This window comes from Klebsiella sp. MISC125, assembly GCF_051131775.1.
Lineage (GTDB): Bacteria > Pseudomonadota > Gammaproteobacteria > Enterobacterales > Enterobacteriaceae > Klebsiella.
In genome coordinates this window covers 2,003,280-2,233,965 of sequence record NZ_CP180448.1, presented here as the reverse complement: position 1 = coordinate 2,233,965, position 230,686 = coordinate 2,003,280, and the positions used below count along the sequence as shown (strand labels likewise).

General features: G+C 52.7%; 189 protein-coding genes, 1 tRNA gene, 3 pseudogenes, 1 riboswitch and 1 other annotated feature (2 of these 195 only partly in view). Of the genes and pseudogenes, 76 read left to right on the top strand and 117 right to left on the bottom strand.

What is annotated here, in order from left to right:
- Together cbl and nac are read right to left on the bottom strand one after the other, a co-directional pair.
- A protein-coding gene (gene cbl, locus ACMYSL_RS10505; protein ID WP_434662673.1) for an HTH-type transcriptional regulator Cbl crosses the window boundary here: on the bottom strand, positions 1–342 show its 5' portion. Its footprint begins 609 nt before the window's first position; 342 of the gene's 951 nt are visible here — the first part of the coding sequence; the start codon lies at positions 340–342; the stop codon falls past the left edge of the window.
- A gap of 106 nt (positions 343–448) precedes the next feature.
- Complete coding sequence (gene nac, locus ACMYSL_RS10500; RefSeq protein ID WP_110277387.1) at positions 449–1,366, bottom strand: nitrogen assimilation transcriptional regulator NAC; 918 nt, start codon at positions 1,364–1,366, stop codon at positions 449–451.
- Between the two features lie 330 nt (positions 1,367–1,696).
- Between nac and ACMYSL_RS10495 the strand changes: the two genes are divergently transcribed.
- A tRNA-Asn gene (locus ACMYSL_RS10495) sits at positions 1,697–1,772 on the top strand.
- A gap of 72 nt (positions 1,773–1,844) precedes the next feature.
- Here the strand turns inward: ACMYSL_RS10495 and ACMYSL_RS10490 are convergent.
- The 4 genes from ACMYSL_RS10490 to ACMYSL_RS10475 all read right to left on the bottom strand — a co-directional run bounded on the left by ACMYSL_RS10490 (position 1,845) and on the right by ACMYSL_RS10475 (position 4,091).
- Complete coding sequence (locus ACMYSL_RS10490) at positions 1,845–2,177, bottom strand: type II toxin-antitoxin system PemK/MazF family toxin (protein WP_434662671.1); 333 nt, start codon at positions 2,175–2,177, stop codon at positions 1,845–1,847.
- Entirely contained in the window at positions 2,178–2,435 is a 258-nt protein-coding gene (locus ACMYSL_RS10485) for an AbrB/MazE/SpoVT family DNA-binding domain-containing protein (protein ID WP_434662668.1), read from the bottom strand.
- Positions 2,436–2,785: 350 nt separating this feature from the next.
- Positions 2,786–3,271, bottom strand: a complete 486-nt coding sequence (locus tag ACMYSL_RS10480) for a hypothetical protein (protein WP_434662666.1) — start codon at positions 3,269–3,271, stop codon at positions 2,786–2,788.
- On the bottom strand, positions 3,255–4,091 hold the full coding sequence (locus ACMYSL_RS10475; protein WP_434662662.1) for a winged helix-turn-helix domain-containing protein: 837 nt from the start codon (positions 4,089–4,091) through the stop codon (positions 3,255–3,257). Before ACMYSL_RS10475 ends, ACMYSL_RS10480 begins: the two co-directional genes overlap by 17 nt.
- 784 nt (positions 4,092–4,875) lie before the next feature.
- Here ACMYSL_RS10475 and ACMYSL_RS10470 point away from each other — a divergent pair.
- The 10 genes from ACMYSL_RS10470 (at position 4,876) to ACMYSL_RS10425 (ending at position 14,104) form a co-directional block, all read left to right on the top strand.
- The gene (locus ACMYSL_RS10470) at positions 4,876–5,376 is read left to right on the top strand and encodes a helix-turn-helix transcriptional regulator (RefSeq protein WP_304260299.1); all 501 of its coding nucleotides are present in this window, start codon (positions 4,876–4,878) and stop codon (positions 5,374–5,376) included.
- A 40-nt stretch (positions 5,377–5,416) separates the two neighbouring features.
- Positions 5,417–5,959, top strand: a complete 543-nt coding sequence (fimA, locus tag ACMYSL_RS10465) for a type 1 fimbrial major subunit FimA (RefSeq protein ID WP_110275408.1) — start codon at positions 5,417–5,419, stop codon at positions 5,957–5,959.
- A 72-nt stretch (positions 5,960–6,031) separates the two neighbouring features.
- Entirely contained in the window at positions 6,032–6,571 is a 540-nt protein-coding gene (locus tag ACMYSL_RS10460; RefSeq protein ID WP_130624362.1) for a fimbrial protein, read from the top strand.
- A gap of 67 nt (positions 6,572–6,638) precedes the next feature.
- Positions 6,639–7,328, top strand: a complete 690-nt coding sequence (locus ACMYSL_RS10455) for a fimbria/pilus periplasmic chaperone (RefSeq protein WP_434664015.1) — start codon at positions 6,639–6,641, stop codon at positions 7,326–7,328.
- A 75-nt stretch (positions 7,329–7,403) separates the two neighbouring features.
- Complete coding sequence (locus ACMYSL_RS10450; protein WP_434662659.1) at positions 7,404–10,031, top strand: fimbrial biogenesis usher protein; 2,628 nt, start codon at positions 7,404–7,406, stop codon at positions 10,029–10,031.
- A gap of 13 nt (positions 10,032–10,044) precedes the next feature.
- Positions 10,045–10,572: a fimbrial protein gene (locus ACMYSL_RS10445; protein ID WP_434664012.1), complete on the top strand. Its 528-nt coding sequence runs from the start codon at positions 10,045–10,047 to the stop codon at positions 10,570–10,572.
- Between the two features lie 12 nt (positions 10,573–10,584).
- Entirely contained in the window at positions 10,585–11,088 is a 504-nt protein-coding gene (locus ACMYSL_RS10440; protein WP_181485707.1) for a fimbrial protein, read from the top strand.
- A gap of 17 nt (positions 11,089–11,105) precedes the next feature.
- Positions 11,106–12,011 (top strand): fimbrial protein, encoded by a 906-nt coding sequence (locus ACMYSL_RS10435; protein ID WP_434662656.1) that lies wholly within the window; start codon positions 11,106–11,108, stop codon positions 12,009–12,011.
- Positions 12,012–12,039: 28 nt separating this feature from the next.
- Positions 12,040–13,509, top strand: a complete 1,470-nt coding sequence (locus tag ACMYSL_RS10430; RefSeq protein WP_434662654.1) for an EAL domain-containing protein — start codon at positions 12,040–12,042, stop codon at positions 13,507–13,509.
- Positions 13,510–13,645: 136 nt separating this feature from the next.
- Complete coding sequence (locus tag ACMYSL_RS10425; RefSeq protein WP_434662650.1) at positions 13,646–14,104, top strand: hypothetical protein; 459 nt, start codon at positions 13,646–13,648, stop codon at positions 14,102–14,104.
- 141 nt (positions 14,105–14,245) lie between these two features.
- Here ACMYSL_RS10425 and ACMYSL_RS10420 read toward each other — a convergent pair whose 3' ends face one another.
- From ACMYSL_RS10420 to ACMYSL_RS10405, 4 genes are all read right to left on the bottom strand, one after another.
- Positions 14,246–14,584, bottom strand: a complete 339-nt coding sequence (locus tag ACMYSL_RS10420; protein WP_110275567.1) for a DUF1869 domain-containing protein — start codon at positions 14,582–14,584, stop codon at positions 14,246–14,248.
- Between the two features lie 8 nt (positions 14,585–14,592).
- A complete protein-coding gene (locus ACMYSL_RS10415) occupies positions 14,593–14,925 on the bottom strand; it encodes a DUF1971 domain-containing protein (protein WP_181485703.1) in 333 nt (110 codons plus the stop codon).
- 206 nt (positions 14,926–15,131) lie between these two features.
- Positions 15,132–17,057, bottom strand: coding sequence for a putative bifunctional diguanylate cyclase/phosphodiesterase (locus ACMYSL_RS10410; RefSeq protein WP_434662647.1), 1,926 nt, complete (start codon positions 17,055–17,057; stop codon positions 15,132–15,134).
- Positions 17,058–17,067: 10 nt separating this feature from the next.
- Positions 17,068–17,565: a molybdopterin-dependent oxidoreductase gene (locus tag ACMYSL_RS10405; protein WP_110275423.1), complete on the bottom strand. Its 498-nt coding sequence runs from the start codon at positions 17,563–17,565 to the stop codon at positions 17,068–17,070.
- A 302-nt stretch (positions 17,566–17,867) separates the two neighbouring features.
- Here ACMYSL_RS10405 and shiA point away from each other — a divergent pair, with 302 nt between their 5' ends.
- Positions 17,868–19,193, top strand: coding sequence for a shikimate transporter (gene shiA / locus ACMYSL_RS10400; protein WP_434662645.1), 1,326 nt, complete (start codon positions 17,868–17,870; stop codon positions 19,191–19,193).
- Positions 19,194–19,209: 16 nt separating this feature from the next.
- Entirely contained in the window at positions 19,210–19,953 is a 744-nt protein-coding gene (locus ACMYSL_RS10395) for a lipoyl protein ligase domain-containing protein (protein WP_434662643.1), read from the top strand.
- On the opposite strand, the gene ACMYSL_RS10390 is transcribed toward ACMYSL_RS10395, so the two are convergent.
- Entirely contained in the window at positions 19,946–20,863 is a 918-nt protein-coding gene (locus ACMYSL_RS10390) for a LysR family transcriptional regulator (RefSeq protein WP_434662642.1), read from the bottom strand. The genes ACMYSL_RS10395 and ACMYSL_RS10390 overlap by 8 nt on opposite strands.
- 114 nt (positions 20,864–20,977) lie before the next feature.
- On the opposite strand from ACMYSL_RS10390, the gene ACMYSL_RS10385 reads away from it, so the two are divergent.
- Positions 20,978–21,367 carry a tautomerase family protein gene (locus ACMYSL_RS10385; RefSeq protein WP_434662641.1) on the top strand — a complete coding sequence of 130 codons (390 nt, stop codon included), beginning with the start codon at positions 20,978–20,980 and terminating at the stop codon, positions 21,365–21,367.
- Here the strand turns inward: ACMYSL_RS10385 and ACMYSL_RS10380 are convergent.
- The 6 genes from ACMYSL_RS10380 to ACMYSL_RS10355 form a co-directional block, all read right to left on the bottom strand.
- The gene (locus ACMYSL_RS10380; RefSeq protein ID WP_434662639.1) at positions 21,364–22,368 is read right to left on the bottom strand and encodes a LacI family DNA-binding transcriptional regulator; all 1,005 of its coding nucleotides are present in this window, start codon (positions 22,366–22,368) and stop codon (positions 21,364–21,366) included. The genes ACMYSL_RS10385 and ACMYSL_RS10380 overlap by 4 nt on opposite strands.
- A gap of 123 nt (positions 22,369–22,491) precedes the next feature.
- Complete coding sequence (locus tag ACMYSL_RS10375; protein WP_181485696.1) at positions 22,492–23,433, bottom strand: sugar phosphate isomerase/epimerase family protein; 942 nt, start codon at positions 23,431–23,433, stop codon at positions 22,492–22,494.
- Complete coding sequence (locus ACMYSL_RS10370; RefSeq protein ID WP_182207268.1) at positions 23,430–23,879, bottom strand: PTS sugar transporter subunit IIA; 450 nt, start codon at positions 23,877–23,879, stop codon at positions 23,430–23,432. Before ACMYSL_RS10370 ends, ACMYSL_RS10375 begins: the two co-directional genes overlap by 4 nt.
- Positions 23,880–23,903: 24 nt before the next feature.
- Positions 23,904–24,914 (bottom strand): Gfo/Idh/MocA family protein, encoded by a 1,011-nt coding sequence (locus ACMYSL_RS10365; RefSeq protein WP_434662636.1) that lies wholly within the window; start codon positions 24,912–24,914, stop codon positions 23,904–23,906.
- A 21-nt stretch (positions 24,915–24,935) separates the two neighbouring features.
- The gene (locus ACMYSL_RS10360) at positions 24,936–26,360 is read right to left on the bottom strand and encodes a sugar porter family MFS transporter (protein WP_112216589.1); all 1,425 of its coding nucleotides are present in this window, start codon (positions 26,358–26,360) and stop codon (positions 24,936–24,938) included.
- Between the two features lie 380 nt (positions 26,361–26,740).
- Positions 26,741–27,472 (bottom strand): HPP family protein, encoded by a 732-nt coding sequence (locus ACMYSL_RS10355; RefSeq protein WP_434662634.1) that lies wholly within the window; start codon positions 27,470–27,472, stop codon positions 26,741–26,743.
- A 250-nt stretch (positions 27,473–27,722) separates the two neighbouring features.
- Between ACMYSL_RS10355 and ACMYSL_RS10350 the strand changes: the two genes are divergently transcribed.
- Entirely contained in the window at positions 27,723–28,832 is a 1,110-nt protein-coding gene (locus ACMYSL_RS10350) for an adenosylhomocysteinase (RefSeq protein WP_181485691.1), read from the top strand.
- Positions 28,833–28,943: 111 nt separating this feature from the next.
- Here ACMYSL_RS10350 and cobS read toward each other — a convergent pair whose 3' ends face one another.
- The 7 genes from cobS to dacD form a co-directional block, all read right to left on the bottom strand.
- Positions 28,944–29,684, bottom strand: a complete 741-nt coding sequence (gene cobS, locus ACMYSL_RS10345) for an adenosylcobinamide-GDP ribazoletransferase (RefSeq protein WP_181485690.1) — start codon at positions 29,682–29,684, stop codon at positions 28,944–28,946.
- Between the two features lie 77 nt (positions 29,685–29,761).
- Complete coding sequence (locus ACMYSL_RS10340; RefSeq protein WP_434662631.1) at positions 29,762–29,962, bottom strand: bifunctional adenosylcobinamide kinase/adenosylcobinamide-phosphate guanylyltransferase; 201 nt, start codon at positions 29,960–29,962, stop codon at positions 29,762–29,764.
- 197 nt (positions 29,963–30,159) lie between these two features.
- A complete protein-coding gene (locus tag ACMYSL_RS10335; RefSeq protein ID WP_110275437.1) occupies positions 30,160–30,495 on the bottom strand; it encodes a DUF496 family protein in 336 nt (111 codons plus the stop codon).
- Between the two features lie 168 nt (positions 30,496–30,663).
- On the bottom strand, positions 30,664–31,722 hold the full coding sequence (locus ACMYSL_RS10330; protein ID WP_142514892.1) for an FUSC family protein: 1,059 nt from the start codon (positions 31,720–31,722) through the stop codon (positions 30,664–30,666).
- 98 nt (positions 31,723–31,820) lie between these two features.
- Positions 31,821–32,294, bottom strand: a complete 474-nt coding sequence (sbmC, locus tag ACMYSL_RS10325) for a DNA gyrase inhibitor SbmC (protein ID WP_182207273.1) — start codon at positions 32,292–32,294, stop codon at positions 31,821–31,823.
- 127 nt (positions 32,295–32,421) lie between these two features.
- Entirely contained in the window at positions 32,422–33,858 is a 1,437-nt protein-coding gene (locus ACMYSL_RS10320) for a capsule assembly Wzi family protein (RefSeq protein WP_434662630.1), read from the bottom strand.
- Between the two features lie 154 nt (positions 33,859–34,012).
- Entirely contained in the window at positions 34,013–35,179 is a 1,167-nt protein-coding gene (gene dacD, locus ACMYSL_RS10315) for a serine-type D-Ala-D-Ala carboxypeptidase DacD (protein ID WP_182207275.1), read from the bottom strand.
- 180 nt (positions 35,180–35,359) lie between these two features.
- Between dacD and sbcB the strand changes: the two genes are divergently transcribed.
- Complete coding sequence (gene sbcB, locus ACMYSL_RS10310) at positions 35,360–36,784, top strand: exodeoxyribonuclease I (protein ID WP_434662627.1); 1,425 nt, start codon at positions 35,360–35,362, stop codon at positions 36,782–36,784.
- A gap of 104 nt (positions 36,785–36,888) precedes the next feature.
- On the opposite strand, the gene fusA is transcribed toward sbcB, so the two are convergent.
- Entirely contained in the window at positions 36,889–38,991 is a 2,103-nt protein-coding gene (gene fusA / locus ACMYSL_RS10305; RefSeq protein WP_434662624.1) for an elongation factor G, read from the bottom strand.
- Positions 38,992–39,229: 238 nt separating this feature from the next.
- On the opposite strand from fusA, the gene ACMYSL_RS10300 reads away from it, so the two are divergent.
- Positions 39,230–39,541 carry an ArsR/SmtB family transcription factor gene (locus ACMYSL_RS10300; RefSeq protein ID WP_004103633.1) on the top strand — a complete coding sequence of 104 codons (312 nt, stop codon included), beginning with the start codon at positions 39,230–39,232 and terminating at the stop codon, positions 39,539–39,541.
- Between the two features lie 163 nt (positions 39,542–39,704).
- Here ACMYSL_RS10300 and ACMYSL_RS10295 read toward each other — a convergent pair whose 3' ends face one another.
- From ACMYSL_RS10295 to ACMYSL_RS10280, 4 genes are all read right to left on the bottom strand, one after another.
- The gene (locus ACMYSL_RS10295) at positions 39,705–41,063 is read right to left on the bottom strand and encodes an APC family permease (RefSeq protein ID WP_434662621.1); all 1,359 of its coding nucleotides are present in this window, start codon (positions 41,061–41,063) and stop codon (positions 39,705–39,707) included.
- On the bottom strand, positions 41,053–41,115 hold the full coding sequence (gene yoeI / locus ACMYSL_RS10290; RefSeq protein ID WP_098949253.1) for a membrane protein YoeI: 63 nt from the start codon (positions 41,113–41,115) through the stop codon (positions 41,053–41,055). Before yoeI ends, ACMYSL_RS10295 begins: the two co-directional genes overlap by 11 nt.
- A 235-nt stretch (positions 41,116–41,350) precedes the next feature.
- On the bottom strand, positions 41,351–42,241 hold the full coding sequence (locus ACMYSL_RS10285) for a LysR family transcriptional regulator (RefSeq protein ID WP_434662619.1): 891 nt from the start codon (positions 42,239–42,241) through the stop codon (positions 41,351–41,353).
- A 39-nt stretch (positions 42,242–42,280) separates the two neighbouring features.
- Positions 42,281–43,105, bottom strand: a complete 825-nt coding sequence (locus tag ACMYSL_RS10280) for an SDR family oxidoreductase (protein WP_304260367.1) — start codon at positions 43,103–43,105, stop codon at positions 42,281–42,283.
- A 174-nt stretch (positions 43,106–43,279) separates the two neighbouring features.
- On the opposite strand from ACMYSL_RS10280, the gene hisL reads away from it, so the two are divergent.
- The 9 genes from hisL to hisIE all read left to right on the top strand — a co-directional run bounded on the left by hisL (position 43,280) and on the right by hisIE (position 50,516).
- Positions 43,280–43,330: a his operon leader peptide gene (gene hisL, locus ACMYSL_RS10275; protein ID WP_009654477.1), complete on the top strand. Its 51-nt coding sequence runs from the start codon at positions 43,280–43,282 to the stop codon at positions 43,328–43,330.
- Positions 43,306–43,428, top strand: a sequence feature (His leader region). Its footprint overlaps the gene before it by 25 nt.
- Positions 43,429–43,475: 47 nt before the next feature.
- The gene (hisG, locus tag ACMYSL_RS10270; RefSeq protein WP_110275568.1) at positions 43,476–44,375 is read left to right on the top strand and encodes an ATP phosphoribosyltransferase; all 900 of its coding nucleotides are present in this window, start codon (positions 43,476–43,478) and stop codon (positions 44,373–44,375) included.
- Positions 44,376–44,414: 39 nt separating this feature from the next.
- Positions 44,415–45,719 carry a histidinol dehydrogenase gene (hisD, locus tag ACMYSL_RS10265; protein ID WP_434662616.1) on the top strand — a complete coding sequence of 435 codons (1,305 nt, stop codon included), beginning with the start codon at positions 44,415–44,417 and terminating at the stop codon, positions 45,717–45,719.
- The gene (gene hisC, locus ACMYSL_RS10260) at positions 45,716–46,777 is read left to right on the top strand and encodes a histidinol-phosphate transaminase (protein ID WP_182207282.1); all 1,062 of its coding nucleotides are present in this window, start codon (positions 45,716–45,718) and stop codon (positions 46,775–46,777) included. The genes hisD and hisC overlap by 4 nt, the downstream gene beginning before the upstream one ends.
- Complete coding sequence (hisB, locus tag ACMYSL_RS10255; RefSeq protein ID WP_434662612.1) at positions 46,774–47,841, top strand: bifunctional histidinol-phosphatase/imidazoleglycerol-phosphate dehydratase HisB; 1,068 nt, start codon at positions 46,774–46,776, stop codon at positions 47,839–47,841. The genes hisC and hisB overlap by 4 nt, the downstream gene beginning before the upstream one ends.
- Complete coding sequence (gene hisH / locus ACMYSL_RS10250) at positions 47,841–48,431, top strand: imidazole glycerol phosphate synthase subunit HisH (protein ID WP_182207284.1); 591 nt, start codon at positions 47,841–47,843, stop codon at positions 48,429–48,431. Before hisB ends, hisH begins: the two co-directional genes overlap by 1 nt.
- Positions 48,431–49,168 carry a 1-(5-phosphoribosyl)-5-[(5-phosphoribosylamino)methylideneamino]imidazole-4-carboxamide isomerase gene (hisA, locus tag ACMYSL_RS10245; RefSeq protein ID WP_112216607.1) on the top strand — a complete coding sequence of 246 codons (738 nt, stop codon included), beginning with the start codon at positions 48,431–48,433 and terminating at the stop codon, positions 49,166–49,168. The genes hisH and hisA overlap by 1 nt, the downstream gene beginning before the upstream one ends.
- Complete coding sequence (hisF, locus tag ACMYSL_RS10240) at positions 49,150–49,926, top strand: imidazole glycerol phosphate synthase subunit HisF (protein ID WP_434662608.1); 777 nt, start codon at positions 49,150–49,152, stop codon at positions 49,924–49,926. Before hisA ends, hisF begins: the two co-directional genes overlap by 19 nt.
- Positions 49,920–50,516, top strand: coding sequence for a bifunctional phosphoribosyl-AMP cyclohydrolase/phosphoribosyl-ATP diphosphatase HisIE (gene hisIE, locus ACMYSL_RS10235; RefSeq protein WP_110275454.1), 597 nt, complete (start codon positions 49,920–49,922; stop codon positions 50,514–50,516). Before hisF ends, hisIE begins: the two co-directional genes overlap by 7 nt.
- A 41-nt stretch (positions 50,517–50,557) precedes the next feature.
- Here hisIE and ACMYSL_RS10230 read toward each other — a convergent pair whose 3' ends face one another.
- The 8 genes from ACMYSL_RS10230 to ACMYSL_RS10195 form a co-directional block, all read right to left on the bottom strand.
- The gene (locus ACMYSL_RS10230) at positions 50,558–51,673 is read right to left on the bottom strand and encodes a glycosyltransferase (protein WP_434662606.1); all 1,116 of its coding nucleotides are present in this window, start codon (positions 51,671–51,673) and stop codon (positions 50,558–50,560) included.
- Positions 51,674–51,682: 9 nt separating this feature from the next.
- Complete coding sequence (locus ACMYSL_RS10225; RefSeq protein ID WP_434662604.1) at positions 51,683–52,828, bottom strand: glycosyltransferase family 4 protein; 1,146 nt, start codon at positions 52,826–52,828, stop codon at positions 51,683–51,685.
- A gap of 65 nt (positions 52,829–52,893) precedes the next feature.
- Complete coding sequence (locus ACMYSL_RS10220) at positions 52,894–56,532, bottom strand: glycosyltransferase (protein WP_434662601.1); 3,639 nt, start codon at positions 56,530–56,532, stop codon at positions 52,894–52,896.
- Between the two features lie 2 nt (positions 56,533–56,534).
- The gene (locus ACMYSL_RS10215) at positions 56,535–57,815 is read right to left on the bottom strand and encodes a class I SAM-dependent methyltransferase (protein WP_434662599.1); all 1,281 of its coding nucleotides are present in this window, start codon (positions 57,813–57,815) and stop codon (positions 56,535–56,537) included.
- Complete coding sequence (wzt, locus tag ACMYSL_RS10210; protein ID WP_182207290.1) at positions 57,815–59,029, bottom strand: O8 family O-antigen export ABC transporter ATP-binding subunit; 1,215 nt, start codon at positions 59,027–59,029, stop codon at positions 57,815–57,817. The genes ACMYSL_RS10215 and wzt overlap by 1 nt, the downstream gene beginning before the upstream one ends.
- Positions 59,029–59,823, bottom strand: coding sequence for an O8 family O-antigen export ABC transporter permease subunit (gene wzm / locus ACMYSL_RS10205; RefSeq protein ID WP_110275459.1), 795 nt, complete (start codon positions 59,821–59,823; stop codon positions 59,029–59,031). The genes wzt and wzm overlap by 1 nt, the downstream gene beginning before the upstream one ends.
- 1 nt (position 59,824) lies before the next feature.
- Complete coding sequence (gene rfbK, locus ACMYSL_RS10200; protein WP_182207291.1) at positions 59,825–61,201, bottom strand: O9 family phosphomannomutase RfbK; 1,377 nt, start codon at positions 61,199–61,201, stop codon at positions 59,825–59,827.
- Positions 61,202–61,224: 23 nt separating this feature from the next.
- Entirely contained in the window at positions 61,225–62,640 is a 1,416-nt protein-coding gene (locus ACMYSL_RS10195) for a mannose-1-phosphate guanylyltransferase/mannose-6-phosphate isomerase (RefSeq protein ID WP_434662595.1), read from the bottom strand.
- Between the two features lie 1,151 nt (positions 62,641–63,791).
- Between ACMYSL_RS10195 and ACMYSL_RS10190 the strand changes: the two genes are divergently transcribed.
- Both ACMYSL_RS10190 and ACMYSL_RS10185 read left to right on the top strand, forming a co-directional pair.
- A complete protein-coding gene (locus ACMYSL_RS10190) occupies positions 63,792–64,796 on the top strand; it encodes an NAD-dependent epimerase (protein ID WP_182207293.1) in 1,005 nt (334 codons plus the stop codon).
- Positions 64,797–65,272: 476 nt separating this feature from the next.
- Entirely contained in the window at positions 65,273–65,395 is a 123-nt protein-coding gene (locus ACMYSL_RS10185; RefSeq protein ID WP_142512903.1) for a small membrane protein, read from the top strand.
- 733 nt (positions 65,396–66,128) lie between these two features.
- Here ACMYSL_RS10185 and ugd read toward each other — a convergent pair.
- The 25 genes from ugd to galF form a co-directional block, all read right to left on the bottom strand.
- Positions 66,129–67,295, bottom strand: coding sequence for a UDP-glucose 6-dehydrogenase (ugd, locus tag ACMYSL_RS10180; protein ID WP_182207294.1), 1,167 nt, complete (start codon positions 67,293–67,295; stop codon positions 66,129–66,131).
- Between the two features lie 192 nt (positions 67,296–67,487).
- Positions 67,488–68,042 carry a dTDP-4-dehydrorhamnose 3,5-epimerase gene (rfbC, locus tag ACMYSL_RS10175; protein ID WP_287854975.1) on the bottom strand — a complete coding sequence of 185 codons (555 nt, stop codon included), beginning with the start codon at positions 68,040–68,042 and terminating at the stop codon, positions 67,488–67,490.
- Positions 68,043–68,057: 15 nt separating this feature from the next.
- The gene (rfbD, locus tag ACMYSL_RS10170) at positions 68,058–68,948 is read right to left on the bottom strand and encodes a dTDP-4-dehydrorhamnose reductase (protein ID WP_434662590.1); all 891 of its coding nucleotides are present in this window, start codon (positions 68,946–68,948) and stop codon (positions 68,058–68,060) included.
- A gap of 31 nt (positions 68,949–68,979) precedes the next feature.
- Complete coding sequence (gene rfbA / locus ACMYSL_RS10165) at positions 68,980–69,849, bottom strand: glucose-1-phosphate thymidylyltransferase RfbA (RefSeq protein WP_434662587.1); 870 nt, start codon at positions 69,847–69,849, stop codon at positions 68,980–68,982.
- A 14-nt stretch (positions 69,850–69,863) separates the two neighbouring features.
- On the bottom strand, positions 69,864–70,928 hold the full coding sequence (gene rfbB / locus ACMYSL_RS10160) for a dTDP-glucose 4,6-dehydratase (protein ID WP_434662585.1): 1,065 nt from the start codon (positions 70,926–70,928) through the stop codon (positions 69,864–69,866).
- A gap of 160 nt (positions 70,929–71,088) precedes the next feature.
- A complete protein-coding gene (gene rfbK / locus ACMYSL_RS10155) occupies positions 71,089–72,459 on the bottom strand; it encodes an O9 family phosphomannomutase RfbK (RefSeq protein ID WP_434662582.1) in 1,371 nt (456 codons plus the stop codon).
- Positions 72,460–72,481: 22 nt separating this feature from the next.
- Positions 72,482–73,897: a mannose-1-phosphate guanylyltransferase/mannose-6-phosphate isomerase gene (locus ACMYSL_RS10150; protein WP_434662580.1), complete on the bottom strand. Its 1,416-nt coding sequence runs from the start codon at positions 73,895–73,897 to the stop codon at positions 72,482–72,484.
- 227 nt (positions 73,898–74,124) lie between these two features.
- Complete coding sequence (gene gndA, locus ACMYSL_RS10145; protein WP_434662577.1) at positions 74,125–75,531, bottom strand: NADP-dependent phosphogluconate dehydrogenase; 1,407 nt, start codon at positions 75,529–75,531, stop codon at positions 74,125–74,127.
- A gap of 161 nt (positions 75,532–75,692) precedes the next feature.
- Positions 75,693–77,090 (bottom strand): undecaprenyl-phosphate glucose phosphotransferase, encoded by a 1,398-nt coding sequence (gene wcaJ, locus ACMYSL_RS10140; RefSeq protein ID WP_434662574.1) that lies wholly within the window; start codon positions 77,088–77,090, stop codon positions 75,693–75,695.
- Between the two features lie 278 nt (positions 77,091–77,368).
- Positions 77,369–78,403, bottom strand: a complete 1,035-nt coding sequence (locus ACMYSL_RS10135; protein WP_434662571.1) for a glycosyltransferase family 2 protein — start codon at positions 78,401–78,403, stop codon at positions 77,369–77,371.
- A gap of 20 nt (positions 78,404–78,423) precedes the next feature.
- The gene (gene glf, locus ACMYSL_RS10130; RefSeq protein ID WP_434662568.1) at positions 78,424–79,521 is read right to left on the bottom strand and encodes a UDP-galactopyranose mutase; all 1,098 of its coding nucleotides are present in this window, start codon (positions 79,519–79,521) and stop codon (positions 78,424–78,426) included.
- Between the two features lie 16 nt (positions 79,522–79,537).
- Complete coding sequence (locus ACMYSL_RS10125) at positions 79,538–80,341, bottom strand: DUF4422 domain-containing protein (protein ID WP_434662565.1); 804 nt, start codon at positions 80,339–80,341, stop codon at positions 79,538–79,540.
- A 1-nt stretch (position 80,342) separates the two neighbouring features.
- Positions 80,343–81,371: a hypothetical protein gene (locus tag ACMYSL_RS10120; protein WP_434662563.1), complete on the bottom strand. Its 1,029-nt coding sequence runs from the start codon at positions 81,369–81,371 to the stop codon at positions 80,343–80,345.
- A gap of 23 nt (positions 81,372–81,394) precedes the next feature.
- Entirely contained in the window at positions 81,395–82,357 is a 963-nt protein-coding gene (locus ACMYSL_RS10115) for a glycosyltransferase family 2 protein (protein ID WP_434662560.1), read from the bottom strand.
- A gap of 30 nt (positions 82,358–82,387) precedes the next feature.
- Complete coding sequence (locus ACMYSL_RS10110; RefSeq protein ID WP_434662558.1) at positions 82,388–83,593, bottom strand: hypothetical protein; 1,206 nt, start codon at positions 83,591–83,593, stop codon at positions 82,388–82,390.
- Between the two features lie 30 nt (positions 83,594–83,623).
- Positions 83,624–84,598: a hypothetical protein gene (locus ACMYSL_RS10105; RefSeq protein ID WP_434662555.1), complete on the bottom strand. Its 975-nt coding sequence runs from the start codon at positions 84,596–84,598 to the stop codon at positions 83,624–83,626.
- Complete coding sequence (locus ACMYSL_RS10100; protein ID WP_434662553.1) at positions 84,588–85,490, bottom strand: polysaccharide pyruvyl transferase family protein; 903 nt, start codon at positions 85,488–85,490, stop codon at positions 84,588–84,590. Before ACMYSL_RS10100 ends, ACMYSL_RS10105 begins: the two co-directional genes overlap by 11 nt.
- Before the next feature lie 13 nt (positions 85,491–85,503).
- A complete protein-coding gene (locus ACMYSL_RS10095; protein ID WP_434662549.1) occupies positions 85,504–87,027 on the bottom strand; it encodes a lipopolysaccharide biosynthesis protein in 1,524 nt (507 codons plus the stop codon).
- A gap of 18 nt (positions 87,028–87,045) precedes the next feature.
- Positions 87,046–88,071 (bottom strand): alginate lyase family protein, encoded by a 1,026-nt coding sequence (locus tag ACMYSL_RS10090; RefSeq protein ID WP_434662547.1) that lies wholly within the window; start codon positions 88,069–88,071, stop codon positions 87,046–87,048.
- Between the two features lie 123 nt (positions 88,072–88,194).
- Positions 88,195–90,369 carry a polysaccharide biosynthesis tyrosine autokinase gene (locus tag ACMYSL_RS10085; RefSeq protein ID WP_434662544.1) on the bottom strand — a complete coding sequence of 725 codons (2,175 nt, stop codon included), beginning with the start codon at positions 90,367–90,369 and terminating at the stop codon, positions 88,195–88,197.
- Between the two features lie 17 nt (positions 90,370–90,386).
- The gene (locus tag ACMYSL_RS10080) at positions 90,387–90,821 is read right to left on the bottom strand and encodes a protein tyrosine phosphatase (protein ID WP_434662541.1); all 435 of its coding nucleotides are present in this window, start codon (positions 90,819–90,821) and stop codon (positions 90,387–90,389) included.
- Positions 90,822–91,958, bottom strand: coding sequence for a polysaccharide export protein (locus ACMYSL_RS10075; protein ID WP_434662539.1), 1,137 nt, complete (start codon positions 91,956–91,958; stop codon positions 90,822–90,824).
- 73 nt (positions 91,959–92,031) lie between these two features.
- Positions 92,032–93,465 (bottom strand): capsule assembly Wzi family protein, encoded by a 1,434-nt coding sequence (locus tag ACMYSL_RS10070; protein WP_434662536.1) that lies wholly within the window; start codon positions 93,463–93,465, stop codon positions 92,032–92,034.
- A 994-nt stretch (positions 93,466–94,459) separates the two neighbouring features.
- Positions 94,460–95,089 (bottom strand): phosphatase PAP2 family protein, encoded by a 630-nt coding sequence (locus ACMYSL_RS10065; RefSeq protein ID WP_182239846.1) that lies wholly within the window; start codon positions 95,087–95,089, stop codon positions 94,460–94,462.
- Positions 95,090–95,548: 459 nt separating this feature from the next.
- On the bottom strand, positions 95,549–96,445 hold the full coding sequence (gene galF, locus ACMYSL_RS10060; protein WP_182207313.1) for a UTP--glucose-1-phosphate uridylyltransferase GalF: 897 nt from the start codon (positions 96,443–96,445) through the stop codon (positions 95,549–95,551).
- 982 nt (positions 96,446–97,427) lie between these two features.
- On the opposite strand from galF, the gene ACMYSL_RS10055 reads away from it, so the two are divergent.
- Complete coding sequence (locus tag ACMYSL_RS10055; RefSeq protein ID WP_434662532.1) at positions 97,428–99,014, top strand: TerC family protein; 1,587 nt, start codon at positions 97,428–97,430, stop codon at positions 99,012–99,014.
- Between the two features lie 327 nt (positions 99,015–99,341).
- On the opposite strand, the gene asmA is transcribed toward ACMYSL_RS10055, so the two are convergent.
- The 4 genes from asmA to alkA all read right to left on the bottom strand — a co-directional run bounded on the left by asmA (position 99,342) and on the right by alkA (position 103,493).
- Complete coding sequence (gene asmA, locus ACMYSL_RS10050; protein WP_434662529.1) at positions 99,342–101,189, bottom strand: outer membrane assembly protein AsmA; 1,848 nt, start codon at positions 101,187–101,189, stop codon at positions 99,342–99,344.
- Positions 101,190–101,216: 27 nt separating this feature from the next.
- On the bottom strand, positions 101,217–101,798 hold the full coding sequence (gene dcd, locus ACMYSL_RS10045) for a dCTP deaminase (protein ID WP_110275488.1): 582 nt from the start codon (positions 101,796–101,798) through the stop codon (positions 101,217–101,219).
- A gap of 90 nt (positions 101,799–101,888) precedes the next feature.
- Positions 101,889–102,530 carry a uridine kinase gene (gene udk, locus ACMYSL_RS10040; RefSeq protein WP_110275489.1) on the bottom strand — a complete coding sequence of 214 codons (642 nt, stop codon included), beginning with the start codon at positions 102,528–102,530 and terminating at the stop codon, positions 101,889–101,891.
- A 114-nt stretch (positions 102,531–102,644) separates the two neighbouring features.
- Positions 102,645–103,493 (bottom strand): DNA-3-methyladenine glycosylase 2, encoded by an 849-nt coding sequence (gene alkA / locus ACMYSL_RS10035; protein ID WP_434664009.1) that lies wholly within the window; start codon positions 103,491–103,493, stop codon positions 102,645–102,647.
- A gap of 136 nt (positions 103,494–103,629) precedes the next feature.
- Between alkA and yegD the strand changes: the two genes are divergently transcribed.
- Positions 103,630–104,982, top strand: coding sequence for a molecular chaperone (gene yegD, locus ACMYSL_RS10030; RefSeq protein WP_434662526.1), 1,353 nt, complete (start codon positions 103,630–103,632; stop codon positions 104,980–104,982).
- A 100-nt stretch (positions 104,983–105,082) separates the two neighbouring features.
- Here the strand turns inward: yegD and ACMYSL_RS10025 are convergent, their stop codons facing one another.
- A complete protein-coding gene (locus ACMYSL_RS10025; protein ID WP_112213184.1) occupies positions 105,083–106,369 on the bottom strand; it encodes a citrate synthase in 1,287 nt (428 codons plus the stop codon).
- 897 nt (positions 106,370–107,266) lie between these two features.
- On the opposite strand from ACMYSL_RS10025, the gene ACMYSL_RS10020 reads away from it, so the two are divergent.
- The 4 genes from ACMYSL_RS10020 to ACMYSL_RS10005 all read left to right on the top strand — a co-directional run bounded on the left by ACMYSL_RS10020 (position 107,267) and on the right by ACMYSL_RS10005 (position 111,076).
- Positions 107,267–109,147, top strand: coding sequence for a sensor histidine kinase (locus tag ACMYSL_RS10020; protein ID WP_434662522.1), 1,881 nt, complete (start codon positions 107,267–107,269; stop codon positions 109,145–109,147).
- Positions 109,144–109,842: a response regulator transcription factor gene (locus ACMYSL_RS10015; protein WP_182239856.1), complete on the top strand. Its 699-nt coding sequence runs from the start codon at positions 109,144–109,146 to the stop codon at positions 109,840–109,842. Before ACMYSL_RS10020 ends, ACMYSL_RS10015 begins: the two co-directional genes overlap by 4 nt.
- A 368-nt stretch (positions 109,843–110,210) precedes the next feature.
- Positions 110,211–110,351: a small membrane protein gene (locus tag ACMYSL_RS10010; RefSeq protein WP_434662520.1), complete on the top strand. Its 141-nt coding sequence runs from the start codon at positions 110,211–110,213 to the stop codon at positions 110,349–110,351.
- A 107-nt stretch (positions 110,352–110,458) separates the two neighbouring features.
- The gene (locus tag ACMYSL_RS10005; RefSeq protein WP_182207320.1) at positions 110,459–111,076 is read left to right on the top strand and encodes a transcriptional regulator; all 618 of its coding nucleotides are present in this window, start codon (positions 110,459–110,461) and stop codon (positions 111,074–111,076) included.
- A 304-nt stretch (positions 111,077–111,380) separates the two neighbouring features.
- On the opposite strand, the gene ACMYSL_RS10000 is transcribed toward ACMYSL_RS10005, so the two are convergent.
- Positions 111,381–112,613 (bottom strand): dicarboxylate/amino acid:cation symporter, encoded by a 1,233-nt coding sequence (locus ACMYSL_RS10000; RefSeq protein ID WP_434664007.1) that lies wholly within the window; start codon positions 112,611–112,613, stop codon positions 111,381–111,383.
- Positions 112,614–112,853: 240 nt separating this feature from the next.
- Positions 112,854–113,972 (bottom strand): succinylglutamate desuccinylase/aspartoacylase family protein, encoded by a 1,119-nt coding sequence (locus ACMYSL_RS09995; protein WP_434662517.1) that lies wholly within the window; start codon positions 113,970–113,972, stop codon positions 112,854–112,856.
- 14 nt (positions 113,973–113,986) lie between these two features.
- Between ACMYSL_RS09995 and ACMYSL_RS09990 the strand changes: the two genes are divergently transcribed.
- On the top strand, positions 113,987–114,442 hold the full coding sequence (locus ACMYSL_RS09990; RefSeq protein WP_182207648.1) for an Lrp/AsnC family transcriptional regulator: 456 nt from the start codon (positions 113,987–113,989) through the stop codon (positions 114,440–114,442).
- On the opposite strand, the gene ACMYSL_RS09985 is transcribed toward ACMYSL_RS09990, so the two are convergent.
- From ACMYSL_RS09985 to ACMYSL_RS09970, 4 genes are all read right to left on the bottom strand, one after another.
- Positions 114,443–115,168 carry an ABC transporter permease gene (locus ACMYSL_RS09985; protein ID WP_434662514.1) on the bottom strand — a complete coding sequence of 242 codons (726 nt, stop codon included), beginning with the start codon at positions 115,166–115,168 and terminating at the stop codon, positions 114,443–114,445.
- Positions 115,165–115,857, bottom strand: coding sequence for an ABC transporter permease (locus ACMYSL_RS09980; protein ID WP_434662511.1), 693 nt, complete (start codon positions 115,855–115,857; stop codon positions 115,165–115,167). The genes ACMYSL_RS09985 and ACMYSL_RS09980 overlap by 4 nt, the downstream gene beginning before the upstream one ends.
- 63 nt (positions 115,858–115,920) lie before the next feature.
- Entirely contained in the window at positions 115,921–116,694 is a 774-nt protein-coding gene (locus tag ACMYSL_RS09975) for an ABC transporter substrate-binding protein (protein WP_434662508.1), read from the bottom strand.
- A 28-nt stretch (positions 116,695–116,722) separates the two neighbouring features.
- The gene (locus ACMYSL_RS09970; RefSeq protein ID WP_434662506.1) at positions 116,723–117,484 is read right to left on the bottom strand and encodes a dimethylarginine dimethylaminohydrolase family protein; all 762 of its coding nucleotides are present in this window, start codon (positions 117,482–117,484) and stop codon (positions 116,723–116,725) included.
- A gap of 384 nt (positions 117,485–117,868) precedes the next feature.
- On the opposite strand from ACMYSL_RS09970, the gene ACMYSL_RS09965 reads away from it, so the two are divergent.
- The 7 genes from ACMYSL_RS09965 (at position 117,869) to ACMYSL_RS09935 (ending at position 130,038) form a co-directional block, all read left to right on the top strand.
- Positions 117,869–119,128, top strand: a complete 1,260-nt coding sequence (locus ACMYSL_RS09965) for an MdtA/MuxA family multidrug efflux RND transporter periplasmic adaptor subunit (RefSeq protein ID WP_434662503.1) — start codon at positions 117,869–117,871, stop codon at positions 119,126–119,128.
- Entirely contained in the window at positions 119,128–122,250 is a 3,123-nt protein-coding gene (locus ACMYSL_RS09960) for an MdtB/MuxB family multidrug efflux RND transporter permease subunit (protein WP_434662501.1), read from the top strand. Before ACMYSL_RS09965 ends, ACMYSL_RS09960 begins: the two co-directional genes overlap by 1 nt.
- The gene (gene mdtC, locus ACMYSL_RS09955) at positions 122,251–125,328 is read left to right on the top strand and encodes a multidrug efflux RND transporter permease subunit MdtC (RefSeq protein ID WP_181485653.1); all 3,078 of its coding nucleotides are present in this window, start codon (positions 122,251–122,253) and stop codon (positions 125,326–125,328) included. It begins immediately after the preceding gene.
- A gap of 1 nt (position 125,329) precedes the next feature.
- On the top strand, positions 125,330–126,745 hold the full coding sequence (locus ACMYSL_RS09950) for an MFS transporter (RefSeq protein WP_181485652.1): 1,416 nt from the start codon (positions 125,330–125,332) through the stop codon (positions 126,743–126,745).
- Positions 126,742–128,268: a two-component system sensor histidine kinase BaeS gene (gene baeS / locus ACMYSL_RS09945; RefSeq protein WP_181485651.1), complete on the top strand. Its 1,527-nt coding sequence runs from the start codon at positions 126,742–126,744 to the stop codon at positions 128,266–128,268. Before ACMYSL_RS09950 ends, baeS begins: the two co-directional genes overlap by 4 nt.
- Positions 128,265–128,987 (top strand): two-component system response regulator BaeR, encoded by a 723-nt coding sequence (gene baeR, locus ACMYSL_RS09940; protein ID WP_434662497.1) that lies wholly within the window; start codon positions 128,265–128,267, stop codon positions 128,985–128,987. The genes baeS and baeR overlap by 4 nt, the downstream gene beginning before the upstream one ends.
- Positions 128,988–129,315: 328 nt before the next feature.
- On the top strand, positions 129,316–130,038 hold the full coding sequence (locus ACMYSL_RS09935) for a tetratricopeptide repeat protein (protein WP_434662495.1): 723 nt from the start codon (positions 129,316–129,318) through the stop codon (positions 130,036–130,038).
- Positions 130,039–130,366: 328 nt separating this feature from the next.
- Here the strand turns inward: ACMYSL_RS09935 and ACMYSL_RS09930 are convergent, their stop codons facing one another.
- Positions 130,367–130,981 (bottom strand): hypothetical protein, encoded by a 615-nt coding sequence (locus ACMYSL_RS09930; RefSeq protein ID WP_434662493.1) that lies wholly within the window; start codon positions 130,979–130,981, stop codon positions 130,367–130,369.
- A gap of 70 nt (positions 130,982–131,051) precedes the next feature.
- Entirely contained in the window at positions 131,052–131,651 is a 600-nt protein-coding gene (locus ACMYSL_RS09925) for a hypothetical protein (protein WP_434662490.1), read from the bottom strand.
- A gap of 167 nt (positions 131,652–131,818) precedes the next feature.
- Between ACMYSL_RS09925 and yegQ the strand changes: the two genes are divergently transcribed.
- The gene (gene yegQ / locus ACMYSL_RS09920; RefSeq protein WP_182207333.1) at positions 131,819–133,180 is read left to right on the top strand and encodes a tRNA 5-hydroxyuridine modification protein YegQ; all 1,362 of its coding nucleotides are present in this window, start codon (positions 131,819–131,821) and stop codon (positions 133,178–133,180) included.
- A gap of 367 nt (positions 133,181–133,547) precedes the next feature.
- Positions 133,548–134,444, top strand: a complete 897-nt coding sequence (gene yegS / locus ACMYSL_RS09915; protein ID WP_182207334.1) for a lipid kinase YegS — start codon at positions 133,548–133,550, stop codon at positions 134,442–134,444.
- A 1-nt stretch (position 134,445) separates the two neighbouring features.
- Here the strand turns inward: yegS and ACMYSL_RS09910 are convergent, their stop codons facing one another.
- From ACMYSL_RS09910 to dalD, 12 genes are all read right to left on the bottom strand, one after another.
- The gene (locus tag ACMYSL_RS09910; RefSeq protein WP_434662487.1) at positions 134,446–134,799 is read right to left on the bottom strand and encodes a hypothetical protein; all 354 of its coding nucleotides are present in this window, start codon (positions 134,797–134,799) and stop codon (positions 134,446–134,448) included.
- 103 nt (positions 134,800–134,902) lie between these two features.
- Positions 134,903–135,700, bottom strand: a complete 798-nt coding sequence (locus ACMYSL_RS09905) for a winged helix-turn-helix domain-containing protein (protein WP_434662485.1) — start codon at positions 135,698–135,700, stop codon at positions 134,903–134,905.
- A gap of 417 nt (positions 135,701–136,117) precedes the next feature.
- The gene (locus tag ACMYSL_RS09900) at positions 136,118–136,891 is read right to left on the bottom strand and encodes an ABC transporter ATP-binding protein (RefSeq protein ID WP_434664004.1); all 774 of its coding nucleotides are present in this window, start codon (positions 136,889–136,891) and stop codon (positions 136,118–136,120) included.
- Positions 136,892–136,901: 10 nt separating this feature from the next.
- On the bottom strand, positions 136,902–137,765 hold the full coding sequence (locus ACMYSL_RS09895; RefSeq protein ID WP_182207650.1) for an ABC transporter ATP-binding protein: 864 nt from the start codon (positions 137,763–137,765) through the stop codon (positions 136,902–136,904).
- Positions 137,737–138,642 carry an ABC transporter permease gene (locus ACMYSL_RS09890; RefSeq protein ID WP_182207336.1) on the bottom strand — a complete coding sequence of 302 codons (906 nt, stop codon included), beginning with the start codon at positions 138,640–138,642 and terminating at the stop codon, positions 137,737–137,739. Before ACMYSL_RS09890 ends, ACMYSL_RS09895 begins: the two co-directional genes overlap by 29 nt.
- Positions 138,639–139,676, bottom strand: a complete 1,038-nt coding sequence (locus ACMYSL_RS09885) for an ABC transporter permease (protein WP_112213149.1) — start codon at positions 139,674–139,676, stop codon at positions 138,639–138,641. The genes ACMYSL_RS09890 and ACMYSL_RS09885 overlap by 4 nt, the downstream gene beginning before the upstream one ends.
- Positions 139,673–141,295, bottom strand: coding sequence for an ABC transporter substrate-binding protein (locus ACMYSL_RS09880; RefSeq protein ID WP_434662482.1), 1,623 nt, complete (start codon positions 141,293–141,295; stop codon positions 139,673–139,675). Before ACMYSL_RS09880 ends, ACMYSL_RS09885 begins: the two co-directional genes overlap by 4 nt.
- A gap of 210 nt (positions 141,296–141,505) precedes the next feature.
- Positions 141,506–142,660 (bottom strand): mandelate racemase family protein, encoded by a 1,155-nt coding sequence (locus ACMYSL_RS09875; RefSeq protein ID WP_181485641.1) that lies wholly within the window; start codon positions 142,658–142,660, stop codon positions 141,506–141,508.
- A gap of 298 nt (positions 142,661–142,958) precedes the next feature.
- Positions 142,959–143,621: an HAD family hydrolase gene (locus ACMYSL_RS09870; RefSeq protein ID WP_434664001.1), complete on the bottom strand. Its 663-nt coding sequence runs from the start codon at positions 143,619–143,621 to the stop codon at positions 142,959–142,961.
- A 48-nt stretch (positions 143,622–143,669) separates the two neighbouring features.
- The gene (locus tag ACMYSL_RS09865; protein ID WP_182207338.1) at positions 143,670–144,947 is read right to left on the bottom strand and encodes an RbtT/DalT/CsbX family MFS transporter; all 1,278 of its coding nucleotides are present in this window, start codon (positions 144,945–144,947) and stop codon (positions 143,670–143,672) included.
- A 192-nt stretch (positions 144,948–145,139) separates the two neighbouring features.
- Positions 145,140–146,603: a xylulokinase gene (gene xylB, locus ACMYSL_RS09860; RefSeq protein WP_434662479.1), complete on the bottom strand. Its 1,464-nt coding sequence runs from the start codon at positions 146,601–146,603 to the stop codon at positions 145,140–145,142.
- A 9-nt stretch (positions 146,604–146,612) separates the two neighbouring features.
- Positions 146,613–147,980, bottom strand: a complete 1,368-nt coding sequence (dalD, locus tag ACMYSL_RS09855) for a D-arabinitol 4-dehydrogenase (RefSeq protein WP_434662477.1) — start codon at positions 147,978–147,980, stop codon at positions 146,613–146,615.
- A gap of 206 nt (positions 147,981–148,186) precedes the next feature.
- On the opposite strand from dalD, the gene ACMYSL_RS09850 reads away from it, so the two are divergent.
- Entirely contained in the window at positions 148,187–149,128 is a 942-nt protein-coding gene (locus ACMYSL_RS09850; protein ID WP_434662475.1) for a sugar-binding transcriptional regulator, read from the top strand.
- Between the two features lie 14 nt (positions 149,129–149,142).
- On the opposite strand, the gene ACMYSL_RS09845 is transcribed toward ACMYSL_RS09850, so the two are convergent.
- Positions 149,143–150,144: a LacI family DNA-binding transcriptional regulator gene (locus ACMYSL_RS09845; protein WP_434662472.1), complete on the bottom strand. Its 1,002-nt coding sequence runs from the start codon at positions 150,142–150,144 to the stop codon at positions 149,143–149,145.
- Positions 150,145–150,400: 256 nt separating this feature from the next.
- Here ACMYSL_RS09845 and ACMYSL_RS09840 point away from each other — a divergent pair, with 256 nt between their 5' ends.
- Together ACMYSL_RS09840 and ACMYSL_RS09835 are read left to right on the top strand one after the other, a co-directional pair.
- Positions 150,401–151,150, top strand: a complete 750-nt coding sequence (locus ACMYSL_RS09840; protein ID WP_181485635.1) for an SDR family oxidoreductase — start codon at positions 150,401–150,403, stop codon at positions 151,148–151,150.
- Between the two features lie 29 nt (positions 151,151–151,179).
- Positions 151,180–152,787, top strand: a complete 1,608-nt coding sequence (locus ACMYSL_RS09835) for an FGGY-family carbohydrate kinase (protein ID WP_434662468.1) — start codon at positions 151,180–151,182, stop codon at positions 152,785–152,787.
- Positions 152,788–152,929: 142 nt separating this feature from the next.
- Here the strand turns inward: ACMYSL_RS09835 and fbaB are convergent, their stop codons facing one another.
- The 3 genes from fbaB to thiM all read right to left on the bottom strand — a co-directional run bounded on the left by fbaB (position 152,930) and on the right by thiM (position 155,701).
- Positions 152,930–153,982, bottom strand: coding sequence for a class I fructose-bisphosphate aldolase (fbaB, locus tag ACMYSL_RS09830; RefSeq protein WP_112213138.1), 1,053 nt, complete (start codon positions 153,980–153,982; stop codon positions 152,930–152,932).
- A gap of 148 nt (positions 153,983–154,130) precedes the next feature.
- The gene (gene thiD, locus ACMYSL_RS09825; protein WP_304260530.1) at positions 154,131–154,931 is read right to left on the bottom strand and encodes a bifunctional hydroxymethylpyrimidine kinase/phosphomethylpyrimidine kinase; all 801 of its coding nucleotides are present in this window, start codon (positions 154,929–154,931) and stop codon (positions 154,131–154,133) included.
- The gene (thiM, locus tag ACMYSL_RS09820) at positions 154,928–155,701 is read right to left on the bottom strand and encodes a hydroxyethylthiazole kinase (protein ID WP_434662465.1); all 774 of its coding nucleotides are present in this window, start codon (positions 155,699–155,701) and stop codon (positions 154,928–154,930) included. Before thiM ends, thiD begins: the two co-directional genes overlap by 4 nt.
- 34 nt (positions 155,702–155,735) lie before the next feature.
- A riboswitch (TPP riboswitch) is annotated at positions 155,736–155,832 on the bottom strand.
- Between the two features lie 222 nt (positions 155,833–156,054).
- Between thiM and ACMYSL_RS09815 the strand changes: the two genes are divergently transcribed.
- The gene (locus ACMYSL_RS09815) at positions 156,055–158,031 is read left to right on the top strand and encodes an alkyl/aryl-sulfatase (RefSeq protein ID WP_434662463.1); all 1,977 of its coding nucleotides are present in this window, start codon (positions 156,055–156,057) and stop codon (positions 158,029–158,031) included.
- 118 nt (positions 158,032–158,149) lie between these two features.
- Complete coding sequence (locus ACMYSL_RS09810; RefSeq protein ID WP_182239894.1) at positions 158,150–158,572, top strand: universal stress protein; 423 nt, start codon at positions 158,150–158,152, stop codon at positions 158,570–158,572.
- A 334-nt stretch (positions 158,573–158,906) separates the two neighbouring features.
- On the opposite strand, the gene ACMYSL_RS09805 is transcribed toward ACMYSL_RS09810, so the two are convergent.
- Complete coding sequence (locus tag ACMYSL_RS09805; RefSeq protein ID WP_182207348.1) at positions 158,907–159,830, bottom strand: LysR family transcriptional regulator; 924 nt, start codon at positions 159,828–159,830, stop codon at positions 158,907–158,909.
- Between the two features lie 124 nt (positions 159,831–159,954).
- On the opposite strand from ACMYSL_RS09805, the gene ACMYSL_RS09800 reads away from it, so the two are divergent.
- Both ACMYSL_RS09800 and ACMYSL_RS09795 read left to right on the top strand, forming a co-directional pair.
- Positions 159,955–161,775 (top strand): adenine deaminase, encoded by a 1,821-nt coding sequence (locus tag ACMYSL_RS09800; protein ID WP_434662458.1) that lies wholly within the window; start codon positions 159,955–159,957, stop codon positions 161,773–161,775.
- Positions 161,776–161,777: 2 nt separating this feature from the next.
- The gene (locus ACMYSL_RS09795; RefSeq protein ID WP_182207350.1) at positions 161,778–163,121 is read left to right on the top strand and encodes an NCS2 family permease; all 1,344 of its coding nucleotides are present in this window, start codon (positions 161,778–161,780) and stop codon (positions 163,119–163,121) included.
- Positions 163,122–163,249: 128 nt separating this feature from the next.
- Here ACMYSL_RS09795 and ACMYSL_RS09790 read toward each other — a convergent pair whose 3' ends face one another.
- Complete coding sequence (locus ACMYSL_RS09790; protein ID WP_434662455.1) at positions 163,250–164,143, bottom strand: LysR family transcriptional regulator; 894 nt, start codon at positions 164,141–164,143, stop codon at positions 163,250–163,252.
- Between the two features lie 169 nt (positions 164,144–164,312).
- On the opposite strand from ACMYSL_RS09790, the gene ACMYSL_RS09785 reads away from it, so the two are divergent.
- Positions 164,313–164,627, top strand: a complete 315-nt coding sequence (locus tag ACMYSL_RS09785) for an RcnB family protein (protein ID WP_110277442.1) — start codon at positions 164,313–164,315, stop codon at positions 164,625–164,627.
- A 44-nt stretch (positions 164,628–164,671) separates the two neighbouring features.
- Here the strand turns inward: ACMYSL_RS09785 and ACMYSL_RS09780 are convergent, their stop codons facing one another.
- The gene (locus ACMYSL_RS09780; protein WP_142513110.1) at positions 164,672–165,001 is read right to left on the bottom strand and encodes a hypothetical protein; all 330 of its coding nucleotides are present in this window, start codon (positions 164,999–165,001) and stop codon (positions 164,672–164,674) included.
- A gap of 380 nt (positions 165,002–165,381) precedes the next feature.
- On the bottom strand, positions 165,382–166,491 hold the full coding sequence (gene apbC, locus ACMYSL_RS09775) for an iron-sulfur cluster carrier protein ApbC (RefSeq protein WP_434662452.1): 1,110 nt from the start codon (positions 166,489–166,491) through the stop codon (positions 165,382–165,384).
- 151 nt (positions 166,492–166,642) lie between these two features.
- On the opposite strand from apbC, the gene metG reads away from it, so the two are divergent.
- The 12 genes and pseudogenes from metG (at position 166,643) to ACMYSL_RS09715 (ending at position 194,029) form a co-directional block, all read left to right on the top strand.
- Positions 166,643–168,676 (top strand): methionine--tRNA ligase, encoded by a 2,034-nt coding sequence (metG, locus tag ACMYSL_RS09770; protein WP_434663996.1) that lies wholly within the window; start codon positions 166,643–166,645, stop codon positions 168,674–168,676.
- Positions 168,677–168,814: 138 nt separating this feature from the next.
- Positions 168,815–169,207: pseudogene (locus ACMYSL_RS09765) on the top strand (WGR domain-containing protein); the annotation flags it as partial.
- 876 nt (positions 169,208–170,083) lie between these two features.
- Positions 170,084–172,003: pseudogene (locus tag ACMYSL_RS09760) on the top strand (DUF4132 domain-containing protein); the annotation flags it as partial.
- 12 nt (positions 172,004–172,015) lie between these two features.
- On the top strand, positions 172,016–175,756 hold the full coding sequence (locus ACMYSL_RS09755) for a DUF4132 domain-containing protein (RefSeq protein ID WP_434662449.1): 3,741 nt from the start codon (positions 172,016–172,018) through the stop codon (positions 175,754–175,756).
- Positions 175,757–175,768: 12 nt separating this feature from the next.
- Positions 175,769–179,533, top strand: a complete 3,765-nt coding sequence (locus ACMYSL_RS09750; protein ID WP_434662447.1) for a DUF4132 domain-containing protein — start codon at positions 175,769–175,771, stop codon at positions 179,531–179,533.
- A 12-nt stretch (positions 179,534–179,545) separates the two neighbouring features.
- Positions 179,546–183,286, top strand: coding sequence for a DUF4132 domain-containing protein (locus ACMYSL_RS09745; protein WP_434662444.1), 3,741 nt, complete (start codon positions 179,546–179,548; stop codon positions 183,284–183,286).
- A 14-nt stretch (positions 183,287–183,300) separates the two neighbouring features.
- Positions 183,301–186,888, top strand: coding sequence for a DUF4132 domain-containing protein (locus ACMYSL_RS09740; protein WP_434662442.1), 3,588 nt, complete (start codon positions 183,301–183,303; stop codon positions 186,886–186,888).
- Positions 186,889–187,040: 152 nt separating this feature from the next.
- A complete protein-coding gene (locus ACMYSL_RS09735; RefSeq protein ID WP_434662439.1) occupies positions 187,041–188,129 on the top strand; it encodes an ATP-binding protein in 1,089 nt (362 codons plus the stop codon).
- A 10-nt stretch (positions 188,130–188,139) separates the two neighbouring features.
- Positions 188,140–190,425, top strand: coding sequence for a DUF5682 family protein (locus ACMYSL_RS09730; RefSeq protein ID WP_434662436.1), 2,286 nt, complete (start codon positions 188,140–188,142; stop codon positions 190,423–190,425).
- The gene (locus ACMYSL_RS09725; protein WP_434662434.1) at positions 190,425–191,561 is read left to right on the top strand and encodes a VWA domain-containing protein; all 1,137 of its coding nucleotides are present in this window, start codon (positions 190,425–190,427) and stop codon (positions 191,559–191,561) included. Before ACMYSL_RS09730 ends, ACMYSL_RS09725 begins: the two co-directional genes overlap by 1 nt.
- Positions 191,558–193,552, top strand: coding sequence for an SWIM zinc finger family protein (locus ACMYSL_RS09720; protein WP_434662431.1), 1,995 nt, complete (start codon positions 191,558–191,560; stop codon positions 193,550–193,552). The genes ACMYSL_RS09725 and ACMYSL_RS09720 overlap by 4 nt, the downstream gene beginning before the upstream one ends.
- A gap of 15 nt (positions 193,553–193,567) precedes the next feature.
- Complete coding sequence (locus ACMYSL_RS09715) at positions 193,568–194,029, top strand: YehR family lipoprotein (RefSeq protein ID WP_110277434.1); 462 nt, start codon at positions 193,568–193,570, stop codon at positions 194,027–194,029.
- Positions 194,030–194,349: 320 nt separating this feature from the next.
- Here ACMYSL_RS09715 and ACMYSL_RS09710 read toward each other — a convergent pair whose 3' ends face one another.
- From ACMYSL_RS09710 to ACMYSL_RS09700, 3 genes are read right to left on the bottom strand one after another with little or no spacing between them, the layout of a single operon-like run.
- Positions 194,350–194,817 carry a DUF1456 family protein gene (locus ACMYSL_RS09710; protein ID WP_110277433.1) on the bottom strand — a complete coding sequence of 156 codons (468 nt, stop codon included), beginning with the start codon at positions 194,815–194,817 and terminating at the stop codon, positions 194,350–194,352.
- 53 nt (positions 194,818–194,870) lie between these two features.
- Positions 194,871–195,590, bottom strand: a complete 720-nt coding sequence (btsR, locus tag ACMYSL_RS09705; protein ID WP_434662428.1) for a two-component system response regulator BtsR — start codon at positions 195,588–195,590, stop codon at positions 194,871–194,873.
- On the bottom strand, positions 195,584–197,272 hold the full coding sequence (locus ACMYSL_RS09700; RefSeq protein ID WP_182239918.1) for a sensor histidine kinase: 1,689 nt from the start codon (positions 197,270–197,272) through the stop codon (positions 195,584–195,586). The genes btsR and ACMYSL_RS09700 overlap by 7 nt, the downstream gene beginning before the upstream one ends.
- 210 nt (positions 197,273–197,482) lie before the next feature.
- On the opposite strand from ACMYSL_RS09700, the gene ACMYSL_RS09695 reads away from it, so the two are divergent.
- Together ACMYSL_RS09695 and ACMYSL_RS09690 are read left to right on the top strand one after the other, a co-directional pair.
- On the top strand, positions 197,483–198,223 hold the full coding sequence (locus ACMYSL_RS09695) for a MerR family transcriptional regulator (RefSeq protein WP_434662425.1): 741 nt from the start codon (positions 197,483–197,485) through the stop codon (positions 198,221–198,223).
- A 311-nt stretch (positions 198,224–198,534) separates the two neighbouring features.
- Positions 198,535–198,648 carry a protein YohO gene (locus ACMYSL_RS09690; RefSeq protein WP_004103838.1) on the top strand — a complete coding sequence of 38 codons (114 nt, stop codon included), beginning with the start codon at positions 198,535–198,537 and terminating at the stop codon, positions 198,646–198,648.
- On the opposite strand, the gene ACMYSL_RS09685 is transcribed toward ACMYSL_RS09690, so the two are convergent.
- The 5 genes from ACMYSL_RS09685 to bglX all read right to left on the bottom strand — a co-directional run bounded on the left by ACMYSL_RS09685 (position 198,623) and on the right by bglX (position 204,866).
- Positions 198,623–199,360, bottom strand: coding sequence for an ABC transporter permease (locus tag ACMYSL_RS09685; protein ID WP_182239920.1), 738 nt, complete (start codon positions 199,358–199,360; stop codon positions 198,623–198,625). The two genes, ACMYSL_RS09690 and ACMYSL_RS09685, sit on opposite strands and share 26 nt — an antisense overlap.
- Positions 199,344–200,291 carry an ABC transporter ATP-binding protein gene (locus tag ACMYSL_RS09680; protein WP_304260564.1) on the bottom strand — a complete coding sequence of 316 codons (948 nt, stop codon included), beginning with the start codon at positions 200,289–200,291 and terminating at the stop codon, positions 199,344–199,346. Before ACMYSL_RS09680 ends, ACMYSL_RS09685 begins: the two co-directional genes overlap by 17 nt.
- On the bottom strand, positions 200,284–201,441 hold the full coding sequence (locus tag ACMYSL_RS09675; protein WP_434662419.1) for an ABC transporter permease: 1,158 nt from the start codon (positions 201,439–201,441) through the stop codon (positions 200,284–200,286). The genes ACMYSL_RS09680 and ACMYSL_RS09675 overlap by 8 nt, the downstream gene beginning before the upstream one ends.
- Positions 201,442–201,448: 7 nt before the next feature.
- Entirely contained in the window at positions 201,449–202,366 is a 918-nt protein-coding gene (osmF, locus tag ACMYSL_RS09670) for a glycine betaine ABC transporter substrate-binding protein OsmF (protein ID WP_110277425.1), read from the bottom strand.
- Positions 202,367–202,568: 202 nt separating this feature from the next.
- Positions 202,569–204,866, bottom strand: coding sequence for a beta-glucosidase BglX (gene bglX, locus ACMYSL_RS09665; protein WP_434662416.1), 2,298 nt, complete (start codon positions 204,864–204,866; stop codon positions 202,569–202,571).
- A 194-nt stretch (positions 204,867–205,060) separates the two neighbouring features.
- Here bglX and dld point away from each other — a divergent pair, with 194 nt between their 5' ends.
- Positions 205,061–206,803 (top strand): D-lactate dehydrogenase, encoded by a 1,743-nt coding sequence (dld, locus tag ACMYSL_RS09660; protein WP_434662413.1) that lies wholly within the window; start codon positions 205,061–205,063, stop codon positions 206,801–206,803.
- Positions 206,804–206,896: 93 nt separating this feature from the next.
- Positions 206,897–207,451 (top strand): GNAT family N-acetyltransferase, encoded by a 555-nt coding sequence (locus ACMYSL_RS09655; RefSeq protein WP_182207367.1) that lies wholly within the window; start codon positions 206,897–206,899, stop codon positions 207,449–207,451.
- Between the two features lie 196 nt (positions 207,452–207,647).
- On the opposite strand, the gene pbpG is transcribed toward ACMYSL_RS09655, so the two are convergent.
- Both pbpG and ACMYSL_RS09645 read right to left on the bottom strand, forming a co-directional pair.
- Complete coding sequence (pbpG, locus tag ACMYSL_RS09650) at positions 207,648–208,595, bottom strand: D-alanyl-D-alanine endopeptidase (RefSeq protein ID WP_181485598.1); 948 nt, start codon at positions 208,593–208,595, stop codon at positions 207,648–207,650.
- Between the two features lie 175 nt (positions 208,596–208,770).
- The gene (locus ACMYSL_RS09645; protein WP_110272418.1) at positions 208,771–209,358 is read right to left on the bottom strand and encodes a Yip1 family protein; all 588 of its coding nucleotides are present in this window, start codon (positions 209,356–209,358) and stop codon (positions 208,771–208,773) included.
- Positions 209,359–209,512: 154 nt separating this feature from the next.
- Here ACMYSL_RS09645 and ACMYSL_RS09640 point away from each other — a divergent pair, with 154 nt between their 5' ends.
- Positions 209,513–210,082, top strand: a complete 570-nt coding sequence (locus ACMYSL_RS09640) for a DedA family protein (protein WP_434662409.1) — start codon at positions 209,513–209,515, stop codon at positions 210,080–210,082.
- Positions 210,083–210,167: 85 nt separating this feature from the next.
- Here ACMYSL_RS09640 and sdaAA read toward each other — a convergent pair whose 3' ends face one another.
- Both sdaAA and ACMYSL_RS09630 read right to left on the bottom strand, forming a co-directional pair.
- Positions 210,168–211,739, bottom strand: a complete 1,572-nt coding sequence (gene sdaAA, locus ACMYSL_RS09635; RefSeq protein ID WP_434662407.1) for an L-serine ammonia-lyase, iron-sulfur-dependent, subunit alpha — start codon at positions 211,737–211,739, stop codon at positions 210,168–210,170.
- Positions 211,736–212,833: a YkvI family membrane protein gene (locus ACMYSL_RS09630; protein ID WP_434662404.1), complete on the bottom strand. Its 1,098-nt coding sequence runs from the start codon at positions 212,831–212,833 to the stop codon at positions 211,736–211,738. Before ACMYSL_RS09630 ends, sdaAA begins: the two co-directional genes overlap by 4 nt.
- A 557-nt stretch (positions 212,834–213,390) precedes the next feature.
- Here ACMYSL_RS09630 and ACMYSL_RS09625 point away from each other — a divergent pair.
- The gene (locus ACMYSL_RS09625; protein WP_182239937.1) at positions 213,391–213,945 is read left to right on the top strand and encodes a helix-turn-helix domain-containing protein; all 555 of its coding nucleotides are present in this window, start codon (positions 213,391–213,393) and stop codon (positions 213,943–213,945) included.
- Between the two features lie 159 nt (positions 213,946–214,104).
- Here the strand turns inward: ACMYSL_RS09625 and mdtQ are convergent, their stop codons facing one another.
- Positions 214,105–215,544: a multidrug resistance outer membrane protein MdtQ gene (gene mdtQ, locus ACMYSL_RS09620; protein WP_182239939.1), complete on the bottom strand. Its 1,440-nt coding sequence runs from the start codon at positions 215,542–215,544 to the stop codon at positions 214,105–214,107.
- A 153-nt stretch (positions 215,545–215,697) separates the two neighbouring features.
- On the opposite strand from mdtQ, the gene ACMYSL_RS09615 reads away from it, so the two are divergent.
- On the top strand, positions 215,698–216,432 hold the full coding sequence (locus ACMYSL_RS09615; RefSeq protein ID WP_434662401.1) for a class I SAM-dependent methyltransferase: 735 nt from the start codon (positions 215,698–215,700) through the stop codon (positions 216,430–216,432).
- Positions 216,433–216,545: 113 nt separating this feature from the next.
- On the opposite strand, the gene ACMYSL_RS09610 is transcribed toward ACMYSL_RS09615, so the two are convergent.
- The 9 genes and pseudogenes from ACMYSL_RS09610 to mhbT all read right to left on the bottom strand — a co-directional run bounded on the left by ACMYSL_RS09610 (position 216,546) and on the right by mhbT (position 227,147).
- Positions 216,546–217,943, bottom strand: coding sequence for a glycoside hydrolase family 1 protein (locus tag ACMYSL_RS09610; RefSeq protein WP_182207372.1), 1,398 nt, complete (start codon positions 217,941–217,943; stop codon positions 216,546–216,548).
- Between the two features lie 17 nt (positions 217,944–217,960).
- Positions 217,961–219,933: pseudogene (gene bglF / locus ACMYSL_RS09605) on the bottom strand (PTS beta-glucoside transporter subunit IIABC).
- 53 nt (positions 219,934–219,986) lie between these two features.
- Positions 219,987–220,820, bottom strand: a complete 834-nt coding sequence (gene bglG, locus ACMYSL_RS09600) for a transcriptional antiterminator BglG (RefSeq protein WP_110272412.1) — start codon at positions 220,818–220,820, stop codon at positions 219,987–219,989.
- 152 nt (positions 220,821–220,972) lie between these two features.
- Positions 220,973–221,911 (bottom strand): tRNA dihydrouridine(16) synthase DusC, encoded by a 939-nt coding sequence (gene dusC, locus ACMYSL_RS09595; RefSeq protein WP_434662398.1) that lies wholly within the window; start codon positions 221,909–221,911, stop codon positions 220,973–220,975.
- A 250-nt stretch (positions 221,912–222,161) separates the two neighbouring features.
- Complete coding sequence (locus ACMYSL_RS09590) at positions 222,162–223,355, bottom strand: 3-hydroxybenzoate 6-monooxygenase (protein ID WP_434662395.1); 1,194 nt, start codon at positions 223,353–223,355, stop codon at positions 222,162–222,164.
- Between the two features lie 8 nt (positions 223,356–223,363).
- Positions 223,364–224,008, bottom strand: coding sequence for a maleylacetoacetate isomerase (gene maiA, locus ACMYSL_RS09585; protein WP_182207654.1), 645 nt, complete (start codon positions 224,006–224,008; stop codon positions 223,364–223,366).
- Positions 224,009–224,016: 8 nt separating this feature from the next.
- Entirely contained in the window at positions 224,017–224,715 is a 699-nt protein-coding gene (locus tag ACMYSL_RS09580) for a fumarylacetoacetate hydrolase family protein (RefSeq protein ID WP_434662394.1), read from the bottom strand.
- 24 nt (positions 224,716–224,739) lie between these two features.
- Positions 224,740–225,777: a gentisate 1,2-dioxygenase gene (gene gtdA / locus ACMYSL_RS09575; protein ID WP_434662391.1), complete on the bottom strand. Its 1,038-nt coding sequence runs from the start codon at positions 225,775–225,777 to the stop codon at positions 224,740–224,742.
- Positions 225,778–225,788: 11 nt separating this feature from the next.
- Positions 225,789–227,147, bottom strand: coding sequence for a 3-hydroxybenzoate transporter MhbT (gene mhbT, locus ACMYSL_RS09570; protein ID WP_434662389.1), 1,359 nt, complete (start codon positions 227,145–227,147; stop codon positions 225,789–225,791).
- 126 nt (positions 227,148–227,273) lie between these two features.
- Here mhbT and ACMYSL_RS09565 point away from each other — a divergent pair, with 126 nt between their 5' ends.
- The 5 genes from ACMYSL_RS09565 to sanA form a co-directional block, all read left to right on the top strand.
- A complete protein-coding gene (locus ACMYSL_RS09565) occupies positions 227,274–228,191 on the top strand; it encodes a LysR substrate-binding domain-containing protein (protein ID WP_434662386.1) in 918 nt (305 codons plus the stop codon).
- Between the two features lie 121 nt (positions 228,192–228,312).
- Positions 228,313–228,711, top strand: coding sequence for a CidA/LrgA family protein (locus ACMYSL_RS09560; protein WP_112213099.1), 399 nt, complete (start codon positions 228,313–228,315; stop codon positions 228,709–228,711).
- Positions 228,708–229,403: a CidB/LrgB family autolysis modulator gene (locus ACMYSL_RS09555; RefSeq protein ID WP_434662385.1), complete on the top strand. Its 696-nt coding sequence runs from the start codon at positions 228,708–228,710 to the stop codon at positions 229,401–229,403. Before ACMYSL_RS09560 ends, ACMYSL_RS09555 begins: the two co-directional genes overlap by 4 nt.
- A gap of 127 nt (positions 229,404–229,530) precedes the next feature.
- Positions 229,531–230,415, top strand: coding sequence for a cytidine deaminase (gene cdd / locus ACMYSL_RS09550; protein WP_182207380.1), 885 nt, complete (start codon positions 229,531–229,533; stop codon positions 230,413–230,415).
- A 124-nt stretch (positions 230,416–230,539) separates the two neighbouring features.
- Positions 230,540–230,686, top strand: the 5' portion of a protein-coding gene (gene sanA / locus ACMYSL_RS09545) for an outer membrane permeability protein SanA (protein ID WP_182239957.1). It continues 570 nt past the right edge of the window; 147 of the gene's 717 nt are visible here — the first part of the coding sequence; its start codon is at positions 230,540–230,542; its stop codon lies beyond the right edge, outside the window.

Below are 230,686 nucleotides of genomic sequence, written 5' to 3'. Positions count from 1 at the left end.
AGCTTTAATCACCGGCGGCAGGCTATAGCGCGCCTGCGTGTGCGTCGTTGCGATGGTTAAGACGCCGGACGCATCGTTGGTAAACAGGTCAGCCAGACGACGGACGTTGCTGGCTTCGTTGAGAATACGCTCAGCAATTGATAGCAGCGCCTTGCCCGGCTCCGTCATCCCCAGAAGACGTTTACCGCGGCGGATAAAGATCTCGATCCCCAGCTCTTCTTCCAGTTCACGAATATGACGGCTGACGCCCGATTGCGATGTGTAGAGCATATTGGCGACCTCCGTCAGGTTGTAATCCTGACGGGCCGCTTCACGAATAATTTTAAGTTGCTGGAAATTCACCCTTTCCTCCGGGCTATCAGACATAACATATGCTCTATTGTTAAAGTCTGTTGTCCTTGCTAACAAATAATAAAAACCAGCAACTTATTCCTTTAAGGAATATAGACTAACTCACTAACAGCAATTCACGGTTTTCAAGCGACGGACGGCTCACAAGCGACATCAAAATCTCCTTCACGGCCTGTGCCTGCGGCGACAAACTACCACGCGCTGACATATTCAATGAGAGTGAGAGACTCATTGACGGCGTACTGATACGCGCCATCCAGCCGTTAGCCGCACCACACAGTGAACGCGCAGCAGACTCCGGCAATACGGTCACACCCATTCCGCTGGCAATCGCCGCCGTCAAGGTTGTGATTGATTCAATTTCACCAATAATTTTTGCTGAGAGACGACGTAGAGTGAAGGCTTCAGTGACCCGCGCACGCACGGCGCTGTAATCGCGCGGCAGGAACAGATTCATCTCTGCGACGGCGGTCAGATCGATACTCTGACCCGGGCAGTCTCGGGTGCCGACCAGGTAAAGATCTTCTTTCAACAACGGCTGGCTGATGATCCCGGCGACCGGAGAACGTTCGTAGAGCACCGCCATATCCAGTTGCCCTTCAATCAGCTTGTCATTGAGGATAGTGCCGCTGCTTTCCTGCAAATAGACCATCACTTCCGGAAGTTCGTTACGCACCGTTTGCAACAGAGGCATGGTAATTGCCGAAGCCGCCGTTCCCGGAGCGAGGCCAATTGACACCTGACCGCTCAGGGTCTGCCCGACATTGTTGACCGCCAGTTGAGCCTGTTCACACTGGCGTAGAATGGTACGGGCATGGGTATAGAGGATCTTGCCCGCTTCGGTCGGTGTGACGCCGCGCTTGGTACGGATCAACAGTTGCTGATCCAGTTCGCCTTCCAGGGTCGCAACCTGCTGACTCAACGCCGGTTGTGCGATGTGCAAGACTTCAGCGGCCTGGGTCAGACTGCCGATATCGACGATTTTTACAAAATACTTCAGTCGTCTTAAGTTCATTTTGCCTCCTGTAAGGAACACCAGTGCCAACGCTGGCTGTTTAGATACAGAAGGTTTTGCAATTTGCTTGCCAGTTTTTTATACCCGGCGCAAACGCCGCTGTGAGCCGCGTAATAAGGGATACTGATAGCAAGCCACGATTTTGTTGCCCGGTAAGCGGATTGCGATATGCCCCATTAGGGGTATAAATGCACTACGACAGTGCAGATTGCCGCGCACAGTGGCAAAAATGGGCTTATTGCTGAAATAGTCAGCAAACGAACGGACTTTGGCGATTCAGGCTTTGACAAGGTGGGTGGTCATCGTTACTATGCGCCCCGTTCACACGATTCCTCTGTAGTTCAGTCGGTAGAACGGCGGACTGTTAATCCGTATGTCACTGGTTCGAGTCCAGTCAGAGGAGCCATATTTAAGAAGCCTGCTTAGGAAACTAAGCAGGCTTTTTGCTTTTCTGCATCTATCTGTCACTTCAAAAACATCAGCTCAGAATGGCTTCCAGCCTGGCCAGCACTTCATTCATGATAGCTTCAGGTATTCGCTCCAGACGCTTGCCGTTCCGGGCTTCCATATCAATGGTTCTGGGCTGGTCACAGCGAATGATGCCCGTTGTTTTCGTTCCTGCCCCGTCAAGCGATACGGCAAAACCCGCTGTACGGGCAAAATTTCCGCCGCTGGTGACGGGTACAACTACAGGTAGCCGGGTGAATTGATTAAACGATGCCTTCGATACGATCAGCACTGGACGCCTCCCGCTTTGTTCATGTCCGGCAATCGGATCCAGTGAGACAAGCCAGATTTCCCCTCTGTCCATTTACAGGATCTCCTTACCCACCGCAGGCGCATCAAGCCATTCCCGATCCTCTTCGCCCATTTCGGCATGCGGATCGCACTGTGCCAGCAGTTCTTCCAGAGAATATCGAGGCCGTTTCTGAGGTTCAATAACCAGGCGGCCATTATCAATGGTCATGCCCACTTCGCTGTCCGCCGACAGCGCCAGCGTTTTCAGCACGGCAGGTGGAACCGCCAGCATAACGGATCCGCCAACCTTTTTCAGGCGAGTAATGTACATAGAACACCTCCAAATATTATATTTAAATATAACATTTGAGGCTGGTAATGCATAGTTTTTAGTCAATTCCATTGCGGGTGATTTCCTTAGCGTAACGAAGCCTGATAATAGAAAACTGTTTTTGCGTTTCAAGGGATTATGACGAATCAGATAAACAAAATGCGGCGCAGCTTCCGGATGTGGGCTGCGCCGGAGTATTCGCGATATCACAAGAACCAATCAGGGTCGTATCACGCTTTGATCTCGATAATGATGGTCATTTACGTGATTTAATTTTAGAACTTCTGACAACCTTCCAGTCTCCATAGCACGTTCTTCAGTACCAGCAGAGGAAATATAAGTCAAATATATCAATTAGATACACATATAAACGATGGCGAATACAGGTTTTGCACCACGTAGGTATTTTTCATTTTTTGGATTTTGATATACCGTCCGGAATCTGGATCGGGGCTAAAGAAGACCTTCTGCATCACCCCTTCAATCACGTTGTCCGCGTCTCTCTTTGAGAGGGAAGTTTTGACCAGGTGGTAAATGTTATTTTCTTTCACTTCATAATCAAAATGATATGACCTTTCAACGGTGTATCTCACATCGTTGATCATCACCTTGCCAGACACATCAAAGTATCCAGAATGATTTCCCCGCATAAGCAAGAAAGTCTTAAAGCTTGCATCAAAGCCGGATGAACCTGATTCAATTCGCATATTGGCCGAGCAATCAAAACCACTCTTATGATGGTATGAGTACATCAACAGGCCAAAAGCCAAAATGACACATAAGATGAAAGAGGCAATGTAAACATTCACTCTTGGGACTTTACTTAGTAATTGCATAATCTGCCCTGTAATAGTTCTCACATGAGTAAAAGTTGTCCTTTTTTGCATTTGAATATATGCAGTGAGCTAAAAATCCCCTTCCCTCATTCCCTTTTAATACTGACTCTGAAACGCTAAAGTAAAAAACACTGTTATCTGAGCAGCGCATCCCCTCTTTTGCGATAAGCTGCCGGGCCAGATCAATAAGCTGTTTTCTATGTTCCACCGGAACTGAGCTAAAACTCCGAACCGGGCAAGTATCGATATCACCTAAATAATAGATATCATCCTTCTCAGCCCAAAAATGCAGATGAAAGAAATCATTTTTGAAGCCCACAAACAGCAGCGTTAAAGTGAGCAGCGCAAGACATGCATAAGAGACATTCTTGATAACAGAGCTTGATGATCTATTTTGTTGATTGCCGGCTTTGCTTTCACGACTCTCTTCAACGTCTCTTTCAATATGACTTCCAACGCCATTTAGACTGCGGGCATCGTTTTCTGGGCGGTCAATTATCTCTATCGCAATGCTTTCAGATACCCTGAACCCAATTTTGGGCACGGTAACGATAACCTCTTCAGTACACCCCATATTCCTGAATACGGCTCTCAGGTCCGAAATATACTTATTGAGACTATGGCTGGAAGTCCGTAGCCCATGCGCATCCCAGACTTTTTCAAGGATCTCATCCCGATAAACCACACGCTCTCTATGGTCTAAAAGGAATTTAAGCAGGCGACTTGTTGTGGCTGTTAGCGCGACGTTAGAGTCATCATCGAGCCATACCAGCCCGTCATCACTCCTGAAATGAATCGTACCTTGAATTTTGTAGATCATATACTAGCCTTTCAAATAATCCTCAGACGCACACAATCCGCATAGATTTGGCACAAACAGCATCTTATGCTGAATTCCATTATAATTTTCTTATAAATTAGATTATAACATCTAAAAATCGAAAAAACAAAATACATATAACCAATGAAAAATTCAATGGTATTATTGTCTCCATCGAAACAAGGGGCTGCCTGACTCATCGGAGCTTACCTTCCACTGGAGACAACATGGCCACGCCGCGGTAAGCAGAGATAAAGAAACCTGATGCTGCGGTAGAGATTAAGAGACAAATACATAAGCATAAAATAATAACGCCATGTAATTAATTGCATGGAAAAAACATAGCATCTATGGTGGTATTTTCCTCTTCAGGATTAGATACCCGGAGCGGAATATGCAGATATTTTATATGAGTATAAAAGAACAAAAATATGCTTTTAGCGTACTAATGATAAGAAACACTGGAAATCAGGGAAGAATATTCCCTAAGAAAATTCCAATATAAAGAGTATGCCTATTGTTTTACGTAAAATGATAACTAAATCCTATCATTTTATTTATATAAAAGTCGTTATGGACATTGAAATTTGAGATTTTAAACCACCAGACAGCCAGTTTGGCAACATATGACCCTGCAATCTGTGTGTTTAATAGCTATTAAGTCCTTTAGCTTATCAGCTGCATGTCTCATAACGATATGCGATGGTAGATTACTCCTAATTCGCTGAATGATTTTAATAACGATGAGTTAAAGGTCAACCCAAGGATGAGATTGCGTTCAGATATGAATCTATCAACTAATATTTTATCTAAGGATAAATATTTTACCCGGGGCCTTATTGAACTGCTTGGGGTAGAGTTTATTGACAATTTCTTTTTGATTATAGACCTGGACTCCAACGATCTTTCTGGCTCGGAGTGGGTTTATTTTACGAATAAGAACATTGTTGCCTTTGCATCCAGCGACTTAGCCTTTTATAAGTCGGAGCTGTTTGAAAAAATAACAGTACTAGACAAAAAGAGTAACACCAAGAGCATCCTGAATTTCTTCTTAAAGAAAGAGATGTCGGGAAACTATCATACTAAATTCCATCTGAGTCTGCGCGAAAAGCAGATATTAAGTATGTTAAGCAGAGGGGAAAGCAACCAGGAAATAGCAGAAGAATTTGGCGTGAAACTTAAGACTATTTATACGCATCGCCGCAACCTGATGAATAAACTGGGTTGCAGAAATAGGATTACGTTTCAAAAATTATTTTTTAACAACAAATGTTTTTTTAAGTGAAGCACCGCTTCAGGATTATTTAATCAACAGGAGATTTACCATGAACAAATTAGCACTCATCGTTATTTCAGCATTGTCCCTGAGCTCTGCAGCGGCCCTGGCAGCGGATGCCACGGTGAACGGCGGTACGGTGCATTTCAAAGGTGAAGTGGTTAACGCAGCCTGTGCAGTTGATGCCGGTTCTATCGACCAGACCGTTCAGTTAGGCCAGGTTCGTTCAGCACGTCTCGCTACCGCGGGCAGCACCAGCTCTGCAGTCGGCTTTAACATCCAGCTGAATGATTGTGACACCACCGTTTCCGAAAAAGCGGCTATCGCTTTCACCGGCACGGCAATTGACAGCACCAACCCAACCGTACTGGCACTGCAGAACTCCGCTGCGGGCGGCGCGACTAACGTCGGCGTGCAGATCCTTGACCGTACCGGTGTTCCACTGGCGCTGGATGGCGCAACCTTCGGCGCGCAAACCACTCTGAACGATGGCACCAACGTCATCCCGTTCCAGGCTCGCTACTTCGCGACAGGTGCAGCCACAGCGGGTACTGCTAACGCTGACGCCACCTTTAAAGTGCAGTACGAGTAATTTCTTCATCAGGCAGGGAAGCACATCGGGCCAGGATGGCCCGTTATCCGAATTAAGACTGGGGTGATAACGATGCAAAGGATGAAGTCAGGTCTGTTGATATTTTTGCTCCCACCGCTGGCGCTGGCCGGTAACCAATGGGACATCATGCTGCCCGGTGGAGGCATGCGTTTCCAGGGGCTTGTCATTGCCGAGTCATGCCGCGTTGAAGCGGGCGATCGGCAGATGACGGTCAAGATGGGGCAAATCAGCAGCAATCGGTTTCATTCTGCGGGCGAGGATACCAATCCCGTCCCCTTCGATATTCACCTGCAGGAGTGCAGTACCGCCGTGAGCCAGCGCGTTGGCGTGGCATTTCACGGCGTCGCGGACGGTAAAAACCCGGACGTGCTCTCGGTGGGCGAAGGACCGGGGATCGCCACCGGCATTGGCGTGGCCCTGTTTGATAAAACAGGCAATCTGATCCCACTCAATGCGCCACCAGCATCATGGACACAACTGCACACGGGTCCAACTACCCTGCATTTTGTCGCCAAATATCGTTCCACCGGGAATCAGGTCACCGGAGGAGCAGCAAATGCTCAGGCCTGGTTCTCCCTGACCTACCAGTAATCAGTACCGGTAACAGGAAATAACAGTGAGTAAGAAAGAGGTAAGCATGAAAAATACACTGGGTACTATGCGCGGGATGCGCGGTTTACTGGCAGGACTTTTACTGATCGCCGCCACCGGTTTCGCCGCGCAGGCGCAAGCTGGGGTCGCGCTGGGTGCAACTCGCGTCATTTATCCGTCCGGGCAGAAGCAAGTTCAGTTGGCAGTGACCAATAACGACGAGAACACCTATCTGATCCAGTCCTGGGTAGAAAATGCCGATGGTGTGAAAGACGGACGTTTTGTTATCACTCCGCCGCTGTTTGCCATGCAGGGGAAAAAAGAGAACACCCTGCGCATCCTTGATGCCACCAATAACCAGCTGCCACAGGACCGGGAAACCCTGTTCTGGATGAACGTCAAAGCGATCCCGTCGATGGACAAATCGAAACTCAGCGACAACACCCTGCAGCTGGCGATTATCAGCCGCATCAAGCTCTATTATCGCCCGGCAAAGCTGGCGCTGCCGCCGGATCAGGCTCCGGAAAAGCTGAAGTTTCGTCGCAGCGCGGGCTCGCTCACGCTGATTAATCCGACGCCTTATTTTCAGACGGTTACCGAGCTCAATGCCGGAACCCGCATTCTGAAAAATGCGCTGGTCCCGCCGATGGGCGAAACCACCGTCCAGTTACCCTCCGATGCAGGTAGCGAAATTACCTATCGGACGATCAACGACTACGGCGCACTGACTCCGCGTATGAAAGGCGCTATGCAGTAACTGAACGGGGAGCCGCGCTCTCCCCCCTGAACTAAAAATATACCGATTGCCGGGCGACTTTGGACCGGAGGGACTATGTCACATCTGAAATATGGACTCGACCGTTTGGATACCCGGCGCATTGCTCCAGGATCGGCGCGCATATTCGCGCAGATCCCTCTTGCCTTTTTACTCGCCTCACCAGCCTTTTATGCACAGGCGGAACTCTATTTTAACCCGCGTTTTCTGGCGGACGATCCCGCGGCCGTAGCGGATCTTTCAGGTTTTGAAAAAGGCCAGGAGTTGCCGCCAGGTACCTATCGCGCAGATATCTATCTGAATGACGGGTATATGACCACCCGCGATGTCACCTTTAATGTCGACGAAAAAAGCCACGAACTGGCCCCCTGTCTGACGCGTGGGCAGCTTGCCAGCATGGGCGTCAATACGTTGACCATTGCCGGAATCGACGTACTGGCAGCGGACGCCTGCGTGCCGTTGACCGAGATGATAAAAGACGCCACTACCCGCTTTGATGCCGGGCAGCAGCGGCTCTGGATAACCGTTCCCCAGGCATTTATGGGCAACCGCGCCCGCGGCTATATTCCGCCTGAACTCTGGGACCATGGGATTAACGCCGGGTTGCTGAACTACAATTTCACCGGCAACAACGTCCACAACGACGTGGGCGGCAGCAGCAACTACGCCTACCTGAACCTGCAAAGCGGCCTGAATCTGGGCGCCTGGCGCCTGCGTGATAACACCACCTGGAGCTACAGCAGCAGCGGTAGTTCGTCGATCAGTGAAAACAAATGGCAGCACGTTAACACCTGGCTGGAGCGAGACATCACGCTGCTGCGCTCGCGCCTGACGCTTGGCGACAGCTATACCAACGGTGATGTCTTCGATGGCATTAACTTCCGCGGCGTGCAGTTGGCGTCCGACGATAACATGCTGCCGGATAGCCAGAAGGGCTTTGCCCCGGTAATCCACGGGATTGCCCGCGGCACGGCCCAGGTCTCGGTGAAGCAGAACGGCTATGAGATCTACCAAAGTACGGTACCGCCTGGTCCGTTCACTATTAACGATCTCTATGCCGCAGGCAACGGCGGCGATCTGCAGGTGACCATCAAAGAGGCCGACGGCAGCAGCCAGGTCATCAGCGTCCCCTACTCGTCGGTCCCGGTGCTCCAGCGCGAAGGCCATACCCGCTATGCCGTCACTACCGGTGAATACCGCAGCGGCAGCACCCAGCAGGAAAAACCGAAATTCTTCCAGGGCACTCTACTGCACGGGCTTCCGGCTGGCTGGACGCTGTACGGCGGCACCCAACTGGCGGACCGCTATCGCGCCTTTAACCTCGGCGTGGGGAAAAACATGGGGGAACTGGGCGCCCTGTCGCTGGATATCACTCAGGCCAACGCCACCCTGCCCGATGACAGCGATCATCAGGGGCAATCAATCCGCTTTCTGTATAACAAATCGCTCACGGATACCGGCACCAATATCCAGCTGGTGGGGTATCGCTACTCCACGCGCGGCTATTTCAGCTTCGCCGATACCACCTACAACAGGATGAGCGGCTACAACGTCGAAACGCAGGATGGCGTGGTTGAAGTGAAACCGAAGTTCACCGACTACTACAACCTCGCTTACAACAAGCGCGGCAAGGTACAGCTCAGCGTCACCCAACAATTGGGTCGTACCGCCACCCTCTATCTGAGCGGTAGCCATCAAACCTACTGGGGCACCGGCAAGGCCGATCAGCAACTACAGGCCGGACTGAACGCCGCCGTCGACGATATTAACTGGACGCTGAGCTACAGCCTGACCAAAAACGCATGGCAGCAGGGGCGCGATCAGATGCTGGCGGTTAACGTCAATATTCCGTTCAGCCACTGGATGCGCTCGGACAGCAAATCCGCCTGGCGACACGCCAGCGCCAGCTACAGCATGTCTAACGATCTGAATGGTCGAACCACCAGCCTCGCAGGCCTGTACGGCACGCTGCTGGAAGATAACAACCTGAGCTACAGCGTGCAGACCGGCTACGCGGGCGGCGGCGAAGGCAACAGCGGTGCGACCGGTTACACCGCGCTGAACTACCGCGGCGGCTATGGCAATGCCAACATCGGCTATAGCCGCAGCGACGGCATCAAGCAGCTTTATTACGGTCTGAGCGGCGGCGTACTGGCCCACGCCGATGGCGTCACCCTGAGCCAGCCTATGAACGACACCGTGGTGCTGATTAAGGCCCCTGGCGCCGACAATGTGAAAGTGGAAAACCAGACCGGAGTTCAGACCGACTGGCGCGGTTACGCCGTACTGCCTTACGCCACCGAATACCGGGAAAACCGGGTAGCGCTGAATACCAACAGCCTCGCCGATAACGTCGATCTGGACGATGCGGTGGCCAGCGTGGTCCCGACCCACGGGGCGATTGTCCGCGCTGAATTTAAAGCTCACGTCGGGCTCAAGCTACTGATGTCGCTTATCTATAACGGCAAACCGGTCCCCTTCGGCGCGCTGGTCACCTCGGACAGCAACCAGGGCAGCAGCATCGTCGCCGACAACGGCCAGGTTTATCTGAGCGGGATGCCGCTGGTCGGCAAAGTACAGGCGAAATGGGGTGAAGGCCCGAACGCCAGCTGCGAAGCCGACTATAGCCTGTCGCCGGAAAGCCAGAACCAGATGCTGAGCCAGCTATCAGCCGAGTGCCGCTAAGGAAACCATGATGATGAGAAAAACCCTTTATCTGCTGTGCACCGCCCTGTCGCTGGTGGTTGCCAACGCCAGCGCGGCGGACAGCACCATCACCATCAGCGGTTACGTTCGCGATAACGCCTGCGCCGTCGCGGGCGAATCCAAAGATTTTACCGTCGACCTGCTGGATAACGCCGCAAAACAGTTCCATGCGGTCGGGGCCACCACGCCTTTGGTGCCCTTTCGCATCGTACTGTCGCCCTGCGGCAGCTCGGTCACAGCGGTGAAAATCGGTTTTGTTGGTATTGCCGATAGCATCAATACCGACTTGCTAAAACTCGACGACGGGGCGACAGCCGCAGCGGGCATGGGCGTGCAAATCCTTGACGCACAGCAGACGATGCTACCGCTTAACGCCGCGTCAGCCACGATCCCATGGACCACGCTGAGCCCCGGTCAGACCAATACGCTGAACTTTTATGCCCGGCTGATGGCCACTCAGGTACCGGTGACCGCCGGACACGTAAATGCAACCGCAACATTCACTCTCGAATTTCAGTAACCGGAGGCGCTGATGAAATTTACCCACACAGGGTGGCTTCTGGCCGCGATGCTGGCAGCGACCTCCCCAACGCTACAGGCCGCCGACGTGACCATTACCGTTAACGGCAAAGTGGTGGCCAAACCCTGTACGGTGTCCACCGTCAACGCCACCGTCGATCTTGGCGATCTTTACACCTTTAGCCTGGTCTCGGCTGGCTCCTCTTCGCCCTGGCACAGCGTGGCACTCAACCTGAGTAACTGCCCTGTTGGCACCTCACGAGTCACCGCCAGCTTCAGCGGCACGGCGGATGCCACTGGATACTACAAAAACCAGGGCACCGCAGGAAATATCCAGCTTGAGCTGCAAGATGACGGCGGCGTCACCCTGAACACCGGCGCGACAAAAGGGGTTCAGGTGGATGATGCGACCCAATCCGCCAGCTTCCCACTACAGGTCCGCGCACTGTCAGTCAACGGCGGAGCTACCCAGGGAACCATTCAGGCAGTGATTAGCGTCACCTACACCTACGCCTGATTCAGGAGAATATGTTAATGAGAAAGATGATAACCCTGTTGATGACGCTGCTGTTGGCGGGTTGGTCGCTCAACGCCTGGTCCTTCGCCTGTAGAACTGCTGGCGGAACCACCATCCCCATCGGCGGCGGCACGGCGAACGTTTACGTGAACCTCGCCCCGGCGGTCAGCGTCGGGCAGAACCTGGTCGTTGACCTGTCAACGCAGATTTTTTGTCATAACGATTTCCCGGATACGATGGTCGACTACGTAACGCTGCAGCGTGGATCGGCCTACGGCGGTGTGTTGTCGAGTTTTTCGGGCACTGTCAGGTACAACGGCACCAGCTACCAGTTTCCGACCACCAGCGAAACAGCGCGGGTGGAATACAACTCAATAGTCGATAAACCCTGGCCTACCCTGCTCTATCTGACGCCCATCAGCACCGCAGGCGGGGTGGCGATTTCCGCCGGGTCATTAATCGCCGTGCTGATCTTGCGCCAGACCAATAACAAGGACAATGACGACTTCCAGTTCGTGTGGAACATTTACGCTAACAACGATGTGGTGGTTCCAACCGGCGGCTGCGACGTTTCTGCTCGCGATGTGACGGTGACGCTGCCGGAATATCCAGCTTCAGCGGTAGTACCGCTGACAGTTTACTGCGCGCAAAGCCAGAATCTGGGCTATTACCTCTCCGGGACCACAGAAGATGCTGGCAACTCAATATTCACGAATACCGCATCGGCCTCTCCGGCGCTGGGGATTGGCGTTCAGCTAACGCGTAACGGTAGCGCGGTTCCCACCAATAGTACGGTGTCCTTAGGCAACGTGAGTACTTCGGCGGTGAACCTGGGCTTAACGGCTAACTACGCGCGCACCAGCGGACAAGTGACGGCAGGCAACGTGCAGTCAATTATCGGGGTGACTTTTGTTTACGAATAATTCGCCCATACCAGACAGCGAGTCGGGGGTGGATTATATCTTGTCTCCCTGCTCGCTGGCCGCCACGGGGCTAGTCGCCATGATGATTGAAGGCGGGATGCCGCCCGTAGTGCTGTCCTCGGACACCACGGTGATACCCGTCAACACCCACGTTCACCGTATCGTGGTATTTTTGCCCGACTCGCCAGCTAAGCTCCTTAGCACACTCCGGCAAGCCGCAGACCTGCTGGAGCACTCCAACGTGCCGCTGCCGATGCTGCTTCTCAGCCGCAGCCCGGCGAACTGGCTGTGGCACACGCTGTTGCATCAGGTTGCAGACCGGCGTCTGCTTTCTGAAGTGCGCGCCGCCGCCTCCGATCTCCCCGTCTCCTGCCTGTCAGTACTGCTTCAGGATCACATTCTGGAGAGCTATCCTTTGCTTGAGCAATTATCAGACGAAGAGGCACAAGTTCGCGGAAAACGCCCCGGCGGGCTAACCAGGCCGGAGCTCAACGCCATTCTCGGTCTATTCAGCGGATACAGCGCTATCGTCCAGGCGAAACGCCGCGGCATCAGCCATAAAACCCTCTACAACCAAAGAACTGCAGGACTGAAAAAGATGGTGGAACACCACCCTCAGCTGGCCGCTTGTTTTCCCGGCGGTCAGCTCAAAGGAACGACAAATAAAGCCCTCAACGCGCTGTCCACTTTTGAGCGCGAATTTGTGCATGCTATTTACAGTCGGCAAATTTTCCCGGTTTTCCAGCCCATCACCGATGAGCATCTGCAGGTTCGGGGAATAGAGATCCTTTCCCGCTGGCGTCGGAATGGCGACGTACTGCTGGCTGGCGATTTTTTACCGCAGGTACATTCTGAGTACGCGTGGCTGGTACTGACCGCATTTGTGCTCCAGGAGGCGGTACAGAATATTAATCAGCATCCTGGCGAGTGTTATTTCTCGGTGAATATTCCCGCCGCTATCGCCAACAATGAAAACCTGATCCGAATGATGGAAACGGCGCGCCAGCAGCTACGTCATCCCCGAATGTCTGACCGACTGGTGCTGGAATTTGCCGAAACCATAGATCCTCATCATCATGGAAAAATAGCTGAAAATATCGACCGACTGCGTAAACGCGGTTTTCGCATCGTGCTGGATGACTGCTTTTCACAAAGCAGCGTGATGTTTCCGGTGCGCACGGTCATATTCGACGCATATAAGCTGGATATGAGTATTGTGAACGATATGCAGTGCGACCTGCACGCGCTGACGCTGATAAAGAGTCTGGTCTATTATTGCCAGCTTACCGGTAGCCGCTGCATTGCCGAAGGCGTAGACAGCCAGGAAAAATTCAACCGATTGCAAGCGCTGGGAATCGACCGCTTTCAGGGATATTACCTCTCGCCGCCGGTGGAAAAAGATAACGTGGCTGAGCTGATTTTGCAGCTTTCGCATGGGATGGAAGGTCGGTTCGACGATGCACCTAACGTTCAGGTAAAGCATGCTATTCATTTTTAGCATTTCCAATAAAAACACAACTTCAGTTAATTAAAATATATTTTAAAAATTTAATTGAACTACCCTTCGCTTTTGATAAAGTACTTCTGAAGCCAGAACCATGAGAAAGCACTCATATCTTTTTCAGGAGCTAAAAATGCAAATTAAGGTTCAAGATGAACTGTATGTTGCTTACGTCAGCAATATGTTGTGTATTCCCGAAATCGCCAAATATTCTATCGATGCACAAAAAACAATAGAGTCAGAATTAAAAAAACAGAATATTAAAGTAGACAATAAATGGATTTTCATCTCTTACAACTTGCCTAAAAATGGCAAAACAAAATATAAAATAGATTTTTGCTTAATCGTTGATGAGCGAGCTCAGGCTGCCGGCACAGTGTCGGTTAAAAAACTGAATAAAGTCTCTTGTGTCTCCTCTTGTTACACTGGCCCTTTACGTTCGCTGTTCACCCAAGGATATGCGCCGCTGCTGAAAGATATTGTTGCGGGAAAAATTATGCTGACCAATGAAAGTCGGGAGGTTTATCACTTCTGGAATGGACCTTCAGCCAAAGATAATCAAATCGAAATCCAGTTTATACTGGCGGACTAGTTATCTTTCCAATAGCAGTGGTGCTGTCAGAAAAAAATTTGGATTTGCCTGACATCAGTTGGATTCGCCGTCGTACGCCACAGGCAGTTTATCGTCAGCTGACCATCGACGGCAGCTGACGGTTCTGCTTTAACAAACCCACTACCAGCCGCAGACGTTGGTCTCTTCATCAGACTCGTAGCCGCGCACGATGTTGATCAGGTCTTTAACCGCATCAGCAGCGATGGTCGGGTCCTGCAACTCAGCCAGGGTAGCGAATTCATTGTCTACCGATACACCATTATTATTGTTGGTGACCGTCAATATAAACCCTTTTCCTCCGGCATTATCCGCGGACAGCGTAGAAATAAGCTCAGATACGGCCTGTACGGCGATATCAGGGACATAAAGGGCCATCGGCTTAAGATAGACTTTCTCTTTTTTATCTTTATTGTTGCCGTTAATCACCGCTAACGAGTAACCCAGATTTTCACTGTTCATTATCTTCCTTAGCCCTCAATCAGAATTTTAGGATCGACATAAAAATCGACATTAAAAACGGTATCTTCAGTTAATGCTTCAATGCAGTGCCATTTCTCTGGAGGAAAAACGCCAAATTCACCTTCGGCAATAGTTAACGTTTCAACCGGATCGGGGCTGGTCTCGTCAGCAAATCCCAGATAGCGTATCGCCCCTCTCATAACCGACAGACGCGGATAGACGCCCTGCCGGGTCCCGGCATCAAGATGTCGTTTCCAGATTGACGCCGGAGCGGTCTCTTTGGTCCACAGCGGCGTACTGCGGGTCTGGACATAGTGGGTCGGGATAATGATTCGCTGCATGATTCTGCCTCTCTTTACGCACTATCAGTGCGATAGGGAACGGGAAAATATGTTGCATATCATATACCCCTTTGAGTCACTGGGGGGATTATTTTTTGGCAAACGTTGCACCTACCCCTATTTATACCCACCAGGAGTTAGATACTCACTAAAATAGATACGGGAGATTCTATAAAATCGAAATCGCCCGCAAAAAGTAAGATAAGTTATTTATTCCCAGATGAGTTCAGCGGCCCGGGCTTACCAATTAAATATCCTTGCACCAGATCGCATCCTAATTTCTGCAACGACTTCAGCTGCTCTTCTGTTTCAACACCTTCGGCAACGATACGCATATGCAAGCTTTTACCCATGCTGATAATCAAGCGGACGATATCGAGATCATCTTTCTGACCCGGGATATTAATCACAAATGAACGATCGATTTTTATCTTATCAAAGGGGAAATAACTCAAGCGCGATAGCGATGAATACCCGGTACCAAAATCATCAATAGAAATTTGAACGCCCAGTTCGCGCAGCTGGCTGAGGATCTCTAAGGAACGGGTGTTTTCGTTAAATACATCCGACTCGGTAATCTCCAGATCGAGGCGGTGCGGATCGAGCCCAGTACTTTTCAGTATCGAAATGACGGTATCGGTCAGCGAACTGTTAATAAGCTGAATGGGCGAAACGTTAACCGACACCTTGAGCGGCGATGACCAGCTGGCGGCCTCCCGGCAGGCGGTTCTGAGTACCCACTCACCCAACGGGTTAATCAGGCCGATTTTCTCGGCCACCGGGATAAATTCGCTCGGCGGTACGCTACCGCGCAGCGGATGAAACCAACGGACCAGCGCTTCATAACCGTAGATTTCACCGTTAATCGTATCGGCAATAGGCTGGTAGTAAACCCTGAACTCACCTTTATCCAGAGCCTGCAGCAGATCGTCTTCAAAGGATTTATTCTCCTGCAAACGCTCAAGCATATCGGGACGGAATATCTGTACTTTGCCGGAACCCTCTTTTTTCGCTTCGTACAGCGCCAGATCGGCACACTTGTATAAATAATCGGTACGGCTCTCGCCATCAGAAATAACAATCCCGATGCAAGCGCCGATATGGATCAGCGAATCATAAATCTGATACGGCTGACTGATTTTTTCGCGAATGACATTCGCCCGCTCCAGCGCCATCTCCTCGCTTAAATCGTGCGAAACAAGCGCAAACTCATCGCCCCCCAACCGATACAGCGTCTCTGACGTTTTGCGAAAAAAGGAGAGACGGCTGGCTAAATCCTGCAGTAGCTTATCCCCGGCATCGTGGCCCTGGGTATCATTCACATCTTTAAAATTGTCGAGATCGAACAGCATCACCACCGCCGAGCCGTTATAGGGCCGGACCTGGTTAACTATCTCCTGCAACCGTTGCCAGAAAGAGAGTCGGTTGGGCATACCGGTCAGCGAATCATGATAGGCGTCGTACTGCAGCCGACGGTTCTGCACTTGCAGTTTTTCTTTTGATGTCTGCAGATCGTTGGCCAGTAATTTCATCCGCACATGTGCACGACGCAGCGTATTATTTTGCCGCAGCATCAGCAGACCCAGCGTGATACATAGGGTAATCAACAGGATAGAAATGGCTGAATAGATATAATACAGGTTCTGTATTTTATCGTGGGTCAGGTTAACAATATTGATGTCCTGAGCAAGCGAGGTTGACGCTATTGAGGTCATAGGTCCGTCCAGCGTGCTCATTTCGCGCAGTAGCGGTTTTAACTGCGCGGTCGTCATGGTATTCAGTTGCTTATCCAACTGATTCAGGATACGTACCAGGCGGGCAACCGTCGCCTTACGCTGCGCATCTTTACCAATAAACTTTCCCAGATCGCCCTGCTGTAGCAGCGCAATCTGGCTCATCATAATTTCCAGGCGCAGGCGCACCTCATCGCGATCGCTTCCCTCAACGCCCATCCCCATCGCACTCAGCCGCGCTTCAAGGCGCATGTACTCGGAGACTATTTGCGAGACTGACCACGAATCGGTGTAACGCGTTAATTTTTGCAGCTCACTTTGTCGCTCATGTACCAGATAGGTAATGTATCCGGTAACAATGAAAAGCGACAAAATAATGGCAGTGAGTATTCGATTCAAGATCAAACCCTTACTCAATTATAATCTTCGAAACCTGCCATGCTGAACGGGAATAATAGATTTGATTCTGCAATTCCGGGCTGCTGTCATAGGGGTAAACAATAAATAAAGGCCCTTTATCGCGAATGCGCATATATTCGCCATTCATTTTTAAAGCCAAAATAACAGGGAATTTTTGAAAATCATCAAGCGGAACGATGGTGGTATAATCATTAAGCGCCAGCACCCTGGCGGACTTTCCTTTAGCACCGACTAAATCCATGAGTTTACTAAGGGAAACCCCGTCAAAGCGGACTTTCCCGGAATACCATGGCGTCGTGGTCACTGTCGTTTCCATGCCCAGTTTTTCTAATGCTGCGACATCAAAAACGGCCGTATCGCCTTCATTCGTATTCCCAATCAGTCCGGAAATAGTTAAAACGGGTTTCCCCACAGGCATCGGCAGTTTTTCTGCAAAAGCGGAAGGCAAAACCATGACACAAAATAAAGCTGCAAAAAATAAACGCATTTAACTCACCATTCCGAAATTGGAGACATGTTAATTGTAAACCATTTGCGTGAATTCTTAAAAGATGTCCCCATCGAGACTAAAAAAATAAATTAAAGACAATAAGCCAACTCTGAAGCTCACATTCTGAGCGGCCAGGAAGACCGTTGTCCTTTCCTCTGTCCAGGCGCTATATGCCTTTCAGGACAAAGCCCAAGTAAAAATCTTTTCTCTTTTCCATCAGCGCGGTAGTCTCAATAGAACGCTAATCAGGAAAGCGTCTCATTCCAAAAATTATAAATTCAGCAACAGACAGGACAAGTATGGACTCAACGCTCATTTCTAATCGCCCCGGCAAGGAGGCAAACTCACTCAATCGCGCCCGCAGGGCGGCCTGGGGCAGCTTCGCCGGGGCCGTGGTCGACTGGTACGATTTTCTCCTCTATGGCATTACCGCCGCGCTGGTTTTTAACCGGGAGTTCTTTCCGCAGGTCAGCCCGGCGATGGGCACCCTGGCCGCCTTCGCCACTTTCGGCGTAGGCTTCCTCTTCCGCCCGCTCGGCGGAATTATCTTCGGCCACTTCGGCGATCGCCTTGGGCGCAAGCGTATGCTGATGATGACCGTCTGGATGATGGGGATAGCGACCGCCTGCATCGGCCTGCTGCCTTCGTTCAATCAGATTGGCTGGTGGGCACCAGCTCTGCTGGTTCTACTGCGTGCCGTGCAGGGTTTTGCGGTAGGCGGTGAATGGGGCGGCGCGGCGTTGCTGGCGGTAGAAAGTGCGCCAAAAAATAAAAAAGCGTTTTACAGCAGCGGCGTACAGGTAGGCTACGGCGTAGGGCTGCTACTCTCAACCGGCCTGGTGTCGCTGATTAGCTCATGCACTAGCGATGAACAGTTCCTCAGTTGGGGCTGGCGTCTGCCGTTCTTGTTTAGCGTGGTGCTGGTGCTGGCGGCGCTGTGGATCCGTAACGGCATGGCAGAATCGGCTGAATTCGAACAGCAGCAGCGTGATCAGCAGAGCCAACCGAAGAAAAAGCGTCTGCCGGTGGTAGAAGCTCTGCTCCGCCATCCGGGCGCTTTTTTAATGATCATCGGTCTGCGCCTGTGCGAACTGCTGACGATGTATATCGTCACCGCCTTCGCACTGAACTACTCCACGCAGAATCTCGGCCTGCCTCGCGAACTGTTCCTCAATATTGGCCTGTTAGTCGGCGCCATCAGCTGCCTGACCATTCCCTGCTTCGCATGGCTGGCGGATCGCTTCGGGCGACGTCGGGTGTACATCACTGGCGCGTTGATCGGTACGCTTAGCGGTTTCCCATTTTTTATGGCGCTCGAAAGCCAGTCCTATTTCTGGATCCTGTTCTTCGCGCTGATGCTGGCGAACATCGCCCACGATATGGTGGTTTGCGTCCAGCAGCCGATGTTTACCGAGATGTTTGGCGCCAGCTACCGCTATAGCGGGGCCGGGGTGGGATATCAGGTTGCCAGCGTAGTTGGCGGCGGCTTTACGCCGTTTATCGCCGCCGCGCTGGTCACCTTCTCAGGGGGTTCATGGCACAGCGTCGCTATCTATTTGACCGCAGGCTGCCTGCTCTCCGCCCTGACGGCGATGTTGATGAAGCCCAGTCGCCACGCTGAATAGTCTTTAAGGAGACAAAATGACTCAGGACTCTCGCGGCGAGGCATGCTGGCCGACGCGTTTTAATCACCAGCTGCTGCCGATTCAATATTGCCCCGACCCGACGCTGGCGGAGCAGCCGCTGTTTGATCGGGCTATTAACGGTGAAGCCGTCGCTCAGCTATGGCAGGCTCCGCAGGGGTTTGTGGTCCCCGGAAGCTACCGAAAGTTCACGGAACTGGCGGCGGTAAGTGAGCAGTTTGCCCGCCAGGGTTGGCCGGTCTGGCTGCGCCGATCCGGCGGCGGGCTGGTGCCGCAGGGGCCGGGGATTATCAATCTCAGCCTCGCCTGGCCGGTTTACCAACCGCTGGGCGACGCGGCAGAGCCGATTTATCTGTTCCTCTGCGGCCTGCTTCAGCGCACGCTGGCAACTTTTAACGTCGCCAGCCATTTCCAGGCGGTGAGCGGTTCGTTTTGCGATGGTCGCTACAATCTGGCCTGCGGTGAAGGCGAGCTGGTGCGTAAAATCGCCGGTACGGCTCAGTATTGGCGACCAATGGCTGGGGGCAAAGGCCATGTGGTCCTCGCCCACGCGGTGATATTGCTGGACGCCGATCTCCATGCAGCGCATCAGGCGGCGAATGCCTTTGAAGCGCATCTGGGCAGCGGTCGAACCTACCGCACCGATAAAACCGTGGCCCTGGCGGAGCTTATCCCTGAAGAGGCTGATTTGCTCCCCCGCTTTCGCGAGGCGCTGGTGCAAGTACTGCAAAACATCAGCTAAAAGTGGTCTTCAGATAGCGGCTAAAGGTCTCTACCGCCCGCGATACCCGCGGCGTGTAGGGGCGAATGACGTAAAGATTTTCCGCAAACACATCCACCGGCTGCCAGCCCGGCAACAGTTCCTGTACCAACCCACGGCCAATCGCCTCTCTGGCGCTAAAATCCGGCAGTAATGCAATTCCCAGCCCAGCCAGCACCGCATCGCGCAGGGATTCACTGTTGTTGGTCGAAAACGGCCCCTGCACTTTCACGCTGACTCGTTCATTGCCGCATTCGAAGGTCCAGTGCGGGCTTTGCGGCCCACGCGGATAGGTCAGGCAGTGATGGTGACGCAGCGCGTCTGGCGAGTCGGGGCGACCAAAGCGGCGAATATAATCCGCCGAGGCAACAACCAGGGTTGCCGTCTGACAGAGTGGCCAGGCCACATGGGTCTGTGGCAGCAGTTCGCGACGGCAGTGGCGAATGGCAAGATCGAATCCTTCGCTAGCCAGCGACACCAGCCGGTCGGTGACTTCCAGTTGAAGATGAAGCTGTGGATGCTCGTGCAAAAAGGGCGTGATAGCCGGGACCAGCTGCTGGCGCGAAAAGGCCACCGGTGCGGTTAGCCGCAGCGTTCCGCGCAGTGGCCCGCCTTCATCATCGCAGGTGCCGGTGAAGATCTCGCGGATCTGCCCAAAAGGCTCGTTAAGCTCCGCCACCAGCCGCAACCCATCTTCGCTTAACGTGACGCTGCGAGTGGTTCGGTGCACCAGCGCCTTGCCGGTCACCCGCTCCAGTTCGCTGATCTTCTGGCTAATGGCGGACTTACTCACCGCCAGCTTTTCAGCCGCGCGGGTGTAGCTTTTTTGCTCCTCCAGTACCGTTAGCCAGTACAGGTGAGTCCAGTATATTTCCGGGCGGATTTCGTTCATGTCGATTGTTCACGTAGGAAAACAATGAGTTCAAATATAGCGGTTTTTGCCCGCATCAGCATGGGTTAGCATCACATTCATCGCTCGTTAATCCAACAATAAGGACCACCTGCCATGCCGTTACTGACGTTTGATATTATTGAAGGCCGTAGTGAAAGCGAGATCAAAACCCTGCTGGATGCGGCTCACCGCGCCGTGGTGCAGGCATTCAAAGTACCCGAGCGCGACCGTTACCAGATTGTTCACGAAAACAAAGCTCACCATATGGTGATTGAAGATACCGGACTGGAACTAACGCGCAGCAAAGAGGTGGTCGTGGTGAGAGTTTATACCAGCCCGCGCAGCGAACAGCAGAAGCAGCTTTTCTATGCCACTCTGCAAACTCAATTGCAGGAGCACTGCGGGCTGAGCGGCGATGACCTGATGATCTCGGTGATAAGCAACCACAAAGGCGACTGGAGTTTTGGCCGCGGCGTCGCACAGTATATGACCGGCGAGCTTTAGCCCTGGTGGCGATGAGACTGGCGCACGATCAGTTCCCCGGTGCGCCACGCCGCCGGCAAGCCTTCAGTTGCGTCGATCAGTCGATTCAGTGCCTCTTCAACCAGCCGCTCGCGCCGTTGATCGTAAGTGGTCAGCTGCCACTCCGGCGCTGCCGCTTCGTCGATATTATCGAAACCGACAATACTCATGGTTAAATCCCGCTCGCGCAGCGCCTGCAGCGCGCCAATGGCCAGAATATCGTTTTCGCAGAACAGAGCATCGACTCGCTCGGCTTCAGGCGTAGCGTCAAGATAGTCGCTCATCGCAGCATATCCCCGGGTGCGCAGATACTGCCCGGCCACCAGCAACGTATCAAGTCGACAACCGCCCTTCTCCAGCGCCGCCTGATACCCTTCCATTCGCAGTAAATGATGCGACGGGGTGTCAGGCCCTTTCATATAACCAAATGTACGATGCCCCTGCCCTAGCAGCAGTTCAGCGATCTGCTTGCCAGCAAGCCAGCCGTCGATATTCACCACCTGGATTTCCGGATTCTCGGTATTACGACCAATCTGCACCAGCGGTACCCGGTGAATTTCAGTGGCGATCGCAATAAGCTCCGGCGTCAGTACCGTTGCCATAAACAGAATGCCGTCGACCTGGAGCTGGTAAGCCAACGCCATCGCCGTGCGGTTGCTTTCCTGATCGGCAACGTTAATTACCAATGCCATATAGCCGCGATTTTGTAGCTGGCGAGTCACTTCATTGAGCAACAGCACCATATTGGGATTGCGCAGCTCGTCTACCGCCACGCCGATGATGTGGGTTTGCTTTTGCGTCAGGCTGCGCGCCAGCAAATTAGGCCGATACCCCAGGGTATTGGCGGCCTTCATGACATCTTCTCGCGTTTTCGCCTGGATAGATGCCCCGGGGGTAAACGCCCGGGAAACGGTCCACTTTGAGACGCCCGCCAGTAACGCAACATCGCTGGCGGTCGCTTTTTGTCGTTTAGAGGCGCTCATTCTCGGTTTTAACGTTCCTGATGATTAACATCCAATAGAACGTAAAATACAGCAAGATAGAATCCGCTCAACAAAAAACGCACCGCGTTCTCCCGCCCCCCGGTGGAAGAACGCGGCCCGTTATCACTGACTTAAGGTTGCGTTAAGGGCATCAATCGACGTCCGTAGCCCCGCTTCAACGCTCATCGTCAGGTCCTCCATCTCCAGCGATACATAACCGTTGTAACCGGTCATGCGCAGCACTGAGAAGAACTCTTTCCACCACTTCAAATCCTGTCCGCAGCCAACCGCCACGTAGTTCCAGGTCCGGGTTTTGGTTTCAGTCACCGGCTGATACTCCAGCAGACCGTCAACGTCCGCCAGTCCGCGCTCAATACGCGCATCTTTACCGTGAACGTGATAAATCACTCCTTCCAGCTTCCGGGCAGCGGCAATGGGCTCAGCCCCCATGGCAATCAGGTGCGACGGGTCGAGGTTCATGCCGATGATGTCACCCACCGCATCGCGCAGGCGCAGCAACGTGCTCGGGTTGTACACCAGCTGGCTGGGGAACTCTTCGAGGGCAATCTGTTCGATCCCGTGCTCAGCCGCATGGCGGGCAAAAGCCTGCCACCACGGTATCGCCACCTCGTTCCACTGGTAATCAATCACCCCTGGCATATAGTCGGGCCAGGAAACCGTTGAGGTTATCCAGTTAGGGATTTTGTCGTCCGGGCCGCCGCCGGGCAGACCGCTCATCATGACGATTTTTTTCACGCCGAGCTTCGCCGCCAGCTCAACGGTGCGGTAGCTGCTGGCGGTATGCTTTTCGCCCAGCGCGCCGGGTGCCAGCGGATTACCCGAACAGTTCAGGGCAACGATTTCCATGCCGCGTTTTTCCAGTTCTCCGCAAAACGCCGCGAGCTTCGCTGGGGAAGCCAGCAGCTCTTCGGTTTTCACATGCGGACAAGGCGACCAGCCGCCTGCGGTCATCTCCACGCCGTTAATGCCATACTGCTTCACGCGGTCGAGCATTTCAGGGAAAGCCAGGTCGGCGAGAACATCAGTACAGAGTGCCAGTTTCATATTCTATCCTTCTTAAATGAGTGACCTTCGAGGATCTGCATAAACGCGTCTTTGCTGTCGGCGCTGGCGAGCAGCGTCGTTTTCACTTCGTCATCAAGCAGGTCTGCCAGATCCGCGATAACATCAATGTGTTCATTATTTTTTGCCGCCACGGCGACCACCAGGAAAGCCACTCTGCCTTCCCCCCAGCCCACGCCATCCGGAAACTGAAACAGCTGGAAGCCAGTTTGCCGCACCAAATCAATGCCCTCTTTGCTGCAATGAGGCATCGCCACGCCCGCCCCGAGCCAGGTAGAGAGCGCCTTTTCGCGATCTACCATTGATTCAAAAAAACCGTCGCTGACGTAACCGCTAGCCTGCAGGGAATCCGCAGCAATGCGCAGCGCCTTCTTCTTTGAATTCGCCCGGCAGCCAATAAAAATATCTTCTTGTTTGAGGGTTAACATGCGCCTCTCCCGTGCGTTAAAGGGTTAGCGATACAGCGCCGGGCATTCCGGCAGAGAGACGGCGTGCTTCTCGCCATCCTTCAGCGAAGCCAGCCCGGCATCGCACACCATCGCCACGACATACCCATCCCACGAAGATGGCCCGGTCATTTCACTGCCTTCATTCACGCGGTCAACAAAGTTCTGCACTTCACGATCGTAGGCGGTGGCGAAACGTTCCATGCAGGTCTGCGGGATCGCCCGGCTGTAGCCTTTCGTTGAACGAGTGGTGGTGAGCGCCTGCTCGGTCAGCGCGCTGATGGCGTTTTCACCGATCACTTCACAACGGATGTCGTAGCCGTAATCACAGTTCACAAACAGTTCATCATCGATGCGCACGCCGGATTCGGTTTCAAAAATCACGATCAGCGGATCCTGCAGGTGCGCACAGGCTCTGCGGGTCTTCTTACGCGGTTTGTCGACGCGCACCGACACGATATTTTCGTCGAGCAGATAGCGAATAATGTCGATTTCGTGGGTCGCGGAATCGTTAATCGCCATTTCCAGGGTGTAGCTTTCCGGGACCGAGGCGTTGCGGTGGGCGCAATGAATCAACAAAATTTCGCCTAGTTCGCCACCGTCCAAAGTGGCTTTGAGCTGGTTGTACCCGGGGTCGAAGCGGCGCATAAATCCCAGCTGTAACATGCGTTTGCCGCACGCCACTTCAGCATCAATAATCGCCCTCGCTTCATCAGCGGTTGGGGTCAGCGGTTTTTCGCAAAATACCGGCTTGCCCGCTTTAATCGCTGCCAATATTTGCTCTTTGTGAACCGGGCCGATTGAGCAAATAAAAACGGCATCTACGTCGTCTGATTGAATCATCTCCACCGCATCGTAATAAGCCTGCGCGCCATATTCACGAGCTATGGAGTCGGTCACGTTGTGATTAATATCGCAAACAGCGCTGACTCTGGCGTTCTGAATAATCGACTGGAAACGCTGTAAATGGTCGCGCCCAATCATGCCCAAACCAATTAAACCGATATTGACTGTCATATGTTCCTCCACATTTCTAAATCAGAATCTGAATTTTTGTTCAATTTGCTCAAGGGTTAATCCGCGGGTTTCCGGAAGATATTTCACCAGCAGAATCAACATAATGACGTTGGTACCGGCGAAGAAACCGAAGGTCATTCCACCGCCATAGTTGTTAAGTAAAATCGGGAACACGGACTGGATGATGAAGTCAAAAATCCATAGCCCGAATACCGCAAAGCCCATTCCCAGGCCTCGCATCCGCAGCGGGTAAATTTCCGCGAGCATTAGCCAGAACACCGGGGCAATCCACCCCTGCATAAAGGTCAGGAACACCAGCATCAGGGCGAGAATGATGTAGCTGGCGCCGGCAAAGTTGGCCTGCAGCCCGCTAACGCCATCAACGGTTTCCATGTGGAAGAAGAGTTTGAAAGAGAGGCCGATCAGCACCAGGCTTAACGTGACGCCTATCTGCCCGGTGAAGAACATTTTCCGCCGCGAGTGTCTGCCAATCAGCAGCATCCCTAATAGAGTCGCGAGGATAGAAACCACGCCGTTAGCCACCGCGCCGGTCACCGCCGCCGCATCGCCGAGACCGGTGGATTTCAGCACCGTCGGGGCGTAGTACATGATGGTATTAACCCCGGTGACCCGCGTCGCCAGCACAATCATTAAGCCAATTAAAATCAGCTGTAGCACCCATTTCTTTTTCAGTTCGTCGATAAACCGACCATGGATAGCGCCAGCCTGGCTTACCTGCTGAATATCGCGGATCTCCTGCTCCACTTCTTCCGGACGGCGAATCGTTTTCAACACCGCAACCGCTTTGTCGATTTGCCCCTTACGCACAAAGAAACGTGGAGACTCCGGCATCACCAGCATGCCGATCCACAGCAGCGCACCGGGCAGCGCCGGGATTGCCAGCATCAAGCGCCAGTTGTGTGACATATCGGGATAGAAATTGACAATGGCGGCGTTGACCGAATAGGCGAGAAACTGCCCGGTGACGATCATCAGCTCGTTGACCGTGACCAGCCGTTCGCGCTGCGAGGGCCTCGCTAGTTCGGAGATATAAATCGGTACCGTCACCGACGCGCAGCCCACCGCCAGTCCAAGGATAAAACGGGCGATGATCATCGACGACATATCCCACGCTACGGCGGTACCGAGCGCGCCGAAGATAAAGATAATCGCCACCCAAAGGATATTTTTCCGCCTGCCCTGCCGGTCCGACAGCCAACCGCCACCAACGGAGCCGATTGCAGCGCCGAATAATAAGAATGATGTCACCAGCCCTTCCTGCAACGGGCTGAGGCCAAGGTCGTTCTTCATAAAAATCAGTGCGCCGGAAATAACCCCGGTGTCATAGCCAAAGCACAAACCGCCGATGGTGGAGACGAGGGTTATTAATCTGATTTTCTTATCATTATCTGTTTTACGACTTTCAGTTATCACATGATCGGTCATTTTGTTGTCCTGTCAGGGATGAGCGTTCTATCGTTTTGTTTTTATGAATAAAAAGATCACATTGCCAATGCAGAGACAGCAGGTTCTGGCATCGGAAATCAGTTGCAAACCTCTTTGCACCCGGGTGCATAATTTAACAACTTGTTATACGCTTACGAATTAAAAAATCCATATCAATTTATTTTGGAATTTTCATTTCGTTAAGGGCGTCAACTTTTTGCTCATCAAATGGACGATTTCCTCGATCGCAATCACGATCCAGAGAGTTTTGTACGTACGGGGCGTGAAGAATTGCCTGACTCGGCTATTGGTCGGGAGGAAGTACAATAAAAAAGGGAACGCGAGGTAAATTCACGTTCCCCCGGTAGCAGGAAAGAAAATCAGGATCGTTGCGTGCTGGCGATCCGCAGCCTGGCTTTCTGCTCGATATTTTCCAGCAGTTCCTGCACGTCATCTTCATCAATATCGAGAAACTGACCGTCGAGCAGCGCCGCGTGGATATCGTCACGCGTCACAGCGATGCCCAGCGGCACCGATTTCGCCTTCACTTCTTCCGCCGCCAGCGGGTGCGGATAGCGGCGTCCAACCAGATTATTGAAGACAATGGCCAGCAGCGCCAGCATTAAGGAGTTGAGTAATACCGGAGTTAAAACAAAGTGATAGCCTTCACTCTGCACACCAGCGCCGCCAAGGATCGCGGTTAACGCCACCGCCCCGCCCGGCGGATGCAGGCAACGCAGGAAATACATTCCGGCGATCGCCAGCCCTGCCGCCACACCGCAAGCCAGCGCGAGATCGGGGACCAGTATCCCCACCGTCACCCCGATGATCGCCGATAATACGTTGCCGCCGACAATCGACCACGGTTGGGCTAGCGGACTGCTCGGCACGCCAAACAGCAACACCGCCGATGCGCCCATTGGCGCGATAAACCAGAGATTGACTTCGCCCAGCAACCAGTGGCTGAACATGCTGGTTACCGCCAGCCCCGTCCCGGCACCGATCGACGCCAAAACAATGTGTTTTCTGGCGACCGGCAAAGCATGTGGTTTCAAACGGCCAAGGAAGATACGGATCCGTGAAAAGAACGATCCGGGTAAAACGCTTAACATCGTACAACTCGCTTACGTCATAATAAGAACTTATGTTTCATTTTCTTTTTTTAACCATAATTTAACAACCATGTCTTTATCGTGGCTTTACAGTATTCATTTTGTGAATATAAAAAATTTACACGCTACGTTAAAATCACTCTCCCCGTCGGGATATATACCCTGAATAATTCAAGTTGCAGGAAGCCAACGCACATGCAACTTAAAGTATGACGGGTATACCCACTCTATGGATTGAAGGTCAACCACATTGAATAACAAAACAAATTTAGAGAAAGAAGTGGCATGGGCCAGTCAGAATATGCCGCGCACCCTGCGCCAGGTTGCCGCCCTGCCCGACCTCAGCCAGGTCCGCCTGGCCTGCTGCATGCATCTTGATATGAAAATGATCCCACTGGTACAGGGGATCCTCGAGAAAGGCGCGAAAGTTTTCCTCACCACCTGTAATCCAACGACAGTACAGGACGAGGTTGTCGCCTGGCTGGTGGAACGCGGCGCAGAAGCCTGTGCATGGCGCGATATGAGCGATGCCGACTGGCAGCAATCCTGGGAAAAAGCGATTGCATGGCAGCCGACGCATCTGTGTGAAATGGGCGCGGATATTACCACGCTGCTGCATCAGCGCGGCGAGTTCGGCAACATCGTGGCTGGGCTTGAAGCGACGGGTTCCGGCGTCAGTCGTTTGGGCGATATCCGTCCCGGCTATCCGATTTTTAACTGGGATGATTTACCGGTTAAAGAGGGGCTGCACAACCGCCATATGGTCGGTTTGACCGCCTGGCACACCTTCTTCCAGACCACCCATCTCACCCTGCATGAGAAAAAAGTACTGGTGATCGGTTATGGTCTGGTTGGTCAGGGCGTAGCGGCGGCAGCAAAAGCCTTCGGCGGCCAGGTGATGGTGGCGGAAATCGATCCGGCCCGTCGACTCCAGGCGGCCTACGACGGCTGGCACGTGGTTGAATTGCAGGAAGCGATTGCCTCAGCAGACGTTGTTGCCACGGCGACCGGTGGTAAAAAAGTGGTCAATAGACAGGCGCTGGATAAGGCCAAAGATGGCGTGTTTATCCTTAACGTCGGCCACGTGGCGGAAGAGATTGACTGCGAGTACCTGCGCCAGTTCAGCCATGAAGAGGTGATGCCGTATATCAACGCCTATCGGATGGGCGATAAAACCGTGTATCTGATGGCTAATGGTTCAATGCTCAACCTGACCGCCGGTTTTGGCGATAGCCTGAACGCCTTCGACGTCACCCTGGCGGTGATGACCAGCGGCATTCAGCATATCGTGACCGACGGAATGAACGCGCCAGCGGACGTTTATCTGCTGCCGCAGAGCGTGTGGCAAAAAGCGCTGTAGGCGTATGCGCTGGGTAATTTCCCGGAGGCGGCGCGATGCGCCATGTCCGGGCTACCCAGCATGCAGACTGTAGCCCGGTCATACACAGCGCCACCGGGAAGAAAGCAATTCCTATAGCAGCGCCAGCAGAAATATCACTTCCCCCAGCTCAATCGCTGCGCCTAATGTATCGCCTGTTTGCCCACCCAGGGTACGCTTCAGCGCCTGACCCAACGCCCAGACCAGCACCACCGTGATGAGTGCCGCTCGCAAACCGTTGACTCCGAGCAGCAGCGTCGCCAGCACCAGAGCTATCCCCATGGTAATCAGCGTCTGACGCAGCGTAATCTTGCCGATAAACAGATTACCCAGCCCCTCCTCGCGGGCGTAGCGCTGGCGATACATCAGCAGCACCGCCATCCCGCGACCCACGGCGCAGGCAGCCGCCAGCGCAGCAATTGCCGACGTCCCGCGTAGCGCGACTTCGCTCACCACCAGCACCTTAGCGACCAGCACGAAGATCAGCGCCAGACCCCCATGGGTTCCTAGCCGACTGTCGCGCATGATTTCCAGCATCCGCTCACGGCGACGGGCGGAAAAGATGCCATCGCAGGTATCCGCCAGACCATCAAGATGAAAACCGCCAGTCAACAGCGCCAGCGCCAGCACGCCGAGCAGCGCGGCAAGCGGGCCACCGCACCACGGCTGGAGCAGCATCACCACCGCGCCGCCGATAGCCCCCAGCAAAAGCCCGACGAATGGAAACGTGACGATACTGCGTTGATATTGTTCTATCTCCAGCCCCTGGGACAAACGCGCCGGGACCGGCAGGCGACTGATAAACGATAATGCGGCAAAAAAAGACTTAATCATTGAAGTGAGACTCCTGTCGATAAAACCCACGGTCAGCGGTGATTTATCGCCGACCGCTACCCGATTTATCCGCGTAGCTATTTTGCAAAAAATACCTGACATCCATCTTCCAGACGCCAGTGAGCCAGCCGGGTATCACGGTGGTGTTGGATGCGAGCGCTTACTTGATTGTCGGAAATCCAGGAGGTGATGATGTAGGCAGCCGAAACGAAGGTGTTGAGTATAGATTCGGCATCACGGCATTGGTCGCTATGCGCGCCACCGGCAATCAGTATCATCGCGGCGGCACCTGTTGCAGGGACAGCATGAGATAAACCCTTCCGATATCAATATGTTTACGGCGGGAGTATACCAAATTATAGGGGGTTGGATCAGCGTTGCGCGGGCTGTTTTGCTGAGGATTTGAGAGATAACGCAGATTTGGTGAAAGATGACCCCGGCGGCGAGAACCGCCACCGGAGCGCTAAACCGGGGATTACTCGCCCGCTTTCTCTTCGACTTTCGCTTCGCCCATCACTTTCAGCTTTTTAGAGATATCGCGACGTTCTTTAGAGATCTCAGCATTTTTGATGATGTAATCGTCAACGCGATCTTCGTAATCGCTTTTCATGCTGGCAATGATGCCCTGAATAGCTTCAACGCTCATGCCCGGCTTGATGTAGTCGCTGAGGTTGTCCAGCAGCAGTACGCGCTTCTGGTTATCACGGATCTTTTTCTCAACGTCCTGAATTTCACGCTGCAGCTTGTTCTTACGACGGTACAGGCGAACAAACTCCAGTACGTCCTGGAAAGAAGGCTTAATTGTTTCCATTTTTACACCCCTAATATTTGAGATTCGGATTCGCTAAAGCGACTGCTACATAGGGCTAACATAACTGTTAGCAGCCGCTGATGACAATGTTTTTTCCTTTGCTCTAATCATAACCCTAAACGCTGCTGAATCGAAGCAACCGATGGGCAAACCGCGCGTATCTGGTCTTTATTTACGCAACGCCCGGCAGATTAAATGCGACAGCAGTTCAAGCTGGCGCGCCAGCTCTATGGTTAACCAGACATAACCATGAATCGGCGTTTCGGAGAAATTCTCATCCTGCTGCTCTTTGATAAGCAGACGCAGCTCGGCAACGATTTCATTCAGCTTTTCATTATTGGCGAGAATTGGCTGCGGGTTACCTTCGTAGAGTGCATGAGCGATGGTCAGCAGCGTTTGCTGAGTCATTTGCTGGGTTTCACGCAGCGTATGGGCATTAAGCATCACGAAGTGACCGGGCCTTGAGGCCCAGTAAGCATTGATTTGCAGCTCCAGCATACAGACCAGATTGCGGCTGACGGTCTGGATCGCTTCGAAGATGGATTTCTGGATGTGCGTCTCTTTGCTGGCCGGGGTGATCAAACCACGCATTTTCACCACGTCGTTGAGCACTTTTTGCAGATGTTTTTCCAGACGCGGACGTTCAACGAGATTCGGCGAAAAGCCCGCCTGATAGAGCCGGTTAAAAGTGGTGACGTAGCTGGCCATCTGGATACGCCAGTGCAGAAACGCCCGCTGCGGCCAGATACCGGTAAACAGCATCGCCAGCAGGGAACCAAAGATAACGTCGCCGCTTCGCCACAACGCAGTATTCATGTCTCCCGGCGGCGCACCGACAACCACCGCCAGCGTAATGCCAATCAGCAGCGCCTGATAGGGCTTTTTACCCAATGCCAACCAGCCACAGAGGAACATTGCCGCCGCGCACCACAGCAGCATAATGGGCAGCGAGATAAGCTCCAGCTTGAGCGCCACCAGCCCGAGGGCCGAACCAAGAATGGTGCCGCCGATGCGCTGAAACGCACGCGGCACCACGTTTCCCCAAAAGGAGATGGGCCCCATAACCACCACAAGGGTGATGAGTGGCCAGGTCCCTTCCGGAACCTTAAGCAAGCGCACCAGCAGAAAGGTGAGCACAAAGGCCAATGCTATTCGCACACCATGGACTATGCGGTAATGGCGATACAGCCGAATTTCAAATGGCTTAAGTGATTTATCCGCGCGCACAACCGACTCCGACACAACGAAAACGCCAATTGTAACTGCTTTTTCGCCGCAAGCATCACGCGAATGTAAGAAACCTTGTCCACTGAGGGGACAAAGCCTTATTTCACCGAGGGCTCGACCGCAATGTACATCTCGATATCCCAGTAGCCATCCTTATCACCGTCGTTAAGATAGACTTCAAAGCAGGGATCCATCGTCATTTGATACTCTTTGCTTTGCATCAGGCTGTCGAAGAACTGACACCACGGCGTCTTAAAATCAAAATTTTCGACTCTGGCGCGGGCGACGGCATAATCTCCGGCGGCGATTTCGGTCATCATCACACCTTCGCTGTTAGCGGGGAGCTCGTAGTCTTCCGCCACCGTGACGGCAGTATCGCAGCGCAGTTTTTCCGCCGGGACTTCATCAGGATTGTCGTAATAGACAGCGACCCACTCCTGTGCCGGAACCTGGCTGTTATCAACCCACATCATCAGCTGTTCAAAGCCCTGTTTTACCGTCTGCTCCCAGGGACCGACCAGATGAAACCCGGCGATCTTTCTTTTGCCCACGGATTTAACGTTATAGTCCATGCTACCTCCATTGTTGATAAAGTACTGTATGAATATACATATAATCTAACAGTACTATCACCCATAGTATGTGCGGTAATTCACAAAAATCGCGTGTGAAAAAGCCTAAAAAACAGCCGCCATTCGATTACAAACTGAACGGCAGTTCGAGACCGATACTGGCCCCAAGGTCATCGCTGGCGCTATGGTTAGCATCGGTGTACCACACGGAGGTACTCAGGCGTACCGTCGGCATGACATCACCGCTCCAGCCCAACTGCACGCCTTTGAGCGTGTCGGCGTGCGGGAAGGCTTTGTTGATCCGTTGATTCTTCGGATTCACCTCGGCGTACACCAGACGCGCACTCCAGCGCTGGTTCTCTTCGGTCACCAGCTCTACCTTCCCGGCATACAAGCGTCCGTCGCCCCCCATTGCATCACCCAGCGGATATCCCTGCTGGTAGTAGCCATCTTTGTAGATAAAGTGGTTATAGATATAGTTGGTGCGTCCCATATTCGAACGGGTATCGTGGGCTTCCAGATACCAGTTAACCGCGTTGTTGTTCCATTGATGATGCCCTTCCACGCCGCCAAGATAGAGGTGCGCAGAGGGTAAATACCCGGCTTCATCTTCGCCGATCATCTGACCGTAAACGCTCACCGGCCAGCCCAGCGTTGGCGCCAGCTTCAGTTTGAAATCAAAACCGGCCAGCTGATTGCCTGGATCGTCGGCTGATTCGCCAGTGTTGTCATTGCCGGTCAGGCCGTCCCAGAAGCTGCTAAACGAGGAAGGACGCCCTTCTCCACCCCACTGCATAATGCGCGAAGCCCCCAGCTCCAGCGAGTTAAACGGCGAAAAGGTCAAGCGACCGCCGAAGATTTTGGTATGCGGAACGGCAGCATACTGGCTCATTTGGCTGGCAGAGAGTTGATACTGCCATGGGCCAATCCAGCTTAGCCATGACGTCTGCGGCGCGCTCTGCTCGGCACGCTGTAGCAGAAAACCGGTCATCGGTCGCGCGGCATCGGAACGAATCAGGCTGCCCTCATAACCCGGCCCCCACCACTGTGGGATCTGCCCGAACGCCAGCCACTGGTTCCACAACTTTACCGCGCCGTATGCGCCATTAGCGTTAACGTTTGAACCGTTGCTAATGCGCTTGTCCCCTTCAACGTTGCCCTGTAAGTGCAGGTCCCACCATTCGCCGCTGTTATTCAGCGCGATAGAGAGCGACTGGTCAGCGGGATAAGACTGGGCGAAGCCCTGCGGCGTTCCTGGTTTGTCAGTGGAGCTGTAGCCCGTCACGCGCACGCCGGCCTTTAGCGATCTTAATCGCTGATTCACCCGGCTCAGCACCACCCGCTCTGCGGATGTTGTCGGATGGGCATTGGCCAGCGCACGGTTAATCTCCTCCTCGCTCAGGGGCCAGGTCGACAAACTTAAAGAGAGGGTTCCACGGTCGGATAACCAGGCTAAATCATTGCGGAATTCGTTATCGGCCAGAACCAGGCCAGAGGCAAAGCAAGAGGTGCTAAAAACGGCGAACAATCCCAGAGAAAGCGCACTACGCGCAAAATATTTCATCTTCCCAGCTCCGTGTTTGGCGCAGAAGCGCCAGGTTATTTCCTGAACGGTGACCGGGTAAGGTAAAGGATTGAAACTAAACGAAGCGCCAACCAAAGTGGCATAATAATCAAACAGCTACGAGGTGCCGCTCCAGAACGGAGCGGCCGGAGAGTTACAGCTTCTGATGCAGATAATCGCTAAAGCGCGAGAAAACACCGCCCTTGCCGACGCTTTCCAGCGTCACCAGCGGCCAGTGGGCCACCACTTTATCGCCGTCATAAAGCGAAATTTCACCGACCCGCTGATGGGCGGCAATCGGCGCTTCCAGTACTTTTTTATCCAACACATATTTGGCTTTAATACGCGACACTTCCGACTTCGGCAATGCCAGCCAGAAGTCCTGATCGGTGCCCAGCGTAATCTGCTCTTTATCACCATACCAAATACGCTCAACCCCGACCTGTTTGCCGTCCTGCAAAACCTGTACGGTGTCGAAATTTTGCTGACCCCAGTGCAGCAGCTTCGCCGCCTGTTGTTCCCGCCCTTTCGGGCTTTCAGCCCCCATCACCACCGCAATCAGACGGCGCTGACCATCGACCGCCGACGCGATCAGGTTAAATCCCGCCCCGGAAGTATGGCCAGTTTTCAGGCCATCGACGTTCATGGTTTTATCCCATAGCAGGCCATTGCGGTTCTGCTGGGTAATGCCGTTCCAGGTCAGGCTTTTCTGGCTGTACATATGATACACGTCCGGCGAGCCGTGAATTATCGCCCGCGAGAGCACGGCCAAATCGTAGGCCGAACTGTGTTGCCCCGGTGCGTCCAGGCCGTGAACGGTTTCGAAGTGGGTATCCTTTAAGTGCAGTTTCTCTACGTAGCTATTCATCAGCGCGACAAACTGTGGCTGACCGCCCGCAACATAGTCCGCCAACGCCACGCAGGCGTCGTTACCAGAGTCAACAATTAGCCCGCGGCTCAAATCACGCACGCTAAGGCGGTCGCCAGGCTTGAGGAACATCAGGGAAGAACCGTCGAATACCGGATTACCCTTGGCCCAGGCATCTTTGCCTACGGTGACGATATCGTCAAAGGTGATACGGTGGCTGTCGATGGCGCGGTCAACCACATAGCCGGTCATGAGTTTGGTCAAACTCGCGGGATTGCGCTGCTGATGCTCGTTACCCGCAGTCAGGATCTGACCGGTGGTGTAATCCATCAGCACCCAGGAACCGGCCTGAATGGAAGGCGGCGTCACGTTGACGGGAAAATCATTGGCGGCAAATGCGCAGGAAACGCTCGCAGCGAGCAAAGTTACAGCAATAAACAAACGGCCTTTCAACGGCATATCCTCTAAATTGACAGATTCGCCGTCCTTTTTACGGAACTTCTCGTTTCATATCAGGGTTTAATTGCAAGAAAATATGACATCTCAGACGATGGGCAAAGCCGATGCCCTTCTGATGGCCCGGTAAATCGTTTACCATGATGGCTGCTCGCCACCAGGGATAATGAACAGATTATGCAAGATAGCGCCAACCAGCCCGGATTTTTGTTTCACGATTACGAGACTTTCGGCACCAGCCCTTCGCTCGACCGACCGTCGCAGTTTGCCGCCATTCGCACCGATGAAGATCTGAACGTTGTCGGTGAACCAGAGGTCTTCTACTGCAAGCTCGCCGATGACTATCTGCCTCAGCCGCAGGCGGTAATGATAACCGGAATAACGCCGCAGGAAGCTATCGCCAAAGGCGACAACGAAGCCGCCTTTGCCCGCCGCATTCACGATCTGTTCACGGTGCCGAAAACCTGTATCGTCGGCTACAACAACGTGCGCTTCGATGACGAAGTGACGCGCAATATCTTTTATCGCAATTTTTACGATCCTTACGCCTGGAGCTGGCAGCACGATAACTCTCGTTGGGATTTGCTGGACGTGATGCGCGCCTGCTATGCACTGCGCCCTGAAGGGATCAACTGGCCGGAAAATGAAGATGGCCTGCCAAGCTTTCGTCTGGAGCATCTGACCGTCGCCAACGGTATCGAGCACAGCAACGCCCACGACGCGATGGCCGACGTTTACGCCACCATTGCGATGGCAAAACTGGTGAAAACCCAGCAGCCGCGCCTGTTTGACTATCTATATAGCTATCGCAACAAACGCAAGCTGGCGACGTTGATTGACGTTCCGCAGATCAAACCGCTGGTGCATGTTTCCGGCATGTTTGGCGCGGCGCGCGGCAATACCAGCCTGGTGGCTCCGCTGGCGTGGCATCCGGATAATCGTAATGCGGTGATTATGGTCGACCTGGCCGGGGATATCTCTCCGCTGCTGGAGCTGGATGCCGATACCCTGCGCGAGCGGCTGTATACGCCGAAAAGCGAGTTGGGCGATCTGGCCGCAGTACCGATTAAGCTGGTGCATCTCAATAAGTGCCCGGTGCTGGCGCAGCAAAACACTTTGCGCCCGCAGGATGCCGACCGGTTGGGGATCAATATCCAGCGCTGTCTGGATAACGCCCAGCATCTACGGGCTAATCCCCAGGTGCGCGAAAAAGTGGTGGCGATTTTTGCCGAAGCGGAGCCTTTTGTGCCGTCCGATAACGTCGATGCCCAGCTGTATAACGGCTTTTTCAGCGATGCCGATCGCGCGGCAATGAAAATCGTGCTTGAGACCGAGCCGCATAACCTGCCGGCGCTGGATATCACCTTCGCCGATAAGCGTATTGAGCGTCTGTTGTTCAACTATCGTGCACGCAATTTCCCAGGCACGCTGGATGAAACCGAGCAGCAGCGCTGGCTGGAGCATCGTCGTGAGGTGTTTACGCCAGAGTTTTTACAGGCCTATGCCGATGAGCTGCAGATGCTGTATCAACAGCATGCGGATGATAAAGAGAAGCTGGCGCAGCTGAAGGCGCTGTGGCAGTACGCGCAGGAGATTGTTTGATTGGGAGAAATTCCCGGAGGCGGCGCTTGACGCGCCTGTCCGGGCTACTCGTCTGATAGATGGTAGCCCGGACAGATGCGCAGCATCGCCTCCGGGAAGGTTATTTAGCCTTTGGCACGGCTGGCGATAATCGCCTCTGCCACGTTGTGCGGGGCTTGTGCGTAGTGGTGGAACTCCATGCTGTAAGTCGCCCGGCCCTGAGACATCGAACGCAGCGTGGTGGAATAACCAAACATTTCGGCGAGCGGCACGTCGGCGCGGATAATCTGGCTGCCGAACCGCTCTTCCATCCCCTGCACCATCCCGCGACGGGAAGAGAGATCGCCCATAATGTTACCGGCGTAATCTTCCGGCGTTTCCACTTCCACATGCATCACCGGTTCGAGAATCACCGGATCCGCTCTGCGCGCCCCTTCCTTGAAGCCGAAAATCGCCGCCATGCGGAAGGCCATTTCCGAAGAGTCGACATCGTGATATGAACCAAAGGTCAGGGTCGCTTTGATATCCACCACCGGATAGCCCGCCAGCACGCCGGAGCCCAGCGCTTCGCGCAGCCCTTTTTCCACTGAAGGAATGTACTCACGCGGCACCACGCCGCCTTTGGTGGCATCTTCAAAAACGAAACCGCTACCCGGCTCCAGCGGTTCAAGGGTTAGTACCACATGACCGTACTGCCCTTTACCACCGGACTGGCGGACGAACTTACCCTCCACCTCTTTCACCGTTTTGCGGATCGTTTCGCGATACGTTACCTGCGGACGACCGATATTCGCCTCAACGCCAAACTCACGCTTCATGCGGTCGACGATGATCTCCAGATGCAGTTCGCCCATCCCGGAAATGATTGTCTGCCCGGACTCTTCGTCAGTATGCAGACGGAACGACGGATCTTCCGCCGCCAGCCGCTGCAGCGCGATGCCCATTTTCTCCTGATCGGCTTTGGTTTTCGGTTCAATCGCCAGCGAAATCACCGGTTCCGGAAACTCCATTCGTTCCAGAGTAATCACCGCGTTCGGGTCGCACAGCGTGTCGCCGGTAGTGACATCCTTCAGGCCGACGCAGGCGGCAATATCCCCGGCGTGCAGCTCATCGACCTCATGGCGATCGTTGGCCTGCATCAGCACGATTCGTCCGATACGCTCTTTCTTCTCTTTCACCGGGTTCCACACCGCATCACCTTTTTTCAAGGTTCCGGAATAGACACGAATAAAGGTTAGCTGTCCGACATAGGGGTCGGTCATTAGCTTGAAGGCCAGCGCCGAGAACGGCTCATCATCGCTCGGGTGACGTTCAGCGGGCTCTCCTTTCTCATCAATGCCCTGAATCGCCGGAATATCCAGCGGTGACGGCATCAGCTCAACCACCGCGTCGAGCATCCGCTGCACGCCTTTGTTTTTAAACGCGCTGCCGCACAGTACCGCCTGAATTTCGCCTTTCACGGTGCGCTGACGCAGCCCGGCGATGATTTCAGTCTCGCTCAAATCGCCGGTTTCCAGATACTTATCCATCAGCTCGTCACGGGCTTCCGCCGCCGCCGAGACCATTTTCTCCCGCCATAGCCGGGCGGTTTCCAGCAGGTCGTCGGGTACCGGCGCATAGCTGAAGGTCATACCCTGAGTGGCATCATCCCACAGAATGGCGCGCATCTTGATGAGGTCCACCACGCCGGCGAAGTGCTCTTCAGCACCAACCGGAATAACAACAGGCACCGGATTGGCCTTCAGGCGGTCGGTCATCATCTGCACCACGCGGAAAAAATCCGCGCCGGGGCGGTCCATCTTGTTGACGAAGGCCAGCCGTGGGACATGGTATTTATTCGCCTGACGCCAGACGGTTTCCGACTGTGGCTGCACGCCACCAACGGAGTCGTAAACCATCACCGCGCCGTCCAGTACGCGCATGGATCGTTCCACTTCGATGGTGAAATCCACGTGCCCGGGGGTGTCGATAATGTTAATCCGGTGCGGCTCGAAGCTGCGGTCCATGCCGGGCCAGAAGCAACTCACCGCCGCAGAAGTAATGGTTATCCCGCGCTCCTGCTCCTGCGCCATCCAGTCGGTGGTTGCCGCGCCATCGTGTACTTCCCCCAGCTTGTGGCTCATCCCGGTATAAAACAGAATGCGCTCGGTGGTGGTGGTTTTGCCGGCATCGATATGCGCGGAGATACCGATGTTGCGATAACGTTCGAGGGGGATGGGTCGGGGCATGATGCGTCCTTAGTCATTTTGACTGTCAGTAAGCGGCCGGAATTGGCCGCGATTCATTTAACGCCATCTATCATAGTACAACTGTACGAGTATATTCGAACTATTTTTGCTATCGTTACTATTGGTGAAGCTGCGACGACGCGCGTGGCTTTAAAAAAGCAGTTTGGGTATATTACCGGCCAGCCGCCGATACGGGCTGCTGCTCGCGGAGCAGCACAACCGCCGACACAGGAATATTATGATCGCCAATCACCCCGAACGTGAACAAATCCGCCTGGAAAATGTCCTTTTTGCCCTCGGTAACCCGCTACGACTTGAGATTATCCGCATCCTTGCCGACGGCAGCGAACAGAGCTGTAACGCACTGCGCCATGAAGATGTGGCCAAGTCGACCATGACCCACCACTGGCGCGTCCTGCGCGACAGCGGTGTGATTTGGCAACGCCCTCAAGGGCGGGAGAATTTGATTTCGCTGCGCCGGGAAGATTTAGACGCGCGCTTTCCTGGATTGCTGGATACGCTGCTTAAGGTGATGCAGCAAGAGAAGTAAACCGTCCGCATTTCTGCCGTATCTCCCGGAGGCGATGCTGCGCATCTGTCCGGGCTACCAGACCGCAGAAACCCGTGGCGCCAGCCGCCACCGGGGAATCAGCGAATGCCAGATACAAAAAAGCCGGAGGTTTCCCTCCGGCTTTTCTCATCACATTGTGTGATTAAGCAACGTCTTCGTACTGCGGTACCGGGTTGCGGAAGCTTTTAGTTACGCAGGCCAGGTAGAGCAGACCAATACCGCCCCAGATCAGGCCGAGAACCATTGAGCTCTCTTCTAAGTTGATCCACAGTGCGCCAACGGTCAGCGCGCCGCACACCGGCAGGAACAGGTAGTTAAAGTGGTCTTTCAGCGTCTTGTTGCGTTTTTCACGGATCCAGAACTGAGAGATCACCGACAGGTTAACGAAGGTGAACGCCACCAGCGCACCAAAGTTAATCAGCGCCGTCGCCGTCACCAGGTCGAATTTAATCGCCAGCAGGGCAATCACGCCAACCAGCAGTACGTTCCATGCCGGGGTACGCCATTTCGGATGAACATAACCGAAGAAACGGCTTGGGAACACGCCATCGCGGCCCATCACGTACATCAGACGAGAAACGCCCGCGTGCGCGGCCATGCCGGATGCCAGTACGGTGACGCTGGAGAAAATCAGCACGCCCCACTGGAATGTTTTGCCCGCCACGTACAGCATGATTTCTGGCTGCGACGCATCCGGATCTTTAAAGCGCGAGATATCCGGGAAGTACAGCTGCAGGAAGTAGGAAGCGCCGATAAAAATCAGGCCGCCAATCAGCGCAGTCAGGAAGATAGCCTTCGGGATCACGCGCTCTGCATCTTTGGTTTCTTCAGACAGAGAAGAGATACCGTCAAAGCCGAGGAACGAGAAGCACAGGATCGTCGCGCCGGTAATCATCGGCACCACGTGTGCGCCTTCAGACCAGAACGGACGGGTGCTGGTCAGCGTACCCGCGCCTTCACCGTGCGCAACACCGTAGATAATCATCCCAACAATCACCGCCACGATACCCATCTGCAGGATAACGATCAGCGTGTTGAAATTCGCCACGGTCTTAATGCTGCGCAGGTTCGAAGCGGTCATAAAGGCCACTAACCCGACAACGAAGATCCACGATGGTACGGAAGGTACCAGCGCTTCAAAGTAAATTTTCGCCAGCAGAATGTTGATCATCGGCATGAACAGGTAGTCCAGCAGCGATGACCAGCCAACCATAAAGCCGACAGCCGGGCTAATGGATTTCTGTGCGTAGGTGTAAGCGGAACCCGCTGACGGGAAACGGCGAACCAGTTTACCGTAGCTCAGTGCCGTGAAGAGAATGGCGATCAGTGCGAAGGCGTAGGCCGTCGCAACGTGACCATCAGTCAATCCAGAGACGATACCAAACGTATCGAACAGCGTCATTGGCTGCATATAGGCCAGGCCCATCATAACAACCGGAATCAACGTAAGCGTTTTACGTAATTCCACGCGAGAGGTTTTTGGAGTAGCGTTATGCGACATAGTTATCCCCTTTTACGGCGAATGCCAGCGCGTAAGCAAAAAATTGCCCCATTTCTTTGTATTCCTCAGCGACAACCACTGTCGGTTTTTAGTAAATATCTATCCGGTACGAAGCCCGGCCTCTTGGTATTGAATGATGTGTCTTTCAACCAAAAAAATAACCGACACTTTAAAAAAGCGTCGGCCAGTTTCTGATTTTCAGGACGCGTATTTTGCAACAACTACTGGCACGATGACAAGATGTTGCAAGGCCAAAAAATGGCGGCAATTATTTAAAAGCCTAATATTCATACGATTTTAGTATTATAGATGTTACGGATAGCACTATTTGCTAATACCTCGTTTCGCCACCATTCGCCTGCCGGTCCACAGGCATCTTCATTCCAGCCAATCCAGGCACGATTTAAAGGCCCAGGAACCGTCGCGGTTATTATCTTTAACTCGCCGCTCTCTAATAACGCCTGTACCTGGAATAGCGGCAAATAGCCCCATCCCAGTCCAGAGCAAAGTAAGGCCAGCTGACTGGCGATATCGAAAACCGTCAGGCTGTCCGGACTATCCCCTTGTGGCCAGGGGTTAACGGTCACAATAGCGCGATGGCGTCGCAGCGTCCGCCAGCTCAACGGTTCAGGGGTATGGGCAAGCGGATGCAGTGGTGAAACGACAAACACCTGTTCCAGCGTCCCTAGCGAGCTAAAGCCGTAACCGCTTAACGCCGGCGGTTCGCTCAGCGCGCCGAGCACCAGATCCGCCTCTCCGTCCACCAGCGTTTGCCAGGCCGACGAGGCTATGTCACGGCGAAAATGCAGGCGAGTGACGTTATGCAGGCGGTAAAACGAGGTGATTAACGGGGCCAGTAGAAAGAAAGGAAAGGCGTTATCGACGGCCAGCACCAGCGCATTTTCCCAGCCCTGATGCAGCTTAATAGCCTGTTTTTCCAGTTCACGGGCGGTATGCAGCACGTCGCGCCCCTTTTCCAGCAGCATCTGTCCGGTTCGGGTAAAACGCGCCCGGTGGCCGCTGCGGTCAAGGAGCTGAATATTGAGGTCGCTTTCCAGCTTATGGATGGTGTAGCTCAATGCCGAGGGCGTTTTATAGAGCTTTGCCGAGGCGGCGGCAAAGCTGCCCTCTTTTTCGAGGGCATCAAGAATGACGAGCACATCCAGCAGTGGTTTCATCGTCGTCCCCCTTACGGTACGCGATTCGCCGCTGGCGGATTACTCCATCGGCATTACCAGCGGGTCGGGGTACTGGTATTCAAACCCCAGTTCGTAGCAAATACGGTTACCATCAACGATCTTGCCTGCGCCGTTTTCCGGATTATCACTAAATACAGGCTCAGGAAGCCCCAGCTCACGGGCCATTTGCGGGTAAAAAACGCCGCGCGCTGGGTGCTTAGGCGCACATATATTATAGATGTGCCCGCCCTTCGGGGCCTGCAATAACAGCTCAATGGCGGCAATCACATCCTGGAGATGTACCAGATTGACGCCGTGCTGGCCGTCCGGCGCGGATTTCCCGGCAAAGAAGCGCCCCGGATGACGGGACGGCCCCACCAGCCCGGCGAGGCGTAAAATATCCACCGAGGTGCCGGGAAGATTATGCAGCCAGTCCTCCAGCTCTTTCAGCACCCTGCCGCTGGCGGTTTGCGGGTCGCGCGGGGAGCTCTCTTTCAGCGTGCCGCTGGCGTTGCCATAAACAGAGGTTGAGCTGGTAAAAATGATCCGCGGCACGTGATGGGCCAGCGCGGTATCGACGATCTCCTGTACCGCCTGAAGGTAAAAATCCTCCCCCGGTCCGGTACGGCGCGCCGGTAAGGTGATCACCAGCGCATCAACATTCATTAATGCATCCAGGTCGTCGGTATCGCAGACCAGCTGCGGCTCCAGACGTAACGGATAGCCGTCGATGCCGCACATTCGCGCCGCTTCCACGCCATCTTGCGTGGTCTTACTGCCGGTCACCTGCCATCCACGCGACATCAACGACAGCGCAAGCGGCATACCCAGCCATCCCAAACCTACGATCGCGACCTTTTTCATCCCCTTGCTCCTGACTTTTCGCTGTACTGACTTAAGGCTACGCCAGCCAGTGGCAACTGACAATTTCTTCGGTCAATATGAAATGAATTAATGATAGAAAAAAGCCCTTGCTTTATGCGAGTAAAGTGGTTTAGGTTAAAGGCATCAAATGCATAGTCATTCACAGAGAATTTTATGAACAGCGTTCAATTTAAAAACCACCATCATCACCATCATCCTGACTAGTCTTTCAGGCGATGTGTGCTGGAAGACGTTTGGATCTTCCAGTGGTGCATGAACGCAAAGAGAGCCCCCGGAAGATTCACTTCCGGGGGCTTTTTTTTGGACCGAATTCGGACAGATTCAGACAAGGTTACAGAGGAAAATAAGAATGTTAGACAACAGCCGTTTACGCATAGCTATTCAGAAATCAGGGCGTTTAAGTGAAGATTCACGCGAATTACTCAGCCGCTGCGGCATCAAAGTGAATTTGCACACCCAGCGCCTGATTGCGATGGCGGAAAATATGCCAATCGACATTCTGCGCGTGCGTGATGACGATATCCCGGGCCTCATCATGGATGGCGTGGTCGATTTGGGGATTATCGGCGAAAACGTGCTGGAAGAAGAGCTGCTGAGCCGCCGCGCTCAGGGCGAAGATCCGCGCTACTTCACCCTGCGCCGTCTCGATTTCGGCGGCTGCCGCCTGTCACTGGCGACTCCGGCAGATGAAAAATGGGACGGCCCGGCTGCGCTTGACGGTAAACGCATCGCCACCTCCTACCCGCACCTGCTGAAGCGTTACCTTGACCAAAAAGGCATCTCGTTCAAATCCTGCCTGCTGAACGGCTCGGTTGAAGTGGCCCCGCGCGCTGGCCTCGCCGACGCCATTTGCGACCTGGTGTCTACCGGCGCGACCCTCGAAGCGAACGGCCTGCGTGAAGTGGAAGTCATGTTCCGCTCTAAAGCCTGTCTGATCCAGCGCGACGGCGAGATGGCAGATAGCAAACAGCAGCTGATTGACCGCTTGCTGACCCGTATTCAGGGCGTAATTCAGGCCCGCGAGTCGAAATACATCATGATGCACGCCCCGACCGAGCGTCTGGAAGAAGTGGTGGCCCTGCTGCCGGGCGCCGAACGTCCAACCATTCTGCCGCTGGCTGGCGACAAGCAGCGCGTGGCAATGCACATGGTAAGCAGCGAAACCCTGTTCTGGGAAACCATGGAAAAACTGAAAGCGCTGGGTGCCAGCTCCATTCTGGTGCTGCCGATTGAGAAGATGATGGAGTAATCCGACAGGTCGGTAACGGGACAAACAGGGGAAACAATCATGAGCTTCAACACAATCATCGACTGGAACGGCCGTAGCGCAGAACAACAGCAACAACTCTTAATGCGCCCGGCGATTTCCGCCTCCGAAAGCATCAGCAAAACGGTGTCGGAGATCCTTAGCAATGTGAAAAGCAACGGCGATGCGGCCCTGCGCGAGTACAGCGCAAAGTTCGATAAGACCGATGTCAAGGCGCTGAAGGTCAGTGAAGAAGAGATTGCCGCCGCCGGCGCGCGCCTGAGCGACGAGCTCAAGCAGGCGATGGCCGTGGCAGTTAAGAACGTCGAAACCTTTCATAACGCGCAAAAACTTCAGGCCGTTGATGTCGAAACCATGCCGGGCGTACGCTGCCAGCAGGTGACCCGCCCTATCGCCTCCGTCGGCTTATATATTCCCGGTGGCTCTGCGCCGCTGTTTTCAACGGTACTGATGCTGGCGACGCCTGCGCGCATCGCCGGTTGCCAGCAGGTTGTTCTGTGCTCGCCGCCGCCGATTGCCGATGAAATCCTCTATGCCGCCCAGCTGTGCGGCGTGCGCAATATCTTTAACGTCGGCGGCGCGCAGGCGATTGCCGCCCTGGCCTTCGGCACCGAGTCGGTCGCCAAAGTCGATAAAATCTTTGGTCCAGGCAACGCCTTCGTTACCGAAGCCAAACGCCAGGTGAGCCAGCGTCTTGACGGCGCGGCGATCGACATGCCCGCCGGACCGTCAGAAGTGCTGGTCATCGCCGATAGCGGCGCCACCCCGGATTTTGTCGCCTCTGACCTGCTTTCGCAGGCGGAGCACGGCCCGGATTCGCAGGTGATTCTGCTGACGCCGGACGCCGATATGGGCACCCGCGTTGCACAAGCCGTCGAGCGCCAGTTGGCTGCGCTACCGCGTGCGGAAACTGCCCGTGAAGCGCTCTCTGCCAGCCGGATTATCGTGGCTCGCGATATCGCCCAGTGCGTTGAGATTTCCAACCAGTACGGTCCGGAACACCTGATTATTCAGACCCGCAACGCCCGTGAGCTGGTCGACAGTATCACCAGCGCTGGTTCCGTGTTCCTTGGTGACTGGTCGCCGGAATCCGCAGGCGATTACGCCTCCGGTACCAACCACGTATTGCCGACCTACGGCTACACCGCGACCTGCTCCAGCCTTGGCCTTGCGGATTTCCAGAAACGCATGACCGTGCAGGAGCTGTCGCGCGAAGGGTTTGCCGCCCTCGCCGCCACCATTGAGACTCTGGCCGCCGCCGAGCGCCTGGACGCCCACAAAAACGCCGTTACGCTGCGCGTTGCAGCCCTTAAGGAGCAAGCATGAGCATCGAAGATTTAGCCCGCGCCAACGTCCGCGCGCTGACGCCGTATCAATCTGCTCGCCGTCTGGGCGGAAAAGGCGATGTCTGGCTGAACGCCAACGAATTCCCCACGGCGGTAGAGTTTCAGCTAACCGAGCAAACGCTGAACCGCTACCCGGAACCGCAACCGAAAGCAGTGATTGAACGCTACGCACAGTACGCGGGCGTGAAGCCGGAACAGGTGCTGGTCAGCCGCGGCGCAGATGAAGGTATCGAACTGCTGATCCGCGCCTTCTGTGAACCAGGCCAGGATGCGGTACTCTACTGCCCGCCGACCTACGGTATGTATAGCGTCAGCGCGGAAACCATCGGCGTGACCTGCCGCACGGTGCCGACGCTCGCCGACTGGCAGTTGGATCTGCCGGGTATCGCGGCGAATCTCGACGGTGTGAAAGTGGTGTTTGTTTGCAGCCCAAACAACCCGACCGGGCAGATTATCAACCCGAAAGATTTCCGCACCCTGCTGGAGATGGCGCGCGGTAAAGCTATCGTGGTGGCGGATGAAGCCTATATTGAGTTCTGCCCGCAGGCGACGCTGGCAACCTGGCTAAACGAATATCCGCACCTGGTGGTCCTGCGCACGCTGTCCAAAGCATTCGCGCTGGCTGGACTGCGCTGTGGCTTTACCCTCGCCAACGCCGAAGTGATTAACGTGCTGATGAAGGTGATCGCCCCCTATCCGCTCTCCACGCCGGTCGCCGATATCGCCGCCCAGGCGCTCAGCGCCGAAGGAATTGCCGCAATGCGGGCACGCGTGGCGCAGATCCTCGACGAGCGCGATTATCTGGTCAGCCAGTTGCGCAACATCGCCTGCGTTGAAGAAGTGTTCGACTCCGAGACTAACTACGTTCTGGCGCGGATCACCGCCTCCAGTGCAGTGTTTAAATCTTTGTGGGATCAGGGCATTATCTTACGTGACCAGAATAAACAACCTTCATTAAGCGGCTGTTTGCGTATCACTATCGGTACCCGTGCAGAGAGCCAGCGCGTCATTGACGCTTTGACTGCGGAGAATGTATGACCCAGAAGTTTCTCTTTATTGACCGTGACGGTACGCTGATTTCCGAGCCACCGGTTGATTTCCAGGTAGACCGCTTTGATAAGCTGGCCTTTGAGCCGCAGGTGATCCCGGCCCTGCTGAAGCTTCAGCAGGAAGGCTACAAGCTGGTGATGATCACCAATCAGGACGGTCTGGGGACCGCCAGCCTGCCGCAGGACGAGTTCGACGGTCCGCACAACCTGATGATGCAGATTTTCGCCTCGCAGGGCGTCAGCTTTGACGAAGTGCTGATTTGTCCGCACCTGCCGGCCGATAACTGCGACTGCCGCAAGCCGAAAACTAAGCTGGTGCTGCCGTGGCTGGCAGAAGGCGTGATGGATACCGCCCACAGCTACGTGATCGGCGACCGCGAGACCGATATCCAGCTGGCGGATAACATGGGCATTATCGGCCTGCGCTATGACCGCGAAAAGCTGGATTGGCCAACCATTTGCGAACAGCTGACCCGCCGCGACCGCTATGCCCACGTCGAGCGCAACACCAAGGAGACGCAGGTTGATGTGAAAGTGTGGCTGGACCGCGAAGGCGGCAGCAAAATTCACACCGGCGTCGGCTTCTTCGATCATATGCTCGATCAAATCGCCACCCACGGCGGATTCCGCTTGGAAATCAACGTTGGCGGCGACCTCTATATCGACGATCACCATACCGTGGAAGATACTGGCCTCGCGCTGGGCGAAGCGCTGAAGCTGGCGCTGGGTGACAAACGCGGCATCGGTCGTTTCGGTTTTGTGCTGCCGATGGACGAATGCCTGGCCCGCTGCGCGCTGGATATCTCCGGTCGCCCGCACCTTGAATACCGCGCCGACTTTACCTATCAGCGTGTTGGCGACCTGAGCACCGAGATGGTTGAACACTTCTTCCGCTCGCTCTCCTACACCATGGCGGTCACCCTGCACCTGAAAACCAAGGGTAAAAACGACCATCACCGCGTGGAGAGCCTGTTTAAAGCCTTTGGCCGCACGCTGCGCCAGGCGATTCGCGTCCAGGGCGACACGCTGCCGTCTTCGAAAGGGGTATTGTGATGAACGTGGTGATCCTCGATACCGGCTGCGCCAACCTCAATTCGGTGAAATCGGCGGTAAGCCGCCACGGCTATGAGCCGCTGGTTAGCCGTGACCCGGATGTGGTGCTGCGCGCCGATAAACTGTTCCTTCCCGGCGTCGGTACTGCTCAGGCGGCGATGGACCAGCTGCGCGAGCGCGATTTAATCGAACTTATCAAAGCCTGCACTCAGCCGGTGCTGGGGATCTGCCTCGGCATGCAGCTGCTGGGTACACGCAGCGAAGAGAATAACGGCGTCGATTTATTGGGCATCATCGAGCAGGATGTGCCGAAAATGACCGACCATGGCCTGCCGCTGCCGCATATGGGCTGGAACCAGGTGTATGCCAAAGCAGGCGACCGTCTGTTTCGTGGTATTGAGGACGGGGCATATTTCTATTTCGTCCACAGTTACGCGATGCCGGTTAACGCCAATACCATCGCCCAGTGCAGCTACGGCGAGGCCTTCACCGCGGCAGTGCAGAAAGATAACTTTTTTGGTGTGCAGTTCCACCCAGAACGCTCCGGCAGCGCCGGGGCGCAGCTGCTGAAAAACTTCCTGGAGATGTGATGATCATTCCTGCGTTAGATTTAATTGACGGCACGGTTGTCCGTCTCCATCAGGGCGATTACGGCCAGCAGCGCGACTACGGCAACGATCCGCTGCCGCGCCTGCAATCCTATGCGGCGCAAGGGGCCGAAGTGTTGCACCTGGTCGACCTGACCGGTGCAAAAGATCCGGCGAAGCGCCAGATCCCCTTACTGAAAACGTTAGTTGCCGGAGTCAATGTACCGGTGCAAGTTGGCGGCGGCGTGCGCACGGAAGAAGACGTGGCCGCCCTGCTTGAAGCGGGCGTGGCGCGCGTGGTGGTAGGCTCGACGGCGGTGAAATCGCCGGAAGTGGTCAAAGGCTGGTTTAAACGTTTTGGCCCACAGCACCTGGTGCTGGCGCTGGACGTGCGCATCGACGCCGAAGGTAATAAGCAGGTGGCGGTTAGCGGCTGGCAGGAAAATTCCGGCGTCACGCTGGAAGAGCTGGTGGAAAGCTATCAATCCGTCGGCCTGCAGCACGTCCTGTGTACCGATATTTCCCGCGACGGGACGCTGGCCGGGTCAAACGTCTCGCTGTATGAAGAAGTTTGCGCTCGCTATCCACAGGTGGCGTTTCAGTCCTCCGGCGGCATTGGCGATCTCAATGATATCGCCGCGCTGCGCGGTACCGGAGTGCGCGGGGTGATTGTCGGCCGCGCGCTGCTGGAAGGTAAATTCAACGTAACGGAGGCCATTCAATGCTGGCAAAACGGATAATCCCCTGCCTCGACGTTCGCGATGGCCAGGTAGTGAAAGGCGTGCAGTTCCGTAATCACGAAATCATCGGCGATATCGTCCCGCTGGCGAAACGCTATGCCGACGAGGGCGCAGATGAGCTGGTGTTCTACGATATCACCGCCTCCAGCGATGGCCGCGTGGTGGACAAAAGCTGGGTGTCGCGGGTCGCGGAAGTGATCGACATTCCGTTCTGCGTGGCTGGCGGCATTAAGTCGCTAGAAGAGGCGGCACAAATCCTCTCCTTCGGCGCGGATAAAATCTCTATCAACTCACCTGCCCTCGCGGATCCGACGTTGATTACCCGCCTCGCCGACCGTTTCGGCGTGCAGTGTATTGTGGTGGGCATCGATACCTGGTTTGACGCCGAGAGCGGTAAGTATCACGTCAATCAGTATACCGGCGATGAGAGCCGCACGCGGGTGACGCAGTGGGAAACGCTGGACTGGGTGCAGGAAGTGCAGAGGCGCGGGGCCGGGGAGATTGTCCTCAACATGATGAACCAGGACGGCGTGCGTAACGGCTACGACCTGGAACAGTTAAGCAAGGTACGCGCCGTGTGCCATGTTCCGCTGATCGCTTCCGGCGGCGCGGGCACCATGGAGCACTTCCTGGAAGCCTTCCGCGACGCCAACGTCGACGGTGCGCTGGCCGCCTCGGTGTTCCATAAGCAAATTATCAATATTGGTGAACTGAAAACGTACCTGGCAGCACAGGGCGTGGAGATTAGGGTATGTTAACTGAACAGCTGGATTGGCAAAAAACCGACGGTCTGATGCCGGTCATCGTGCAGCACGCCGTTTCCGGCGAAGTGCTGATGCTGGGTTATATGAACCAGGAAGCGCTGGCGAAAACCGAAGAAACCGGCAAGGTAACTTTCTATTCACGGACCAAGCAGCGTTTGTGGACCAAGGGGGAAACGTCAGGCAATTTCCTTAACGTGGTCAGCATCACCCCGGATTGCGATAACGACACCCTGCTGGTACTGGTGAATCCGATTGGCCCGACCTGCCATAAAGGCACCTCAAGCTGCTTCGGCGATACCGGCCACCAGTGGCTGTTCTTGTATCAGCTGGAGCAGCTGTTGGCGGAACGCAAACACGCTGATCCTGAAAGCTCCTATACCGCGAAGCTCTATGCCAGCGGTACCAAGCGTATTGCGCAGAAAGTGGGAGAAGAAGGTGTGGAAACCGCGCTGGCCGCAACGGTGCATGACAAGTTCGAGCTGAAGAATGAAGCGTCGGATTTGATGTATCACCTGCTGGTGCTGCTGCAGGATCAGGAGTTGAACTTGACGGATGTGATTAATAATCTGAAGAGTCGTCACTGATGCTGTTTGCCCCCGCTAAAGCGGGGGCGAAACGCTGAAGTTCAGGATTTCTTTTCCAGCAGTGTGTTGTAGAGATTAACGTAGGCATCAATCATATGTTCTGCGGTAAACATCTCTTCGAAGCGGCGGCGCGAATTTGCGCCATAGCGCGCAGCCGTTTCATCACTGTTCCACAACTCGTTCATCGCCTCAACCAACGCCGCGCTATCATCGGGTGGGATGACGCAGCCGTTGACCTTATCCTGATTGATAAACGAAGTTCCGGTACCAATCTCACAAGAGATCAGCGGGCGGGCGAAGCGCGCACCTTCCAGTAAGGTAATGCCAAAAGCTTCTGAACGCAGGTGGGAAGGGAAAACCACCCCGCGACAAAGCTGGAAGAGAATATATTTATCCTCATCATTCAGGGTGCCGGTAAAGACCACGTTGCTCAGGCCGCGCCGCTCCGCCTCCCGGCGAACCTCCGCTTCAAGCGGGCCGCCGCCGACAATCACGATTGGCAGCCGGCTACGTTCGGCGGCATCCAGCAGAATATGCAATCCTTTGTAATAACGGAATGCGCCAACAAACAGGAAAAAGCTATCGCCAACTTTCTCACACCAGTAGGCCACGCGCTGAGGGTTATGCTGTATAGCTTTTTGCTCAAGGCCAAAAGGGATCACCACCGTTTTATCCAGGTACTTTTGCAACGTCTGGCTGGACGCCACATAGTTAGGTGAAGATGCCACAATACAGTCCACGCTGGAGAGAAATTGCTCCTGCAATGGCTGATATAATTTCATTAACCGCTTTTGTTTCACAATATCGGAATGATAGGTGACGACCGTTTTCGCTTTTGGATGCCCCATAAGATGCAGCATATCCATAAATGGAAACGGAAAGTGGTAGTTAATAATATCGTAGTTATCTTTAATTTTATTAAATCGCTTTAACGCGCTCAGGGAAAATGGCGTAGAGGCGATTTCAATTAATTGCTTATTATAGATAACCTGGTGCTCTTCATAAGCCACAGGCCCGGTATTTTTATCTGGTGAAAAGGTAAATACGTCGGCAGCGATTCCCCGGCGAGCGCTGCCCTGGCACAACTGATAAATGACCTGTTCAATACCACCGTAGGTATTCGGATAATAGGTCTTATAGACGTGTAAAACTCTCAACTTGCACCCTTAGAGTAATTTATAGGCATTGATCGTCTGGGCCGTACAGGTTTCCCACGAAAACTGTTGTGCCTGAATAAAACCGCGCGCTACTGCTATCTCCCGCCAGTATTCATCCTGCAGACTTTGCAAAATATGAGCGCTTATCGCATCTACATCATTAGGGTCCGATAACAACCCCGCATCTCCGGTAACTTCAGGTAATGAGGTGACATTGGAGCATACTACCGGAATACCGCAAGACATTGCTTCAAGAATAGGTAATCCGAATCCTTCATAAAATGAAGGATAAATAAAAGTTCTGGCTGCTGCATATAAATACGGGAGATCGCTATCCGGTACATATCCCAAATACCGTATCCATCCTTCACGGGTTCCACGCTCAACAATTTGCCACAGCGCATCGTCTTCCCACCCGCGGTAACCGCTAAGGATCAGTGGGTAGCGCACACGCGTCTCCATTGGCAGAAGTTGATAGGCCTGCAATAAACCACGAATATTTTTCCGTGGTTCCATAGTGCCGATATAAAGTGCATAGCGCTGCCACTCCAGCTGATATTTCTGCAGTACTGGCAGGCATTCAGCCGGACTACGTGGAATATAGTCGCTGCTACAGGCAAGCCGGGTCGTCACAATCCGTTCAGCAGGGTAGTTAAACAGCCGAATAATTTCACTACGGGAGAAGTCAGACACGGTCAAAATCAGCTTTGCCGATGCCAGACTTTCACGTAGTGACTTTTCCATATAACGTACCCGCTCTTTGGGATGAAACTCAGGGCGGGTAAATATAGAAATATCATGGAATGTGGTCACCGCTCGCTCCAGTTGATGCGGCAGATAAAAATTAGGGCCATGATAAATATAATCTTTATAATCCCGTAAAGCCCATGCCTGACGACGAGGGTGTAATATACGGTAGGCTTCAATAAATAATGGCTGGCGACGTAAAAAAGCCGATAGCTTACCGTGGTTACTGGCCTTAGCATCCGTCTTATTTTCTACCTGCGGAATGCTATCAATAAATGAAGAGCCGTGAAATAACTTAAGCTCTTCAATTTCGCTGGCAAGCGTAAGTCGTTTTACCAGCTCAAGGGAATAACGACCAATACCCGTTAGCGGGTATTTAATTGGCTCAGTTGCAAATATAATTTTCATAATGGATGGCACATCATTAAGCAGGCATCCCCTGCATTAAAAGGCAAAAAATGCAGGGGACTATTTTATTTAAAATATTTAGCTTTTGCTAAGCCTTGACACATATTAACCAGGCGACGGGATACGGCGTAGTAATCATGCTGCTCCCGCCAGGCATCAGCGCGTTTTTGAGTACTGAGCGCCCAGGTGTCCTGCTGACGAATAGACTGCAGAATGCGGTCAATTCCCTGACTGATATCATCCAGGCCGCAGCCATCAAATTTAAAGACGGCATCGTCCAGGTCATCAAATATCGCCAGCGGCGTGACGGCAACAGGCTTTTGCGTCGCCATACCGTAGCGTACCGCGCCGCTCGCTGACTCACCGGTATTCTGATAGGCAAAAATCAGCAGGTCAGCTTCTGAGAGCAAGCGCAGACTTTCATCATCAGGTAGAAAATCATTATGCATCTCAACCAGATCCGTTACGCCAAGACGCTGAGCCGCTGCTTTCAATTCAGCCACCAGGTCACGCGATTCTCCTACCGGATATTCGGCATTCACCAACCGTAAACGAACCGGCTTTCCAGCCTGCTTCAACCGATGAACGGATTCAACCAGCTCCATCAGCCCCTTGTGTGGTAAACAAAAACCGTAGCTGGCGATTAACGGTAATGTCTGCGGTTTGTTCTGAACAACCGAAGCCGAATAATTAATGACCCCATGAGGGAATAAGGCGACGTTATCGGTCAGACCCAGCCCTTTTAGACGGTTCATATCGGCAATGGAATGCACCAGCAACCGATCGCACAGCGCCAGCGCATCTGCCATTTCAGCAAGGCGGAAGTTCCACGTTGGCTCTTTTTGCGGATCCACCGTCGAATGCATCGCCATAACCACGACGCGTCCGGCATCATGCTGATGACGAATAAACGCAGCCAGTTCACGATGATTAAAGAAACCGTAGTTGAACTGAATCACAATCACGTCAAGGCGTAGCGCATCAATTTGCTGCTGGAGATTTCCCAGATAGTTGTTCTCTTTACCGACTATCCAGTTGCGCAGCACAAAGTCTTCATCAGGATTAACCAACTCTTCGGCGCTGACCTGGGGAGCAAAAATCACATCCGCACCCTGCGGCGCGCTTTCCACTAAATGCTGAGAATAGGTCGCGATGCCGCACTTCGTATTCCAGGTAGTCAACCAGCCGATCCGCGCCCGGTGCTGAGCAATATCAATGTGCGCTCGCAAGGTTTTAACCGCCTGCTGAGAGCGCTGCGCAACTGCCGCCCACGTAAATTGAGACAAAATGAGCTGACGCCCGGCATCAGCCATTTTGCGCAGCGCGGGTTTGTCCGTTGCAGCGGCTTGCTTCAGGGCAGCGGTTAAATTATCGATGTCCACACTGGCCCAGGTGGAAGCAAACAGTCCAAAATGCGTTTTTACCCGCGTAAATTGATAGTCCACCAGCCATGAATTTTGTGAATTCACAAAATCAAGCTGACCACTCCAGTTGGTCACAATCGCCGGTAGCCCGCTAAGCATCGCTTCAGCAATAGGCAGACCAAAACCTTCTGCGCAACCCGGCGCAACCAGCACATCGCAGCTTTCGTAAAGGCCTTTCAGCTCGCTGGCCGACATATCCGCTTTGATCACTTCAACTGCTGGATAGTCAGCAAACTCGCTTTGCGCCTGCGCAAGCCAGGCGTCGATTTCGTTATGCGGATTGTCGAAGGTTTTAATGATAAGGGAAACGTTATCGCGACGGGTAAACGCCCTGCCCCAGGCCTGCAGCATTGCCTGCACGCCCTTACGCGGGAAGCAGGAAGAGACATGCAGGAAACGGAACGTACCATCTTCGTTCTTATTTCCAGGTTTTTCTGGTGTATTCAGCCAGTGATCGCAGCCGTTGCCGACCACAAATGCCGGTACGCTAAGCCCATTGTCGATCAATACTTTTCGCACGTGCTCTGAAGTACACAGAACGCCATCCAGTTCACGGTTGAATTCACCGATCCAAGGCTGGGGAAAACCGGTTTCTTCCCAGGCATAGCAGTGAAGAAGTTTAACCCGGGCATTCATATCAGCAACGCGCGGCGGGTAGATATTTCTGCTGAGGATATCAACCTTTTCCCCAGCCTCGACAGCGCGGCATTTATTATAAAAATTAAGCAGATCGCTATTTTCCGCCTGCGCCATAAACGCCGCATCGGGGGCGAAATCTCCGGGCCCTTCCGTCGAATGCAGTAGCACATCCACGCCATCCCCTGCCAGCGCACGGGCAAACTCACGGTTCACCAGCGCCAGGCTGTATGAACTGTCGAAAGGCCCCTCTACGCGCCAGTTTAGCGCGTCATCATCAAGCTGATAGAGTTCAGTCGTCTTCAGGTTGTAATCGATAGCCGTCGCGCATAAACGCAAATCACGATCTTCCGCTTGCCCCTGACTGATAGCGAGGATCCGCTGCACCAGCGCCTCTGGCGACGACGGAACGCCGTTTTTTTCTTCCGCTACGATTTTCTCAAAAGCTTCCAGAGCGGTAACAGCAGCCTTATCCCATGAGAAATTCCCCGCCTGCTGCTGCGCCAGTTCTTTCACTCGCGCCAGGAAATGAGCATCCGTCAGGCATTGAGTTATCTTTTCACGAATGGAGGTAACGGAATAAGGGTCAAACAGCGCATCGGGATTGCCGATAACTTCAGGAATACTGGTAACGTTTGAGCCAATCGCCGGAGCGCCGCAGGACATCGCTTCCAGCACGGGCAGGCCAAAACCTTCATGCAATGAGGCAAAGATAAACAGCTTACACAACCTGTAGAGCTGAATCAGTTCGTTTTCCGGCACATAGCCGGTCAGCACCAGTTCACCCTGCTGCAGGCCATTGCCGGAAGCCAGGGACTCAAGATACTGACGATCGCCAATTGAAAGTTTACTGACGATTACCAGTTGGTGTGCGCGACGTAAATCGTCGCTGAGCCCGGCATAGGCCTCAATCAGTCGTTTAAAGTTTTTACGCGAGTCGAACCCGCCCGGCGCATACAGGACAAACTCGCGCTGGATACCGTAGTGGCCCAATACCGTCTCTTTTTCACTCGCGCTAACGTCTGCCGCACAGAACTGCGGATCCGCCGCTGCGGCGATGTTCTGCACATGCTCGCCCTGCAGATGCAGGTGCTCGATTGCTTCCTGCGCGGTGTAACCTGAGTTAGTCAGCAGAAGATCGGCGTTTTTTAACCATTCAACTTTCTGCAAATAATAGGGCTTATAAACATCGTCCAGCAGGTAGGTTTCTGCCTGTACCAGGGGAATCAGATCGTGGTGCAGTACCGCCACTTTGTAGCGACGGCTAAACTTGTGCACCGAGGTGACAGCGTCGTCGACGTGCCCTTCAAACAGGCTGGTAATGAAAACCACATCCGGACGCAGCCCTTCAAGAAAAGCTTCCCGCATCAGCTCAGCGCTTTCCCGGCGCCATTCGTTACCTCTGTCCATCGCCCGGACCGGCCCCGCGGCATGCCAGATAACAATATTTTCTGGCGGCAGAAGATCGGCGAACTGCGCCTTCACATCGGCGATGGATTCCCCGAGCATGGCGGACAAAGCAATGAAAACTTCATGTTGGCTATTATTTCTAATGATCGCTCTGGCGATGGAAACACTATAACGACCGATGCCACGAAAGCGGCTTTCCGTCTGCGCGCCTTGTAAGTCAATGACGATACGCATCGTTATTTCTCCGTATTTTTATTTTTTAATTCGTTATAAATACTCAGCGCGCGACTTGTCATTTCTTCAGTATCTACGTCATATCTTCTGGACTGCGCCATCATCATCGGGTCCGACGAAACCAGCATCACGCGCTGGAACAGGCGTTGGAGCAATTGATAGCTACCGGTTTTCCGGAGGATCTTAAACAGATACACCTTCGACCTGGGATAGCGATGGAAAAAGACCAACGAGAACGCCATCCCTTTGCGCAGTATTTTTCTTGCCGCGCGCCGGGAACGAACCTTAATGCCTTCCTGGCGCAACAACTGTCGCTGGAATGAGAGCCAACGCAGCGGCTGGGTGATTCTCCACGAGCGGCTGTTATGTAAATCAGTAACCTGCTGATTAAGCTGGTGGTTATGCGCCACAAGTTGGTTGAGTTCGCCCACCTGGCTCTGCAGAAGCTGAATGCCCTGCGCCATTTCACCTATTTTTCGGGCGTACGATTGCTCAAATGCTTCCAGTTGCGCAGCAGAAGCCTCAAGTTGTTCACCCAAAATAGCATCGTATCGGTCACTTAAAGCATCCAGCGTCAGGCCGTATTGTTGGGTAAACAATGGCTCGAAGCTGGCGAGAAGCTCAGGCTGCGCATCTTTCTGCGCAATGATGCTGTAATCCGGGCTGACGCCTTTGAGGACATCAACCAGCCTAACCGATGCATTAGCAGCTTTCAGGGCATCTTTTTCCTGCAGACGCACGGTTATCGCGCGATTAAAGCCGTAGTGAATAGGCAGAAACTCCAGCAACGGCGGCGGCAGCGGATGGTTATGAGTCGGGTCCATGTAGAATGAACAGGATCCGACGCTCAGGTTTTCCGGATTCGGCGTTTCAAGAATCAGCAAGCCGCCGGGCTTCAACACACGTAGGGTGTGCTTGACGAGCTGCTGCAAAACCTCAAAAGGCAGGTGTTCAGCAATATGGAAACCAGTCAGTGCGATCAGACTTTCGTCTTCCTGCTGCTCAAGGAACTGCAGGCAGTCCATTTTCTGCACGTTCAGCCCGGCTTCCTGAGCGCGAGCCAGCATACCGTCATCAAGGTCAACGCCAACGTTAGCGATAGCGTTTTCATTGAGGATCTCCAGCCATTCCCCGCGGCCGCAACCAATATCGGCAATCATCCCATCGGGATAGCACGCTTTCAGACGCGTCAAAAAGGGCAAATAAAAACTCAGGCGGCCCTTAATATCTTCGACCGAACCTCTGTGTCGTTCTTCAAATGAACGATAAAACGACGAACCCATTAAGAAATCTCCAGTTCAGGCGGCAGCCAGGACACACCGACAAACTCTTTCTGATCCGTATTCACGACGTTGAATACCACAGCCAGATCGCGCCACTCGTAGTTTTTGCCCAGATGGGTACTTGAAGTATGCAACGCAACGGCAACGGAATAGGAGCCAACGCCCAGGTTAGCGTCAAAAGAGAACAAGAATGAGCGTTTTTCCCCTTTTTTCAAGGAGGTAAGAGCCTGATTCAGATGATGCGTATTGGTCCCAAAGATAGGTTGCCCCAGGCGATCCTTAATCATGTAACCAACAACCAGTTCAGGAATATCTTTCTCAACCTGGACACTCACCTGCAGGTGAACGCGTTGCCCTACCGCAGCGAATTCAGTCACATTCCGTTGTTCATCCAGTAGATTCACTTCCGAAATGGTCACTTCGCCAGTGCCGGAAACAGTTTGCGTTTTACCGTTATGCTCGACTTGTTTGATGGACTGATTTTGCTTGTCCGCCAGCAGCGCATTGTAATAATCCATGACGGCTTCCGGCTCGCCTTCCATCTCGATACGGCCTTTATTCAATAAAATGGCGCGATCGCAGATGCTTTGGATAGCCTGCTTATCATGGGATACCAGCAAAAGCGTGGTCCCTTCCTTGCGGAATTTACGAATACGTTCGAAACTTTTATGCTGGAAATAGGCATCGCCTACAGATAAAGCTTCATCAATAATCAGCACATCCGGGCGAATAGCCGTCGCTACGCTAAAGGCCAGACGCACCTGCATGCCGCTTGAATAAACGCGTACCGGCTGGTCGATATAGTCGCCAATTTCGGCAAACTCTTCGATCTCAGGCATCAACTCAGTAATTTTTTCTGACGACAGCCCCAGCAGTTGCCCGGACATATAGACGTTTTGTCGACCGGTAAAATCGGAGTGAAACCCCATCCCTAACTCCAGTAGCGCCGCAACGCGCCCGGAGATTTCAATATTTCCGGTCGTCGGTCTGGACGTTCCGGTAATCAGCTTCAGGAGAGTGCTTTTACCCGCGCCGTTTATCCCGATGATCCCAACCGCCTCGCCGGGAGCGACTTCAAAGTTGATGTCGCTCAGGATCCATTTCAGGTTATGGCGTTTAGTGTTAAAAGGAGATAACCATTCAATCAGTCTGCCGGTTTTTGAGTGATACTGGCGATAGGCCTTACCAACATTATTTACTCTGATATCGCTCATTATAATTCATCCACCATATCTGCCGCATGCTTGCGGAACATCCTGAAGCCGATGACGCAGAAAATAATGGCAAGAGCCAGTACCGGCCATAACGAATACCAGTTGGGCGCCTGATGGTAGGCAAATATTGACTGATATGACTGCATGACGCGCGTCATCGGATTATACAGCAGCAGATTTTTCGCCCATCCCGGTAATGAATTAAGCACGTAGACGATAGGCGTAAACCAGAACCAGAACTGGAGCGCGACGCCCACAAGTTGACCGACATCGCGGAAAAAGACGTTCATGACGCCTAATACCATGCCTAAACCACCAGCAAATAGTACCTGCAGCAGTAAAACCGGTATTACTGAAAAGAATAACCAGCCGGGAAAATTACCGGTGACAATAATAAAAATCAAAAACAGGCTGAAGATAATCGCGAAATTAAGAATCGCCGATAAGGTAACAATAATCGGCAGGCAAATTTTCGGAAAGCTAAGCTTTTTAATCAGGTTGGCGTTGTTAATAAACACGCTCTGCCCTTTATCCAGCATCTCCGTAAATAACCCCCAGGTCAGCACGCCAGAACAGAGATAAATACTGTAGGCAAACGGACCGGTGTTATCCGGCATCCTGGCTTTCATCACTTCGGAAAAGACAAGGGTGTAAACCAGAATCATTGAGAGCGGCTGTAAAACCAGCCATAGCGCGCCCAACATGCTGGTTTGGTAGCGCGCCTGAAAATCGCGCTTAACGCTGCTCCAGATAAATCCCCGATAACGATAAATCGTCGTGAACAATTCTCTCACCTTATTCCCCGCTTAACAGGTGTAACAGCTCTGCTGTTTTTTCTTTCATCAGCGCAGGCGCTGCTTTTGACTCCACATTGAGGCGTACCACTGGCTCCGTATTCGAGCTGCGCAGGTTAAAGCGCCACTCCGGGTATTCAATACTGATGCCGTCGGTGGTGTCCACATTTGCCGCATCTGCCTCATAACGTTCGCGGATGCGCGCAATCGCCGCTGCCGCATTCTCCAGCTTGCGGTTAATTTCCCCGGAGGCCGGGAACGCCGCCTGCCTGTCCGCCACCAGCGCTTTCAGCGGGCTGTTTTTCAGACACAGCAGCTCCGCCACCAGCAACCACGGGATCATCCCGCTGTCACAGTAGGCGAAATCACGGAAATAGTGATGCGCACTCATTTCACCGCCGTAAATCGCATCTTCCTGACGCATACGCTCTTTAATGAACGCATGTCCGGTCTTCGACATCACCGGCCTGCCGCCGCTGCGGGTCACGATATCCACCGTGTTCCACGTCAGACGCGGGTCATGGATAATTTTGGCCCCCGGCTGCTTTTGCAGGAAGGCCTCCGCCAGCAGGCCAACTATATAATACCCTTCGATAAATTCAGCATCATTATCAAACATAAAGCAGCGGTCGAAGTCCCCGTCAAAGGCAATCCCCATATCCGCCCCGTGCTCGCGTACCGCATCAGCGGTATCCTGGCGACACTCCGGCAGCAGCGGGTTAGGGATACCGTTGGGGAAATTGCCGTCCGGCTGGTGATGCACCTTAATAAAGGTCACCGGCACGCCAGCTGCAACAAAGCGCTTTTCCACTTCATCAATCACATGACCGGCGGCACCGTTGCCGGAGTTCACCACCAGCTTCAGCGGGCGGGTGAAGTTTGCCAGGTTCACGTAGCCCATCAGGTGGTCCACGTATTCCTGCAGGACAGATATCTGACGCAGGGTACCGCGACGGGATGCGTCCACCGGAGGAAACTGATTCTCTTCCGCCAGACGCTGGATATCGCGCAGGCCGGTATCGCCGCTGATGGGCTTCGCATTTTCACGCACCAGCTTCATGCCGTTGTAGTTCATCGGATTATGGCTGGCCGTCACTTCAATGCCGCCGTCCACGCCCAGGTGGAACGTGGCGAAGTAAATCTCCTCGGTGCCGCTCATACCGATATCCAGCACGTCGGTACCCGCATCCATCAGGCCGTTGGCCAGCGCCAGCTTCAGGGACTCGCTGGTCAGACGGACGTCGCCGCCCACCACGATTTTTTTTGGCTTCAGGAACTCACCATAGGCGCGCCCGATGCGATAGGCGATATCTTCGTTTAATTCTTCACCCAGTTTGCCGCGAATATCATAGGCTTTAAAACAGTTAAGCTGTGTCATTCTGAGTCAATGTCCTGCAAAAGTTAGCAACGACCGTACTGGTCTTTAATACGGATAATGTCGTCTTCGCCCAGATACGACCCGGACTGAATTTCCAGCACTTCCAGCGGGATACGTCCCGGGTTTTCCAGGCAGTGTTCGGCACCGATGGGAATAAAGGTCGACTGATTCTCCGTGAGCAGGAACTGCTTGCCGTTGACCGTTATCTGCCCCGTGCCCGCAAGGATCACCCAGTGCTCGGCGCGGTGGTGATGCATCTGCATGGAGAATGCGCCACCCGGCTTGACGGTAATGCGGTTAACGTTAAAGCGCGGCGTCTGCACCACCACGTCGCTACGTCCCCACGGGCGATATATTTCGCGGTGGCGTTTATATTCGCTGCGCTGGTTGCTCTTCAGGTACTCAACGACCTTTTTCACGTCCTGGGCGCGATTTTTGTTCATCACCAGCACCGCGTCTTTGGTACTGACAATCACCAGGTCCTCAACGCCAATCGCTGCCACCAGCTTTTCGTCACTGTTGATGTAGCAGTTCTGGCTGTTGTGTACCCAGGCATCTCCCTTTAACACATTACCCATTTCATCTTTCGGGCTGACCTCCCACAGCGCTGACCAGGAGCCAACATCGCTCCAGTCCGCATCCAGCCCCACCACCACCGCATCGGCGGTTTTTTCCATCACCGCATAGTCGACGGACTCATCCGGACAGGCACTGAACACATCATGCGGGATGCTGATAAAGTCGCTGCCGCAGTCGGCCGCCCGGACGGCAGCCGTGCAGGCTTCAAGGATATCCGGGCGGAATTTCGCCAGCTCGGAGAGATACTTTTTCGCCCGGAACATAAACATACCGCTGTTCCAGTAGTATTCGCCGGAGGCCAGATAGGCCTGCGCACGCTCAAGGTCAGGTTTCTCCACAAAACGGGCGACCTGATAAGGTGTGTGCTCCCCCTCCCCCAGCGCATCGCCACGCTGGATATAACCGTAGCCGGTTTCCGGGGTGTTCGGCACGATGCCGAAGGTCACCAGGTGGTCGTCCTGCGCGTACTGTTCCGCCACGCGGATGGCGTCGTGGAAGACCTGCTGATTATTAATGATATGGTCAGCCGCCAGCACCAGCATCAGCGGGTCATCGCCATTCTGCGTGGCCTGCAATGCCGCGAGCGCGATAGCCGGGGCGGTATTGCGGCCTACCGGCTCAAGGATGATATTTTTCGACAGTTTATTGAGCTGTCTCAGCTGCTCGGCTACCAGAAAACGATGCTCTTCGTTGCAGATGACCATGGGCTCATGGATATCCAGCCCGGAGAGGCGCGAGATGGTTTCCTGCAACATGGAGTTCTGCCCGTACAGTCGCAGGAACTGTTTTGGATAGAGCTCACGGGACATCGGCCACAGGCGGCTACCGGTGCCACCAGCCATAATCACAGGAAGTAACATGATAAAATCCTTAAATAAATAATCGTTTTGTTTACTATCAATTAACCGGAGACATCTGACTTCAGACTATATTTTGAGCACGCTACCGCCCTTGGCTATCGCAACCAAATCGCGTCAGGCTTTATCGCTGTGCCCACAATTTCACGGTATAAGCCGCAGAAGCGGCGCCAACACCAGTTAAGCTAATCCTCAAGTCTCGTAAGAAGAGCGCTAACTAACTTGTCGCTAGCAAGCTCTGCCTGAGTGCTCAGTAAAACTAAAAACAGAGATATGCCAGCTGCCATATCTCTGTTTTCAAACTGCAACCGCAAATTCAACCCGCCAAAAAACGATAGATACTCTCCCCGTTTATAGGCCGGACATCTATCAGGACTTTCTCATTTAGTAATAACGAGGTCCTGCCGTTACCAGCAGTGAGAGTGAATCGAGGCGACTTGATATCAGTGTTGGAAGTACCCTGAGAAAAAATCTGAATGGTGGAATAAACCGCGGAGTTGCAACATAAGGCCAGGCCCCACTTTTGACCAACAACATCTGACCAAAGCAGATCGGCTATCTTTTTGGGTAAAACGCTCACGATATGTTCCAGAAGATGGGATAGAGAGATCATACGCCAACAACACATACACCAAACAGATGAATTATCTGCGTAGTATAGCGCTGGTTAGTCAGAATAAAAATGGGAAAGCTTAATAATTAATTCACAAAAAGAATGAATGATCAAAGGCAATCAATTGGGAATCACAAGACAATTACACAACCCGTGTAAAAACATGCAGTTACATAATGCAAAAAATTAAACAAATGGAATTCACGAATGATTCCTGCGGAAACACTCGGAGAATACATAATTTCTAACAATATAAAACCTCATCAGCTTAACGCTATTGATAGCGCATTCAATGTACAAACAAATCATTTCAAAGCATAAAAACCACAATGTTATTATTTGAATGCTAACCTCATTTCATGGTGATAATAATTATTATTTACCAATAACCACATGACTTTGAACTATCAGCGGCCCTTCTAACTGGCCACATCTATAGCAACAACATAGACTGCACTGGGAAAGCGGGTGATCCACGGGGCAAGCCAGTGTAAAATCGATGATTATATTGAGCGGGGCACAGCAAACCCGGAGGATAAATATGAAGTTTTTAGTGACTGGAGCCGCAGGATTCATCGGCTTTCACGCGTGCAAGCGCCTTCTGGAGGCGGGTCATGAGGTTGTCGGTATCGACAATATGAACGACTACTACGACGTCAATCTTAAACAGTCTCGCCTGGACTTACTGCAATCTCCCCTGTTCAGTTTTCACAAAATTGATCTGGCCGATCGTGAAGGTATGGCTCAACTTTTTGCTAGTGAGAAGTTTAATCGAGTGATCCACCTCGCCGCCCAGGCTGGCGTGCGTTATTCCCTGGAAAACCCGTTCGCTTACGCTGATTCCAACCTGATTGGTTATCTGAACATACTGGAAGGTTGCCGACATAATAAAGTCGAACATCTGTTATATGCCTCATCCAGCTCGGTCTATGGTTTAAACCGCAAGATGCCATTCTCAACCGACGATTCGGTTGATCACCCGGTTTCACTGTATGCGGCCACCAAGAAAGCAAACGAACTGATGGCGCATACCTACTCCCACCTTTACGGGATCCCAACAACCGGACTGCGATTCTTTACCGTTTACGGCCCATGGGGTCGGCCGGACATGGCGCTGTTCAAGTTCACGAAGGCTATGCTGGAAGGGAAGAGTATTGATGTATACAACTATGGGAAAATGAAGCGCGACTTCACCTATATTGACGATATCGTCGAGGCGATAGTGCGCATGCAGGATATCATTCCACAACCCAATCCTGAGTGGACGGTTGAGACGGGTTCGCCAGCGGACAGCTCAGCCCCGTATCGTGTTTATAACATCGGTAATAGTTCACCCGTCGAGCTAATGGATTACATCACTGCGCTGGAAGAGGCTTTAGGGATGAAGGCTGAGAAGAATATGATGCCGATTCAACCCGGAGATGTACTGGAAACCAGTGCCGATACCAAACCGCTGTATGACATGGTTGGATTCAGACCGCAGACAACGGTCAGACAGGGAGTGAAGAATTTCGTTGATTGGTATAAGGCATATTACAAAGCGTAATATCCGTAGATAGCAAACGATAAGCCGCAGTGTCTAAATTGCGGCTTTTTTACGCCGGGAGAAACGCCATTCAAAGACCCTTTTAGCTAGTCTCACTGATCGGACTTTGCTTATGAGTAATGTTCATAAAACCGACAAAATCTTGCCAAAGTAAACCAAGAATAAACTAACTGGAAATATTTTTTATCGTAAACCCGCACGCCCCTCCATTCCACCACCTCCTGTGCAGCCTATAATCTCACAGAACATGTAAAATACCGGATTTTAATCCATAAAGAATAATGACTACAGGTTTAGGCTTCAGTATAAAATCATGGAAAAGGCGTTATATCCTTTCCTGATAAATACCACACACAGCATATAGGAATTTTCTTAAACTTAGGTTATGTTAATCAAGCTAAAGCAAACTTTAGCAGATGTATCATGAGTACTCAGGCAAATGGATTTATACCATCACTCCCAATCTGGTATGTATCATGGAAAATATTTTTTTCTTGGTCGTTGCTGCCATACTACTGATTGTTTCAGTTTTCTTTCTGATTTCTTATCTCAAAGATCAGAAAAAAACCAAACTAACATTTAACAAGCGCAAGTGGTGAAACGAAAAGTTAATATAATTATAATGCTGGTATAGGAAATAATAATATAAGAATAAAACGCTGCCAGCGGTGGAGATCTGTACGGTCTTTATCAGCTGGCATTGGGAGATTGGTAGTGATGATAACCTTAAGTTATTCAGCTATCGGAAATCCATATTATGCATTAAAACATCAATAATACATCTCTATACCCTAAATAATTCGAGTTGCAGGCAGGCGGCAAGAGAGTGAATCCCGATGAGCTTACTTTGGTAAGTGACTCGGGTGAACGAGTGCAGCCAACGCACATGCAACTTGAAGTATGACGGGTATATGACTACAGGTGCATTATAAGCCAGTAATATCGCAGCTTCCCACAACGACCCCTGCTCACCTACCGAGCAAACATTAACCGGGAGTGCATAGCGCGATGGGGAGTTACATCTTTCAGAATCCTGGATTCAGAAATAACAAAAGCCTGCAAGCAGGCTCTGTTTTACCTTCCGGCGCTTATCTCCAGCATCTACATCTCAGTGACGGTAGCTCTTCACAAGGTAGATTTAACATATCCGACCTCAATGATTACGGCAAGATGATCAATTGAAGAATATAATCCGGGTCACGTTTTTTAGCATGATGTAATCTGAGAGGATATATGACATTTAGCGAAGTGAGTAGTGGCAGGAATATGGGGGAAGTGAGGGTGGGATATGAAGGTCCGGCCGGTAGTTTAAAACTACCGGCCAGAGAGTATTCAGTCACTGCCAAACAAATCACGGGTATAAACCTTCTCGGCTACATCCGATAATTCTTCAGCCATGCGGTTGGAAACAATAACATCTGCTTCTTGTTTGAAAGCATCAAAGTCACGAACGACGCGAGAGTTAAAGAACTCATCTTCCTGCATCACTGGCTCATAAATGATGACCGGGATGCCTTTGGCCTTGATACGCTTCATGATGCCCTGAATCGATGAAGCGCGGAAGTTATCAGAGCCACTCTTCATAATCAGGCGGTAGATGCCAACAACTTTAGGCTTACGCGCAAGGATAGAATCAGCAATAAAATCTTTACGTGTGCGGTTAGCATCAACGATTGCGCCAATGATGTTATTCGGCACGGATTCGTAGTTTGCCAGCAGCTGCTTGGTGTCCTTCGGCAGACAGTAGCCGCCGTAGCCAAACGAAGGATTGTTGTAGTGATTGCCGATACGCGGATCGAGACAAACACCTTCAATAATCTGCTTGCTGTTCAGGCCCTGGCTCTCAGCATAGCTATCCAGCTCATTAAAGTAAGCCACGCGCAATGCAAGATAGGTGTTCGCAAATAACTTAATAGCTTCAGCTTCAGTAGAGTCGGTAAACAGCGTCGGGATATCCTGCTTAATCGCCCCTTCTTTCAGCAGGTTAGCAAAACGCTCTGCGCGTTCTGAACGCTCACCAATAACGATGCGGGATGGATGCAGGTTGTCGTATAACGCGCGACCTTCACGCAGGAACTCCGGAGAGAAAATAACATTATCAATCCCCAGACGCTCTTTAATATCGCGAGTAAAACCGACGGGAATTGTTGATTTAATAATCATTACCGCGTTAGGGTTAATTTCCGTGACATCACGAATAACGGCTTCAACGGTTGAAGTATTAAAGTAATTTGTTTTTGGGTCGTAATCAGTCGGCGTAGCGATAATGACATAATCAGCATTACGATAGGCATCATGCTTGTCAGTTGTCGCACGAAAATTCAACGGTTTTTCCGCCAGATATTCCTGGATCTCCTTATCGACGATCGGGGAGATCTTTTGGTTAATCATATCAACTTTAGATTGAATGATATCCAGCGCAACCACCTCGTGGTTCTGCGCAATCAGGATGCCATTCGATAGACCAACATAACCGGTACCGGAAATTGTAATTTTCATTCGATCACACTTTAATCAGTTAACTGGACGGCGGCGGGTAGCCGCTAATTAATCAAAACTGTTGATATTTCTACTCTTAGAAGGATTGTAAGTCAAGCAAGGTCAAGATGGAGTAAACACTATTAAACGACGTCTGAAATACTGGATAGGCCTAAAATAAGGCTATCCAGTAAGTTAAGTAATATTCAATAACTATTTATATACTTCCGCAGTTTCTAAGGTATGAGCCTGCAAATCTTTATCCGATAAAGAAAGAGAACAATCTGAAATCTCAGGCCACTGAATGTTAATTTGTGGATCATTCCAGATAATACTGCGCTCTGACTGCGGTGCGTAGTAATTAGTCGCTTTATACACAAACTGTACCGTCTCACTCAACGCCATAAAGCCATGGGCAAATCCTTCCGGGATCCACAGCTGACGCTTGTTTTCCGCGCTCAGTACCGCCCCGACCCATTGGCCAAAAGTCGGTGAAGAACGGCGAATATCAACTGCCACGTCAAAAACTTCACCTTCAATGCAGCGCACAAGTTTTCCTTGGGCATGTGGATCAAGCTGGTAATGCAACCCGCGCAGGACTCCTTTCTGTGACTGAGAGTGGTTATCTTGCACAAACTCTACTTTCCGCCCGACAGCCTCATCAAATACTTTACTGCTGAAGCTTTCAAAGAAAAAACCACGTGCATCACCAAAAACACGCGGTTCAAAAATAAGCACTTCAGGGATATCTGTCTTAATAATATTCATATCTTGTCTGCCCGTTTACTTGCCCAGAACTTCAGTTACCACACGCCCCACACCCTGACGCCAGTCCGGAAGTGTCACACCAAATACCCGCTGGAATTTCTCATTGGACAACCGCGAGTTCAGCGGGCGCTTTGCCGGTGTCGGATAGGCAGTGGTCGGGATGCCGCTCACTTCTTTAATTGCGAGCTCTGCTCCTTGCGCACGCGCCACGTCAAAGACAAACTCCGCATACTCCGCCCAGCAGGTTTCACCGCTAGCCACCAGGTGATAGGTCCCGGCAACAGCAGGATTACGCAGCTCTTCACGAATGGCTATCGCGGTACAATCTGCCAGCAGCTCCGCGCCGGTTGGCGCACCGTGCTGGTCATTGATAATTGACAGCGATTCTTTCTCACCAGCCAGACGCAACATCGTTTTGGCGAAATTTGCCCCACGGGTGGCATATACCCAGCTGGTACGGAAAATCAGATGCCGCGGATTACCCTGCTCCAGCGCAATCTCTCCGGCACGTTTGGTTTCACCGTATACGTTCAGCGGGCCTGTTGCCTCATCTTCTTGACGATAATGAGTACCCTGGCCGTCAAACACATAATCCGTCGAATAATGCACCATTAGCGCACCCAGTTTTGCCGACTCTGCAGCCAGCACAGCAACACCCCGGTCATTCAGCAGGTCAGAGAGCTCACGCTCACTTTCTGCTTTATCCACTGCCGTGTGCGCTGCTGCGTTGACCACTACATCCGGCCTCACTGCACGCACGGTCTGCGCGATCCCGTCAAGGTTTGTCAGGTCACCACATAGATCTTTATCAAAAAAGTCCACGGCAACCACCTCGCCCAGCGTGGATAACGAACGCTGCAGTTCCCAGCCAACCTGACCATTCTTACCAATCAATAAAATTTTCATTATTCATACCTTATATATGATCGGTAAACGATTAACGCTCGTTAAGCAGACGTTTAAGGTAAGCGCCGTATTCGGTTTTCTTCAGGCGTTCAGCCTGTTTCGCAACCCCTTCCGCACTCAGCCAGTCTTTGCGATAAGCAATCTCTTCCAGACAGGCGACTTTCATCCCCTGGCGTTTCTCAATGGTATGGATGAACTGTGAGGCTTCAATCAGGCTGTCATGTGTACCCGTATCAAGCCAGGCGAAACCACGCCCCAGCAACTCCACCTGCAAATCGCCTCTGTCCAGATACATCTGGTTTAGCGTGGTGATTTCAAGCTCCCCACGCTCGGATGGCTTAACTTCCTTAGCCATCTCTACCACGTCGGTATCGTAAAAATAGAGGCCGGTCACTGCCCAATCAGATTTAGGCTTCAACGGCTTCTCTTCAATCGACAACGCCTTAAAGTTCTCGTCAAACTCCACCACACCAAAACGCTCAGGGTCCAAAACCTGATATCCGAACACGGTGGCACCTGATGTTTTACTCGCTGCAGCATCCAGTTTCCGACCAAAGCTCTGACCAAAATAGATGTTGTCACCCAGAACTAACGCACAGGCATCGTTACCAATGAATTTCTCACCAATAATAAAAGCCTGCGCCAGGCCATCTGGCGATGGCTGAATGGCGTAGCTGAAGTTAACACCAAACTGTGAACCATCACCTAGCAACCGCTGGAATGCTGGCATATCTTCCGGCGTGGTAATGATCAGGATATCGCGGATCCCTGCCAGCATCAGCACTGAGATCGGATAGTAAATCATGGGCTTATCATAAATTGGCAGCAGTTGCTTAGATACACCTTGGGTGATTGGGTATAAACGCGTGCCGGAACCGCCGGCCAGTACAATTCCTTTCATTCTTTTTTCCTTTTTTAGTTGTTCAGACCAAGACGCTCACCGGCATAGGAGCCGTCCAGAACACGCTGCCACCAGGTTTGATTATTCAGGTACCAGTTGACCGTTTTCTCAATGCCGCTTTCAAACGTCTCTTCGGGCACCCAGCCGAGATCACGCTGAATTTTTGCCGCATCGATAGCGTAACGTAAGTCATGACCTGGACGATCCTTCACGAAGGTGATCAGATCGGCAAACTGGCTGATATTGCCTGGTTTCTGTTCAACCACTTTATCGAGGATGGCGCAGATGGTGCGAACTACATCAATGTTTTTACGCTCATTGTGTCCACCGATGTTATATGTTTCACCGCTCTGCCCCTCGGTTGCAACTTTGTAAAGTGCACGGGCGTGATCTTCCACATATAGCCAGTCACGAATTTGCTCGCCGTTGCCGTAGACCGGCAGCGGTTTCCCGGCGAGCGCATTGAGGATGGTCAGTGGAATAAGTTTTTCCGGGAAGTGATACGGGCCGTAGTTATTAGAGCAGTTGGTCACCACCACCGGCAAACCGTAAGTGCGGTTCCAGGCACGGACCAGATGATCGCTACCGGCTTTGGAGGCAGAGTACGGGCTACTTGGCGCGTACGGGGTCTCTTCGGTGAACAGATTATCGGTACCGTGCAGATCACCATAAACTTCATCAGTAGAAATATGGTGGAAGCGGAAAGCCTGTTTCTGCACATCATCGAGAGTAGACCAGTGGTGACGGGCAGCTTCCAGAAGGGTGAAGGTACCAATCAGGTTGGTCTGGATAAAGGCTGCTGGGCCATCAATAGAGCGGTCAACATGACTCTCAGCAGCCAAATGCATCACGATATCCGGACGGAACTCGCTGAACTGCGCCGTTACCGCTGCGGCATCTGTGATATCTGTCTGGGAGAAGGAATAGCGTTCATGGCTAGATACTGGAGCCAGGGACTCAAGGTTACCTGCATAGGTGAGGCAATCTATTACCCGAACCTCGTCGGAGGTATTCTCAATAATATGACGGACAACAGCAGAACCAATAAAACCTGCGCCGCCAGTGACAAGGATCTTCATACTTTATCTCTTCTGATGGTAAATATAATTTAACAGTATGGCCCTTACAATATTTAATAAACGAATCCAACTGCAAAAGCCATATTAAATGATGAACTGCATGCCAAGAATAATTTCTAAACAGTGAACTTATGAAGCAGACAAATTCAATGAGATGAATTTAATTTAAGTAATCTAATAAGTTCGACGTCATCACTTTCATCAATTCAACATTTGATTTAGATTCAACATTCAAACGCACTACCGGCTCCGTATTCGAGCTGCGCAGATTAAAGCGCCACTCCGGGTATTCAATACTGATGCCGTCGGTGGTGTCCACATTTGCCGCATCTGCCTCATAACGTTCGCGGATGCGCGCAATCGCCGCTGCCGCATTCTCCAGCTTGCGGTTAATTTCCCCGGAGGCCGGGAACGCCGCCTGCCTGTCCGCCACCAGCGCTTTCAGCGGGCTGTTTTTCAGACACAGCAGCTCCGCCACCAGCAACCACGGGATCATCCCGCTGTCACAGTAGGCGAAATCACGGAAATAGTGATGCGCACTCATCTCACCGCCGTAAATCGCATCTTCCTGACGCATACGCTCTTTAATGAACGCATGTCCGGTCTTCGACATCACCGGCCTGCCGCCGCTGCGGGTCACGATATCCACCGTGTTCCACGTCAGACGCGGGTCATGGATAATTTTGGCCCCCGGCTGCTTTTGCAGGAAGGCCTCCGCCAGCAGGCCAACTATATAATACCCTTCGATAAATTCAGCATCATTATCAAACATAAAGCAGCGGTCGAAGTCCCCGTCAAAGGCAATCCCCATATCCGCCCCGTGCTCGCGTACCGCATCAGCGGTATCCTGGCGACACTCCGGCAGCAGCGGGTTAGGGATACCGTTGGGGAAATTGCCGTCCGGCTGGTGATGCACCTTAATAAAGGTCACCGGCACGCCAGCTGCAACAAAGCGCTTTTCCACTTCATCAATCACATGACCGGCGGCACCGTTGCCGGAGTTCACCACCAGCTTCAGCGGGCGGGTGAAGTTTGCCAGGTTCACGTAGCCCATCAGGTGGTCCACGTATTCCTGCAGGACAGATATCTGACGCAGGGTACCGCGACGGGATGCGTCCACCGGAGGAAACTGATTCTCTTCCGCCAGACGCTGGATATCGCGCAGGCCGGTATCGCCGCTGATGGGCTTCGCGTTTTCACGCACCAGCTTCATCCCGTTGTAGTTCATCGGATTATGGCTGGCCGTCACTTCAATGCCACCGTCCACGCCCAGGTGGAACGTGGCGAAGTAAATCTCCTCGGTGCCGCTCATACCGATATCCAGCACGTCGGTACCCGCATCCATCAGGCCGTTGGCCAGCGCCAGCTTCAGGGACTCGCTGGTCAGACGGACGTCGCCGCCCACCACGATTTTTTTTGGCTTCAGGAACTCACCATAGGCGCGCCCGATGCGGTAGGCGATATCTTCGTTTAATTCTTCACCCAGTTTGCCGCGAATATCGTAAGCTTTAAAACAGGTTAATTTTGCCATCTATTTAATCCTTAAATACAAATTAGCAACGACCGTACTGGTCTTTAATACGGATAATATCGTCTTCGCCCAGATACGACCCGGACTGAATTTCCAGCACTTCCAGCGGAATACGTCCCGGGTTTTCCAGGCAGTGTTCGGCACCGATGGGAATAAAGGTCGACTGATTCTCCGTGAGCAGGAACTGCTTGCCGTTGACCGTTATCTGCCCCGTGCCCGCAAGGATCACCCAGTGCTCGGCGCGGTGGTGATGCATCTGCATGGAGAATGCGCCACCCGGCTTGACGGTAATGCGGTTAACGTTAAAGCGCGGCGTCTGCACCACCACGTCGCTACGTCCCCACGGGCGATATATTTCGCGGTGGCGTTTATATTCGCTGCGCTGGTTGCTCTTCAGGTACTCAACGACCTTTTTCACGTCCTGGGCGCGATTTTTGTTCATCACCAGCACCGCGTCTTTGGTACTGACAATCACCAGGTCCTCAACGCCAATCGCTGCCACCAGCTTTTCGTCACTGTTGATGTAGCAGTTCTGGCTGTTGTGTACCCAGGCATCTCCCTTTAACACATTACCCATTTCATCTTTCGGGCTGACCTCCCACAGCGCTGACCAGGAGCCAACATCGCTCCAGTCCGCATCCAGCCCCACCACCACCGCATCGGCGGTTTTTTCCATCACCGCATAGTCGACGGACTCATCCGGACAGGCACTGAACACATCATGCGGGATGCTGATAAAGTCGCTGCCGCAGTCGGCCGCCCGGACGGCAGCCGTGCAGGCTTCAAGGATATCCGGGCGGAATTTCGCCAGCTCGGAGAGGTACTTTTTCGCCCGGAACATAAACATGCCGCTGTTCCAGTAGTATTCGCCGGAGGCCAGATAGGCCTGCGCACGTTCAAAGTCAGGTTTCTCCACAAAACGGGCGACCTGATAAGGCGTGTGCTCCCCCTCCCCCAGCGCATCGCCACGCTGGATATAACCGTAGCCGGTTTCCGGGGTGTTCGGCACGATGCCGAAGGTCACCAGGTGGTCGTCCTGCGCGTACTGTTCCGCCACGCGGATGGCGTCGTGGAAGACCTGCTGATTATTAATGATATGGTCAGCCGCCAGCACCAGCATCAGCGGGTCATCGCCATTCTGCGTGGCCTGCAATGCCGCGAGCGCGATAGCCGGGGCGGTATTGCGGCCTACCGGCTCAAGGATGATATTTTTCGACAGTTTATTGAGCTGTCTCAGCTGCTCGGCTACCAGAAAACGATGCTCTTCGTTGCAGATGACCATGGGCTCATGGATATCCAGCCCGGAGAGGCGCGAGATGGTTTCCTGCAACATGGAGTTCTGCCCGTACAGTCGCAGGAACTGTTTTGGATAGAGCTCACGGGACATCGGCCACAGGCGGCTACCGGTGCCACCAGCCATAATCACAGGAAGCAACATAACAAAATCCTTAATAAAATGAAGTAATAAAAATGACGTTATAGAAGTAATGACTTCTTCTTTTGTAAATTTAAACATTCAAACTTGCAAAAAAAGAAGACATGATATTTTGAAGGAGATAAATAAATTATTATATTTGCAATTATAGACTTATATCTTGATTTAATATTCAATTTCTAATTATAAAAAACCTGGCTTTCACCAGGTTTTTTATTGCAGTATATTAATTATTCCATCCACTCGGTATGGAATACACCTTCTTTATCAGTACGCTTATAAGTATGGGCACCGAAGTAGTCACGCTGCGCCTGAATCAAGTTGGCAGGCAGAACTGCGGAACGATAGCTATCGTAGTAAGCAATGGCCGCAGAGAAGGTTGGAACCGGAATGCCATTCTGCACTGCATAAGCAACGACGTCGCGCAACGCTTGCTGATAGTCATCAGCAATTTGCTTGAAGTATGGAGCAAGCAGCAGGTTGGCAATGTCAGCATTCTGCTCGTAGGCATCAGTTATCTTCTGCAGGAACTGAGCACGAATGATGCAACCAGCACGGAAGATTTTAGCAATCTCACCGTAGTTCAGATCCCAGTTGTATTCATCAGATGCCGCACGCAGCTGGGAGAAACCCTGAGCATAAGAAACTAGCTTACCCAGATACAGAGCGCGACGTACTTTCTCAATAAACTCTACTTTATTACCAGCAGTCTTTGCTTGCGGTCCAGTAAGAACTTTTGACGCTGCAACACGCTGCTCTTTCAGAGAGGAGATATAGCGAGCAAATACGGATTCGGTAATAAGAGATAATGGTTCACCCAAGTCCAGAGAACTCTGGCTGGTCCATTTACCGGTGCCTTTGTTGGCTGCTTCATCCAGAATCACATCAACCAGGTATTTACCCTCTTCATCTTTTTTGGTGAAGATATCTTTGGTGATGTCGATCAGGTAGCTGCTCAGCTCACCCTCATTCCATTCAGTAAAGGTCTGAGCCAGCTCTTCGTTAGAAAGAGCCAGACCACCTTTCAGTAAAGCATAGGCTTCAGCAATTAGCTGCATGTCACCATATTCAATACCGTTGTGGACCATTTTTACATAATGACCAGCACCATCCGCACCAATATAGGTTACACACGGCTCACCATCTTCTGCGACGGCAGCAATCTGCTTAAGAATTGGAGCAACCAGTTCATAAGCTTCTTTCTGCCCACCAGGCATAATAGAAGGACCTTTCAGAGCGCCCTCTTCCCCGCCGGATACGCCAGTACCAATAAAGTTGAAGCCATCAGCAGAAAGTTCACGATTACGACGAATAGTGTCCTGGAAGAAGGTATTACCACCATCAATGATGATGTCCCCTTTGTCCAGGTAAGGCTTCAGAGAGTCGATGGCACTATCAGTGCCTGCGCCCGCCTTCACCATTAACAGGATACGGCGCGGAGTTTCGAGCGATTCAACAAACTCTTGCACAGTATAGTGTGGGACCAGTTTCTTACCAGGGTTCTCGGCAATCACTTCTTCGGTCTTTTCACGGGAGCGGTTGAAAACGGAGACGGTATAACCACGGCTCTCGATGTTGAGCGCAAGGTTGCGCCCCATCACTGCCATACCGACAACCCCGATCTGTTGCTTGGACATTACATACTCCTGTCAGGTGTGGTCACTGCGACTGTTCGCAGCTTAAATGTGATGATTATGTTAGCGCAAAGCAGGTAGAGAGCATAGAGTAAAATGGGTGATGGACACAAAATGAGTAATTAATAGCATGAAAACAAAAACACAAGAAATACAAAACAAAATTAATAGGCCGATTTATTGATAAAGCCTTTAAATACCGTTAGGAAAATAATTTTTAAATCTAGCCAAATACTCCACCCTCGAATATATAACAGATCATACTCAATCCTCTTTTCCATTTTTTCTAAAGTATCTGTCTCACCACGCCAACCATTAATTTGAGCTAAGCCCGTAATACCAGGTTTAACTTTATGCCTTAACATGTAGCCTTGGATAAGAGACCGATACTGCTCATTATGTGATACTGCATGAGGTCTTGGACCAACTACAGACATTTGCCCAAAAAACACATTAAAAAACTGAGGTAATTCGTCAAGCGATGTGCTCCGAAGAAATTTCCCAACCTTTGTTACTCGGGTATCATTTTTTGTTGCCTGGATGATTTTGTCACCATTCTCCATGACAACCATTGAGCGAAACTTCCAAACTTTTATGGGTTTGCCATCCATACCATACCGGATTTGTCTGAATATAATTGGCCCTGGCGATGTAAATTTAACCAAGCCCGCGATGAGAAGTAAGAGCGGTGAGATAATTATAAGAATAGTTGATGAAACAAAAATATCCTCAAGACGCTTAAATATCATATTGATACCACTTAATGGGGTATCAAAAAGAGGAACAACAGGGACACCGTTTATTTCTTCCGTACGCGATTGGAGAATATTAAATGTAAAAATGTCAGGAATAAGCAAAACTGAGCATGTTGTATCAGTCAATTGGCTTACTATCTTTTTAATTATAGCCTCATCTTTCATATTTAACGCAATGTAGATGCGATCAATTTTACCATCCCTAGCATCGGATACAAGTTGTGAGAAATTACCATTATAAGGAACACGACCATAACTTTCCAATGGATTATCGTCATATACTCCTTTAACAATAAAACCTAACCACGACTCATCAAGGAAACCTTCGAGCAAACGAATCCCGGCGGGGGTGGAACCTACAACTGCAACAACTCGAGTATTATATCCAAGTTTACGTAATAAACCAGCGCTAAGTCTTATACCGGCCCTGCATAAAACCAAACCTATAGAAACCAATAAATACCATTGAACAAAAAATATAAAAGAAGAATTAAAATCTGGAAAAAAAGAGAAAGCACCCAGTGTTAACAATAAACTCAACGTCCAATTTTTTAGAATAAGAACTAATTCAGCGGAAATTTTAACCCCGCGCCAAGATCTATAAAAATCAGTTATACCACCAATCATTTGGAATAGTACAAGCACAGCGAGCGCCAATAAAACAAATTTATATCCGAATGCAAATTCATTATAAAGACAAAGAACATAAGAACTAAAAAAAATAATAGATATATCAGAGAAACGTTGAACCATTGATATAAGCGAGGCATTAGCATTTGCTCGTGCTCGATGGGAGAATGTAGTCATGCTAGTTTCACTCTAATTAACTATAGTCTAATATTTATTCATGAAAAACCAGAAACACATTAGAATATTTGAATTTTACAAACTCAACTCAAAGAGTATATTAGTGTTTACCTAATAGATAAACTACCAGTCAGTGGATAGTCATCTCAACAACAAAGACAAGATCAACATGAATACTTGAAAGCTAGTTAAGTATTACCCACTGGTCAGTTAGACATCAATAAAGAAAGAACACAATAATTTAACAACATCAACGAATAAGATAAATTAAGGACTAACTATTGTAGAAAACTATGATTCTTTAGTCTGTAAATAACTTTCAAAACTGAAATCATTTTTGTTTTCAGCATGAAAACAAAACATTTTTCTTTGAAGGAAAGATAAGAAAAATCAATGTCATTTAATGCGCGTAGATATGGTTCCTCGCGAAGTAAAGAGGTCAAAGAATCACCCTGTTTACTAACATAATTTTCATGGCAATAATAGTAAAGTAAATAGGAGTTTATACTTGTCAATATCTTAGCATTTAATGCTTTTTTATAACTCACATCTCCAGCAAGACAGCTATCTATAAAATCATCAACTTCAGAATAATACATTTCAAAGTGAGAGATAATTCTTGGATTATATTTAAAGCTGGCGGAGTTGTTTTCCATTCTATAGTTATATTTATTCTGCCCTGTATAAGATATAGCTCTTGCATAATGTAAAGCATATAGACAAAATATATTATCTTGCATACGAACCATTTTTGGCACAAATTTCAGATCAAATTTTTTCAGGAAGTCAGTTCTAAACAATTTTCCCCAAGGAACCCCAGGCCCGATCATTTCTGGGTAATATCCGGCAAGAACTTTACTTACTAGTTGCCCAAGTAGTACAGACTTGTTTTCTACCAAACCAATCATTGTTGCTGGAAGAAAATGATTCCTTATCGTATTGCTACCCTCTACTACATTACAATCGCAGATTACAACGTCAATGTCCTCTTTAATCCATTTGAGCATAGACTCGAGATAATCTACTTCAAGCCAATCATCAGGGTCGACAAATGCAATCCACTCACCTTTAGCAATGCTTAACCCATTATTTCTAGCAATTGACACACCGCTGTTGATCTGGTCAATTACAATAATTCTTTCATCTTTCGCAGATAGTTGGTTACAAACGGTTAGGCCATTATTCGAGGAACCATCATTTACAAGAATAATTTCTATGTCGTCTATGGTCTGCCTGCATACGGAAGCGACACATTTAGTTAAATATTCTTCAGGGATATTGTAAATAGGTAGTACAACGCTGATGATTGGCATTATTAATTCCTGTAATACATTCAAATATTTTTAGCGGCGCAATCCAAAGCCTCAGCTATAATATGGTGCATGTCATAATATTTATACATACCCAAGCGACCTCCAAATATTATATTCTGTTCATTTTGGGATAGTGCGAAATATCTTTGATACAGCTCATTATTATTTTTATCATTGATAGGGTAATAAGGTTCGTCACCTTTGACCCAATCTGCAGGATACTCATGTGTTATTACTGTAGAAGGCTGTTCGCCAAATTCAAAATGCTTATGCTCTATAATCCGCGTGAACGGTATTTCAAATTGAGTATAGTTAACAACTGCATTACCTTGAAAGTTCTCAAGTTCAAGCGTCTCTGTTTCAAATTTTAGGCTCCTATACTCAAGTGTTCCATAGCAATAATCATAGAACTGGTCGATCATTCCAGTAAATAATATTTTTTCTGCTTGTTTCAAAAGGTCTTCACGATTTTCAAAAAAATCAACATTAAGTAAAACATCAACACCATCTAACATTTTTTCCACTATCTGCGTATAACCACCAATAGGTATACCTTGGTATTTATCGCTAAAATAATTATTATCGTAAGAGAATCGAACAGGTAAGCGTTTTATTATGAATGCAGGGATATCTGTAGCTTTACGGCCCCATTGTTTCTCTGTATATCCCTTAATTAGCTTTTCATATATATCACGCCCCACTAAGGAGATCGCTTGCTCTTCCAGGTTCTGTGGGTTGGCAATATTTTCGTTTGCAATTTGCTCAGATATTTTCTCTTTCGCTTCCTGTGGAGTCACAACACCCCAAAGTTTATTAAAAGTATTCATATTAAATGGCAGATTATAAACTTCATTTTCATATTTTGCGATGGGTGAATTAGTATACCGATTAAACTCTGCAAATTGTTGAACATAATCCCATATTAATTTATTGCTAGTGTGAAAAATATGAGCACCATATTGATGGACATTAATTCCATTAATCTCTTTTGTATAAATATTACCTGCCACGTGCGAACGTTTATCTATAACAAGACATTTCTTACCTTTTTTCTTAGCCTCGTATGCGAAAACCGCTCCGAAGAGTCCGGCACCAACGATTAGAAAATCATACTTCATGTCATACTCCTTAAATTTAAAAACTACTTTCATATTTTTTATTCGAAAACTTAGCTAATAAAAAAGCCCCTATTTTTTTTAGCCAATTTATATTTTCCATATGTATGTAATTAACTTCCTTAATACGAATATCTAAGTTTTCATTTCTCTTATGAGAAAGCCATACATTAAAAAGAATTTCGCTAACTCTACCATAAAATCGTTGATGAAAAGAACTATAACCCTGTGAATCAACTCTCTTCTCTAATTCTTTGAGAATTGCAAAAAGCCACTCACAGTATTCATTTAAAAGATCTATTCTCATGACAAACATGTTAAACATATAGCCCGATGTTTTTTTTACAGCAACATCATAAGATTGAAGATAGTTAGGGTAGCTATCTTCAATTATTTTCCTCGTGTAATCGAGATGCTCGCCATAATGTGTATTTTTATAATGCGAATACAAAGTTTCAATATAGTACCTTCTTTTTTTAGGTACTAAAATATCACATGATGACATCAAATCAATTGCTTCAGCAGAGGTTAAGATATTTTTAAAATTGTCTTTATCATCTTTAATTGATAAAGAAAAATGTCGCCGATAATGAGCTAACCCAACATAATCATAATTTAAATTTTTCCATGCCCAATATAAGCCGGTTAATTCACAATAAGAGGGATTTTTATCTGAAATATTATCTCCGGTATCATCCCCTTTCAATTCAAGATCTTCTTTACCAACCTTACCGACATGCAGTGGAATGTAAATTTCATCATTAGGAAAAACATATCGTTTATGTGTAGCTATTATAATTTTTATATTTACTTGGTCATTCATTCTAATATTTCTCTTTAATTTTTGATTTTAGGATAAGTGATAGTTTATTCGCAAATTGATCCCAAGAATTTGACTCAATAAATTTTACTATTGATTCTAAATTTGACTTATTGTAATTCTGGTAAAAACCATCAATTTCGCAAAAATTAGAAAAAACATTGCATATTTTTTCTTTCGAAAGATCGAGAAAAGCGCCCTTAGCTGGACCAATTACATTAGCCCCCATGGAAATACTATCCATTAATGCACCTGAACTTGAAACTGAAGTGGAGGTGTAAGGGAATAAGACAAATTTTGAATTTCTAATTTGAAGTAATAATTCATTGAACTCAATTTTACGATTTTCGTAAATAATATTACTACATAGATATTTTTTTATCTCTTCTTCATACATTAAATTTTTACACGAGCCAATGATTTTAACTTTCCATTTACTTGAGATATCCTGATTATTAAAGCAGAATTGAACAAACTCTAACACACCTTTATATGGCTCTATTGTTCCCCAGATAAGAAAATCAACCTCATTAATTTTTTCAATATTATCAAATGGTTGAGTGACAATATTTTTTATTGGATGATGACAAAACTCTACTTGAGATAATGTTTTATCTGAGAGATATTCTTGCGCCTCTAGTGAGTGAACAATTATAATATCAGATCTTTTCAGCATTATATTATTAATTTTTTTTGTGATAAGATTCTCACCTTGATGGGCATGAATGTTATGAAACACCCATACTATACGCACTTTTCTGAGCATGAGAATCTTAATTACGAATCTAAAAAGTAAGTATTGAAGATAAGCAAATTTTTTATGTGCAATATTATCAACCCAATTGAGAATCACAATATCTGATGATAGAGAAGCATGTAAAAAATCAAGCAATCCTATCATAGTAGAAGGCTTATCGTTAACCGAAAAATATGGTTTAAGGCTATTAATAAAATTTTTAGTATAAGGGTTGTCAATATTTTTGTTTTTATTTTTGTTTTTGTTAAATAACGGTGGATAAAAGTAAACTTTCATTATCATACCTTATAAACTTAAAATTAGTAAATATCTAGCACTTTAATTTTTTTATAGGCCAAAACAGCTATATATATTACTTCCTTGATAGATAAGCTATATTTTTTTCTGGCATTAATCCAAGTACAGCAGTCTTTTATGAAAGATTCTCTTTTAAAACCATTATATGCAATCGTTTCGACAATTTTTTTCTTTTTGAATTTACTCAAATTACATCTTAAATAGCGAAGTAAAATAGTATCGACTTGAGAGTGAGTGTTGAAATTATCCAGAAAATTATCATACCAATCAAATTCTTGCTCAATAGCTTGCAATTTGAGTCGCACTGAACCAGAAGATGAAATATTTATAGAGCTTCTACGATAGAATAACAAAGGTAAATTCACATGAGCAATCCCTTTATCTTTCATCGCAATATAGCTAGTAATATCATCCGAGGCCCACGCAAGTTTATTCTTGTAAAAGCCACCATTTGAATTAAGAAATTCGGTACTAAAAACGAAATCAGATATAAATTGATTCCTAAACCCATTGGTTCGATGCCACATATTTTCAATAACACTTTCAAACTCTGCCCAACTTTGAGTTATTGTAATAGGTTGCGACTTTTCATTTATAATTAAACTTCGGCAGTGATATACGTTTAGCTCTGGATAAGTTCGTATTAGCTTATCAAATTCGAAAAGATAATCTTTATCTAATTTATCGTCATCTCCCATTAGAACAAAATACTCACCTTTTGCAAAAGAAAGACATTTATTCCAATTATCAATGACATTTTCCGCGCCAAAATTCACATCATTCTTAAAGTACTTTATTCGGGAATCAGTATATCTAGATACGATCTCATCTAAATCTTCTGGCGAAGCATCATTGACAATGATTAATTCAAAATTATCGTAAGATTGTTGAAGGATACTATCAATACATTCTTCAAGATATAATGATTTAAACGCGGGAATGCCAATTGAAAATTTTAATGCCATTTATTTATTACTCCGACAGTGGTGAATAGGCTATTGATCAGTTATTTTCTGAAAATTATTTTTTTCCAGTAAATATAAACAAATACACAATGGAATTACATCTTGAAACACCCAAGAAGCTGTCACATTTGCCAAAGCCAAGTAAACGATAAAGAGCTTAGCATACATATAGTCATCATCTACCGGTTGAAGCGCAACCCTTACGAATACTAAAAGATAAAGAGATAATCCTAATATACCAAATCGGACAAATATTTCGGCATAACCTACATCACTCATAAAATAGGCAAAACGCTCTCGGATATTAATTTCTTTAAGCCCATACGAAGATGAGAAGTGCGGTATGCCATTACCAAATATATCAGTTATCATATTTTTTGAGTAATTACTAAAAAAATACTCATATTCTAATAATCTAATATTTTTGTCTCCCGTACTTTGCGATGTTGCTTGCTCTGCAGACAAGTTAATCATTTTGCCAATAACACTATTATCGCTCACATTAATTAAGCTTCCACTAAAAAGCAAAAATAATGAAGCAATAATTAATAAAACCCATGCCATTTTACTTTTTCTGAGAATGTATAGGGCAGCTATCATAAATGAAAATACAATTATTTGTCTTGTTACCTGAAAAACAACAAACATAAATAGAACAGATAGTAATAAAAACCAGCCATTTTTTTTGGTTTCAACATACTTACTGACAGCAACGAAAAAACCAAGGATTAAAAAACCTCGACCAGGAAGGGCTAACCTGAATATACCTCGACTGTTATCCATTGTGGTTTCAGCATCAATTGCATACACAATCTCTGGAGCTTTATGCATACCATATAACCAAAGAACAATGAATAAACCACAAAAAAACCATATCAATTTTTCAAGCGTAGCTTTATTTGGTCTTTCTTTCATTAAAAGAAAAAAGTAAACGATACCTAAATATGTAGCTCCGGCTCTATAACTTAATATAATGTCTTGCCCCCAAAAAAGCAAAGCGCAAAAAAACGACCCCCATATACAAATAAATAGCAGCCTTAGCGGCACTTCATATTTAGATTTTTTTCTTATACGTAGAAAGCTAGGCAATATGAAAAGTATAGTGCACGTTAGAATCAAGAAATATAAAAATTTTACGACCTGTTTATCGAACAAAACAATATTAAACATTTGATAAAGGCATATCGGAAATATAAAGATCAGCAGTAGACCAAGAAACCTTTTTTTAACAATCATTAACTTAAACCATATGTTATGTTAAAATAATTACCAATAGCATCCTTTCTCTATCGCTATCATACCCTCAGGCCTTGATGTGCTGTTTGGCCTTATCCAGGCACTAGTATAAAATCTCGAAATATGAGGTAAATCATCCCATCTTTTCCCTTTAATTCCAAATAGAACTTGCGTCCACCCTGCTAAATGAATTGATTTCTTGCCCATATTTTTCACAAATGCTGATAATGGCATGCCATATGCTCCACAACCTATAATAGCGACATCAAAATCTAATTTTGAAATATCATCTTCCATCTGAATAAGAGCATCAAACCAATTATTATATTTTGTCTGCTGTCCTAACATTGACACTACTGGTTTATATGTCAATAGTTCAAAATCAGGTAGGATGTTTGGATCTTTCCATATTAATTTTTTTCTTGCATACTGAGACTTTATCTCTTCAACAAACGGATGGATCACAAGAACTTTTTTCCCCTCTAAAGCTTTAGTCCATGGTTTTTCATATAAAAATGGTGCGTAGTATCCATCAAGATTTACCTTGACAGCATCAATAATAAATTCTTTAAGATAACATTCCTTTTCGATATAACTCCCGAGAATATCAATCTCTTTAGCTGCATTCGAATTCACACGATAGAACTCAGCAAGCAATTTTTTTTCATTTGGAAAGAACCCAGCATTTGTGCACAAAGCATCCAGCTTTATGGGCCACCATAAGTTAGGTATCTTACCTGTGATAAAAGCAATTAAATCTGCTACACTATAATTTTCTTGCATTTTCATTTTATGAGAAACTAATGCATTCAGTTCTATCGTACCAAACTTTGAAATCATTATAGGTTTATCTTCAATCAGCTTAGAATAAATATAGCCATTGGCGTCCTCATTCCATTTCCCAATATAACCCTCATAAATTGGTGTTGATACTGAGGAATTTACTATAATAGAATAAAGCTTCCTTACAACTTTCAACGTGAACATAGTCATTTTATTTTTCATCCCTCCCTCCTGGGTTCAAAAATTCTGGTAGAATTGTGAATGGTGCAACCTCTAACAAATTACGTTGCATTTCTCGTAAATCGTTATTCGGGAGTATTAGATTTTTTCTTTCAATGAAAAATTCATAAGGCTCTTTTATTATTTCATCAAAGTTATCAAATCCATCATATGGCTCAATTTTAACTGAATCAAAATAATCATCAAATTTCAATCCATCAGTATCAATGTCATTGTGTTTTATCCACAGAGTCGGTATTTTATATGCGTGTCCGACTATCACACCATGCAAAGAGGTTGAAATAATCCGCTCACACATAACCATTTGATTAAGAACACTTTCTATATCTGTAGTATTTAAATTGATAATATGTACATTATTATTTTGATGATATTTATTTGAGAAAAAATCAAAGTCTTTTAAATGTGGAATAATGCCTAATTCATATTTCTTGCTAGGGCTTTTTAAGGGATATACTAAAGGTAACAAAATAGCGGGATCTCCCCATACGCTACAATATTCAAAGCCTTCTTTAGCTAGTTTCTCTGCAGAAAAACGACCTCGTACAGCATGCAAAGTCCCACCCTGAGCTCGTTCATGCCAATTCATATATCCAGTCCCCCAAACTCTGAAGTTCTTTCGAGACCTATTCAATAATGAACCAATACCTAGCACGACATCTTCGTTCTCATTGTAGCCACGTAATCTATTAAAATCATAAGTCTTGTTTTTTAAAATTGACTTGATTATCAATTTAGTTTCTTTTAAAAAATTCGGTCTTTCAAAGCCACGATATGCAACTTTTTTCCCTGAAAGCTTACTTATCAAGTATGGATTAAGAGCATCTCCAAAGTTCTCAATATAGCACCAATGCACTTTAACTACATCATTCATTTCAATATCGACCTTAACGTTTAAATTTAGTTTTGAGTATAGCTGCCAAATATTTCTTTTCGTCCCTAGTTAGCCCAATGAAATATATAGTAATTAGGGTTGAAATTACGCATGAAAAACTTACGATGATGAATATTACATTCTCATTTAAATATTTTAACATACAGTATTTACGTACCATAAATGGTAGAATTGAACTTATTAGAGATACTAATAGACTATTAACAAAAACTTTTTTGATATAAGTGGAAAGGTTAATTTTAAATAAAATTTTAAACATTAATAACCTGATTAAAACACATACTACAGATAACAAACTTGTTATAATAACTGTAACTTCTGGTTTCATTCCAATATTTAGGCATAAATATGAAATTGGTAATGCTAACAGCAACACTATCCCAACAGATATTTGATACGCCTTTATTCTCCCAGATGCTTGTATTGCTGAGTTAACAGTACCTGATATTGTTTCAATTAATATATTAATTATTACAAGTTGAGTAAAAGCAACCGCATGTGGTGGAACGTTGACTAGCCATAATGTTAATAATGTATCTGTTTGTAATATTACCGGCAACCCAATTAGGAACATAAAGTAGTATGTCACTCGAGAACTTAAATAAACTAAACGTTCCATTTCCTTTGATTTATTTGCTGCATGATATTTTATAATCTGAGGTGCAGCAGCCATTTGTATATTACCAACAAATGAAGTAACCTGTGTTTTTATTTGAAAAGCTATTCCTCTTGCAGCATTAATTGCTGGCCCAAAAAAGACGTTAAGTAATATATTAATACCTTGATCTAAACCTATATTAGCAAGCGTCGTGAATGAATTCCATCCAGCATACGCAGAAAGTTCCTTATAGATACCAGGTTCTTTAACAAGAGTAAACTTACTTACTTGGAAATTTTTTCTACAAAATATATAATATACCAGTGTTATTAATGCTACTACAATTAGCATTATTACTGCATATAACTTCAATTTATCTAATGAAAGTAACGTTAGGCTATAAACACCGATCAACTTAAGAATTGCTTCTGTTATACTAGTACTGGCAAAAAAACTCATTTTTTCATACGCTATAATCAATGAATTATATGGTATGCGAATTATAGTGAAAACAAAGGAAATAATTGATGCTTGGTATACAAATAAGGCGGCCTCAAATCTCTCATTCGGAATATTTAGTTTTGTCGTTACAAACCATAGACCTAAAGACTCTGCAAGTATTATTATTATAATCGCAAATATTATATATATAGCCAAGGTAACGGAGAACATTTTTTTTAATTTAATTAAATCACCGCTACCAATCTCATATGCAAAAAATCGCTGAGATGCACTCGCCATGGTATTGCTAATAAATGAAAACATTATAACAATTCCGCCAGTGACATTGTAAATACCGAAATCACTTACGCCAAGGGTATTTAATACAATACGCGAGGTATAGAGACTAACAAATAGCATCACCAGCATTCTAATATAAAGCATACTGGCATTGCGCATAACCTTATGATTACTCATACGAAACCTTTAAAAACTTTAGTCACAGATAACGATCGCGGGAACTGGGTCAGGATTCAACTTCTCTGCAATATAAGAATATTTGTCATCTATAGAAGCTGCAACCCAAAAAAGTGGAGCAGCTCGCTGAGGTTTAAAATTACCTTTGAAGTCTTTCATACCAATAGAGCGTCTTACACGATCAAATTCTGATTTTGTATTCACAAATTCCTCATGTGTTTTATCCCCATCCATATAGGGAACAAGCCAATCAACTCCTTTTCGTAGTGATGAACCACTTGGACTTTTAAAATCATACCAATTATCCCCCCAACTCCTTGCCACCAATGCGGCTTGCGTCAGAGGTAAAAGATCAAAGACTGCATAACTTAGTGCATCTCTTTCAGTGAAGTCATACACCTCACCATTTGATTTTATATTTTCTAAAACCTGCAGCTTGAAAATTTCTCGAGCCTCTAAAAATAACTGTTTGTTCCCTGTTGCAGTACTTAACATTGTTATGATTTTTATTCTATGACTTTGCCAGTTATTAGGGACAAGCCCTTTCTCTGATTCTCGCTTAGCATAAATATATTTTATATATTTATGAGCCCATTCATTGAAAAAATTATCAATTTTTAATTTTTCCCCAGCATCTAATTCCGATTTAATAATTTGATAGGTCACGATTAGCGAATCAAAGGGCGTCTCATCTATTGGATTCAAGGATGGTCTGTAGGCATCAATCCATGCTAATAAATATTTTTTTGAAAAAAATAGATATTTATTATCTTTAGTTTTTTGCCATAGTAAAGCAGAATCTCTCATTATTTTAAATTGATCATAAGCTTGATATGCTTTAATTACATTCGGCTGACCGGGTAAAGAATGTTCGATATGCACAACATCCATTGGTACTGGTGCAACATTCAATGAAGAATCAATTTTATATATTTCATTCAAGATCTTAGCATTCGATTTCTCTGGAATAACACTACAAATAACACTAGCATGTGCGAATGAAATAAAAGATATAAACACTGCTAATGGTGTTTTAAAATACATTAAGTCCTCTCTTGATGCTAATACAACCCATTTTGCTCAATTTACTGTCAGTACTAGTTATTAAATGGCTAGCACTTTTATAAATACTAGCCATCAATTAGTGTCGGAATTCAAAAAAATATGTTACTTATTCTCATCCTTTTCATATGAATATCCATAGTAACTATATCCATAGCTATAATAGCTACTAGCTTTTTTCACAACACCATTCATTATACAGCCTTTCACTTTTACACCACTTTGTTCGAATCTTCTAACACTAACATCAATTTCTTTTGGAGTATTCAACTCAAAGCGCGCTACCAGTAACGTAGTTCCAGCATAATTACCAATTATAGCAGCATCAGTCACAGCAAGAATTGGTGGCGTATCAATGACCACTAGATCGTAGGTTTTGCTTGCCCACTCAATAATCCTTCCAAATCTTGCATGCATCAGCAACTCTGCAGGATTCGGCGGGACCATACCTCTAGAAATAAAGTCGAAACCCGGTATTGTAAGAGTTTTTATTGCATTAGTTATATCTATCTTTCCCGACAATAGGTCTGACAATCCATTATCGTTAGTAACATTAAATAATTTATGTGTATATCCCTTGCGTAAGTCAGCATCTATAAATAAGACTTTTTTCCCGCTCTGCGCGATTACAGCAGACAGATTCGTGCTGACAAAAGTCTTCCCTGCATTTGGACTAGCACCAGATATCATTAAGACATTATTATGGGCTTCCATCATAGCAAAATGTAAACTTGTTCTAAGACCTCTGATTGATTCAATCGCGAGGTCCGCAGGATTTTCAATTGCCAAAAAACCGTCTCGATACTCATCTGCGTTTTTCTTTCTACCGCGAGACAAACCATTTTGGCTTTTCTTAGTGAATGACTCAGAGACAGGGATGCTTGCATAGACATTTATTCCCAATTCTTCTAATTGTTCAGGGGACTCAATGCCTCTTCTCAAAAATATCCTGAGAAATACAATACCTATTGAAAATGCCCCGCCAACAATTAGCCCCAACAAGACTATAATAACCTTTCTAGGCTTTATAGGTTTTGGTTCAGTTACTGCATTATCAATAATTCGAACATTCCCTATAGCGCTTGATTTCGCGATGTTTAATTCTTGTTGGCGATTTAAGAGTTGCATATAAACTACCCTGCCTGACTCAACATCTCTACTTAAGCGTAAAATTTCCTGCTGAGTTTCAGGCATTGCAGATACCCTCTTGTTTAGCTTTCCTTTTTCATCTTGTAAGGTTTTCCTTTTTTCCATCAAAGCTTTATAGGTAGGGTGCTCTTTAGTATATAGTTGAGATATTTCAGACTCTCTGAAAGTCAATTCATTGAGCTGATTATCCACGTTAACAATTTGGTCAAGTACAGATTTTGCCTCAAGAGATAAATCAACCGAATCATTTTGACGGCGGAATTGATTCAATTTATTTTCAGCAAGATCTAAATCTTGTCGAACTTGTGGCAATTGTTTACTCAAAAAGTCTAAGCTTTTTTCATCTTGAGCTGCTTGTCGAGATATATTTTGTGCTAAATAGTTGTTGCTTATACTATCTACTATTTTTTCAATCAATATAGGATTGTCGCCGACTAAAGATAGTAAAAGAATTCCTGTATCCTTTCCTTGGTCAGCAACAATCAGTGAATCTTGAAGTTCTGATATAGCTTTCAATTTTGAAATGTATGATATTGTAAATGTGTCACCCACTTTTGCAGACAGATTGTCAACCTTGATCGAAACACCTTTCTCATCTAATAGTCGACCAACCACCCCTTTTAATTTTAAACCATCGACATCAATGGTATAATGCATACTATCATTAACGATAAGAGTTAACTCAGGCACATCTTCGTCATTTGATGAAATATAAAATCTTGATATGGATATCTCAGCAGGTTTTTCTCCAGTTAAGCGTGCCCATCCTCGGCCAAAAATAGGAAAATAATTTTGTTTAACTTTTGTTTGGAGATTTAAATCATCTACTGTTTTACCTAATATCATTCTCGATTGTAACAGAGCTATTTCTGGTGCGGATTGAGGTTGACTGTCAGGTAACATTTGGCTCAGATTGCTCAAAATTGCATTAGCTTGTTTTTGTTCAACTTGTATCAGGGCATCCGCCTGATATATCGGGGTAGCAAACAAGGCATATATTAATGCAAGTAAAGTAAATAGTGATGATATGGAAATTATCAATTTCCGATGGTCAATAACCTCACCAATAAGACGACCGAGATCTATTTCTTCAACGTCTTTCTTTGCGTTTTTGTTTGTAACAGATGACATGCAGCGATTCCTAGTGATTAGACGTCCAACTTTTGAACCCAAAGTTGGCCCGCTTCTTCAATTAATTGAAAGACTGATATGAAAGCTTCTTCACTCTTTCGATACGGGTCTGGAATATCACGTTGGTTTAGCCAGTGACCAAACAACATTGTTTTTCCTCTTGCTTCCGGTGCAATACGACCAATTTGCTCTATATGTGTTTTTTCCATTGCGAGAATAAGATCATACTGCCTTGCCAGACCCGAAGTGAACTGGCGTGCCTTATGTTGTTCTAGTGAGATTCCATGGCTTTTAGCTACCTTTATAGCACTGATATCAGCCTCGTAATCAACTAAAGCACCAGTCCCAGCCGAGTCAATTTTTTTATGCGGTAATGCTTTATGTAAATAACGTTCACCAATTGGTGAACGGCATATATTACCGGTACAAACAACAAGAATAGAATCAAACATTTATGGCCAATCCTTAATAAATTTTGCTGTTTCTGTCATGTCATGTACACCCGTAATTGTAGGCACAAGCTGTGAAATAACACGATTCCAACGAACCAATGGAGCAGTAGTAACATATACAATGTCATATGGCTGTAATTGAAATTCTGTTCCAAGTACCATCGCAGAAGCATCTTGCGCATTAAGCTGATAAATATTTGCAATCTTGCCTTGCTTATCATCTTTCAACTGGCGAATAACAAACACCCCAGTCGCGTCACTGAAAGCTTGCGACATGCCTTCGGCATTGCCTAGCGCTTCAGCTACTGTCATACCACTGCGATCCATTTTCAAAGTACTTTGTTTACCAACCTCACCCATAACAAACACTTTCAGGTCGTCATTGCGTGGTACAAAAAGAATATCGCCTGGGTAAAGGAGGTGGTTCTGTGTTAAGTCCCCTTTTTGCATCAAGGCATAAAGTGACACTTTGGTATCTTTACCATTATGCGTCAGCACCACGTTACGCCAATCCGCTTCAGGAGCCAATCCCCCTGCGACATTGATTGCATCCATGACGGTCAAAGGAATATTAGTGATAGGCTGCTGACCTGATTTTACTACCTCACCCGTTACATACGCCTTTTGAGAACGGAATGCCGCCACACTAATGTCCACCTGTGGGCTCTCGATATAAGTGGTCAGACGGTTGGAAATATCCAGGCGCACTTGGCTAAGTGTCTTACCTACTACCTGAACCTTACCAATATAAGGATAGAAGATTGTTCCATCGGAATTTACCCAGTTGCCTGTATCACTTGCGCTGCGATATTGGCCAGCTGGAGTAGTGAGTTCCGGATGATCCCAGACTGTCACCATCAGAACATCACCCACCCCGATGCGATATTCATAACTTTTGAGCAAATTATCTAACTGTGGATTAGGACGTGCCAATACCGCTTCCGGACGAAGTTGATCGATAAGTCCCGGAGTCATTGGATAAACATTCACCAGCTTATCAAGATCGTAATCACTATCCGGCAGTTCGACCACATTTTTACGAAGGCTATTTAACCCCTGTCCCGGCAAAATAGTACAGCCTGATAAAAAACTTATCGTTAATGCCAATGCCGAAAATCTAACAATTTTTTTCTTCATAATGTCACATCATCAGTAAACCAAAAGTTTCTAAATCCCAAACAGCAGCGTATTTCCAGCAACTGCGCTAAGGCTATAAATTAAATGGTATTTCGATCCCAGCACTGGCACCCACATCATCACTATCGTTATGGTCAGCGTCGGTATACCAGAGAGAAGTGTTCAGCCGTACTGATTTGTACACATCACCACTCCATCCTAACTGCATACCTTTCAATGTATCCGAATGAGGAAACGCTTTATTAATCGACTGATTTTTTGGATTTACCTTCGCATAAGCCAGACGAGCACTCCAACGCTGGTTATCTTCGGTAACCAACTCAACCTTCCCAGCATAAAGCTGGCCATCCCCACCCATAGCATCTCCAAGCGGATAGCCCTGCTGGTAATAACCATCTTTATAGATATGGTGTGTATAGCTATAATTGAGCCGACTCATGTTTGAACGTGTATCGTGTGCTTCCACATACCAGTTAATCGCATCTTTGCCCCACCCGTGATGCCCTTCAACTCCGCCCAAGAACATGTTCGCTGAAGGCAGATAACCCGCTTCATCTTCACCAATCATCTGCCCATAGAGGCTAATTGGCAAACCAAGAGTTGGTTCAAGCTTCCACTTGAAATCAAAACCAGCAAGCTGGTTACCGGGTTCATTGGCTGTGCCGGTATTGTCTTTACCCGTCAGACCATCCCAGAAGCTACTAAACGATTCCGGTCTCCCCTCCCCTCCCCACTGCATAATGCGCGATGCGCCCAGTTCAAGAGACTGGAATGGAGAGAAAGTCAGACGCCCACCAATAATCTTGGTGTGTGGCACGGCGGTATATTGGTTCATCTGGCTGGCGGAAATTTGGTACTGCCACGGGCCAATCCAGCGTAACCACCATGTTTCCGGCGCGGCCTGTTCAGCACGCTGCATTAAAAAGCCAGTCATTGGGCGCGCGGCGTCACCGCGAATCAGGCTGCCTTCGTATCCCGGTCCCCACCATTGTGGCATCTGGCCAAATGAGAGCCACTGGTTCCAGAATTTCACTGCACCGTACGCGCCGTTGGCATTAAAACGCGAACCGTTGCTTATGCGCTCATCACCTTCAACGTTGCCCTGCAGGTGAACATCCCACCACTCGCCGCTATTATTAAAAGCTAATGATAATGAGCTATCAGCGGGCTGGTTCTGACCAAATCCTTGCGGAGTGCCGGGCTTATCCGTTGAGGTATAGCCGCTCACGCGAAAATCGGCTTTCAAAGAAGAAAGCCGCTGGTTAATTCGTGCCAGAACAACCTGTTCGGAAGAGTAGGATGGTTTGGCTTTTTTGACCGCTCGATTGATCTCTTCTTGGCTCAGAGGCCATGTAGACAAGCTGAGATGAATGACTCCGCGATCGGACAACCAGGCCAGATCGTTACGGAGTTCGTTATCATTCATTACCAGACCAGAGGCATAGGCAAGTGAGCTGGCAGAAGTAAGCAGCCCTAATGCGAGTGCGATTCGCGCAATTTTTATCATTGTACAAGATCCATTTTAAGCCCCGTTTCCGCAAGCTGGCGCGACATGGGGAACACTGTTAGATGCAGCGCCCTCTGACGCCAACCTTAAGTATGATTGTCCTACAGGTTCTGGCCTGGCCACACGAAAGTGCAGGCCTGGTTGTATCCCAGGCCATCGCCAGCTTTCAACTTTAGAGCAACCTGCAGTACACAATGTATGCGAAATTGTTATTGAAGGCCATTCCATCGCGCTTCATACCCGCGGTTTTCTATCATTCACCCAAAGTGGGCAAACGCTAGTTTGCTGACAAACTCGCTAGTATATACAGGTTGTGAGGATAATCACCTGTGGGGAACCTACTTTAGGAATTTCGGTCGCATGAAATGAGATGTGATTGAAAGAAAACGCCAGCTCGCAGGTACGCTACCGCCCTTGGCTTAACAGCTACCAATGCACTGGACTTCTTCCATTCTTAATTTAATCACCATTCCCGAAAAATCGGTGATTAATCCATCAAAGCAATCAATTTCGCGGCACAAGTTTACGAGATTCTGCACAAAATTGGGAGTCTAATCTCGAATAATTAACCACTCGGTTGATAGCACGCACAGGTCATGCAATAACATTATTATTTATCAACGAGCGATTATAAACACGACGAACTCATGCTATAGACCAAATCTCAACAGCATGATTTTACTGACTTTTCACCACACCAACCATACTGGTTTACTTTCAAAATAATTAAAGCCAGTCAACTACAAAATTTAATAGTTAAAAGAGTTATGCCAGATTGTTGTTATCATTAATAAATTCGATGTTAAGTTAAAAATACTATTTAGGATACATCCTGGCCGTTTATCATTGTGCTGAATATCGTACATAATGCAGCATCACTAATTTATTTCATGAATATGAATTTCAACATGAACCATCACTTCAGCCTGAACGCTTCATAATGTGTAATATGTGAACTGCTTTTGCCATAACACTGCTGCTGTCGTCATGAGCATCAATAAAAACGCTTATGCAGATCGGCCCGAGTAAACGGTTTTTCCAGTGGTCCCAGCTTCACCGCTATCTCGCCCAGCAGAGACTGAGTTGGCGCTTTAGCACCAGTATTCAATAACATCAGCGGGATGATAACAACGCTTGCCAACCCTCCCCATGAGAGTTGCGCGACATGAGCGCTTTCACCACGCGACTGCATCAGTAAGAACAGTGCACTTCCCGCAGCCCCCAGCAGTAAACCGGCAATGACTTCCGAAGTTGAATGCGCGTGAATCACCAATCGCGAGTAACCGACTAACCCGGCCAATGCATAACCTAACAGAACAGAAATACGACGAATTGCTGGTGCTGCACGTGCGCACAACAGCCATAAGAGAATTGGCCAAAAAGCGGTAGATAATGCAGTGTGTCCGCTAAAGCCTGTGAAATCCAGCTCGCGAATGCCTATCCCCCACCCCATAAATGCCAGTTTTGATGCGCACACAATCGCGCCAGTGATACCGAACAGCAGCGCCCAATCCCACGCAACCTGCTTTGAGTCTTTTCGCAGCAAAAGGACGATAAACAACACGGCCGCACTGGGTAACAGCACAGTACTATCGCCAAAAAATGTGACAACCTGCCAGTTCATTTACCTTTCATCCTTTAACGATCTCTCCTGTCTGGAACGCCATTTCCACTTTTTTTGTGGACATGCATATTTCGTAACTTCACATTTTTATGCATGCATAACCGTTGTTTAATGCGTAAACATGATCTCAGTCAAGTTTTATTTTTATATTACGATCTTATTAACGACCGTTATATTAAGAAAATTCTTAGTAAGTAATTATTAGGTAAGATTAAATTTCACTCACCTACTCATTGCATCATGGTACATCCTGTCTGACTACCAGAAGTCTCCGAACCTAATTTGCGTCCGTAAATGATACAACATAACAGAGCACAACCTAATCCATTGTATTTTAACGTCAATCAGGCTCAAGTCCGACCATACCTTCAGTCAGTGAACGACTGCAGTCTCTGATACTTATCTTAACATTGCCGCAGACCGTTCACGTTCATAAACCTGAAAGACTATGTTCACGAATTACGCTAACAGCTTTTTAATGCTCTCGCGGAATTTAGTGCCTTCTTTATGGTTACGCAGCCCGTAGTTTACAAAAGCCTGCATATAACCCATTTTTTTACCGCAATCATAGCTTTCGCCAGTCATCAACATGGCATCAACAGATTGTTTTTTCGCCAGTTCAGCGATGGCATCGGTTAACTGAATACGACCCCAGGCACCTGGCTCGGTGCGTTCCAGTTCAGACCACACCTCTGCAGAAAGTACATAGCGACCTACCGCCATCAGATCAGAATCCAGCGTTTGCGGTTCATCAGGTTTTTCGATGAACTCAACGATACGCGCAACCTGACCTGCTGATTCCAGCGTATCTTTGGTCTGGATAACAGAGTACTCAGCGAGATCGCCTTCCATACGTTTTGCCAGAACCTGGCTGCGGCCAGTTTCCTTAAAGCGAGCGACCATAGCTGCAAGGTTATAGCGCAGCGGATCGGCACTGGCGTCGTCAAGAATGATATCCGGCAATACAACCACAAATGGGTTATCGCCAATTAGCGGGCGCGCACAAAGGATAGAGTGCCCTAATCCAAGCTGCTGACCCTGACGCACGTTCATAATGGTTACGCCCGGTGGACAAATAGCCTGCACTTCCGCTAGCAGCTGACGCTTCACACGTTGCTCAAGCAAAGCTTCCAGCTCGTAGGAGGTGTCAAAATGGTTTTCAACAGCATTCTTAGATGAATGGGTGACCAGCACAATTTCCTTGATACCAGCAGCTACGATTTCGTCAACAATGTACTGCACCATAGGCTTGTCGACGATCGGCAACATCTCTTTCGGAATGGCCTTGGTGGCGGGTAACATATGCATCCCTAGTCCTGCTACCGGTATAACTGCTTTCAAACTCACCATTATCATTTCCACCCGTATGGTTATAAATCTCTCGATTCCTGTCAGATTGTATGTATCACTGGCAATTATCCATGATGATACACGGTTGCAGTCTGTCCTACTGTCCGTCAAATTCCGAAATTACACGAATAGTTTAAGAATACACGTAAAGCGTGTAGACCAATAGACAGACTTAAGAAAATTCTTATGCATGATTATTCATACGAACTTACTACTATTTACAATGACTTATCATAGCTAACTATCTGTTTTAATTTGTAAGAGAGAGCAGTGACATTCATCTTTTCGCCATCTACACCCTTTTGATACTCTGTTATCTTTCAGCTTGAGTTGATACAGAACAAGTGACCATAAAAAAATAGAAAATCAGCCAAAATAATCGCTTATAGTGATAATAAAATTATTTGTATGTATAAAAGCGACTAAATTTCAGCAATATCTCTTTCACGGTCTACTTTCAGCAAGACCTCAGACTTATCCAGTCAATGAACTGGGATACCTTACTCTCTGCCAATGCCCTTCACCTCTGATTTTATTACTATTTATCTCCACATAACGCTGACAATATCGTCTAGCAAAATTTTTTCTCCGGCAAGCCACGATATTAAGTAGTATAAAAATCCAAATTATAGAAAAACGATGTTATATACATCAAATCTATTGATGGGTTTTTGTTACTACGCGAACGATGCATCAGCGGCTGACTATCCTTCAGGAGCGATTGAACTATTTTCAGCCCATGAATTTGATCGGAAATCAGACGCCCCTCCGACATTGATGAAAATTAGCACAACCATGAATAAGTAAAATCCTGGACGCAGGAACTTAATAGGTTACATCGTTGACAACTGGCTATTTTGTTTTCTGGTATGACAAGGACCTAAATTTTGACCATCAGGCAAATTACGGCTGAAAATATTGCATTTTATCTATGCCTTATCCATGATCGGTACATGGCACTCTTAGGTTGTAAAGGTTTTAACTGATTATGGAATGGATTGCCGACCCTTCGATCTGGGCCGGGCTCATAACTCTTGTCGTTATTGAGCTGGTTCTCGGTATTGATAATCTGGTCTTTATCGCAATTCTCGCGGAAAAACTTCCCCCGGCGCAAAGAGACCGCGCGCGGGTAACGGGCCTGCTGTTGGCAATGCTGATGCGTTTGCTATTGCTGGCTTCTATCTCCTGGCTGGTCACTCTGACTAAGCCACTGATTATCTGGCACGATCTGAGCTTTAGCGCCCGCGATCTGATCATGTTATTCGGGGGATTATTTCTGCTCTTTAAAGCCACTGTCGAGCTCAATGAACGGCTGGAAGGAAAAGATAGCGATAATCCCAGTCAGCGCAAAGGGGCAAAATTCTGGGGAGTCGTGGCGCAAATTGTAGTACTTGATGCCATCTTTTCCCTCGACTCCGTCGTTACGGCGGTCGGAATGGTTGATCATCTGGCCGTTATGATGGCAGCGGTAGTTATTGCCATTAGTCTGATGCTAATGGCCAGTAAAGCTTTAACCCGTTTTGTTAACAGCCACCCGACGATCGTTATTCTGTGCCTGAGCTTCTTGCTCATGATTGGCTTTAGCCTGATAGCCGAAGGTTTTGGTTTCCCGATCCCGAAAGGCTATTTGTATGCCGCAATCGGCTTCTCGATAATGATTGAATCCTTTAACCAGCTGGCGATGTTCAACCGTCACCGTTTTCTTTCGGCCAACCTGACCCTGCGTCAGAGAACAACTGAGGCGGTCATGAGCCTGCTGAGTGGCCACAAAGAAAAAGCCGAACTCGATAGTGATAGTTCCTCGCTTATCGCTGATCATGACGACAATCCGCTCTTTAATACCCAGGAACGAAGAATGATTGAGCGGGTACTCAATCTTAACCAACGCACCGTCAGCAGCATCATGACCTCGCGTCATGATATTGAACATATCGATTTGAGTGCGCCGGAAGATGAGATTCGTGCATTACTCGATAAAAATCAGCATACGCGCGTGGTGGTCACCGGTGGTAATGATGACGACGATATGCTCGGCGTCGTGCACGTTATCGACCTACTGCAACAGTCGCTGCGTAACGAGCCGCTCGATTTACACGTTCTTATCCGCCAGCCGCTGGTCTTTCCGGAGGCGCTGCCGCTGCTTTCTGCTCTGGAACAGTTCCGCAACGCCAGGACCCACTTTGCCTTTGTTGTTGACGAGTTTGGTTCCGTAGAAGGGATTGTTACGCTCAGTGACGTGATGGAAACCATTGCGGGTAATCTGCCTAATGAAGTGGAAGAGACCGATGCCCGCCATGATATTCACAAAAACAGTGACGACACCTGGACAGTCAATGGTCATATGCCGCTGGAAGATTTGGTGCAGTACGTTCCTCTACCGCTGGATGAGAAACGTGAATATCACACTATTGCCGGTTTACTGATGGAGTACCTGCAGCATGTCCCGCAAGAGGGCGAGGAAGTGGAAATTGCCGGGTATACATTGCGCACTTTGCAGGTGGAAAGCCATCGGGTACAAAAAGTACAGATAGTGCCGCCAGTGCATGAAGAAGATGAACTGGATTATGAAGTGTAATGCCTTCATATGTGAACAGGGTAAAGGGCGGTAAATCAGTTGTAGAAAGTGCGCTAATGTTTATGTCGGGTGGCGGCTAACGCCTTACCCGACCTACAAAACCCGTACTCGTATTCACGCCAGGTGACGGCTTACGCCCTTCCCACCCAACAAAACCTGCACTCGTATTAACGCCGGGTGGCGACTGGTGCCTTACCCGGCTAATAAAACCCGCACACTCTTAGCCTGTAGGCCCGCGCAAGCGAAGCGCCGCCGGGCGATTTCACAACAGTGCATATTGCCAGCAATCCGGGCACGAGACGCTTCTTCTGCTTTTCCAGGCCAAACTCACAGCTTATCGAGCAGCTTCTTCACATCCTTCCCGTCCTGGGAGTTTTTATTGCGATCCGCCCAGTCGTTCAGGCGTTTTCTGGCTTCATCTTGCAGCTGTTTACGCAGAATCTGGTCCACCTGCAGGCTATAGCTCAACGTCTGCCAGTTACCATAAATACGCAGCGGAATTGCGGTTTGTTTGAGTCTGTCAATGAGCTTGCTCTCGCCCTTCCAGCCGCCCAATACTCTCACGTTAAAACGCATATCGCAGTCTTCTTTCAGCAGGTTAAGCTCACCTTGTCCGGTGAGCGCCATCAGTTCAGATTGCCCCTGCATTCGCCTTAACGTCACCAAACCATTATCCAGCTCCAGTGCACTGCTGACAGAATCGAGCCGGGTGGCGTTATCGTAGTTTTCCTGCGCCTGCACATTGGTGCTGCGCTCCACGGCCTGCTGCACGAGCTGCTGGAAATTGAGTCCTTCAGTACGCGTATCCGTCATTTGGATTTTCGCCTGCCCTTGCCAGTTACGACGGAAATCATCGGCATCTATTTTTTCGCCGGAGAAGTCTCCGCTCAGCGTCAGCTTACCTGTGAGATTTAACGAATAGTTAAAGGCTTTCAGAATCGAGCTGATCTCAATATTGTCGAGTTTCGGCTGGAACGAGGCCTGCGGCGTATCGCTCCGGGCGTCCAGCGAACCTGGCAGCGAGAGGTTGCCGCCATCCAGATTTCCCTGCAGTTGATTGATCGTCAACAGCCCCAGCTGATTACTGATATCACTTTTAACCTGGGTAAAATTCATTCCTCGCCACTGAAGCTGATCAGCCGTTAGCGTCATTCGCGCATTAAAAGCGCGCAGAGCATTGTAATCTTGCTGAATATCGCTATTTGCGATAACTGGACGCAGCTGGCGAGTCTGACTCTGCCCTTGCTGGTTGGCTCCGTTATCAGTGGCAGGTGAAGCATGAGTCAGTAAGCTGTCCAGGTTCAGCGTGCTCGCCTGAAGATTCAGCGTCCAGTCAGGCTGTTCGCCTAACACCACGCTGGCATTGCCGGTAATGGCGCTGCCGTTGGCGCTTAAATTTAGCTTGTCAAAACTGAGCTTTTTCGCGTCTTCAAACCAGCTTGCCTGCAGGCTGCCCTGACCACTGATCCCCGCAGCAGGAAGTTCAGCGCCACGAAGTTGCCAGTTCAATTGTGAAATTTCCGCCTTCAGGGAGTGAGGATAGTCGCCGCCCTGCACTTGAGCGGAGAGCGAAAGCGCCAGGTCTCGCTGATCGCGGTTAATCCGGCCAGAAAAATCGAGCGTCGCATGATGATGCTCATCCTGTTCCATCTGCAGATGAATATCGCGCACCGTGACCTGTTCGCCGTCTTCATGCTGGAAGAAAAGCACGCTATCGGCGATCTGTAGCTGCCGGACATCATACGACCAGCCGCGATCTTCAGACACCTGCGGCAGCGTATTATCATGTGGAACCACCGGCGCATTTTGACTACGCACGGCTTCGGTTTTGGAGGTCAGTTGGATAACAGCGCCTTTCAACATCACCTGCTTTACCTGCAACTGATGGGAAATCAGCGGCATCAGCGCAACGTCCAGACGCATATTGTCGGCACGAATCACCGGTTCGGCAGCGCCAGGCGCGGTCAACGTCATGCGACCAGAGAGAATACTGAGCTGCGGCCAGACGTGCCAGCGCAGCGGACCATCGAGCTCAAGCTGATAGCCGCTACGATCCGCGACCTCTTTGACCATATAGGCGCGAAAATCGTTGGGATTGACCAGCAATACCAGCGCGGTAAGACCGGCGACAACCACCGCCAGCAAGATCATCAGCGTCGTCAGAATTCGTCTCATGGCTTCCTCAGCAAACCGCTTAAATTATCAGTCCTTGTCGATTCGACTCGCCACCGCACCCTGCTGGTCACGATATTTGGCATCTTCACGACGGTTATAAGGCCGCGCTGCCGGGCCAGATAACGGTTCAAAGCTTAGCGCCCCGATAGGCATTCCCGGACGCAACGCCAGCGGCAGCTTGCCGGAATTATAGAACTCGAGCACGATGCAGCCGGACCAGCCCGGATCGATACGGTGTGCGGTGACGTGAACCATCAACCCAAGACGCGCCAGTGAAGAACGCCCGTCGAGCCAGCCAACCAGGTCTGCAGGCAACGTCACGGATTCATACGTTACCGCCAGCGCCAGCTCACCAGGATGCAGGAAAAACGCCTCTCCTTCCGCCAGCACAATCTCTTCGCTCATCACGCGATCCAGCGCTGCGCTGACTTCCGCTTTTGGCCCGCTCAGGTCAATAAAACCCGCGGTGTGGCCGCGAAATGTGCGGAATTTATTCCCCAGGCGGACATCAACCGTCGCGCCATTAATCCGTTCTACAGGTGGGCGTGGATTAATGGCCAACCGCCCCTCATCCAACCAGGCTTCTATATCTCGGTCGCACAGACGCATGAACGTTCTCCTTTAAGGCATCGCGCCCTTACGCCTTCCGGGGATAAGGGCAATTTGGCTTCTCTTTGCACGTTACACAATTCGTTCGTGTTATTCAAAGAACTGACTGATTTTGGCCTTCAGAATATCGATGGCGATGCGGTTTTTACCGCCGCGAGGCACAATAATGTCGGCATACTGCTTGGAAGGGTCGATAAACTGCAGGAACATCGGGCGAACGGTTTTCTGATACTGCGCCATCACCGAATCCATTGAACGCCCACGCTCGTTCACATCACGCTTGATGCGGCGCATCAGGCAGATATCCAGCGGGGTATCAACGAAAATAGAGAAACTGAGTTCATTACGCAGGCGAACGTCAGTCAGCAGTAAGATCCCTTCAAGGATGATCACTTTCTTCGGTTCAATATGAATTGTTTCCGGCATGCGAGTGTGCTCGACATAGCTGTAAACCGGTAACTCAATCGGCTGGCCGCTTCTCAGCATCTGTAGATGCTGAAACAGCAAACTATGATCCATCGAACTTGGGTGGTCATAGTTGGTTTTTACACGCTCTTCCATCGACAGATGACTTTGATCCTTGTAATAGCTGTCTTCCGGAATAACGCCGATATGCTCATCGCCGACTTGTTCACGTAGTTCACGATAAAGCGTGCTGGCGATGAGGCTTTTGCCCGAAGCCGATGCGCCGGCGATGCCTATAATGACGCACTGATGAGACGTATCAGTCATAAATTTTTGCGACCTGATTAACCTGGGAATGTAGGAAGGGTGGCGGTTGAACGCCAAACTCGGCAATTATAGGGATTTCAGGCCTGCGATACTAGTGCTAAGCGCCCTGCCCGGCTATTCCTCATCCGGCGACCAGCCTTGCGTATACCATATGTGCAATAACGCATACGATCGCCACGGCTGCCAGCGGCTGGCGTAACGCGCAATACGCGTCGGCGTCATTCCGGGGAAGCGCTGTTTAATCAGGTAGTCATCCGGCAGAAAGATATCCTGCGCCTGCCAGCCGCGAAGCGCAAAATAGCTGGCGGTCCAGCGGCCAATACCGGGCAGCGTCTGCAACTGTTTCATTCCGGCTTCTATATTATCTGGCGCAACTAAGGGCAGTTCGCCGCTGATTGCCGCCTGAGCTAAATGAATCAGGGCTTCTGCACGCCGAAGCGGCATTCCCAGCGCCTTTAACGCTTGCGGGTCAGCCTGTGCCAGTTGGTGCGCGGTGGGGAAAAGGTAAAACTCCGGCGCATCGGCGAGCGGTTCCCCCCAGGCGGCAGCGACTTTTCCGGCAAGTTTCGCCGCCATGGCCACGCTGACCAGTTGCCCCAGCACCGCACGTACCGCTTGTTCAAAGGCGTCAAGGGAACCCGGCAGGCGTAAACCCGGTCTCGGCTGCGCCAGCTCCCCCAGCGTCAAAGCAACCTGCTGCGGGTCGCAGGATAAATCAAACAGTCGCGCAATACGGGTCAGGCACTCATCTGCCACCGGCTCCAGCCCGGGGGAAAGCGTGACTTGCATTCCTTGTGCCGCTTCATCCGGCGTGACGGTTATCAGACCGGCATGGCCCGCCAGCGCAAAACTGCGGATAAAGCGCCCGTCAACGAAGGTCTCAACCCCCTGCACCGCACGAGCGCCAAGAAAACTAAACATCCACTCCCAGTCATAGGGAGGGTGCCAGGCTAACAGCGTCATCATTTCTCCTTTTTCAGCGCTTCAATCATAGCCGCGGAACGTCGCATGCGCCTTGCTTTTAAATTCCAGTTGTCGCGATGGCATCAATCCGCTAAAGTCGCCCCCCTTCTTCACTGGCATGGGGATTTTGCAGGCTATGTTTATTGGTTTTGACTACGGTACCGCTAACTGTTCAGTCGCGGTGATGCGCGACAATATTCCGCAATTGCTAACGCTGGAAAACGGCAGTTCACTGCTGCCATCAATGCTTTCAGCGCCCACTCGCGAAGCGGTCAGCGAATGGCTCTACCGCCATCATGAAGTCCCGACCAGCAGTGATGAGAACCAGGCGCTGCTGCGGCGCGCCATCAACTACAACCGCGATGAAGATATCGATGTGTTACGCAATAGCGTGCAGTTTGGCCTCGCCTCGCTGCATCAATACGTCGACGATCCGGAAGAAGTCTACTTTGTGAAATCGCCGAAATCGTTCCTCGGTGCCAGCGGACTCAAGCCGCAGCAGGTTGCGCTATTTGAAGATTTAGTCTGTGCCATGATGCTGCATATTAAGCAGCAGGCACAAGCGCAGCTGCCGGAAACCATCGACCAGGCAGTGATTGGGCGACCGATTAACTTCCAGGGGCTCGGCGGCGATGAGGCCAACGCCCAGGCGCAGGGAATTCTGGAACGTGCGGCAAAACGCGCAGGCTTTCGCGACGTAGTATTTCAGTTTGAGCCGGTTGCGGCAGGGCTGGATTTCGAAGCGACACTCAGCGAGGAAAAACGCGTTCTGGTTGTCGATATCGGCGGCGGTACCACTGACTGTTCACTGCTGCTGATGGGGCCACAATGGCGAGAAAAAGCCGATCGTCAGCAAAGTCTGCTCGGGCACAGCGGCTGTCGCGTCGGTGGTAACGATCTGGACATCGCGCTCGCCTTTAAATGCCTGATGCCGCTGCTGGGCATGGGAGGCGATACCGAAAAAGGCATCGCCCTGCCGATTTTGCCGTGGTGGAATGCGGTAGCAATTAACGACGTTCCCGCACAGACTGATTTTTACAGCAGCGCCAACGGCCGTCTGCTGAACGACTTACTGCGCAGCGCCCGCGATAGCGAGAAGGTAGCTTTGTTGCTGAAAGTCTGGCGTCAGCGTCTGAGCTATCGTCTGGTTCGCAGCGCGGAAGAGAGCAAGATCGCCCTTTCCGCACAGTCGAGCGTCACGACCGGGCTACCGTTTATCAGCGACGAGCTGGCGACGGCTATCAGCCAGCAGGGTCTGGAAGCGGCTTTAGATCAGCCGTTAACCCGCATTATGGAACAGGTGCAGCTGGCGCTGGATAACAGCAACGATAAACCGGATGTGATTTACCTGACCGGCGGCAGCGCTCGCTCACCGTTGATTAAAAAAGCGCTGGCGGCTCATCTGCCAGGCATTCCAATTGCCGGTGGCGATGATTTTGGCTCGGTAACGGCAGGATTGGCCCGCTGGGCGCAGGTGGTGTTTCGTTAATCATTGATTGTTTCCCCGGATGATCGGGGTTTCGTAGGCCGGGCAAGGCGTCAGCCGCCGCCCGGCAACAATACGAACACAATATTAAAACCGTGCTCTGTTATTTCCCTTCACGACGCGAAACGTAATCTCGCATCCCTTCTCCGGTATAAATCTGTCGCGGGCGATAAATGTTCAGCGGCGCTTCATGCATTTCGTTCCAGTGCGCCACCCAACCGAGCGTTCTGCCTACGGCGGTAATCACCACAAACATCGACGCGGGCAGCCCCATTGCTTTGAGGATCACAGCCGTATAAAAGTCGACGCTCGGCGACAGGCCATTCTCAACAAAATACGGGTCGGTCAGCGCCACCTCTTCAAGCGCCATCGCCACCTGCAATGGCATATCGCACATGCCCAGCTCTTCCAGTACCCGGTGACAGGTCTCACGCAATATAGCCGCTCTGGGGTCAAGATTACGGTAGCGAGAGTTACCAAAGCCCAGGCGACGGAATGCCTGCGGATCGCGTTTTGCTCTACTCAGGAAGGCGGGGATTTGGTCAACGGTCTCAATCTCTTCCAGCATTCGCATGCTGGCTTCGTTAGCCCCGCCGTGTGCTGGCCCCCACAGGGACGCAAGCCCCGCGGCAACGCTGGCAAATAAGTTTGCCCCGGAAGAGCCCGCTGCCCGCACAGTCGTGGTCGACGCGCACTGGCCGTGGTCAGCATGCAACACCAGGATCTGATTCATGGCCTGCTCAATCACCGGGTTAAGTTGATATTTTTCTGCCGGGATCGCAAACAGCATATGCAGGAAATTACCCGCATAAGAGAGATCATTACGTGGATACTGCGCCGGCTGTTCAATGGAAAACTTATAGCTCATCGCCGCCAGGGTTGGCATTTTCGACAGTAAACGCGTCGCGGCCAGTGCGCGGTGTTCCGGGTTTTCGACGTCCAGCACATCGTGATAAAACGCTGCCAGGGTCCCTACCAAAGCACACATTAATGCCATCGGATGGGAGTCGCGACGAAAACTGCTGCACATGCGGGCAATCTGCTCGTGCACCAGGCTATGGCGGGTAATTGTTTCGTTGAAAACCTGATAGCTGGCTTCGTCTGGCGCATCGCCACGCAGCAGAATATAAGCGACCTCAAGGAAGTCACACTGACGAGCGAGTTGATCCACCGGGTATCCGCGATGCAGCAGAACGCTATTTTCGGTATCAATCCAGGAGATGGCTGACGTACAGCCTGCGGTGTTGCTAAAACCGGGGTCAAAACTGCATATCCCTAAAGGCGCTAACGGGCGTATATCCATGCCAACGTGGCCGAGAGTCCCGGTGACCGTACTCAAAGGAATTGACCGTTGTTCATCCAAAGAAAGCATTAACGATTTCGTCGTCATCCTGTAAGGTCCCCCTGTACAACATAATGAATAATTTGCCTGGCCATTTCTCCAGGCGGAATTGCCAACATAACCAGAGTCGCCCAGGGATTCTTTGATATGAATAACCAAAACATTCACAAAGGCGCATTATTATTCGTCGTTTTAGTGAAACTTCGCCACACTCCCCATCGAATAAAATAATGAACAACCGATCATTTGCATGACTTAAATCCTGCGATTTTATGCATAAAGGATGATTTTATTTTACATTCAATAGCCAATCGTGGTTCCTCATTTTATTCAGCATTTACCCCCACATCATTACCCAATGATATCAATCCCTGGCCCCCCAATGGCGACAGGAGGGTCTACATGCGAGACTGCAGGTTCGATCGTTGATACCGTTCAACGGTGGTGCTTTTTCAGACTCCCCCGCAACATACCAATAAATAAAAAATTAATTAAAGTGTAATATCTGCCAACTATCAGCCGCCGTCATTATTAAATAAGCTATTGCAAATTTTATATATCTATACCACTGGCTAATATCAAAAACGCCTATGCTTTGACGGAATTTTTAGCTTGCATATCCTCCCTTTCTCCCCATACGTTAACCTGACATGAGAATTTACCCAAGGCAGGTCTGGCCAGTTGCCCGACATGCAAATAACGCTGGAATAATAGCTTTGACAACAGCAGAATGCTGCGTCGTCCAACCCTACGAGTTTATTTCCCGGATTCCGGGGGATTGCCTGTGCCAGCAGCAGGCTTCATCGCCGTTCATATCGTACTGGTTTTATTAATCCATACCGCAAGGGGTCGTGATTGAATCGTGTGTGCGCAGTTTTTGATATTGTTTGCCGATGCAACAGACTTCATTTCTGGGCATGGAGTGGCGTATTTTTTGCTCTACAGATGTTGGCCCCGGCTCGCGCGGAAGTCCGTCAACTGGGTATCGATATTCCTGTATACTGGTACGCCGACGCCAGCGACAAAATGACGTTAGATGCCTTTCTTTCTCTGCCGGAAGATGCGCTGAAAACGGCACCGCTGATTCCCTCGTTTGGCTATTCGCCAAAGACCTTCTGGTTGCGTACCACGCTTCCTGCGGCATACTTCGCCGGTGAACAACGCTGGCTGCAGCTGGGCCCGTCATTTGTTGATCATTTAAGCGTATTTTATCGTCCCTACGGCAGCGATAGCCCGTGGATACGAAAAGAGTTTGGCGATCATGCTCCCGCTCGGGATAACGATCTCGACTATCGGGAGAGCGTGCTGATTTTACCGCCGCCCCCCACCGTTGAGGGCTACGAGATAGCATTCCGTCTCCAGAGCAGCAGCACACTCATTCTGTTGGCAACCCTCTCTTCCCCACAGGAGTTTGTGCGCTCTGCGACTCTCGACACGGCCTTCTGGAGCTTTTATTTTGGTCTGGCTGTGATTGCCAGCGGCATCGCACTGTGGCTCGCCATTGCGCTGCGCCGCCGTTTACTGTGGGGGATCTGCTTGTTCTCCCTCAACTATCCGCTGGTGGCAGCACTGCACGGTTATCCTGAATGGCTCTTTGGCGACGTGGTGTTGCCGGTGCAGGATTACATGATCAGCAGTTTGTCACTGGTGAGCTACGCCACTGCCCTGTGGATGCACAGCGAGGTTTTTGATCTTAAAAAGAATATGCCGCGACTGCATAAACTGCTGCTGGCGGCTATCGGGTTAAATATTATCTTGCAAATCAGTATCCCGTTGGGCTTCTATGGCCTGGCGATGCAGATAGAAGCGGGGATATTCTTCATCGCCGCCCCTATTCTGCTGATAACGTCCTGGACGCTGTGGCGGCGTAAAGCGATTGACCTGAATACGCTACTGCTGGGGCTGCTGCCGCCGGTATACGTGGTATCCGCCGCGCTGGTTTTGCTCTCCATCCATGGCGTCATTCCCTTTCATAATATGGTTTATTCAACCTGGCAGTACGCGCTGATTATCCATATCGTCACCGTATTGATTATCGCCGTGCTGCGCGTTCGCGCGGAAAACCGCAAGTTAATGAAGAAACAGCAGCTGGCGCGGGAGCTACAGATTGAGCGCGAGGCCAGTTTCCATCAGCGCCAGTTTATGGGTATGGTGGCGCATGAGTTCAGAACACCGCTGGCAATTATTCAGGCCGCGCTGGAAAACTTACGCCTGTGCTCTTCAACCTCTGTGCAGGAACCGCGCCTCGACAGGATGCAGCGGGCGACGACCCGGCTGGTGCAGTTAACCGATAACTGTCTGGCCGACGCCCGCCTGTCGTCCTATGCCCTCCGGGCTGATAAGCAAGATTCAGAACTGCTACCGGTCATTCAGATGGCCGCGACGGTCGTCGATCTTTCGCTGAATCATTATTTAACTGTCACCCTTGATGGGCAAACTACCAGCCCGGAATCGTCCTCCCCGGTGCTATTTATTGACGGCGGGTTGCTATGTATTGCGCTCGCCAATCTGCTCGATAATTCGGTCAAGTATTCCGCTTCAGGTGAGATTTGTATCGAAATTCATCAACAGAAAACGCCGTTCGAAATACGGATTAGCGATCGCGGGCCCGGTATTCCGGGTGAACAGGTTGAGCTGATTTTTGAGCGCTATCGCCGCGGTGAGACGCATACGACAACGCCTGCCGGAACTGGCCTCGGATTGTATGTTGCCCGACAAATCGTACAAGCCCACGGTGGAGACTTGTGGTTAGCCAAAAACACCCCTGCCGGATGCGAATTTGCGCTCACTCTCCCACAGACCGGACAGCAGAAGGAAAAATCATGACATTACGTGTAGCTATCATCGAAGATAGCGCTGATTTACTCGATGAACTGCTGGCCTTTTTACGCCATCGCGGATTCGACGCCTGGGGCGTGCGCAGCGCAGAAGCATTCTGGCGTCAGCTGCATCGCGATCCGGTTGATATCGTACTTATCGACATCGGCTTACCGGGAGAAGATGGATTTAGCGTGCTGGACTATCTGCACGAAATTGGTCAGTTTGGACTGGTCGTCATCACCGCCAGAGGGCATGAGCAGGACCGGCTCCAGGCGTTAAATTCAGGTGCTGACCTCTACCTCATCAAACCGGTGAATTTTTCCGATCTCGCCGATAGCATTAATGCGCTTGGCTCCCGGCTTCGGCAGCAAAAACCGCCAGTTAACGCTCCCCAGGCAGTATCAGCGGAACAGTCAGCGTCGTCGCCCTGGACGCTGCAAGTTGAGCAGCTTGTCGCACCTTCGGGGCTGACCCTACCGCTGACGCAACAAGAGTATCGGCTGCTGGAGGTCTTAATGCGTAATCGTAATGAAGTCTGTAACAAAGTTGCCCTGCACGACTGCCTGTTCACCGATGAAGGCGAACCGGAGCTGCACCGAATCGACGTGGTCATCAGTCGTTTACGGCACAAGGCCCGCCTGCACGGCATTACCCTGCCCATTCGCGCCATTTTTGGCAAAGGTCTGGCGTTTATTTCCTGATATCTCTCGCCCCGGCAGTCACCAGTCTGCCGGCTTAGTCCGTCCTTTCTGTACTGTTTCATTACTATTACGTTATGAATTCGGCTTTTCTTGTTAACTTTTTTTCATTTTTTGAGAGGAATGAGAGAAATGAGACTGACAGCACATTAAGAATTTTCCTACATTGACATGGTGTCGTGAGCGAACCACGTCAAAGCGTCATTAAGATAATGGACTGTCGATAAATTCAGCAACCTCTGAATTCCGGCCGTTTGCCGCACGCTTTGCTCCCACGATCGCCAGTACGATTTTGAAGAAGAGTATAAAAATATTCTCGTGCGTACGATGTACTGTTTTAACACCTAAAATTAAGTTAAAGGATATCAATCATGGCCATGCAAACATGGTTAGCCTTATTGCTGTGTATATTTTGCCTTTGCGTTTCCGTCTATAGTCTTGTTTCTTATATCAGAGACAGGAGAAAACAGAAGTTTCCGTTTTCAATGAAAAACTCTTCGCGCAGAAGATAATTAAAGCCACAGCAATAATAAAAAATCTGCACAGCAACAATCACCGCATACGCCCGGAGGATTGATCACAACATGGCGTTATGTTGATTTATCAGGGAAATAACGCCATGAAAAGAATAAACATCGCAATCAATACTAAAAATACGTTTCTCAGAGAATCTTTGGTTTCAATGGTCAATGAACTGACCGGCAACAACGATAATCTCGCTGCCAGTTTTTCTTATAAGCATAATGACTTTTTAGATAAGGATATCATTATTGCTGAAGTTCTCCCTGGAGAGATCTATCTGTGCAATACCAGCATAAAGAATCGCAAGAAAAACAGCTCAGTGATCATATTACATAGTTATGACAAGCTCCCGGAAAAAGAGTTAATCGTTAACTGCCTGAAAGGCGTTATCTTTGTCTCAATAAAATCGGTCAACATTGATAAAATGTTTGAAATTATTGCCCTGGAACTAAAAAGGTGTGAACGCCTGACGCTGGCGCAGGTTACAGATTCAACGCTAACCTGCGCTAACTGCCCGCATAAAATGCTATCACGATCGCAGATCGCCGTCGCCAATGGCATTATTCATGGCTTTGACATCAGTAAGATTTCGGCCCTCAACAAGGTCAGCATCAAAACCACCACCTGGCACAAAAGTAAAATCATGGAAAAATATAGTCTTAATAACAATTATGACTTTTTCCAGTTTATTAATTTGTTAAGAGAGCGGTGGTAACCTGTCTCATATGCCAATCATTGATAACATTAGAGCATTGAAAATTAGGAATTTGACGGCTTGTACAGGAAGGTATTCCGAAAAAATATCACCCGGTGAAAAAGGTCTACTCTGACACCATAAGCAGCAGGTAGTATTGTCCGGTTCCTTGGTATAAAGATACAGCTGTGTATTTTTATACAATAAGAAAAACGTCTCTATCGAGGAATATGTCACTTCGTCACATTGCCCCTTGCGTGCCTGTTAGGGGCCTCTTTTTCATCTCATGCAGCAAAACGCCCCCATCAGAGAGGGCGGATGGCCATCAGGCTTCGACCTGCTGAGGTTCAACCTCAGACTCAGGCTCTTCTTCCCGTAATAAACCTTCATTTTTCGACAGCATCGCCGTGGCGATACCGTTACCCAGTACGTTAATCGCCGAACGCCCCATATCAAGGAAATGGTCGATGCCCATCAGCAGCAGAATACCGGCAACGGGAATATTGAAGCTTGGGATAGTCGCAGCCAGCACCACCAGCGCGGAACGGGGTACCCCGGCAATCCCTTTTGACGCCAGCATCAGGGTCAACATCATGACGGTGATTTCGCTAAAGCTCAGCTGAATATTGTAAGCCTGAGCGATAAACATGGCGGCAAAAGAGCAGTACACCATCGATCCAACCAGGTTAAAGGAGTAACCGATCGGCAGAACAAACGACACGATATTGCGCGAGCAGCCGAATTTAACCAGCCGTTCCAGGGTCTTTGGATAGGCAGCTTCGGAGCTACTGGTCGTGAACGCTACCAGCACCGGGTCTTTGAGCATGTTCAGCAGGCGGAAAACCTCTTTTTTCAGCACCACGTAGCCTACCGCCAGCAGCACCGCGCTGGTCAGTAAAATAGCGACATAGTAACCGCCAATAAAAGAAGCATAGTTAAGCAGGATGCCCAACCCTTGCGAGGCAATAACCGAGGAGATCGCGGCGAAAATTGCCAGCGGCGCGACGTACATTACATACCCGGTCACCTTCAACATAATGTGGGAAACCACATTCAATGCCGCGACCAAAGGCGCATTGAATTTTTCCCCCAGCGACGCGCCGCCAATGCCAAAGAACATAGAAAACACCACGATTTGCAGGATTTCATTGTTGGCCATCGCCTCGGTAATGCTGGTCGGTATGGTGTGGGTCAAGAAGCCTTTTAAGCTCATGCCGCTCACCGCCAGCCCCGTCTCAACGGACTCTCTAGGGATCGTCAGATTTAAGCCGGTACCCGGATGCTCAATGCTCACAATCACCAGCCCGACCAGGATGGACAGGATTGACGAAGTGATAAACCACAGCATCGCTTTGCCGCCGACCCGCCCGATTGTGGCCGTCTCGCCAAGGCGCATGATGCCGACCGTCAAGGTACTGAAGACCAATGGCGCAATCACCATCTTAATGAGGCGCAGAAACACATCGGTGAGCAGCGTAATGTTTTCGGACCATGCGGTAATGGTCGTTTGCGCGGCATATGCGTGTATCGCCGCGCCGGAGAGGATCCCCAACAGCATGAAAATGATGATGAATAGCGTGAGTTTGTTTGCACTTGCCACAAAAATTAACCCCTGATTTATTTAACATGTTGATCTTAATGCTCATGTATTTTATTTATTGGAGAGCATTAAACATTCACCATACAAATTGAATAAAAGCAGGAGAAGTTACAACTGTTTTTTAGTTTTTATAGTAAAAGTTAATGTGCGCGTTGATGTGCATCAAGCCGCAGAGAGCCTCAGCAAAACGTCCGGTTCTTACATCGCCAGCCCGCCACCGCCGCTAAACGGCTGCTCTCCGGCGATTTTCATCACTTCCGCCCCGAGAGTCACAAACGGCGCACGACGGCTGGCATAGATCAGGCCGCCCGCTTTCGGCCGGACCGCTTTGACCATATCAGTAAGCGGATCGATGATTTCCGCGACAACATCGTCGCGGCTGACCCACTCACCAGGCTGTTTTAGCTGAACTAAAATTCCGGTTGCCGGGGCGGTGACAATCTCTCCGGCGGCAAACGGTAGCATCGTCGTTTCCTGCTGCGGCACCTCAGGCTTATCGCCCGCCAGCACGCCGCGATATTGCAGATAGCGGTAAATTCGTTCGGCGTCCTCACACGCGGTGGCGTGATTCACATCCTGCTGCCCGCGCAGCTCGACGGTCACCGCCATACAGCCAGGACGGTATTGCTGCCACTGTGGATACTGCGCGGCCAGACGTCGCCATGGTAAACCACAGGCTTCATCAAACGAGTTGCCACCGCTCTCCTGCGACAGCAGCACCGCGCCAATGCCGAGAAACGCCGCCATAACGCCTGCTTCCTCCTGCCAGTCCGGGTCGGCGTACAAATGCAACATAGCCTGGTCGTCACAGTGCAGATCCAGGACCAGATCGGCATCGCAGGCCAGACTCAATAGATGATGACGCAGAGCCTGAACTTCACTCTCGCTGGGAAGTGCCGCTAATGCGACCTGCATTGCGCCGCGCACTCGTTGCAAGTAATGCATACGGGAAACAGGCAATTCCGCATTGATATGCGGTCGCGCCAGTAAGGCCAGGTCGGGGAAGTCACGATTAAAATTGCGCCCGCTAGCCAGATCAAAACGGCCAATACCGCTATTGAGCAGCACCTGAGCCAGCCCCGGCGGGTTCGCCACCGGCACGAGAATGATTTCACCGCGCAGCTCACCCCGTCGCTCCGCCTGACTCAGCAATCTTTTAAGATAGTGCAGAACCAACATGCCCGGGATTTCATCGGCGTGCAGCCCCGCCTGCAGATAGACTTTTTCCCCGGATCCGGGCTCGCCAAAGTGAAAATGGCTTAATTGCCTCTGCCCACTGAGCGCATGTTCAGGTAACGTATGGTGTTTAATTTTCATTGGACGTCCTGGTTGTGGAAAAGAAAGCCCGGCTTGACCGTATTGATCATAAGATCCTTGAAATCCTGCGCCGGGATGGCCGCATTTCTTATCAAAAGCTCTCGGAGCAGGTAAACCTCACCGCGCGTCCCTGCCTGGAACGCGTGCGCGGCCTTGAGCGCGACGGCATTATTCGCGGCTACAGCGCGATCATTGAACTGCCTGAGCCGGAGCACGCTTTTGTGGTGCAGGCGCAAATCGCGCTGGCCGACCACGGGCGCTCGCAGCCGGTGTTTGAGCAGGAGATGCGCCAGACGCCTGAAGTGCTGGACTGCTGGCTGGTCAGCGGCAGCTTTGATTTTCTGGTGCGCATCGGTTGTCGCAGCATGGCCCACTACTGCCAACTGGCAGATAGCTGGCTGACCAGTAAAAAGTTTCACGTTGATAAAATCGTCACCCTGACCGAACTGCAATCCATTAAGCGCTCCTGATTAGCCGCGACGAATAAATGCCAGCCAGCGCCGTTCAGCGCGTGAAAAGGTGAATATCAGCATAAAAGTACACAGCAGATACAGCGCGGCAGCCATCAGAAACGGAATAAACGGCGAATAGGTCATAGCGTAGAAGGCGCGCGCCACGCCGGTGACATCCAGCAATGTGACGGTACTGGCCAACGATGTGGCGTGCAGTAAAAAGACCATTTCGTTGTTCAGCGCCGGAATTCCCCGTCTGAGAGTCGCGGGCAGAACCAGACGGCGGATAATCTGCCATTTGCCCATCCCATAGGCTTCCCCGGCAACCCACTCCTGACGCGGAAAAGTCACCATCATCCCCGCCAACAATTCCGCGACGTAAGCAGAAGTGTTCAGCACCAGCGCAAGCGCCGCGCAAAAGGTGGCATCGCGAAACAGCAGCCAGAACGGCTGGTCGTTCATCCAACCCGTCTGCACGATGTCGAACTGCGACAAGCCGTAGTAAATCAGCATCAGTTGCAGATAAAGCGGCGTGCTGCGGAAAAAGTAAGTAAAACCGCGAATGGGCAGCGCCAGCGCCCGTGGACCGTAAACTTGCCCCACCGCCATCAGTACCGCCAGCACCATGCCCGGTATGATCGAGAGCAAAAACAGCTCTGCCGTCACCGCCAGCCCGCTCGCTGCTCCGTTGCCGTCGCTCCACAAATAGCTGGGAAGCGCATCAATAAAGGTTTGTACATTCATAGCGTCGCTCCCGCCGTTGAAGAGCGCAGCGCGTAACGTTTTGCCAGGCAACTAAACAGCCAACTGGAGAGCGCGGTAATCACCATATAAATCAACGAGACCAGGAAATAAAACAAGAAAGGCTTTTGTGTCGCGCGTCCGGCCTGTTCAGCCAGCCATACCATATCCTCCAGGCCGAGGATCGAGACCAGCGCCGACGCTTTCATCAACCCCAGCCAGTTATTGTTAATGCCAGGAATAGCAAAGCTCAGCATCTGCGGTAGCATCACCCGACGGAACACCGTCCACGGGCGCATCCCGTAAGCCTGCGCCGCCTCTGTTTGCCCGCTATCAACGGTAAGAAATGCGCCGCGAAAGGTCTCGGTGTAGTAGGCCCCGAAAACAAACCCAATCGCCAGTACGCCGGAAATAAAAGTATTGAAGCGAACGGGACCCAACCCAACCAGCCCCAACAGCAGATTCACCAGCATTTCGCCGCCGAAAAACAGCAGCAGCATAATCACCAGCTCCGGGATACCGCGCACTAACGTGGTGTAGGCGGTGGAAAACAGGCGCAGCCACGGCGGGCCAAACAGCTTAATCAGTGAATTGACCAGTCCCAGCAGCAGGGCCACCAGCAGCGAAGCCAGCATCACGCACAGCGAGAGCGCCGCGCCGCGTAACAGTAACGGTAAATAATCTGCGACCATGTTCAGCCTTCCGCTTGTACCCTAACGGGGCGCAAATCATCGACTGCGCCCTCCCCCTCCAGCTTATTTGCCGTAGATATCAAAGCTGAAATATTTTTTCTGAATGGTGTCGTAGGTGCCGTCGGCACGAATCGCTTTAATCGCGCCGTTTAGCGCGTCACGCAGCGCCGGATTGTCTTTATTGACTGCGATCCCAACGTCAGAGGAGATGCCGCCGTCCTGGATAACCGGGCCGGCAAAGGCAAACTTCTGCCCGCGTGGGGTATCGATAAAACCAGTCGCCGCCTGAATATTATCCTGCAAAGCGGCGTCGATACGACCGGAAAGCAGGTCTAGATAGACGTTATCCTGGTTTGCGTAACCGACGATTTTCACGCCGTGATTAGCCCAGTTGGCCTTAGCAAAAGCCTCATGAGTGGAGCCTGTCTGGACGCCAACGGTCTTGCCTTTCAGCGTCGCAACATCCGGCAGCAGCGGACTGCCTTTACGTGCCACCAGCTGCGCCGCGCTGCGATAGTAGCGGTCGGTAAAATCCACTTCCTTCTTGCGCTCATCGGTAATATTCAACGAGGCGATAATGGCATCGAATTTATGCGCGTTCAGCGCGGCGATCATGCTTTCGAACGGCTGCTTAACGAAAACGCATTTCGCTTTTAGCTGCGTACAGAGCGCATTGGCGATATCAATATCAAAACCGGTAATTTCACCGCTGGGTGCCAGGACATCGAAAGGCGGATAGCCGCCATCGACGCCAAAGCTGATGGTGTCAAACTGCTGGGCGGCCAGCGGCGCGCTGAGCGCCATATAGGCCAGTAATGCGGCGATGCGTGTTTTCATTTCGGTTTCCCCGGTGTCGGCGCGGTGATTAAAAACGCAGTGAGAGGCAGGTCAGCCCGCCATCCATTTTCTTAAATTCGCTGGTGTCGAGCTGCACAATGGGCATTCCCAGCTTGCTGATTTCGCCCAGGGTATGGGGGTAACCCTGCGGCGTAATTAAGGTATCGTTAATCCACAGCGTATTACCGGCGTAGGACTCTTCTTCAGGGATTACAATGCTGTTAAAACCGCTAAACGCCGGGTGGTTAACATAGCCTTCCGTCAGCAGCAGCGTATTGCGGCCAACGTAGTTAACAATTGATTTCAGATGCAGACCGGCGCTCACTTCAATCGCCGTCACCTTATAGCCGTGTGGCTCAACGGCAGCGGCAAATTCGCGAATGCCCTGCTCATCGGTACGCGCCGTCAGGCCAATAAAAAACTGCTTGTCCACCAGCAGCACATCGCCGCCGTCCATATGCCCACGCTCGCTCATCTGCACCAGCGGACGAAAGCACGCCAGCACCGGTGCGATGGTGTCAACTTCACCCTGGCGGCTCGGTGCGCCCGGATGGGTAATCACCGCCAGTTCCGGCATCACCACGGCGGTATCTTCAACAAAGTGCGCATCCGGATAATCTGCCGCCGCAGGCAGCACGGTCACTTTGAGACCGAGCTTAAGCAAAGTTTCGACATAAGCGAGAAACTGGCGAGTGGTGCTGGCAATATCTGGTGCGCCTAGCTGCGCGGTAGTTTGGCCCGCGCCGCAGGTAGCGGCCGGTAGACGAGCGATGGCTTGGGTAAAATGCATAAAGAACCCTCTGGTATTGGTCGCTTTGATAAAGGCAAAATAATGAGTGAATTTGATTATCAAACAGATACGACCGCCAATCAGGTTGAATCGCCTCCAGCGGCTGCTTATTCACGCTGTATATCAGTTCAGATTCGACGCAATCCGCTGTTGGTATCAAGAAACAACGGATACCGATAAATAAAAGGGGGCGTTCGCAAGATCGGTGGGTAAAAATCGATAAGCGTAAATTACGCGTAAATATTCACCGTAAGCCTCTCAGCAAAAAGCGTTTTATCCAGACATATCTCAACAGTCTTTTCATAATTCCTCCATTTTTAAGCAGCGTTCACTGACTAAACTAGTATCATTCCGTGAAACGTTTCAGGATGAGATAGCAAATTAATGAAAGGTAGCAAGAAAAGCCGTTGGGTAGCCGTGCTGGTAGTCGCGATCGTCGCGGGTGCAGCGTACTGGTTTTGGCAGGGTCGCGAAGCGGCAAACAGCACCTCTGTAACGGCAGTAGGCCCTGGCCAGCAGGGTCCAGGGCCAGGTGGGCCACGCCACGGTCGTTTCGGCGCAGCCCTTGCGCCGGTGCAGGCGGCAACGGCCACCAGTGAATCGGTCCCTCGCTATCTCTCCGGCCTTGGTACGGTAACGGCGGCGAACACCGTCACCGTGCGCAGCCGCGTTGACGGTCAGCTTTTGGCTATCCACTTCACGGAAGGCCAACAGGTAAAGGCGGGCGACCTGCTCGCCGAAATCGACCCCAGCCAGTTTAAAGTCGCCCTCGCCCAGGCTCAGGGCCAACTGGCAAAAGATCAGGCCACCCTGGCCAACGCTCGTCGCGATTTGGCGCGCTACCAGCAATTGGTCAAAACCAACCTGGTTTCACGCCAGGAGCTGGATACTCAACAATCGCTGGTCAGCGAATCTCAGGGCACGATTAAAGCCGATGAAGCCGCCGTCGCCAGCGCCCAATTACAGCTGAACTGGAGCCGCATCACCGCGCCGATTGATGGTCGGGTCGGCTTAAAGCAGGTTGATATCGGCAACCAGATCTCTAGCGGCGACACCACCGGGATTGTGGTGCTAACGCAAACTCACCCTATCGACCTGGTCTTTACGCTGCCGGAAAACCAAATCGCCACGGTGGTTCAGGCGCAAAAGGCGGGTAAAAACCTGGTCGTCGAAGCCTGGGACCGTACCAACAAACAGAAAATCAGCGAAGGTTCCCTGCTGAGTCTCGACAACCAGATTGACGCCACGACAGGCACCATCAAGCTTAAAGCACGCTTTAATAATCAGGACGACGCCCTGTTCCCGAATCAGTTCGTCAACGCCCGGATGCTGGTGGATACCGAGCAAAACGCGGTGGTTATTCCGACCGCAGCACTGCAAATGGGCAACGAGGGTCATTTCGTCTGGGTGCTGAACGATGAAAACAAAGTCAGCAAGCATACGGTGACGCCCGGGATTCAGGACAGCCTGAAAGTGGTGATTAACGCCGGGCTTTCCGCCGGAGATCGCGTGGTGACCGACGGCATCGACCGCCTGACGGAAGGCGCGAAGGTCGAAGTGGTTGAGGCTCACGACGCCACCACCGCAGCCGAACCGGCAAAAGCCACCAGCCGTGAATACGGTAAAAAAGGAGCGCGCTCCTGATGCAAGTGTTACCGCCGAGCAGTACGGGTGGCCCTTCCCGTCTGTTTATCATGCGCCCGGTAGCGACGACGCTGTTAATGGTGGCCATTATGCTGGCCGGGATTATCGGCTATCGTTTCCTGCCCGTTTCAGCGCTGCCGGAAGTGGATTACCCAACCATTCAGGTGGTGACGCTCTACCCTGGCGCCAGCCCGGATGTCGTGACCTCGTCGATCACCGCGCCGCTGGAGCGCCAGTTTGGCCAGATGTCCGGGCTTAAGCAGATGTCGTCCCAGAGTTCAGGCGGCGCATCGGTGGTCACGCTCCAGTTCCAGCTCACGCTGCCGCTGGACGTTGCCGAACAGGAAGTTCAGGCGGCCATCAACGCCGCGACTAACCTGCTGCCGTCAGATCTGCCTAACCCGCCGGTCTACAGCAAAGTGAACCCTGCTGACCCGCCGATTATGACCCTCGCGGTCACCTCTTCCGCCATTCCGATGACTCAGGTCGAAGATATGGTAGAAACCCGCGTGGCGCAGAAAATCTCCCAGGTTTCCGGCGTCGGGCTGGTGACCCTGGCGGGCGGTCAACGCCCGGCGGTGCGCGTGAAGCTGAACGCCCAGGCCATTGCCGCCCTCGGGTTGACCAGCGAAACGGTCCGCACCGCGATTACCAGCGCCAACGTTAACTCGGCAAAAGGTAGCCTCGACGGTCCGTCCCGTGCGGTTACGCTTTCAGCTAACGATCAGATGCAATCGGCGGAAGATTACCGCCGCCTGATTATCGCCTATCAGAACGGTGCGGCGATTCGCCTCGGCGATGTCGCAACAGTTGAACAGGGGGCGGAAAACAGCTGGCTCGGGGCATGGGCCAATAACCAGCGGGCGATCGTGATGAACGTTCAGCGCCAGCCGGGGGCCAACATCATTTCCACCGCTGACAGCATCCGCGAGATGCTGCCACAGCTAACCGAAAGCCTGCCTAAATCGGTCAAAGTGCAGGTGCTTTCTGACCGCACCACCAATATTCGCGCCTCGGTCAGCGACACTCAATTTGAGCTGATGCTGGCGATCGCCCTGGTGGTGATGATTATTTACGTGTTTCTGCGCAACGTCCCGGCGACCATTATTCCCGGCATCGCCGTGCCGCTATCGCTGGTCGGTACTTTCGCGGTGATGGTGTTCCTCGACTTCTCGATTAACAATCTGACGCTGATGGCCCTGACCATCGCTACCGGGTTTGTGGTCGATGACGCCATCGTGGTTATCGAAAACATCTCGCGCTATATCGAAAAAGGCGAAAAACCGCTGACCGCTGCCCTGAAAGGCGCGGGTGAGATCGGCTTTACCATTATATCCCTGACCTTCTCGCTGATCGCGGTGCTGATCCCGCTGCTGTTTATGGGTGATATCGTGGGCCGCCTGTTCCGCGAGTTCGCCGTCACCCTGGCGGTGGCGATCCTTATCTCGGCAGTGGTCTCGCTGACCCTGACGCCGATGATGTGCGCACGCATGTTAAGCCACGAGTCGCTGCGCAAGCAAAACCGCTTCTCCCGCGCCAGCGAACGCTTCTTTGAGCGGGTGATCGCCGTCTATGGCCGCTGGCTGAGCCGGGTGCTGAACCATCCGTGGCTGACGCTGAGCGTGGCCCTTAGCACGCTGGCGCTATCGATTATGCTATGGGTGTTTATTCCGAAAGGCTTCTTCCCAACGCAGGACAACGGTATCATCCAGGGCACGCTACAGGCCCCGCAGTCGGTATCGTTTGCCAGCATGGCCGAGCGCCAGCAGCAGGTTTCCGCGGTCATTCTTAAAGATCCGGCGGTGGAAAGCCTGACGTCATACGTTGGGGTTGACGGCACCAACCCGGCGCTGAACAGCGCCCGCCTGCAAATCAACCTCAAGCCGTTGGACGAGCGTGACGATCGCGTACAAACGGTCATCGCCCGCCTGCAAAACGCGGTGGACGGCATTCCCGGTATCGAACTTTATCTTCAGCCAACCCAGGACCTGACGATTGACACTACCGTCAGCCGCACCCAGTACCAGTTCACGCTTCAGGCCAACTCGCTTGATGCGCTGAGCAACTGGGTACCGCAGCTGCTGACCCGCCTGCAGGCATTGCCGCAGCTCTCCGACGTCAGCAGCGACTGGCAGGATAAAGGCCTGGCGGCGTATATCAACGTTGATCGCGATAGCGCCAGCCGTCTCGGCATCAGCATGTCAGATATCGATAACGCCCTGTACAACGCCTTCGGTCAGCGCCTGATTTCCACTATTTATACTCAGGCAAACCAGTACCGCGTGGTGCTGGAGCATGATACCCAGGCGACGCCGGGGCTGGCAGCGCTGGATAATATTCGCCTGACCAGCAGCGACGGCGGGATCGTGCCGCTTACGGCGATCGCCAAAGTGGAGCAGCGCTTTGCCCCGCTGTCGATTAACCATCTCGATCAGTTCCCGGTCACCACGATCTCGTTTAACGTCCCAGGCAACTATTCGCTGGGCGATGCGGTCGAGGCGATTCTTGGCGCCGAGCAGGCGCTGGAGTTCCCGAGCGATATTCGTACCCAGTTCCAGGGCAGTTCTCTGGCCTTCCAGTCGGCGCTCGGCAGCACCGTCTGGCTGGTGGTTGCCGCCGTGGTGGCAATGTATATCGTGCTCGGCGTGCTATATGAGAGCTTTATTCATCCAATCACCATCCTGTCTACGCTGCCAACGGCTGGCGTCGGCGCGCTGCTGGCGCTGTGGTTGGCCGGTAGCGAGCTGGATGTTATCGCCATTATCGGCATCATTCTGCTTATCGGTATCGTTAAGAAAAACGCCATCATGATGATCGACTTCGCGCTGGCCGCCGAACGCGAACAGGGCATGCCGCCGCGCGAGGCGATTTATCAGGCCTGTCTGTTGCGTTTTCGTCCGATCCTGATGACCACGCTGGCGGCCCTGTTCGGCGCGCTGCCGCTGATGTTGAGCACCGGCGTTGGCGCGGAACTGCGTCGTCCGCTGGGGATCGGTATGGTTGGCGGCCTGATGCTCAGCCAGGTGCTGACCCTGTTCACTACTCCGGTCATCTATCTGCTGTTCGACCGCCTGTCGCTGTATATGAAGAGCCGGTTCCCACGGCGTGAGGAGGAGGCGTAAGTGAAGTTTTTCGCCCTCTTCATTTATCGCCCGGTGGCGACGATTCTGATTTCGCTCGCCATCACCCTGTGCGGCGTCCTCGGTTTCCGCCTGCTGCCGGTCGCGCCGCTGCCGCAGGTGGATTTTCCGGTCATTATGATCAGCGCCTCGCTGCCCGGCGCCTCGCCGGAAACTATGGCCTCTTCGGTGGCGACGCCGCTGGAGCGCTCTTTGGGGCGGATTGCCGGGGTGAACGAGATGACCTCCTCCAGTTCGCTTGGCAGTACGCGAATCATTATGGAGTTCAACTTCGATCGCGATATCAACGGCGCCGCGCGCGACGTACAGGCGGCAATTAACGCCGCGCAAAGCCTGCTGCCGAGCGGCATGCCGAGCCGCCCGACCTATCGCAAGGCCAACCCGTCCGACGCGCCGATCATGATCCTCACCCTCACCTCGGATACCTATTCCCAGGGTGAGCTGTACGATTTCGCCTCTACCCAGCTGGCGCAGACCATTGCGCAGATTGACGGCGTCGGCGACGTTGACGTCGGCGGCAGCTCCCTGCCCGCCGTGCGCGTTGATCTCAACCCGCAGGCGCTGTTTAACCAGGGCGTGTCGCTGGACGCGGTACGCACCGCCATCAGCGATGCCAACGTGCGTAAACCGCAGGGAGCGCTGGAAGACGCCTCCCACCGCTGGCAGGTGGAAACCAACGACGAGCTAAAAACCGCCGCCGAATATCAGCCATTAATCGTGCACTACAATAACGGCGCGGCGGTGCGGTTAGGTGATGTCGCCAACGTCACCGACTCGGTACAGGATGTGCGCAATGCCGGGATGACCAACGCTAAACCGGCGATTTTGCTGATGATCCGCAAGCTACCGGAAGCCAATATCATTGAAACGGTGGACAGCATTCGCGCCCGCCTGCCGGATCTGCAGCGCACGATCCCGGCATCTATCGACCTGCAAATCGCCCAGGACCGGTCGCCAACCATCCGCGCCTCGCTGGAAGAAGTCGAGCAAACGCTGGTGATTTCGGTTGGTCTGGTGATCCTCGTGGTGTTCCTGTTCCTGCGCTCGGGACGAGCAACGCTGATCCCGGCGGTGGCGGTTCCGGTCTCGCTGATTGGCACCTTTGCGGCCATGTACCTGTGCGGCTTCAGCCTGAATAACCTGTCGCTGATGGCGCTGACCATCGCCACCGGCTTTGTGGTCGATGACGCCATCGTGGTGCTGGAGAACATCTCCCGCCATCTCGAAGCGGGTATGAAGCCGCTACAGGCAGCGCTGCAAGGGAGTCGGGAGGTCGGTTTCACCGTGCTGTCGATGAGCGTGTCGCTGGTCGCCGTCTTCCTGCCGCTGCTGCTGATGGGCGGGCTACCGGGGAGGTTACTGCGCGAATTTGCCGTTACCCTGTCGGTGGCGATCGGCATTTCGCTAGCGGTGTCGCTGACCCTGACGCCGATGATGTGCGGCTGGCTGCTGAAAAGCGGCAAGCCCAACGAGCCGACGCGCAAGCGCGGTTTTGGTCGTCTGCTGGTGGCGATTCAGGGCGGATACGGCAAGTCGCTGAAATGGGTACTGAAGCACAGCCGCTTAACCGGCCTGGTGCTGCTCGGCACCATCGCGCTCAGTATCTGGCTCTATATCTCGATTCCGAAAACCTTCTTCCCGGAGCAGGATACCGGGGTACTGATGGGCGGCATTCAGGCCGACCAGAGCATTTCGTTCCAGGCAATGCGCGGCAAGCTGCAGGACTTTATGAAGATCATTCGTGAAGATCCGGCGGTGGATAACGTCACTGGCTTTACCGGCGGCTCACGGGTCAACAGCGGGATGATGTTTATCACCCTGAAATCGCGCGATGAACGACACGAAACGGCGCAGCAGATTATCGACCGGCTGCGTAAAAAACTGGCGAAAGAGCCGGGGGCCAACCTGTTCCTGATGGCGGTACAGGATATTCGCGTAGGCGGACGTCAGGCTAATGCCAGCTACCAGTACACCCTGCTGTCGGACGATCTTGCGGCGCTGCGCGAGTGGGAGCCAAAAATCCGCAAAGCGCTGGCGGCGCTGCCGGAACTGGCGGACGTTAACTCGGATCAGCAGGATAACGGTGCGGAGATGGATCTGATCTACGATCGCGATACCATGTCGCGTCTGGGGATCAGCGTGCAGGACGCCAATAACTTGCTCAACAACGCCTTCGGTCAACGGCAGATCTCAACCATTTACCAGCCTCTGAACCAATATAAGGTGGTGATGGAAGTCGATCCGGTTTACACCCAGGACGTCAGCGCGCTGGATAAGATGTTTGTGATCAACAGCGAAGATAAACCCATTCCGCTCTCTTATTTCGCCAAATGGCAACCGGCCAACGCCCCGCTGTCGGTGAACCATCAAGGGCTGTCGGCGGCGTCGACCATCTCCTTTAACCTGCCGACCGGCAAGTCGCTGTCGGAAGCCAGCGATGCGATTAACCGGGCAATGACCCAGCTTGGCGTGCCGTCAAGCGTGCGCGGCTCGTTCGCCGGGACCGCGCAGGTATTCCAGGAGACCATGAACTCGCAGGTGATTCTGATTCTGGCGGCAATCGCCACGGTCTATATCGTGCTGGGGATCCTCTACGAGAGCTACGTTCATCCGCTGACTATCCTTTCGACCATTCCTTCCGCTGGCGTCGGCGCGCTGCTGGCGCTGGAGCTTTTCGATGCCCCGTTCAGCCTAATCGCGCTAATCGGGATTATGCTATTAATTGGCATCGTGAAGAAAAACGCCATCATGATGGTCGATTTTGCCCTTGAGGCGCAGCGTAACGGCAACCTGCCGCCGGAAGAAGCCATCTTCCAGGCTTGCCTGTTGCGTTTTCGCCCGATAATGATGACCACCCTGGCAGCGCTGTTCGGCGCGCTGCCGCTGGTTATCTCCAGTGGTGATGGCTCCGAGCTGCGCCAGCCGCTGGGGATTACCATCGTCGGCGGTCTGGTGATGAGTCAGTTGTTGACCCTGTATACCACGCCAGTGGTCTATCTGTTCTTCGACCGTCTGCGGTTGCGTTTTTCGCGAAAACTCCATCAACCGGTAAGCGAATAACATGACCGATCTCCCCGCCAGCGTGCGCTGGCAGTTATGGATAGTGGCCTTCGGCTTCTTTATGCAGGCGCTGGATACCACTATCGTCAACACCGCCCTCCCCTCAATGGCGAAAAGCCTCGGGGAGAGTCCGTTGCATATGCATATGGTTATCGTCTCTTATGTATTGACGGTAGCGGTGATGCTGCCCGCCAGCGGCTGGCTGGCGGACCGGGTGGGCGTACGTAATATTTTCTTCAGCGCTATCATCCTGTTTACCGCAGGTTCGCTGTTCTGCGCTCAGGCTGCTACTCTCGACCAGTTAATACTTGCCCGCGTATTGCAGGGCGTCGGCGGCGCGATGATGGTTCCCGTCGGTCGCCTGACGGTGATGAAAATCGTCCCGCGCAGTCAATATATGGCGGCGATGACCTTCGTCACCCTCCCCGGCCAGGTCGGCCCGCTGCTCGGCCCAGCGCTCGGCGGAATGCTGGTGGAGTACGCCTCGTGGCACTGGATCTTCCTGATTAATATTCCGGTCGGGATTATCGGCGCCATCGCCACCCTGTGCCTGATGCCCAACTACACCCTGCAAACCCGGCGCTTTGATATCTTCGGCTTTATTCTGCTGGCGGCGGGAATGGCCACGCTAACCCTGGCGCTCGACGGTAAAAAAGGGCTCGGTATCTCTGTGCAGTGGCTGGCGGCGCTGGTAGCGGCCGGCGTTGCATCCATTTTGTTCTATCTGTGGCACGCGCGCGGTAATCGCAACGCGCTGTTTAGCCTGAAACTGTTCAGCAACCGCACCTTCTCTCTCGGCCTCGGCGGCAGCTTCGCCGGGCGCATCGGCAGCGGCATGCTGCCGTTTATGACGCCGGTATTTTTGCAGATTGGCCTCGGCTTTACGCCATTCCACGCCGGGCTGATGATGATCCCGATGGTGCTCGGCAGCATGGGCATGAAGCGTATCGTGGTCCAGGTGGTCAACCGCTTCGGCTATCGTCGGGTGCTGGTGGCCTCAACAATCGGCCTGGCGCTGGTCAGCCTGCTGTTTATGGCGGTCGCTCTCGCGGGCTGGTACTGGCTGCTGCCGGTGGTGCTATTCCTGCAAGGGATGATCAACTCCAGCCGCTTTTCGTCAATGAACACGCTGACTCTGAAAGACCTGCCCGATGACCTCGCCAGCAGCGGCAACAGCATGCTGTCAATGGTCATGCAGCTGTCGATGAGTATCGGCGTCACCATCGCCGGCATGCTGCTGGGTCTCTATGGTCAGCAGCATATCAGCGCCGATGCGACAACCACTCATCAGGTCTTTCTCTATACCTACTTAAGCATGGCGGTGATTATCGCGCTACCCGCGCTGATTTTTTCCCGCGTACCGGACGACGACACCACCAACACCGTGATTGGTCGTCGCAAAAGGAGTGAATCTTGAAGTTCTGGCGTCCCGGCATTACCGGCAAGCTATTTATCGCGATCCTCGCCACCTGCATCGTACTGTTAATCAGCATGCACTGGGCGGTGCGCATCAGTTTTGAACGCGGGTTTATCGACTATATCAAGCGCGGAAACGAGCAGCGGCTGACCATGCTCGGGGACGCCCTGAGCGAACAGTATGCCCAGCACGGTAGCTGGAAGTTCCTGCGCAATAATGACCGGTTTATTTTCCAGTTGCTGAAAACGTTTGAGCGCGACAACGACGACCACTCGCCGCAGGGGCGCGGTATGAGACCTGAGCCAATGGATGAGCCTGGACCGGGTCCCGGCCCCGGGGAGATGCCGCCGGATGCCGCGCCAGACCGACCGCTCGATGGCCCACGCGGCGATCGAGGTCCCGGCCCGGACATTCCGCCGCACGGCTGGCGCACCATGTTCTGGGTAGTTGACCAAAAAGGCCGCGTGCTGGTAGGGCCGCGCGAACGCTTACCGAAAGATGGCACCCGGCGCAACATTATGGTTAACGGCGTGGAAGTCGGCGCGGTGATTGCGTCGCCGGTTGAGCGCCTGACGCGCAATACGGATATCAATTTTGACCGCCAGCAGAAACGCACCAGTTGGCTGATTGTCGCCCTCGCGACGCTCCTCGCCGCGCTGGCTACCTTCCCGCTGGCGCGCGGCCTGCTTGCGCCGGTCAAGCGGCTGGTCGAGGGCACCCATCGTCTGGCTGCCGGAGATTTCTCGACCCGTGTTACGGCCAGCAGCAGCGATGAACTGGGCCGCCTGGCGCAGGATTTTAACCAGTTAGCCAGCACCCTGGAGCGCAATCAGCAAATGCGCCGGGACCTGATGGCTGATATTTCTCACGAACTGCGCACGCCGCTGGCAGTGCTGCGCGGCGAGCTGGAAGCGATTCAGGACGGCATCAGGAAATTCACCCCGGACTCCATCACCTCTTTACAGGCCGAGGTCGCCACTCTCACCAAACTGGTTGACGATTTACATCAGCTATCGATGTCCGATGAAGGTGCGCTCTCCTACCAGAAAACCTCGGTGGATATCATCAATCTGCTGGAAGTCGCCGCTGGCGCGTTCCGCGAACGTTTCGCCAGCCGCGGACTGTCGATCGGCGTTTCGCTGCCGGAAAGCGCGACGATTTTCGGCGACCGGGATCGCCTGATGCAGCTCTTTAATAACCTGCTGGAAAATAGCCTGCGCTATACCGATAGCGGCGGGGGCCTGCAGATTAGCGCCAGCCAAAATGGCCGCATGCTGGTTCTCGACTTTGCCGATAGCGCTCCGGGCGTAACCGATGAGCAGTTGGAACGGCTGGTTGAGCGCTTTTACCGTACCGAAGGGTCGCGCAATCGTGCCAGCGGCGGCTCTGGTTTAGGGCTGGCGATTTGCCTTAACATCGTGGCGGCCCACGGTGGCACTTTGCGTGCCGGTCATTCGCCTTTGGGCGGGGTTAGCATTAAAGTAGAGTTACCTCTGGAACGTAATTTATCGAGAGACGTATGACTGAATTACCTGTTGATGAAAACACACCACGCATTCTGATCGTGGAAGATGAGCCCAAGCTGGGCCAGTTGCTGATCGATTATCTCCAGGCGGCGGGCTATGCGCCGACGCTGATTAATCACGGCGATCAGGTTCTACCGTACGTTCGCCAGACGCCGCCGCATCTGATCCTGTTAGATCTGATGCTGCCCGGTACCGACGGACTCACCTTATGCCGCGAAATCCGCCGCTTCTCCGAAGTTCCTGTGGTGATGGTGACGGCTAAAATCGAAGAGATCGACCGTCTGCTCGGGCTGGAAATCGGTGCCGACGACTATATTTGTAAGCCCTACAGCCCGCGTGAAGTGGTGGCTCGCGTGAAGACCATTCTTCGCCGCTGCAAGCCGCAGCGCGATCTGCAGGAGCTGGATGCGCAAAGCCCGCTGATCGTTGACGAAGGCCGCTTCCAGGCCTCCTGGCGCGATAAACTGCTGGACCTCACTCCCGCTGAGTTCCGCCTGCTGAAAACCCTTTCCCAGGAGCCGGGTAAAGTCTTCTCGCGCGAGCAGTTGCTGAATCATCTGTACGATGATTACCGCGTGGTGACCGACCGAACCATCGATAGCCATATCAAGAACCTACGGCGCAAGCTGGAGTCGCTGGACGCCGAGCAGTCGTTTATCCGCGCCGTTTACGGCGTAGGCTATCGTTGGGAAGCAGACGCCTGCCGCCTGGCGTAGTGAGCCAACTGCCCGACATTTCCCCGGCAACCGGTTCACCGCCGTCTGCGGGCCGGTAGCCCGGACAGATGCGCAGCATCGCCTCCGGGAAATGTGCCGGATCTGATGCATCGGCGTAGCGTCTTCCCGGTCGCGCTACGCTGACCAGGCAACCGGTTCACCGCCGCCTGCGGACCGGTTGCCCGGGTAAGGCGTTTACGCCGCAACCCGGGAAATCTTCGCCGCCCCACGTCATAATCTAAGAATATCCTCAAGAATAAGAAATCATCCGACAACATGATATATTCCGTACGGATATTCTCTAATACTCAACTGCGCAAGGAATGCCATGAGTGATAATACAAAGAAATATTTACCTTTTTACGCTCTGCTTCTGCTCTGCGCCGCCGCCAGAGCAGAAATCACCGAGCAGCAGATCGAGGCTGATTGTGCAAAAATCCCGGACTGGGCCAATCAGGGCGAGCAGTTCTACAAAGCGAAAAACTATGCCAAAGCGCGTAAAGCTTTTGAGCAGCAGGCCGCGTGGAGCGAAAGCTGCACCCTTGACGACAGCGCCATCGCCACGGCCTACAACAACGTGGCGTTGACCTGGATGCGCGAAGGTCAATGGCGTAAAGCCCGCGCCTGGCTGATGATAAGACCGGACGATAGCAAGTCGATTTACAATCTGGGGCTTATTAAAGATAAGCTGGCGGCTCTGCCGCCTCCAGCTTCCGCTGCGGGTGAATATTGGAACTATTCCGGGCGCGCCTCCTGGAACGTACTGACCATAAAAACGTTGCCCCAGCCATCGCGCTTTCAAGTTGATTTTCAGGGTTATTATTTCGGCATGATGGGGATCTACGTTGGCCCCAACATGGGCGAGTTTTCCGAAGACGTGTTGCTGGAAAATGGCAAAGGCGTCGTGGCGCTTCGGGAAGGAGACTACATTCACTGCGATATCTCGCTGACGTTTTCTTCCGAAGCCATCGACGCCAGCACCGATACTCCCATGAACTGCGGTTTTGGCATGAACGTCAGCGCTGACGGACACTATCTGCGCGTTGATTAAGCCAGAGGGATAAGCGAATGACGCTAAATAAGTCTGTATTTCAGATAGCTCACAAAGTGCGCTTCTCTGGAATTACCCGGCATCGGCTAACGCCTAACCAGGCCTGCGGATAATTAGTAACCTGATGATATTATAGTATTTGCAGGCCGTGCAAGGCACTAGCCGCCGCCCGGCAGAAATGCGAGCACAATATCTAACACAGGTTTGTCATCAGCCTTTCCCTCTTGGCTCCCTGTTTCTGCTCTGTCCGCCAGAGCAGAAATCACGGAGCGACGGTGAATACAACGAATCTTCTGGTGCAAACTTACCGTGAAGAGGCCCCCAACCATCACGCACTACAATCTTCTGTAACCAAATCCAGCAGCGTTAAACTCCACCCTTTATTCAGGCCATGAAGCTCGCTCAGATGGAAAATCAGGCCATCCCCCGATTTTGTCGGCACCGCAACCACTCGCTTCGACAATAGCTCAAGCCGCCTGGCGTTAGCGATGCGAGTATTAGATGCTTGATCTCCCCCTGCCAGCGTCTCATTCGCCATACTAAACGTCAGCAGTGTATTAGCAAAGCCGGTATAGCTGACAAAAAAACCGGCGTGATCCCAGCCCTTATCGCAAACGTAATGGACTTCCGTGCGATAATCAAACTCCTTATCAGTGGGAATATGTTCCGAAAACCAACCCACCCGTCCCATCTGGTAGTAAAAATCAGGTATCGGCTGGTTAATATCAAAATGACTCATCCACTGATGATCATATCCTGACCCAATTCGGTACATCACATACAGCCCTGTTTTTTTATCAATCAACGCATTAATTTTTGCATTATCTTTCTGCTGAAAAGCGATTATGACCTGCCGCGCGGTCTCTTCAAATGAAAGCGCAGCAAAGGCTGGCGTTGAGAGCATCCCAAGCAAGCCCAGTACCATCCCTGTTCGGAAAATCATTATTTTTATCCTGTATCGTTAGCAACTGAACTGAAAATAGATGACAACTCTGTTTTACTGGTTTACAACCTCATGCGCTGCAATCAATCGTTGCAAAATCCAACAGGGTTAAATACCACCCCTTATTAATTCCGCGAAGCTCACTTAGATGAAATACCAAACCGTCATCCCATTTTTCCGGCACAGCCACAACCCGGTGCGACAGTACTTCAAGCCGTCTGGCAGCAGCGATGTTGGCATCAGTGATGCTATCGCGGCCACCCATGTTTTGATTCGCCATGCTGAATGACAACATCGTATTATCGTAACTAACAAAAATGCCAGCCCGATCCCAACCCTTCTCGCAGACAAAATTCACTTGCGTCCGATAATCAAATTCATTATCTGCGGGAATATGTTCTGAATTCCAGCTATCCCCCCCCAATATAAATACATGCTCAGGCACCGGTCGGTTAACATTAAACTTCGTCAGCCACTCGTATTCATCACCAACGCCTATTTTGTACATCACATACAGCCCTGTTTTTTTATCAATCAACGCATTAATTTTTGCATTATCTTTCTGCTGAAAAGCGATTATGACCTGCCGCGCGGTCTCTTCAAAAGAAGATGCGGCGCTGGCAGACTGCGATAGTAGTCCCAGCACGACGCCAGCGATTAATTTCCACACAATTGACTCTCCTGTAACATCACGTGCCCTGTATCCGCCAAAGATACCCCTCTGATATTTACTCCCCTCCCCCACAGCGCTACAATGCCCGCCCTTAATGTGGGGGAACTCCCCAACTCGTCGCACCGGGTGCGACGAATCTGACCTGTCATCAGAACGAGAAAATCATGTTTAAACCGGAACTCCTTTCCCCGGCGGGAACGCTGAAAAATATGCGTTACGCTTTCGCTTACGGCGCAGATGCAGTTTATGCGGGCCAACCGCGTTACTCCTTGCGCGTGCGCAATAACGAATTCAATCACGAAAACCTGCAGCTCGGCATCAACGAAGCCCATGCGCTGGGCAAAAAATTCTATGTGGTCGTCAACATTGCGCCGCATAACGCCAAGCTGAAAACGTTTATTCGCGATCTGAAGCCGGTAGTGGAAATGGGTCCGGATGCGCTGATTATGTCCGACCCGGGTTTAATCATGCTAGTGCGGGAAAACTTCCCCGAGATGGCTATTCACCTGTCAGTACAGGCTAACGCCGTTAACTGGGCGACGGTCAAATTCTGGCAGCAAATGGGGCTGACCCGCGTGATCCTCTCCCGCGAACTGTCGCTGGATGAAATCGCCGAAATTCGCAGCCAGGTGCCGGAAATGGAAATCGAAATTTTCGTTCATGGCGCGCTGTGCATGGCCTACTCCGGTCGCTGTCTGCTCTCCGGCTATATCAACAAGCGCGACCCGAACCAGGGCACCTGCACCAATGCCTGCCGCTGGGAGTATAACGTTCAGGAAGGCAAAGAGGACGACGTCGGCAATATCGTGCATAAGCATGAGCCGATCCCGGTGCAGAACGTCGAACCGACGCTGGGTATTGGCGCGCCGACCAACCAGGTCTTTATGATTGAAGAAGCTAAACGTCCGGGCGAGTACATGACCGCCTTTGAAGACGAGCACGGCACCTACATCATGAACTCAAAAGATCTGCGCGCGGTTGCCCACGTTGAGCGTCTGACCCAAATGGGCGTCCACTCGCTGAAAATCGAAGGACGCACCAAATCACATTACTACTGTGCACGTACCGCCCAGGTTTACCGCAAAGCCATTGACGATGCGGCGGCGGGCAAACCGTTCGATACCAATCTGCTGGAAACCCTGGAAAACCTCGCTCACCGTGGCTACACCGAAGGCTTCCTGCGTCGCCATACTCATGAAGATTACCAGAATTACGAATATGGCTACTCCATCTCCGAGCGCCAGCAGTTTGTCGGTGAATTTACCGGCGAGCGCAACGGCCAGCTTGCCGCTGTGGCGGTGAAGAATAAATTCTCCGTCGGCGACAGCCTTGAGCTGATGACCCCGCAGGGCAACGTCAACTTTACGCTCGAACATATGGAAAGCGGCAAAGGCGAAATCATGCCGGTCGCGCCGGGCGATGGTCACACAGTATGGTTGCCTGTTCCGGAAGATATGGTCCTGCAGTATGCACTGCTGATGCGCAACTTTACGGATCAGACAACCAGAAACCCGCATAGTAACTAGTTATACCCGTCATACTTCAAGTTGCATGTGCGTTGACCGCGTTCGTTTACCCCGGTCTCTTACCAGAGTAAGTTCCCGGGGATTCGCTCACTTGCCGCCTTCCTGCAACTCGAATTATTTAGGGTATAAATTGGGTTAATTTTTCGCGATGTAAAGATATTAGAAACGGATCACATACCGTTTCGTTCAAAGCAGATATCATCCATTTCGCTGAAAAACATAACCCATAAATGCTAGCTGTACCAGGAACCACCTCCTTAGCCTGCGTAATCTCCCTTACGCGGGCTTATTTTTTATCTATCTCCCCGGCCTTCGCTTCCTGCATGCGGTACACTTTATGCATTACTGTGCAATAAAGGTCCCCTTGATGATGTCAACATTTCCAGCCAGCTTACTGATCCTGAATGGCAAAGGCGCCAATGAACCGCAGCTGCGCGAAGCAGTTAAACTGTTGCGCGACGAAGGTATCGACATTCACGTCCGTGTCACCTGGGAAAAAGGTGATGCCGTGCGCTTTGTCGATGAAGCCCTCGAGCTGGGCGTAGAGACGGTCATTGCTGGCGGCGGTGATGGCACCATCAACGAGGTCGCCACGGCATTGGTCGAGCGCGATGGCAAGATGGCGTTGGGGATTTTACCGTTGGGTACGGCGAATGACTTTGCCACCAGCGTCGGCATTCCTCAGGATCTGGCCAGCGCCCTGAAACTGGCGATTGTCGGGCGCGATGTGGCTATCGATATTGCGCGAGTCAACGACCAGAGCGGATTTATTAATATGGCTACCGGCGGTTTCGGCACCCGTATTACCACTGAAACGCCGGAGAAACTGAAAGCCGCCCTCGGTGGCGTCTCCTATCTGATCCACGGTCTGATGCGCATGGATACCCTTAAGCCAGACCGCTGTGAAATCCGCGGTGAGAATTTTCACTGGCAGGGCGATGCGCTGGTGATAGGTATCGGTAACGGACGTCAGGCCGGTGGCGGCCAGCAACTTTGCCCGGAGGCGTTAATCAACGACGGCCTGCTGCATCTGCGCATTTTTACCGGCGAAGAGTTGATCCCGGCGCTGTTCAGTACCCTGGCAAACCCGGAAACCTCGCCGAATATCATCGATGGCGTCTCCTCATGGTTTGAGATAACCGCCCCCCACGAGATGACGTTTAACCTTGATGGCGAGCCGCTGAGCGGCAAAACCTTCCGCATGGAAATTTTGCCGGCAGCGCTACGCTGCCGACTGCCGCCAGACTGCGTGCTGTTACGTTAATTCAAGTCTCGCAAAGTAAAGAGGGTGCCCGGCTGGTATACAGCAGCCGGGTACGTTCGTTCAAGCGCTGGATATTCAGATAAAACGGCACCTGCGGCTGGATGAAGAAGGTCGGCAGAATGGATTTGATCTGCTCTTCTTGCTCAAGCTTACCAATACTGGCGGAGACCGTTTCGGAACGCAGGAAGTAGTGCTGGCCATCACGGGTAAAGCTAAACCAGATGTTCTGATTGATAGTGAACGGCTTACCCTGCGGCGGCGTAATTTCCCCACGGACGATCGCCAGACCGCGCTCATCATCAAATATGTAGCGTACAGAAATATCTCCCTGAAAACCCGAGCTAAATAAACTCAACTCACCGCTGCACTGAAAATGATTTCGTTGCCAATATTGCCATGATTTTATTGCTAATGCCGTTAGTACACAGATAAATATGATTGCTATTAACCATTTAATTTCACTTCTGCGCATTCAGTACCTCCTTAATATAATAATTGGTGAGGCATTGATTATCACGCCATTGACTAAATTGCTGACGGCAGCTTATCACCGAGACGCGGGCCTGGCCGGGATAGAGTGTCAAATAGACCCAAGGGTATTTTTCACATTCAAATTCCCTTCGGTTGATGAATTGTTCATGTCGCTTGTGCTCAACCACATCGCTATTGGCAAAGAAGTGACATTGTTGCGAATATTTTACATTAATGGGCAAATAGTTTTGCAAATAAGATTCGAATTCAGCTTGCCAGGTAACAACCCCAACGACCAGACAGCTCAGTAATGCTGCGATGCCCCATAAGGCGGGACGCCGTAGCCGTAACCGCTTTTTTTCTGCAAACTTCGCAGCAGCGACCTCCTCTGCCACGGGCTTTACGATGGGTTCTGTAATCGGCGCGGCTTCTGACTCAGCTGGTTGGGATTCAATTACGGATAATGTTGCCTCCAGCCTGACGCCGACTCTGGGCACCGTTACAATAATTTCTTCGTCAACACCCAGTTCCTTAAAGGCCCGACGTAATAAAGAAATATTTTGATAAAAACCATTGCTGGTCACCTGTGAGCCATGCTTTATCCATACTTCCTGAAAAAAGGTTTCACGAGCAACCGTTGCACCGTGCTGCTGAATAAGGAGCATCAGGCAACGGCTAACGGGAATATTTAATGATACATTCTTCGTATCATCAGCAATAAGTAACAAAACGCTACGCTGAGGAATAAAATTAATTTTTCCGTTGATGATATATTTTTTTTCCATCCTGTTCCCTGAGTATTGTAACCATTTGGATGAGAGCGGCATGAAAACCAGGCTGTAATTTAGATAACTCGCCTTACGTAGACCACATCTTAGGATTATTCGCCAGCGAGTTTACTCTATTACGGAGAGGATCTGGAGGTGCAATACACAGTTTTTCCTTGCTATATGCAAGGTTTAACTGAGTTTACATTTTTGGATATCTGGAAAACGAAACATTAAATAGTGATTTATTTCACTTTCAATCATGCATGCGAATTATAATTTCATAACAATTGGTTAGATGCAGTATATATTTCTGTTTTAGATCTAAGCACCATCTTTACACTAAAAGACAACATTTATAGCTATGAATACATTTCCCCTCACTGTTTTATATAAAAAATGGCGCATCTCTCGAAAGAGAATGCGCCGTATAGACTAGTACGCTGCCACTTCTCGCGCCATTTCACGCGTATATTGCTGGCTGGCGTTGACCAACATCTGCGTATAGGCCGTTTGCGCCTCGCCGTTCACCAGCGCATCCACGGTCAGGGTTTCGAGGATCTTACCGTACTGCATCACCGCAACCTTCTGACATAAGTGGGCGATAACGCCCAGATCGTGGGTCACCATCAGGTAAGTCAGCTTAGCTTCTTTCTGCAATTCCGCCAGAAGATTGAGGATCTCCGCCTGCACTGACACATCCAACGCTGAGGTTGGCTCATCCAGCAGCAGCACCTGAGGTTCGAGAATTAGCGCTCTGGCAATCGCCACACGCTGGCGCTGACCACCGGAGAGCTGGTGCGGATAACGTTCGCGAAAGGCACGGTTCAGACCGACCTTGTCCAGTAGCGCATTGATCCGCCGGTCGCGATCGTTAATGTTATGGATCTGCAGCGGTTCTTCCAGAATGTCGCCGATGGTATGCCGCGGGTGCAGAGAGCCGTAAGGGTCCTGAAACACCATCTGCACCTGACGGCAGCGTTCGCGACTGATCTCGTGAGCCAACTGTTGTCCATCTATCGCCAGCTCGCCCTTCCAGTGGGTAAATAGCCCGGCGAGGCACTTCAGCACCGTGGTTTTGCCGGAACCAGATTCCCCCACCAGACCGTAGATTTCGCCTGGCTTAACGTGAAAATTCACGTCATACAGCACCTGGTTGCGCTTCTCTCCTTCGCCAAACGCCAGGTTGAGGTTTTTGACTTCAATCATCATGCACTCCTTAGTCCGTCAACCAGCTGGTCTGGCGCTGCAATACCGGTAAAACCGGGCGACGATGCTGCATATCCGGCAGCGAGTTAATCAGTCCCTGAGTATAGGGATGACGGGCGTTATCGAGGTCTTTAGCAGCAATGGACTCCACCACCCGTCCGGCGTACATCACCAGCACGCGGTCACAGAAGCTGCGCACCAGGTTGATATCGTGGCTAATAAAAATCAGCCCCAGACCGCGCGATTTCACCAGGTCATCCAGCAGACCCAGCACCTGCAGACGCACCGACACGTCCAGCGCCGAGGTCGGTTCATCGGCAATCACCAGCTCCGGGTCGGTGATCAGCATCATCGCAATCATGATGCGCTGCCCCTGACCACCGGAAATCTCATGTGGATAGAGCTGATACACGCGTTCCGGCTGGCGAATGCGCACCACTTCCAGCATCTCCAGCGCCTTTTCTTTAGCCTCATCTTTACGCCCCGGATGGTGCGTGAGCCAGGCCTCCGCTATCTGATTACCGACGCAAACCACCGGGTTCAGCGAGTATTTCGGGTCCTGCATAATCATTGAGATGCGTTTGCCGCGTACGCCGCGCATTTGCGCCTCGCTGAGATGCAGTAAATCAAGGTCAGCAAACTGCATCCGACTGGCGGTGACGCGGGCCTTTTTCGGATGCAGCTGCAACAACGCACGCCCGACGGTGGATTTACCCGAGCCGGACTCGCCAACAATCGCCAGTTTTTCCTGCCCCAACTGGAAGGAGACGCCGCGCACGGCATGGGTCACCGCGCTACCGTTAACAAAGTCGACGCACAGATCGCGCACGTCGAGCAGTGGAGCATTATTCGCTGCGAGGATCGAGGATGTCACGTAAGCCATCTCCTAAGAAGTTGAACGCTAAGCTGTTGATCAGAATCGCCAGCCCTGGAATCGTTACTACCCACCAGCACTCCATCATATAAGTGCGTCCACTGGAGATCATCGCACCCCACTCCGGCTCCGGCGGCTGTGCACCAAGGCCGAGGAAGCCCAGACCGGCGGCGGTCAGAATGATCCCCGCCATATTCATGGTGATACGAATGATGACCGAAGGCAGGCACAGCGGGACAATATGCCGCCACAGTACGCGAGCCGGAGACGCGCCTTGTAAACGCACGGCGGAGATAAAATCAGCCTGACGCAGTGACAGCGTTTCAGCACGCGCCAGACGAGCAATCGGCGGCCAGGCAGTCAGCGTAATGGCGATAACTACGTGCTCCAGCCCCGGGCCTAAAGCAGCGACGAACGCCAACGCCAGCACCAGGCTTGGGAAGGAAATGAAGATATCGGTGACGCGCATCAGCACCATATCCACCTTGCCACCAAAATATCCGGCGCTGACGCCGAGCAGCAGCCCAAGCGGGCCGACGGTGACCGACACCAGCAGCACGATATACAGCGTGATACGCGAGCCGTACACCAGACGACTAAAAATATCGCGGCCAAACTCATCGGTACCGAACCAGTGCTGGGCGTTCGGTGCCACCAATGCGCTGTTCAGGTCCTGTACCAGCGGGTTATAAGGCGCGATCAGCGGCGCAAATACTGCCACGACGATCAACAGGAAGATAATCCCACCGCCGATAGCCGTTAGCGGGTTGCGCACCATTTTGCCGATAAACCCGGCAGCCCGTGTCGCCGCACGTTGCAGCCGCTGGCGGCCTTCGCCCGCCCCGCCCGAAAGCGACGTATCCAGAGAAACGGTCATGATTTTGTCCTCGGGTCAAAGAATTGATACAGCATGTCGGAGAGCAGGTTGAGCATCACGAAGATAACCCCGACGAGTAGCACGCAGCCCATCACCGCATTCATATCACCCAGCAGCAGGCTGCCGGTGAGGTAAGAGCCAAAACCCGGCCAGGAGAAGACGGTTTCAATCAGTACCGCCCCTTCCAACAGCGCGCCGTAGGCCAGCGCCACTACCGTCAGCAGCTGCACTAGGATGTTACGAAACGCGTGGTTCCAGATAACCTGACGCTCGGTCAGACCTTTGACGCGCGCCGTGATGATGAACTCTTGCGACAGCTGGGCCAGCATAAAGCTACGGGTCATACGGCTGATGTAAGCCAGCGAGTGAAAACCGAGCAGCGAGGCCGGTAAAATCAGGTGGTTAATGGCATTCCAGAACACCTGGCTGTTACCTGCCAGCAGCGCATCGACGGTCATCAGGCCGGTGCGACGTGGCACAATACCGTCCAGACCAAGGTCTACCCGTCCAGCACCGCCAACCCAACCAAGCCAGGCGTAAAACACCAGCAGCCCCATCATCCCAACCCAGAAAATCGGCGTTGAATAGCCGGCGAGGCTGATAATACGCACCACATAATCGGAGAGGCTGTTACGTCGCGCCGCCGCCAGCACGCCCAGCGGAATACCGAGGCCTGCGCCGACGATAATCGCCATCGTCGCCAGCTCCATGGTGGCCGGGAAGACGCGGATAATGTCGTCTACCACCGGTTTCCCGGTCAGCAATGCATTGCCCAAATCGCCATGCAACAAGTTGACAAAATAGATGCCAAACTGGGTGACCAATGACTGGTCAAACCCCAGTTGCTGATAAACCTGCTGGTAAGTGCTCTGGTCGGCGTCCGGCCCAACAATCGCCAGTACCGGGTCGATGGGCATCACGCGCCCAATGGTAAAGGTCAGCAGTAGCAGGCCGAACAGCGTAATCGCCACCTGCAGCAGTCGTTTTGATAAGCGCCGGGTGCGGGAGCCGGGCGCAAGGATTGCCGTACTCATCCTTTCTCTCCTTCGCGGGTTTTATAGACTTCACGCAGAAAAGTGGTGGCGGAGGGGTGCGGCTGATAATCCTGCACCTCGTTGCGTACCACGACGGAATCGACCATTTGCGACAGCGGAATTAACGCCGGGATCAGTTGGTCATAGCGTTGCTGAATCGCCTGATAGCTCGCTACCTGTTGCTGCGGGTTACGCTCCAGCAGAGCGTGGTCAATCATGGAGTTCAGCTGCGGGTCGTAAAAACCGGTACGCCATCCCTGGAAGTTGGTCAGGCGAGCTTCAGCGCTATTATCCGGGTTATAGACCAGCGCACGCAGGCTGGAGTGCGGGTGAGGTTCCATTCCGCTCCCGCCGCGTCCGACCAGCAGATCAAACTTACGTTCGCGCATCGCGCCGTAAATCTGGTTGCCGGTGCCGGTGATGATTTTGGCGTTAATCCCCGCCTGCATCAGCGTCGACTGCACGGCAATGGCGATATTGAGGAACGGTTGATCGGAGAGCACCCGCAGCGTGGTATCAAATCCGTTGGGATAGCCCGCTTCCGCCAGCAGTTTTTTCGCCCGCGCCACGTCGAGCGTGTAGCCCGGGTCAGGCAGCGTGGACGGCATGCCGGCTTTGATCGGCCGCTGATGCAGCACGCCGTAGCCTGGCATCAGCGCTTTATTAATGCCCTGGTAATCAATCAAATAGCGTACCGCTTCGCGCACTTTCGGATTGGCAAAATGATCTTCATTCATGCTCATGGCGACGTAGTACATAGTCCCACGCTGCACCGCATCGACGGTCAGCTGCGGGTCGCTGCGCAGGGCGTTGATATCGGAGACCGCCATGTTGTTAGCAATATCAAGATCGCCTTTCGCTATCATCAGACGCAGAGTTTGCGACTCCTGGAAGTGGCGCAGTACCACGCGGCTCATTTTCGCCTCACCGCGCCAGTAGTCAGGATTGCGCTTCATGCGCAGGACATCTTTCGCCTGCCAGGTTTCGAGGGTAAACGGCCCGGAACCGGCTTCATGGGTGGTCAGCCAGCGGTTGCCCCAGTCCTTATCCTGCTCGTGGCTCTGCACCGTTTTACTGTCGAGCACGCCGAGGTTGCCCAGCGCCGCCAGCGAGTAAATCACCAGTTGCGGATCGTTATCTTTCGGTAACACGATTTGTACCGTCACGTCGTCCGGAGCGCTCACCTGGTTATCAATATTTTTCTTACTGAAGCCGTAGGATTTCCACACCGATGCCTGGGCGAGGTTGAGATGCAAAATACGCCGCATTGACCACACCACATCGGCGGCGGTCAGCGGGTTGCCAGAGTGAAATTTCACGTCATCGCGTAAATGGAACGTCAGGGTTTTACCGTCCGGGCTGATATCCCAGGATTTCGCCAGCGCGGGCCTGACGTTGGTTTGCTGTTTAGGATCAAGCTCCACCAGCGAGTCATAGAGATTGACCACAATCCCAACGACTTCGTTACCGGTCATCGCTGCCGGGTCAAGCGTCAGAAGGTTGTTCATATTCATGCCAATGATCAGCTGGTCGGGCGGCGTTTTCGCTATTGCCGCCCCACTCCCCATCGACATGGCGAGCGCGAGTAAGCACGCTCCCAGTAAAGAGGTTTTTTTCATATCTATCGCCTGTAGGGTACACGCCCGTCATCATTCGCGCCGCAGCTACGTTGGCTTCATCTCCTCACCCCGGTCACTTACCTGATGTAAGCTCCCGGAGATTCGTTGATTTGCCGCCTTGCTGCAACACGACTGATTTAGGGCCTGGTTTATATTTTTTATCCGTTCGCCCAAACCCAATAAGCCTTAAGCCTTTGGAATTTTTATTAATCAGTCGTGGCTAACGGTATTGGCTTCGATATACGCAAAATTAATGTCTTCACCGAGACCTGGTCGTTGTGACAAATGCACTAATCCCTGGTCATCCATCGGGTCGACAATGCTGTTGAGATACGCGGCTGGCTCATCGTAATCGAGGAACGGGTGCAGCAGGCCGCGCTCGTACCAGCGGCAGTTGCGGATCGCGCCGACCACAGCCAGGCTCGCCGCGCCGTTGCCATGGACTTCACAATCCATACCAAACGACTCCGCCAGCGCCGCCACCTTCATCGTTGGCGTAATACCGCCAACGCCGTTGGATCCGGCGCGCAGGATGTCGCAGGCTCCGGCTTTCACCCATTCGGCGCGCATATGATGCTTGCCGCCGAAGCTCTCCGGTCCGACGATAGGAATCGACAGGTTTTCCGCCAGCCATGCGTAAGAAGACATCGAATCCTCTTCCATCGGCTCTTCAAACCAGGCGAAATTCAGTTTTTCCAGCTCTTTGCCAATCCACAACGCTTCGGCACGGCTGTACCAGTGATAGCCATCAATCATCAGGTCGATATCCGGCCCTACCGCTTCACGCACCGCCGCGCAGGCTTTGATGTCCATTTTCGGATTTGGCGCAAAAGAGATCGGCGGCATCCAGGTGTGCAGCTTGATGGCCTTGTAGCCACGGGCCACCAGCGTTTCAGCAAATGACGCATACTCATCCGGGGTCGACAGTCCGCCAGGCAGATCGTCGCCGCACATGGTACTGCCATAGGCCGGAACCGTGTCGCGATAGCCGCCGAGCAGTTTGTAAACCGGCATATTGAGTTTGCGACCAATCAGATCCCACAGCGCCTGCTCGACAAACGACAGCGCGCGTTCGGTCAACTGATGGGCGCTACCGCGCTGCCAGTGATTAAGATCCTGCCAGATGCGTTCACGGTTGAACGGGTCCTGCCCCACCATCACCTTGCGGAAAAAAGTGTTCACCACAAACGGGCGCACCACTTCCGGCGGCGCAAACGAAAAACCCTGGGTGCCATCATCGGCAGTAATGGTCAGCATCGCCATTTTTGCCATGCTTTCGGCTCCCGGATGGGAGTGCCCGGCGCTGTCGGAAACCCGACGAGTGGGATACTGGAAAACGGTGACATTTACAGATTCAATTTTCATTCTCAGTCCTTATCGCAGCCAAACCCGATCTATAGACGCAAATCGGCAAAGCGGTTTCACATTATTGAAAAAACGTTTCAATATCTAATCTAAGCACAATTACGCAGCAGTGCCTCGGACAATCACCGCTAAGCAAGAGATTAAATTTGGGCATTGGCACGACGGGGCGTGATTGTTTTCACAAAAGAAGGGCGAAATGTGAGGGCGATCGGCATGATAAAAAGAGGAGCGTGAGCGCAGAAAAGAGATTAACCGACCGGGTACATCCTGAAACTTTCTGCGCTCACAAATTACTGACTTATACCGCCGCCTCTGGCTCTGCAGAAAGAGCTTCCAGCAGTTCAGGTAACGCCCGATAGCGACCCGCGGCGGCCTGAAAACGACCATGCAGGCAATCTTCGGCGATAACGATAGTGGGGATATTTGCTGCCTGAGCGGCGCTAAAACCGTTAAAGCTGTCTTCAATCACCAGGCATTGACTGGCGTTGAGGTTGAGCTTGCGCAGCGTTGACAAGTAAACCGCCGGATGAGGTTTGCCGCATTCCTCATCATCCGCGCTGGAAACCACGTCAAAATAGTGCCAAAGGGAGAGTTTGTTCAGTACTGCGGAAATAACCTGATGGGATGATGAGGTTGCCAACGCAATTTTATACCCGACATGGCGGAAATAGCTTAACGCCTCGCGCACGCCGTTCATCGGCTCACCTTCGGCAGATATCAGGCCAGTGATGCGCTGCAGTATCGCTTCTTCAAGCCGCTGTGGCGCAACATCAAGTCGACAATGCTGGCACCAGGTGCGCGCAATGTCGTCAAGGCGTTTACCTTTGGTCAGCGTTTCACACTCATCGATACTTACCGTTGCCCCCCATTGCGCCAGCGCTTCTATTTGCGCCTGTCGCCACAGGATTTCGGAATCAATAATCACACCATCCATGTCAAAAATAACTGCTTTAATACTCATCATCCACCTCAATAAGGCTGGCATGAATCTCATGCCAGCCGCACAACGTTAAGAAAACTCAACCTGCTCGCTGGCGGGCGCTTCCTTGTGGGAAAATCCCGGCTGCTCGACGCGAATAAATGCGCAAAGGAAAAAGGCCACCACGTACAGCGCGGTATAGGCGATAACCACCCCGATGGTGCTGAAGAACGGTAGCAATATCACCGCAATCGCCGGGGCGAGAAAGTTCGACATCCCCGCAGACAGGTTATATACCGAAATAGCCGCACCTTTGTGCTTCGGTTCCAGCGCCGGGAAAACGGCAGCCAGCGGCACGAAAGCGGCAACAAAGATCCCCAGAGCAACGGCCGGAATCATCGCCATGGCGAAGTTATGCCCGAAGTGCTGCGGGATGTAATAAAACGCCAGGCTAGAGAGCGCCATACCGACGCAGCCAAACCAGCGCACCACTTTAATCCAGCCCAGTTTTTCGCCCAGAATCCCCCACAGTACGTTGGAGAAAATGGTGGTAAAGAAGAAGACGGCCCACACCTGCAACCATTCAGAAGTGGTGAAACCCAGTTCATCGACAAACATCATCGGCATGATTACCGCAAAGCCAAACAATGACAGCGTATTGATGATACGCACCATGCTGGACAACATAATATTGCGGTTGGTATAGAGCAGCGTCGCCGCGCGTCCCAGTTCGGAAAATTTCTCTCGAGTGGTCAAATTTCGCATATGGTGCGGAGTTTGAATGTTACGCAACGAGGCCAGCGCAATAATCCCACCGGTCACGCAGAAAGCCAGCGCCAGCCACAATGTCCCCAGCTCGCCGATATGCGGGATGGTGAAACTCGGAATATAGCTGCCGAAAACGCCGATACCAACAGAGTAAACCGCCCAGAACCAACCGATGGCCGAACTGGCGCTATCGCTTTTGACGTTATGGATAATGGCGACGATGAACGAGTAGAGGAACAGCGGATACGCGAAGCCGCGGATACCGTAGAAAATCAAGATCAGCGCATAGTTGGCGTGTCCAAGGCCGAAAACCAGGAACAGTACGTGGAATACGCACCACAGCACGAAGCCAATCATCATGGTTTTTAGCGGGGTGATAATTTCCGCTACGACGCCGGAAATCCACGCCGACAGCGCGGCGGCTAGTCCGTACAGGGTAAAGGCAAATGAGGCCTGCGCCGGGGTGAAACCAAGCTCTTTAATGTAGTGCGACAGGAATGCCAGTTCGAAACCGTCACCGGTCATAAACACGGCAATGGCGACATATCCCCATATCAGATTCAGGGGTAAACCGAGCCACTGTTTATTATTTACGGACATAATGACCTCGTATTCAGGGTACAGGAGGCCGCTCCGGCGATTTCACCGGAGGGCCATTCTACCCGTCATAATTCAAACCGCAGCTGTGTTGCCTTCCTCGTTCACTCCAGTCACTTACTTATGTAAGCTCCTGGAGATTCACTGCGTCGCCGCCTTGCTGCAACTCGAATTATTTAGGGTATGTTTTTAAAATTAGTGTTGACGGAAGTTCAGGTCGTTTAAATACAGAGCGTTAAACTGCGCGTAGCGTTGCATCAGGGTTTGATGGCGAACCGGGTCAGCATGCCAGGTCTGCCAGATTTCCGGTTTTTCACACACCGCCGCGAGCGGTTTACCCGCCGCCAGACAGGCCAGCCGCGCCGCGCCCAGTGCGCCTCCGGTCTCCCCGCCTTTGTGGGTCACCACCGGCATATCGAGGATATCGGCCAGCAGTTGCGCCCAGAATGGACTGCGGGCACCACCGCCAACCAGCGAGCATTGATCGATCTGCGTACCGCTCTCTTTCAGCACCCGCAGGCCATCGTTAATGCCAAAACTCACCCCTTCAAGCACCGCGTAACCAAGCTGGGCGCGCAGGCTGGAATGGGTCATTCCCCAGAACATTCCGCGCGCTTCAGGATCGTTATGCGGCGTGCGTTCCCCGGAGAGATAAGGTAAGAAGAACGGCGCATTGGCTTTCTCTTCGTCACTTAATTCAGCAATCTCCTCCAGCAGCGCCACTTCCGTAGTGCCGGTCAGGCGACAGAACCACTGCAAACAGCTGGCAGCACTGAGCATCACGCTCATCTGATGCCACAGATTCGGCAGCACGTGACAGAAAGCATGTACCGCCGACTGCGGGGCCGGACGATAGGCGTCGGTCACCACAAACAGTACTCCGGATGTGCCGAGCGAAATAAACGCATCGCCCGGCGAGACCGCGCCAACACCAATGGCGCTGACCGCGTTATCTCCGCCGCCACCGGCGACCACCACCGAGGCGTTCAGCCCCCAGCGCTCCGCTACCTGCGGGTCAAGCGTGGCGGAAACCTCGCAGCCCTCAACCAGCGTTGGCATATGACCACGCGACAATCCGCATTTATCCAGCAGCGAGTCGGACCAGTCGCGTTTCGCCACGTCCAGCCACAGGGTTCCGGCGGCGTCTGACATATCGGAGACTTTCTTGCCGGTCATCTGGTAGCGCAGATAATCCTTCGGCAGCAGCACCGTCGCGGTACGTTTAAAGTTTTGCGGCTCATGACGACGAACCCACAGCAGCTTCGGTGCAGTGAAGCCCGGCATTGCCAGATTTCCTGCCACCTGATGCAGCTCCGGTGCCATCTCTTCCAGCTCTTCGCACTCCTGGGCGCAGCGGGTGTCATTCCACAGAATCGCCGGGCGAATCACCTCCCCCGACGCGTCCAGCAGCACCGCGCCGTGCATCTGCCCGGAAAGGCCAATGGCTTTGATTGCCGGCCAGTGCTGTGCGCATTTTTCCCGTAGCGTGGTCATCAGGTACTCCGTCGCCTCCCACCAGGATTGCGGCGATTGTTCTGACCAGTGCGGATGGGACCGCTGAATACTCAGCGGCGCGCTATGGCTGGCGATAACCTCATTGTTCTCATCAATGACCAGCGCTTTGACTTCCGACGTGCCGAGATCGATACCCAGATACATAGCCACCTCTTATTTAATCAGTGCATAAACGGCAGCGATCTTCTCGCGCATCAGCGCCAGGAAATCAGCGTTTTCGGCCAGTTCGCCAAATAGCGCTTTATCGCGAGCATAGACGGCTACCGGGTCGCTGGCTTCAAACATTTCATGTACCGCCTGAGCGTCGAGGATCCCGTCCTGGTATTCATATGGCAGGGTTCCTTTATGCCACTGCTCCATAAAGACGAAGAACAGTGCGGGCAGCATGGCGGTTGCTTCCGGGCGAGCGCCGCGGCGATAGCACTCTTGCAGAGTCGGCGCGATCATCGCCGGAATTTTCGAGAAGCCATCGGCAGCGACGCGCTGGTTGGTATCCTGGATGTACGGGTTGGTAAAGCGCTTCAGGACCACATCGCGATAGGTCGGTAAATCAATGCCGTTATCGCCGAGGCATGGGATCACATCTTCCGTGACGTAGCGGTCAGCAATGGCGTAGATGAAATCCGTTAGCGTACTTTCATGAATATACTGCTGGCCGATTAAGGTGCCCGCCCACGCAATGCAGCTATGGGAAGAGTTAAGAATGCGGATTTTCGCCTCTTCATAAGGGATAACCGACTCCACCATTTCCACGCCGACCGCTTCCAGGTTCGGGCGTTCGTCGCGGAAGTTATTTTCCACTACCCACTGGATAAAGGTTTCACCCATCACCGGCGCTTTGTCATCAATGCCGGTTTGCGCTTTGATGCGTGCCGGTAGTTCAGCCGCCGGACGCGGGGTAATGCGGTCCACCATGGTGTTCGGGCAGGTGGTGTTGGCTGCCATCCAGTCAATCACCGCCTGTTTGCCGGTCAGCGCCAGGAATTCAACCATACCATCGTGGAACCGCTCGCCGTTGTGACGCACGTTGTCGCAGTTCAGCAGGGTTAACGGCCCGGCGTTATCGGCCATACGTTTTTCCAGAATCCGCGCGATAGTGCCGTAAATGGTTTTGCAATCGCCCTTAAGGTCAGCGATCAAATCGGGGTTGTTGGTTTCCAGTTTATGGCTGGTGTTCAGGTAGTAACCCCCTTCCGTTACGGTAAAGGCGATAACTTTAGTTTGCGGATTTGCCCCTTCGTTAATCAGCGGCTGCAACCCTGCCTGCCACGGCAGCAGTTTCTGAATTGAGGTGATCTCTTCATATTCACTCTCACCTTCCGGGCTGACGGTTTCCAGCACGTAACGCCCACCCTGCGCCGCCAGCGCCTGGACTACCTGCTCGGCATCGTTGCGAATATTCCCCGCCGCGATGTGCCAACGCTTATCTCCAGAAACAATCAGACGATGCAGATACCACGCCTGATGTGCGCGATGAAAAGAACCCAGACCAATGTGAAGCCATGTGAATTGATTGTTCATGTTCTGCTCTCCTTGAGTTGATGGGCTCACTGTAATTGATCATTTGACCTAAATAAGAGCGATGGATCACAAAAGAACAATTACCCAATTAAATTACAAATGACCAGTAAAGAGCAAAAGCTTGCCAGTTATCCCGACCGCAGCCAGAATGCGGTTATTCGCCAGGCGAATTTATCGCTGTGGCCAGAAACTTAGGGCAGGAAACCATGAGTAAAGAAGATGATATCCGGCTGGATCAGAAGGTCCGCGCCGCATGGATGTACTACATCGCCGGACAAAACCAGAGCGAAATCGCCAGTCAGCTTGGTACTTCAAGGACAGTGGTGCAGCGGTTGATTGCGGCGGCGAAAGAAGAAGGGATCGTATCGATTAGTTTGCACCATCCGGTAGCGAATTGCCTCGATTATGCGCAATTATTGCAGGAAAAGTACCAACTTATCGAATGCAATATCGTGCCTGCCTTTAGCGAAGAAAGTACGCTGGATAGCGTGTCGTTTGGCTGCTACCAGCTGATGGCTCGCTATTTACAGGATGATAAAGAGAAAATCATCGGCCTCGGTTCCGGCCTGACCTTGAAAAAAACCCTCCAGCGTATCGATTTCGATAGCCTGAATACCCGCTGCGTGGCGCTGATCAGCGCCATGGACGCCGATGGACAGTGTAACTATTACGATGATGTACCTCTGTTGCTGACCAGCAAAATCAAAGCGAAGTACTATCAATGGCCCGCGCCGCGCTATGCGCAGACCCAGGAGGAGTACGATATGTGGTGCACCAGCCGACTGTTTCGCAACGTTTCCGCCGTTGCCCGGCAGGCAGACGTTATCTTCGTCGGGATTGGTCCATTGGGCACACAAAGCCCGATTTTTAAAGACGGCTTTATTAGTCAGGCGCAGATGGATGAGCTAACGGCGTGTGGCGGGATCGGCGAGATCATGGGACGCTTTATCGATGCCGAAGGCGGCGTGGTCGACAGCGAAATCAACAGAATGATCACCAGCTACGACATTCGCCAGAACCAGTGCCCACGGATCGCGGTGGCGTGCGGAGAGTACAAGCGCCCGGCCATTCTGGCGGCGCTTAAAGGCGGTTGGGTCAACGGCCTGGTGACCGATGAACACACCGCCCGCTGGCTGCTGACGCGTTAACGTCAACAGCCGAATCAGCGGCTGCTCATCAACAGCGGCGGGATCTCAATCCGCTGCTGGCTGGCATCGCCGGAGTCGATGATACTAAATACCGCCTCCAGCATCGCCGGGACGTTCTGCTGCACCATATCAATATCGTGTCCCAGCAGATAAACAAACGGGTCCCAGTCAAAGCAGCCCATTGGCGGCTGAGCGCTACCGGTGAGCCCCGCCTGCGACAACCATCGCACCACGCCTTCCAGAGAAATGGTTGAGTTAACGAACAACCCCTGCAGATGAATATCAGTCGGACCAAACCGCTCTTGCAGGCAAGCCTCGACTTTTCCTTTTGAATAGCCTGGAGCCAGAATATTTGCTTCAGGCACGCTCAGCCCCAGCTCCTGATGGGCATCATGAAAACCGCGTAAACGCTCGGTGGTGTTATGGTCGCTACTGCGCCCGCCGATAAAGGTCAACGGAGCCTGCTCCCCCCAGCGCCTGGTGCTGTTGTCGAGGATCTTGTGGGTTAGTGCTTTGGCACCGCCGTAGTTATCCGAAATCACTGATGGCGCAAGAGAACCGGGTAAATCGAGATTAACCGTCGGCACCCCCGCCTGCTGGCATAACGCGGTAATTTTGTCCGGGTTGGTCGCCCCGGTCGCTACCACCCAATCCACCTGCCAGGAGAGCATCGCTTTTACCGCTTCGATTTCCAGTTCCGGGCTACGACGTGTGCAGGTAATAATCGGCAGCAGGCCGCGCTCGCGGGCCATCTCCTCAAAACGCTCGGCAACCGATCCGAAATAGCGGTTATCGTATTTGGGGACAATCATGCCGATCACGTGTGATTTTTTACTGCGCAACATGCTGGCCTGGCGATTAACCGCATAGCCCTGCTCCTCAGCAATCCGCGTCACCTTTTCGGCAAGCTTCGCGCTAATACGCCGCTTCTTCCAGTTGCCGTTAAGGATGGCGCTCACTGCGCTTGCCGACACGCCGGATAGCTCCGCCAGGTCGTAAATCGTGATTTTCTTCATTTTCCCAACTTGCGTCACAAATTCATTTCGCTGTTAATTTCCCCACTTGCTCAATCGATGAAGCTAGCGCAACATGAGCTTCATCGATTGAGCACCAACTTCACTCCAAGAGAGTATTAACGTATTCAACGTTAATACTCCAGCGATAATGAAGAAATAATGCTTATATTCAATACCTTAAAAAAAATAGTACATAACCTCAACGCGATGCCCTCGCGCTTGAAGTCGCCAACCAGACTCGATAAAGGATTATAAAATGAACCACTCTGTATCCTCTATGAATACTTCTCTTGCTGGCAAAGTCGCCGCCGTCACCGGCGCGGCATCCGGTATCGGCCTCGAATGCGCTAAAACCCTGCTGGGGGCTGGCGCAAAAGTGGTGCTTATCGACCGCGAAGGCGAAAAGCTCAACAAAATCGTCGCCGAGCTGGGCGAAAACGCCTTTGCTCTGCAGGTTGATCTGATGCAAGCCGACCAGGTCGATAATATTCTGACGGGTATCGTTAACCTCGCCGGTGGTCTTGATATTTTCCACGCCAACGCCGGAGCCTACATCGGCGGGCCGGTCGCCGAGGGAGATCCGGATGTATGGGATCGCGTGCTGCATCTCAACATCAACGCCGCTTTCCGCTGCGTGCGTAGCGTCCTGCCGCATCTGATCGCGCAAAAATCCGGCGATATTATTTTCACCAGTTCTATTGCCGGCGTGGTGCCGGTTATCTGGGAACCTATCTATACCGCGTCGAAATTTGCCGTCCAGGCATTTGTCCACACCACCCGTCGCCAGGTTTCTCAGCACGGCGTGCGCGTCGGTGCCGTGCTGCCGGGTCCGGTGGTTACTGCCCTGCTGGACGACTGGCCAAAAGCCAAAATGGACGAAGCGCTGGCCAACGGTAGCCTGATGCAACCCATTGAAGTAGCCGAGTCAGTGCTGTTTATGGTGACACGTTCGAAAAACGTCACCGTACGCGACATTGTTATCCTGCCTAACAGTGTGGATCTCTAACCGTCAACCAGACTGCTGAAGAGGATTTTATGCAAAGCAATACTCAAAACATTATTGGCGTGGATGTTGGTTCAGGCAGCGTTCGTGCGGGCGTATTCAATCTGCAGGGCGAGCTGCTGGCCCATGCCACCCGAGAAATCACCCTGTTCCGCAGCACCGGAAGCGTGGTTGAACAGTCGAGCCGCGAGATCTGGCAGGCGGTGTGCTACTGCATTAAAACGGCGGTAGCGAACGCGAACGTCGCTCCCGCGTCGATTGCCGGTATCGGCTTCGACGCCACCTGTTCGCTGGTGGTGATTGGCGAAAACGATGCGCCGCTGGCAGTTGGCCCTTCGGAAGACCCGGACCGCAACATCATCGTCTGGATGGATCACCGTGCTACCGGGCAAGCAGAAAAGATCAACGCCACGGGCCACTCGGTGCTGCAATACGTCGGCGGTAAAATTTCTCCGGAGATGGAAACGCCGAAGATCCTGTGGCTGAAGGAGAATCGTCCACAAATCTATCAACAGGCGCGCCACTTCTTTGACCTCGCGGATTATCTCACCTGGCGCTCAACCGGCGATTTAGCCCGCTCGGTGTGTACCGTCACCTGTAAATGGACCTATCTGGCGCATGAAAAACGCTGGGATGCCGGTTACTTCCGCCAGATTGGCCTTGAGGAGTTGGCGGATGAAGATTTTGTCCGCATCGGCCAGCGTATTGTCGATCCGGGAACGCCCTGCGAGGGCGGTCTGTGCGCAACAGCGGCAGATGAGATGGGCCTGCCCATCGGCACACCGGTGGCGGTCGGCATGATTGACGCTCACGCGGGCGGGATTGGTACCGTTGGCGTGCTTAACGGCGCGGTCAACAATATGGCCTACGTATTCGGCACGTCTTCCTGCACCATGACCACCACCCAGGATGCCGTCTTTGTGCCCGGCGTGTGGGGGCCTTACTATTCCGCCATGGTGCCGGGATTCTGGCTTAGCGAAGGTGGGCAGAGCGCAGCGGGTGCGGCTATCGACCAGTTATTAAGTTTTCATCCCGCCGCCACAGAGGCTAAAGCGCTGGCAAAAGAAGCCGGTGTTCCGCTACCGGTGTATCTTGCCGATAGAGTGCTGGCGCAGGTGGACAATCCTTCCGAAGCAGTCAAGCTCGCAGCCGGTCTGCACGTGGTGCCGGAGTTTTTAGGCAACCGTGCGCCGCTGGCGGACCCGAACGCGAAAGCGATTATCGCCGGGCTGGGGATGGAGCGGGATCTGGAAAACCTCATTGCGCTGTACGTCGCGGGATTGTGCGGTATCGGCTACGGTCTGCGGCAGATTATCGATGCGCAGAAAAATTGCGGGATTGATAGCGAAAATATCGTCATCAGCGGCGGCGCAGGTCAACATCCTTTAGTTCGCCAGCTGTTGGCAGACGCCTGCGGCATTAACGTGGTCAGTACCGAGTCCAGCGAACCGGTGCTGTTAGGTTCGGCAATTCTCGGTGCCGTGGCGGGTAAAATCGCCCCTTCGCTGCCAGAAGCCATGAAGCAGTTTACCCGAGTGGATAAAACTTACCGCTGCGAAGAGCAATTTAGCGCCGATCATCAGCGTCGTTACGAAGCGTATAAAACGCTCCAGCACACGGCGCGGCTGATTCGCGATTAAGCAAGACCCGGGTCGCGGCGTAAACGCCTTACCCGGGCTACGGGTTCACAGCCTTCTGCGGACCGGTAGCCCGGACAAGGCGCGTCAAGCGCCGCCTCCGGGAAACAACGCGCAACGCAGCTTCAGCTGACGCCGGTGCTTATCAGGCGATGGTGACTTTGCTATCCAGATAAACGTCCTGCACGGCGTTAATCAGCTTCACGCCGTCGGCCATCGATTTTTTAAACGCCTTACGGCCCAGAATCAACCCCATGCCACCCGCGCGTTTATTGATAACCGCCGTACGTACAGCATCGGACAGATCGGTTTCACCGCCCGCCGCACCGCCGGAGTTAATCAGCCCGGCGCGACCCATATAGCAGTTCGCCAGCTGATAGCGCACCAGATCAATCGGGTTCTCGGTAGTTAATTTGCTGTAAACCCGGTCATCGGTATAGCCGAAGTTCACCGCCTTATAGCCGCCGTTATTCTCCGCCATCTTCTGCTTCACAATATCCGCGCCAATAGTGGCCGCCAGATGGTTGGCCTGGCCGGTTAAGTCGGCGGAAACGTGATAATCGACGCCATCTTTCTTAAACGCCGGGTTCCGCAGATAGGCCCACAGCACGGTCACCAGGCCCAGTTCATGCGCGCGCTCAAAGGCCACAGAAATCTCCTCAAGCTGGCGACGAGATTGTTCAGAACCGAAATAGATCGTCGCCCCTACCGCCACGGCTCCCATATTGAACGCCTGCTCAACGCTGGCGTACAGCGTCTGGTCGTATTCAGTCGGGTAGCTCAGCGTTTCGTTATGGTTCAGTTTGACCAGGAAGGGGATGCGGTGCGCGTAGCGGCGCGACACCGAGGCCAGCACGCCATAGGTGGAGGCCACGCAGTTACAACCGGCTTCAATAGCCAGTTCGACGATATTTTTCGGATCAAAGTACAGCGGGTTGGCGGCAAAAGAAGCGCCAGCAGAATGCTCTACGCCCTGGTCAACCGGCAGGATAGACAGATATCCGGTTCCCGCCAGGCGTCCAGTGTTATACAGGGTTTGCATATTACGCAGCACCGCCGGCGGACGGTTGTTATCAACCATCACCCGATCGACGTAGTCCGAACCCGGCAAATAGAGTTGGTCGGCTGGAATAGTCATACAACGGTGCTGTAAAAGCGTGTCGGCATCTTTGCCAAGTAACTGCGTAATATCAGTCATAGCGATCTCCCGTAAGTGCCGGTCGAAACCGGCATGCATTTTCCCAACCCAATTATTTTGGGCAGGTTAAGCCTGGTACCGACTCAGCATATTTTCCAGCCGGGAGCGTATTTTTTCAGCACAGTCTGCTGGCACGTTGTCGTGCCGTTTACCACCAGGCGTGGAAGTGATGCACCGGACCTATCCCGTGCCCGACCTCCAGCGAGTCCGCCTGCGCCAGCGCCGCAGAGAGCCAGCCTTTAGCCTCCGCTACCGTTTGCCCCCAATCATCGTAACGAGGACGCAGCGCCGCCAGCGCCGCCGATAGCGTGCAACCGGTGCCGTGCGTATTTTTGGTCTGCACTCTTGGCGCGGTAAAGCGCTGCTCACCTTCGCGGGTAAACAGCCAGTCCGGGCTCTCGGCATCATCAAGATGACCGCCTTTCATTAATACCGCGCCGCAGCCCATTCCCAGCAGCGCCCTGCCCTGCTCCAGCATCTCTTTTTCAGTTTTGGCATGCGGCGCATCCAGCAGCGCCGCCGCTTCCGGCAGGTTCGGGGTGATTAGCGACACCTGCGGCAGCAGGCGCTGACGCAGCGTTTGCACTGCGCTGAGCGAAAGCAACGGATCGCCGCTTTTCGCCAGCATCACGGTATCCAGCACCACGTTTTTAATCTGGTACCGCGCCAGTCGCTCCGCCACCGCTTCGACGATATCCGTTTCCGCCAGCATGCCAATTTTAGTGGTATCGATTCGCACATCGCTGAACACCGAATCCAGTTGCGCGGCGACAAAATCAGGTTCAATACGGTACACCGACTGCACGCCTCGGGTGTTTTGCGCCACCAGCGCAGTGATGACCGAGCAGCCATAAGCGCCCAGCGCTGAGAAGGTTTTGAGATCCGCCTGGATCCCCGCGCCGCCGCTCGGGTCGGTTCCGGCGATGGTTAAAGCATTGATTCGTCTCACAGGCCGCCCTCCGCGTACAGTGCATCCAGGAATGCGGGAGTAAAGCTGCCGGGACCGCCCCGCTGCGCCGCGATTCCACCCGCGAACTTCATCAGACCACAGGCGGCAGCGACGTTTTCCAGACGGTCACCGGGCATCGCCGTGCTGGCGGCAACCACCGCCGACAGCGCGCAGCCGGTACCCACCACCCGAGTCATTAGCGAATCGCCGCCGGTGACCATGCGCGTACGCTGACCATCGGTGACGTAATCGACCTCTCCGGTTACTGCGACCACGGTATTCAACTGGCGAGCTAACGCCTGAGCCGCAGGCAGCGCGGCTGCGGCGGTATCAGTAGTATCAACGCCGCGCCCACCGCCGCTCATCCCGGCAAGGGCCATAATTTCCGAGGCATTACCGCGAATAGCGGCAGGCTGTAGCGCCAGAAGCTCCCGACAAAATTCAGTGCGCAGAGTCAACGCGCCGACCGCCACCGGGTCCAGCACCCACGGTTTGCCCGCCTGCTTTGCGCTATGCGCCGCCGCCCGCATCGCCGTCGCGCGCTCAACGGTCAGCGTGCCAACGTTAATCAGCAGCGCATCGGCAATCGCAGCAAACTGACTGGCTTCATCGGGGTCGATAACCATCGCTGGTGATGCGCCAATCGACAGCAGCACGTTGGCGGTAAAGGTCTGCACCACGTCGTTAGTCATGCAGTGAACAAGGGGGGAATGGCGGCGAAAAAGATGCCGCAGATGGGCAATATGCGCGGGGTTTAGCAGGTCAGACATCGTTTGCTCCCGCCAGGCGATGAAGAAGCGACGACCCTGCGGTCTCTGACTTCCCTACGCTGGCATTATCCAGATCAGGTGGTACGGGTTTTTCTCAGCCTTCACAAGGAAGGGCACCCCGAGTCATTGAGAGATAAAACGTTCTCAGCGGGCAGGTTACGGGAAGTCACCGGACAACGCAAGCTGGCCTGGGGATGCCCACTGATTACAACCAACAACAAAAAAAACAATTCATTAACAAAATAAACACTTTTTCAGATACGCGATTATAGTTTGAGGAGTCATTACAGGATGTAACCCAACGTCATATCGAAATTAGTGAGTAAATCAGCGTAAAAACCTCGAGGATCCCAATGAAATTAACCCCGATAATGAAAGGATTGGCCCTGGCTGGAATATTCTCTACCCTCCCCCTGACAAGCTGGGCGGAGACCTCCCCTAAAGAAGCGACAGCGGCAACCAAACAAGCGAACGACGCGCTGTACAAACTGCTTCCCTTCTCCGATAACACCGACTTTACCAACGCGCATAAAGGTTTTATCGCCGCACTGCCCACTGAGATAATTAAAGGCGAACAGGGCAACGTCATCTGGAACCCGCAGCAGTATGACTTTATTAAAGAGGGTGAAAAAGCGCCGGATACCGTCAACCCCAGCCTCTGGCGTCAGTCTCAGTTGATTAATATCAGCGGCCTGTTTGAAGTGACCGAAGGCGTGTACCAGATTCGCAACCTCGACCTCTCCAATATGACCATCATCGAAGGTAAAGAAGGCATTACCGTTGTGGACCCGCTGGTGTCGGCGGAAACCGCCAAAGTCGGTATGGATCTGTATTACAAAAATCGCGGCAATAAGCCGGTGGTGGCGGTGATCTACACCCACAGCCACGTTGACCATTACGGCGGTGTGCGCGGCGTAGTCGATGAAGCCGATGTGAAATCCGGCAAAGTCAAAGTCTATGCACCTGCTGGCTTTATGGAGGCAGCCGTTGCGGAAAACATCATGGCTGGTAACGTGATGAGCCGCCGCGCCAGCTATATGTACGGTAACCTGCTGAAGCCGGAAGCCACCGGTCAGGTTGGTGCAGGGCTGGGTACGACGACCTCTGCCGGTACCGTCACCCTGATTGCCCCGACCAACATCATTGAGAAAGATGGCCAGAAAGAGACTATCGACGGCCTGACCTATGACTTTATGCTGGCTCCGGGATCGGAAGCACCATCGGAAATGCTGTGGTATATCGAAGAGAAGAAGCTGATCGAATCCGCAGAAGATGTCACCCATACCCTGCATAACACTTACTCTCTGCGTGGCGCGAAAATTCGCGAACCGCTGCCATGGTCGAAATATATCAACGCCGCCATCGTGCGTTGGGGCGACAAAGCCGAAATCATCATGGCGCAACACCACTGGCCGACCTGGGGCAATGAGAACGTCGTTAACCTGCTGAAAAGCCAACGCGACCTGTATCGTTACATCAACGACCAGACCCTGCGCATGGCTAACGAAGGCCTGACTCGCGATGAAATCGCCGCCAAATTCAAGCTGCCGGACAGCCTGGCAAACACCTGGGCCAACCGCGGTTACTACGGTTCCGTCAGCCATGATGTGAAGGCAACCTACGTGCTGTATCTCGGCTGGTTCGACGGCAACCCGGCAACCCTGGATGAACTGCCGCCAGAAGAAGCGGCGAAGAAATTCGTTGATTATATGGGCGGTGCCGACGCCATTATGAAAAAAGCGAAAGAGGACTACGATCAAGGCAACTACCGTTGGGTGGCTCAGGTAGTGAGCAAAATCGTCTTCGCCGACCCAGGCAATATTGATGCTCGTAATCTGGAGGCCGATGCTCTGGAACAACTGGGCTATCAGGCAGAGTCAGGGCCGTGGCGTAACTTCTACCTGACCGGCGCGCAGGAGCTGCGTAACGGCGTGGTGAAAGGCCCGACGCCGAACACTGCCAGCCCGGATACCGTGCGGGCAATGACGCCTGAGATGTTCTTCGACTATCTGGCGGTACATATCAACGGCGAGAAAGCCGGTACGGCTAAATCGGTGTTCAATATCGACCTCGGCAACGATGGCGGTAAATATAAGCTGGAGCTGGAAAACGGCGTGTTAAACCACACGGCCGATGCCGAGGCGAAAGACGCCGATGCCACCATTACGCTGGATCGCGCTACGCTGAACAAAATCATTCTGAAAGAGGAAACGCTCAAGCAGGCGCAGGATAAGGGTGAAGTGAAAGTGACCGGCGACGGCGCGAAGCTGGACGAAATGCTGGGTTATATGGATAAGTTTGAGTTCTGGTTCAATATTGTGACGCCGTAAATAAGTCACCCCGCGGCAGTCGGTCGCGGGGTCTTAATCTGCCTATTGTCCGATTTGCTTTCCCCTCATGGCGGGCACAGAATGATATCAAGGTGCCGTCTTGTGTTGAGGTCTCGTTATGCCCGTTTATCACCATGTCCTGGTGCTGATCAACAGCAGCCAGGATGGCGTTCCGCTGCTACAGCACGCTGCGAAAATGGCGGAAGAAAGCGCTATGCGCATTACCATTGCCCATATCAGTACCGACTATCGGGCACTGAATTACGTCTCCGATAGCCTGCTGGATGATGACGTTTCGCAGGAGGTGATTCAGGCAAAAGCGCTGCTTAATGAGCTGGCAACAACGGTATCTCTACCCGTGCAGACGCTATCGCTGGTGACCGCTCGCCGTTTTGCCGATGTTGAAGAGTGTGTGCGCCAGAGAAATATCGATTTGATTATCGCCGGACATCACAACCGCTTGCTGGGCGTCCTCGCTTCCCACTCTCTGGAGTATATTAATCATCTCACCGTCGATGTGCTGATTAAGCATCTCCCTTAGCAAGTTCTCCCCGGAGGCGGCGCTGGCGCGCCTTGTCCGGGCTACCCTACCCACACAGCATGGGCTTCCAGCCCGGTCGACATTACGCTAATAAGAGACTTTCGGCGATTGCATAGCGCGGTTGTTAGTTGATTAATTATCCCCGTTGCCGTGGGGAACGTACTAAATATATCTTTTTGTTTTATAATAAATTTTTTCATTCAAAACAATCTACCGACATTTTTGCAACAAATTGATTTTATTAAAGAGCGATAACCCTTTGATTTTAATAGATACGATAAAGTATTTCGTTAGCTCTTTCACTTTCACTGAAATGAACCGCGATAATGGCATCCTATAGATTAACTTCCCGCAGCGAACTCAATAGTAAAGCAAAACACGCTTCAATCAGCGGCGGCAAAGGCTGCGGCCCGCGCATCAGCGCCACGGTCCGCGTTAAGGCAGGTTGCTGAAGCTGGGCAATCTTCAACACAGGATCCTGAAGATGGGTGGTATAAAGCGCAGGCAGAATCGCCACTGCCAGCCGGGAACGCACCAGACCATAGAGCGTTTCAATATAATCAACCTGATAGCGCGTATTAAGCGTCAGGCGATGACTCTCTGCCAGCGCGCCGACCAGACGCTGAATATTGCCCTTTGAGAACACCGCGATATCGCGCCCGGCCAGTAGCTTCCACGGCAGATGCGGCTGCCCGGCCAGCGGATCGTCACAATGCAGCACCGCAACGAACGGATCTTCGCGCAGAGGATAAACCAGCAGTTCCGGCGGCAAAGAACGATCAATTGCGCCAATGGCAAAATCTATTTTCCCCGACTGCAGCTCGCAAAACAGGGCATCGTTGGTCTGATCGTGAAACTCCACCCTCAGGCGCGGAAAAGCCTGAGCCAACGTCTGTGGCAGCAGCGGAAACAGCAGCGAGCTCACCGATGGCACCAGGCCAATGCGCACCGTGCCATCGCCGCCGGCCTCGACAATCTGCTGCATATCCTGAAACGCCAGTTGCGCCACGCTCAACACCCGCCGGGCATGGGGCAAAATAGCAGACCCCAACTCGGTCAACGTCACTGACGACGCCGTGCGGTTAACCAGCTTACCGCCCAGTACGGCCTCAATTTGCCGCAGCGCGCTGCTTAGCGCCGGTTGGCTGATAGCCAGCCGATTAGCGGTATCGGTGAAATGGCGTAGCTGGGCCAGGGTCACAAAATACTGGAGCTGTTTAAGCGAAAGTGCAGGCAGACGCTGCCAGGGTTCAGTCATAGTGTTTTTCGTCAACGGTCATTACGCAGAATAACCCGAGGTTATCGGGCGATAAATTTATTCATCTGGGCAAACGTTTGCTCTGCCCCTAGAGTATCCGCATTATCCTTGTGCCGGAGTTGTTATGTCCAGCAGTGCTGAAACCCGCCGCCGCGCCGTCCAGGCCGCACGCGGCGAATCCCCGTTCGATCTATTACTGACCGACGCACAGATCGTCGACATGGCGAGCGGCGAGATCCGCGAGGCCGATGTCGGCATCGTCGGCGAAATGATCGCCAGCGTGCACCCGCGAGGTAGCCGATCTGATGCCCACGAACGTCGCTCTCTGGCGGGGTATTTTTTGTCTCCAGGGCTGATGGATACACACGTCCACCTCGAAAGCTCCCACCTGCCTCCCGAGCGTTATGCCGAAATCGTCCTGACTCAGGGCACTACGGCGGTGTTCTGGGATCCTCACGAGCTGGCCAACGTGCTGGGCGTTGAAGGTGTACGTTACGCCGTTGCCGCCAGCCGCGATCTGCCGCTACAGGTGATGGTCGCCGCGCCCTCCAGCGTGCCGTCCACGCCGGGGCTGGAGATGTCCGGCGCGGATTTTGCCGGCGCGGAAATGGAAACCATGCTGGCGTGGCCGGAAGTACGCGGCGTCGCCGAAGTTATGGACATGCACGGCGTATTGCACGGCAGCGAGCGGATGCAGGAGATTGTCCAGGCCGGTCTGAACAGCGGCAAGCTGATTGAAGGCCACGCGCGCGGTTTAAGCGGCGCGGACCTCCAGGCCTATCTCGCCGCCGGGGTGACATCCGATCACGAACTGACTTCTGCGGAAGATGCACTGGAAAAGCTGCGCGCCGGGCTGACCGTAGAAATTCGCGGTTCGCACCCTTACCTGCTGCCAGATATCGTCAAGGCGCTGAAAACGCTGCCGCATCTATCCTCGCAGATCACCGTCTGCACCGACGATGTCCCGCCGGATATGCTGCTGGAAAAAGGCGGCATCATTGCCCTGCTCAACCTGCTGATTGAGCATGGTCTGGCGGCGACCGACGTATTACGCTTCGCCACCTTAAACGCGGCGATCCGTCTCCAGCGTAACGATCTGGGGCTGATTGCCGCCGGACGTCGCGCCGATCTTGTCGTTTTCGATTCATTAGAAAAGCTAAAAGCGCAGGAAGTCTACGTCGCCGGGAAGCTGATTGCCCGCAAAGGGACTCTGCTCCAACCTGTTTCAGCGGCGGCGGGCGTGACGCCACCGCGCAATACGCTTCAGCTGACACCGCTAAATCCTGACGATTTTATCCTCCGCGTCGAAGATATCCGCCACGGCGTCGCCCGCCTGAGGCATATTCGCGGCGCGCGCTTTACCCAGTGGGGCGAAGTGGAAGTGCAAGTTCGCGACGGCAAAGTGCAAATCCCGGACGGGTTTAGCCTGATTTGGGTTAAGCATCGCCACGGCCGCCACGAAGCGAAGCCGCAAATTGCGCTGCTGGAAGGCTGGGGTGAGCTGCGCGGTGCGATCGCCACCAGCTATTCGCACGACTCACACAATCTGGTGGTGCTGGGCCGCGATGCCGACGATATGGCGCTGGCGGCAAATCAGTTGATCGCATCCGGCGGTGGTATGGCGCTGGCGCAGCAGGGCAAAATCCTCGCTCACGTGGCAATGCCGATTGCCGGGATGCTTTCCGATTTACCAGCCCCGGAGCTGGCGCAACAGTTCCGCCAGCTGCGAGACCTGAGCGCAGAAGTTGCCGACTGGGAGCCACCGTACCGCGTGTTTAAGGCTATTGAAGGCACCTGCCTCGCCTGTAACGCCGGACCGCATTTGACCGATTTGGGTTTGACCGACGGCAGTACCCGCCAGATTGTCGACCCGCTGATAGACTGCCGGGAAATCCCGGAATACATAAAACACACAGAGCACAACAATAAACATCAGGGAGCCTAAGCATGGCCGACAACACCCTTCATTCATCCGCGCAAGGAAGCTGGCTGGAGCGCCGTTTTGCCTTGTATTCGCGCGGCAGCACGTTGCGTACCGAGTGCCTGGCCGGGATCACCGGCTTTCTTGCCGCCGCCTATCTGCTGGTGGTTATCCCCGGACTGCTGGCGGTGGGCGGGATGGATAAAGGCGCAGCGACCACCGGCACGATTCTGGTATTCGTCGGCGGCACCCTGCTGATGGCGTTTTACGCCAATCTGCCGTTTATCGTTGGGCCGGGCATCGGTGGCTCGGTGCTGGTTGGCGTGACGCTTGCAGGCAGCGAGGGTATTGGCTGGCAGGTCGGCCTCGGTATCGCCTGCTGGTCAGGGATCCTGTTTTTCCTGCTGACAAAATTCGGCCTGCGCGAAGTGGTCACCCGCTCGGTGCCACAATCTATTAAACTCGGGCTAACCGCCTCGATCGGCCTGTTCGTTGCGGTACTGGGCTTTCGTAACGCCGGGCTGGTGCTGGCAAATGCCAAAACCAATGCCCTGATGCTCGGGGATTTCCTTTCACCGGGCGCACTGGTCGCGCTCTGCGGGCTGTTTCTGGCGATTGCCCTACAGGCACGAAAGATCCCCGGTTCTATTTTATGGGCCATTCTGGTCGCAACCCTGATCGGTATCCCCATGGGCGTCACCAAACTGCCAGGCAGTTTTATCGATATGCCGCATTCGCTGACGCCGGTGCTGGGGCAAATCGATATGCTGGGGGCGTTGAATATCGCTTTCCTGCCGTTCCTGTTCGTCTTTTTCGCCTCAGAGTTCTTTTCCACGATGGGCACCACGCTGGCGGTGGGCGGCGAAGCGGGCCTGCTGGATGAAGAAGGCAACATGCCGCATATCAATCGCCCGTTTATGGTCGATTCCATCGCCGCGGCTATCGGCCCGTGGCTGGGTATTCCGGCGGCGACCGCGCTGATTGAATCTTCGGCGGCGGCGGAAGCTGGCGGCAAAACCGGGTTAACTGCGCTGTCGGCGGCGGTAATGTTCCTGCTGATGCTGCTGTTTACGCCGGTGGCGTTGATGATCCCGAAAGAAGCCACCGCGCCAGCGCTAATTCTGATCGGCCTGAATATGTTCAGCGGCCTGCGCAAAGTAGATTTAGGCAATTTCACCGACGGATTGCCGGTACTGATGATGGTGATGATTACGCTGATTGCCAACAGCTTCGGTACCGGAATTGCTGGTGGGCTGCTGTTTTATGTGGTGATTAAGACTATTGCTGGCAAGTGGCGAGAAATCCCGATTGGCCTGTGGATCCTCGCCATTCCGCTGGTGTACTACTTTGCGACGCTGGTGAAGCATTAAGGTTCATGCCGCTCATTTTCCCGGAGGCGGCGCTTGACGCGCCTGTCCGGGCTACCGGTCCGCAGACGATGGTGGACCCGTAGCCCGGTCAGGCGAAGCGCCGCCGGGAATGACACCAGCGTTAGAGCCTATACTTTCTCGCACTCCGCTTTAACCGCCTCATACAGTAGCCGCACCGCAGGAGAAAGCTGTTTGCGGTGCGGGCAAATCATATTTAGCGGCACGACATCACCCTGATACTGCGGCAACAGCACCTGTAGCCGCCCTTCTCGAATGTCATCACTCACGTCCAGCGTGGATTTATACGCAATCCCCTCCCCGGCAACCGCCAGGCGGCGAATAACTTCAGCGTCATCACTCACAATCGTGCCGGAAACCTGCACATGGTGAACTTCGCCCCCAAAACTAAGCGGCCAGCGATCGAACGGCCTGCCGCGCAGCACGTAGGTCAGCGCATTATGCCGCGTTAAATCATCCAGCGTCTGCGGTTCACCGTGCTCGGCTATCCAACCGGGCGAGGCCACCAGCACGCGCCGGTTCTCGGGCGCAACCGGCAGGGAAATAAACGAGGCGTCGTCGTTATCGCCATAGCGAAATGCCACGTCCACCGGGTCTTTAAACACATCGGTCCGATGATCGGAAAACAGGATCCGTAAACTCAGCGCGGGATGGCGCTGGCGAAAAGCGCGAAACACGCGCAGGAGCAAGTTACGCCCCAGATCGGACGGCACGGCAATTTGTAACGTGCCGCGAACTTCGTCATCGGGAGCCTGGATTTTTTGCAGTCCGGCGTACAGCGTATCCAGCATCTGCGTGGCATAGGGCAGCCAGGTCTCCCCTTCAGGGGTCAGACGCAAACTACGCGTTGAACGGGCAAAAAGACGAATGTTCAGCGTCGTTTCCAGGCGTTTTATCGCCGCACTCACCTGCGCGGGCTGCTGCCCGGCCTCTCGCGCCGCCTCGCTAAAGTTGCTTAATGCCGCGGCGCGGACAAACAACGCCAGATCTTCCAGCCTGAACATAGGAGCTCCCGAATCAGGATTATTCTCAAAACCGACGCGATCCGCCGAAAAACGTCGCAGCATCACTGTTTGCTTACACTTTTAACCAAACCAACACTTGCCATTTCCTTGATGTATCAGGAATGATACGAGGCTGCGATTTTGTGTCCAGGATAATAATGAGGAAATTATGCGTAAAACAAAAATGATGCTTCTGGGCGTACTGTTGGCCTGTTCCAGCGGAGCGTGGGCTGCTGGCGGCGCTATACAGAAATATGAGCTGGATGGTGTTACCGCAGACTTCAAACAATTCCACATCGGCGATACCGTACCGCCGCTGTACCTCACGCCAGAATACAACATTAAGCAGTGGCAGCAGCGCAATCTGCCCGCACCGGACGCCGGTACTCACTGGACCTATATGGGTGGGAGCTACGTTCTGATTACCGATACTGAGGGGAAAATCCTCAAAATCTACGATGGCGAGATTTTCTACCATCGTTAAAAACCGAACGCCAGCGCGCTACCAGCCGCTGGCGTTTCTCGTTTCTATTCGTTAAAACGGTTTTGCTTTTGCATAAATTCCTCGACGGCAATATATGAAGCAATTTGCTCATATAACATCAGAATACTTAATATCAGATCGCCGCCGCTTCGCAGTAAATCATCCGGCGCAGTGCGGCTTTGATCACCTGATAAAAAAGTGATTTGTTCGAAAATTTCATTATATTCACCATAAGCGCCAATCGGAACCTCAGTTAGCGGGATGTTTTCCTGGCAATAACGCAACGCATCGGCTGCTTTCTCCGGCAAAGAGCGCGTATGCATAAAAATAACCAGCAGTTCTCGTAACTTAACGATTAGAGCAATATTATTCATCATTCACTCCGAAAATGTATTACGGATATTTTATTCCTTACCTCGTTTTTATCTACGTATGACTAATAATGACAACTTCCCGCCCAAAAAAAATTAGATGAGGAAAATCAATTCCTGTAAAAAAACATCTCATCCTGGCGAATAAAAAATATTTCACTTCTATGTTAATGAAGCTCTCACAATTGCCGGAAGAATACAATGTTAATAATATGTTTTATTGATAAATTTCAACACGCTTGAATGTGAATAAAAATAAGTAATAGTTAACATCAATGATATTCATTTGGTGATTAACTTATAAGGCAGAAAAGCGCAGTTATCTGCAGACATAAAAAAACCGCGCGACGTAAAACGCCGCACGGCTTAGTCTGGAAAGGTGATTACACCGCCCGGAAGGCAATCTCGCCGGGGATCACTTCGCCCTGCCAGTACAGCTGCGCCGCGACGCGGTCCGCTAGCTGGCGGTAAGTCTCGGTAAACTCGCTTTCCGGACGCGCGACCACCGTCGGGGTACCTTTATCGAGGTCTTCACGCAGCGTGATATGCAGCGGCAGCTGGCCCAGTAGCTGAGTGTGGTATTTATCCGCCAGCTTTTGCGCGCCACCGGTACCGAAGATAGGTTCGTGGTGCCCACAATTGCTGCAAATATGCATACTCATGTTTTCCACAATACCCAGTACCGGCACTTCCACTTTTTCAAACATCACGATGCCTTTTTTGGCGTCGATCAGCGCAATATCCTGTGGCGTAGTGACCACTACCGCGCCGGTTACCGGAATGTTCTGCGCCAGCGTCAGCTGAATATCGCCGGTGCCTGGCGGCATATCCAGTACCAGATAATCGAGATCCGGCCACAACGTTTCCTGCAGCATTTGCATCAGCGCTTTGCTGGCCATCGGGCCGCGCCATACCATGGCGTTATCGTCAGTCACCAGATAGCCGATGGAGTTGGTTGCCAGACCGAATTTCATAATCGGCGCCATGTGAGTGCCATCCGGTGACGTCGGACGCTGGTCTTCCGCGCCGAGCATGGTCGGAATCGACGGGCCGTAAATATCGGCATCGAGAATACCCACTTTCGCCCCTTCCGCCGCCAGCGCCAGCGCCAGGTTAACCGCCGTAGACGATTTCCCCACCCCACCTTTGCCGGAGCTGATGGCGATAATGTTTTTTACGCCGTTAATACCGGGCTGATTTTTTACCCGCTGAAGCGTGGCGATGCTGTGCGTCAGCTTCCAGTCAATGGCTTTAGCGCCGGTAATGCGCAACAGCTCGGCGCTGCACTGCTCTTTTAACACCTCAAACGCGCTATGCCACACGAACGGCATCTGAATTTCGATGTGCACGGTCTCGTCCAGCCAGGCGATGTGGTGCAGCGCCTTCAGCGTAGTGAGGTTATGTTTCAGGGTTGGGTGCTGGAAATTAGCCAGGGTCCCGGCAACCATCGCACGTAGGCGCTCGGGGGATTTGGCCTGGGATTGCGAACTCATCCCGACTCCTTTGTTATTGTGAGTTGAATCTTGTCCGTTAAGTTTACCTTAAAGGGAATAATTCCCCCACAATAAGCTTTGGGCTTACCAAATTATTGCCTTTGCGGTAACATCGAAAGCCCTTTTTACAATAGAAGATGTAATGCCCACTATGACTCAAGTCGCGAAGAAAATTCTGGTAACGTGCGCGCTGCCGTACGCAAACGGCTCAATCCACCTCGGCCACATGCTGGAGCACATCCAGGCTGATGTCTGGGTCCGTTACCAGCGAATGCGCGGCCACGAAGTCAACTTCATCTGCGCCGACGACGCCCACGGCACCCCGATCATGCTGAAAGCGCAGCAGCTCGGGATCACTCCGGAACAGATGATTGGCGAAATGAGTCAGGAGCATCAGACCGATTTTGCTGGCTTCGGCATCAGCTACGATAACTATCACTCCACGCACAGTGACGAAAACCGTGAGCTGTCGGAGCTTATCTATGGCCGCCTGAAAGAGAACGGTTTTATTAAAAACCGTACTATTTCGCAGCTTTACGATCCGGAAAAAGGCATGTTCCTGCCGGACCGTTTCGTAAAAGGCACCTGTCCGAAGTGCAAATCACCGGATCAGTACGGCGATAACTGCGAAGTGTGCGGCGCAACCTACAGCCCGACCGAGCTTATCGAGCCGAAATCGGTGGTTTCCGGCGCGACGCCAGTGATGCGCGAGTCTGAGCACTTCTTCTTTGATCTGCCGTCATTTAGCGAAATGCTGCAAGCGTGGACCCGTAGCGGCGCGCTGCAGGAGCAGGTGGCGAACAAAATGCAGGAGTGGTTTGAATCCGGCCTGCAGCAGTGGGATATTTCCCGCGATGCGCCGTACTTTGGCTTCGAAATCCCCAACGCGCCGGGCAAATATTTTTACGTCTGGCTGGATGCGCCAATTGGCTACATGGGCTCTTTCAAGAACCTGTGCGACAAGCGCGGCGACACCACCAGCTTTGACGAATACTGGAAGAAAGATTCTACCGCCGAGCTGTATCACTTTATCGGCAAAGATATCGTCTACTTCCACAGCCTGTTCTGGCCTGCGATGCTGGAAGGCAGCAACTTCCGCAAACCGACCAACCTGTTCGTTCACGGCTACGTGACGGTCAACGGTGCGAAGATGTCCAAGTCGCGCGGTACCTTTATTAAGGCCAGCACCTGGCTGAAGCATTTTGACGCCGACAGCCTGCGCTACTACTACACTGCCAAGCTCTCTTCACGCATCGATGATATCGACCTGAACCTGGAAGATTTCGTGCAGCGCGTGAATGCCGACATCGTCAACAAAGTAGTGAACCTGGCGTCCCGTAATGCGGGCTTTATCGCTAAGCGCTTCGACGGCGTGCTGTCCGCTGAGCTGGCTGACCCGGTGCTGTACAAAACCTTCACCGATGCAGCTGCAAGCATTGGCGAAGCATGGGACAGCCGCGAATTCGGCAAAGCCATCCGCGAAATCATGGCGCTGGCCGACGTCGCGAACCGCTACGTTGATGAGCAGGCTCCATGGGTTGTGGCAAAACAGGAAGGCCGTGACGCCGACCTGCAGGCCATCTGCACCATGGGTCTGAACATGTTCCGCGTGCTGATGACCTGGCTCAAGCCAGTTCTGCCGGAGCTTTCTGCACGTGCAGAAGCCTTCCTTAACAGTGAACTGAGCTGGGATGCCATTCAGCAGCCGCTGCTCGCTCACAAGGTCAATAATTTCAAAGCGCTGTATAACCGCATTGAGATGAAGCAAGTTGAAGCGCTGGTTGAAGCGTCGAAAGAAGAGGTGAAAGCGCTGTCAGCACCGGTCACCGGTCCGCTGGCGGATGACCCGATTCAGGAAACCATCACTTTTGACGACTTCGCCAAAGTCGATATGCGTATCGCGCTTATCGAAAACGCCGAGTTCGTTGACGGTTCCGATAAACTGCTGCGCCTGACGCTGGATCTCGGCGGCGAGAAACGCAACGTCTTCTCCGGCATCCGCTCCGCCTATCCAGATCCGCAGGCGCTGATTGGTCGCCTGACGGTGATGGTCGCCAACCTGGCGCCGCGTAAAATGCGCTTCGGCATCTCGGAAGGCATGGTGATGGCTGCTGGCCCTGGCGGGAAGGATATCTTCCTGTTAAGCCCGGATGACGGTGCGAAACCAGGCCAACAGGTCAAGTAACCCCGCATTAAGCGCTGCTCCGGCAGCGCTTTTTCTTTATAGATTCTGAAATTCCCCGCCATCGCTTCCTAATCCCTCTTTATTCCATCGATTGCTGTTAGCATCAGGGCAAAACTGGATAAAAACACAGGGACGGTGATGAAAACGTTTATTTATCAGGATGAAAAGTCGCATAAATTCTGGGCTATTGAACAGCAAGGTAACGAACTGCACCTGAGCTGGGGCAAAGTCGGCACCAGCGGACAGAGTCAGATTAAAACCTTTGCCGATACGGTGGCCGCGACGAAGGCAGAACAAAAGTTAATCGGTGAGAAAACAAGAAAAGGTTACGCTGAAAACACATCGGCGGAAAAGCGCCCCGCCCAAAAGACCGCCAGCCCGCACAATGCTCGGCCCTGGCTCGCGGATGACGCTCCTGTACCATTAACGGTGGAGATTAATGGGTTTGCCTTCTGTCATCGTAGCCGTTTCGGCCCCTTTAATGCGTCACCGCTGGGAAATGATATATGGAAATTCATTAGCAATGATACGCTAGAAAAATATTCGTTGTCTCCGCTTTACTCTCACTTTCTCCCCTATGTGGCCTCATTGATAACCAACCAGGGCGTGATCGGGATAAGTCAACTCGCCAACGATTTAGACAAAAAAGACGCAAGGACCCAATTGCCAGAGTTTGATGCTGCCGACTATCTTACTAAATGGTTAGCAAAAACGAACCATCCGGATGCGCTTAGAATATTAATTCTTTGTGCCGGCAACAAAATTAAGCGTCTGGAACATTTAAGTAAAACCTGCCAAAAATATCCTCATGCGGCCATTGCCGCATATGCGTCGCTGCTGGCGAGCTATGAAGATCCGATCTGGCGCAGAGCGCTAACGGTACTCATCAGCGCTGACCCCACTCGGGTAGAGCAGGTCTTGCCATGGATTGACGCACACGCCACAGAAACGTTAACCACGACACAACCGCTTAGCGATTCATCAGCAGAATATGCCAGCCCGGAGACCCTACCAGAAATACTGGTATCCCCACCGTGGCTAAAGCAAAATCAAAAAAGCGCACCACCCGTATTCAAGCTATTGGTGCTCCCCGTCGTTTCTACGCTGAGCCTGACGCCGGCAATAGCGGAAGAACTCACTGGCTACGATTACAGTGATTACCAATCCCAATTCAATTACGCGGACCTACCGCCATTTGAAAGCTATCGTTGGGAAAAAGTGACAGAGCCATTCACCCCGGAACAAAACTTTCTGTGGCGCCTGGGATTTGAAAACTGGCAACAGTTAGACCCTGGCACATCGCAAAAAATGCCCATTCCGCAAAACGCCATCAATGCCCTGCAATGCAATGACTACGCCACCTTGATAAATGAATTCCATCAGTACACGGGTAAGCGGTATTCGCAATGGAAACTGCATCTGCTGGCCTGGATGCCGCGCGAGCAAGCATTGGCCCTACTGGATGCCTTAGCTGATGAACCTCACAAAGGCGAAGAGGGGATCTTGCCCATTTTTGGTATCGATGCCCTGCCAATATTTGTCCGTTATCTTAAACACGATCGCCAGTCGCTGTGGCCGTTTATCCCCTATTGCGGCACAACCGATTTGGCACTGCCGATGGCACAAAACTTCAGCCGCAAAAAAACGCTGCGCGAAGATGCCCGCAGCTGGTTACTTGAGTATCCCGAACATACCATTGCCGGATTATTGCCCGCAGCGCTAGGAAAAGCGTGCAAAGACAGGGACGACGCTCAACAAGCCTTGCGATTACTGGCCGATAACAATCACCGTTCTCTGATAACCCAAATAGCGCAGCGCTATCAACAACCGGAGATTATCGCCGCCCTGGGAGCCTTTCTCGACGTAAGGGATTTTCACGATTTCCCGGCGAAAATTCAGCCTCTACCTGAATTTTATCAATTTACACTGTGTCGCAGGCCACAGCTCAAAAGCACGGGTCTGCCGTTGCCAGATGACGCCATGCGTTACCTCGGCGATATGCTGAATTTCCCACGCGAAGTGAAACTTTACGCTGGGCTGAATACCGTAAAAAGCATCTGCACTCCGACATCTCTGGCTAACTTTGCCTGGGATCTTTTTAACGCTTGGATTGAAGCCGGAGGCCCCTCAAAAGCAAACTGGGGTTTCACGACATTAGCCTTTTTCGGTAATGACGATACCGCGCGAGCGCTGACGCCACTCATCCGCACCTGGCCTGGAGAATCACAGCATCAACGCGCAGCGCTTGGGCTGGATATTCTGGCGGAAATCGGCAGCGATATAGCCCTGATGCTGCTAAACGGCATCGCGCAAAAAATCAAATTTAAGGCCCTCCAGGAGGCCGCGCGCGAAAAGATCCAGCAAATTGCCGAACAGCGCAAGCTGACTATCGCCGAGCTGGAAGATCGCCTGGCTCCGGATCTCGACCTGGACGACAGCGGCTCTCTGACCCTCGACTTCGGCCCGCGCCGTTTTACCGTCAGCTTCGATGAAGCTCTCAAACCCTTTGTGCGCGACGAAAACGGCAGCCGCCTGAAAGACCTGCCGAAGCCCAACAAAAGCGATGACGAGACGCTGGCGACCGAAGCCGTCAGCCGCTACAAACAGTTGAAGAAAGATGCCCGCACCGTCGCCGCCCAACAAATCATGCGCCTGGAATCCGCCATGTGCCTGCGCCGCCGCTGGACGCAGGAGCAGTTCCGCCTGTTCCTCGTCGAGCATCCGCTGGTGCGCCACATCACCCGCCGCCTGGTATGGGGCGTCTATAGCGAAGAAAACACCCTGCTTACCTGCTTTCGCGTAGCCGAAGACAACAGCTACAGCGATGCCGAGGATAATCCGTTCAACCTGCCGGAAGGGCAAATCGGTATTCCGCACGTGCTGGAAATTTCTCCGCAGGACATCGCCGCCTTCGGCCAGCTGTTTGCCGACTACGAACTGCTGCCGCCGTTCCGCCAGCTCGATCGCAACCACTATAGCCTGACGGAAAGCGAATGCGACGCCATGGAGCTGAATCGGTGGAACGGGCGACAATGCCAGGCAGGCCGCATCGTCGGGCTTGAACGTAAAGGCTGGCAACGAATAGAAGAAAGCGGCAGCACCAGTGGGATGTATAAACCATCAGCCTGCGGCGAAATGATCCTGGAAATGGAGCCGTTTTCCCTGCTGTATGGAGAAACGGGGTACGACGAACTTATTCCGCTCGATACGGTGAAAATCGTCGCCAAAGGCGATATTTACTTCGGAAAACCAACTGTTGCCTTCGCCGCCCTCGACGCTATCACCGCCAGCGAGCTGATTAACGATATCGAATCACTGTTTGATTAAAAGGAATTGGTCATGAAAACGTTTGTTTATCAGGATGACAAATCGCACAAGTTCTGGACGGTGGAGCAGCAGGATAACGAACTACATCTGAACTGGGGCAAAGTCGGCACCAGCGGACAAAGCCAGATTAAGACCTTTGCTGATGCAACGGCGGCGGGTAAAGCCGAGCTAAAGCTGATTAACGAGAAGACAAAAAAAGGTTACGTAGAAGAGGCCGCAATGTCTGTATCCGGTCATGTCACGGCTAAACCTGATATGCCAGCGCTTGCAAAAATAACACCTGAACTCGCCCCAGCTCCTGCTGACGTCATCCTTCCTTGGCTGGCGGACGAGGCGCAGATAGCGCTGCCGCCGGAAGTGGCTCACGAAACGCTGAGCCACCGCAACTGGCCTGGCAATCCGGTACTGGTCGCCGATAAGCTCACCCGGCTGCACCGGCTGGCCTACAGCGTCCACCAGCGCTACAAGAAAACCGTCGTTTTCGATTACAGCGCCTGCACGCTGGAATGGCAACAGACGATCGCTCAGGCAACCACCCTGCTCGATTCGCCGATAACCACAGCGCTACCGCCTCAAGTTCTGGCGGTACTGGTCGCGCTAGAAACGCATTTTAATAATAAAGATATGCTGGAATTACCGGACCAAATCGTCCAGGAAGGGGGGCTGGAATATGCTACGGACGTTCTGATTGCGCTGCAATCCATTCAATTTGAATGGAATTACGTTGCCAACACCGTCATCTTTTTCCCCGCTCACGACGCCTCTGAAGACCGGCAAACCTATGCGGGTATCGAAATACGTCTGCGTAAACACCTGTCGCTGGCGAAAGAAGATGTGTGGCAGCGCTGCGCAGATAAACTGATTGCTGCGCTGGCAACAATGCCCTCCTGCCGCCAGCCGCTTGTTGCCGTCCTGTTGCCAGAAAAACCAGAAATCGCACACTGCATCGCCGAACGCCTTTGCGAGCAAAAAGGGTTGGATGCTCTGGAATGGCTAAAGCTAACGGCAACCGATACCCGGATGCTGGAAAAACTAGAAAAATATCAGCAGTTACAACTACTTGATGACTCCTATCAAGGAAAAATCCGCTGTGCGACCGTGTTACAGGAACAAGGGATTGCCGGACTGGCCCGCTTCGCACCCTATGCTCACGGCGACAACTGTGGCGAAGTGCTGATACATATTAACCACCCGCAAGCCCTTATGCTGCTGATCTGTGCCAGCGAGCGGGGCAAACGCGGACATGAACGTATGATGAAGGCCGGAAAGCGCTTCCCGCACGCCATGCTGGCAGCGCTGGCGGAACTGCTGGCGCAAAAAGAGGAAAAGCGCTGGCGCATGATGCTGATGACCCAGCTCAATACGCATCCTGAGCTGGTGGAGACGGTGCTGCCGTGGCTGTCGTCACCGGTTACTACGGTGCTAGAAGCTTGTCGGCGACAACTTAGCCAACGGGCCGACTGCGCCAACGCCGATATGCTACCAGCGATACTAGTCTCTCCACCGTGGATGACAAAAAAGTTAAAACAAAGCATACCCGAGCTATCCCTGGCAACTCTGCCACTGGAATCTATAGATAATCTTACCGAGGACCTGCGCCAAGAATGGTTATCACCAGACCTTTATGGAAATAAAGATGCTCATGAGGCCAGGTCAGCTAACCCAGAACGAATCGTTAATCTCCTGGGATTTAATATTCAGCGCCGCCCGCGCCCTCTTCCATCCAAGGCCATCGAAGCTTACCTGCATAACGATTATCCAACGCTCAAAGCAGAATTTAAAAAATTCTATACTGGATCGCTCGATCAACCTTACTGGCAGTTACATATCCTTCCCGGTCTGCCCGAGGAAACAGCGCTTAGTCTATGGAATGCCCTAGCGCATGAGCCTCACTTAGGTGAAAAACAGGTGATGGCGCATTTCAGCATTAATGCTATCCACGGCCTTACCGCCAGCCTTTCACGATATACGCAAAATATGGGTCTGGCGCTGTATTTTGGCGGGACTCCGTTAGCCCCACAAATCGCACATATCTTCTGCAATAGTAAAACCTGCCGAACAGAAGCCCGCGAGTGGCTGCTGAAATATCCGGAACATGCCATCACCGGCCTGCAGCCCGCTGCGCTGGGTAAAGCGGGCGAGGCGCAGGATAACGCCCGTCTGGCGCTGCGCCTGCTGGTGGATCACGGTCACCGACCGCTGCTTGAGGAAGTCGCCCGGCGCTACAATCAGCCGGAGGTACCGGAGGCCGTCAACGCTCTGCTCTCACTCGATCCGCTGGATAACCATCCGGCTAAAATCCCCGCCCTGCCGGCCTTTTATCAGCCCGCGCTGTGGACCCGTCCGCAACTCGCTAACGGCAAAGCCCTGCCTGATGACGCACTAAATCATCTCGGCGCAATGCTACGTTTTCCACAGGAGGAAGGGCTTTATCCTGGTTTATTGCAGGTAAAAGCCGCCTGCACCCCGGACTCGCTGGCGACCTTCGCCTGGGATCTGTTCGAGGCATGGCAGGCTGCTGGCGCACCGCCAAAAGAGGGCTGGGCTTTTAGCGCTCTGGGAGTTCTGGGCAACGACGACACCGCCCGCGCGCTGACGCCGCTAATCCGCGCCTGGCCGGGGGAGTCCCAGCATAAACGCGCTACCGTGGGGCTGGACATTCTTGCCGCCATCGGCACCGACATCGCCCTGATGCAGCTTAACGGCATCGCCCAGAAGCTGAAATTTAAGGCTTTGCAGGAGCGTGCACGAGCGAAAATTACCGATATCGCCGAGAGCCGAGAGCTGACCGTTGCTGAACTGGAAGACCGTCTCACCCCAGATCTGGGACTGGACGATAACGGCACCCTGACCCTCGACTTCGGCCCGCGCCGCTTTACCGTCAGCTTCGATGAAGCTCTCAAGCCGTTTGTTCGCGACGAAAACGGCAGCCGCCTGAAAGATCTGCCGAAACCCAACAAAAGCGATGACGAAACGCTGGCGGCCGCAGCGGTCAACCGCTATAAATCGCTGAAAAAGGACGCCCGCACCGTCGCCGCCCAGCAAATCATGCGCCTGGAATCCGCCATGTGCCTGCGCCGCCGCTGGACGCCGGAGCAGTTCCGCCTGTTCCTCGTCCAGCATCCGCTGGTGCGACACATCACCCGCCGCCTGGTATGGGGCGTCTATAGCGAAGAAAACACCCTGCTCACCTGCTTTCGCGTAGCCGAAGACAACAGCTACAGCGATGCGCAAGATAATCCGTTCCGCCTGCCGGAAGGGCAAATCGGTATTCCGCACGTGCTGGAAATTTCCCCGCAGGACGCCGCCGCCTTTGGGCAACTGTTCGCCGACTACGAACTGCTGCCGCCGTTCCGCCAGCTTGACCGCAACGGTTACCACTTAACTGCGGATGAACAGAACGCCGTTGACCTGACCCGCTGGGCCGGTCGCGGTTGTCCAAGTGGACGGGTGGCAGGGCTAGCGAATAAAGGCTGGCTGCGCGGCGCGCCGCAGGACGGCGGCTGGATCGGCTGGATGTTAAAACCGCTGGGCCAGTGGACGCTGGTACTGGAAATAGAAGACGGCTTTTCCGTGGACATGGCGCCGGATGAATTCAGCGCCGAACAGAAGCTGACCGGAGTCTGGCTGTCGCAGAAAGATGCCCACAACTACGGCTGGGGGCGCAACGGGCCGCAGAAAACACCGTTCTCCGTCCTGGCTCCCATCAGCATCAGCGAACTGATCAGCGATATCGAATCACTGTTTGATTAAAAGGAATTGGTCATGAAAACGTTTATTTATCAGGATGAAAAATCACATAAGTTCTGGACGGTGGAGCAGCAGGATAACGAACTGCATCTGAGCTGGGGCAAAGTCGGCACCAGCGGGCAAAGCCAGATTAAAACCTTCGACGATGCAACGGCGGCAAATAAAGCCGAGCTAAAGCTGATTAATGAGAAGACCAAAAAAGGCTATGTGGAAGACTGTGTCGCCGAAGCCTCAACTCCCGTTCCGGCCCAGCAGCCAGGCTCCGCCCCGTTAGCGGAAGTTGCTCCACACGAGACCGCTGCCAGCGCCGGTAGTCCGCCGTGGTTAAAGGATGATGAGCCGATTATTCTCGATCCGGGTTATGAAACCAACGCCTTTAGCCATCGCCGTTTCACCGATGAACCGCTCGACCCGGTTAATGAAGATTACACGCTGTGTGGAATGCTGAAAGCACAAGAGTTATGGACGCCTTGTTATCTCACCTGTCTGCAACATTTCGATGCCAGTGCCTGCCGTCCTGAATGGCAGCAAGCTCTGGAGGAAGCAATGCTACGCATCCAGCAGCAGCGACCTGAAGGCTCACTGCTCTCCGATGCCATTCTGACTCTCGCAAGATTCATCATCACACGCCCAATCCGCCTTGATATCTGGCTGGATAGTCTCGTGCAGCAGAGGGGGCTGGAGTACGCCACAGACTTAGTCATTGCCTTACAGCAAGTGCAGATGACCGATCAAACAAACTCCGATCCTGTGACAAACGATGCCATTGAGGATAGCTATGAGCAGCTCTTAATGGACCTGAAAAACGGCAAGCAGGCACAAGTATCTTCGCAACCTGTGATTACCCTGAGCCACAATATTACCGACCTGCGTTTTGAACACGGCTTCAGCGATATTGACTTTCATCTGCGCAAACACCTCTCCTTGGCCGATGAGTCCACCTGGCAGCGCTGCGCCGATAAACTCATCGCCGCCCTGCCATCGATTGCCCCGCGTCGTCGCCCGCTTATCGCCTTTCTGCTACCGGAAAAACCAGAAATCGCCAATCAGCTAGCGTTGGAACTGGTGCCCGATAACGACTTCCCCGAACTGGAGTGGTTGAATATCGTCGCTACCGATCCTCATGCGGTAGCTCTCCTGGAGAAATGCCGACATCTGGAACTGATTGCCAACTGGGGCAGCATAGGGCGACGTAGCTGTGTTGAAACCCTGCTGCGGGAAAAAGGGATCAGTGCTCTGCCGCGGCTAAAATCCTGGATATCCGCCTATCGGGTTAAGAGTGCACTTGAAGATGTCAATCATCCTCAGGCAATGGCGTTACTGATGACCAGCAACGAGAACAGGGACATTCGTCATCTGGAATATTTTACCGAAAAGCACCCTGAATCAGCCCTCTATGCGCTAACGCAAGCCCTGAGCAATGAAAAAAGCGCGCTCTATTTACGTCTCCTGAAACACGTTGTGCTCGGCAATCCTCTGGCTCTGAAAAATACGCTTCCCTGGCTGGCGGCGGAGCAACAACAGCTTCTGTTCAGCTACTTTCCGCAACTGGTCGCCACGAAAGAATTCGCCACCGCTAATGAATTACCATCAGTGCTAGTTTCCCCGCCGTGGCTGAATAAAAAGCAAACTATCGTGCTTCCAGTGCTGGCATTATTCCCCTTGTCGCTAACGCCTCTCGCAGACAACGCGCCGCGAAAATCGCAGGAAAACTCGCATTTCACTGCCGAGGAGATATTACAAAAATTAGGTGTCCAGCAAGGGTATGCGGGCGGCGCGAAAGACGCGTGGGATGCCGCCATTCAGGCGCTGAAGTGCGGCGACTATGAAACCATGCTGAAAAAAGGCAGCTACAACTACCTTAATTTAGCCGCACTGACGCACCTGCCTGCGGATCAGGCCATGGCCATCTGGAATATCGCCGCGCCGCTTTATCACCGTAATGCGGCAACGATGGTCGAATGGTTTGGTTTACCCACGTTACCCGGCCTGTTGCGTTTTATGGACACGTCACCTAAAGAGGCACTACCGTTGATGATGGGCTTTGGCGCAACGGAATTCGCGTTGCCGATAACGCATGCCTTTGCTCAGCTAAAATCGGTACACCTCCTGGCCCGATCCTGGCTGTTAAAATTCCCCGAACACGCCATTACGGGGCTGCTGCCCACCGTATTCGGCAAAGCGGGCCGCGAGCAAAATGACGCCCGGTTGGCGCTGCGCCTGCTGATAGATAATGGTTATCGCACCCTAGTTGAGCAGATCGCGCTGCGCTATGGCCAGCCGAAGGTCACTGCTGCCGTTACAGCGCTGTTAGACCGCGATCCACTGGATAATCTCCCGATCAAAATTCCACCGATCCCGGCGTGGTATCAGCCCGCCACGTGGCGCAGACCGGTGCTGAAAAGCAACGGCAAAGCGCTGGCGGACGAGGCAATACAGCACCTGTGCACCATGCTCGCCTTCCCGCGCGAAGAGATGCTCTACCCCGGCATCGTTCAGGTACTGGAGGCCTGCACGCCGCAGTCGCTGGCCGATTTTGCCTGGGACCTGTTTCAGAGCTGGGAAATCGTCAGCGGCTCCGCCAAAGATAACTGGGCCTTTCTGGCGCTGGGCATTTTCGGCAACGACGATACCGTGCGCCGCCTCACGCCGTTAATTCGCGCCTGGCCGGGCGAGTCCCAGCATAAACGCGCCACCGTGGGGCTGGACATTCTTGCCGCCATCGGCAGCGATATCGCCCTGATGCAGCTTAACGGCATCGCGCTGAAGCTGAAATTTAAAGCGCTCCAGCAATCTGCTCGCGAGAAAATCGCCAAGATTGCCGAGAGCCGCGAGCTAACCGTTGCCGAACTGGAAGATCGCCTGGCACCCGATCTCGACCTGGACGATAACGGCACCCTGACCCTCGACTTCGGTCCGCGCCGCTTTTCCGTCAGCTTCGATGAAGCCCTCAAGCCGTTTGTACGCGACGAAAATGGCAGCCGCCTGAAAGATCTACCGAAACCCAACAAAAGCGATGACGAAACGCGGGCAACGGAGGCGGTCAACCGCTACAAACTGCTGAAAAAAGATGCCCGCACCGTCGCCGCCCAACAAATCATGCGCCTGGAATCCGCCATGTGCCTGCGCCGCCGCTGGACGCAGGAGCAGTTCCGCCTGTTCCTCGTCGAGCATCCGCTGGTGCGCCACATCACCCGCCGCCTGGTATGGGGCGTCTATAGCGAAGAAAACACCCTGCTTACCTGCTTTCGCGTAGCCGAAGACAACAGCTACAGCGATGCCGAGGATAATCCGTTCAACCTGCCGGAAGGGCAAATCGGTATTCCGCACGTGCTGGAAATTTCTCCGCAGGACATCGCCGCCTTCGGCCAGCTGTTTGCCGATTACGAACTGCTGCCGCCGTTCCGCCAGCTTGACCGCAATTGTTATGCCCTGCGCGAAGCTGAACAGGCCAGCACAGATCTCCAGCGTTGGGCCGGACGTGAAGCCCTGAGCGGACGCGTGGCCGGGCTGGTCCATAAAGGCTGGCAACGAGGCGAAGCCCGCGACGCAGGCGGAGTCTATACCTTCTATAAACCCGTCGATGATGGCTATGTCGAGCTTGAAGTTATGCCAGGTTTCACGGTGGGATTATCGGTTGATCAGGTTAGCAAAACTCAGGAGTTGACGCATATTCAGCTTTGTAAACATGGATCCCGGAAAACAGTGTACCCATTCTCATCAATCGATATGATTACCGCTAGCGAGCTGATTAACGATATCGAATCACTGTTTGATTAAAAGGAATTGGTCATGAAAACATTTATTTATCACGACGAAAAATCTCACAAATTTTGGGCAGTAGAGCAGCAGGACAACGAGCTGCATTTGAGCTGGGGTAAGGTCGGCACCAGCGGCCAGAGTCAGATTAAAACCTTTGCCGATAGCGTCGCCGCCAGCAAGGCCGAACTGAAGCTGATTAACGAAAAAACCAAAAAAGGCTATGTTGAAGATACCGCCGCAGTGCAACCCACCGTTGCCAGCCAGCCTTCTAAGCCAGTCGCCACGACAGCATCCCCACAGCCGGAGCGCGTTCCCACGCCTGTTGACGTTACCCGCCCGTGGCTGGCGGACGATGCCGAATTGCCGTTGTCGGATGAACTCCTTGCGCAAGCGCTCCCTTCGCGCCTCTTCCCCGGCGAACCGATTACTACGCCTGAGGACAGTGAACTGATGGACCTCGGCAAAGAGATCCACAAACAATCCGGTAAAACCGTCACCTTCAATAGCGCCGACTGCTCCGCATACTGGCAGCAAGTCATCAATGAAGCTCTCACCGATGGCCAGCTATCACCAGCCGCGCTGGCGGTTCAGGTCGCCGTGGCAACTCGCCGTGGCTGGCGCAGTGGTGACAATCCCGAGCTGATGGACGAAATTGTTCACGTCTACGGGCTGGAATACGCCGTTGAAGTGTTTATCGCCCTACAGCACATTGAATTTGAATATAATTATCAAACCGTTCAGGTCACCTTTCTCGCAGAACCAGTATCGGCTCGTGGAGCGAATATGTTCGACGTTCGCCTGCGTGCGCATCTGGCCCTTGCCGATGAGCTACTCTGGCAGCGCTGCGTGGATAAACTCATTGCCGCATTGCCGGATATGCCTATCGGCCAGCAGCCGCTGGTCGCGTTATTGCTGCCGGAACGCCCGGATATCGCCCACGACATCGCCCGCCGGGTGCTGGCGCATAAAAATATCAGAACGGCAGAATGGCTGAAGCTGGTTGCCCGCGACCCGCAGGTCGTCAACGCACTGGAGCCTTACCAGGCAGAAAATGTTTTTAACGACTATTACCACGGCAGCGTCTGGAACGCGACGGTGATGCGCGAACAGGGAGTCGCCGGAATCTCCCGCTTTGCGCCCTACGTTCACGATGACCTGTGCGGCGAGCTGATAAGCTACGTTAATCATCCGCAGGCCCTGACGCAGCTGATCCGCGTGAGCGAACAAGGAAAACGCTGCCATGAACGGATGACACAAGCCTGCACCCGTTTCCCACATGCAGCACTGGCGGCATTGGCTGAGCTACTGGTGCATAAAGAAGAGAAACGCTGGCGCATTATGCTGATGACCCAGTTGAGCGCCCGACCGGAACGGGTCGCACAGGTCGCGCCGTGGATCTCCTCGCAGGCCGCGGCGCTGCTGGAAACCTGCCAGAAGCAACTCAATCAGCAGGCCGACTGCGCCAGTGACGATATGCTGCCGTCGGTGCTGGTTTCCCCACCGTGGGCGACGAAGAAGAAAAAATCGCCGATTCCCCAACTGGATTTATCACCGCTGGCCTTAGACCCGGTCTGTATGCTGACGGAAGAGGCGGGCAAGCAGCTTCTCGAACAACGTAGCTGGTATGCCCACCAGGTGGAACTGGGCAAAAAAGAAGATGGAAAGGAGTACCTGTCGCGCTTAGGCTTCCGATACTGGAGCCAGAACCACAATCGCTATGAACACGCCTCCGATGCCGCTGCCGATGCCTGGCAACGGCAGGATTACCCGGAGCTGATCGCAGAATTTAAAAACACTCGCGCTTCTTATCTCCGGGAAGAATGGAATCTTTATATGCTCGCCGCGCTGCCGCCTGCGAAGGCAACTCAAGCCTGGAACATACTCAGCAAAGAGCCGCACACCGGCGCGGAATACGTGATGACGTATCTGCGTCTTGCCGGACTGCCGGGCTTTATGCATTCTCTCTCACGTTACCCGCAAGAGAACTTATCCGTCGCTATCTGGTTTGCCGCCAGTGAACTGGCCCCGATGGTCGCCCGCGCCTTTAACAAACTTAAAACGCTGCGCGATGTTGCCCGCGAGTGGCTGCTGGCCTATCCGGAGCATGCCATTACCGGCCTGCTGCCCGCTGCCTTTGGTAAAGCAGGCGAAGCGCAGGACAGTGCGCGTCTGGCGCTACGTCTGCTGATAGATAACGGCCATCAGCCTCTGCTTGAGCAGGTCGCACAGCGCTACAATCAGCCGGAGGTGATGGAGGCCGTTAACGCCCTACTCTCACTCGATCCGCTGGATAACCATCCGACCAAAATTCCAGCCCTGCCTGCGTTTTACCAACCCGCATTCTGGACGCGCCCGCAGCTGCGAGAAAACGGCCTGGCTCTCCCGGACGCAGCATTAAAATCGCTCGGCGAAATGCTGCGCTTCCCGGCAGAAGAAGGCATTTACCCCGGCTTACAGCAGGTGAAAGATCTCTGCACTGCCGAGTCACTCGCCGCCTTCGCCTGGGACCTGTTCAGCGCCTGGCAAACCGCCGGAGCGCCATCCAAAGAGGGCTGGGCCTTTAGCGCGCTGGGAATTCTCGGCAACGACGACACCGCCCGAGCGCTCACGCCGCTGATCCGCGTCTGGCCAGGTGAATCCCAGCATAAACGCGCCACGGTCGGGTTAGATATTCTCGCCGCGATCGGCACGGATATCGCCCTGATGCAGCTTAACGGCATCGCTCAGAAGCTGAAGTTCAAGGCCCTGCAGGAGCGCGCGCGGGAAAAAATCGGCGATATCGCCGAAAGTCGCGAACTGACCGTTGCCGAGCTGGAAGACCGCCTCGCTCCGGATCTCGGATTGAACGATGATGGAACGTTAACCCTCGATTTTGGCCCGCGGCGCTTTATCGTTAGCTTTGATGAGGCGCTCAAGCCGTTCGTGCGCGATGAAAGCGGCAGTCGTCTGAAAGACCTGCCAAAACCCAATAAGAGTGATGATGACACGCAGGCAACAGAGTCAGTTAATCGCTACAAAGCCCTGAAAAAAGACGCCCGCACCATTGCCGCCCAGCAGATCGCGCGAATGGAATCCGCCATGTGCCAGCGCCGACGCTGGACGCCGGAGAACTTCCACCTGTTCCTGGTGAGCCATCCTCTGGTGCGCCATCTTACCCGTCGCCTGGTATGGGGCGTCTATGGTGCTGACAACAAACTGCTGGCCTGCTTCCGCGTTGCCGAAGACAACAGTTACAGCACCGCCGATGACGATCTCTTTACCCTGCCGGACGACGAGATCCGCATCGGTATTCCGCACGTGCTGGAAATGCCTGCGGGAGACGCCGCCGCCTTCGGTCAACTGTTCGCCGATTACGAACTGCTGCCACCGTTCCGTCAGCTCGATCGCAACTGCTACACCCTGACGCCCGCTGAACTTTCTGCTTCTGAGCTAACCCGCTGGGCCGGGCGCAAGTGTCCAAGCGGCCGGGTAATGGGGCTGGCGAATAAAGGCTGGCTGCGCGGCGACCCACAGGATGCAGGCTGGATTGGCTGGATGCTCAAACCGCTGGGACAGTGGACGCTGGTGATGGAAATCGACGAAGGCTTCGCGGTGGGCATGTCGCCGGACGAGCTGAGCGCCGAGCAGCTGTTAAGTGAAATCTGGCTATGGGAAGGCAAAGCGCACCAGTACGGCTGGGGCAGCAACGGCCCGCAAAAAGCAACGTTTTCCGTACTGGATAGTGTCAGCGCCAGCGAACTGATTAACGACATTGACACGCTATTTGAATAGAACAAGGAACGTTTATGCACAACGCAGTAACCCCACCGTGGCTGGCGGATGACGCGCAGCTGGAATTGACCTTTAAAAAGGGCAAAGAGCCGTTAAGCCACCGGCGCTGGCCGGGCGAGCCGGTGCCGCTGGTTGAAGAGGGGCGTATTCAAGCGCTGGCGAACGATATTCCTGGACGGTATCAGCATATTCGGGTTCTCACCTGGGACTATGAAAAATGCACGCCGGAGTGGCAGCAAGAGATTGCCCTGGCCATCCGCTATGTGGGCGAAGCAAAACCGGCGATGCCCGCGCGGGCGCTGGCTGTACTCACCCGGCTGGCGGAAGACGATAGCTCTGAGCTGCTGGATGAGATCGTGCAGCTGCACGGCGTCGAGTACGCGACTGAGGTGGTGATTGCGCGTCAGAATATCGCAATGAATCATAACGGTCTCCAGCCGCCCAATATCCTCTTTTTCCACCCCGATAAAGATTACGGCTTTCGCTCTGGAACCCATTTCGATAGACGTCTGCGAAAACATCTGTCGCTGGCGAAAGAAGATATCTGGCAGCGCTGCGCCGACAAACTTGTTGCCGCTATTCCTGATGTTCCGCTGGATAGTCAGCCCTTTATCGCGCTGCTGCTGCCTGAACGACCAGAGATCGCCAATAAAATGGCTGAAATGCGCTCTCAGAGATCGGGCCTGCCATCGAAGGAGTGGTTAAAAGTCGTTGCCACCGATCCCACGGCATTGATGGCCCTGGAGGGATATGATGCGTGCGATGTCTTTATCGACCGCGAAGCCAGCGATATGTACTCCGAAAACCGCTACGGCTATGCCGCCTGCGCGGCGGTTTTACGCGAACAGGGGCTGGCTGCGGTCGCCCGGCTGGCGATGTATGCACACCGGGACGATTGCGGCAGCCTGCTAGCGCAAATCAACTATCCGCAGGTTATCCGGCTATTGCTGCTGGTGGCGGACAAAAACAAACCCAGCCAGGAGCGCGTCGCGAAGTTTGCCAAAAAATTCCCCGCCTCGACGCTGGCAGCGCTGGCGGAACTGCTGGCGCTGCCGATACCGCCCGCTCGCCCCGGATATCCTCATATCGAAGAGAAAAAACTCTCGCAAAAGCAGAAAAAACGCGCTGAGGGCTGGCGCATGCTGCTTCAGGCGTTGCTAAATACGCATCCGCAGCTGGCTGAAGAAGTCAGTCCCTGGCTAAGCGCGCAGGCGCAGGAACTTCTGGTGACGTACCAGCAATCGATTTCTTCAGGTGTCACAACGATCACCGATAGCGCCAGCCTGCCGGAGATCCTGCTCTCGCCGCCGTGGCGCGGCAAAAAGAAAAAAGCTGCAAGCCCGCGCTTTGAGCTTCCCGTACTCCAGGTTGCGCCGCAGGAATACTGGCAACAGGGGGAAAGAGAGGCGCTGGCCACCAGCAAGCCAGCCTGTTTCTTTAACGACCTGCCGCTGCCTGAGCGCCTTAGCCGTAAAGGGGGCGTTGTATTACAAGAGCTGGGCTTTGAGGACATGGATTATCTGTTCCATCAATATACGTTGAATGGGCGGCAAGGGCATTTGGGATCATCGTATAGCGTCTACAGTAATAAAACGGGATGGTGTGAAGCTGCCGTTAAGGCACTGCACAGCGGTAATAGCGAGGTGCTGCTGCAGGCCTGGCGAGACTATCTTGACGAAGGCTATAAACCCAACGACTGCTGGAATCTTTATCTGCTGATGCAGTTGCCCCGCGAGCAGGCTGTGACGCTATGGCAGCGCATCAATGAAGAGAATTTCAAATTCGTTGGGGCCGAATACCTGTTGAGCATCCTCGGGACGGATGCCCTGCCCGGCTTGCATCTGGCGCTTCAGCATCGGCCAAAAGAGATCTTTCCGCTGCTGATTCATATCGGTGCGACGGAACTGGCGCTACCGGTCGCCCGCCTCTGGCGACGTTTCCAGGCGCAGAGCAACCTCGCCCGCGAGTGGCTACTGCAATGGCCGGAACACGCCGCCACCGCGCTAATCCCGCAGGCGTTCGACAAAGCGGGCGATAACCGCGAAGCGGCGATTAACGCCCTGCGCTTGCTATACCAGCAAGGTCACGAAGCGCTGCTGCAAACGGTCGCCCTGCGCTGGAACGAACCGCAGCTGTGGGCGGCCCTGAAACTACTCCTGACGCAGGACCCGCTGGACAACTACCCGACCCGGACGCCGAAAGCGCCAGACTTCTGGCAGCCCGCGCTCTGGCGCAGGCCACGACTGATTGGCAACGACCAGCCGCTAACCGACGAGGCGCTGGAGATCCTTGGCGAGATGCTGCGCTTCGCCCAGGGTGGCCATCATTACTGCGGACTGGATATTGTCAAAGCCGCCTGTCAGCCCCAGTCGCTGGCCACTTTTGCCTGGGATCTGTTTAACGCCTGGCAAAGCGCAGGGGCTCCCGCCAAAGAGAACTGGGCATTTCAGACGCTGGGTATCTTCGGTGATGAAAGCACCGTACGCTGTCTGACTGCGTTAATCCTCGCCTGGCCGCAGGAGGGGAAATCGGCACGCGCCGCCAGCGGGCTGCATCTCCTCACCCGCATCGGCAGCGATATGTCATTACTCCAGCTGCACCATGTTTCACTGCGCGCCAAATCGCGCCCGCTGCGCGAGAGCGCGGAACAGTATCTTAAAGAGGTTGCCGAAGCGCGCGACCTGAGCGAAGAGCAACTGCAAGACCGGCTGACGCCGACGCTGGGGCTGGACGACGCCAGTGCGCTGACCTTTGACTTTGGTACCCGTAGCTTTAGCGTGCGCTTTGATGAAAACCTGCTGCCGGTGATATACGACCAGCAGGGAGCGCGGCAAAAAAGTATTCCGCGCCTGCGCGCCGAGGATGAGCAGACCAAAGCCGCAGAAGCGCTGGCCCGACTGAAAGGTCTGAAAAAAGATGCGACCCAGGTAGCCAAACGTCTGCTGCCGCACCTGGAAAGTGCGCTACGGCTGGCACGGCGCTGGAGTCGAACTGAGTTTCAGGCGCTGTTTGTCGACCACCCGCTGACCAGCCATCTGACCCGGCGCTTAGTGTGGGGAGTTTACGCAGCGAATGAACCACGACGTCTGCTCAACGCCTTTCGCGTCGCAGCAGAGGGCGAATTCTGCGATAGCCAGGATGAATCCATCACGCTGCCGGAGAATGCCGTGTTCGGCATCGCCCATCCATTGGAAATGGGTGATGAAACGCGCGCGGCGTTCGAACAAATCCTCAACGACTACCTGCTGTTGCAGCCATTCCGTCAGCTGGCGCGCCGGACGGTGCTGCTGTGTGGGGAAGAAGCAACGCGAAGCAAGCTAACTCGCTGGCAGGGCAAATCAACCACCTGCGGACAGCTGTTGGGGATTCGCAGCCGGGGCTGGTGGCAAGGTAGCGAAAGCTATTTCTGTTACGATGTTGCTCAGCATCGGCTGATACTGGAAATCACGCCGGGGTTTGTTCACTACAGCATAGACGCTAAAGCCCCTCAGCAGTTTGGCGCGATAACGCTCTATTACGGCGAACAACCCGTTGCATTCTCCCGGCTCGATCCTCAGGATCTCAGCGAAGCGCTAAACACAATAGAGATTATTTCCCGCTAGTGTGACAAACGTGGTGAGTCAATTAGCAACAATATTCGACTCACCACATGAGTCGAATATTGACTTTTTAGCTCCACTTACCGAACGCGCCTTTGTGACCTCAGAATACGCAGGGAGATATTGCGCTAAATATAACTCTTTAAGGAAGAAATATGTCACCACAGGAAAAACATCTTCAGCGCCCGCCGGCTGCCGTACTGTATGCCGACGAACTCGCGCGGCTTAAGCAGGATGACTCGCTCCCTTGCCCGCCCGGCTGGCAGTTGAGCCTGCCGGCGGCGCGGACTTTCATCCTTGGCGATAGCGATCGCAATATTAGCCGCAAGGTGGTTATCAGTCCCGCCGCCGTCGAACGGATGCTGGTAACCCTGGCGACCGGGCGCGGCCTGATGCTGGTGGGCGAACCGGGAACCGCGAAATCACTGCTCTCCGAGCTGCTGGCCACCGCCGTTTGCGGCGACGCCGGGCTCACTATCCAGGGCGGCGCGGCCATTACGGAAGATCAAATCAAATACGCGTGGAACTATGCATTACTGATAAACCAGGGGCCGTCGACACAGGCGCTGGTGCCCGCCCCGCTGTATCAGGGAATGCGCGACGGTAAAATCGTTCGCTTTGAAGAGATCACCCGCACCCCGCTGGAAGTTCAGGACTGCCTGCTGGGGATGCTTTCCGATCGCGTAATGGCGATCCCGGAACTGACCGGCGATGACAGCCAGCTGTACGCCCGCGCCGGATTTAATATTATCGCCACCGCCAACACCCGCGATCGCGGAGTTAACGAAATGAGCGCGGCGCTGAAACGCCGCTTCGACTTCGAAACCGTCTTTCCGATTATGGATTTTCAGCAGGAGCTGGAGCTGGTGGCCAGCGCCTCGGCCCGGCTGCTGGAGCATAGCGGCATCCCGTATAAAGTGCCCGATGCCGTGCTGGAGCTGCTGGTGCATACCTTCCGCGATCTGCGCGCCGACGGTGGCAAGAAAACATCAATGGATACCCTCAACGCCATTATGTCCACCGCCGAAGCGGTTAACGTCGCCCACGCCGTCGGGGTGCGGGCGTGGTTTTTAGCCAGCCGTGCCGGGGAGCCCGCCGATCTGGTGGATTGCATCGCCGGGACCATCATTAAAGATAATGAAGATGACCGCGCCCGCCTGCGTCGCTATTTTGAACAACGCGTCGGCACGCATAAAGAAGCCCACTGGCAGGCCTATTATCAAGCCCGTCACCGCCTGCCGTGAGGGAACACGCATGCCTGAGCAGCCGTTAATTATCGGCATTCGTCATCACAGCCCGGCTTGCGCCAGGCTGGTGAAGGAACAGATTGAACAAACGCGTCCGCGCTACGTATTGATTGAAGGCCCAGCGGATTTTAATCATCGGCTGGATGAGCTGTTTTTACCTCATCAGTTGCCCATCGCCATCTACAGCTACTGCCAGCATCAGGACGGCGGCACGGCCGGGCGCGGAGCCTGGACGCCGTTCGCTGAATTTTCTCCGGAATGGCAGGCGCTGCTGGCCGCACGCGCAACCGGGGCGCACGTCCGATTTATCGATCTGCCGGTGTGGGCGCAGAGTGAGGACGATGAAGACGTTCCTGACGCTCGCCGCGCCGATGACCAGCAGCGCCTGCTCCAGGCCAGCGGGATGGAGAATACCGATACCCTGTGGGATCACCTGTTTGAAGACGAAACCCAGCGCGCTGACCTGAAGCAGGCGCTGGAGACTTACTTTATCCGCCTGCGCGGCGACGAAAGCGGTGGTGAAAACAACCACCAGCGCGAAGTCTTTATGGCCCGCTGGCTGGCATGGGCGATGGGGCAAAATGACGGCGCGGTAGTGGTGGTGTGCGGCGGTTGGCATGCCCCGGCGCTGGCCGCGCAATGGCGAAACTGCCCGGCGCAAACGCAGGAGCCTGAATGCCCGCCTTCGCCGACGCCCGAGGCCATCACCGGCTGCTATCTGACGCCCTATAGCGAAAAGCGCCTGGACGTGCTGGCAGGCTATCTTTCCGGGATGCCCGCGCCGGTGTGGCAGAAATGGTGCTGGCAGCTCGGTCAGCAGCAGGCTGGTGAACAGCTGCTGAAAACCCTTCTCACCTGTTTACGCCAGCGTCGCCTGCCCGCCTCCACGGCCGATCTCGCCGCCGCCCATCTACGCGCCATGGCGCTGGCGCAGCTTCGCGGTCACGCCCAGCCGCTACGTTGCGACTGGCTTGATGCGCTGGCGGGGTCGCTGATTAAAGAAGCGCTGAACGCCCGGCTGCCATGGAGCTATCGCGGCGTGATTCATCCGGATACCGACCCGATCCTGCTGACAATGGTCGATGCGTTGGCAGGTTCTGGCTTCGGCAAGCTGGCGTCGGGAACACCGCAGCCCCCGCTACCGCTGGATGTGGAGCACGAGCTGGCCCGGGTCGGTATTACCCTGTCCGGTAGCCTGACCCTCAACCGCTTTGAACCCGGCGAGCTTGCGAAAAGTCAGGTACTGCATCGGCTGGCCATCCTCGATATTCCAGGGATCCGGCGGCGACAGGGCAGCGCAATGACGCTTTCCGGCGACGGCGAAGAATGCTGGTCGCTGTTTCGTCCGCTGGAACAGCATGCCGCGCTGATTGAAGCCGCCTGCTACGGTGCCTCCCTGGCAGAGGCCGCGCGCCAGCGGCTTGAGGTAGACATGCTGGATTCCATCGGCATCCGTGGCCTGGCCGCCAGCCTGAACCAGGCGGCACTGGCGGGGCTATCTACCTTCAGCCAGCAGATGCTGGATCAGTTGGCGCAGCTTATTGCCCGGGAGAGCCAGTTCGCCGAAATGGGCCCGGCGCTGGAGGTGCTTTACGCACTGTGGCGTCTGGACGATATCAGCGGTATGCAAGATGCCGTGGTGCTGCAAACTACGCTCTGCGCGGCGCTTGACAGGACGCTATGGCTCTGCGAGTCCAGCGGCGTTGCCGAAGAGGCGCAGTTTCATGCCCATCTACATAGCTGGCAGACGCTGTGCCATATTCTGCGCGATATGCAAAACGGCAGCGTTTTACCCGGGGTGTCGCTCAGTGCCGCCCTGGCCTTATTTGAACGGCGTATGAGAGCGTTCGATGCCGCCCCGCTCGACCGCGGCGCGGCGCTCGGCGCACTGCTTCGCCTTGAGCATCCCGCTGCAACTGCTGAAGCGGCCCTGACGTTATTGGCGCAGTTGCCGTCGCAGCGGCTGGGGGAAGCTGTACACGGCATGCTGGCGCTAGCCCGCCATCAGTTGACCTGCCAGCCCGCGTTTATCGCCGGATTCAGCGAATTGCTTTCTCGGTTGGCAGAAGATGAGTTCATTCTCGCCCTGCCGGATTTACGCGCGGCGATGGCCTGGCTGCCACCACGCGAACGCGGTGCGCTGGCGCGTCAGGTACTCGATCACTATCACATGACCATGCTGCCGACGCAGGTGCTTCAGGCACCGATCCCCTGTTCGCCGGAACGCTTTACTCGTCATCAGCAGCTAGAACAGCAGGCGCTGGCAGCGCTGCAGCACTGGGGAATTCGCTAATGCATACGCTATCCGATCTTCTGACCACCCGTGAACTCCAGCGCTGGCGGCTGATTTTAGGCGAAGCCGCCGAAAACAGCCTTGGCGGGCTCGATGAACGCGCCTGCCAAATGGACCAGGCGCTGGAGTGGCTATATGGCCGCGACCCTGAACGCCTACAGCGCGGCGAACGCCAGGGCGGGCTGGAGGGCTCGAACCTGACGACGCCCGAGTGGATCAACGCCATCCATACGCTTTTTCCGCAACAGGTCATCGAACGACTCGAGAGTGATGCGGTGCTGCGCTACGGCATTGATGAGGTAGTGACTAATCTGGAGGTGCTGGAACGCATCGAACCTTCCGAAAGCCTGCTGCGTGCAGTGCTGCATACCAAACATTTGATGAACCCGGATGTACTGAACGCCGCCCGCAAGCTGGTGCGTCAGGTGGTCGAGCAAATCATGGCCCGGCTGGCAAAAGAGGTTCGCCAGGCCTTTTCCGGCGTACGCGACCGTCAGCGTCCCTCGCGCATCCCGCTGGCGCGCAATTTCGACTTCAAAAACACTCTGCGCGCTAACCTGAAGCACTGGGACCCGCAGCGCGGCAAACTGTACATTGAATCACCGAAGTTTATCAGCCGCATTAAGCGCCATAGCGAAAAATGGCAGTTGGTTTTGCTGGTCGATCAGAGCGGTTCGATGGTGGATTCCGTTATTCATTCCGCCGTCATGGCGGCCTGTTTGTGGCAACTACCGGGTATCCGCACTCACCTGGTGGCCTTTGATACCAGCGTGGTAGATCTCACCGCCGACGTCGCCGACCCGGTCGAGTTGCTGATGAAAGTCCAGCTTGGCGGCGGTACCAACATCGCCCAGGCGGTGGAGTATGCCCGGCAGCTCATTGAACAGCCGCAAAAAAGCGTCATCGTGCTGGTGAGCGATTTTTTTGAAGGCGGCGCGACATCCCTGTTGATTCACCAGGTGAAGCAGAGCGTACAAAGCGGTATCAAGGTCCTCGGGCTGGCGGCCTTAGACAATACGGCATCGCCCTGTTATGACCACGAGATGGCTCAGTCTCTGGTTAATGTTGGGGCACAAATCGCCGCGATGACCCCCGGTGAACTGGCTGCCTGGCTAGCGGAGAATTTGCAATCATGATGCCTTTACGCCCTGAATTACTCGAGCTTACGCAGCAGGCGCTGATGGCGCTGAGCAATGCCGGATTCGTTAAACGCAGTATCAAAGAGCTGGATAGCGGTAATATTCCCGAGCTGGAGCAGGATGATGCTGGTACGCTCACCGCTCTGTTTAACGATGGAGTCCGCACCCGGCTGGCAAAGGACCAGGCGCTGAAAGAGTCCAGTTGCACCTGCGGCGCCAGCGGCATGTGCCGCCATCGCGTGATGCTGGTGCTGAGCTATCAGCGCGCCAATGTCAGCGACGACGTACCCGAAGAGGCGACGGAAAATACCGAGCGCTGGCATCCTGGATTGTGGCAGGAAGAGCTGGCGACCCTACCCGACGCCGTCCGTAAGCGGGCGCAGCAGTTAGCGGATAAAGGGTTAGCTGTGGAGCTGTTTTGCTTACCTGGCGAAATGCCTTCGGCAAAGCTGCCAATGAGCGATGTGCGTTTTTACTCCCGCAGCAGCATCCGCTTTGCCCGCTGCGATTGTGTGGAAGGATCGCTATGCGAACATGTGGCGCTTGCGGTACAGGCATTTACCGACGCCGAAGCCCAGCAGCCCGGCTTTACTCATCTGGTCTGGCAAACCCGCAGCCGCAAGGTCGCCGCCAGCGGGGGTCCGTTTGATACCCCGGAGGGCGAAGCCTGCCGGCACAGCCTCCAGCAGCTAAGCCACCTTCTGTGGCAAGGCGGTATCAGCCAGCCGCCGATCAATCTTGACGCCGCGTTTACCCGCGCACAGCGTGCAGCGCATGCAGCCAACTGGCGCTGGGTCGTCGGGGCGCTTGAAGAGGTTCGCCAGAGCGTCGATGCGTTCCAGCAGCGTGCCAGCTATTATCACCCCGCGCAGCTACTCGCTCAGCTCGCCGGTCTTAACGCCCGCCTTGAGAGCGCCGGGCACATGGCGCAACTTGCCGTTCCGCCTCTGCCGTGGCGCACTATCGTCGGTCTGGGCGTTGCCGGTGAGGCACAGCTCGACCACGTGCGGCTTATCTCTTTAGGCATGCGCAGCTGGCAGGATAATCGCCAGTATGGTTTACGCATCTGGTTTAGCGATCCGGACACCGGCAGCATCCTGCATTTATCGCGCAGCTGGCCGCTGGCTGAACGGGTGCAAAGCCCGGCATGGCAGCGTCGCCTGTTTACTTTTCAGGCTGGGGCGCTGGCGGGCGGGCAAATCATTTCCCAATCTGCGCGGCGTAATGCCAATGGCGAACTGCTGCTGGGCACACGCCACCGCCTGAGCAGCAACGTTCCGCTCACCCCGGACGCCTGGCTTATGCTCAATGCGCCACTGCGCCAGCCGGGCGTGGCGGCGCTGCGCGAATATCTGCACCAGCGCGCCCCGGCCTGCGTACGTCCGCTCAACCAGGTGGATAATTTATTTATTTTGCCGATTGAGGCGTGCCTTGCCGTGGGCTGGGATGCGGCGCGGCAAACGCTGGATGCGCAGGTTATCAGCGGCGTGGGGCAAGATAATCTTCTGCATCTGTCGCTCCCCGCTTCCGCCAGCGCGCCTTATGCCGTTGAGCGAATGGCGGTGCTGCTGGGGCAAGAAGACGATCCTGTGGTGATGGTTTCCGGGATGGTCACGTTTAGTCATGGACAGCTCACCCTGGAACCGCTGGTGATGATGACCCGCTCGCGGGCCTGGGCGCTGGATGCCGAACCGCAACCCGCAGGGCCGTTGCCCGCCGCCGATTTCTCCCCGGCGGTATCTCAGACGGGATTGCTTTTACAGCGTTGCCAGGAGGTGTTAATCCAACTCCTGCATAATGGTCTACGCTACCAACAACAGAACCTTTTTCGCGAAGCGAGTACGCTGGCCGATGAACTGGCGGAGCAAGGCTTTAACCAGCTGGCTCGTTTGCTGCGCCAGCTGCATGAGAATAAATCAGCCACACCAGACAACACATTGAATACGTTAGCTTTACTCTATCTACAGCTGCAAATGGCACAATATTAAACAAAGGGAATCGTTATGCAATTCAACCGCAAGATCGTCACTATCCTGAGCGCAACCGTGTTGCTGGCGGCGCTGGTCGGGTGCGATAACAAAAAAGACGAGGTTAAAGCCTTTAGCAACACCATGAACGGCGTTGAGCTGACGTTCACCTATCACTACAAAGGGGACATCGTGACGCGTCAGGATGCGGACAACACCATTCCTTATAAATCACTCGGGGTGACTAACGAAGAGCAGGCGCGCAAGATTATCGACCCCATCGGTGCGGCTTACGGCAGCATTAAAGGCGTCACGCACAAGGTGGACTATAAGGAGAGCTACGCACAGGAGCATCTCTCCATCGACTTTAATCAGGTCAAAATCAGCGACCTGTGCAAACTGCCAGGTGCTAGTTTTACCGATTGCGCGCAAAAGTTTATTTCGCTTAGCGAGTCGGAAAAAATGCTGACGTCGCAGGGATTTAAAGAGGTGAAATAACGTCAATTCCCGGCTTGCGCTGCGCTGAGCCGGGCTACAGGTTTACAGTTGTCTGCGGGCCGGTAGCCCGGACAGGCGCGGCAAGCGCCGCCTCCGGGGAATGCGCCAGGTTGATGCATCGGAGCCGTTTCTTCCCGGTGGCGCTGCGCTGACCGGGCTACAGGCTCACAGTTGTCTGCGGGCCGGTAGCCCGGACAGGCGCGGCAAGCGCCGCCTCCGGGGAATGCGCCAGGTTGATGCATCGGGGCCGTTTCTTCCCGGTGGGCTGTGCCTTCGGGTAGCCCGGCTAAGGCGTTTACGCCGCAAGCCGGGGAAGCATATCAGGATTTCGCGTGCGCGCGTTCGGTCAGGCCGCGCAGGAAGTAACGCAGGAACTGGTCACCGCATTCACGGTAGTTTTTATGGTCCGGCGCGCGCATCATGGCGGTGATCTCCGGCATTGAAACGCGGAATTTCTGCTGGGTAAGGATAGCGAGAATGTCATCAGTCTTCAGGGAGAAGGCGATACGCAGTTTTTTCAGCACGATGTTATTATTCACCCGGCGCTCAACCGCCAGCGGCGGTGCGGATTCATCTTTACCGCGTTTGTCGTAAATCAGGCCATTGAGGAAGTTCGCCAGCACGATGTCCGGGCAGCGCGCAAACCCTTCTTCGTCTTCTTTTTTCAGCCACGGTACCAGTTGCTCTGCACTCACCGGCGCATCTGCCAGAGTAAAAATGCGCACCAGGCCGTTATTGTTGGTTTTCAGGATGTAGCGCAGGCTACGTAAGATATCGTTACTGATCATAATGCCTTCATGATGAAAAATTCTGGCGCTAAGTCTACCACGATTCCGCCGTTTTACAGCCCAATCGCCTCTTTCAGGCTTTTCAGATAGCGGCGGCTGACCGGCACCGTTTGCCCGGCGCGCATCAGCAGTTCCGCCTGGCCGTTCTCCTCCAGGCGGATCTCCTTAAGGTGGGCCATATTGACCAGATACTGGCGATGACAGCGCAGCAGCGGCGTTCGGCTCTCCAGCGTGCGCAGAGTCAGCTCGGTAAATCCCTCTTTCCCTTCGCTATCGGTGACGTAAATACCGCTCATTCGGCTGCTGACAAACGCCACGTCTTCCATTTGTAATAACCAGATCCGGCTGTGGCCGGTGCAGGGGATATATTTTAGCGCCTGCTGGGTATCGTCGAGGACGGTCATATCCTGCAGGCTGCGCTCATGGCGCAGGCGGGCCAGCGTTTTCTCAAGCCTCGTGGACTCAATCGGCTTGAGCAAATAATCAAACGCGTGCTCTTCGAACGCTTTCACCGCGTATTCATCAAAAGCAGTCAGGAAGACGATATAAGGTCGATGTTCCGGGTCGAGCATGCCGACCATTTCGAGGCCGCTGATCCGCGGCATCTGAATATCCAGAAATAGCACGTCCGGGCGCAGTTTATGCACCGCGCCAATTGCCTCTACGGCATTCCGGCACTCGCCGACGATCTCAATATCAGGCTGGGTCTCCAGCAAGATACGCAGATTTTCACGCGCCAGCGGCTCGTCGTCGACAATTAAAACTTTTAACATGCGTTCTCCTCCAGAGGCAGTCGCAGCGTAACGCGGGTAAAACACTCCGGTTCGCAGGTGACGGTTATTCCGCAGTCGGCACCGAAGCGCGCCCGCAGTCGTCGGTCAACCAGGTTCATTCCCAGCCCGCTGGCGCTGGGTTTATCCTGGTAAAGCCCGGCGTTATCTTCAATATCCAGCTGTAGCCAGCGCTCATATTGGCTCGCGCGAATGGTGATTTCGCCGACGCCAAGGTGCTGCGAAGTGCCGTGTTTAATCGCATTTTCGACTATCGGTTGCAGGGTAAAAGCCGGAAGATGATGCTGCGCCAGTGCCTCGGGCACCAGCATTTGAATCTGTAAATTGGCCTGAAAACGCGCTTTCTCAATCTGCAAATAGGCGTTCACATGTTCAATTTCATCTGCCAGGGTGACGATTTCCGCTGGCCGTTTGAGGTTTTTGCGAAAAAAAGTCGACAGATATTGCACCAGCTGTCCGGCCTGGTCGCTGTCGCGGCGAATCACCGCCTTTAACGTATTCAGCGCGTTAAACAGGAAGTGCGGGTTCACCTGAGCATGCAGCAGCTTAATCTCCGATTGGGTCAGCAGCGCCTTTTGCCGCTCATACTGACCGGCCAGAATCTGCGCTGACAGCAGCTGCGCAATCCCCTCCCCCAGCGTTCGGTTGATAGAGCTAAACAGCCGGTTTTTCGCTTCATACAGCTTAATGGTGCCGATGATCCGCTGATTCTCACCGCGCAGCGGAATAACCAGCGTGGATCCCAGCTTACAGTTGGGATGAATCGAGCAGCGATAAGGCACTTCATTGCCATCGGCATAGACCACTTCGCCAGTATCAATCGCCTTCTGGGTATACAGGGAAGAGATCGGTTTGCCGGGCAGATGGTGATCGTCGCCGATCCCGGTAAACGCCAGCAGCTTGTCGCGATCGGTGATGGCCACCGCGCCGATATCCAGCTCCTGAATAAGCACCTGCGCCACCTTCATGCTGTTCTCTTCGTTAAACCCCTGGCGCAGTATCCCTTCCGTAGAGGCGGCAACCTTCAGCGCCGTAGCCGAGAACGCAGAGGTGTATTTCTCAAACATCGCCCGCTTATCCAACAGGATGCGCATAAACAGCGCCGCGCCGACGGTATTGGTGACCATCATCGGCGCAGCGATGCTCTGCACCAGATGCAGGGCATCCTGAAACGGACGGGCGATCAGCAGGATAATCAGCATCTGCACCATTTCGGCAACGAAGGTGATAGCGCCAGCGGTCAGCGGGCTGAAGACTTTATCCGGCCGCCCGCGTTTCACCAGAATGCTGTGTACCAGACCGCCAAGTAGCCCTTCAACAATGGTGGACACCATACAGCTTAATGCCGTCATGCCGCCCATCGAGTAGCGGTGGAGCCCGCCGGTCAGCCCCACCAGCCCGCCGACAACCGGGCCACCTAGCAGGCCGCCCATCACCGCACCGATGGCGCGCGTATTGGCGATCGAGTCTTCGATATGCAGGCCGAAATAGGTACCCAGAATGCAGAAAATAGAGAAGGTAACGTAGCACAACAGTTTGTGCGGCAGGCGAACGGTGACCTGCATTAAGGGGATGAACAGTCGCGTTTTGCTCATCAACCAGGCGATGACCAAAAACACGCACATCTGCTGAAGCAGCAGCAACACCAGATCAAACTCGTACATACCCGCAGACCACACTTCACTTGAAAGCGCGTAACATACACTGCCTGCTTATAACTTTCTTTGAAGCAATACAAGAAAATGATAATTCACGGGCGAGATCACACTTCTTGCCGTTACGCTCGGCAGAGTCTGTATAAAAAAAGAGCAATATTTTCCCCTTCAGCAAACTGCTTCTACAGTTAATAGAGGAGAACACGGCGGGAGGAGAGAATGGCGCTTTATACAATTGGTGAGGTCGCGCAGCTTTGTGACATCAATCCCGTGACTTTACGCGCCTGGCAACGGCGCTACGGATTACTCAAACCCCAGCGTACCGACGGCGGGCACCGATTATTTAATGAGTTCGAGATAGACCGCATTCGCGAGATTAAGCGCTGGATTGACTCTGGTGTGCAGGTGGGGAAAGTCAAAACGCTGTTGATGGATAACGAGCAGGAGGTCGCCGATGGTTGGCGCGAGCAGCAGGAGCTCCTGCTAGGGTTTCTACAAAATGGTAGCTATCACCGTTTGCGCCTGTGGCTTAAAGAGCGCAGCCGCAGCGAATCTGCACACATCCTGATCAAGCACCTGATTAATCCCCTACGCCAGCGCCTGTTGAGCCCGCAACCAACGCTGCTGGCGCTGCGAGGTATTCTTGACGGCATTCTTATCAATCATGTCGCCCGAAGCCTGTCATCTGCTGCCAAACAGCCGGGTAGCCATGCGCTGGTGATTGGCTGGAATATTAACGATCTTACCCGGCTTTGGCTGGAAGGCTGGATAGCCTGCGAGCAGGGCTGGCAGGTTGATATCCTCGCTCATTCGTTGACCCAGATTCGCCCGGAGCTTTTCCCCGACAGCACGTTGATGGTCTGGTGTGGTGATGTTCCCGCCAGCTCCCAGCAAGAGCAAATGCGTCTGTGGGAGCAGCAGGGCCAGGTTATCTGGCTCAATAACTCTGCGGCATCATAGGCGCATATTTTCCCGGAGGCGGCGCTTGACGCGCCTTGTCCGGGCTACCAGCCCGCAGACAACTGTAAACCTGTAGCCCGGTCAGCGCAGCGCCACCGGGAGGGATAATCTCAGAGGATTGAGAGCAGCAGAAATCCCGGAGGCGGCGCTTGATGCACCTTGTCCGGGCAACCCAATTCAGGCCGCACGAACTTGTAGCCTGGCTAAGCGCAGCGCGAGCCGGGGTTATTGTCGTAGCTAAAAAGCAATTAATGTTTCATTAACACCTGCGCTTCACCGTATAATCTCTCCGTTAACATCAGGAGCCTATTATGAAGCCAGCGAAAATTGCGGTTATTACCCTATTCTTATTCATGGCGATCAGTGGGATCGGCGGCGTGATGCTGGCCGGTTACTCGTTTATTGTTCGCGGCGGTGTCGGCTGATTCGTCGGTTCAGCCGTTCAAAACCGCGGTCGACGATAATCGCCGCCAGCGCCACCAGCAGCGCCCCCTGAATGACATAAGCGGTATTAAACCCGCTCAGACCGATAACAATCGGCGTGCCGAGCGTGTTCGCTCCCACCGTTGAGGCGATGGTTGCCGTACCAATATTGACGATGGTCGACGTGCGGATACCGGCCAACATCACCGGCGCCGCCAGCGGCAGCTCGACTTTTATCAACCTCTGCCAGCCGCTCATCCCCATCCCCTGGGCGATCGTTAATACCCCGGATGGCACCGCCCCGAGCCCGGCCAGCGTCCCCTGCAAAACCGGCAATATGCCGTATAGCGCCAGCGCAATCAGCGCGGGCTGCCAGCCAAATCCCATCACCGGCACCGCAATCGCCAGCACCGCCACCGGCGGAAATGTTTGCCCCATTGCAGCAATCGTCTCCACCAGCGGGCGAAACTCCTGGCCCGCCGGACGCGTCACCGCAATCCCGGCCCCGACGCCAATAACCGTCGCCGCCAGGCTGGAGAGCGCCACCAGCCAAAAGTGCGCCAGGGTCAGCGAAACAAAACTCTCCTGCTGATAGACCGGACGCGGTAGCTCGGGAAACAACGTGCTGAACAGCGGCGCGCTGTAGGGCAGCACCAGCAACAGCGCGATAAACATTCCCGTTAGCCACAGCAGCGGATCACGCAGAACTTTCACGCCGGACCTCCTCGCGCAGCAGGTCGGCAAAATGCAGCGTCCCGCAGGCCTGCCCCTGCTCATCAACCACAGGCAGCACCTCGCGGCGATGGGCAACAAACTGCGACAGCGCCTCGCGCAGGGTCATCGCTACATTTAGCGCATCGCCCGCCAGGCGCTCATCCCGGCGCAGATAATCACCGACGCCGCGCAGCGACAACAGGCGCACGCCCAGTTCGCTGCGGCCAAAGAAGGTCTGCACAAAGGCATTTTTCGGCTCGAGCAGCATCTGCAACGGTTCGCCCTGCTGCACGACTTCGCCGCCGTCCATCAGCACCAGATGATCCGCCAGCCGCAGGGCTTCGTCGATATCGTGGGTCACCAGCACAATCGTGCGCCCCAGCAGGCGGTGAATGCGGATCATCTCCTGCTGTAGCGCTTCGCGCGTCACCGGGTCGAGCGCGCCAAAAGGTTCATCCATCAGCAAAACTTCCGGATTGGCCGCCAGGGCGCGCGCCACGCCGACGCGCTGCTGCTGACCGCCGGAAAGCTGGTGTGGATAGCGCTCGCGCAGACCAGGCTCCAGCCCCAGCAGCGCCATCAGCTCATCAACCCGCGCCTGCGTTTTCTGCTGAGACCACTTTTGCAACTGCGGAACGGTGGCAATGTTCTGCGCCACCGTCCAGTGGGGAAACAAACCAATAGACTGGATGGCGTAGCCCATCCTGCGGCGCAGCGCCAGAACCGGCTGCTGGCGAATATCCTGCCCGGCGAAACGGATCGTGCCGCTATCATGCTCCACCAGCCGATTGATCATCTTCAGCGTGGTCGATTTACCCGAGCCGGAGGTGCCAATCAGCACCGAAAATGCCCCTTCGCGCAGATGCAGATTAAGGTTTTTAACCGCAGGCTGTCCGGCAAAGGCTTTGTTGACGCCGTCGAACTCAATCACGGGCCTCTCCTTTCAGTAATGCGCCCCACAGCGCGAATAGCGCATCCACCACCACCGCCAGCGCGATGGTCGGGATCACCCCCAACAGTACCAGGTCCAGCGCGCTGCTCAGCAATCCCTGGAAGACCAGCGCGCCAAAGCCGCCCGCGCCAATTAACGCCGCCACCACCGCCATGCCGACGGTTTGCACACTCACTACCCGCAGGCTGCGCAATAATACGGGCAGCGCCAGCGGCAGCTGCACCAGGCGAAAACGCTGACCGCTGTTCATCCCCATCGCCACGGCGCTTTCCAGCGCTTCGCGCGGCACCTGTTGCAATCCGGTCACCACTCCGCGCACCAGCGGCAAGAGCGCATACAGCACCAGCGCAATCAAAGCAGGCGTCATGCCGGTGCCGGAAACGCCAAGCTGCGCCATCCACGGGAACTGGCTGGCTAATCCGGCAAGCGGCGCGATCAGCAGGCCGAACAGCGCCACCGAGGGAACGGTTTGAATCACGTTGAGAACGGCAAAAACCGGCGATTGCCAGCGGGGATGCCGCCAGACCCAAATGCCAATGGGCAACCCAATCAGCAGCCCTGGCAGCAGGGTGCCAAACAGCAGCGTGAGATGCTGATACAGCGCATCGTCAAAAACATCCTGGCGGTTGAAGTACTCTTTGAGTAGCGACAGGCCGTCCAGTGCGCCCAGCCACAGCAGCAGTCCGGGCAGCAGCCAGATTTGCGCATTCAGCAGCCAGCGCCAAAGCGTGCGCGGCGTCAGGCGGCGAACGGCATCACTGGCGATCAGCAGACAGAGCGCCAGCGCCAACCACAGACCGCTTCCGGGTGAAGTTCGGGCTAACGGTGAACCGCTACGCGCCAGTTCAACCGCCGCCTGACCAGCGCCCCATAGCAAAAGCGGCAGCAGCAGATCCGCCAGCAGAAAGATAAACAGCAGAGGGAGACGTCCAGGACGCCAGCACAGGAAAGAAATCAACAGCGCCGCCGCCACTTGCACACCCGCCAGTGACGGCCAGACCTGCCACAGCCAGCGCCCCTCGCCGGATAACAGCCGGTTAGGAGCATAATTGATAAACGGCAGCGCCATCACCAGCAGCAGTAAAAACGACAGCAGCAACGCAACGCGGTTATAACAACGAATCGTCACGCGAGTTCTACTTCAGCAGCCCTTTTTGTTGCAGATAGTCGGCAGCGACTTTCTTCGCATCCAGGCCCTCCACCGCAATACTTGCATTCAGCTGCTGTAGCGTTTTTTCATCAAGGCTGGCGAATACCGGCTGTAACCATTCAGCTATCTGCGGATATTCCTTTAACACGGCCTCACGCACGACGGGAGCTGGAGCATAAATCGGCTGCACGCCTTTCGGGTCGCTCAGAGTTTGCAGCCCGAGCGCGGCAACCGGGCCATCGGTACCGTAGGCCATCGCCGCATTTACACCGGAAGTTTGCTGTGCCGCCGCCTTGATGGTGACCGCCGTATCGCCACCCGCCAGCGACAGCAGCTGGTTTTGCTTGAGGTTAAAGTCGTAAGCTTTTTCAAACGCCGGAAGCGCGTCCGGGCGTTCGATAAATTCCGCCGAGGCGGCCAGCTTAAACTCGCCGCCCTTTTGCAGGTAGCTGGCAAGGTCGCTTAATGAGGTGAGGTGATTTTTCTCCGCCAGGTCCTGACGCACGGCGATAGTCCAGGTGTTGTTGGCCGGAGCCGGGGTCAGCCAGATGAGTTTGTTCTTTTCCGCATCCAGCTTTTTGACTTTCTCATAGCCCTGCTGGGCATTTTTCCAAGCCGGATCGTTCTCTAGTTTGAAGAAGAATGCGCCGTTGCCGGTATATTCCGGATAGATATCCAGCTCACCAGCAGTGATTGCCCCGCGCACCACAGGCGTGGTGCCGAGCTGGACTTTGTTGACAGTCTTTACCCCGTGGTTTTCCAGCACCTGCAAAATAATATTGCCGAGCAGCGCCCCTTCGGTGTCGATTTTCGAGCCAACCTTAACCGGCTCCGCCGCCTGCAACGGCAGGCTTATCAGGGCCGTCAGCGCCAGCGCACCTGACCATTTGCTTGCCTTTATCATCCCGCATCCCTCATTAATTTGCGCTCCATTTACAGGAGCTTAAGAGAAAAGCTTAGTTCATTTGAGGCGTCGAGGAAAAAAGAAAAGGCCGATTAATCGGCCTTTAGGATTTATAACAAACTCGCATTAGATATTGTGCTCGCATTTCTGCCGGGTGGCGGCTAGCGCCTTACCCGGCCTACGGAACCCGCAGTTTCCTCTATTACAGCAGCTCAAATTCGCTCTGCTTAACGCGGGCGGAATCGACGCCAACAAAGACGTTGAATTTGCCCGGTTCGGCGTCGTACTTCATCTGCTGATTCCAGAACTTCAGCGCATCAAGCTCAATCGGGAAGCTGACGGTTTGCGTCTCACCGGGCTTGAGCGTCACCTTCTTAAAGCCGCGCAGCATTTTCACCGGACGACTCATGGAAGCGGTGACGTCCTGCAGATAAAGCTGAATCACCGTTGCCCCTTCGCGCTTGCCGGTGTTGGTCACCTGCACGCTGGCGGTCACGCTGCCGTCGCGTTGCATGCTCGGTGCTGACATTTTCACGTCGGAAACGCTAAAGGTGGTATAGCTCAGGCCGTAGCCAAACGGATAGAGCGGGCCGTTAGCCTCGTCAAAATAGCGCGAGGTGTACTTGTTTGGCTTATCGGCATTATAAGGACGACCGGTGTTGAGATGGCTGTAGTAGGTTGGGATCTGTCCGACCGAGCGCGGGAAGGACATCGGCAGCTTGCCCGACGGGTTATAGTCGCCGAACAGCACATCGGCGATCGCATTTCCGCCTTCGGTACCGGCAAACCAGGTTTCCAGCATGGCATCAGCCTGCTGATCTTCTTTCACCAGCGCCAGCGGACGACCGTTCATCAACACCAGCACTAACGGTTTGCCGGTTGCCTTTAGCGCGCTAATCAGGTCACGCTGGCTCTGCGGCAGCGTGATGTCGGTGCGGCTGGAGGCTTCATGGGCCATGCCCTGCGCTTCACCCACCACGGCAACCACCACGTCGGACTGCTTCGCCACTGCTACCGCTTCATCAATCATCTCCTGAGGCGAACGCGAGTCGACCTGCACCGCTTTCTCATACAGATTGAGGAAGTCGACGATGCCTTTATCGTTGGTGACGTTAGCGCCTTTGGCATAGATAACCTTGCCTTTGTCGCCCAGTGCATTCTGGATGCCGGTCAGCACGGTTACCGACTGGTCGGCAACGCCCGCCGCAGACCAACTGCCCATCATGTCGCGCTTGCTATCGGCCAGAGTGCCAATCACCGCGATAGTGCCCGATTTTTTCAGCGGCAGCGTGTCGAGACGGTTTTTCAGCAGCACCAGGCTTTCGCGCGCCACTTCACGGGCTTCTTTGCGATGCAGACGGCTTTCGGCGTTAGTATCCTCTGGATCAGACTCTTTCGGCCCCAGATGGCTGTACGGGTCGTTAAATAGGCCCATATCATATTTGACGTTCAGCACGTGACGGGTGGCGTCATCCAGCTCCGCCATTGTTACCTTGCCGGATTTCACCAGCTCTGGCAGGTACTTGCTGTAGTATTCGTCGCTCATACTCATGTTGATGCCGGACTTCAGCGCCACACGCACCGCGTCTTCCGGGTCGGACGCCACGCCGTGTTTGATAAGTTCCTTGATGGCCCCATGGTCAGACACGGTGATGCCCTTAAAGCCCCACTGGTCGCGCAGCACGTCCTTCAACAGCCAGGCATCGGAGGTCGCCGGGGTGCCATTGAGCGAGTTCAGCGCCACCATTACCGCCCCGCTTCCCGCATCCAGCCCCGCTTTGTATGGCGGCATATAGTCATTGAACAGGCGCTGCGGGCTCATATCGACGGTGTTGTACTCTTTGCCGCCCTCAACCGCGCCGTAGGCGGCAAAGTGCTTGACGCTGGTCATCACCGAGTACCTGTCCGCCGGGCTTTTGCCCTGCATTGACTCAACCATCGCCCGGCCCATCACGGTGGTCAGGTAGGTGTCTTCCCCGAAACCTTCGGAAGCACGGCCCCAGCGCGGGTCGCGGGAGACATCGACCATCGGCGCCCAGGTCATATTCAGACCATCGTCAGCTGCTTCATAAGCGGATACTCGCCCGACGGTGTTGACCGCATCGAGGTTAAAAGAGGAAGCCAGGCCAAGGCTAATCGGGAAGACGGTGCGCTGACCGTGCAGCACATCATAGGCGAAGAACAGCGGGATTTTCAGGCGGCTCAACGCCATCACCTGATCCTGCATAGTACGAATATCATGGCGGGTGACGGTGTTAAATATCGCCCCCACCTGACTCTCTTTAATCATGTCACGGATGGCTTCTTTCGGGTTATCCGGGCCGACGCTAATCAAGCGCAGCTGACCGATTTTTTCATCCACCGTCATTTTGGTCAGCAGTTCCGTCACAAACGCATCCCTCGCCTGCGGCGTTAAGGGATGATTGCCGAACAATTCATCCGCCAGCGCGGGTTGCAGCGCCAGACTCACAGCGACGCCTACAGTACAGAGCCATTTCATTTTTATCCCTCATTGTTCCAGTCGGATATATCGGCGAAAAGATAGCAAAAACCGAAGTTTGCCATAAACATAAACGAGACGCCTGGAGAAAGCGCGCGTTATTCTCTGATTTTTCGAAACATTGATGCATGAAATTGTCATACAAAGGGCTATTCTTAAAGCTGATTATTTTGTACCACCACAAGGAGTGGAACATGTCATCTGCAACAACAAATAACAACGCCTTTCTGGCAGAACTCACCCGCCTGGTTGGTTCTTCGCATCTGCTGACCGACCCGGCCAAAACGCAGCGCTATCGCAAGGGGTTCCGCTCCGGCCAGGGCGAGGCGCTGGCGGTGGTCTTCCCCGGTACGCTGCTGGAACTGTGGCGTGTGCTGAGCGCTTGTGTCACCGCGGATAAAATTATTCTGATGCAGGCCGCCAATACCGGTCTGACCGAAGGCTCAACCCCCAGCGGCAATGATTATGACCGCGAAATCGTCATTATCAGCACCCTGCGTCTGGATAAACTACATCTACTGGATAAAGGCGAGCAGGTGCTGGCTTACCCCGGCACAACCCTTTATTCGCTGGAAAAAGCGCTGAAGCCGTTTGGTCGCGAACCGCATTCAGTGATTGGCTCGTCATGCATCGGCGCGTCGGTGGTTGGCGGGATTTGTAACAACTCCGGCGGCTCGCTGGTACAGCGCGGCCCGGCTTATACCGAGATGTCGCTGTTTGCCCAGATCGATGAAAACGGCAAGCTCAGCCTCGTCAACCATCTGGGTATCGATCTGGGCACCACGCCGGAGCAGATCCTCAGTTGCCTCGATGACGAACGGGTTAAAGATGAGAACGTGCGCCATGACGGCCGTCATGCTCACGATCATGATTACGTCACCCGCGTACGCGACGTGAATGCCGATACCCCGGCGCGCTACAACGCCGACCCGGATCGCCTGTTTGAATCTTCAGGCTGCGCCGGAAAGCTGGCGGTATTCGCCGTACGCCTGGACACCTTCCCGGCAGAGAAACGCCAGCAGGTGTTTTATATCGGCACTAATCAGCCTGACGTACTCACCGAAATTCGCCGCCATATTCTGGCGGAGTTCAGTAACCTGCCGGTGGCGGGCGAGTACATGCACCGCGATATTTACGATATCGCCGAGCAGTACGGCAAAGATACCTTCCTGATGATCGACAAGCTCGGCACCGATAAAATGCCGTTCTTCTTCACTATGAAGGGCCGTACCGACGCGATGCTGGAGAAGGTGTCGTTGTTTAAGCCGCACTTCACCGACCGCTTTATGCAAAAGCTGGGACACGTTTTCCCGGCACACCTGCCGGAGCGGATGAAAACCTGGCGCGATAAATACGAACACCATCTGCTGCTGAAGATGGCAGGCGATGGTATCGAAGAGGCTCAGACATGGCTTGGCGAATATTTCAAAAACGCCGAGGGTGATTTCTTTGCCTGTACCGCGGAAGAAGGCAGCAAGGCTTTCCTGCACCGCTTCGCCGCAGCGGGCGCGGCAATCCGCTATCAGGCGGTTCATGCCGATGAAGTGGAAGATATTCTGGCGCTGGATATCGCCCTGCGGCGTAACGATACCGAATGGTTTGAGCATCTTCCCGCCGAGATCGACAGCCAACTGGTTTATAAGCTCTATTACGGTCACTTTATGTGCCACGTTTTCCATCAGGATTACATCGTGAAAAAAGGCGTCGATGCCCACGAGCTGAAAGAGAAAATGCTGGTTCTGCTGAAGGAGCGCGGCGCTCAGTATCCGGCAGAGCATAACGTCGGCCATCTGTATGAAGCGCCGGAAAGCTTAAAACGCTTCTATCGCGAAAACGATCCCACTAACAGTATGAATCCGGGGATCGGTAAAACCAGTAAGCAAAAATACTGGGGCGAAACGCCGGATAACACCGCGAGCGCGACCGAACCGCAATAATCCGCAAGAGGGACTGTTCAGCCGCGGGGCTTCTGTATTACGCTGCACGCCGGAGAAATCCCCTCTCCGGCAACCCCGCTAAAGGAACCCAACATGTCCGCAGTGGATAAGTTACATGACGCTGACTTAGAGATCCGTGAAGCGCTGCCCGATGATGCCCACGCCATCGCCGCGCTGTACGTCTGGCACGTACTGAACGGACGCGCATCCTTTGAAGAGATCCCCCCAACCGTCGATGAGATGCGCAAACGCATCAAAAACGTGCGTGATAACGGGCTGCCCTGGCTGGTTGCTCTGTGGCGCGGGACCATTGTCGGCTACTGCTACGCCACCTTTTATCGCCCCCGTCCGGCCTACCGCTACACGCTTGAAGAGTCGATTTACGTCGAGGCAGGAATGGGGGGGCGCGGTATCGGTAGCGCCCTGCTCTCCCGCCTGATTGAGAAGTGCGAACAGGGGCCGTGGCGACAAATGCTGGCGATTATCGGCGACGGGCACAGCAACGCCGGGTCTATCGCTATTCATAAGAAGTTCGGTTTTAGCGTAGCGGGTCAGCTACGCAGCGTTGGCTATAAGATGGGCGACTGGCGGGATACGTTGATTATGCAGCGCCCTCTCGGCGATGGCGACTGGACGCTGCCGGAGTAAGCCTCACCCTACCACAGAAAATAAAGTCGGGGCGATTTTCTCCCTCTCCCTCCGGGAGAGGGCCGGGGTGAGGGCATCCGCGCGCACATTTCCCCTCACCCTAACCCTCTCCCAAAAGGGAGAGGGAACCGTTCGGAGCTTGGGTATGCGGGTAGCCCGGGCAGGCGCGCCAGCGCCGCCTCCGGGGGACGTCAGGTTAATCGTTCTGCGCGGTCTGCGCGCCGCCTTTCAGCATCGCGTCGGCCATTTGCGCTTCACGCTGCTTCTTATAGCTGAGCGCAGAAGCCGGAACCGGCATCACCTTCCCGGTTTCAATCCACGTCCGCAAACGACTGGCATCAGCAAAGTGGGTATATTTTCCGAACGCATCCATGACCACCAGCGCCACCGGACGCCCTTTGATCACCGTACGCATAATCAGGCAGTGGCCCGCCGCGTTGGTAAAACCAGTTTTGGTCAGCTGAATATTCCAGTTATCGCGGTACACCAGATGGTTGGTATTACGGAACGGCAGCGTGTAGGCGGGATGAGCAAAGGTCGCCATATCCTCTTTGGTGGTGCTCAGTTGACCAATCAGCGGATACTGTTCGCTGGCGATCAGCAGCTTGCTCAGATCGCGTGCAGTGGAGACGTTATGAATCGACAGGCCAGTTGGCTCAACGTAACGGGTACGGGTCATTCCCAGTGCCTGCGCTTTGGCATTCATCGCACGAATAAACGCATCGTAGCCACCCGGATAATGGTGCGCCAGGCTGGCGGCAGCGCGGTTTTCTGACGACATCAGCGCCAGCAGCAGCATATTGCGGCGGCTGATTTCGCTGTTCAGGCGCACGCGTGAATAAATACCCTTCATTTCAGGCGTATGGCTGATATCGACGCTCAGCATCTCATCGAGCGGCAGATGGGCATCCAGCACCACCATCGCGGTCATCACCTTGGTGATTGACGCCATCGGGCGAACCAGATCCGGCTGGCTGGCATAAATGATTTTTTTACTGGCAAGATCGACGATCATTGCGCTACCGGAAGCGATATCCGGCTGTGAAGCGGTAACCGCCGCAGGGGTTTTAGCTATCGCCTGGGGCGCAAAAGGCACAGCCAGCAGCAAAGTCAGGCTGAGCAAAGAAACTCGAAATTTGGTCATCGTGAGCATTCTGAAAAGTATTTTTGCACGTTATGAACGTACGCCGCGGCGTTGGGGTGGTAACGCCGCTGGCAAAAATCATCATACCCCGGCAGAACGCTGGCTGGCTAATAAGAATCGTGAACAAATGCTGCATTGCCGACATAAAAACCTATTTATGTCGGCAATGAGTCAATCAGAAGAGTCGATATCCGTAACCCCAGAGAATCACGGTGATGGCGAGCAGCACTTCCAGCACCAGCACCCCAATCGCCAGAGTGGAGCTGGCGAAGCTCAACCCCTCTTCTTTATTGATACTCAAGAAGGTTGGAATGCCGAGATACAGCAGATAACCGGTATACAGCAGCGCGACGGTCCCCACGAGCGCGCACAGCCATACCAGCGGATAGAGCGCCACAATCCCGCTCAGGAAGATCGGCGTGGCGACATAACCGGCAAACACCATACAGCGTTTCAGCGAAGGCCGCTGCGGATAGCTTCTTGCCATCCACCAGATAACCCGCCCCATCACCGCCACCCCAGCGAGCATAACGGCATAAAACAGCACCGCCAGCGCCAGCCCGGTCATCAGCGACAGTTTTACCACGGTGCCATCGCCGAAGTTCCAGCCCAGCTGCGTCGTGCCGATAAAGGCGCAGATAACCGGAACCGCCGCCATGACCAGCACGTGGTGCGTATAGTGATGCGAAATGGTCTCGTTTTCACTTTTGATAACGCTCATCTCTTGATTAGGATGAGAGAAGAGTCCCCAGACATGGTTCATAGCGTCCCCCTTGTCACGGCGTGGTACAGCACTGATCCAAGTATAATTCACCTTGTAGATTATTTTGTGTACAACGATAAAAATGCTCTTCCCCGCATTTTTATCATCAGGGTGTATGATTAAGGGACTGACGTGTTAAGGAGTTTATCTTTATATGGATATCAATAACCTGATTTCCCAGTACGGCTACGCGGCGCTGGTCATTGGCAGCATGGCGGAAGGCGAAACCATCACTCTGCTCGGCGGCGTGGCGGCACATCAGGGATTATTGAAGTTCTGGCTGGTGGTTGTCTCGGTCGCCCTTGGCGGAATGATCGGCGACCAGTTGCTTTACTTACTTGGCAGACGCTTTGGCGGGCGCATTCTGCGGCGATTCTCGAGCCAGAAAAAGCGGATTCAGAAAGCCCAACGCATGATTCAGCGACGCCCTTATCTGTTTGTGATTGGCACCCGTTTTATGTACGGCTTTCGGGTTATCGGGCCGCTACTGATTGGCGCCAGCCGCCTGCCGCCAAAGGTCTTTCTGCCGCTGAATATTCTCGGCGCGATTATCTGGGCGTTAATTTTTACCACCCTCGGATATCTCGGCGGTGAAGCGATTGGCCCGTGGTTGCATCATCTGGATGCGCATCTGAAACACTGGATCTGGCTGATTCTGGTGGTCGTTCTGGTGGTTGCGGCGCACTGGTGGCTCAAGCGCCGCGAGGCGAAAAGGAAAGAGTGAAGACCAACCTAAAGTCTCAAAATCAACCCCTGATACACTTTCAGGAGTTGATTTTGGGTCAGTCTATTAATGTAGAAAGTCAGTGTTATAACTTTTCACGTTTTATCAATAAATCTTGCGTAATGCGTTGCCCCGTTTTGGTGATGCATAGTCCCCCCTGACAGGTGCAACGCAGTGTTGCTGGCATTTTCTGTCCGATGTCATACATTGAATGAATAGTTTCATCCAGTGGAATTATTGGGTTAAATCCCCACATCACCATATTCGCAGATAGTGCTGCATTACTGACCGAGCTGACGTTACGACTTATGCAAGGAATTTCAGTCAAGCCTCCTACCGGATCGCAAATAAGGCCGAGCATATTTTGCATCGCCATCGATGCAGCCTGAAAAGCTTGTTCGATGTTACCGCCTAATAGTTGAACAATACCGCCAGCCGCCATTGCGCTTGCTGACCCATTCTCAGCCTGGCAAGCAGCAACTTCGGCACCAAAAGAAGCGTTGTTTGAAATAAACGATCCAATTAAGCCACTGACCAGTAACCCTTTGATGATATCTTCTCTTGGTAAATTCAGGCTTTCACCAATAATGATGATACTAGCAGGAATGACGCCACTGGACCCTGCCGTTGGCGCGGCCACGACGATATTATGCGCACAGCTATTTTCCATGACTGAAATCGCAGCCAAAGCAGCATCATTTAATACCCCTGATGGTATTGAATTCGTGCTTTTAATAGCCTGTTTCATTTCCTGAGCTTTGTAGGGTAAAAAACCATACACAGGCGTTGAGGCCGGATCTGGCGCAATCGTTGACTGTTTCATCACATCATAGGTATGTTCCGCCAGCTGCCATATCTCTTCTTCGGTTGTTTTACCAATCGAAACCTCATAGTCCAGGGCAATCTCCCACATCGATTTCCCTGTTGCTTTTGCGTAGGATAATGCGCCTTCAGCATTAGAAAAAAGTACCGTCGGTTTTTTTTTCATTACAACCGGCATAATTGCAGGGGCATATTTCACCCATAGCACATCAGGTTGCTTATCAAACGCCAGTACTTTTTCTTTTGTTTCCCTATCGAAACCCGACACCGCATACAACACGTTGTCATTTTTCATCGATTTCTTTACTGAAACATCTAATTTATTAAATACATCAACCAAATGGGTGGCATTAGCCAGGGAACAACAAATAAAAATCTGTTCCTGAGTACCATCGATAAAAACAGGAAAACCATTTAACTCTACAATCTCAAACATCCCGCCGCCGGTTGAAAATGTTAAAACGGAAAGTTCGATTTCATCATTTTCATTATAGACATTAATCAATGCCTCATTCGGATGTCGTGATGAGAGTTTTTGCTTAGAGAACCATATGTTCTTGCCCGTACTTTTAGCAATTTCTACCGCATCTTTGACTTGCGCATTGTCTGTTTTAAAACCAAGCAATCCGCCGGTAAATCCGAAGTTTGAACCTTGCCCAATATAAGTTTCAGGATAAGAACCGCTTTCATCAAAAATAATATTTGCTTTATTTATCTCTCGTCCAAACAATAAACGAGATTCTAAACCTATCCTTGCACAACCCGCTGAATGTGAGCTGGAAGGGCCGCACATAATCGGCCCCAACACATCATTGAAAATACTATGAACCATCATACAGCCTCATTATTACGGTTTTTTGCTAAATAGATACGGATAAATTTTACGACCATCAGGACAACAATCAGCGAACCAACATATCCACTCATGATATAAACTGCATTGATAATGACATCAAATGGCATTGCAATGGCACCAAGTAGTGCAATGAGAGAAACACCCCAAACGATAGCTTTATGTTTCTTCGTGCCTTCCTCAGAGAATTTAATCGCAATAATATGAAGCAATGGCGTTGAAATGGTATAGATAGCAAAGAATATTAATGCGCCAAATGCAATACCAAGCGGGGCCCAAATTTCTTTCGCAAGGAAGAAATTGATAATTTGTTTATTTGCTACTTGTTCAATGTTAGAGGTGATGGCGTAAGAAGCAACCACATCAAGCAGTGCATAGATAATCAAACCAATACTTTGACCAATCACCAATGGTTTAAAATCAAACTTCGTGGCTAAATCTGCAGAGAATGCGGCCAGAAACAGCACCATCAAACCAACTAAAGATATACCAGAAAGGAACCAGTTTGGTGCGACCTTTAATAGTTCAAATTCATTCGCCTCGATACGAACCGCATTTATATCAATGTTGCTCCCGTTCATAACCAGTGTTGCGATACTCACAATAACCACAAAGGCAGTTAAGAACGGCATAATTATACCCAGAGATTTAAGGATAGAATTTAAACCGATAGTAACAGTCCCGGCGGTGATAACCGCAGTAATAATTGCACCGATGATTAGAGGTAAACCATATTGCTCAAATAATATTGAGCCACCGGCGGCGATCTCTGCAATAAACATGGTAAAACAGAATAGCAGCGAAAACCATTCGATCACTTTACCAATAATCGGCCCACAGAAGAATGTAAATACCTCAGTTCCTTTACTACAACCGCCATATTTACCTGCGTAAATGAATCCTATATTGACAAAAATAATCACCAGACTGAACACAATCCCGACGCCAACAGCGTGATGGCCGAATGGGACAAAAAACTGAATTGTTTCCTGGCCGCTCATAAAACCGCCGCCGATTAGATAGCCCAGGCTAGAGGCAACGAAAATATAGACCTGGCTTAAAAATAGTTTATTCACACATCCTCCTCGATCAGATTTGAAAATCCTTAAACCCCATGAACATCACCATTATTAAAAAATATAATTATTTTTTCATAATCATGAAAATAAGCTATCATGAACATCCTCCCTCATCACGTGGTTTTTTCCATTATTATGATTTTAAATTCACAATTGTGAATTTGATCTGATTTTTAAGAGTACGAATCAGTACTAAGGAAGGAAGAGAGATCAGAGCTCAACCGGGTTACAAAATCAAACTAACACATTGAAAATAATATTAAATTAACCATACAATCAATCCATTCGAAGATCACAGGAGTGTTTTGTACATTATTAGAGGTGAGAGTAAGCGATGAGATCGCCCATGAGTGACACTCTATGAATCCCATCATCATCTCCGCTGGGGCCCGTAAAACCTACACCAGATTTGAGGGCAGGTTTACTGACAAACGCGTTGATTCAAAATGTGATTTATTCAACACCGTATCGCTTGTATTATACTCCCTGGGCGCGGTTAGTTTTCGAGATAACCTCTATCAGATCAGTGAATTACAGCAAGGTGTAACGAGCCAATGAATGAAGATTTTTCGAATTGTAATGTCGGACAAAGAATAAAAGAAATCAGAAAACAACAAAGTAAGACATTACAACAGTTATCAGCTGAGAGCGGCTTATCTAGCGGTTATTTGAGTAACTTAGAGAGAAACGTGATCAGCCCGACAATCTATCAGTTGCAAAAGGTATGTTTTGCCTTAAACGTGAACATCACCGATGTGCTAACCGTGCATGATACCCCTGTGAGCCCTGTGGTTCGGGCAGATGAAAGAGACGTGTTTTTTGCTGAGAAAGGAAAAGTAAAATACGAAATGCTCAGTCCTGGGGAAAATGACATCGAAGCCATCTGTATCACGGTGGAAAAAGGGATTACCTATGAACGCACTTCCTGGGGTCATGATTATGATGAAATAGCGATCATTACTCAGGGAAGCCTATGCATCGAAATGTTAGATCAAGAGTTTGTTATTAATGCTGGTGATACCATCTATATTAAGAAAAATACCTTGCATACCTTTAAAAATATTGGGGATTCTACCTGCGTCAGTTACTGGTTCTACAAGAAAAAATAGATAATCTGTGCCGATAAGAATGCAAAATGATCCCTACCTGGTGACTCCGTCGTGGTTACGTCTTTCGAGATTCTCAGATTAGCCCCAGAGCCTTTGTTGACTCCTGGACCGCAGAGATACGTCTCCCCGATAACCACCAACGCCACCGGGGAAACAGAGCTACTTCGCCGCCTGATGGTACCCGCCACCCAGCGCGGAAGTCAGTTGGATACTGGCATCAAGCCATTGACCGTGCAGTCGCAGAGCGGTGACACGCTCCTGCAGTGCAGGCAACTTCGCCAGGCTGACGCGTGAACCGGAGAGTATCCCGGCATTCATCCGCGCTTGCGCCAGAGCGACTATCCGCTGAGTATCTTTCTCTACCTGCTGTTGCTGCTGATTTTTTGCCATCAGCGTCTCAACCTGGCTGGCCGTTTTCGCTACCTGATTAACCGCATCAACCACCGCTTTATTATACTTCGCCACCGACAGGCTATTCTGCGCGCTGGCGATATCCAGATTCGCGTTTAGGCGACCGCTATCAAAAATAGGCAGCGTCAGACCGGCGGTCACGCCCATCTGCTGTGCGGAGTGGCGGAACAGATCGCTGAGGTGCAGCGCATCCTGTTGCAGGAAAGCCATCAGGTTGATATCCGGATAAAACGCCGCTTTGGCGGCATCGATTTCGCTCAGCGAAGCTTCGATATACCAGTGCGCAACCTGTAAATCCGGACGCCGCGCCAGCAGCTCGTAGCCTAGCTCCGTTGGCATCTGCGCGCTAACAGCAGGCAGTTCGGTCGGATGCAGGTTTAGCGCCTGACTCTGGTTGTTGGTCAGCGCCATCAGCCGGGCCTCAATCTCTTTCATGTTGCCCGCAACATCCGCGAGCTGCTGATCGGTTTTGCTGACGTTAATATCACTCTCCGCCCCTTCGGCCGAGTTGGTGATCCCACGCTGATACAGCGCCGTATCCACGGTCACGATATTATTCTGCTCACTCTTCACCTGGGTCAGCACGTTGTTAATGGCGGCTTCGGTTTGCCATTGCCAGTAAAGACGGGCGACGCTGCTAGCCAGCAGTTCGCGAGTCTGCGCCTCTTCAGCAACCTGAGCTTTAACTTCACCGATGCGTGCTTTTAGCAAAGCGCGATTTTTACCCCATAGATCCAGATCCCAACCCGCCGTCAGGCCAAAGGTTCCGTTGGTATACCACGGCCCGGTGTTGCCATCAGTATCGGTAGCAAACGGTCCCATCAGGCCTTCAGAGGACATTTTTTGCCGTTCAACGTCGGCGGAAAAATCCAGACTCGGCCCCAGGTTAGACTGCGACATCCGCGCCTGCGCTTCCGCCAGCCTGATACGCTGTTCAGCAATCTGCATATCCGGAGCGTTGGCTAACGCGCGCTGAATCAGGCTATTGAGCTGCGGGTCGTGGTAATCCTGCCACCAGTTGCTCTGCGGCCAGCCGTTTTTTACGGCTGCGGGCAGTTCCATTGAGACGTGGGATGCCGGGGTTTGCTGCTGCACCGGATTGCTAATATCGTGCGATGGCGCACAGCCAGCCAGCGCGATAGCCAATGGCAGGCTGGCCAGGACGCGTTTGCTCAAGTTCAGGTTCATGAAATCGGTCTGATGACTAAATAAGGTTGGATATAATAAGCTAATTGCATAAGTACCGTTTAGTAAAGCGTGTGCCGAAACTATTAGCAGGCTAAAAATAAACCATACCCAAAATAATTCGAGTTGTATGAAAGGTATATTCACGGAGTGAAAATGAGTCAGAACATCTATGACGATCCCGCTTTTTTTGCCGGATACGCCACCCTCGATCGCTCGGTAAAAGGGCTGGAAGGCGCACCTGAGTGGCCAACCATTCAGCAAATGCTTCCGCCATTATCGGGATTACGCGTTGTTGACCTCGGCTGCGGCTACGGCTGGTTTTGCCGCTGGGCCCGCGAGCAGGGTGCAACACAGGTAGAAGGACTGGATATCTCCAGCCGGATGCTCGATCGCGCCCGCGAAATGACCGATGGCGAAGGCATTCGCTATCGCTGCGAAGATCTACAGACCCTCGCCCTGCCCGCCAATAGCTGCGAGCTGGTTTATAGCTCGCTGGCGCTACACTATCTGCCTGACGTCGCGCCGCTGTTCACCACCGTTTACCAGGCATTGACGCCCGGCGGTACGCTGCTGTTTTCCGCCGAACATCCTATTTACACCGCCCCGCTGCGTCAGGGCTGGCAGGAAGATGAGAACGGACAGAAAAGCTGGCCGGTGAGCCACTATCAGCAGGAAGGCGAGCGTATCAGCAACTGGTTTGCCGATGGCGTCAAAAAGCAGCACCGTAAGCTTTCCAGTTGGATAAACCTGCTGGTCGCCGCCGGTTTTGTTATTGAGCATCTGGATGAGTGGGGGCCGACGGCGGAGCAAATTGCCGCCCAGCCCGCGCTGGATGAAGAAAAAGAGCGACCGATGATTTTTCTGTTGCGCGCGCGCAAACCGGGATAATAAGCAAAATGGCCCGGAGGTTATCCGGGCCATGAAGATAATGTAAGCTATCGTGCACGCATTTTTGTCAGGTGGCGGCTAGCGCCTTACCTGACCTACGCGCCCCCCAGCTATTACTCTTTTAAGCTGCCGCCGTTAGTGGCAATCACTTCTTTATACCAGTTGAAGCTTTTCTTGCGGCTGCGCGCCAGGGTGCCGTTGCCCTGGTCATCACGATCGACGTAGATAAAACCGTAGCGCTTGGACATCTCCGCCTTCGACGCGCTCACCAGGTCGATTGGCCCCCAGCTGGTGTAGCCCATTAACTCAACGCCATCTTCAATCGCCTCGCGCGCCTGGACCAGGTGATCGTTGAGGTAGCTGATGCGATAGTCATCGTTGATGCTGCCATCAGCTTCGACTTTATCCTTCGCGCCCAGGCCGTTTTCCACGATAAACAGCGGCTTCTGATAGCGATCCCACAGTACGTTCAGCAGCGTACGCAAGCCGAGCGGGTCAATCTGCCAGCCCCACTCCGAGCTTGCCAGGTGCGGGTTCGGCACCATGCTGAGAATATTACCGCGCGCTTTTTTGTTCAGCTCTTCATCGGCGGTAACGCAGCCGGTCATATAGTAGCTAAAGGAGATGAAATCGACGGTCTCTTTCAGGGCTTCGCGATCGGCATCGGTGATCTCAATGTTAATGCCGTTATCGCGGAAATAGCGCAGCATATAGCCCGGATAAGCGCCGCGGCACTGTACATCACCAAAGAACTGCCAGCTGCGGTTTTGCTGCAGGGTTTCAAAAATATCTTCCGGTTTGCAGCTGAGCGGGTACATCAGGCCGCCGAGCAGCATGTTGCCGATTTTGCCTTCCGCGACGATCTCATGGCAGGCCTTCGTCGCCAGCGCGCTCGCCACCAGTTGATGGTGAATGGCCTGATAAACTTCGGCCTTGCTGCTGTCGGACGGCAGGCCGACCCCGGTCATCGGTGCGTGCAGGGACATATTGATTTCGTTGAAGGTTAGCCACAGCTTGACCTTCGCCTGATAGCGCGCAAACACCGTACGGGCATAGCGTTCAAAGAAACCAATGACCTTGCGGTTGCCCCAACCGCCGTAATTTTTCACCAGCGCCCAAGGCATCTCGTAGTGCGACAAGGTCACCAGCGGCGTGATGTTGTGCTTCGCCATTTCATCAAACAGCTTATCGTAATAGGCCAGTCCCGCTTCGTTTGGCTGAGCATCATCGCCGTTAGGGAAAATACGCGTCCAGGCAATCGATACGCGCAGGCAGTTAAAGCCCATTTCAGCAAACAGGCTGATATCTTCCGGGTAACGATGGTAGAAATCGATGGCGACATCTTTAATACTGCTATCGCCCGGTACGCGTTCCACAACCTCACTAAAAATACCGCCGTTTGGCTGGATATCAGAAGTCGACAGTCCTTTGCCATCCTCCTGATAAGCGCCTTCGACCTGATTTGCCGCGGTCGCACCGCCCCATAAAAACGCCTGTGGGAATGTCTTCATTGATCTCTCTCCTGTGATTAATGGCTTACGGACAACAGCGGCTGACCGGCATCCACCGTGCTGGCGGAGACAATATCGAGAGCACGATAATCGTCGCTGTTGCTGATAATAATGGGCGTTGCCAGGTCATAACCGGCATCCAGAATCGCCTGGCGGTCAAACTCCAGCAGCAGATCGCCCGCTTTCACTTTGTCGCCCTCTTTAACATGAGCAGTAAACGGCGCGCCATCGAGCTTCACGGTATCGATGCCGACGTGGATAAGCAGTTCGATACCGCTATCGCTTAGCAGGCCGATGGCATGTTTGGTTTGAAAAATTGAGGCAACTTCACCTGAGAACGGGGCGATAACCTTGCCCACGGACGGAATAATCGCTACGCCCTGCCCGAGCAAACCGCTGGCGAAGGTGCTGTCAGGTACCTTGTCCAGCGCCAGTACGCTACCGGTCATCGGTGCCAAAATATCGTTTTCTGAGGCAGGGGCGACGACAACAGCAGTCTGCTCAGCGGTGCTGCGCGGCAGCCCGGCGATAAAGGTCAGTACGCAGGCGATAACCAGCGCCACCACCATACCGACCACACCGCCCCAGACGCTGGCGTCGACGCCGCCTGGCGGGATCATCAGCGCAGGTAAAAAGATATTGGGGAAGCCGAAAGAGTAGATGCTGGTATTAAAGAATGCGGTAATCGCGCCACCAATCGCCCCGGCCACGCAGCCAAAGATAAACGGACGGCGCAGCGGCAGCGTCAGACCATAAATCGCCGGCTCGGTGATACCAAAAATCCCGGCGGAAAAAGCAGAACCGGCCAGCACTTTCTGGCGAGTATCGCGAGTACGCAAGAAGATGCCCAATACTGCGCCGACCTGGCCCATCACCGCAGGCAGCACCATCGGCCCCATGGTATCGTGGCCCAGTACAGCCAGATTGTTAATCATCAGCGGTACCAGCCCCCAGTGCAGGCCAAAAATCACGCACACCTGCCACAGCGCGCCCAGCGCGGCACCCGCCAGCCACGGAGCGACGGCGTAGATTATCTGGTAACCCTGCGCCAGCAGTTGGCTTAGCCAGGTGGCTACCGGGCCGATCGCCAGGAAGGTCAGGGGAACAACCACGCCCAGGCAAATCGCCGGCGTGAAGAAGTTTTTCATGGCCGATGGCAGCAGCGCATTGCTTCTGCGCTCCAGCCAGCAGCTCACCCAAGAGGCGAGAATAATCGGGATCACCGACGAGCTGTAGTTAATAAACGTCACCGGAATACCAATAAAATGCTCGACCGATGCGCCCGGCGCCTGAGCGGCCTCAAAGGCCTGAATCATCAGCGGATGCGTTAGCGCGCCGCCAATCGCCATGGTGATAAACGGATTACCACCGAATTTCACCCCGGCGGTATAGCCGAGGAAAAGCGGGAAGAAGAAGAACAGCGCATCGCTGGCGGCAAACCAGATTTTATAGGTCGCATCACCAGTATTGAGCCAGCCGCAAACTACCGCCAGCGCCAGAAAACCTTTAAGCAAACCGGTGGCCGCCAGTACGCCGATAAACGGGGTGAAAATACCGGAAACGATATCGATAAGCTGGCCAAGTAGAGACGTTTTCTCGCCCTTTTCCGCGATCGGCTGACTCTCGTCCGTCAGGCCCGCTTCGCTACGCACCGCTTGCCAGACATCATGCACATGGTTACCAATGACCACCTGGAACTGGCCGCCGCTTTCCACCACCATAATGACGCCCGGATTAGCTTTTAGCCCTTCAGCATCCGCCTTTTTGCTATCTTTGAGCTTAAAACGCAGTCGTGTAGCGCAGTGAACCAGACTCACAATATTCTCTTTGCCGCCTACCCGGCTGAGAATATCCTGCGCGAGTGCTTTATATTCCATGCTGTTTTCCTTACTTCCGCTGCCCGCAGGCATCGTTAACTGAGTATTAAAAAATAAAAAAACCCGAGAACAACGCCGGGTTTGGCGTTGCGCTCAGGTTTTGCCTGCGTAATGCAGTAACAATCCAGTTTTAATGAAGGTGCTCAGAGCCAGGCCCGATAAGCGCTTAGCGTCCCTCTTTTCTCACCCGTTCAATATGAATGGCGAGAAACATAATTTCTTCCGTCGTTAGCGCCCGCTGATAGCTCTTTTGCAAATGCCGGGCAACGGTTTCCGCACACTTCCACGCCTTAGGGTAGTTATCCTTTACCGCGCTGTGCAGCGTCACATCGTCATCTTCAACCACCGTTCGCGTCAGCATCCGCTGGGCGAAAAACTTAAGATGCGTGACGAAGCGCTGATAGCTCAACGACTCTTCGTCGTAGTTGAGCGTCAGCTGATACTTCACCAGTTGCAGAATTTCCTGCATCACCCGGGTAACGTGCATCACCTCCGGCATTTCGCTGTTAAGCTGCGCCGTGACCAGATGCAGGGCGATAAACCCGGCTTCATCTTCGGCAAGCTCAACCCCGAGCCGTTTGGCGATAATCGCCCGCGCTTCCTGCCCTAACTCAAATTCCTTCGGATACAGCCGCTTAATTTCCCACAGCAGGACATTACGAATCGCCATGCCGTTCTTTTGCCGCTCAATCGCAAAGTGGCAGTGATCGGTCAGGGTAATGTACAAACTGTCCTGTAACTTACCGAGACGACCGCGCGCCAGATCGATAATCCGATCGCAGGTGGTCATCACTTCTAACGGTATCTGACTGAGTAATTCGCCTAAACGGCCAACCAGTTCATCGCTCTGCAGCGCGAAGACCTTTTCAATTTTACTTTCATCAAGAGAGTCACCAACGCGTTTTTGAAAGGCAAGTCCTCGGCCCATGACCACCTGTTCGCGCTGCTGCTCATCTACAACCACCACTACATTATTATTAAGTACTTTGGCGATTTGCATATGAACCCCAAAAACAAAAAAACCTGACCCCGACAGATGCCAGGAAATCAGGTTTTGCCTGCCGGAGCAGTAACAATCAGGGCTGAGTATTTCACTGTCCGCTGGGTAATCTCAATGGGACAAGCAGAAAAATGTGATGCAGGTCAGATAGTTTAACTACGCCAGTCGTTAATTGTGCGTGCAATGCTCTTTGAATCCTGCAGAGCGCGTACTGCGCTAAAAAGCTCAGAGGCTTCCAGGTATTCTTTGCGCAAATAACCCAACCATTGTTTGATACGCGCAACGTGATAAAGGCCGGTGTCACCCTGTTTTTCCAGGTGAGCGTATTTTTTCAGTAGCCCGACCACTTCAGGCCATGGCATGCGCGGTTCGTTATATTTGATCACCCGGCTTAAATTCGGCACGTTCAGCGCGCCGCGGCCAATCATCACTGAGTCGCAGCCGGTCACGGCCATGCAATCCTGAGCGCTCTGCCAGTCCCAGATCTCGCCGTTGGCGACCACCGGGATGGTCAGGCGCTGACGAATTTCGCCGATGGCCTGCCAGTTGATGCGCTCCGCTTTATAACCGTCCTCTTTGGTGCGCCCGTGAACCACCAGCTCGCTGGCCCCCGCCTGCTGAACCGCATCGGCGATTTCAAATTGCCGCTCGCCGCTATCCCAACCAAGACGTACTTTGACCGTCACCGGTAGATGATCCGGCACAGCCTCGCGCATCGCCTTCGCGCCGCGATAGATAAGTTCGGGGTCTTTGAGCAACGTCGCCCCGCCGCCGCTACCGTTGACCAGCTTTGACGGACAGCCACAGTTAAGATCGACGCCCCAGGAGCCAAGCTCGACCGCGCGGGCAGCGTTTTCCGCCAGCCATTGCGGATACTGCCCGAGCAACTGAATGCGCACGCGAGTACCGGACGGCGTCAGGCTATTGTTGTGCAATTCCGGACACAACTTATAGAACGATTTTACCGGCAGGAGCTGATCCACCACGCGCAAAAATTCGGTGATGCAGAGATCGTAATCATTCACTTCTGTCAGCAGCTCGCGTACCAGCGAATCGAGCACACCTTCCATCGGCGCCAGTAATACACGCATATTGTTTATCATTGCCCGGAAAAAAAGAGGCGCTATGGTAGCGCCTCCCGGGCCGGGTTGAAAGGGGCTGTGTCGGTTTTCCCGGAGGCGATGCTGCGCATCTGTCCGGGCTACCGGCCCGCAGACGACGGTGAACCCGTAGCCCGGGCAGGCGCCTGGCGCCGCCCCCGGGGAGAGAATCAGAAGCCGCGTTGGGCCTGTCCAGGCAACCCAACTCGCAGACCGCACCGCCCGGAAAATGCACAGCCGGTTAACGTGCTTCCAGGCAGTTATCCTCTTTCCAGCCGTACAGCCACTCGATACCGCGATAAAACTCACTCTGGGTTTTACCTTTCCACAGCAGGTTGCGCACCTGGCGCTCGACCCCGGCCGCATGATAAACCCGCCCCATTTCGCGGGTTGACCAGACGATACGCGCGGTGCGCGGAATGCGAACAGATTCATAAAGCGCAAACGCGCGGGCCGCATCGCCGTCGCACTGCGCCAGCGCTTTGCCCAGCGTCACCGCATCTTCCAGCGCCATGCAGGCCCCCTGGGCCATATACTGCGCTACCGGGTGGGCGGCATCGCCGACTAACGTAATGCGATCGTTACCCCATTTATCTACTGGCTCACGATCGGCAGTGGACCAGCGTCGCCAGGAGGTTGGCTTATCCAGCATCTGCCGGGGGCGCGGATGGATACCTTTGAAATATGAAAGCACCTCTTCCTTGCTGCCGTCACGCACGCCCCACTCTTCTTTTTCGCGGCTGTGGAAGGTTACCACCAGGTTGTACTGCTTGCCGCCGCGCAGCGGGTAATGCACAAGGTGGCAGTGCGGCCCGGCCCACAGCACCGGGGCGTTAATACGTAAATCTTCCGGCATATCGGCAGCGTCAACCACCGCGCGATAAACCACGTGGCCGGTCACTCTTGGCGCATCGCCGAGCAGGCTCTGACGCACCACTGACTTTCCACCGTCGCAGCCGATCAGCACATCGGCCGTCCAGCTGTTGCCTTTATCATCGAAAACCGTCACGTCATTGGCGGTCTGACGAATATCCACCACCTGCGTGGAGGTGCGATATTCCACGCTGGGATGGGTCAGCACCGCTTCCCAGACGGTGGCGTGGATGTCCACCCGATGGATCACCGCATAGGGGCCGCCGAAGTGGTCGCGGAAGGCCTGCCCGGTCTCAATGCACACAACCTCTTCACCGTTTACTGCGTCCATCATGGTGATGTGATCGGTAAATACCGCACGTTGACGGGCGATTTGGCCAACACCCAGGCTGTCCAACGCCGAGAACGCATTTGGGCCAAGCTGGATCCCCGCGCCGATTTCGCCAATTTCATGGGCCTTTTCTAATAGCATCACCTTGATGCCCTGGCGTGCCAGAGAGAGCGCCGTTGCCGCCCCGCCAATGCCGCCGCCGACAATAATTGCTCGCATCACTTTTGCCATGTTGCCTCCTAAGCCGGGATCTTATCTTGTTGGTTTTCCGGCGCGGCGGCGATAAACGCCGGCAGCCGGGTACAGGCGTCATAGACCGCCTGGCAGCGTGGGTAGTGGCTCAGGTCGCAGCCCATTCGCAAAGCGTTAGCCCACTGCGGCACCAGGCAGCAGTCGGCCAGCGTTGGCGTATCACCCACGCAGAAATTGCCGGATTTGGCGTGGCGCAACAGCTGCTCCACGGCGCTAAATCCCTGTTGGATCCAGTGCGCATACCAGCGTTTTTTATCTTCTTCACTCACCTTCAGCTCGTCGCCAAGGTAGCGCAAAACGCGCATGTTATTAATCGGGTGGATATCGCAGGCGATGGCATAAACAATCTCCAGCACCCGCATGCGTGCGGTATCCTCCTGCGGCAGCAGCAGCGGCTGCGGATAGTGACGGTCAAGCCAATCCGCAATCGCCAGCGACTGACCGAGAGATTCACCCTCGTCGGTGGTAAGCGTTGGCACCAGGCCAACAGGATTCAGCCGCCGATACTCCAGCGCATTCTGCTGACCGATGCGGATGTTGACCCCCACGCTCTGGTAGTCAATGCCCTTCAGCGCCAGCGCAATCCGCACGCGATATGACGCCGAGCTATTAAAAAAACTGTACAGCTTCATCATTCACCTCACACCACGCGAACCGCGATTGGCGTCAGACCCTCTACGTTGCCGGTGATCACATCGCCTTTCACCACCGCGCCCACGCCTTCCGGGGTACCGGTGAAAATCAGGTCGCCGGGCTGAAGTTCGAAGAAACCAGACAGGTAGCTGATGGTTTCATTGACCGACCAGATCAGATGGCGGATATCGCTGCGCTGGTGATCTTCGCCGTTAACCTGTAACCAGATCCCTGCCTGATTCACATCTGCGGTATCGGCTTTATGCAGCGGCGCAATCGGCGCGGAGAGGTCGAAGGCTTTACCGATTTCCCACGGACGGCCCATCTGGCGCATCTCCATTTGGCGGTCGCGGCGGGTCATATCCAGGCCGGTGGCGTAGCCCCAGATATACTCATGGGCCTGCTCCAGCGGAATATCGCTGCCCTTCTTACCAATAGCCACCACCAGCTCAATTTCATAGTGGTAGTTATCGGTTTGCGACGGGTACGGCAGGTTCAGCGTTTCCCCTGCGGCAACCGGCACCACCGCATCGGCGGGTTTGCAGAAAAAGAACGGCGGTTCGCGATCCGGGTCGAACCCCATTTCGCGGGCGTGTGCGGCATAGTTACGCCCCACACAGTAAACGCGGCGCACCGGGAACTGCTCTTCGCTGCCAACAACCGGAACGCTAATCGGGGCCTGGGGTGCAAAAACGTATTGAGTCATGATTCGTTTCCTTATTTTTAATTTTTAATAACGCGCTTCGCGGAACAGGCCGAGAGCTTCCTGCACGGGACGATCCGAAAAGCTGAATAACACGGTATCTTCGGCGGAAATAAATGAGACGGCGTGCCAGGTCGGCACCACGAAGATATCTTTTGCCTGGAAAGAGAAAGTCTGCTCACCGATAGTGACCTGACCGCTACCTTCAACTACGTGATAGATAGTGCTGTCGGTGGTTTTCGCCGCGCGTGAGGTAAACCCTTTCGGCAACAGCTGCAGGAAGGCCCCCATCGCCGGCATCGGGTAGCCGCCGGTAACCGGGTTGACGTAGCGCATTTTATAGCCATCCCACTCGTCGGCATCGCCCAGACGCGTCAAATCGTGCAGCGCCTCGCGGCTGCGGTCATAGCGATAGTTAAAGATGGGCGAAGAGTTACCGACCTGATGGCGCAGCGGCAGCATATTGGCGGCGTAGCGCGGCAGATAATCCCCCTCTTTGCGGGTCACCGGCTGCTGATCTTCCGGGTAATCTTCAGCAAAAGCGCAGCCCAGATAGTTCACTAACGGCAGGTCGAGGCCATCAAGCCAGACCACCGGCTCATTGCCGGGGTTGCCGTGATCGTGCCAGCGCCACTGCGGCGTCAGGATAAAGTCACCGGCCCGCATTTGCGTGCGTTCGCCGTCGACGGCGGTAAACGCCCCTTCCCCTTCAACAACAAAGCGCAGAGCAGACTGGTTATGACGATGGCTTGGCGCGACTTCGCCGGGCATAATCAGCTGTAAACCGGCATACAGCGATGAGGTAATTGATGACTGTCCGCGCAGCGCCGGGTTCTCCAGCACCAGCACGCGACGTATCGCTTCTTTCGCGCCAATCAGCTCGCCGCTTTTCATCAGCAGCGGACGAATCTCCTGATAATTCCAGTAGGCCGGGGCGCAGGTGGCGTTCGGCGTTTTCGGCACCAGGTGGTGCAGGGATTCCCAAAGCGGCGTCAGGTTTTGGCCGGAAATATGCTGGTAAAACTGCTGACGACCGTTGTTTGCTTGCGTGGTGGATTGAGACATTATTCTTCTCCTTATTTATTCACGATGCCTGCAGAAGGCAGCGCGGCAGGTACAGATGTCGGGTTGCGGACGGCAAGCGTCAGCAGAATAAGCATCACGGCGCTAACAACGGCCGGTACAGCGATAACAAAAAACAGGGTGTCGAAAGAGAAATTCATCGCCATCATCATGCCGCCGGAGAGCGAGCCGACGATGGCCCCGCAGCGGCCCACGGCGTTTGACCAGCTCACGCCAGTGGCGCGGCTTTGGGTGGGATAGAGCGTTGCGGTCAGCGCATTCAGCCCGACCTGCGAACCGCTGATGCCGATACCGGTACCGAAAATCGCCAGCGCCATCAGCCACAGACCGTTCTCGCTCAGACCAATCATCACGATACAGACCGCGCCCATGGCATAGCTCAGCGCCAGCACCCGGAAAGGGTTGAAACGGTCCATCAGTACCCCGAGCAGCAGCGCGCCAAAGGTGCCGCCAATCTGGAAAGCGGCGGTAACCCACGATGCATGCTGTAAATCAATGCCGCGATGGTTGAGCAGCGTCGGCATCCAACTGGAGAGCAGATAGATAATCAGCAGGCTCATAAAGAACACCACCCATAACATCAACGTAATGGGTAACTGGCGGCCCACAAACAGCTGACTGATGCTGCCCTTTGCGCCTGCTGCGGGTTCATCGAGCCAGAAATGGGTATCGTCATAGCGCTCGCCGGTAATTGCGCTGACGGTTTTAGCGATAGTCGCCTGCGGTAACTGGCGACGGACCTGCCAGCGTGGGGATTCGGGAAGCAGCGGCACCAGCGCCACCGCCAGCATCAGCGGTAAAACACCGCCGAGTACCAGAATGCCGTGCCAGCCAATCAGCGGTACCAACTGTGCGCTGACTACGCCACCGAATGCCGAGCCGAGGGTGAATCCGCAAAACATCAGGGTCACCAGCGCGCCCCGCCGCCGGGCAGGCAGATATTCCGACGTCATGGTAATGGTATTGGGCATCGCACCGCCGAGGCCGAGGCCGGTCAGAAAGCGCAGAATGACCAACATTTGCAGGTCAGGCGCAAACGCCGAAAGCAGGCTAAACAAGCCAAATAGCGCGACGCAAAATTCAATCACCCGTTTACGACCAAAGCGGTCGGAAAGCGGGCCGCAGAGCAGCGCCCCGGCGGTTAAGCCCAGCAATCCGGCACCAAACAGCGGTGCGAGGTCGCTGGCAGTGAGCTGCCAGTGGCTACGAATATCCGGTGCGATAAAACCAATGGCGGCGGTATCGAAGCCGTCCAGCATGACGACCAGGAAACAGCAGATAATCACGCGCCACTGACGGGCACCGACCGGTGCGGTATCGAGCAGCTTTTGCAATTCATGTCGTTGAGTCATGGCTATGCCTCGGTGCAGGTAGAGGAAGATGTTGTATTTATTTCTTTTATGTTGCGATTTTGTAACCCGAGCAATGAAATGTACAATGGTATTTCGGGCATAGACATAACCTGGAGGTTATCGCTGATGGCAAACTGGACGCAAAAACTGAAGCTGCATCATCTGCAGATGCTGGTGGCGCTGGGAGAGCAAGGCAATCTCACGCAAGTGGCGAAAATGATGAATATTACGCAACCTGCGCTTTCCAAATGGCTCAGCCAATTTGAAGACGAAGTCGGTATGCCCTTGTTCGAACGCCACAGCAAAGGCCTGCGTCCCTCAGAAGGCGGAAAACTGCTGATACAGCATGCCCAGCGGCTGATTAACGATATGTCGCGATCGCAGTATGAAATCGAGCGTTTCAAGCAGGGCGGCCAGGTAGGTAGTCTGATGATCGGCTGTTCGCCAGTGGCGACCGACTGCGTCTCGCAGGCTATTCTTGAGCTGCTTAAAGAGATGCCAACTCTGCACCTGAATATCGAAGAGAAAGTGATGACGCCTCTGCTCAACGATCTGCTCGCTGGAGTGGTTGATGTGGTGGTGGGACGGGTCGGCGGGCGAGCGCTCGAGCTGCCGCTGAGCTACCGGGTGCTCTACACCGAGCCGGTGTGCTTCGTCGCCCGTCCCGACCACCCGCTGGCGGAAAAACCGCGGTTAAGTTGGGCCGACCTCGCCCACTGGCGCTGGATTGTCTGGCCGACCGGCACCCCGATTCGCCTGAGTATTGATAATGCGCTGGTGGATAATGGCGTAATGCTGCCGGAAAACACCATAGAATCGGCATCGATGAACGTCACCACCAACCTGCTACAAAGCAGCGATATGGTATCGATTCTTTCATTGCGCCTGGCCCAGCGCTACGCCGCGCAGCACCAGCTGGTGATTCTTAATTTGCCGCGCATTGAACAAAAAGGTAGCGTTGGCGTGTTCTGGCGAAAAAGTGAAGCGCCGTCACTTGCACTTAACCGCTTTCTTCATTATCTATCCCTGCAGCCGTCGCCCTGAAATCAGTATGGTCAAGTGTTCCAGATCTCTATCTCAGGTATGCGTAGAATTCATGATGTGATCGGTAGCACATTTTTGGGTTTAATTGTATGATGAATGTGGTTCATCAAGGGTTATTACCATGAGTCAATCACTGATTATTGTCTGGCAGTATCTGCGCGCTTTCGTGCTGATATATGCTTGTTTATATGCCGGTATTTTTATCTCCTCCCTGCTGCCGATAACGATCCCCGGCAGCATTATTGGCATGTTGATTTTGTTCTTTTTGCTGGCGTTGCAAATCATGCCCGCGCAGTGGGTTAACCCCGGCTGCAATGTTCTGATCCGCTATATGGCATTGCTGTTTGTGCCCATCGGCGTAGGCGTTATGCAATATTGGGATTTACTACGCGCGCAGTTCGGTCCGGTAGTGGTCTCCTGTGCGATAAGCACGCTGGTGGTCTTTTTGGTGGTCAGCTGGAGCTCGCACCTGGTTCACGGGGAGCGCAAAGTGGTCGGACAAAAAGGACGTGACAAATGATCCATGAAATCTGGTGGTCACTGCCGCTAACCCTGGCCGTCTTTTTCCTCGCCCGCAAGCTGGCGGCGCGGTTTAAATTTCCGCTGCTCAACCCGCTGCTGGTAGCGATGGTAGTGCTGATTCCTTTTCTGCTGATAACCGGTATCTCATACGAGCGCTATTTCCTCGGCAGTAAAATTCTTAACGACCTGCTGCAGCCGGCGGTAGTTGCTCTAGCCTTTCCTTTGTATGAACAACTGCACCAGATCCGCGCCCGCTGGAAGTCCATCATTACCATCTGCTTTATTGGTAGCGTGGTGGCGATGGTCACCGGCACCACCGTTGCATTGCTGATGGGTGCGACTCCGCAGATTGCCGCTTCTATTTTGCCTAAATCGGTCACCACGCCGATTGCCATGGCGGTGAGCAGCAGCATTGGCGGTATTCCGGCGATCAGCGCCGTGTGCGTTATTTTCGTCGGTATTCTCGGAGCGGTATTCGGTCACACCCTACTGAACCTGATGCGTATCCGCACCAAAGCCTCCCGCGGGCTGTCGATGGGTACCGCATCCCACGCATTAGGGACCGCTCGCTGTGCAGAGCTCGACTATCAGGAAGGGGCGTTCAGCTCGTTGGCGCTGGTACTTTGCGGGATTATCACCTCGCTGATTGCACCGTTTTTGTTTCCGATAATTTTGGCGATAGTCGGTTAAATGTGATTTAAATCACATTATTCAATGCAACACAAATTAGTTGCACAAACAATGAGATGTTTATCACATATACAGGTTACAACCACCCGTACACTAGATTTCCATTACATTGTTATGAGGCAACGCTATGCACCCACGTTTTCAAGCTGTTCTTCCCCAACTGGCGGCGGATCTGCAAGCGGCCATCGCCCCGATGCTGGCCGACCCGCATTTTCCGGCGATGCTCAGCGCCGGGCAAGTTGCAGCGCTGCAAAGCGCAACGGGTCTGGATGAAGACGCGCTGGCCTTTGCTCTGCTGCCGCTAGCGGCGGCCTGCGCCCGCGCTGACCTTTCTCACTTTAACGTTGGCGCGGTGGCTCGCGGCGTCAGCGGAACCTGGTATTTCGGCGGTAACATGGAGTTTCTCGGTGCTACCATGCAGCAGACCGTGCACGCCGAGCAGAGCGCCATTAGCCATGCCTGGCTGCGCGGCGAAAAGTCTCTGCAGGCGATTACCGTTAACTACACCCCTTGCGGCCACTGCCGTCAGTTTATGAACGAACTAAACAGCGGGCTGGCGCTGCGTATTCATTTGCCGGGTCGCGAGGCGCATTCGCTCCAGCACTATCTGCCAGACGCTTTCGGACCGAAAGATCTGGAAATCAAAACCCTGCTGATGGATGAGCAAGATCACGGCTTCCCGCTCAGCGGCGACGCGCTGACTCAGGCGGCGATTCAGGCGGCTAACCGCTGCCATATGCCTTACAGCAAGGCCCCGTCCGGCGTGGCGCTGGAGTTGAAAGACGGGACTATTTTCACCGGCAGCTATGCCGAAAATGCTGCCTTTAACCCGACTCTGCCGCCGTTACAGGGCGCGCTCAATCTGCTGAGCCTCAACGGCTACGATTACCCGGATATCCAGCGCGCTATTCTCGCCGAGAAGGCCGATGCGACACTGATTCAATGGGATGCGACCGTAGCGACGCTGAAAGCGCTGGGCTGCCATAATATCGATCGCGTACTGTTAGGCTAATCACAGACTGCGGGCCAAACGGCCCGCATTGCTGAAAATCCCCGCAATTAAACGACGGTTTCTTGCGCTTGCCCGGCGGGTAAAGTAGCCTGAAGGCTCCCTCGTTCACTATTGAGCCAAGTCCATGTTAAAGCGTGTGTTATACAGCCTGTTAGTCCTGTTCGGCTTGCTGCTGTTAACCGTGCTGGGCCTCGACCGCTGGATGAGCTGGAAGACCTCTCCCTATATCTACGATGAGCTACAGGACCTGCCCTATCGCCAGGTTGGCGTA

What these genes read in the sequence shown, in the direction of transcription:
- nac (WP_110277387.1), bottom strand. Translation starts at nt 1,366, where the DNA reads ATGAACTTAAGACGACTGAAGTATTTTGTAAAAATCGTCGATATCGGC.
- ACMYSL_RS10490 (WP_434662671.1), bottom strand. Translation starts at nt 2,177, where the DNA reads ATGGACAGAGGGGAAATCTGGCTTGTCTCACTGGATCCGATTGCCGGA.
- ACMYSL_RS10485 (WP_434662668.1), bottom strand. Translation starts at nt 2,435, where the DNA reads ATGTACATTACTCGCCTGAAAAAGGTTGGCGGATCCGTTATGCTGGCG.
- ACMYSL_RS10480 (WP_434662666.1), bottom strand. Translation starts at nt 3,271, where the DNA reads ATGCAATTACTAAGTAAAGTCCCAAGAGTGAATGTTTACATTGCCTCT.
- ACMYSL_RS10475 (WP_434662662.1), bottom strand. Translation starts at nt 4,091, where the DNA reads ATGATCTACAAAATTCAAGGTACGATTCATTTCAGGAGTGATGACGGG.
- ACMYSL_RS10470 (WP_304260299.1), top strand. Translation starts at nt 4,876, where the DNA reads ATGAATCTATCAACTAATATTTTATCTAAGGATAAATATTTTACCCGG.
- fimA (WP_110275408.1), top strand. Translation starts at nt 5,417, where the DNA reads ATGAACAAATTAGCACTCATCGTTATTTCAGCATTGTCCCTGAGCTCT.
- ACMYSL_RS10460 (WP_130624362.1), top strand. Translation starts at nt 6,032, where the DNA reads ATGCAAAGGATGAAGTCAGGTCTGTTGATATTTTTGCTCCCACCGCTG.
- ACMYSL_RS10455 (WP_434664015.1), top strand. Translation starts at nt 6,639, where the DNA reads ATGCGCGGGATGCGCGGTTTACTGGCAGGACTTTTACTGATCGCCGCC.
- ACMYSL_RS10450 (WP_434662659.1), top strand. Translation starts at nt 7,404, where the DNA reads ATGTCACATCTGAAATATGGACTCGACCGTTTGGATACCCGGCGCATT.
- ACMYSL_RS10445 (WP_434664012.1), top strand. Translation starts at nt 10,045, where the DNA reads ATGAGAAAAACCCTTTATCTGCTGTGCACCGCCCTGTCGCTGGTGGTT.
- ACMYSL_RS10440 (WP_181485707.1), top strand. Translation starts at nt 10,585, where the DNA reads ATGAAATTTACCCACACAGGGTGGCTTCTGGCCGCGATGCTGGCAGCG.
- ACMYSL_RS10435 (WP_434662656.1), top strand. Translation starts at nt 11,106, where the DNA reads ATGAGAAAGATGATAACCCTGTTGATGACGCTGCTGTTGGCGGGTTGG.
- ACMYSL_RS10425 (WP_434662650.1), top strand. Translation starts at nt 13,646, where the DNA reads ATGCAAATTAAGGTTCAAGATGAACTGTATGTTGCTTACGTCAGCAAT.
- ACMYSL_RS10420 (WP_110275567.1), bottom strand. Translation starts at nt 14,584, where the DNA reads ATGAACAGTGAAAATCTGGGTTACTCGTTAGCGGTGATTAACGGCAAC.
- ACMYSL_RS10415 (WP_181485703.1), bottom strand. Translation starts at nt 14,925, where the DNA reads ATGCAGCGAATCATTATCCCGACCCACTATGTCCAGACCCGCAGTACG.
- ACMYSL_RS10405 (WP_110275423.1), bottom strand. Translation starts at nt 17,565, where the DNA reads ATGCGTTTATTTTTTGCAGCTTTATTTTGTGTCATGGTTTTGCCTTCC.
- shiA (WP_434662645.1), top strand. Translation starts at nt 17,868, where the DNA reads ATGGACTCAACGCTCATTTCTAATCGCCCCGGCAAGGAGGCAAACTCA.
- ACMYSL_RS10395 (WP_434662643.1), top strand. Translation starts at nt 19,210, where the DNA reads ATGACTCAGGACTCTCGCGGCGAGGCATGCTGGCCGACGCGTTTTAAT.
- ACMYSL_RS10390 (WP_434662642.1), bottom strand. Translation starts at nt 20,863, where the DNA reads ATGAACGAAATCCGCCCGGAAATATACTGGACTCACCTGTACTGGCTA.
- ACMYSL_RS10385 (WP_434662641.1), top strand. Translation starts at nt 20,978, where the DNA reads ATGCCGTTACTGACGTTTGATATTATTGAAGGCCGTAGTGAAAGCGAG.
- ACMYSL_RS10380 (WP_434662639.1), bottom strand. Translation starts at nt 22,368, where the DNA reads ATGAGCGCCTCTAAACGACAAAAAGCGACCGCCAGCGATGTTGCGTTA.
- ACMYSL_RS10375 (WP_181485696.1), bottom strand. Translation starts at nt 23,433, where the DNA reads ATGAAACTGGCACTCTGTACTGATGTTCTCGCCGACCTGGCTTTCCCT.
- ACMYSL_RS10370 (WP_182207268.1), bottom strand. Translation starts at nt 23,879, where the DNA reads ATGTTAACCCTCAAACAAGAAGATATTTTTATTGGCTGCCGGGCGAAT.
- ACMYSL_RS10365 (WP_434662636.1), bottom strand. Translation starts at nt 24,914, where the DNA reads ATGACAGTCAATATCGGTTTAATTGGTTTGGGCATGATTGGGCGCGAC.
- ACMYSL_RS10360 (WP_112216589.1), bottom strand. Translation starts at nt 26,360, where the DNA reads ATGACCGATCATGTGATAACTGAAAGTCGTAAAACAGATAATGATAAG.
- ACMYSL_RS10355 (WP_434662634.1), bottom strand. Translation starts at nt 27,472, where the DNA reads ATGTTAAGCGTTTTACCCGGATCGTTCTTTTCACGGATCCGTATCTTC.
- cobS (WP_181485690.1), bottom strand. Translation starts at nt 29,684, where the DNA reads ATGATTAAGTCTTTTTTTGCCGCATTATCGTTTATCAGTCGCCTGCCG.
- ACMYSL_RS10340 (WP_434662631.1), bottom strand. Translation starts at nt 29,962, where the DNA reads ATGATACTGATTGCCGGTGGCGCGCATAGCGACCAATGCCGTGATGCC.
- ACMYSL_RS10335 (WP_110275437.1), bottom strand. Translation starts at nt 30,495, where the DNA reads ATGGAAACAATTAAGCCTTCTTTCCAGGACGTACTGGAGTTTGTTCGC.
- sbmC (WP_182207273.1), bottom strand. Translation starts at nt 32,294, where the DNA reads ATGGACTATAACGTTAAATCCGTGGGCAAAAGAAAGATCGCCGGGTTT.
- ACMYSL_RS10320 (WP_434662630.1), bottom strand. Translation starts at nt 33,858, where the DNA reads ATGAAATATTTTGCGCGTAGTGCGCTTTCTCTGGGATTGTTCGCCGTT.
- sbcB (WP_434662627.1), top strand. Translation starts at nt 35,360, where the DNA reads ATGCAAGATAGCGCCAACCAGCCCGGATTTTTGTTTCACGATTACGAG.
- fusA (WP_434662624.1), bottom strand. Translation starts at nt 38,991, where the DNA reads ATGCCCCGACCCATCCCCCTCGAACGTTATCGCAACATCGGTATCTCC.
- ACMYSL_RS10300 (WP_004103633.1), top strand. Translation starts at nt 39,230, where the DNA reads ATGATCGCCAATCACCCCGAACGTGAACAAATCCGCCTGGAAAATGTC.
- ACMYSL_RS10295 (WP_434662621.1), bottom strand. Translation starts at nt 41,063, where the DNA reads ATGTCGCATAACGCTACTCCAAAAACCTCTCGCGTGGAATTACGTAAA.
- ACMYSL_RS10285 (WP_434662619.1), bottom strand. Translation starts at nt 42,241, where the DNA reads ATGAAACCACTGCTGGATGTGCTCGTCATTCTTGATGCCCTCGAAAAA.
- ACMYSL_RS10280 (WP_304260367.1), bottom strand. Translation starts at nt 43,105, where the DNA reads ATGAAAAAGGTCGCGATCGTAGGTTTGGGATGGCTGGGTATGCCGCTT.
- hisG (WP_110275568.1), top strand. Translation starts at nt 43,476, where the DNA reads ATGTTAGACAACAGCCGTTTACGCATAGCTATTCAGAAATCAGGGCGT.
- hisD (WP_434662616.1), top strand. Translation starts at nt 44,415, where the DNA reads ATGAGCTTCAACACAATCATCGACTGGAACGGCCGTAGCGCAGAACAA.
- hisC (WP_182207282.1), top strand. Translation starts at nt 45,716, where the DNA reads ATGAGCATCGAAGATTTAGCCCGCGCCAACGTCCGCGCGCTGACGCCG.
- hisB (WP_434662612.1), top strand. Translation starts at nt 46,774, where the DNA reads ATGACCCAGAAGTTTCTCTTTATTGACCGTGACGGTACGCTGATTTCC.
- hisH (WP_182207284.1), top strand. Translation starts at nt 47,841, where the DNA reads ATGAACGTGGTGATCCTCGATACCGGCTGCGCCAACCTCAATTCGGTG.
- hisA (WP_112216607.1), top strand. Translation starts at nt 48,431, where the DNA reads ATGATCATTCCTGCGTTAGATTTAATTGACGGCACGGTTGTCCGTCTC.
- hisF (WP_434662608.1), top strand. Translation starts at nt 49,150, where the DNA reads ATGCTGGCAAAACGGATAATCCCCTGCCTCGACGTTCGCGATGGCCAG.
- hisIE (WP_110275454.1), top strand. Translation starts at nt 49,920, where the DNA reads ATGTTAACTGAACAGCTGGATTGGCAAAAAACCGACGGTCTGATGCCG.
- ACMYSL_RS10225 (WP_434662604.1), bottom strand. Translation starts at nt 52,828, where the DNA reads ATGAAAATTATATTTGCAACTGAGCCAATTAAATACCCGCTAACGGGT.
- ACMYSL_RS10220 (WP_434662601.1), bottom strand. Translation starts at nt 56,532, where the DNA reads ATGCGTATCGTCATTGACTTACAAGGCGCGCAGACGGAAAGCCGCTTT.
- ACMYSL_RS10215 (WP_434662599.1), bottom strand. Translation starts at nt 57,815, where the DNA reads ATGGGTTCGTCGTTTTATCGTTCATTTGAAGAACGACACAGAGGTTCG.
- wzt (WP_182207290.1), bottom strand. Translation starts at nt 59,029, where the DNA reads ATGAGCGATATCAGAGTAAATAATGTTGGTAAGGCCTATCGCCAGTAT.
- rfbK (WP_182207291.1), bottom strand. Translation starts at nt 61,201, where the DNA reads ATGACACAGCTTAACTGTTTTAAAGCCTATGATATTCGCGGCAAACTG.
- ACMYSL_RS10195 (WP_434662595.1), bottom strand. Translation starts at nt 62,640, where the DNA reads ATGTTACTTCCTGTGATTATGGCTGGTGGCACCGGTAGCCGCCTGTGG.
- ACMYSL_RS10190 (WP_182207293.1), top strand. Translation starts at nt 63,792, where the DNA reads ATGAAGTTTTTAGTGACTGGAGCCGCAGGATTCATCGGCTTTCACGCG.
- ACMYSL_RS10185 (WP_142512903.1), top strand. Translation starts at nt 65,273, where the DNA reads ATGGAAAATATTTTTTTCTTGGTCGTTGCTGCCATACTACTGATTGTT.
- ugd (WP_182207294.1), bottom strand. Translation starts at nt 67,295, where the DNA reads ATGAAAATTACAATTTCCGGTACCGGTTATGTTGGTCTATCGAATGGC.
- rfbC (WP_287854975.1), bottom strand. Translation starts at nt 68,042, where the DNA reads ATGAATATTATTAAGACAGATATCCCTGAAGTGCTTATTTTTGAACCG.
- rfbD (WP_434662590.1), bottom strand. Translation starts at nt 68,948, where the DNA reads ATGAAAATTTTATTGATTGGTAAGAATGGTCAGGTTGGCTGGGAACTG.
- rfbA (WP_434662587.1), bottom strand. Translation starts at nt 69,849, where the DNA reads ATGAAAGGAATTGTACTGGCCGGCGGTTCCGGCACGCGTTTATACCCA.
- rfbB (WP_434662585.1), bottom strand. Translation starts at nt 70,928, where the DNA reads ATGAAGATCCTTGTCACTGGCGGCGCAGGTTTTATTGGTTCTGCTGTT.
- rfbK (WP_434662582.1), bottom strand. Translation starts at nt 72,459, where the DNA reads ATGGCAAAATTAACCTGTTTTAAAGCTTACGATATTCGCGGCAAACTG.
- ACMYSL_RS10150 (WP_434662580.1), bottom strand. Translation starts at nt 73,897, where the DNA reads ATGTTGCTTCCTGTGATTATGGCTGGTGGCACCGGTAGCCGCCTGTGG.
- gndA (WP_434662577.1), bottom strand. Translation starts at nt 75,531, where the DNA reads ATGTCCAAGCAACAGATCGGGGTTGTCGGTATGGCAGTGATGGGGCGC.
- wcaJ (WP_434662574.1), bottom strand. Translation starts at nt 77,090, where the DNA reads ATGACTACATTCTCCCATCGAGCACGAGCAAATGCTAATGCCTCGCTT.
- ACMYSL_RS10135 (WP_434662571.1), bottom strand. Translation starts at nt 78,403, where the DNA reads ATGCCAATCATCAGCGTTGTACTACCTATTTACAATATCCCTGAAGAA.
- glf (WP_434662568.1), bottom strand. Translation starts at nt 79,521, where the DNA reads ATGAAGTATGATTTTCTAATCGTTGGTGCCGGACTCTTCGGAGCGGTT.
- ACMYSL_RS10125 (WP_434662565.1), bottom strand. Translation starts at nt 80,341, where the DNA reads ATGAATGACCAAGTAAATATAAAAATTATAATAGCTACACATAAACGA.
- ACMYSL_RS10120 (WP_434662563.1), bottom strand. Translation starts at nt 81,371, where the DNA reads ATGAAAGTTTACTTTTATCCACCGTTATTTAACAAAAACAAAAATAAA.
- ACMYSL_RS10115 (WP_434662560.1), bottom strand. Translation starts at nt 82,357, where the DNA reads ATGGCATTAAAATTTTCAATTGGCATTCCCGCGTTTAAATCATTATAT.
- ACMYSL_RS10110 (WP_434662558.1), bottom strand. Translation starts at nt 83,593, where the DNA reads ATGATTGTTAAAAAAAGGTTTCTTGGTCTACTGCTGATCTTTATATTT.
- ACMYSL_RS10105 (WP_434662555.1), bottom strand. Translation starts at nt 84,598, where the DNA reads ATGAAAAATAAAATGACTATGTTCACGTTGAAAGTTGTAAGGAAGCTT.
- ACMYSL_RS10100 (WP_434662553.1), bottom strand. Translation starts at nt 85,490, where the DNA reads ATGAATGATGTAGTTAAAGTGCATTGGTGCTATATTGAGAACTTTGGA.
- ACMYSL_RS10095 (WP_434662549.1), bottom strand. Translation starts at nt 87,027, where the DNA reads ATGAGTAATCATAAGGTTATGCGCAATGCCAGTATGCTTTATATTAGA.
- ACMYSL_RS10090 (WP_434662547.1), bottom strand. Translation starts at nt 88,071, where the DNA reads ATGTATTTTAAAACACCATTAGCAGTGTTTATATCTTTTATTTCATTC.
- ACMYSL_RS10085 (WP_434662544.1), bottom strand. Translation starts at nt 90,369, where the DNA reads ATGTCATCTGTTACAAACAAAAACGCAAAGAAAGACGTTGAAGAAATA.
- ACMYSL_RS10080 (WP_434662541.1), bottom strand. Translation starts at nt 90,821, where the DNA reads ATGTTTGATTCTATTCTTGTTGTTTGTACCGGTAATATATGCCGTTCA.
- ACMYSL_RS10075 (WP_434662539.1), bottom strand. Translation starts at nt 91,958, where the DNA reads ATGAAGAAAAAAATTGTTAGATTTTCGGCATTGGCATTAACGATAAGT.
- ACMYSL_RS10070 (WP_434662536.1), bottom strand. Translation starts at nt 93,465, where the DNA reads ATGATAAAAATTGCGCGAATCGCACTCGCATTAGGGCTGCTTACTTCT.
- ACMYSL_RS10065 (WP_182239846.1), bottom strand. Translation starts at nt 95,089, where the DNA reads ATGAACTGGCAGGTTGTCACATTTTTTGGCGATAGTACTGTGCTGTTA.
- galF (WP_182207313.1), bottom strand. Translation starts at nt 96,445, where the DNA reads ATGATAATGGTGAGTTTGAAAGCAGTTATACCGGTAGCAGGACTAGGG.
- ACMYSL_RS10055 (WP_434662532.1), top strand. Translation starts at nt 97,428, where the DNA reads ATGGAATGGATTGCCGACCCTTCGATCTGGGCCGGGCTCATAACTCTT.
- asmA (WP_434662529.1), bottom strand. Translation starts at nt 101,189, where the DNA reads ATGAGACGAATTCTGACGACGCTGATGATCTTGCTGGCGGTGGTTGTC.
- dcd (WP_110275488.1), bottom strand. Translation starts at nt 101,798, where the DNA reads ATGCGTCTGTGCGACCGAGATATAGAAGCCTGGTTGGATGAGGGGCGG.
- udk (WP_110275489.1), bottom strand. Translation starts at nt 102,530, where the DNA reads ATGACTGATACGTCTCATCAGTGCGTCATTATAGGCATCGCCGGCGCA.
- alkA (WP_434664009.1), bottom strand. Translation starts at nt 103,493, where the DNA reads ATGACGCTGTTAGCCTGGCACCCTCCCTATGACTGGGAGTGGATGTTT.
- yegD (WP_434662526.1), top strand. Translation starts at nt 103,630, where the DNA reads ATGTTTATTGGTTTTGACTACGGTACCGCTAACTGTTCAGTCGCGGTG.
- ACMYSL_RS10025 (WP_112213184.1), bottom strand. Translation starts at nt 106,369, where the DNA reads ATGACGACGAAATCGTTAATGCTTTCTTTGGATGAACAACGGTCAATT.
- ACMYSL_RS10020 (WP_434662522.1), top strand. Translation starts at nt 107,267, where the DNA reads ATGTTGGCCCCGGCTCGCGCGGAAGTCCGTCAACTGGGTATCGATATT.
- ACMYSL_RS10015 (WP_182239856.1), top strand. Translation starts at nt 109,144, where the DNA reads ATGACATTACGTGTAGCTATCATCGAAGATAGCGCTGATTTACTCGAT.
- ACMYSL_RS10010 (WP_434662520.1), top strand. Translation starts at nt 110,211, where the DNA reads ATGGCCATGCAAACATGGTTAGCCTTATTGCTGTGTATATTTTGCCTT.
- ACMYSL_RS10005 (WP_182207320.1), top strand. Translation starts at nt 110,459, where the DNA reads ATGAAAAGAATAAACATCGCAATCAATACTAAAAATACGTTTCTCAGA.
- ACMYSL_RS10000 (WP_434664007.1), bottom strand. Translation starts at nt 112,613, where the DNA reads ATGCTGTTGGGGATCCTCTCCGGCGCGGCGATACACGCATATGCCGCG.
- ACMYSL_RS09995 (WP_434662517.1), bottom strand. Translation starts at nt 113,972, where the DNA reads ATGAAAATTAAACACCATACGTTACCTGAACATGCGCTCAGTGGGCAG.
- ACMYSL_RS09985 (WP_434662514.1), bottom strand. Translation starts at nt 115,168, where the DNA reads ATGAATGTACAAACCTTTATTGATGCGCTTCCCAGCTATTTGTGGAGC.
- ACMYSL_RS09980 (WP_434662511.1), bottom strand. Translation starts at nt 115,857, where the DNA reads ATGGTCGCAGATTATTTACCGTTACTGTTACGCGGCGCGGCGCTCTCG.
- ACMYSL_RS09975 (WP_434662508.1), bottom strand. Translation starts at nt 116,694, where the DNA reads ATGAAAACACGCATCGCCGCATTACTGGCCTATATGGCGCTCAGCGCG.
- ACMYSL_RS09970 (WP_434662506.1), bottom strand. Translation starts at nt 117,484, where the DNA reads ATGCATTTTACCCAAGCCATCGCTCGTCTACCGGCCGCTACCTGCGGC.
- ACMYSL_RS09965 (WP_434662503.1), top strand. Translation starts at nt 117,869, where the DNA reads ATGAAAGGTAGCAAGAAAAGCCGTTGGGTAGCCGTGCTGGTAGTCGCG.
- ACMYSL_RS09960 (WP_434662501.1), top strand. Translation starts at nt 119,128, where the DNA reads ATGCAAGTGTTACCGCCGAGCAGTACGGGTGGCCCTTCCCGTCTGTTT.
- ACMYSL_RS09950 (WP_181485652.1), top strand. Translation starts at nt 125,330, where the DNA reads ATGACCGATCTCCCCGCCAGCGTGCGCTGGCAGTTATGGATAGTGGCC.
- baeR (WP_434662497.1), top strand. Translation starts at nt 128,265, where the DNA reads ATGACTGAATTACCTGTTGATGAAAACACACCACGCATTCTGATCGTG.
- ACMYSL_RS09935 (WP_434662495.1), top strand. Translation starts at nt 129,316, where the DNA reads ATGAGTGATAATACAAAGAAATATTTACCTTTTTACGCTCTGCTTCTG.
- ACMYSL_RS09930 (WP_434662493.1), bottom strand. Translation starts at nt 130,981, where the DNA reads ATGATTTTCCGAACAGGGATGGTACTGGGCTTGCTTGGGATGCTCTCA.
- yegQ (WP_182207333.1), top strand. Translation starts at nt 131,819, where the DNA reads ATGTTTAAACCGGAACTCCTTTCCCCGGCGGGAACGCTGAAAAATATG.
- yegS (WP_182207334.1), top strand. Translation starts at nt 133,548, where the DNA reads ATGATGTCAACATTTCCAGCCAGCTTACTGATCCTGAATGGCAAAGGC.
- ACMYSL_RS09905 (WP_434662485.1), bottom strand. Translation starts at nt 135,700, where the DNA reads ATGGAAAAAAAATATATCATCAACGGAAAAATTAATTTTATTCCTCAG.
- ACMYSL_RS09900 (WP_434664004.1), bottom strand. Translation starts at nt 136,891, where the DNA reads ATGATTGAAGTCAAAAACCTCAACCTGGCGTTTGGCGAAGGAGAGAAG.
- ACMYSL_RS09890 (WP_182207336.1), bottom strand. Translation starts at nt 138,642, where the DNA reads ATGACCGTTTCTCTGGATACGTCGCTTTCGGGCGGGGCGGGCGAAGGC.
- ACMYSL_RS09885 (WP_112213149.1), bottom strand. Translation starts at nt 139,676, where the DNA reads ATGAGTACGGCAATCCTTGCGCCCGGCTCCCGCACCCGGCGCTTATCA.
- ACMYSL_RS09880 (WP_434662482.1), bottom strand. Translation starts at nt 141,295, where the DNA reads ATGAAAAAAACCTCTTTACTGGGAGCGTGCTTACTCGCGCTCGCCATG.
- ACMYSL_RS09875 (WP_181485641.1), bottom strand. Translation starts at nt 142,660, where the DNA reads ATGAAAATTGAATCTGTAAATGTCACCGTTTTCCAGTATCCCACTCGT.
- ACMYSL_RS09870 (WP_434664001.1), bottom strand. Translation starts at nt 143,621, where the DNA reads ATGAGTATTAAAGCAGTTATTTTTGACATGGATGGTGTGATTATTGAT.
- ACMYSL_RS09865 (WP_182207338.1), bottom strand. Translation starts at nt 144,947, where the DNA reads ATGTCCGTAAATAATAAACAGTGGCTCGGTTTACCCCTGAATCTGATA.
- xylB (WP_434662479.1), bottom strand. Translation starts at nt 146,603, where the DNA reads ATGTATCTGGGTATCGATCTCGGCACGTCGGAAGTCAAAGCGCTGGTC.
- dalD (WP_434662477.1), bottom strand. Translation starts at nt 147,980, where the DNA reads ATGAACAATCAATTCACATGGCTTCACATTGGTCTGGGTTCTTTTCAT.
- ACMYSL_RS09850 (WP_434662475.1), top strand. Translation starts at nt 148,187, where the DNA reads ATGAGTAAAGAAGATGATATCCGGCTGGATCAGAAGGTCCGCGCCGCA.
- ACMYSL_RS09845 (WP_434662472.1), bottom strand. Translation starts at nt 150,144, where the DNA reads ATGAAGAAAATCACGATTTACGACCTGGCGGAGCTATCCGGCGTGTCG.
- ACMYSL_RS09840 (WP_181485635.1), top strand. Translation starts at nt 150,401, where the DNA reads ATGAACCACTCTGTATCCTCTATGAATACTTCTCTTGCTGGCAAAGTC.
- ACMYSL_RS09835 (WP_434662468.1), top strand. Translation starts at nt 151,180, where the DNA reads ATGCAAAGCAATACTCAAAACATTATTGGCGTGGATGTTGGTTCAGGC.
- fbaB (WP_112213138.1), bottom strand. Translation starts at nt 153,982, where the DNA reads ATGACTGATATTACGCAGTTACTTGGCAAAGATGCCGACACGCTTTTA.
- thiM (WP_434662465.1), bottom strand. Translation starts at nt 155,701, where the DNA reads ATGTCTGACCTGCTAAACCCCGCGCATATTGCCCATCTGCGGCATCTT.
- ACMYSL_RS09815 (WP_434662463.1), top strand. Translation starts at nt 156,055, where the DNA reads ATGAAATTAACCCCGATAATGAAAGGATTGGCCCTGGCTGGAATATTC.
- ACMYSL_RS09810 (WP_182239894.1), top strand. Translation starts at nt 158,150, where the DNA reads ATGCCCGTTTATCACCATGTCCTGGTGCTGATCAACAGCAGCCAGGAT.
- ACMYSL_RS09805 (WP_182207348.1), bottom strand. Translation starts at nt 159,830, where the DNA reads ATGACTGAACCCTGGCAGCGTCTGCCTGCACTTTCGCTTAAACAGCTC.
- ACMYSL_RS09800 (WP_434662458.1), top strand. Translation starts at nt 159,955, where the DNA reads ATGTCCAGCAGTGCTGAAACCCGCCGCCGCGCCGTCCAGGCCGCACGC.
- ACMYSL_RS09795 (WP_182207350.1), top strand. Translation starts at nt 161,778, where the DNA reads ATGGCCGACAACACCCTTCATTCATCCGCGCAAGGAAGCTGGCTGGAG.
- ACMYSL_RS09790 (WP_434662455.1), bottom strand. Translation starts at nt 164,143, where the DNA reads ATGTTCAGGCTGGAAGATCTGGCGTTGTTTGTCCGCGCCGCGGCATTA.
- ACMYSL_RS09785 (WP_110277442.1), top strand. Translation starts at nt 164,313, where the DNA reads ATGCGTAAAACAAAAATGATGCTTCTGGGCGTACTGTTGGCCTGTTCC.
- ACMYSL_RS09780 (WP_142513110.1), bottom strand. Translation starts at nt 165,001, where the DNA reads ATGAATAATATTGCTCTAATCGTTAAGTTACGAGAACTGCTGGTTATT.
- apbC (WP_434662452.1), bottom strand. Translation starts at nt 166,491, where the DNA reads ATGAGTTCGCAATCCCAGGCCAAATCCCCCGAGCGCCTACGTGCGATG.
- metG (WP_434663996.1), top strand. Translation starts at nt 166,643, where the DNA reads ATGACTCAAGTCGCGAAGAAAATTCTGGTAACGTGCGCGCTGCCGTAC.
- ACMYSL_RS09755 (WP_434662449.1), top strand. Translation starts at nt 172,016, where the DNA reads ATGAAAACGTTTGTTTATCAGGATGACAAATCGCACAAGTTCTGGACG.
- ACMYSL_RS09750 (WP_434662447.1), top strand. Translation starts at nt 175,769, where the DNA reads ATGAAAACGTTTATTTATCAGGATGAAAAATCACATAAGTTCTGGACG.
- ACMYSL_RS09745 (WP_434662444.1), top strand. Translation starts at nt 179,546, where the DNA reads ATGAAAACATTTATTTATCACGACGAAAAATCTCACAAATTTTGGGCA.
- ACMYSL_RS09740 (WP_434662442.1), top strand. Translation starts at nt 183,301, where the DNA reads ATGCACAACGCAGTAACCCCACCGTGGCTGGCGGATGACGCGCAGCTG.
- ACMYSL_RS09735 (WP_434662439.1), top strand. Translation starts at nt 187,041, where the DNA reads ATGTCACCACAGGAAAAACATCTTCAGCGCCCGCCGGCTGCCGTACTG.
- ACMYSL_RS09730 (WP_434662436.1), top strand. Translation starts at nt 188,140, where the DNA reads ATGCCTGAGCAGCCGTTAATTATCGGCATTCGTCATCACAGCCCGGCT.
- ACMYSL_RS09725 (WP_434662434.1), top strand. Translation starts at nt 190,425, where the DNA reads ATGCATACGCTATCCGATCTTCTGACCACCCGTGAACTCCAGCGCTGG.
- ACMYSL_RS09720 (WP_434662431.1), top strand. Translation starts at nt 191,558, where the DNA reads ATGATGCCTTTACGCCCTGAATTACTCGAGCTTACGCAGCAGGCGCTG.
- ACMYSL_RS09715 (WP_110277434.1), top strand. Translation starts at nt 193,568, where the DNA reads ATGCAATTCAACCGCAAGATCGTCACTATCCTGAGCGCAACCGTGTTG.
- ACMYSL_RS09710 (WP_110277433.1), bottom strand. Translation starts at nt 194,817, where the DNA reads ATGATCAGTAACGATATCTTACGTAGCCTGCGCTACATCCTGAAAACC.
- btsR (WP_434662428.1), bottom strand. Translation starts at nt 195,590, where the DNA reads ATGTTAAAAGTTTTAATTGTCGACGACGAGCCGCTGGCGCGTGAAAAT.
- ACMYSL_RS09700 (WP_182239918.1), bottom strand. Translation starts at nt 197,272, where the DNA reads ATGTACGAGTTTGATCTGGTGTTGCTGCTGCTTCAGCAGATGTGCGTG.
- ACMYSL_RS09695 (WP_434662425.1), top strand. Translation starts at nt 197,483, where the DNA reads ATGGCGCTTTATACAATTGGTGAGGTCGCGCAGCTTTGTGACATCAAT.
- ACMYSL_RS09690 (WP_004103838.1), top strand. Translation starts at nt 198,535, where the DNA reads ATGAAGCCAGCGAAAATTGCGGTTATTACCCTATTCTTATTCATGGCG.
- osmF (WP_110277425.1), bottom strand. Translation starts at nt 202,366, where the DNA reads ATGATAAAGGCAAGCAAATGGTCAGGTGCGCTGGCGCTGACGGCCCTG.
- bglX (WP_434662416.1), bottom strand. Translation starts at nt 204,866, where the DNA reads ATGAAATGGCTCTGTACTGTAGGCGTCGCTGTGAGTCTGGCGCTGCAA.
- dld (WP_434662413.1), top strand. Translation starts at nt 205,061, where the DNA reads ATGTCATCTGCAACAACAAATAACAACGCCTTTCTGGCAGAACTCACC.
- ACMYSL_RS09655 (WP_182207367.1), top strand. Translation starts at nt 206,897, where the DNA reads ATGTCCGCAGTGGATAAGTTACATGACGCTGACTTAGAGATCCGTGAA.
- pbpG (WP_181485598.1), bottom strand. Translation starts at nt 208,595, where the DNA reads ATGACCAAATTTCGAGTTTCTTTGCTCAGCCTGACTTTGCTGCTGGCT.
- ACMYSL_RS09645 (WP_110272418.1), bottom strand. Translation starts at nt 209,358, where the DNA reads ATGAACCATGTCTGGGGACTCTTCTCTCATCCTAATCAAGAGATGAGC.
- ACMYSL_RS09640 (WP_434662409.1), top strand. Translation starts at nt 209,513, where the DNA reads ATGGATATCAATAACCTGATTTCCCAGTACGGCTACGCGGCGCTGGTC.
- sdaAA (WP_434662407.1), bottom strand. Translation starts at nt 211,739, where the DNA reads ATGATGGTTCATAGTATTTTCAATGATGTGTTGGGGCCGATTATGTGC.
- ACMYSL_RS09625 (WP_182239937.1), top strand. Translation starts at nt 213,391, where the DNA reads ATGAATGAAGATTTTTCGAATTGTAATGTCGGACAAAGAATAAAAGAA.
- mdtQ (WP_182239939.1), bottom strand. Translation starts at nt 215,544, where the DNA reads ATGAACCTGAACTTGAGCAAACGCGTCCTGGCCAGCCTGCCATTGGCT.
- ACMYSL_RS09615 (WP_434662401.1), top strand. Translation starts at nt 215,698, where the DNA reads ATGAGTCAGAACATCTATGACGATCCCGCTTTTTTTGCCGGATACGCC.
- ACMYSL_RS09610 (WP_182207372.1), bottom strand. Translation starts at nt 217,943, where the DNA reads ATGAAGACATTCCCACAGGCGTTTTTATGGGGCGGTGCGACCGCGGCA.
- bglG (WP_110272412.1), bottom strand. Translation starts at nt 220,820, where the DNA reads ATGCAAATCGCCAAAGTACTTAATAATAATGTAGTGGTGGTTGTAGAT.
- dusC (WP_434662398.1), bottom strand. Translation starts at nt 221,911, where the DNA reads ATGCGTGTATTACTGGCGCCGATGGAAGGTGTGCTCGATTCGCTGGTA.
- ACMYSL_RS09590 (WP_434662395.1), bottom strand. Translation starts at nt 223,355, where the DNA reads ATGGCAAAAGTGATGCGAGCAATTATTGTCGGCGGCGGCATTGGCGGG.
- maiA (WP_182207654.1), bottom strand. Translation starts at nt 224,008, where the DNA reads ATGAAGCTGTACAGTTTTTTTAATAGCTCGGCGTCATATCGCGTGCGG.
- ACMYSL_RS09580 (WP_434662394.1), bottom strand. Translation starts at nt 224,715, where the DNA reads ATGACTCAATACGTTTTTGCACCCCAGGCCCCGATTAGCGTTCCGGTT.
- gtdA (WP_434662391.1), bottom strand. Translation starts at nt 225,777, where the DNA reads ATGTCTCAATCCACCACGCAAGCAAACAACGGTCGTCAGCAGTTTTAC.
- mhbT (WP_434662389.1), bottom strand. Translation starts at nt 227,147, where the DNA reads ATGACTCAACGACATGAATTGCAAAAGCTGCTCGATACCGCACCGGTC.
- ACMYSL_RS09565 (WP_434662386.1), top strand. Translation starts at nt 227,274, where the DNA reads ATGGCAAACTGGACGCAAAAACTGAAGCTGCATCATCTGCAGATGCTG.
- ACMYSL_RS09560 (WP_112213099.1), top strand. Translation starts at nt 228,313, where the DNA reads ATGAGTCAATCACTGATTATTGTCTGGCAGTATCTGCGCGCTTTCGTG.
- ACMYSL_RS09555 (WP_434662385.1), top strand. Translation starts at nt 228,708, where the DNA reads ATGATCCATGAAATCTGGTGGTCACTGCCGCTAACCCTGGCCGTCTTT.
- cdd (WP_182207380.1), top strand. Translation starts at nt 229,531, where the DNA reads ATGCACCCACGTTTTCAAGCTGTTCTTCCCCAACTGGCGGCGGATCTG.